Here is a 229,948-nt window from a genome sequence, read left to right as displayed (position 1 = left end):
TGGCAGATTCAGCGCCGACTGAGCGCGCGGATGGCCGGCTGGGAATTGCTCGAAGAGCGCCTGGCCACCGCGCAACTGGCCCAGGAAGGGCTGGCCGCACAGCTGGACGCCAGCCGTGACGAAATCAGCGACCTCAGTCAGGCCAACGCCGCCAAACAGGCTGACCTGGCTGCGGTGCGCCGCGAAGTCGAACTGCTGCAGATCGACCGCGACAACGCCCGCGATGCCGCCCACGCCTGGAACCTCGACCGTTCCGCCAAAGAAACCGAACTGCGCCGCCTGGACGCCTTGTCCGCCTCCCTGCGCGCCGAACTTCGCGAGCAACAGGAAAGCCATCAGCAACGCCTCAGCGACCTGCAAGGCTCCCGCGATGAACTGCGCGCGCAGTTCGCTGAACTCGCCGGGAAGATCTTCGACGAGCGCGAACAGCGCTTCGCCGAAACCAGCCAGCAGCGCCTCGGCCAATTGCTTGACCCGCTCAAGGAACGCATCCAGTCGTTCGAAAAACGCGTCGAAGAAAGCTACCAGAGCGAAGCCCGCGAGCGGTTCTCCCTGGCCAAGGAACTCGAGCGCCTGCAACAGCTGAACCTGCGCCTGTCCGATGAAGCCACCAACCTGACCCGCGCCCTCAAGGGCCAGAAAACCCAGGGCAACTGGGGCGAACTGATCCTGGAGCGGGTGCTGGAGCATGCCGGGCTGGAAAAGGGCCGCGAGTACCAGACCCAGGTCAACCTCAAGGGCCCGGACGGCGAGCGCTTCCAGCCTGACGTGTTGATCATGCTGCCGGGTGACAAGCAGGTAGTGGTGGATTCCAAGGTCAGCCTGACGGCCTATCAACAGTACGTTGCCGAGGATGACCAGGCGATCGGCCAGGTTGCCCTCAAGCAACACGTCCTGTCGTTGCGCAACCACGTCAAAGGCTTGGCCGGCAAGGACTACAAACGTCTCGAAGGCCTGCACAGCCTGGATTTCGTGCTGTTGTTCGTGCCCATCGAAGCCGCATTTTCGGCTGCACTCCAAGCCGAGCCGAACCTGTTCCAGGAGGCGTTCGACCGCAATATCGTGATCGTCAGCCCGACCACGCTGCTGGCGACTTTGCGGGTGATCGACAGCCTGTGGAAACAGGAACGGCAAAGCCAGAACGCCCGGGAAATCGCCGAGCGCGCCGGTTGGCTGTATGACAAGTTCGTGCTGTTTATCCAGGACCTGGACGAGGTGGGCAACCGCCTCCAGCAGTTGGACAAAGCCTACAGTGCAGCACGCAACAAGCTGACAGACGGACGTGGAAACCTGGTGAGTCGCACCGAGCAACTGAAACTGCTCGGTGCCCGCGCCAGCAAAAGCCTGCCGGCCGACCTGCTGGAAAGGGCGATGACCGATGAAGACGGCGTGGCGCAGTTGCCCGAATAGTCACCGGTCTCTGTGGAGCTGGCTAAAGCGGCAGGTGACGGCTCAACAAGGCCCGCAACGCCGCCGGCTTCACCGGTTTGGCCAGGTAATCCAACCCGGCCGCATGCACCTGGGCCACCATCTCCGGCCGTCCATCGGCACTGATCACCACGCCCGGAATCGGCTCCGCCAGTTGCGCCCGCAGCCAGCCCATCAACTCGGTGCCGGTTTCGCCGTGGTCGAGGTGGTAATCCACCAGGGCCAGTTGCGGTCGCACACCCTCAGCCAGCAGCGCGGCACATTGCGCCTGGTCGCGCGCGGTCCAGACTTCACAGCCCCAGCGCGTGAGCAAGCTGCGCATGCCGATCAGGATGCTTTCTTCGTTATCCACACACAGCACCTGCGCGCCACTCAACGGCTGGCCGCTTTCCTGCGCCGGCTTGGCAGGCGCACTGACCTGGGTGCGCGCCAACGGCACGCGCACGCTGAACACGCTGCCCTTGCCCGGCCACGAACGCACGCTCAAGCGATGCCCGAGCACGCGGCACAAGCCGTCGGCAATCGCCAGGCCCAGGCCCAAGCCTTTTTCGGCACGGGTCTGGTGACTGTCCAGGCGTTTGAATTCTTCGAAGATGACTTTCTGTTTGTCCTGAGGAATGCCGGGGCCGCGGTCCCACACTTCAAGGCACAACTCACCGCGCCGCCGGCGGACGCCCAGCAGCACCGGCCCATCGGCATACCGGAACGCGTTGGTCAGGAAGTTCTGCAACACCCGCCGCAACAATTTGATGTCGCTGTCGACCCGCAAACGACTGCCCCGTAGCCGGAAGCGCAAACCCTGTTCCTGGGCCAGCGCCTTGAACTCGGCGCCCAACGTATCGAACAGTTCATTGAGCACGAAGGGTTGGCGCTGCGGATTGATCTTGCCGTTTTCCAGGCGTGAAATATCCAGCAGGTCGCTGATCAGGTCTTCCGCCGAACGCAGTGAACTGTCCAGGTGCTGCACCAGTTGTCGGGCATCCGGCGACATGCCGTCGTTCTGGTGGGAGAGGGCGGCCGAGAACAGCCGGGCGGCGTTCAACGGTTGCATCAAGTCGTGACTGACCGCTGCAAGGAACCGGGTTTTCGACTGGCTGGCCGTCTCGGCGACACCCTTGGCATCCGTCAGGGCGACGTTGAGTTGCGACAGTTCGTGAGTACGCTCGGTCACTCGCTGTTCCAGGCCTTCGTTGGCCTCGGTCAACGCCTGCTCGGCTTCGCGGAACGCGGTGATGTCGGTGAAACTCATGACAAACCCGCCGCCCGGCATCGGGTTGCCGATCAGCTCGATCACCCTGCCATTGGGGAACAGCCGCTCGGAGGTATGCGCACGGCCCTGGCGCATCCAGTGCAGGCGGCGCGCCACGTGCACTTCGGCTTCGCCCGGGCCGCACAGCCCGCGTTCGGCGTTGTAGCGAATGATGTCGGCAATCGGCCGGCCCACACTGATCAAGCCTTCGGGGTAATTGAACAGCTCCAGGTAGCGCCGGTTCCAGGCCACCAGCCGCAGGGATTGGTCCACCACGCTGATGCCCTGGGTGATGTTTTCGATGGCGCCTTGCAGTAACGCCCGGTTGAACTGCAGCACTTCCGACGCTTCGTCGGCGATGCGGACTACGTCCTCCAACTGCATTTCCCGGCCTTCAATGGCGGCTTTCACCACCGCCCGGGTCGACGAAGCGCCGAGCACACCGGCCAGCAGGCGTTCGGTGTGGGCGATCCAGTCGTTGTCAGCGTTCTGGTTGGGGTTAAAGCCTTTGCCCTGGCGATAGGCGAAGCGCACAAAACTCTGGTGAGCCCGCTCTTCACCGACAAACCGCGCCGCCAGGCTGAGCAAATCGTTGATCTGTACCGAAAGCATCGAGCGGGCGCTGGCCCGTTGATTGATTTCCTGGCCGATAAAACGCCCGGCTTGCCAATGCTCCGACACCCGCGTGCGCGACAGCATCGAGACCCACACGAACAGTGTGAAGTTACCCGCGAGGGAAAATACGGTGCCCAGCGTCAGGGAAGTCACGGACAAACCCAGCGGGTGCGAATGCAGCCACGTCATACCCGGGAAAAGGCTGAACGACCAGCCGAGACTTTTCGCAGTGACCGGTAGGACCAAGGTGTAGAACCACAGGAATGTACCCGCCGCCAACCCGGCAAAGACCCCGCGTCGGTTGGCTTGTTTCCAATACAGTGCGCCGAGCATCGCCGGTGCCAGCTGGGTCACGGCGGCGAACGCTATCTGGCCAATGGTTGCAAGGCTGGCGGAGGAGCCCAGCAGCCGGTAACTGACGTAAGCCAGCAGCAGAATGATGACAATGCTCACCCGGCGTACCGACAGCATCCAGTGACGGAACACTTCGAACGGCCGCTCGGCACTGGAACGGCGCAGCAGCCAGGGCAGCAGCATGTCGTTGGAGACCATGGTCGACAGCGCGATACTCGCCACGATCACCATGCCCGTGGCCGCTGAAGCGCCACCGATAAACGCCAGCACGGCCAGGGCCGGGTGGGCTTCGGCCAGCGGCAGGCTGATCACGTAGGAATCCGGTAATACCGAACCCGGCAGCAGCATCTTCCCGCCGAGGGCAATCGGGATGACAAACAGGGCGGCCAGGATCAGATAGGCCGGGAACACCCACTTGGCCAGCCGCAGGTCCTGCGGGTCGATATTCTCCACCACGGTGACGTGAAACTGCCGGGGCAGGCAGATGATCGCCATCATCGCGACGCCGGTCTGCACCACCATCGAAGGCCAGTTGACCGTCTCTTTCCAGTATTCCTCCAGCCGTGGCGCAAGCATCGCCTGGCTGAACAAATCTTCAAAACCGTCGTACAGGCCGTAGGTCACAAACGCACCGACGGCGAGAAACGCGAACAGCTTGACCAGGGATTCAAAGGCGATCGCCAACACCATGCCCCGGTGGTGTTCCGTGGCGTCCAGGTTGCGGGTACCAAACACGATGGTGAACAGTGCCAGCACCAGCGACACAATCAGCGCCGTGTCCTGGGAGCGGGTGCCCGTGGTGTCGGCGCTGGCCCCGATCAGCAGGTTCACCCCCAGCACGATGCCTTTGAGCTGCAAGGCTATATAAGGCAGGACGCCCACCAGGCAGATCAGCGCCACCACCACCGCAAGGGATTGGGATTTGCCGTAACGGGCGGCGATAAAGTCGGCGATGGAGGTGATGTTTTCCTGCTTGCTGATCAGCACCATCTTTTGCAGGACCCACGGCGCCAGCACCAGGAGCAGCACCGGTCCCAGGTAGATCGGTAAAAACGCCCACAACTGTTCGGCCGCCTGGCCTACGGCACCAAAGAATGTCCAGCTGGTGCAATACACCGCCAGCGACAGGCTATACACCCAGGCACGCATCCGCGGCGGCAATGGCGCATGGCGACGGTCACCGTAAAAGGCGATGGCAAACATAATGGCCATATAGGCCAGGGCGACGGCGGCGATCAGCCCGCTGGACAGCGTCATGAGAACTCCAGACATAAGAACGCCCGGGCATTCCCGGCCCGGGCGAACAGTCTCGCATGATGCTTGGCGTTAGTCAGTGTCGACCAAGGTCGGAGCGTGGTGCGATGTCGCAGCTTGTGTTCAGGCGCCGAAACCGCCGTCGATGGTCAGACTGGCGCCGGTGATATAGCCGGCCTCAGGGCCTACCAGGTAGGCGACGAAACTGGCGATCTCTTCCACATGGCCATACCGGCCCACGGCCATGAAGCCGATCAGGCTCTCGGCGAAATCACCACTTGCGGGGTTCATGTCGGTGTCCACCGGGCCTGGCTGCACGTTATTGATGGTGATGCCACGTGGCCCCAGGTCGCGGGCCAGGCCTTTGGTCAGGCCGACCAGCGCCGATTTGCTCATGGCGTACGGGCCGCCACCGGCAAACGGCATGCGATCGGCATTGGTGCTGCCGATGTTGATGATGCGGCCACCTTCACCCATGTGCCGCGCGGCTTCCTGGGTGGCGACAAACACGCTGCGCACGTTGATGGCGAGGGTACGGTCGAAGTCTTCCAGGCTGAAATCTTCCAGCGGGCCGACGGCCAGCACGCCGGCGTTGTTCACCAGGATATCCAGGCGCCCGAAGGCTTCGACGGTGGCGTTGACGGCGCTGCGGATGGCGGCGGCATCGGCGCTGTCGGCATGGATCGCCAGGGCTTTGCCGCCTTCGCTGATCACGCTGTTCTGCAATGCTTCGGCCTTGGCGGCCGAGCTGACATAGGTGAAGGCGACGGCTGCGCCTTGGGCGGCCAGGCGCTTGACGATGGCGGCGCCGATACCGCGGGACCCGCCCTGGATCAAGGCGACTTTGCCGCTGAGGTTCTGTGTGGTCATGTCGATCTCCAAAGGTGTATTGAGGTTGGAGTCGAGTATCGACCTCGTAAGGCGCCCTCGGTAGACCGTGATTGCTATAGTCTGTGTAAACCAAAAGTATAGAGTGGGCGATATGGAAAGCTTTGGCAGTATCGAATGCTTTGTGCGCAGCGCCGAGGGTGGCAGCTTTGCCGAAGCCGCCCGGCACCTGAGCCTGACCCCGGCGGCCGTGGGTAAAAGCGTGGCCAAGTTGGAAGTACGTCTGGGTGTAAGGCTTTTTCAGCGCAGCACCCGGCGCCTGACCCTGACCGAAGCGGGCAAGCTATTCCTGGAAGAAGTCAGTGGCAGCCTCACCACTATTCAAAACGCCGTGGCCAACCTGGCCAGCGCCGAAGGGCGGCCGGTGGGAACGTTGAAGGTCAGCATGGGCACGGTGTTTGGCAACCGTTATGTGGTGCCGTTACTGGGGGAATTTCTAAAGCGCTTTCCTGATATCAACCCCGACTGGCATTTCGATAACCGCCAGGTGGACCTGATCGGCCAAGGCTTCGATGCCGCGATCGGCGGTGGTTTTGAGCTGCCCCAGGGCGTTGTCGCGCGCAAGTTGGCACCCGCGCATCGAATCCTGCTGGCCTCACCGGAATACCTCGCCAAACGCAAGCCCGTACTCGCGCCCGAGGATTTGTCGCTCTGCAACGGCATTCTGATCCGTTCACCGCAAACCGGGCGCGTGCGCTCCTGGCAGCTCACCCACCGCAGTCGCGAACAGCGGCCGCTGGTGCTCAAGCCGCGCATGACCATGAGCGACTCTGGCGCTGCCTGCTGTGCCAGCGCCCAAGGTTTGGGGATTGCGCTGGTCAGCATGCCGATGGCGGTGCCGTATCTGGACAGCGGCCAACTGGTGCGCGTGTTGCCCGACTGGTACGTCGACGACGGAAACATCTCGCTGTACTACGCCGAACACAAGCTGCTGCCCGGCAAGACCCGGGCGTTTGTGGATTTCATTCTGGAGCAGTTTGTCGAACGCGAGCTGGGGCGGCGGTTCAGTGCCATTTGATCCTCGTGGGGATCAAGTGTGGGAGCTTCAGTGTCCGAACTTTCCGGGCCAGCCGATCACTTTCTTCGGCCTTGGCGTCGCATACGTGCGGATCTTCGAGGTCGACAGCCCCAACCGCACCAAGCCTTCGGCAATGGTGACCGCCGAGGTCACACCGTCCACCACCGGCACACCCGTGCGGTAGCGAATCTGCTCATCCAGCCCGGCCATGCCGCCGCAGCCCAGGCAGATCACTTCGGCCTTGTCTTCGCTGATCGCCAATTCAGCCTGGCGCACGATGGCCTCCATGGCCCGCAGCGGGTCTTCTTCCAGCTCCAGCACTGCCATGCCACTGGCCCGCACCGACGCGCAGCGCTGGTATAAGCCGGCCAGTTTCAGCCGGTCCTCGATCAGCGGCACTGTGCGGTCCAGGGTGGTCACCACCGAATAGGCATGCCCAAGAAACATCGCGGTGCTGGCCGCCGCTTCGGTGATGTCCACCACCGGCACATTGAGCAACTCCTGCAAACCTTCACGACCGTGCTCGCCGTAACCCGCCTGAATCACCGCATCGAACGGCTGGTCGTAGGCCATCACCCGGTCCATCACCGCGATGGCCGCCAGGTAGCTTTCGAAATTGCCTTCCACCGATTCGGCACCGAAAAACGGGGTCAGCCCGACGATCTCGGTGCCGGGGGACGCCACCGCCCGCGCCTGCTTGGCAATGGCCTCGGTGATGGACTCGGTGGTGTTGACGTTGACCACAAGGATGCGCATGGAATGTCCTTACTTAATGACTGACGTTATCGACTGCAATGCTTTCGCCGCTCACATCGGCGTAATCCGGCTGGCGCTTGGCGAACAGCAGGTACAGCAGCCCTGCAATACCGGCGCCAATCAACCAGGAGAAGGGCGAGACGTGAGCGAAACCCGGCAGCAGGGCGAGGAGAATGGCGATCACCGCCGCAGGAATAAACGCCGCCACCGCCCGCAAATTGATGCCGCGGCTGTAGTAATAAGCGCCATTCGGGTCTTCGCTATACAACTGCGGCACGTCCACCTGGCTTTTACGGATCAACCAGTAGTCGACCATGATCACCCCGTACAACGGCCCCAACAGAGCGCCGAGCCCCGAGAGGAAATACACGATCACCAGCGGGCTGTTGTAGAGGTTCCACGGCAGGATCAACACCGCCACGGTGGCGCTGATCAGCCCGGCGCGGCGGAAGTTCAGGTACTTGGGCGCCAGGTTGCTCAGCACAAAGGCCGGCGCGACGAAGTTGGCCATGATATTCACCGCCACGGTCACAATCAGGAACGCCAGGCAGCCCAGCACCAGGAAGAAGGTGTTCGGAATCGCCGCGATGATTTCGGTGGGGCTTTCGATCACCCGGCCATTGAGGTGGAACTGCCCGCCGCACAGCAGCACGGTGATGGCGGCGAACACCAGGATATTCACTGGCAGGCCCCAGAAGTTGCCGACCTTGATGGTCTTGCGGCAGGGCGAGGAGCGGGCGAAGTCGCAGAAATTCAGGATCAGCGTGCCGTAGATCGCCAGCCACAGCGCACCGCCGGCGAAGATATTGCGCCACATCTCGCCACCGGTCAGCGGCTCGCGGATCGACCAGGCAATCTGGCCGCCGGCCTGGAAATACATCCAGCCGGCGAGTGATGCCACCGTCAGCAGAATTACCGGCCCGGCGAAGGCTTCATAGCGGCGCACCATCTCCATGCCATAGGCGAGGATCGCGAGCTGCACAAACCAGATCGCCACAAAACACGCCCAGCCGAGAGTCGACAGGCCGAGGATCGAGTTGTGGTCGTAGTCGGCAAAGCCTGGATGAACCGCCGTCAGCAGTACGCGGAAAACCACCGAGGCCAGGTAGGTCTGAATCCCGAACCAGGCAATCGCGATCACCGCACGAATCAGCGCCGGAATCTGCGCGCCATGGATACCGAAACTGATGCGGCTGATCACCGGAAACGGCACGCCGGTCTTCTGGCCCATGTAGCCGGACAGGTTCATGAAGAAGTACACCAGCGCCGCGCCGATCCCGAGGGACAGCAGAATTTGCCAGCCGCCCAGGCCCAGTGCGTACAGGCCGATGGCGAAGGAATAGTTGGCGATGTTGTGCACATCGTTGGTCCACAAGGCAAAGATGCTGTAGCGGCCCCAGCGCCGGCCTTCGGCCTTGGTGGGGGCAAGGTCCTTGTTGTGCAGGCGCGGGCTGAGGACCAGCGGGCCGGGGCTCGTGGCCTCGGGGTTCAGGGTGGAGGAGGGCAGATCCAGTGCGATGTTATTGGAGAGACTTGTACGCATTCCGGCAGGCTCCTGGACACCAGCAGGAGAACGGCTGATGTCAAAGTGTATGTATCTTTTTTATTAATTGTATACAAAGTTTGTTTTGCCTTAAGCCACATACGTGCCAGATTTTTGCCGTGAAAATTATCAATTGATTTGGTTTTAAGCGTGATTGGAAATAAATAGCTGAATTTAAAGCGATATAAATTGACCGCTTGAACAGCTATTTATTTTGTAGCGCAGAGAGGGGCGGGGATTTAAGAAGAGGTGTGACGAGGAAGGATGTAACTTTTCGGTGCAGGATTTTATAAGTGCACACAAAAATGGCACCGATGGTGACATTTCTGTGTACAGGTTTTTCGGCCCAGGTGTTACGCCTTGCTGATGATGTTCCCGGCGTGCAACCCGCATTCTTTCTGGGTTGCTTCTTCCCACCACCAACGGCCTTCGCGTTCGTGCTGGTTCGGCAGTACCGGGCGGGTGCAGGGCTCACAACCGATGCTGATAAAACCGCGCTCGTGCAGGCTGTTGTACGGCAACTCCAGCATGCGGATGTAACCCCAGACTTCCTCGCTGGTCATCTGCGCCAGCGGGTTGAACTTGTACAGGGTGCGTTCCGGGGTGGAGAAGGCCGTATCGATTTCCAGCGCGGCCACCTGGCTGCGGGTGCCCGGGCTCTGGTCGCGGCGCTGGCCGGTGGCCCAGGCGCTTACGCCGGAAAGCTTGCGGCGCAGCGGTTCGATCTTGCGCACGCCACAGCACTCGCCATGGCCGTCCTTATAGAAACTGAACAGGCCCTTTTCCTTGACGAAGGGTTCCAGCTTGCTCTGGTCTGGCGAGATCAGCTCGATGTCGATCTTGTAGAACTCACGCACCTGCTCGATAAACCGGTAGGTCTCCGGGTGCAGGCGGCCGGTGTCGAGGCTGAACACCTTGACGTTCTTGTTCAGCTTCCAGGCCATGTCGACCAGCACCACGTCCTCGGCACCGCTGAAAGAGATCCACAGGTCGTCGCCAAACTGGCTGAAAGCCAGCTTGAGAATGTCCTGGGCGGATTTGTTGGCATAAGTCGCGGCGAGTTCAGCGACGTCGAAGGCTTGGTTCATCAGGACGGTTCCTACAGGTCAATGGCGCTTAGCGCTCTATAGGGGGGCGATGGTAACAAAATCCCGCCTGCGTTGCGGCGGCCAGCATGAATCGCTAGAGTTCGGCAGTCCTTTTGCTCGCTCAACTCAATAACTTCAAATGGGAGTGTCTTGTGGAAATTGCCTGTCTCGACCTGGAAGGCGTACTGGTCCCGGAAATCTGGATCGCCTTCGCCGAAAAAACCGGTATTGAATCCTTGCGGGCCACCACCCGGGACATTCCCGACTACGACGTGCTGATGAAACAGCGCCTGCGCATTCTTGATGAGCATGGGCTGAAGCTCTCGGACATCCAGGAAGTGATCGCCACCCTCAAGCCACTGGACGGCGCCATCGAGTTCGTCAACTGGCTGCGCGAGCGCTTCCAGGTGGTGATCCTGTCGGACACGTTCTATGAGTTCTCCCAGCCGCTGATGCGTCAACTGGGCTTCCCGACCTTGCTGTGCCACCGGTTGATCACCGACGAGAACGACCGGGTGGTGAGCTACCAACTGCGTCAGAAAGATCCCAAGCGTCAGTCGGTGCTGGCCTTCAAGACCTTGTACTACCGAGTGATTGCCGCTGGCGACTCCTACAACGACACCACCATGCTCGGTGAAGCGGACCGTGGGATCCTGTTCCATGCGCCGGAGAACGTGATTCGCGAGTTCCCGCAGTTCCCGGCGGTGCATACGTTTGAGGATTTGAAGAAGGAGTTCATCAAGGCGTCGAATCGTTCGTTGAGCCTGTAAGTTATTTGGCGTGGCTGACGCCTTCATCGCAGGCAAGCCAGCTCCCACATGTTGACCGCGCTCCCGTGTGGGAGCCGGGCTTGCCCGCGATGGGGCCGGTGTGGCCACTGCACCGCCTAGACCCCTGCCAGCAAACTCTCATAAGGAATGCGCAAGCCTTCATGCAGGCGTTTGATCATGGACAAGCTCAGTTTGCGCTTGTGGTTCAGCACTTCAGAAACCCGCCCGCTCGGACCTATGAAAGGCTCCAGGTCACGGGCGGTCAGGCCTAGTTGCTCCATTCGAAATTTAATTGCTTCTACGGGATCTGAAGGCGGCATTGGGTAATGCTCTGCTTCGTACTTTTCGATAAGTATTGCGAGAATTTCCAGCTCGTCACCCTCAGGCGAGCCGATTTCCGCTTCCCAAAGCTGCTCGACGCGCGCGAGCGCAGCGTTCAGGTCTTCCTGGGAATGAATAGGTTTGATGTTCATCACACGGTCTCCGCATTGATCTGATCGTACTGCGCGTGGGTCCCCACGAAGCGTATGAACGCAAGCTGTCGCTGATAATTGATCGCCATGATCACTCGATACTTGTTGCCGCCTATGTTGAATACAGCCCTGCCCCCTTTGAGGATGCTCGCTGTCCTTAGCTCTGCTTTGAGGGCTTGTGGTGTCGGGTAGACGGCTTTTTCCATATGGCGATACAGCTCGACCAGCGGCGTTTTGGCATCCCTGTAACCGGGTTGGCTTTCCCAGAATATTCGCCAGGCAGACAGAGCGATTATCCGCATTCCTGCAACCTCCCAATTTGGGAGATAATAGGTGTGGTTAAGGGCAGATGCAATCTCGGAAATCTTTCCTGACAAGTAGGCAGTCGTTTCATGTGATCCTTCACAGACGGCTGGTGGACGGTTGAAGCCGGACGCTATCGTCCGACTTCAGCTCCGTCCACTTCGGTACTGATTCAGGTCTTTTCTGCTGCTTGGCTCCTCGTCGCAGAGCCAGGGAGGGGCTGCGTGCTACAGGCTTTCCAAGGTTTGTAACAACACCCGCACCTTGGTCATCGACTCCTGGTACTCCGCCTGCCACTCCGAGTCAGCGACAATCCCGCCGCCGCCCCAGCAGCACACCTGCCCATCCTTGACCAGCAGGCTGCGGATCGCGATGGAGCTGTCCATCTCGCCGCGCACGTCCAGGTATAACAACGAACCGCAATACAAGCCGCGTCGGGTCGGCTCCAGTTCGTCGATGATCTGCATCGCGCGGATCTTCGGTGCGCCGGTGATCGAGCCGCCGGGGAAGCTGCCGGCGATCAGGTCGAGGGCGTCTTTGTCGTCTGCCAGTTCACCGGTGACGCTGCTGACCAGGTGATGCACATTCGGATAGCTTTCGAGGCTGAACAGCTCTGGCACTTTCACCGAGCCGGTACGGCAGGTGCGGCCCAAGTCGTTGCGCAGCAGGTCGACGATCATCAGGTTCTCGGCACGATCCTTGGGGCTGGCCAGCAATTCAGCGGCGTTGGCCGCATCTTCCGCAGGCGTTGCACCTCGTGGCCGGGTGCCTTTGATCGGGCGAGTTTCCACCTGGCGCTGGCTGATTTTGACGAAGCGCTCCGGCGATAAACTCAATACCGCGCCATCATCCGGCAGGCTCTGGAACCCGGAAAACGGCGTCGGGCAGGCTTCGCGCAAGGCGCAGTAGGCCACCCACGGATCGCCGACGCACGGGGCGCGGAAGCGTTGGGCAAAGTTGACCTGGTAGCAGTCACCGGCCTGGATGTAGTCCTGGATGCGGGCGAGGGCGTGTTTGTAGGTGTCGGCTGTCACGTCCGGGGCCATTGGGCCTTGCAGCTTGAAGGCCGCCGATACACTGATGACCGGCTGGCCAAACAAGGTGATCAGGCGTTGCCGTTCGCTTTCCGCCAGTTTGGGATGGAACACCAGTTGGCTGGTCTGCGCCTGGTGATCGCTGATCAAGGCCCAGGCGTAAAGGCCGAACCGCGCATCCGGCAGGTGCAGGTCGTCCACGGCCAGGTGCGGCAGTTGTTCAAGATGGCGACCGAAGTCATAGCTCAGGTAACCGATCAGGCCACCGGCAAACGGCAGATCGTAGGGCGCAGGAATCGTGGCTTCACCCAGCAACGTCAGGTTTTCCCGCAAGCGTTGCAGAAAATCGCTGCCGCTTTCGTCCGGCAGTACCGCCAGTGTCGTCTCTGGCCAGGCGCTCAGCAGGTCATACCGACCACGCTCGGCAGCCGGTCGGCCGCTGTCCAGCAGCACCGCGCCGGGGGCATGGCGGATCGCTGCAAAGTATTCGGCAGGGTTGGCCCGGTAGGGCAGCGGGTGTACGGAGCAGGTCACTGGGTTTATCCCTCGACCGCCGGAATATGCCCAAACATCTCCTGCACAAACTTCACCCGCTCTTCCGGCGTTTCCGTCACGCCTGCGGCCTTCAGCTCTTCCAGTCGAGCCTCCACCGCATGGGTGCGCAAGGTCAGGCCGCAGTCGTTGGCGATCTGGATGTTCAGCCCCGGGCGAGCGTTAAGCTCCAGGATCAGCGGACCTTTCTCCTGGTCCAGCACCATGTCCACGCCGATGTAACCCAAACCGCACAGCTCGTAGCAGCCGGCGGCGAGCTTCATGAAACCGTCCCAGTTGGGCAGTTGCACGCCGTCCACCGCGTTGGTGGTGTCCGGGTGCTTGGTAATGATGTTGTTCAGCCAGGTGCCGCGCAGGGTCAGGCCGGTGGCCAGGTCGACACCGACGCCAATCGCGCCCTGGTGCAGGTTGGCCTTGCCGCCGGACTGGCGGGTGGGCAAGCGCAGCATGGCCATTACCGGATAGCCCATCAGCACAATGATGCGGATGTCCGGCACGCCTTCGTAGCTGATGCTTTTGAAAATCTGGTCGGGCACCACCCGGTATTCGATCAGCGCCCGGTCACGGTGGCCACCGAGGGAATACAGGCCGGTGAGGATGCTGGAAATCTGATGCTCGATCTCTTCATGGCTGATGATCTTGCCGGAGACGGTGCGATAGCGCCCTTCAAAACGGTCGGCGATCACCAGGATGCCGTCACCGCCGGCACCCTGGGCGGGTTTGATCACGAAGTCGCTGCGCCCGCCGATGATCTCGTCGAGCTTGTCGATTTCCTTCTCGGTGGAAATGACCCCGTACATTTCCGGTACATGGATGCCGGCGGCCATGGCCCGTTCCTTGGTGATGATCTTGTCATCCACGATCGGATACAGGCTGCGCTTGTTGTACTTGAGCACGTAGTCGGCATTACGCCGATTGATGCCCATGATCCCCCGCGCTTCCAGGGCCTTCCAGGTCTTCCAGAAGCCGAACATTACGAGTCAGCCTTGAGGAAGGCCTTGAAACGTACCAGTTCGGTGAGGCGGTAACCGCGATAACGACCCATGGCCAGCATGAAACCCACCAGGATCAACAGGATCGCCGGGAAGGTGAATACGAAGTAGATCAGCTCCGGCACGCTCATGATGATGTGGGCCAGGGATGCGGCGAACAGCGTACCGATCGCGACTTTCATCGCATGGCCGCCACCGCGTTCTTCCCAGGTGATCGACAGGCGTTCGATGGTCATGGTCAGGATCACCATCGGGAACAGCGCCACCGACAGCCCGCGCTCCAGGCCCAGCTTGTGGCTGAACAGGCTGATGGCCGCGATCAGCACCACCACGAAGGTCAGCACCACCGAGAGCCTCGGCAGCATCTGCAGCTTCAAGTGTTCCAGGTAAGACCGAAGCGATAGCCCCAGTGCCGTAATAATGGTGAACAGCACAATCCCGAAGCCCAGCTGCGTCTCGCGGAACGCCAGGGCAATCAGCACGGGCGTGAACGTGCCGAGGGTCTGCAGGCCGATCAGGTTGCGCAGGATCAGGATCACCAGCACGCCAATCGGGATCATCACCATGATCATGAAGGTCTGCTGGGTTTGCAGCGGCAGGCCGTACAGCGAGTATTCGAGGAAGTTGGCGTCGGTGTTTTCGTCCGTCAGCTTAGCCAGGCGAATCGCGTTCATTTCGCTGTTATTGAGGCTGAAGGTCACCATGGCCTTTTTGCCGCCATCGACGGTGATCAGGTTTTCATCGCCGGTCCACCACAGCAGGCGGTCAGCCGGCAGGCCTTGTTCGCCGGTATCGGGGTTGAAGTACAGCCAGTCATTGCCATTGAAGCTGCGCAGCCAGAGTTCCGGGGTTTGCGGCTGGTCGGCCACCAGGCGGATGGTGTGCACCTTTTCCACCGGCACGTGGGCGATGGACAGCAGCAGCTCGACGATCTTGGCCTTGTGCGGCGTCGACGGGTCGCCTGCCAGCAGCAGCTTCACGTTGTCGTCACTGAGGTTGTTGGTGCGCTTGATGGCTTCGCTGATGAAGGTCTCGACGTCGGCCGAGTGCTGGCGAATCGGCGCCAGCAGGGCTTCGGCGGCAATCTTTTCCGGGCCTTCGACGGCGATGCTGTCGCGGAAGGTCGGGCCCTTGATCTTGACCTTTTCACCACTGTAGCGCTTGGTCAGTACCAGGCGGTAGTAGAGGGTCTGGTTGCCCTTGGCCCGGCGGGCCGACCAGGTGACCTTGCGGTTGCCGTCGAGGCGATTGACGCTGACGCCATAGTTATTCGAGATGAAGCTTTCGTTCAGGCTGACGAAGTCGCGGCTCAGGGGCGGCACGAACATCTGGATTTTCACCGGGTCCTTGGCACTGGCGACGAACTCGACCTTGGCGTCGATGTTCCACAGGTCGTCGGTGGCGTCCTCGGTGACGGGAATCCCCAGCACGAAAATCTGATAGGCGGTGACCGAAATGCCCAATACCACCAAAACGGCGATCAGGATTTTCAGGTGCAGATTAAGAGAGCGCATTCAAATTACTCAGCGGTATGAGCGTCGGTGGCGCAGGCAGGTTTGCCCGCCGCGTATTTAAGACTGGGGTCGACCAGCGCATCAAAGCGTTTCAGCGCTTCGGAGCCGATCAGCAGCGGGTATTGGAAGGCGCTGCGGTCAGTCAAGTTCACTTCGATACTGCGTAAAGCGGTGCCCATGCAGATGTCCAGGGCAATCACTGGACGGGCGGTGTAGTTCTTGTCTTCATCGGGGTCGTAGTCACCGGCGCGGCGCTTGATCTTGCTCACGCGGGCCAGGGGACGCTCGATGGGGTGGGAATGTGCGGTGTCGATGGCCAGGTAGAAACGCACCCAGGATTCACCGTTGCGCTTGAAACGCTTGATGTCGCGGGCGCTCAAGGACGCAGTCTTGGCGCCGGTGTCGAGTTTGGCGGCCACTTCCAGGTCAATGCCGGCCAACTTGGCGTATTCATTGAGCCCATACACGGTCTTCTCGGCAGCAACGCCAAGGCCCGGCATAAGCAGTAGAAGCAAAAGGGGGAAGGGCTTGAGTCTCATAAATCCTGACGCGGTGCAGTGCGATGTTCAATTCAAGGCGACTGGCATTGCTGCGCAAGCTCCCTCGTGCGCCTTTTCATCCAGGGATGTGAGGCAAAAGTGGCCGGCATTCTAACATGAAGGTTTTCTTGCGCCAGCGCTGGCAGCCGGCCATGCCCTGATAGGGTGCAAGGTGGGTTATTAGACGATTGTCGACAATATGTATTTATTCTTTGACTATTAGGGGCTGATTGGCTAGTTTTTGCGGCATTGCTTTTAAAGGTGTCGACAATATGCTGGATCAACTGGAAACCCCAGTGATAGCGTCAGACGATTCCCAGACCATGTCGGAGAACGTCTTCCGGCGTATCCAGGCCGCCATCGTCAAGGGCGAGATCGCCCCCGGCAGCAAGATCTCCGAGCCGGAACTGGCGCGCACCTACGGCATCAGCCGCGGCCCGCTGCGTGAGGCGATCCACCGCCTGGAAGGCCAGCGCCTGCTGGTGCGCATCCCCCATGTGGGCGCGCGAGTAGTGTCCTTGAGCCATGAAGAGCTGATCGAACTCTACGAAATCCGCGAATCCCTGGAAGGCATGGCCTGTCGCCTGGCCGCCGAGCGCATGACCGACGCCGAGATCGAAGAGTTGCGCCAGGTGCTGCACACCCACGAACGCGACGCGGCCTTCCAGGCCGGTGTCGGCTACTACCAGCAGGAAGGCGACTTCGATTTTCATTACCGGATAATTCAAGGCGCCGGTAACCGCACCCTGACCCAAATGTTGTGCGGCGAGCTGTATCAGTTGGTGCGCATGTACCGCATCCAGTTCTCCGCCACCCCCAATCGTCCACGCCAGGCCTTTGCCGAGCATCACCGCATTCTTGACGCGATTGCCGATCGCGACGGTGAACTGGCCGAGTTGTTGATGCGCCGCCATATCGGCGCTTCCAAACGCAACATTGCCCGTCACTTCCCGGACGGCGCTCCCCAATCACGAGGTGAGTCATGAGTTCCAATAACAACACTACTCCAGGCCAACGTTTCCGTGACGCCGTGGCCAGCGAGCACCCATTGCAGGTTGTCGGCGCGATCAACGCCAACCACGCGCTGCTGGCCAAGCGTGCCGGTTTCAAGGCGATCTACCTGTCGGGTGGCGGGGTGGCTGCCGGCTCCCTCGGCGTGCCGGACCTGGGCATCACCGGCCTGGATGACGTGCTGACCGACGTGCGCCGCATCACCGACGTGTGCGACCTGCCGCTGTTGGTGGACGTGGACACCGGTTTTGGCTCCTCGGCGTTCAACGTCGCGCGCACCGTCAAGTCGATGATCAAGTTCGGCGCGGCGGCGATCCATATTGAAGACCAGGTGGGCGCCAAGCGCTGCGGTCATCGTCCGAATAAAGAAATCGTGTCCCAGCAGGAAATGGTCGACCGCATCAAGGCCGCCGTGGATGCGCGCACCGATGACAGTTTCGTGATCATGGCCCGTACCGACGCACTGGCCGTGGAAGGTTTGGAGTCCGCCCTGGAACGTGCGGCCGCCTGCATCGAGGCCGGCGCCGACATGGTCTTCCCGGAGGCCATCACTGAGCTTGAGATGTACAAACTGTTCGCCTCCCGCGTGAAAGCGCCGATCCTGGCCAACATCACCGAATTCGGTGCAACGCCTCTCTACACAGTCGATCAACTGAAATCTGCGGATGTTTCCATCGTCCTGTACCCGCTCTCGGCCTTCCGCGCCATGAACAAGGCCGCCGAGAACGTCTACACCGCGATCCGTCGCGACGGCACCCAGCAGAACGTGATCGACACCATGCAAACCCGCATGGAGCTTTACGACCGCATCGACTACCACACCTTCGAGCAGAAGCTCGACGCGCTGTTCGCCGCCAAGAAGTAACGCGAGCGCTCACTAATAACTACAAGATTGGAGATAACCATGGCCGAAGCAAAAGTACTCAGTGGCGCTGGCCTGCGTGGCCAGGTTGCCGGGCAAACCGCACTGTCCACCGTGGGCCAGGCCGGTGCCGGCTTGACCTACCGTGGCTACGACGTGCGCGAACTCGCCGCCGACGCGCAGTTTGAAGAAGTCGCCTACCTGCTGCTCTACGGCGAACTGCCGACCAAAGCCGAACTGGCCGCCTACACCGCCAAGCTTGGCAAGTTGCGCGACCTGCCCCAGGCGCTGAAAGAAGTGCTGGAGCGCATCCCCGCCGATGCCCATCCGATGGACGTGATGCGCACCGGTTGCTCGTTCCTGGGCAACATAGAGCCGGAGAAAGACTTCAGCGTGCAGCGCGATGTGACCGACCGCCTGCTCGCCGCGTTCCCGGCGATCATGTGCTACTGGTACCGCTTCAGCCACGACGGCCAGCGCATCAATTGCGTGACCGACGAGCCGTCCATCGGCGGCCACTTCCTGCACCTGCTGCACGACAAGAAGCCCAGCGACTTGCACGTCAAGGTGATGAACGTCTCGTTGATCCTCTACGCCGAGCACGAATTCAACGCCTCGACGTTCACCGCCCGCGTGTGTGCGTCGACCCTGTCGGACCTGTATTCCTGCGTCACCGCCGCCATCGGTTCCCTGCGCGGCCCGCTGCACGGCGGCGCCAACGAAGCGGCGATGGAGATGATCGAGCGTTTCTCGTCCGCCCAGGAAGCGGTGGAAGGCACCCTCGGCATGCTGGCGCGCAAGGACAAGATCATGGGCTTTGGCCACGCGATCTATAAAGACAGCGACCCGCGTAACGAGGTGATCAAGGGTTGGTCGAAAAAACTCGCGGAGGAGGTGGGCGACACCGTGTTGTTCCCGGTTTCCGAAGCCATCGACAAAACCATGTGGGAGCAGAAGAAACTGTTCCCCAACGCCGACTTCTACCATGCCTCGGCGTACCACTTCATGGGCATCCCGACCAAACTGTTCACCCCGATTTTCGTCTGCTCGCGGCTTACAGGATGGGCCGCGCATGTATTTGAACAGCGTGCCAACAACCGCATCATCCGTCCGAGCGCCGAGTACATCGGCGTTGAGCAGCGCAAGTTCGTGCCAATCGAACGTCGCTGAGTGGAGAAACCGCTGATCTCGGGGTGAAACCGGATCAAAAATGTGGGAGCGGGCTTGCTCGCGAAGGCGGTGTGACAGTCGCCATGTGTGTTGAATGACACACCGCCTTCGCGAGCAAGCCCGCTCCCACATTTAGACCGTGTTTCACAATGGATCAGCACCGGTTCTTCCTTTTGCAACTACCGTGACCGAGTCCTGACGATGAACACTGAACACCGCAAACCGCTCCCCGGCAGCCGCCTCGATTTCTACGACGCCCGCGCGGCGGTCGATGCAATCACCCCCGGCGCCTACGCCACACTGCCGTACACCTCTCGCGTACTCGCCGAGAACCTGGTGCGTCGCTGTGACCCGGCGACCCTCAACGCATCCCTGAGCCAACTGATCGAGCGCAAACGCGACCTCGACTTCCCGTGGTTCCCGGCCCGTGTGGTGTGCCACGACATCCTCGGCCAGACCGCCCTGGTGGACCTTGCCGGCCTGCGCGATGCCATTGCCCTGCAAGGCGGTGACCCGGCTCAGGTCAACCCGGTGGTGCCGACCCAACTGATCGTCGACCATTCCCTGGCCGTCGAAGCCGGTGGTTCTGACCCGGAGGCGTTCGAGAAAAACCGCGCCATCGAAGACCGCCGCAACGAAGACCGTTTCCACTTTATCGAGTGGACCAAAAAGGCCTTCAAGAACGTCGACGTGATCCCGCCGGGCAACGGCATCATGCACCAGATCAACCTGGAGAAAATGTCCCCGGTGATTCAGGTGCGTGACGGCGTGGCCTTCCCCGATACCTGCGTCGGCACCGACAGTCACACCCCTCACGTAGACGCGCTGGGCGTGATCGCCATCGGTGTTGGCGGCCTCGAAGCGGAGAGCGTGATGCTCGGACGTGCCTCGTGGATGCGCCTGCCGGAAAGTGTCGGCGTGGAGCTGACGGGCAAACTGCAACCGGGCATCACCGCCACCGACATGGTGCTGGCGTTGACCGAGTTCCTGCGCAAGCAAAAGGTCGTGGGTGCGTGGCTCGAGTTCTTCGGCGAAGGCGCCTCCGCGCTGACCCTGGGCGACCGCGCCACCATCTCCAACATGGCCCCGGAATACGGCGCCACGGCGGCGATGTTCTATATCGACCAGCAGACCATCGCCTACCTCAAGCTCACCGGCCGTGAAGACGAACAAGTCACCCTGGTGGAGCAATACGCTCGCCACACCGGCCTGTGGGCGGACGACCTCAAGGGCGCGCAATACGAGCGTGGCCTGAGCTTCGATTTGTCCAGCGTAGTGCGCAACATGGCCGGCCCGAGCAACCCCCACGCCCGCGTCGCCACCAGCGACCTGGCGGCCAAGGGTATCTCTGGCCAGTGGGATGACGTGCCGGGGCAAATGCCCGACGGCGCAGTGATCATCGCGGCCATCACCAGTTGCACCAACACCAGCAACCCGCGCAACGTGATTGCCGCCGGCCTGCTGGCGCGCAATGCCAACAAGCTCGGGCTGGCCCGCAAGCCGTGGGTCAAGTCGTCCCTGGCGCCGGGTTCGAAAACCGTGGCGATGTACCTCGACGAAGCCGGGCTGACCACCGAACTGGAACAACTGGGTTTTGGTGTCGTGGCGTTTGCCTGCACCACCTGCAACGGCATGTCCGGCGCACTCGACCCGGTGATCCAGCAAGAGATCATCGACCGCGACCTGTACGCCACCGCCGTGCTGTCGGGTAACCGCAACTTCGATGGCCGTATCCACCCGTACGCCAAGCAAGCGTTCCTCGCGTCGCCGCCGCTGGTGGTGGCCTATGCGATTGCCGGCACCATCCGTTTCGACATCGAAAAAGACGTGCTGGGCCTGGACGCCGACGGCAAGGAAATCCGCCTGAAGGACATCTGGCCGAGCGACGAGGAAATCGACGCAGTGGTCAAGGCGTCGGTCAAGCCGGAGCAGTTCCGCCAGGTCTACATCCCGATGTTCGCGATCCACGAAGACACCGGCCCGAAGGTCACGCCGCTGTACGACTGGCGTCCGCAGAGCACCTATATCCGTCGTCCGCCGTACTGGGAAGGCGCCCTGGCCGGCGCACGTCCGCTCAAAGGCATGCGTCCGCTGGCGGTGCTGCCGGACAACATCACCACCGATCACCTGTCGCCGTCCAACGCGATCATGCTTGACAGCGCCGCCGGTGAATACCTGGCGAAAATGGGCCTGCCGGAAGTCGACTTCAACTCCTACGCGACCCACCGCGGCGACCACTTGACCGCGCAGCGCGCCACCTTCGCCAACCCGAAACTGTTCAATGAAATGGTCATCGAAGACGGCAAGGTCAAACAGGGTTCGCTGGCGCGCCTGGAGCCGGAAGGCAAGGTCACGCGCATGTGGGAAGCCATCGAAACCTACATGGAGCGCAAGCAACCGCTGATCATCATCGCCGGCGCCGACTACGGCCAGGGTTCATCCCGGGACTGGGCGGCCAAGGGCGTGCGTCTGGCGGGTGTGGAAGCGATTGCCGCCGAAGGTTTCGAGCGTATCCACCGCACCAACCTGGTGGGCATGGGCGTGTTGCCGCTGGAGTTCCTGCCGGGCACCGACCGCAAGACCCTGAAGATCGACGGCACCGAAACCTACGACGTGATCGGCGAACGCACCCCGCGTGCGCAGCTGACGTTGTTGATCAACCGCAAGAATGGCGAGCGTGTCGAGGTGCCGGTGACCTGCCGCCTGGACACGGCTGAAGAGGTGTCGATCTACGAGGCGGGCGGCGTGTTGCAACGCTTTGCCCAGGACTTCCTGGAATCGGCTGTTACTGCCTGACAACTGTGGCCGGGGTTTGTGCCCCGGCCCATGAGGACCACCATGGCACACGTACCGCAGATCAAGATTCCCGCCACCTACATGCGTGGCGGTACCAGCAAGGGTGTGTTTTTCAATCTCAAGGATTTGCCCGAGTCCGCCCAGGTGCCAGGCACGGCGCGAGATGCGTTGTTGTTGCGGGTGATCGGCAGCCCCGACCCGTACGACAAGCAGATCGACGGCATGGGCGGCGCGACGTCCAGCACCAGCAAAACCGTGATCCTCGCCAAAAGTACCCGCGCCGATCACGACGTGGACTACCTGTTCGGGCAGGTGTCCATCGACAAACCGTTCGTGGACTGGAGCGGCAACTGCGGCAACCTGTCGGCGGCGGTGGGTTCGTTCGCTATCAGCGCTGGCTTGGTAGAAGCCGCGCGCATTCCGCACAACGGCGTGGCCGTGGTGCGGGTGTGGCAGGCGAATATCGGCAAGACCATTATCGCCCACGTGCCGATCACTGACGGTGCGGTGCAGGAAACCGGCGACTTCGAACTCGACGGCGTGACCTTCCCGGCCGCTGAGGTGCAGCTGGAATTCATGGACCCGGCGGCGGAAGAAGAGGGCGGCGGTGGCTCGATGTTTCCTACCGGCAACCTGGTGGATGACCTGGAAGTGCCGGGTGTCGGCACGTTCAAGGCGACGCTGATCAATGCCGGGATTCCCACCATCTTCATCAACGCCCAGGACCTGGGCTACACCGGCACCGAGCTGCAGGGCGCGATCAATGGAGACCCCAAAGCGCTGGCGATGTTTGAAACCGTCCGCGCCCACGGTGCGTTGCGCATGGGGTTGATCAAGCATCTGGACGAAGCGGCCCAGCGCCAGCACACGCCGAAAGTCGCGTTTGTGGCACGGCCTGCGGATTACGTGGCATCCAGTGGCAAGGCGATCAAGGCGGGCGATGTGGACCTGCTGGTACGAGCGCTGTCCATGGGCAAGTTGCACCACGCAATGATGGGGACGGCGGCGGTGGCGATTGGCACGGCGGCGGCGATTTCCGGCACGCTGGTGAATTTGGCAGCGGGCGGCGTGGAGCGCAATGCCGTGCGGTTCGGGCATCCGTCCGGGACGTTGCGGGTAGGCGCCGAGGCCAGCCAGGTCAACGGTGAGTGGGTCGTGAAAAAAGCCATCATGAGCCGCAGTGCGCGGGTGTTGATGGAAGGGTTCGTGCGCGTACCCGGCGACGCTTTCTAACCTTGCGCCGTGCGGGACGCGGAGCGTCCAAGGCGGCATTCCCACGCAGAGCGTGGGAACGATCACAGGCAGGCACCAAGACCTGCCTTTTATAAAACTTCAACCCTGACCCTGAGGATGGACCACACCTAACCCATTTTGGAGTACTGCCATGAGCGCCAACGTCGACCAGAACAACCGCCCCGACTACGACCAGGTCCTGCAGGACATCGCCGACTATGTCCTGAATTTCAGGATCGAATCCCGCGATGCCCTCGACACCGCCCGCAACTGCCTGATGGACACCCTCGGTTGCGGCCTGCTGGCCCTGCGTTTCCCGGAGTGCACCAAGCACCTGGGGCCGATCGTGGAAGGCACGGTGGTGCCGTTCGGCGCACGGGTGCCGGGCACCTCGTTCCGCCTGGACCCGGTCAAGGCCGCGTGGGACATCGGCTGCATCGTGCGCTGGCTCGACTACAACGACACCTGGCTCGCCGCCGAATGGGGTCATCCCTCGGATAACCTCGGCGGTATCCTCGCGGTCGCCGATCACCTCTCGCAAAAACGCGTGGCCAATGGCGATGCGCCGCTGACCGTGCGGGCCGTGCTGGAGGCGATGATCATGGCCCACGAAATCCAGGGCGTGATCGCCCTGGAAAACTCCTTCAACCGCGTCGGCCTTGACCATGTGTTGCTGGTGAAAGTCGCCTCCACTGCCGTCACCGCAAAACTGATGGGCGCCAACCGTGAGCAACTGCTGTCGGCACTGTCCCAGGCGTTTGTCGATGGCCAGGCGTTGCGCACTTATCGCCATGCGCCGAACGCCGGTTCGCGCAAGTCGTGGGCAGCGGGGGATGCGTCGAGTCGCGGGGTACGGCTGGCCGACATCGCCATGCGTGGCGAGATGGGTATTCCCGGTGTCCTGAGCGCGCCGCAGTGGGGCTTTTATGACGTGCTGTTCAGCCACACCAACAAGGACCTGGCGCTCAAGCCCGAAGACAAGCGCGCCTTCAGCCTGTCCCAGCCCTACGGCACCTATGTGATGGAGAACGTGCTGTTCAAGATCAGCTTTCCTGCCGAGTTCCACGCGCAAACCGCCTGTGAAGCGGCGGTCACCTTGTACCCGCAAATGAAGACTCGCCTGCATGAGATCGACAGGATTGTCATCACCACCCACGAGTCGGCGATTCGCATCATCTCCAAGGTCGGGCAGTTGGCCAATGCGGCCGACCGTGATCACTGCCTGCAATACATGACCGCCGTGCCGCTGGCGTTTGGCAATCTGGTGGCCGAGCAATACGAAGATGAGTTCCACGCGGCCCATCCGATCATTGATGAGCTGCGGAAGAAGATGGTCATCGTCGAAGACCCGCGCTATAGCCGCGAATACCTGGAGGCCGACAAGCGCTCCATCGCCAATGCGGTGCAGGTGTTCTTCAAGGATGGGTCCAGCACCGAACAGGTGGCCGTGGAATACCCGATTGGCCACCGTCGTCGTCGGGTGGATGGCATTCCGTTGCTGGAAGACAAGTTCAAGGCCAACCTGGCGACCCGGTTTACCGCGCAGCGCAGTGCCGAGATTTTTGCCTTGTGCAAGGATCAGGCGAAGCTTGAGGCCACTCCGGTAAACCGGTTTGTAGACCTATTCGTCATCTAAAGAACACCACTGATCAAATGTGGGAGCGGGCTTGCTCGCGAATGCGGAGTGTCAGTCAATACATGTATGGCTGATCCACCGCATTCGCGAGCAAGCCCGCTCCCACATTGAACCTACATGCTGCCTTCCACATCATCCAGGCTGAACGTCTCGGTATGGTCGTCATAGGAGAAAATCTCCGCATACCGTCCCCACGCCACCACGCTTTCGAGGGTTTTCTCCACAAAAGCTTCCGTCATCGAGTCTTCCAGTTCCTGCTCGAAGCGCACCCGTGGCGCCCGATGGCCGCTGCGTTCAAGCAACACTTGGTGAATGCGCGCGGCCAATGGCACGTGGCGGATCAAGTGTTCGGCGAACAGGGTTTTACGCTCCTGGGTGCCGTAGTCGGCAAACAGTTTGCCGGCGTCGGTGAGGGTGATGTCGGCACCCTTGAGCTCGGCGAAGCCCAGATGCTCAAGCATCTCCGCCACAGGGAACAGATCATCGACTTCCAGCAAGCGCCGTTCGGCCACGGTCGGCAGGCCGGCATGGCCATTGTAGGGCTCGGCGGCCAGGGTTTCGATCAAGCCGGCCATGAGGTTGGTGGAGACTTCCGGCAACAGGCTGCCCATTTTCAGCTCAGGCAAACCTCTGCTCGCGTCGGCGCTACGGCGGTCGGTCATCAGGGCATAGATGTCGTCGACCATTTGCCGGAAGGTCGGGTCCAGGCGGTTGCGCGGGTGCGCAAACGGCACCTTGATCTCGGCCACTACCCGTCCAGGGTTGGACGACAGCACCAGGATGCGGTCGCACATCAGCACCGCTTCTTCGATGTTGTGGGTCACGATCAGGATTGATTTGATCGGCAACTGCTTGCCGCTCCACAGATCCAGCAGGTCGGTGCGCAGGGTTTCAGCGGTGAGCACGTCCAGCGCCGAGAACGGTTCGTCCATCAGCAGCAGGGTCGGGTTGACCACCAGTCCGCGGGCGAACCCCACGCGTTGGCGCATGCCGCCGGACAGTTCACGGGGGTAGGCGTTTTCAAAACCGTCCAGGCCGATCAGGTCGATGGCCGCCAGGGCGCGCCTGCGGGTTTCCTTGCGCTCCACCTGCAAGGCTTGCAGGCCTGCTTCAACGTTTTCCAGCACGGTCAGCCACGGGAACAGCGCAAAGGTCTGGAACACCATGGCCACACCTTCGGCCGGGCCGTTGAGCGGCGCGCCGTTGTAGCGTACTTCGCCCGACGACGGCTGGATCAGCCCCGCGATGATGCGCAGCAAGGTCGACTTGCCCGAGCCGGAGCGACCAAGCATGCCGACAATCTCGCCCTCGTGCAGGCTCAAGTCCACGCCGCTGAGGACTTGCAGCTCGTCTTTACCTTTGCCGAACACCCGGTTCACGTTTTTCAACGAGTAGATTTCCGGGGTGTCGGCGGCGTGCTCGGTATAGGTAGTCATCACAGCGAATCCCATCAATTCAGACGAAGTTTGTTTTCAGCCATGGCGTACATCGGCCGCCACACAGCACGGTTGAACGCCACCACGAAGATCGACATCACCACCACGCCCAGGGCGATCTTCGGGAAGTCGCCGGCCGCGGTGGTTTGGGCGATGTAGGCGCCCAGCCCGTGGGCGACCACATTGTCTTGGCCCCAGGACACGTACTCGGACACGATACTGGCGTTCCAGGCACCGCCCGAGGCGGTAATCGCGCCGGTGACGTAGTACGGGAAAATCCCCGGCAGCATCACTTTGCGCCACCACAACCAGCCGCGAATGCGGAAGTTGGCGGCGGCTTCCTTGAAATCATTCGGGAAGGCGCTGGCGCCGGCGATCACGTTGAACAGGATGTACCACTGGGTGCCCAGCACAATCAGCGGGCTCAGCCAGATATCCGGGTTGAGGTTGTAGTGCAGGATCACGATGACGAACACCGGGAACAGCAGGTTCGCCGGGAAGGCCGCGAGGAACTGCGCCAGCGGCTGGATTTTTTCCGCCAGGGCCGGGCGCAAGCCGATCATCACGCCCAGCGGCACCCAGATCAGCGAGGCGATCAGGATCAGGCCAGCCACCCGCAACAGGGTGATCAGGCCCAGCACAAATACATGGCCGACTTCGGCGAGGGTCACTTCGGTGCCGACGTACTGCACGATGTGATACAGCGCATAGGCGGCCAGCAGCGCGATGAGTGCGCCCCACACCCAGTCGATCACTTTTGACGCCCTTGGTGTTTCTGCCGGCAATGCCTTGAGTGCACCGCCCGCCAGGCTGAAGCGTTTGTTGCCAATGCGGCTGATGGCGCGGGTGACAGGCCGCAGGATGCGCTGGACGATGCGCGTGCGCTGGATCAGGTTCAGCAGCCAGGATTGCGGCGCGGCGCCCTGGGAGGCGGTGGTTTCCATGCGGAATTTATCGGCCCAGGCCACCAGCGGGCGGAACAGGAACTGGTCGTACATCAGGATGACGACAATCATCGCCAGGATCACGTAACCCACGGCGTGCAGGTCTTTCTGGGCAATCGCCAGGGCCAGGTACGAACCTACGCCCGGCAAGGTGATGGTCTTGTCGCCGACGGTAATGGCCTCGGAGGCGACCACGAAAAACCAGCCACCGGACATGCTCATCATCATGTTCCACACCAGCCCCGGCATGGCGAAGGGCACGTCGAGCTTCCAGAACCGCTGCCAACCGGAAAGTCGCAGGTTGGTCGACACCTCCACCAGGTCGTGGGGCAGCATGCGCAGCGACTGGTAAAAGCTGAACGTCATGTTCCAGGCCTGGCTGGTGAAAATCGCAAAGATTGCGGCGAACTCCGCGCCGAGCACGCGCCCGGGGAACAGCAGCAGGAAGAACGTTACCGTAAACGAGATGTAGCCCAGTACCGGTACCGATTGCAGGATGTCGAGCACGGGCACCAGCAGTTTTTCGGCGCGCCGGCTTTTGGCGGCCAGGGTGCCGTACAACAGCGTGAACACCAGTGCTGCAACCATCGCCGCCAGCATGCGCATCGTGGTGCGCATCGCGTACTCCGGCAGGTTGGCCGGGTCGAGGGAGATGACTTCACTTTGCAAGGTGGCGATGGGCGCCCAGGTTTCCCGGGCAGTGATGGAGAAAAACAGTAAAAAGCCGATCACCAGGGGCAGGGCGACCAAGTCCCAGCGGTTGGGCAGCAAGCGCAACGTGGACGCAGGGATATAGTGGCGGAACACTCTGTTCATAGGCAGTCAGTCCTGCAGCGTTCAGGTTCAGGGGCGTGATGGGAGTGAGCTTAGCTGCTGCACGAATGACCCACCGAGAAGGAAGGGCGCTGTTTTCGCGAGTCAGGGGCAACGAGGCGTTGCTGGCGGGATTGTACGTTTCTGAATGTTACAAGCACATAAATTTGCTGTCAGTTTCCTGTACGAACGGCGTCTAGGGCGTTGGCACCCTAGCCGCCGCACGGCCGCTATTCGAACCGCAGAATCACCCGGCGGTTGTGCTTGCTCTTCTTCTCGATTTTTTCACAGAACACCCGGCCGATTTCCTCGGTATTGGTCACATGGGTGCCGCCACAGGGCTGGATGTCGATACCGGCAATTTCGATCACCCTTACTGAGCCCTGGATCACCGGTGGTGCCACCGCCTGGGTGCGGGTGATCTGCAGCAGGGTCGAATACTCCGAGGCGGGCATCGACAGGGTTTTTACCGCGTGAGCCTGTTCGATCAAGGCATTGAGGTCGCGGGTGATGCTCTCTTTGTCGAGGGTCATTTCCGGCAGGTCGAAATCCAGGCGGCCCTTGTCGGCACCGATGCTGCAACCGGTCACCGGGGCATCGATGATCGAGCACAGCAAGTGCAGGCAGGTATGCATTTTCATGTGCTGGTAGCGGCGCTCCCAGTCCAGGCTGGCGTCCACCTGCATTCCGGCGACCAGTTGTTCAGGGCACTGTTCTACCTGGTGCCAGATGATTGAGCGCAGCACCGGGTCGCGCACGGTGCCGGTGATGTCGACGCGGCTGCCGTCGGGCAGGATGAAGTGCCCGGTGTCGCCCGGCTGACCGCCACCTGTGGGGTAGAACAGCGTGTGCTCCAGGGCGATCCCCTGTTCGCTGACGGCAATCACCCGCGCACTGAAAGCATTCTGGTAAGGCGCGCTGTCGAACAGCGCGAGGGTTTCCATGGTGTGCACAGACATGTTCAACCTCCGACGATCAGTGGGCTGGCTTGCAGCAGGCGACGAACCATCGCGCTCAAACCAGGGGGAGATAGCAGGGTGATTTCAAATTCGGGCCCGGTCACTTTCAGGTTCAGCGGCAGGCGCGGCGGGTAGGCCGTTGTCTCGATATGGCGCAGGCGGAACTGCAGGTGATGGCGTTCCTTGACCGTCGGCTCCAGCAGCAGGCCGGGCAGGGGATGGAAGTCGGCGTCCAGCACCGTCACTTTGTGACTCGCATTGACCTCGCCTACCACATGCAGGCGTTCGTCGAGGGCAAACGCGCCGAGGTAATTGCTGTGGTCCGACTCATCGTTTTTCTGGAGCTGGATCTGGTTGACCACCTTGACCTTGGTGCCGGCCGGCACGTCCTGGGTGATCACGCAGGATGGGCTGATAAACACGTTGTCGCCGATCAAAACATAACCGAGTACCCGAGCGCCGGCACCGACTTCCACGTTGTTGCCCAACCGTGGGTGACGCTTGCCGTCCGGGTTGTTGGCGATGCCCCGGGCGCCAAGGGTTACGCCGCAGAGGATGTAGCAGTCGTTGCCGATTTCGCAGGTTTCACCGATGACCGTGCCGTAACCGTGGTCCAGCACAAAGCGTCGGCCGATCCGTGCGGCGGGGTGAATTTCGGCGCCGGACAGAATCTTGCCCTGGTTGCTCAGCTTCAGGGCGATGGTGGAAAACACGCCGTTGTTCGTGTCCGGGAAATTCCACACCAGGTGCGCCAGGCGGTAGTACAGCACGGCCTTGAACGAGGCGTAGGACTCCAGGATCAGCTCACCGCGGCCACGGGAGGCCGGGTCGCGCCAGGCATAGGCGATCAGGTCTTCGGCCACCGCCTGGGCCGCTGCCTGGATCAGCGGCGCGAGATGCGCCTCCAGCTGCTTCAACTGCGCAGGCGTAAGCGTGGTGATGAGGTGGGTGAGCAACTCATCGTGCAGCTGTTGCATGTCGATAAAGCCCCCCATGGAGGCACCCCCGCAATAGTTGTTATTCAAAACAGGGCAAATAGCTGTCGGCACTGTCGTAGACCATGGTCAGCACAACGGTATCGGTGGGCAGCTCCGGCGCCAGCTTGGCGATGGCTACCATGTTGGCGGCCGACGACAGCCCGAGGCTGATGGCATCGGTGCGCATGATGCGTTTGATCATATCGAGGCATTCCTGACGCGAGACCTTGAGCATTCCGTCAATGATCGCGACGTTGAGAATGCTCGGGATCAACCCGATGGACAGGCCCTGGATATGGTGCGGCGCGTGGCGGTCGCTGAGCAGGTCACATTCTTCCGGCTCCACCCCCATCACGCGGATTGCCGGCCAGGTGCTCTTGAGGGTTTCGCCGATGCCGGTGATATGGCCGCCGGTGCCGATGCCGCTGACGAAGTAGTCGACCCGCAGCTCGCCGAAGGCGCGGATGATTTCCCGGGCGGTGGTGTCACGGTGGGTCTGCGGGTTGGCGCCGTTGCGCTGCTGGTTGAGCATCACGTAGCTGGGGTTTTCCAGCTGCAGCTCCATGCACTTTTCGCCGTGGGAATTGTTGCCCTGGCGGCTGTCGGACAGCACCACCTTGGCGCCATACAGCCGCAGCAGTTTCTGCTTCTCCGGGCTGTAGTTGTCGGGGATCACCAGCACCACTTTGTAGCCCAGCACGTTGCCGGCCATCACCAGGCCGATGCCGGTGTTGCCGCCGCTGGGTTCGATGATGGTTTGCCCGGAGCCGCGAATCAGAATGCCCCGGCGCTCGGCGTCGAGGATCATCCCCAGGGCGATGCGCGCCTTGTGGCTGCCACCGGGGTTGAGGGATTCCAGCTTGGCGTAGACCTCAATGCCAAGGTCTTCGGAAAACTGTTCCAGGCGCACGATGGGCGTTTGGCCAATGGCGTCGAGTATCGAGTTATGCAACATCAAGTAAGAACCCATGGCCGCTGATCAGTACAAAGGCATGTCGGGTTCGACGTCGCGAACCCAGTGTTTCATGCCACCTTGCAGTACTTTGGTGTTGACGAATCCGGCGGCCAGCAACGTGCTGGCGGCTTGCTCCGCGCGGGTTCCGGCGTAGCAGATGAGGTAGTGGGTGTTGTCACGGCTGAGGTTGGCGAGTTGCCCGTCGAGTTCGGCCAGCGGGATATGCACCACCCCCGGCAATTTGCACACTTCCAGCTCGCTGGCGTCGCGCACATCCAGCAGTACGTCGGCCTTACTGTGTTGTTCCAGCAGTTGCTTGAGCACCCGAGGCTTGATGTAGCGCTCTTCGGCCAGGGACGGTTGGCTTGGCATCGCATCGGCGCAGACGGCGGGTGCGATGCTTTGGGTGTGGCGCAGTTCGGAACAGCACGGGCAGTCGGCGCGGCGCTTGAAGCGGATCTCGCTGAACTTCATCGCCAGCGCATCAAAGCGCATCAGCCGGCCCGAGAGTGGTTCGCCAATGCCGATCAACAGCTTGATCGCCTCGGTGGCCTGGATCATCCCGACCACCCCGGGCAATACGCCGATGACACCGCCGGCGCTGCAGTTGGGCGCCAGTTCCGCCGGCGGTGCCTGGGGAAATAGGCAGCGATAGCACGGCCCGCCTTTATAGTTGAGCACGCTGATCTGCCCGTCGAAGCGATAGATGGCGCCGTACACCAACGGCTTGCCCAACTGCACGCAAGCGTCGTTGACCAGGTAGCGGGTTTCGAAATTGTCGGTGCCGTCGATCACCAGGTCATAGGCGCCCACCAGTTCCAGGGCGTTGTCGGTGTTGAAGGCGGTGTCGTAGGTGTTGATCTGGATGTGGCTGTTGAGGTCCTGCAAGCGTTGCTTGGCGGACTCCACCTTGGGCAGGCCCAGGGTGCTGTTGCCGTGGACGATCTGGCGTTGCAGGTTGCTGCTTTCCACCACGTCGAAATCCACCAGCCCTAGGGTGCCGATGCCGGCCGCCGCCAGGTACAGGCTGATGGGCGAACCGAGGCCGCCGGTGCCGATGATCAGCACCTTGGCTTTCTTCAGGTTCAGTTGGCCTTCGCGGCCGACGCCGGGCAGGGTGATGTGGCGCACGTAGCGCTGCACTTCCTCGTTGCTCAGTTGGTCGACGTCCATGCCGCCGGAGGTGGCCAGCAGCACTTCGATTTTGGCCTTTTCGGGCAACCGGTCGTTGGCGTCGATCAGTTCCTCTTCGGCGGTGAAAAGGAAGTGTTCCTTGAGCTGGTTATTCTCGTAGAGCAGGTGCGCCCGCAATTGCGGGTGCTCGATGCAGAGGTTTTCAATGACTTCGCGCAATGTCGATCCGGCACCCTCGAGGGTCGATGCTGGCAGCTTGGCCACGCGGACCAGGATGTCGGGGAAAGAGACAGCGTTCATGCACAACTCCGTTTGCAGGTCGTTGAAGGGGGTTTGGGCGAAGCGCTTGCCATCCCAGGCAAACAGTTTTGAACCTTGGGTCTTGCCCTGGCGAACATCGACCACCAGGTAACTTACGGGGTAGATCGGCTCGCCCATGAAGAGGGCCTTGTCCTGGTCTTCGTCGCTGAAATACGCGCCGACGTCAGGGTGGGAGTGGTAGATCACCACCACCGGGTTATCACTGCGAAACGCCTTATTCATCATCAGCGTGTCGGCCACCGAAAAGGTGTAACCGTTGGCTGCACTGCGTGAATACATCTCGGGGTTCTTGCGGTGCAGCTCGTTCTGGATGTTGCTGCCCAGGTGCACGGTGCCATCGGCGAAAACGAAACCGCAGCATTCCTCGGGGTAGCTGCGGTCGGCTTGGGCGTAAACCTGCTCCAGGGCGGTTGGGCTCAGGACCTTCATCTCAGTTTTTCTTCGCCAGGAGCTTTTCGATGGGCAGCTTGGTGATGGCAAAACCGGCTAGCAGGATCGCCGAATACATCATCAGGTCCTTGGAGATCTGCACGCCTTCGTACCAGGCACCGATGATCACCGCGAACACCGGGAAGATGATGAACACGAAGGACAAAATGATCGGGCTCAGGCGCTTGAGCAGCATGAAATACACGATAAACCCGCCCACCGACGCCACCAGGCCAAGGTAGAACAGCGCACTCCAGGAGCGCAGAGTGATGTCTTCGAACGTCGGGGTTTCAAACCACAGCCCGGCGACAAACAGCATCAGCCCGGCGATGCCGATGGGCAGGGTGTTGTAGGTGATCACGCTGATGGCGCTGCCTTGTTTCTTGGTAATCACGTAGCACAAGGCATGCATGATCGCGGCGGCCAGGATTGCCAGCACCCCGAAGAACTCGGCATGGTCCAGGTGCAGGCCCTGGCTCTTGATGATCATGTACAGGCTGCCGAAACCGATGGCGATACCGACCACTTGGGAAAAGTAGATGCGCTCGCGCAGGAACAGCGCGGAGAAAATCAGGATAAACACCGGCATGCAGCTGAACAGCAGCGCGGTGAGTCCGGACGAGACATGCATCTCGCCGTAGTTGAGCAAGTAATACGGAACGCTGAAGTAGGACAGCGTCACAAACACGAAGAACCAGCGGCTTTCCCGGGGAAACAGAATCGGCTCGCGGCGCACCCAGGCGAAACACAGGAACAGCGGAAACGCGATCAAGAACCGCAGCCCGGCAGAGGTCAGCGGCGGTACGCTCTCCACGGCGATCTTGATGCCCAGCCAGGTGGTGCCCCAGCTCAGGCACACGATCAGGAACATCACACTGGTTATCAGCCCAGCCAACCACTGCTTGTGAGTTTTTGTTTTTTCAGCATTTTCGAGAACGGCGGACATTGGCATCGTGACATTGCTTCCATGAGACCGAATTGACCTCTATATTGAGTGCCTTAATTCGGTGATTGAACCCGTAAAAGCACACTATTAGGGCGAAAGATGGCTGTCAAAACAAATATTGACATGGTGTCAATTATGCGAGAAGGACTCTCCAACGGGCAGGGCGTGAAGTACAAGCGCCTGTCCGATGTCATGGAGCGGGGCATTCTTGAAGGCTTGATTGAACCGGGAAGAAAGCTGCCGCCTCATCGAGTGCTTTCCGACAATCTTGGGGTCACTATCGGCACCATCAGCCGAGCCTACGGTGAGCTGGAGCGGCTGGGGCTGGTGGTGGCGCGCGTGGGTGACGGCACCTTCGTGCGCAAGCGTGGGATGGAACGCCAGCGGGATGAAGGCTTTCGCAACTTCAGCGACGAGCCGCGGCAGTACTTTGATATGAGCCGCAACATGCATATCCCGGGGCAGGAAACCACGTTCCTGGCCCAGAGCTTTCAGACGCTGGCCACTAACGCCAAGTTTTTGCAGGACATCAGTGCCTACACTCCGGATGCCGGCCTGCCGCGCTACCGGGCAGCGGGTGCCCAGTGGCTGGTGCAGCGGGACTTCCATCCGATTCCCGAGCAAGTGATCTGCGTGAACGGTGGCCAGCATGGGCTGCTGTGCGCACTGATGGCACTGTTACGGGCGGGGGACACGGTGGTCACCGAACAGTTGACCTACCCGGGGCTGATCACCGCCGCGCGCATGCTGGGAATACGCCTGATCGGCCTGGAAATGGATGAAGAAGGGTTGTTGCCAGGGGCGCTGGATGAAGTCTGTCGCAATCACCGGGTTTCGGCGTTGTACTGCACGCCGACCATCCAGAATCCTACGACAGCGGTGCTGTCGGTCGCGCGCCGTGAGGCGCTGGTCAAGGTCTGCCGCGAGCACAACCTGCTGATTCTTGAGGACGAGGCCCACGGTGTGCTGGTGGAAGACCGCCCGCCGCCCCTGAGCCATTTCGCCCCGGAGCGTACGATTCTGATCAGCAGCCTGAGCAAGGCGGTGTCGGCGGGGTTGCGAGTTGGGTACGTACACGCACCGCCGGCGCTGGTCAGCCGGATTTCTGCGGCCTTGCGTTCCACCTGTTGGATGGCCACGCCGGTCACCCTGGAATTGGCCACGCAGTGGATCGAGAACGGCACGGCAGAACACCTGCTGCACCAGCAGATTCAGGAAATCAGCCGCCGCAAGGCGTTGGTTGAAGGGTTGTTGATCGGGCTGGAGTACCGCACTCACCTGAACAGCCCGCACTTCTGGATCGAAGTCCCGGAGCCGTGGCGCGCGTCGGAAATCGAGGCGGAGTTGAAGCAGAACAATTACCTGATCGCGACAGCCGAGGCGTTTGCGGTGGGGCAGACGGCGGTGCCGCAGTTTATCCGGGCGAGTATCTGCAATACGTCGGGAGATGATCAGTTGCTGCTGGATGGGTTTGATGCACTGGCGACGGCGTTGGGGCAGGGTGGAGGGCGGTTTCACCTGTGAACCCGACAGCTTGTTGTGAACAGGCCTCTGTGGCGAGGGAGCAAGCTCCCTCGCCACACAAGCACCTTGGCCAGAGAGCGTATTTACTTAAACCGCCGCTCCACCCCTTTCTCCACCAGAATCTTCGCCGAAATCTCTTCCACCGAAAAATGCGTGGAATTGATGTGCGCAATATTTTCCCGGCGGAACAGGTTTTCCACTTCCCTCACTTCAAATTCGCACTGCGCATAGCTGGAGTAACGGCTATTGGGCTTGCGCTCATTGCGGATCGCCGTCAGCCGGTCCGGGTCAATGGTCAGCCCGAACAGCTTGTGCTGGTGCGCGCGCAGGGCGCTCGGCAGTGTCAGGTGCTCCATGTCGTCTTCGGTCAGCGGGTAGTTGGCCGCGCGAATCCCGAATTGCATGGCCATATAAAGGCAGGTCGGCGTCTTGCCGCAGCGGGACACGCCCACCAGGATCAAATCAGCCTTGTCGTAGTAGTGGGTGCGGGCGCCGTCGTCGTTGTCGAGGGCAAAGTTCACCGCCTCGATCCGCTCCATATAGTTGGAGTTGTGGCCGATGGAGTGAGATTTTCCGACGGAGTATGACGAATGTTCACTTAACTCTTGTTCCAGCGGCGCCAGGAAGGTAGAGAAGATGTCGATCATGAAACCATTGGAGGTGGCGAGGATCTCACGAATGTCCTGATTGACGATGGTGTCGAAAATGATCGGACGAAATCCGTCTTTTTCGGCGGCCAGATTGATTTGTTGTACCATGGCCCGCGCTTTATCCACGCTATCGATATAGGGTCGCGTGAATTTGCTGAAGGTAATGTTTTCGAACTGCGCCAGCAGGCTTTGACCCAGGGTTTCGGCTGTAATGCCGGTGCCGTCGGAGATAAAGAAAGCAGATCGTTTCATTTGAGCCTTGGGCCTTAAGCTGATGACGAATCTTGGATATGATAGGCGCGATTTTGCCGTCCCGCAGTGGGCCGCATTCTCACTTATTTTCCAGGTCCAGGCCACAAACGCCGGTAACTGCTCCTACTGAGCCGCCGGCGTCCTGAGCTTTTCCAACACAGAAAGTGGAGAGATCACCTTGGTAGAGTACGTAGTTTCCCTCGATAAGCTCGGCGTCCATGATGTAGAGCACGTAGGGGGCAAGAACGCATCCCTGGGCGAGATGATCAGTAATCTTGCGGGCGCCGGTGTATCGGTGCCAGGTGGTTTTGCCACCACCGCCCAGGCTTACCGTGATTTCCTCGAGTTGAGCGGCCTCAACGATCAGATCCACGCCGCCCTCGATGCGTTGGACGTCGATGACGTCAACGCCCTGGCCAAGACCGGTGCCCAGATCCGTCAATGGATCATGGAAGCCGAGTTCCCCGAGAAGCTCAACGCCGAGATCCGCACCGCGTTTGCCACGCTGTCGGCCGGTAACCCGGACATGGCCGTCGCCGTGCGCTCCTCGGCCACCGCCGAAGACTTGCCAGACGCCTCCTTTGCCGGCCAGCAGGAAACCTTCCTGAACATCCGCGGCGTGGAAAACGTGATCCGCGCGGCCAAGGAAGTATTTGCCTCCCTCTTTAACGATCGCGCCATTTCCTACCGCGTACACCAGGGTTTCGACCACAAGCTGGTGGCCCTGTCTGCCGGTGTGCAGCGCATGGTGCGTTCGGAAACCGGCACCGCCGGCGTGATGTTCACCCTGGACACTGAATCGGGCTTCCGCGACGTGGTGTTCATCACCGGCGCCTACGGCCTCGGCGAAACCGTCGTACAAGGCGCGGTGAACCCGGACGAATTCTACGTCCACAAACACACCCTTGAAGCCGGCCGCCCGGCCATCCTGCGCCGCAACCTGGGCAGCAAGGCGATCAAGATGATCTACGGCGACGAGGCCAAGGCCGGTCGCTCGGTGAAAACCGTTGATGTCGACAAGGCCGAACGCGCGCGTTTCTGCCTGACCGACGCCGAAGTCAGCGAGTTGGCCAAGCAAGCGATGATCATCGAGAAGCACTACAAGTGTCCGATGGACATCGAATGGGCCAAAGACGGCGACGACGGCAAGCTGTACATCGTTCAGGCCCGTCCTGAAACCGTGAAGAGCCGCACTTCGGCCAACGTCATGGAACGCTACCTGTTGAAAGAAACCGGCACCGTGCTGGTGGAAGGCCGTGCCATTGGCCAGCGCATCGGCGCCGGCAAGGTGCGGATCATCAAGGACGTGTCCGAGATGGACAAGGTCCAGCCTGGCGACGTACTGGTCTCCGACATGACCGACCCGGACTGGGAACCGGTGATGAAACGCGCCAGCGCCATCGTCACCAACCGTGGCGGGCGCACCTGCCACGCGGCGATCATCGCCCGTGAACTGGGTATTCCGGCAGTGGTGGGCTGCGGCAACGCGACCCAACTGTTGAAAGACGGCCAGGGCGTGACCGTATCCTGCGCGGAAGGCGACACCGGCTTTATCTTCGAAGGTGAGCTGGGCTTCGACATCAAGCAAAACTCCATCGACGCCATGCCGGACCTGCCGTTCAAGATCATGATGAACGTCGGCAACCCGGACCGCGCCTTCGACTTCGCGCAGTTGCCGAACGCCGGTGTGGGCCTGGCCCGCCTGGAGTTCATCATCAACCGCATGATCGGCGTGCACCCCAAGGCGTTGTTGAACTACGACGGCCTGCCGCCGGACATCAAGGAAAGCGTCGACAAGCGCATCGCCGGCTACAACGACCCGGTGGGCTTCTACGTCGAGAAACTGGTGGAAGGCATCAGCACCCTGGCGGCGGCGTTCTACCCGAAAAAGGTCATCGTGCGGCTGTCGGACTTCAAGTCCAACGAATACGCGAACCTGATCGGCGGCAAGCTCTACGAGCCGGAAGAAGAAAACCCGATGCTGGGCTTCCGTGGCGCCTCGCGTTACATCAGCGAAGCCTTCCGCGACTGCTTCGAGCTGGAATGCCGTGCTCTCAAGCGCGTGCGCAACGAAATGGGCCTGACCAACGTCGAAATCATGGTGCCGTTCGTACGCACCCTGGGTGAGGCAAGCCAAGTGGTGGACCTGCTGGCTGAAAACGGCCTGTCCCGTGGCGAGAACGGCCTGCGCGTCATCATGATGTGCGAGTTGCCGTCCAACGCCATCCTGGCCGAAGAGTTCCTGGAGTTCTTCGACGGCTTCTCCATCGGCTCCAACGACCTGACTCAGCTGACCCTGGGCCTGGACCGCGACTCGGGGATCATTGCCCACCTGTTTGACGAGCGTAACCCTGCGGTCAAGAAGCTGTTGGCCAACGCCATCCAGGCGTGCAACAAGGCTGGCAAGTACATCGGGATCTGCGGCCAAGGCCCTTCCGATCACCCGGACCTGGCCAAATGGCTGATGGAACAGGGCATCGAAAGCGTCTCGTTGAACCCCGATTCCGTACTGGAAACCTGGTTCTTCCTGGCTGAAGGCCAAACGCCGGCGTAAAACGCAGCACCCAAAAGTGCCGGTCAACCTTGCGGTTGGCCGGCATTTCTCATTCTGTACAGGGCGGAACTCCTTCCGGACGCCGCCCTTTTTTGTGCAAGAGCATTATGCAAAGCAGCAGCAACCTGTTTCCCGTCGCCTTGATCAGCGCTGAGCGTCGTGGCGACCTGAGTGAAGACGTGTATCGGCTGAAACCCGGCAACAGCCCCGACGGCACTGTCGAGCTGGCCGTGACCCGCCTGGGCCTGGCTGATGTCCCGGAAAACCGGGGCGTGCCGGTGGTTTTGTTGCACGGCAGTTTCTCCAACCGACGCTTCTGGTATTCGCCCAAGGGCATCGGCCTGGGTGCCTACCTGGCGCGCGAGGGGTTCGACGTCTGGATCCCGGAAATGCGCGGCCATGGGCTGTCCCGGCGTAATCAGGCCTATGCCAAAAATCGCGTCGCCGACTATGCGCGCTACGATTTGCCGGCTATTGCGGCCTTTGTGCGTGAGCAAAGCGGGCAGATTCCCCACTGGATCGGGCATTCCCTGGGTGGCACGACCTTGGCTGCCGCCTTGGGTGGACAGCATCTGGGCGCGCCGGCGGTGGCCTCGGTGGCGCTGTTTGGCTGCCAGGTCAGCCGCACCCATTGGCCGTTGAAACTGCCACCGGTGGAATGGACCGGCCGGCTGCTCTTGAAGCGTTTTGGCGAGTTGTCTGGCTCCCGGCTGAAACGTGGCCCAGAGGACGAGCCGGCGGGCGTTTTGATTGAAGCCATGCGCTGGAATGGTCTGTTCGGCCGTTTTGGCGAAGGGAAGCAGGACTGGTGGAAAGGCCTGGCAGATGTTGACGTGCCGCTATTGGCGGTGAGCGCTGCCGGCGATCACCAAGACCCGGACTGGGCCTGTCGCAAGCTCTTCGAACAGATCGGCTCCGAGCATCGCCAGTACCTGTGCCTGGGGCGTCAGCAAGGGTTCAGCGGGGATTTCGGGCATGTTGAGATGCTTGTCAGCAAGGCCGCACAGGCTGAGGTGTGGCCGTTAGTGAGGCGTTGGTTGAACGATCCGCTCACACCTTTGATGGAGGCGCAGTCTCAGGAACTCGCAGCAGTTTGAGCGCAAGGCTCTATCAGGGGCGTTTCGCTTGTTTGCCGTAGCGGCTAAGATATGACGCGTTGGGTGGTTCTGGTCATATTCAGTCGCGCAGTGGGTCTTGCGTTGCTGTCCGATGGGCCCGACTATTCGACCCGGATTAAAGAACCTTCACGGCAAAGCGTTTCCAGATGTAAGTAAACAGTGGGATGTTTGACACCTTCTTTCACCTACAGGAGTTTCTCGATGAACCATTACCTTACCCCCGACCTGTGCGATGCCTACCCGGAGCTGGTGCAGGTGGTTGAGCCGATGTTCAGCAATTTCGGCGGCCGAGACTCCTTTGGTGGCGAGATCGTGACCATCAAGTGCTTTGAAGACAATTCCCTGGTCAAGGAACAAGCCGAACTCAACGGCACCGGCAAGGTGCTGGTGGTCGATGGCGGTGGTTCCCTGCGCCGCGCGTTGCTGGGCGACATGATCGCCGAGAAAGCCGCGAAAAACGGCTGGGAAGGGCTGGTGATCTACGGCTGCATCCGTGATGTCGACGTGATCGCCCAAACCGACCTGGGCGTGCAGGCCCTGGCCAGCCATCCAATGAAGACTGACAAGCGCGGTATCGGCGATTTGAACGTGGCGGTGACATTCGCCGGCGTTACTTTCCGCCCGGGTGAGTACGTGTACGCTGACAATAACGGCGTGATCGTGTCCCCCAGCCCACTGAAAATGCCTGAATAAACAGCAGTAGCCGACAGGGGTGAGGATGTTCGAGGAAGAAAACGCGCAGTGGGGGCTGGTGCATGCCCTGGTGCTGGACGGTAAAGGTGGTGCGCGTTCGCTTGCCCGGACAGAGCTTGATGAGCTGCAACTGCAGCCTCAGGAAAGCCTGTGGCTGCATTGGGACCGTAGTCACCCGCAGACCCAGACCTGGTTGCGCAAATCCAGTGGCTTGAGCGAGTTCGCCTGTGACCTGCTGCTGGAGGAGAACACCCGTCCGCGCCTGTTGCCACTGCCGGACGCTGAGCTGCTGCTGTTTTTACGCGGGGTGAACCTCAATCCCGGCGCCGAACCGGAAGACATGGTCTCGGTGCGGATCTTTGCCTCGGCAGCGCGGGTGATTTCCCTGCGCTTGCGCCCGTTGCGCGCCACCGACGAGTTGCTGGTGCAACTGGCGGATGGCAAGGGGCCGAAGACGTCCTCGGAACTGGTCCTTTATATGGCGCAGTACCTGACCAACAAGGTTCAGGATCTGGTCAGTGACCTGTCCGAAATCGTCGATATCGAAGAAGAAAAACTGGATGCCGACGAACGGTATACCCCGGAGCATGGCAGCGTTTTGCAGATCCGTCGGCGTGCCGCCGGGCTGAAACGTTTCCTGTCGCCGCAGCGGGATATTTTCGCGCAGTTGACCCGGATCAAGTTGCCCTGGTTCTGTGACGACGATGCTGACTACTGGAACGAATTGAACAACAGCCTGACCCGTTACCTGGAAGAGCTGGAATTGGCTCGGGAGCGCGTGGGGCTTGTGCTTGAGACCGAAGACCGGCGTTTGAGCCTGCGCATGAACCGCACCATGTACCGCTTCGGGATCATCACCGGGATCTTCCTGCCGATGAGTTTTCTCACCGGTTTGCTGGGGATCAATGTGGGGGGGATTCCGTTCTCTTCCAGCCCTTATGGATTCCTGATTGCCTGCCTGATGATGGTCTCGGTGGCGCTTGGGCAGTGGTGGTTGTTTCGACGGTTACGTTGGGTTTGAGCTGAATGTGACCTGAACATGGAAAGAGGTCATGTGACCCGAAGAATTTTACCCTCGTCTTTTAAATCACTTGCGAGAGGTCTTTTATGCACGATCCGTTCGAACAGTCTTTGCGTGACATGCTGAATGCCTCGCCGTCCAACCGGGACGACGATGCTTGCTTGGGTCGCGTTTTGAAAACCGCCAACCGCCAGGTCGGGGCGGGGGACCTGTTCGGTCTGCTTGGTCGCTGGTTGCCGGCGTTGATGATGGCCTTGAACAATGGTTCGGCCCATGTTTCACCGGTTTCCCGTCGTAAACCTCTTGCTCGCACTGCTGATAAGGCTGAATGAATATGGAACTCGATCTCTGGACTCAGAGTCTGGTAACTGCAATGACTGCGTTGTGGACCAAGGTGGCGAATTTCATTCCCAACCTGTTTGGTGCACTGGTGGTGGTGCTGCTGGGTTTCGTCGTGGCCAAGCTGCTCGACACCCTGCTCTCCAAATTGCTGGCTAAACTGGGTCTTGATCGATTGATGGGTGGTACCGGCCTGACCAAGATTCTGGGGCGTGCCGGGTTGCAGGTACCGATCTCGACATTGATCGGCAAGATCGTTTATTGGTTTGTTTTGCTGATTTTTCTGGTTTCTGCGGCTGAATCCCTTGGACTTGAGCGAGTTTCAGCTACTCTCGACATGCTGGCGCTGTATTTGCCGAAGGTATTCGGTGGCGCGCTGGTGTTGCTGGTAGGGGTTTTGCTGGCACAACTGGCCAATGGCCTGGTGCGCGGTGCGGCTGAAGGCGTAGGGCTGGATTACGCCAGTGGCTTGGGTCGAATTGCCCAGGGCCTGGTGATTATTATCAGTATTTCGGTCGCGATCAGCCAGTTGGAGGTCAAAACTGACCTGCTGAACCACGTGATTGTGATTGTTTTGATTACCGTTGGTCTGGCCGTTGCGCTGGCCATGGGGTTGGGAAGCCGGGAAATTGCCGGGCAGATTCTTGCGGGAATCTATGTGCGTGAGCTATATCAGGTTGGGCAACAAGTGCGTGTGGGCGAGGTCGAAGGGCAGATCGAGGAGATCGGCACGGTCAAGACGACAGTGCTGACGGATGATGGCGAACTGGTGTCGCTTTCAAACCGGATCTTGCTGGAACAGCATGTGACTAGCCGCTAACCCGGCGAATCCTGCTAATGTACGCCGCCGCGAACCTGGGTATCCAGGCTGTGGCGGACATTGACCTGACTGTCGGCACGATTTGTTTTGAATAAAGCCCAAACGCTGTCCACGCGCTATGACCCCCGTGAGCTCTCTGATGAGGAGTTGGTCGCGCGCTCGCACACGGAGCTGTTTCACGTAACACGCGCGTATGAAGAATTGATGCGCAGGTATCAACGCACTCTGTTCAACGTTTGTTCAAGGTATTTAGGGAACGATAGAGATGCGGATGATGTCTGTCAGGAAGTGATGCTCAAGGTGCTATACGGCCTGAAGAACTTCGAGGGCAAATCGAAGTTCAAGACATGGCTCTACAGCATCACGTACAACGAGTGCATCACGCAGTATCGGAAGGAACGGCGAAAGCGTCGCTTGATGGACGCTTTGAGTCTGGACCCCCTTGAGGAAGCGTCTGAAGAGAAGACGCCAACCTCGGAAGAAAAGGGCGGACTCGATCGCTGGTTGGTGCATGTGAATCCGATTGACCGGGAAATTCTGGTGCTACGATTTGTCGCAGAGCTGGAGTTTCAGGAAATCGCTGACATCATGCATATGGGTTTGAGTGCTACAAAAATGCGTTACAAACGCGCTCTTGATAAATTACGTGAGAAATTTGCGGGCAGTACTGAAACTTAGTGCGTGGCAAATATCTCTTACGTGTAGGCAAGTTCTGTTAGACTTGTCGCCGAGTTGTCCCCCGGTATGTGGGACTGCTTTACAATCACCAGATGGGGATTTAACGGATGAAACTGAAAAACACCTTGGGCTTGGCCATTGGTACTCTTATTGCTGCTACTTCCTTCGGCGCTCTGGCACAAGGTCAAGGCGCAGTTGAAGGCCAGCTGTTCTACAAAAAGCAGTTCAACGATAGCGTCAAGCATATCGAAGACGGCTACAATCCTGGCGCAAGCATCGGTTACTTCCTGACCGACGACGTGTCGATCAACCTGAACTACGACACTACCAACCACACCCGTTCGAACGACGGTACTGGCAACCAGAAGATCAAAGGTGATACCGGCAGCGTTACTGCCCAGTACCACTTCGGTCAAGCTGGCGTCGACTCCCTGCGTCCATACGTAGAGGGCGGTTTCGGCCACCAGAGCCGTACCAACGTACAGGCTGATGGTCACAGCGGTCGCGATCAGTCGACTCTGGCTATCGCTGGCGCTGGTGTGAAGTACTACTTCACCGACAACCTGTTCGCACGTGCTGGCGTTGAAGCTGACTACGCTATCGACAACGGCAAGTGGGATTACTCCGCACTGGTTGGCCTGGGCGTAAACTTCGGCGGCAACGCTGGTAAAACTGCTCCAGCTCCTACCCCAGCACCAGCTCCAGAGCCAACTCCAGAGCCAGAAGCTCCGGTTGCTCAGGTTGTTCGTGTTGAGCTGGACGTGAAGTTCGACTTCGACAAGTCGGTTGTTAAGCCTAACAGCTACGGCGACGTGAAAAACCTCGCTGACTTCATGAAACAGTACCCACAAACCACCACCGTTGTTGAAGGTCACACTGACTCCGTCGGTCCTGACGCTTACAACCAGAAGCTGTCCCAGCGTCGTGCTGACGCTGTTAAGCAAGTCCTGGTCAAAGACGGTATTGCTCCTAACCGTGTAAGCTCGGTTGGTTATGGCAAATCCCGCCCAGTTGCTGACAACGCAACTGAAGCTGGCCGTGCTATCAACCGTCGCGTAGAAGCCTCGGTAGAAGCACAAGCAGCTCAGTAATTACTGAGTTGTAGAAAAAAGCCCGGCTTAGGCCGGGCTTTTTTTCGCCTGTAATTTACCTCAGGCGGTGGCGCTGGCCAGGGCCTCAACCGCCTGTGTCGCCTGGGCAACCCTGCCAATCACCAGGATCGCCGGGCTCTTGAGCGCAAATTCGTGCGCATCTTCCTGCATCCGGGAAAGACTGCTGCGGCACTCACGCTGATGTGGCAACGAGGCGTTTTCAATCATCGCCACGGGCATGTCATCGCTCATGCCACCTTCCAGCAACTGCTGGCGAATCTCCCCCAGCTTCGCCACGCCCATATAGATCACCAGCGTCGTGCCGCCCTCGGCAAGTGCCCGCCAATTGAGGCTGCTGTCGTCCTGAGTGTGGGCCGTAACCAGCGTGACGCCTCGGCTGACACCCCGCAACGTCAGTGGGATATCACAGTTCGTTGCCCCGGCCAGTCCCGCCGTAATGCCGTTGACCAACTCCACGGTCACCCCTTGCTGCCTGAGCCACGCCGCCTCTTCGCCGCCGCGACCGAAAATGCACGGATCGCCACCCTTGAGCCGCACCACGCATTTGCCTTGTCGGGCATAGCGCAACATCAGGCGATGGATAAACGCCTGCGGCGTGGAACGACAGCCGCCGCGCTTACCCACGGTGATCAGCCGTGCAGTGGGGCAATGCTCCAGTAGCGCCGGGTTGACCAGGTCATCGATCAGCACCACATCGGCCTCCCGCAGGGCTCTCACTGCCTTGAGTGTCAGCAGCTCCGGATCGCCGGGACCTGCGCCCACCAGCCAGACTTTTGCGCTCATATGCTTCCCTCACACTGTGATCGCGATTGGCTGCGTGCCGCTCGCCAATAGCCGTTTGATTTCCGGCACGCAGGAGCCGCATTGCGTGCCGCAACCCAGTTCCTGCTTCAGCCCATTCAGGTCCAGGCCCCGGGCAATGCCGGCGCCGACCGCGCTTTCGCTGACGTTCTTGCAGTTGCACAACGTCTTGTGGCTGGTGGAACCGCCCCCCGGTGGCGCACTCAGTGGCGCCAGCAGCCAGCGTCGCAACTGGTCATCGGTGCGGCCTTCCAGCCACAGGTTTTGCAACCAGTGGCGAGCCAGGGTTTCGCCGGCCAGGCGGATCGCGGTGATCCGGCCCTTTTCAATTTTTACCCGCTTGCCAATGGAGCGCCGCGGGTCGTCGTAGGCCATCACCGGGCCGTCATTCAGGCCCAGCAACTGGTCAATCTGCTTGAGCAGCTCAAGTGCAGGCGCCTCGTGATGCGCCCCACGAATCAGCAGGGCAGGCCGCTCGCGCCCGGTCAGGCTCAGGCTGACGTAGGCAAAGCCCTCACACAGCGGTCGCAACGCTTCAAAGTGTTGCTGCACATCGCCTTCGATCAGCGCAAACAAGTGCCAGGGCAGTTGCACCGCCTCCAGGCGCACACCGCTATGTTTGAGTTCCGGCTGCTTGGACAGCGGATCGAACGCCGGCTGGGTAAGTGCATTCACGCCGCCTTTGAGAAAGCGGTCGCCCCAGTGCATCGGCAGGAACGCCTGGCCGGGACGCACGCTGTCATCACTGCCGACGGCGACAATCACGCTGCCGCGCCGACTTTTCAGGCTGATCAGGTCGCCTTCCTTCAAGCGATGCCGGCGCAGCTCGTCCGGGTGCAGGCTGAGCAACGCTTCACTGACATGCCCGAACAACTGCGCCGCGGTGCCGGTACGGCTCATCCCATGCCATTGGTCCCGCAGGCGTCCGGTGATCAGGGTCAGAGGGAAGCGCGCGTCACGCTGCTCTTTGGCGGCGCGATAAGGGTCAGCAACAAAGTGCGCCCGGCCAGTCTCCGTAGGGAAAATTCCGTCGGTGTACAGCCGTGGTGTTCCGCTCATCGCATCGGCCGGGAATGGCCATTGCTGCGGGCCCATCCGGTCCAGCAGGGCGTGACTGATACCCGACAGGTCCAAGTCACGCCCACGGGTCAGCAGTTTGTATTCATCAAAGATCTGCGCCGGTTGCTCAAAGGCAAAAAGACCCGGTTTTCCGGGACAAAGACGTCGCTCCAGGCGCTGGGCAAAATCCACAGTGATTGCCCAGTCCGGCCGCGCCTCTCCTGGTGGGACGATGGCCTGCCGGACGTGGGAAATGCGCCGTTCAGAGTTGGTGACCGTGCCTTCTTTCTCGCCCCAGCTCGCTGCGGGCAACAACAGGTCGGCGAAACGCGCTGTCTCGGTTGTACGAAAGGCTTCCTGTAGCACCACGAACGGACACGCCTCCAGGGCCTGACGCACAGTGTTCTGGTCGGGCAGGGATTGGGCGGGATTGGTGCAGGCGATCCAAAGGGCCTTGATCTTGCCGGCCTGTATTTGCTCAAACAATTCGATAGCGGTCAGTCCGGTGTTGGCCGGCAGTTGGTCAACACCCCAATACGCGGCCACTTCTGCCCGATGTTCAGGGTTGGCTGCCTCACGATGGCCTGGCAGCAAATTCGACAAACTGCCGGTTTCCCGACCGCCCATGGCATTCGGCTGACCCGTCAGGGAGAAAGGTCCACAGCCGGGACGGCCGATGGTGCCGGTCGCCAAATGCAGGTTAATCAGTGCACTGTTCTTTGCGCTGCCTGCGGTGGACTGGTTCAACCCCATGCACCACAACGACAGGAAGCTCCCCGAGGTGCCGACCCATTCCGCGCACTGGCGCAGTTGCTCGACACTGATCCCGCACAGCTGCGTCACCATTTGCGGTGTGTAGTCGTGTACCAGGCGTTTGAGCTCCACCAGGCCGTCGGTATGGGCCTGGATAAAGTCGCGATCGATCCAGTCCTCCCACAACAACAGGTGCAAGATCCCATGGAACAGCGCGACATCCGTACCCGGCAGAATCGCCAAATGCAGGTCAGCCAAGTCGCAGGTATCGGTGCGCCGGGGGTCAATCACCACCACCTTCATCTGTGGCCGACGGGCCTTGGCTTCCTCCAGGCGCCGGAACAACACCGGATGCGCGTAGGCCATGTTACTGCCGACGATCATCACGCAGTCGCTCGACTCCAGGTCCTCATAACTGCAGGGTGGCGCATCGGCCCCCAGGCTGCGCTTGTAGCCAACCACTGCTGACGACATGCATAGCCGCGAGTTGCTGTCGATGTTGTTGGTGCCCACCAGCGCCCGCGCCAGCTTGTTGAAGCTGTAGTAATCCTCGGTCAGCAATTGCCCGGAGATATAGAACGCCACGCTGTCCGGCCCGTGTTCGGCGATGGTTTCGGCGAACACATTGGCCGCGTGCTCCAGGGCGGTGTCCCAGTCCGTGCGGATACGGGCCAGGCCCTTGCCGAGTCGCAGTTCCGGGTACAACGCACGGGCCGTAAGGTCCCCGGTGAGGTGCAGGCTGGAACCCTTGCTGCACAATTTTCCGAAGTTGGCCGGATGGCTCGAATCGCCACTGACACCGAGAATTTGCGAGCCATCATGTTCGATCAGCACGCCGCAACCGACCCCGCAGTAGCAGCAGGTGGACGCGGTGGTCTGGCGGTTCATCAACCGGCGTCCCGCAGCGCCAGCATCACCCGGCCGTTTTCCACGCGGGCCGGGTGGTGATGGGCGCAGCCGACGTCCGGTGCCTGGGCTTCACCGGATTCCAGGTCGATCTGCCAATTATGCAGCGGGCAGGCGACGCGCTTGCCGTAGATCAAACCCTGGGACAGTGGGCCGCCCTTGTGGGGGCAGCGGTCGTCGAGGGCGAAAACTTCGTCGTCACTGGTACGAAAAATCGCGATGTCGCCTTTGGGCCCGGTGATGATGCGCGAACCCAGGGCGTTGATCTCTTCGAGGGCGCAGATATCCAGCCAGTTCATGCCGGCACCTCCAGCAGTTTGACGGGGATGGTGTCGAATTCCTTTTTCAGCAGTGGCTGTTCCAGGCGTTCTTTCCACGGGTCTTGTTCGAACGACAGGGAGAATTGCAGGCGTTCGTTAAGCGCCTGACGCCGCGCCGGGTCTTCCAGTACGGCCTTCTTGATGTGCTCCATACCCACCCGTTGCAGGTAGTGCACGGTGCGCTCCAGGTAGAAGGCTTCTTCCCGGTAGAGCTGTAGGAAAGCGCCGTTGTATTCGCGCACTTCTTCGGCGGTTTTCAGCTTCACGAAGAACTCGGCCACTTCGGTCTTGATCCCGCCGTTACCGCCGATGTACATCTCCCAGCCGGAGTCGACGCCGATAATTCCCACGTCCTTGATCCCCGCTTCCGAGCAGTTGCGCGGACAGCCGGACACTGCCAGTTTCACCTTGTGGGGCGACCACATATTGAACAGGTCATGTTCCAGCTCGATCCCCAACTGTGTGGAGTTCTGTGTACCAAAGCGGCAGAACTCGCTGCCGACGCAGGTCTTCACGGTGCGAATGGATTTGCCGTAGGCATGGCCGGACGGCATGTCGAGATCCTTCCATACGCCGGGCAAGTCCTGCTTCTTGATGCCCAGCAAATCGATGCGCTGCCCGCCGGTGACCTTGACCATCGGCACGTTGTACTTGTCGGCCACATCGGCGATGCGCCGCAGTTCTGACGGATTGGTCACACCGCCCCACATCCTCGGGACTACCGAGTAGGTGCCATCTTTCTGAATATTGGCGTGGGCCCGCTCGTTGATCAGGCGCGATTGCGGGTCGTCTTTCGCCTCGCCGGGCCAAGTGGAAATCAGGTAATAGTTGAGTGCCGGGCGGCAGGTGGCGCAGCCGTTCGGGGTGCGCCAGTTCAGGTAGCTCATGGTGCTGGCGATGGTCAGCAGGTGCTGGTCGCGGATGGCCTGGCGGATTTGCCCGTGGTTGAGGTCGCTGCAGCCGCAGATGGCTTTTTCGCTTTTCGGTTTGACGTCGGCAGCGCCGCCCACGGTGTTGATCAGGATCTGTTCCACCAAACCGGCGCAAGAGCCGCAGGAGCTGGCGGCCTTGGTGTGCTTCTTCACGTCGTCGACGCTGAACAGCCCATGTTCCTGAATAGCCTTGACGATAGTGCCCTTGCACACGCCGTTGCAGCCGCAGACTTCAGCGCTGTCGGCCATGCTCATCGCCTTGTCCTGGCCCTGGTGGCCTACATCGCCAATGGCGTTTTCGCCGAACATAAGGTGATCACGAATCTCGCCAATGGCGTGGTTCTCACGAATCTGCCGGAAATACCAACCGCCGTCAGCGGTGTCGCCGTACAGGCAGGCGCCGACGAGAATGTCGTCCTTGATCACCAGCTTCTTGTAGACGCCTCCAATCGGGTCGGAAAGGGTGATGGTTTCCGTGCCTTCGCCGCCCATGAAATCCCCGGCGGAGAACAGGTCGATGCCGGTGACTTTCAATTTGGTGGAGGTCACCGAACCCTGGTATCGCGCGAAACCCAACTGAGCGAGGTGGTTGGCGCAGACCTTGGCCTGCTCGAACAGCGGTGCCACCAGGCCATAGGCGATCCCGCGATGGCTGGCGCATTCGCCGATGGCATAGATGCGCGGGTCGTAGGTTTGCAGGGTGTCGTTGACCAGAATCCCGCGGTTGCACGGGATGCCGGATTTTTCCGCGAGTTCGGTGTTGGGGCGGATGCCCGCAGCCATCACCACCAGGTCGGCGGGGATCACATCGCCATTCTTGAATTGCACCGAGCCGACGCGACCGTTGCCGGCATCATGCAAGGCCTGGGTCTGTTCCTGCAGGCGGAACACCAGGCCGCGGCTTTCCAGTTCGGTTTGCAGCAACTGGCCGCTGGTCTTGTCCAGTTGCCGCTCCAACAGCCACTCGCCGATGTGCACCACGGTCACGTGCATACCGCGCAGCATCAGGCCGTTGGCCGCCTCCAGCCCCAGCAGCCCGCCGCCGATCACCACTGCGTGCTTGTGGGTCTTGGCGGTGTTGATCATGGCTTGGGTGTCGGCGATGTCGCGGTAGCCGATCACACCCTGCAACGTATTGCCGGGGATCGGCAGGATAAACGGCGTGGAGCCGGTGGCGATCAGCAGGCGATCGTACTCGGCCTCGCTGCCGTCTTCGGCGATGACTTTGCGTTTGACCCGGTCGATCTGCACCACTTTGCGGTTGAGCAGCAACTTGATGTTGTTATCGAGGTACCAGCTCAAATCGTTGAGCACGATCTCTTCGAAGGTCTGCTCACCGGCCAGCACTGGCGAGAGCAGGATGCGGTTGTAATTGGTGTGGGGCTCGGCGCCGAAGACAGTGATGTCGTACAGGTCGCTGCTCAGCTTGAGCAATTCTTCAAGGGTGCGAACCCCGGCCATGCCGTTGCCGATCATCACCAGTTTGAGTTTCTTCATGTCGTTCTCCGCAGTGGCTCGACAAATCGTGCGCAACAAAAAAAGGCGTCCCCGCTAGGTAAGTAGCGAGGACGCCTTTGTCCTGGTCCCGTTCTCTCGGGAAGCTCGACCTTCGACGTTGAAGGTGCGGCTATATGTGTGTTGATGGAAAAGTTAATGCAGTGGTTGTGCCAAGTGGCGGTTTGGCCGGGTTTGTTCGGTCTGGCGCCGATGTCTCGAGATATTTCGCCTCTTAGTGGTGCAGCAGCCAGTACAACAGCACCAGATTGATCAGCAGCGACAGCACGGCCAACGTCTGCCAGACCTTCAGCGGTTCGCGTTCCAGCAGCGGTTTTGGCCGAATGCTCAACTCACGGCGGTCCGCCTGCTCTAATACCAGCAACCATTCCTCGGCGGTTTCATAACGTTGCTCGGGTTGCGCGGCGACTGCGCGCTCCAGACTTTGTTGCAGCCAGTCGGGCAGGTCGGGGCGGTAACGGCTGGCGCTGACCGGCGTAGTGAATCTGGGGCGCTGGAAAGCTTCGATTTCGCCGTAGGGATAATGCCCGGTGAGCAGGTAATACAAGGTCACCCCGACGCTATACAAATCCTGTTGCGGGGTAGGGCGTTCGCCGTTGAAGGCTTCCGGGGCGATAAAGCTCGGCGTGCCAGGCAGCAGGTGCGCGCGATCCTCGGAAAGCCCGGGGCAGTAGGCCAGGCCGAAGTCCAGCACGCGCAATTCGCCGTCTTCCCCCAGCAGCAGGTTTTCCGGCTTGATGTCACGGTGCAGGATTTGTCGGCGGTGCAGCATCCCGATGGCACGCAACAGGCGCTCGGCCAGGGACTGCCACTGCGCCAAGGGCAATGGGCCCTGGTGCTTGAACAATTCGGCCAGGGTTTGCCCGGCGTATTCACGCATCACGTAGTACAAATGCTGGCGACCACTGGCCGGATGGACTTCAGGAAACGCACGGCCGGCGACCCGACGCAGGAACCATTCCTCCGACAGCAATGCCTGGGCGGCGAACACGTCATCGTCATGACTGACCGGCAAGGTCTTCAGCAGCCACGCCTGTTGCTGGGCATCGCGCACCCGGTAGAGCAGGGATTGGCGACTTTGTCCCAGCAGCGCTTCCACCTGCCAGCCTTCGAAGCGCTGCCCGACTTTCAGGGGCGGCGGCAGCGGCCATTGCTGCAACTGCACCAGTGCATCACCCAGGGTGGCAGCGCCGAGCTGGTCGACGCGCACCAGCAAGGCGCTGGCATTGTCCTGGCTGCCCGCCAGATGCGCGGTGCTGACCAAGGTGTTGACCGCGAGGTTCAGGTCCGACTGTTCCCGCAGGATTGCGCTGATGCGGTTGTCATCCAGGGTTGCCCATACGCCGTCGCTGAGCAGTAGAAAACATTCTCCTGCCCGCAACTCGCCGTCGAGGAAATCCAGTACCAGATGCTGATCCAGGCCCATGGCGCGCTTGAGCACATGCTGCATGCCCGGTTGCTCCCACACGTGTTCTTCGCTGAGGCGCTGCAACTCGCCATCGAGCCAGCGATACACCCGGCAATCACCCACATGGGCCAGGGTGAAACGCTGGCCGCGAAACACCAGAGCGCTCAGGGTGGTCAGCAACGGTTGGCCACCACCGTTGGCTTGCAGCCAGCGATTCTGTGCCACCAGCAAGCGTTCCAGGGCCTGGGCCACACCCCAGGTTTGCGGCGTGGCGTAGTAGTCCAGGGCCAGGGCCTGCAAGGTCGAACGAGCAGCCAGTCCGCCATCGGCGCATTGGCTGACGCCGTCGGCGATGGCGCACAGGTAGCCTTTGCTGGCGGCCAGCTCCGGGGCCGGCGTGACCAGGCGCAAGGCGTCCTGGTTTTCCTGCCGAGGGCCGGTGGCGCTGGCCTGGGCGAAGCTTAGTTGCAGGCTCATCAGACCCGGGCAGCCGTCACCGCTGCCGAGCCCCACGTGGTTCTCCAGCGACGCTTGACGCCATACAGGCCGAACCAGGCCAACACACCCAGGCTGGCGAACAACCACAGCGCCAACTGATAGCTGCCGGTGCTTTGCTTGATTGCACCCATGCCCGCCGCCAGGGCGAAACCGCCGATGCCGCCGGCCATGCCGATCAGGCCGGTCATCACACCAATCTCCCGATGAAAACGCTGGGGCACCAGCTGGAACACGGCGCCGTTACCCGCACCCAAACCGAGCATGGTGCAGACGAAAAGCGCCAGGGCGGCGTAGGAACTTGGCAGGTTGAAACCCACCGCCGCGATACAGATCGCGGCCACGCCGTACATGCCGAGCAGGGTGCGAATCCCGCCGAAACGGTCGGCCAGGGCGCCGCCCAAAGGCCGCATCAGGCTACCGCCGAACACACAGGCGGCGGTGTAGTAACCGGCTGTGACCGGGCTCAAGCCGTATTGGTCGTTGAAGTAGCCGGGCAGGGCGCTGGCCAGGCCGATAAAACCGCCGAAGGTCACACTGTAGAAGAACATGAACCACCAGCTGTCGCGGTCGCCCAGGGCCTTGAAGTAGTCGGCCATGGACTTGGCTTTGGGCCGTTGTGGGGCATTGCGGGCGAGCCAGGCGAAGACGATCAGGGTCAGGATCAGTGGGATCAGCGCAAAGCCGAACACATTGCTCCAGCCGAACGCGGCGGCCAGTACGGGGGCCAACAAGGCTGCGAACACCGTACCGGAGTTGCCGGCGCCGGCGATGCCCATGGCCTTGCCCTGATGCTCGGCGGGGTACCACTGGGACGCCAGGGGCAGCGCGACGGCGAACGAGGCGCCGGCCATGCCGAGGAACATGCCCAGCAGCAGGGCTTGTTCGTAGCTGTGAATCCCCAGTTTCCAGGCGCCGAAGAGGGCGCAGATGACGATCACCTGGCCAATCAGGCCGGCGGTCTTGGGGGAGAGCTTGTCGGCGAGCATGCCCATCAGGAAGCGCAGCACTGCGCCGGCGAGGATCGGCGTGGCGACCACCAGGCCGCGTTGTTGGGTGGTGAGGTGCAGGTCGGCGGCGATTTGCACCGCCAGTGGGCCTAACAGGTACCAGACCATGAAACTCAGGTCGAAATACAGGAACGCGGCGAACAGGGTTGGGGTGTGGCCGGATTTCCAGAAGCTTGATTTCATCACGCACCTCAGCGGTAAAGGGGTCTTATGAGAAGGCCTGGTGATGGAACGGCTGTGGCCGCCCCACCGGCCCCGGGCTATGGGGCCAAAACGAAAAAACGCCGCCACCGGGTTCGCGAGGGCAAACCGGGTGTGCGACGTCTTTGTCGTGGAGGGGGCAACCGCCGTTGGCTACCTGTGGGGATTCTTTAGCAAGAGGTGGGCCAACAGGGGTTGGGTTTTGGGTACATATCCGTTGCTGCGGTAACGGCTACTTATGGTTCCGCTCTTACAGCGGGTCACTTTTGGCAAACGCCCGGAATGCCGGCCCAGCCAAAAGTAACCAAAAGGTCTTTGCCCCACCACTCGGTGCCTCGCTTAGGCTCGGCATGCCCGCACTCCGGCACGGCTCCGCGGGCCGCCGCGACGGGCCATCCATGGCCCGGCGCGGCTAAACCGGCGTCCTGCCGGTTTACCCGCTCCACCGTGCCTGCTTGCGGCCATCGTGGTTGACGGGGCCCGCAGATCAAAATCAAAAGCAGATCAAAAGCAGAGCACAGCGGCCTACCGGCCGGCTTGAGTGTTAAAAGCCAGATCAAAAGCCAGAGCGAATGCAGATCTGCTTTTCTGTGGGAGCTGGCTTGCCTGCGATGCAGACACCTCGGTTTTTCAGATACACCGAGGCGATGCCATCGCAGGCAAGCCAGCTCCCACATTTGACCGTGCCCGCTTTAGCTTTTGATTTTGCTCTTCAACACTCAAGCCGGCCGGTAGGCCGCTGTGCTCTTGCTTTTGATCTTGATTTTGATCTTAGGCGCCCCGTTAAACCACGCTGGCCGAACGCAGGCTTTGGAGCGTGGGTAACCCGGCAGGACGCCGGGTTAGCCGCGCTGGGCCAAGGATGGCCCATCGCGGCGGCCCACGGTCCAAAGCCGGAGTGAGCAACCGTGTCGAATCTCAAGCCATTTCAGCGAAATGTTTTTGATCTCGGACCATCGCATTCAGGATCGTCAGCAGCTTTCTCATGCATGCAACCAGCGCCACTTTCTTCGTCTTCCCTGCAGCAAGCAGACGGTTGTAGAACCTCTCGATCACCGGGTTATGGCTCTTCGAGGACAAGACAGCCATGTAAAGCACACTTCGCACCTCAGCTCGACCACCCCATATCCGTCTACGTCCTTTGTACAGGCCGCTATCGCAGTTAAAAGGGGCCACACCAACCAATGCAGCCACTTGTTTGCGATTCACTTTGCCTAGCTCAGGAACCATCGCCAGCAGCGAAAGTGCGAGCACATTGCCAACACCTGAGACCTCGCGCAGCAAATCATAATTGGCCTTCCAGGCCGGCGAAGCTTTGATCGCTTCGTGCAAGTCATCGTCTGTACTTTTAAGACGCTTTTGAAGCCAGACGATATGTGCCTTGATATCCCGTCGAAGCGCCTTGAATACCGCCTGTTTCAGTCGAGACTCCTCCGCCACGATCATATCGATAAGCTGACGGCGTCTAGTCAGTAGATCTGCCAGTTCACGAGCGTGTTCATCTGGCATCTCCCGAATTTCGGGTTTGACCGCCTGAGCAAACTCCGCAATCACCTGGGCATCCAGAGCGTCGGTTTTAGCCAGCCGTCCGGTAGCCTTAGCGAAATCACGGACCTGACGGGGATTGACAACAACGACTGGTAATCCAGCAGCGCAAAGCTCGGCAGCGGCAAGCCGCTCATATCCGCCAGTTGCTTCCAGCACCACTAAAGCGGGCATCTGAGCCTTGAGATGCTTAGCTAAACGCTGGATATCTTCTGGAGTATTGAAAAACTGCTCGACTTGGCCAGTAGTGCTGACGAATGAGTCGAGCTTGTTTTTGGAAACATCAATTCCGACGAACGCAGAGTCATGGTCCATGGCGTTTTCCTCACGTCCAACCTTGCAGAATCGGGCTTTACGCCCAGGCAACCGTTCGGACTAGTTTAGAAAAGAACCTGCTTCGACCCATGCTCACTCACGATCTTGAAATCTGAGGGCACCACGGTCTGAAGCAGGTGAAAATAATCTTACAAGGGCACACCGAGCCTAGGCGAGGTGCCGAGTGGTGGGGCAAGAGCGTTTTGCTTACTTTTGCGCTTTTCAAAAGTGAGCCGCTGTAAGAGCGGAACCAATAGTCGCCGTTACCTAAATAACGGATATACACCCCGACCCACCCCTCACCCCAACAACTCACTCATCGCAATAATCTGCTCCGCCACCTGAATCAGCTTCTGCTGCCGACTCATCGCCTGACGCCGCATCAGCGTGTAGGCCTCTTCCTCATTACACCCCTTCATTTTCATCAACAGCCCCTTGGCCGTTTCAATCCGCTTACGCTCCGCCAACTGCTGATCCCGCGCCTGCAACTGCGCGCGCAGGGCCTGGTCACTCTCAAACCGTGCCATCGCCACATCCAGAATCGGCTGCAGCCGCTGCGCCTGAATCCCTTCGACGATATAGGCACTGACCCCAGACTTGATCGCCTGACGCATCACCCCCGGATCATGCTCATCGGTAAACATCACAATCGGCCTCGGCTGGTCCCGGCTCACCAGCACCACCTGCTCCATCACATCCCGCCCCGGCGACTCGGTATCGATCAAAATCACATCCGGACGCACCGCTTCAACGCGCGCCGGCAGGTCAATCGTCATCCCAGACTCATCGATCACTTCAAACCCGGCCTCGGTCAACGCGGCCTTGAGCCGCCCAACCTTGCGTGGCGTGTCGTTGATCAACAGGATTCGCAACATAAGATCCTCCTGTCAGCGCAAGGCCTGGCGGCTGGAAACGTCTGCCATGGCGTGCAGGCGAAAGCTGCGGGCATACCCGGCCGGGTCCGAACCGTCCCAGACTTTGCCGTCGATCAACTGACCGCTGCGCATGGCCTCGCCTCCGGCGGGCACCCCCACGGCGCTGGCCGCCTGGCGATAGATGTCCAGTTGCTGTACGCGGCGGGCAGTACCGAGGTAATCCGGGTCTTCCCGCAGCAACCCCCAGCGGCGGAACTGCGTCATGAACCACATGCCATCGGACAGGTACGGCAGATTGACTTCGCCATTGCCAAAAAAACGCAGGGCATGAGGATCCTGCCAGTGATTGCCGAGGCCATCGTCGTAGTTGCCCAGCAGCCGCGGTTCGATGCAGTCCAGCGGCGCGTCGAGGTATTGCGGGGCGCTCAGCAGTTGCGCGGTGGAGCGGCGGTTTTCAACGCTCTCCTCGATAAATCGGCTGGCTTGCAGAATGGCCATCACCAGCACCCGGGCGGTATTAGGGTATTGCTCGACAAACGCCTGGGTGCAACCGAGGACCTTCTCAGGATGATCCGGCCAGATCGCCTGGGTTGTCGCCAGGGTGAAGCCTTGATTTTGCTTCACTGCACTCGCGCACCAGGGCTCGCCAACGCAGAACCCATCGATACGCCCGGCTTGCAGGTGCGCAACCATTTGTGGCGGTGGCACCACCACACTGTCCACGTCCTGCAGCGGATGAATGCCTTGGCTCGCCAGCCAGTAATACAACCACATGGCGTGAGTGCCTGTGGGAAAGGTCTGGGCGAAGGTGAGTTTTGTTCGGCTTTGGTGCACGCGACGATCCAGTGCCTCAGGACTGGTCACCCCTAACTGTTGCAGACCACGGGACAGGTTGATGCTCTGGCCATTCTGGTTCAGGCCCATCAGCACGGCCATGTCGGTGGGCGCCACGCCGCCGATGCCCAGGTGCACCGCGTAGATCAGGCCGTACAGACTGTGGGCGGCGTCCAGTTCGCCGCTGACCAGGTTGTCGCGCAGGCTGGCCCATGATGACTGGCGCCTGAGGTTCAAGGTCAGGCCATAGGGCTGCGCGAAGCCCTGGGTGGCGGCGACCACCACCGAGGCGCAATCGCTCAGGGCCATGAAGCCCAGGTTGAGGCTGCTCTTTTCCGGGGCATCGCTGCCGTTGACCCAAGCCAGGGGATCACTCATCAATAGCTACCTTTCATAAAAAAACGCCGTTCCGTCGGGCCACTCACAATGAAGGCCCGGGGTAACGACGTCTGTGTCCTTGAGCCCGTTCCGCCGTTGGCGCGGGCTGTGATAGACAAGGCAAAGCAAGGCACATGCCACGAAGCGCACAGGATGGGCGGAGCGTCAGCTTTCCATCAGGATTGAAAATGGCCTGACTCGCAGTATGGCCGCTCTTTCAGCCCGGGCCATGCAGGCATGTTCATCAACCTTTCCCGTTTTTCGACGCTGCTTTTCTGCCTGGTGCTGTTGGGCAGCCCCTGCGCGTTCGGGGAGTCGTACCAGGCTCATGATGAAAGCCTGCACACTTTTTTTACCGCGCTGTCATTGCCGCTGGGGCAACCGATCGTTGTCAGTCAGGCGGCGGCGCGCAAGCGCATCAGCGGGGCGTTCGATTTCGATTCGGCGCAACCGCTGCTGGAGTCGGTCGCTCGGCAGCACGGCTTGATCTGGCACAGCGACGGCCTGGTGCTTTACCTCTATGACGCCGACGAGGCGAAAAGCTCGGTGGTGACCTTGCGGCACATTTCGGTGGATATCCTGCGCGGGTTCATGCGCCGCTCGGGGCTCGATGAGGCGCGCTACCCACTGCGGGCGAGTGGGGCGCGGATGTTCTATGTGTCTGGGCCGCCGAACTATGTCGACCATGTGTTGCGCCTGGCGCAACTGATGGACCGCCAGCGTGCGGAACTGCGCATGGGGCCGCAGCGGATCGGGGTGGTGCAGGTACTCAACACCCACGTTGCAGACCGCGAGTACGAGATGGGCGACAGAACCATCACGGTGCCGGGCATGGCATCCATGATCGAAAAACTGCTGGCTGTCGAACAGGAGAGTGTCCCCCAGGGGCAATCCGGATTACTTGGCGACACCGATATTTCGGTGCTGGCCTACCCGGACACCAACAGCCTGTTGATCAAAGGCAAGCCTGAGCAGGTGAGCTTTATCGAAAGCCTGGTGGCGGAGTTGGATGTGCCGAAGCGTGCAGTGGAGGTTTCATTGTGGCTGGTGGATGTGGACCGTGATGAGCTCAAGAAGCTGGGCGTGGCCATGCATGAAGGCTCCGGCGAGCCTTCCGCAACCCGGGTCATGGCGCCCGTCGTGGACGACGCCTTCATGAAGCGGATCATGGCGCTGGAGCCGCGTCGGCGAGCGAAGGTCACGGCGTTGCCGGTGATTCTTACCCAGGAGAATGTGCCGGCGGTGTTCAACGATCACCAGACGTTCTATCTGCCCCGGCCGGGTGAGGACGGTGATGAGTGGCAACCGGTGGTCTACGGCACGCAGGTCAGTGTTTTGCCGCGCTTCGCCGAGGCGGGTGAAATCGAGATGCTGCTCACCATTGAGGATGGCCGCCAGCGGAGCAAGGCTGGCAGTCGCGACAAGCGCTCGGCGGCGGTGGAGCGCGTGGGAATCAGCAGCGTGGTACGTGTGGCGCCGGGCAGACGGCTGCTGGTGGGGGATTTTCAGCGTGATGCCGGGCCGGCCTCGTCCGGACGCTATTACGGGCCTATGGCCAACAGTGTCCGGCTGTTTGTCATTCAGGCGGCGGCGCTTGGGGATGCTGTGCGTACCCGTGCAGAGCCGGGGCAGGCACCGCCGCTGACACCCTCCCAGTATGAGCAGGTGAAACGTGCATTTAGCCGTCGGGGCGAGGGATAAAACCGCCGTTGTTCCTGTATGGGGTGGTGCTGAAAAGTCCTACGCAGCCTGTCTGGAAAAAGTAGTGCACGGGGGCTTTTGCCTCTCCTATACCGCGGGTGAGCTTTTTATAGTCGCGATTTTTCGGGATAACCAGTGTTGGAAATGAGGGTGAGTTGGGTGCAGAGGTACGAATGGCCGTGCTGAATAACGGGGTACTGGCTGCCCCCATGGTCTTTGATCGCTGGACATTGCATGGCGACGGCAGGCTGACCGGCGAAGATTCGGATATTCAACTACCGCCCAAGGAGGGGCAGGTGCTGCGCGTGCTGCTGGCGTCGGCCGGTGTGTTGGTGACCAAGGATCACTTGCTGGAACAGGCATGGCCCCATAACGAGGCCACCGAAGAGTCCCTGACCCGTTGCATCTGTTCGCTGCGTAAAATTTTGAAGGACGGTAGGGGGCTGATCAAGACGGTGTACGGCAAAGGGTACCGAGTGACCTGTGCCGTCACGGTTGCGAGCCATGTCTGTTCTACCTGCGGTCGAAGCCAGGCATGAGACGCGCCTGGCGCAAGGGAGTGCTGCTGCTCGCCCTTGGTTTCAGCAATGAGGCCCGCGCGTATTGCTGGGCCGAGGCCGCCAGCCGCTATGACATCGAACCGGAGCTGCTGCAAGCCATCGCCGCGGTGGAGTCGGGTTATCGCGCCGAGGCCATGAATTACGCCAACAGCAATGGCACCCGGGATATCGGGCTAATGCAGATCAACAGCATTCACCTGCCGCGCCTGCTCAAGTTGGGCATTACCGAACAACGCTTGCTGGATGAGCCATGCCTGTCGGTGGAGGTCGGGGCGTCGATCCTTGCCGACTTTGTCAAACAGTTCGGCTACAACTGGACGGCGATCGGCTCCTACAATGTGGGCGGTGGCCCCGGGACTGAGCGCGAGGCCCTGCGTCTTCGCTATGCGCAAAAGATCTGGGTTCGCTACGAGGAACTGATGGCGTACCGCAACTGACGATTGGACAGCACGCCTCGCATGCAGCCCTTCACCCCGGCTATAATCGCCGCCACCTTTCGCCGCCATCCGAGTCAATCCCGCCCATGTATACCCTGGCCCGCCAGCTGTTGTTCAAACTCTCTCCGGAAACCTCCCACGATCTGTCCCTGGATTTGATCGGTGCCGGTGGCCGCCTGGGGCTCAATGGTCTGGTGTGCAAGGCCCCGGCGAAAATGCCGGTGTCGGTGATGGGGCTCGATTTCCCCAACCCGGTGGGCCTGGCTGCCGGCCTGGACAAGAATGGCGCAGCCATCGACGGTTTTGCGCAGTTGGGTTTTGGCTTTGTCGAAATCGGCACCGTGACCCCACGGCCGCAGCCGGGCAACCCGAAGCCGCGGATCTTCCGCCTGCCGGAAGCCGAGGCGATCATCAATCGCATGGGCTTCAACAACCTGGGTGTGGATAACTTGCTGTCGCGGGTTCAGGCAGCGAAGTACACAGGCATCCTGGGGATCAACATTGGCAAGAACTTCGACACGCCGGTGGAGCGTGCGGTGGATGACTACCTGATTTGCCTGGACAAGGTCTATGCCCACGCCAGCTACGTCACCGTCAACGTCAGCTCGCCGAACACCCCGGGCCTGCGCAGCCTGCAGTTTGGCGACTCCCTCAAGCAACTGCTCGAAGCCTTGCGCCAGCGCCAGGAAGACCTGGCTGTGCGCCACGGCAAGCGCGTGCCGTTGGCGATCAAGATTGCCCCGGACATGAGCGACGAAGAGACCATACTGGTGGCCCAGGCCTTGGTGGACTCCGGAATGGACGCGGTGATTGCCACCAACACCACCCTGAGCCGCGTTGGCGTCGAAGGCTTGGCCTTTGGTGACGAGGCGGGTGGCCTGTCCGGTGCGCCGGTACGCGACCAGAGCACCCACATCGTCAAGGTGCTGGCGGCCGAACTGGCCGGTCGCTTGCCGATCATTGCGGTGGGCGGCATCACGGAAGGCAAGCACGCGGCCGAGAAAATCGCCGCTGGCGCGAGCCTGGTGCAGTTGTATTCCGGTTTTATCTACAAGGGCCCGGCGTTGATTCGCCAGTCGGTGGATGCGATCGCGGCGTTGCCAAAAGGTTAATCGAGGCCCATTAAAAAGGGCTCCTCGAAGGAGCCCCTGGGCCGAAGCCCGCCGCCCGGATGGGGCGTGCGTGGTTAAGTGGTTGCGTATTCGTGCTGGTGTCGGAATTAAATGCCCTTGATTAGCCGACGGCGTGAAGTTCGTTGAGTCTGTGGATTCCCGCAGTGCCAGTCATACCGTCCCAGTTGTCGCCGCGTCCTTCTCGCCAGCCGTTGATCCAGGCTTGGCGTACCGACGGTAGAGTAAATGGGCAAAGCTCACGGGATTTGCCATGAACGCCATATTGATATCCGCGTAAAAATGCTCTTTCCAACGGATCACGCTTAAGTCTTCTCATAGGGTGTTTCCCTCACTTGTTGACTGTCTTGATATCCTTCGGCCTCGTCCGAGGCCGGGCAGAGTTTTTCTGCCGTTGGTGGGCTCGCTGCCGGCGTGGCGAGCCAATGTGTCGGCGTCGTTACGGCGCCAACCTGTGTTGAGTTCTAACCAATAGGTCACATGGATTCAATGATCGTTTTGTCATAAGCACGTAACGATAATGATGCTATGGCCATAAGCTGGGATGGCTTTTCGCCCCTTTTCTTGGGCAAACCCAGCTATGATGTGCCCTTCAAAGAGGATGGGTTTAATCCTTTAGTGAGAATGCCCACCTGTTGCAGTCGGTTATTATTCGACGAAGGGTCAGAATATTTCTTTTTGTTGCTTCAAATACTTGAACTGCCCCGTCGATAAAGGCCCAAAAGGCCTGTAGCCGAGGTGGAACGGCACATTCGTGCCACACGAGCGCTCTTCAAGAAAAGCGCTTGATTGAAAACCGAACGCGCGATGCGTCGCCCGTTCACTTATTGCTGAAAAGCCTGGAATGCCCCATGTCGGACCGTTTTGAACTCTTCCTCACTTGCCCCAAGGGCCTCGAAGGCCTGCTGATCGAGGAAGCCGTCGGGCTTGGCCTTGAGGAAGCCCGCGAGCACACCTCAGCCGTGCGCGGCATGGCCGACATGGAGACCGCCTACCGCCTGTGCCTCTGGTCGCGCCTGGCCAACCGCGTGTTGCTGGTGCTCAAGCGCTTCCCGATGAAGGACGCCGAAGACCTGTACCACGGCGTGCTGGACATCGAGTGGGAAGACCACATGCTCGCCGACGGCACCCTGGCCGTTGAATTCAGCGGCCACGGCTCGGGCATCGACAATACCCACTTCGGCGCGCTGAAGGTCAAGGATGCGATTGTCGACAAACTGCGCACCCCGACCGGCGAACGTCCGTCCATCGACAAGATCAACCCGGACCTGCGCATTCACCTGCGCCTGGACCGTGGCGAAGCGATCCTCTCCCTTGACCTGTCCGGCCACAGCCTGCACCAGCGCGGCTACCGCCTGCAGCAGGGCGCCGCACCGTTGAAAGAGAACCTGGCGGCGGCGATCCTGATTCGCTCCGGCTGGCCGCGCATCGCTGCCGAAGGCGGCGCGCTGACGGACCCAATGTGCGGCGTCGGTACCTTCCTGGTGGAAGGCGCGATGATTGCCGCCGACATGGCCCCCAACCTGAACCGTGAGCTGTGGGGCTTCACCGCCTGGCTCGGTCACGTTCCGGCGCTGTGGAAGAAACTTCATACAGAGGCCAGCGAGCGCGCGGCCATCGGCATGGCCAAGCCGCCGCTGTGGGTTCGGGGTTACGAAGCTGACCCACGCCTGATCCAACCCGCGCGTAACAACATCGAACGCGCCGGCCTGAGCCACTGGATCAAGATCTACCAGGGCGAAGTCGGCACCTTCGAGCCGCGGCCGGACCAGAACCAGAAAGGCCTGGTGATCTGCAACCCGCCTTACGGTGAGCGTCTGGGTGATGAAGCCAGCCTGTTGTACCTCTACCAGAACCTCGGCGAGCGTCTGCGCCAGGCGTGCCTGGGCTGGGAAGCGGCGGTGTTCACCGGTGCTCCGGACCTGGGCAAGCGCATGGGTATCCGCAGTCACAAACAGTATTCGTTCTGGAACGGCGCCTTGCCGTGCAAGCTGCTGCTGATCAAGGTCACCCCGGACCAGTTCGTCACCGGCGAGCGTCGCACCCCGGAACAGCGCCAGGCCGAGCGCGAGCAAGCGGCCTACGACCAGGCGCCGACCGAGCCGCAAGAGCGCCAGTACAACAAGAACGGGAACCCGATCAAACCCGCCCCGGCCCCGGTGGTCGAGCAGGCGCGCTTGAGCGAAGGCGGGCAGATGTTTGCCAACCGCCTGCAAAAGAACCTGAAGCTGCTGGGCAAGTGGGCCAAGCGCGAAGGCGTCGATTGCTACCGTGTATACGATGCCGACATGCCGGAATACTCCATGGCCATCGACCTGTACCACGACTGGGTTCACGTCCAGGAGTACGTGGCGCCCAAGTCGATCGACCCGGAAAAAGCCTCGGCCCGCATGTTCGATGCCCTGGCGGCCATTCCCCAGGCGCTGGGCATCGACAAGAACCGCGTGGTGGTCAAGCGTCGCGAACGCCAGAGCGGCACCAAGCAGTACGAGCGCCAAAGTGCGCAGGGCAAGTTCACCGAGGTCAGCGAGGGCGGCGTCAAGTTGTTGGTCAACCTGACCGATTACCTGGACACCGGCCTGTTCCTTGACCACCGCCCGATGCGCATGCGCATCCAGAAAGAGGCGGCCGGCAAACGCTTCCTCAACCTGTATTGCTACACCGCCACCGCCAGTGTGCACGCGGCCAAGGGTGGCGCGCGCAGCACCACCAGCGTTGACCTGTCGAAGACCTACCTGGACTGGGCGCGCCGCAACTTCTCCCTCAACGGTTTCTCCGACAAGAACCGCCTGGAGCAGGGCGACGTGATGGCCTGGCTGGAAGCCAGTCGTGATGAGTTCGACATGATCTTCATCGACCCGCCGACCTTCTCCAACTCCAAGCGCATGGAAGGCATCTTCGACGTGCAACGTGACCACGTGCAGTTGCTGGACCTGGCCATGGCACGCCTGGCGCCGGGCGGCGTTTTGTACTTCTCCAACAACTTCCGCAAGTTCCAGCTGGAAGACAACCTCGTCGAGCGTTACGCCGTCGAGGAGATCAGTGACAAGACCATCGACCCGGATTTTGCGCGCAACGCCAAGATCCATCGGGCGTGGAAAATCACCGCTCGCTGATCACTGCGTTCTGAAGCCGCAAGCCCGGATCATTCCGGCCTTGCGGTTTTTTTTTGCGCTGGTCAAACGCAAGTCCTGTGGCTATAACTTAAGGCCTTGCCAAAGTGACGCACCTGCACGCTGGCGTTCCGAGTCTTGTCTATGCCGCTGCATGCCGTCCGCCCGAAAATCCTAGGCTTTATCAGTGAGCAAGTATCGGCGTGGCTGGTGGCGGTGGTGGTGTTTCTGGCCGGTAGTGCGCTGACGATCGTCGTCGCCTGGGCGGCCTCCGATCTCTATCAACAGCAGGTGCGCCAACGCTTCCAGTTGCTGGTCAACGAGCGCTACAGCCGCCTCCAGGAACGCTTTGAGGACCAGGAACAACGCCTGGGCAGCCTGCGGCGGTTTTTCGTCAATTCCACTACGGTCTCCCGCGAAGAGTTCGACGGTTTTGCGCAGCCCTTGCTGTTGCGCACCCGCGCTTATGCCTGGGCGCCCCGGGTGTTACGGGACCAGCGCAGCGCGTTTGAACAAGAAATTACGGCTGAGCGCGGGGTGAGTTTTTCCATTCGCGAATTGAACGCAGCGGGCGAACTGGCCCCGGCCGCTCAGCACGATGAGTATGTGCCGGTGCTGTACAGCCAGACCCAGAGCCTGCTTGGCTCGCCGCTGGGGTTTGACCTGTTGGCCCAGCCACTGCGACGCTCGACGGTGGAGCGTGCGCGACAGTCCGGCAAAATGGCGGTGTCCCAGCCCATGCAACTGGTGGGGGTGGAGCCGGCCTACGCCATGGGCGTGCTGTTGGTGGCACCCGTCAGTCGGGCACCGACGCCACAAGCGCCCATCAGCGAACCTTACGGCTACGTAATGGCGGTAATCAGCATGCGCCAGCTGGTGGCCGACGGCTTGCCCAAGGCGGACCGGGACAATCTGGTGACGCAGATCGTCGATACTTCCGACGCAGAAAAGCGCGTGCTGTATGAATCCAGCAACGCCGTGGCGGACAGCGACCTGATGGCCGTACGCCGGCTGACGCTTGGCGACCACGTCTACGCCTTGAGCCTGCGCCCCAGCCAGGTGTTCCTGCAGGGTAATCATTCTTCGCAGGTCACTATCTTGGTCATGGGCAGCCTGCTGAGCCTGTTGCTCAGTGCGCTGCTCTACGTGTTGGTCAGCCAGCGCCAGCGCGCGTTGAAACTGGTGGAGCAACGCACGGCCCAATTGCGTCAGCGTGAACAGGAGTTGCGGGGTACCCACGGCCAACTGCGCAGCGTGCTGAATGCGGCGACCCAGGTGGCGATCATTGCCACTGACCTGCGCGGTGTGATCACCACCTTCAACGCCGGCGCCGAGCGAATGCTGGGCTTTGAGGTGGACGAGGTCCTGGGTCACCTGACCCTCGAAAGCCTGCACCTGGCGCCCGAGCTGGAAGCCCGCGCGGTGCAGTTGAGCGCGGCGCTGGGCAAGCGCATCGCGCCAGGCCAGGCGATGCTGGTGGACGGCGCCGATGCGGTGCACGAGACCCGTGAGTGGACGCTGGTGCGCAAGGACGGCAGCCATCTGACGGTGAACATGCTCGCCACCGTGTTGCTGGATGAGCATGGCCTGTGGGTCGGGCACCTGGCGATCTGCCTGGATGTCACCGAACAAAAGCGTGCCTATGAGGCCCTGGCCGCGCGGGACCGCCTGCTGAAGAAACTCAGTGCCCATGTGCCCGGCGGTATTTTCCAGTTCATCCTGGAACCGAACGGCGACTCGCGTTTCATCTATGCCAGCGACGGCATTCGCGATATCTACGAGATCGAGCCGGGGGTGTTGCAGCAGGATGCACGAAAGGTCTTCGAGCGCATTCATCCGCTGGACGTCGAGCGGGTACGGGACTCCATTCGTTTGTCCACCCTGCAACTGAGCCATTGGCGTGAAGAGTACCGGGTGCAATTGCCCCAGCGTGGGCTGCGCTGGATTCGCGGTGAAGCGACGCCGGAAGAACTCCCCGGCGGCGGTACGTTATGGCATGGCTATGTGTCGGATATTTCTGATCTAAAGCGGGTCGAGGAAGAGCTGCGGGCGCTGTCGATTACCGATTCCCTGACCGGCATTCATAACCGACGCTACTTCCAGGACCGGCTGAAGGCCGAGATGATTCGAGTCAAGCGCGCTTCTGGAGCGTTGTCGGTGATCATGTTCGACATCGACCACTTCAAGCGCATCAACGACCAGCACGGCCATGCGGTCGGCGACGAGGTGCTCAAGGAGTTGTGCCGGCGCATCAGTCAACGATTGCGGCGTACGGATGTGTTTTGCCGGCTGGGGGGCGAGGAGTTCGTGGTGCTGTGCCCCAATACCGACGGCAGCCAGGCGCTCAGCGTTGCCCTGGAGTTGTGGCAGGCGTTGCGCAGTGAACCGATGGAGGATGTGGGGATCGTGACTGCCAGCTTCGGGATCGCCAGTTGGCGGGTCGAAGAGGGGGTTGATGGCCTGTTGCTGCGGGCGGATTCAGGGGTGTATGCGGCGAAGCAGGCGGGCAGGGATAGAGTTGAGGCAGAGCGGGCGCTTGCCTGAAGCCAGATTGGAGTGTGGGAGCTGTCGAGCTTTAGCGAGGCTGCGATGCAGGCGCCGCGGTGCACCAGGTACACCGTGGTGATCCTATCGCAGCCTCGCTAAAGCTCGACAGCTCCCACATTTGATCTTTGTTGCTGTTAGAGAACCGGGGCCGCCGCCAGTTTCGGCTGGCGGTACAGGTCCAGCAGCACCTGGTCCAGCACCGAAGAGGCAGCCAGGCATTCAGTGTTGCCCTGGAGTTGTGGCAGGCGTTGCGCAGTGAGCCGATGGAGGATGTGGGTATCGTGACTGCCAGTTTCGGGATCGCCAACTGGCGAGTCGAAGAGGGCGTTGATGGCTTGTTGCTGCGGGCGGATTCAGGGGTGTACGCGGCGAAGCAGGCGGGCAGGGATAGAGTTGAGGCAGAGCGGGTGCTCGCCTGAAGCCAGATCGGAGTGTGGGAGCTGACGAGCTTGCCTGAAGCCAGGTATCGGAGCGTGGGAGCTGTCGAGCTTTAGCGAGGCTGCGATGCAGGCGCCGCGGTGCACCAGGTACACCGCGGTGATCCTATCGCAGTCTCGCTAAAGCTCGACAGCTCCCACATTTGATATTTGCTGCTGTTAGAGGACCGGGGCCGCCGCCGCCAGTTTCGGCTGTCGATACAGGTCCAGCAGCACTTGATCCAGCACCGAAGAAGCACCCCACGGTTTCGGATCGTTGAGAATCGCCACCACGGCCCAGGTATTGCCATTGTTGTCGCGGCTGAACCCGGCGATCGCACGCACGGTGTTCAGGGTGCCGGTCTTGACGTGGGCTTCGCCGCGCATGGCCGTGGTCTTCAGGCGTTTACGCATGGTGCCGTCGGTGCCGGCAATCGGCAGCGAGCTGATGTATTCCGCCGCGTACGGGCTTCTCCACGCCGCTTGCAGCATGGTTGCCATCTCGCGGGCGCTGACCCGTTCGGCGCGGGACAGGCCGGAACCGTTCTCCATCACCAGGTGCGGTGCGGTGATGCCCTTTTTCGCCAGCCACTGGCGCACCACGCGCTGGGCCGCCTTGGCGTCGTCGCCGTCGGCATCGGTGCGGTACTGCGCGCCCAGGCTCAGGAACAGCTGCTGGGCCATGGTGTTGTTACTGTATTTGTTGATGTCGCGGATGATTTCCGCCAAGTCTGGCGAGAACGCACGAGCCAGCACTTTGGCGTTCTTCGGTACCGGCGCCTGGATGTCGCGGCCCTGGATGCTGCCGCCCAGTTCCTTCCAGATCGCCCGAACGGCGCCGGCGGTGTAGGTGGCGTGGTCCAGCAGTGACAGATACGTCTGCGAGCTGCAGCCATCCGCCAACTGGCCGCTGACGGTCACGGTGACGCTGCCATCGGCGGCAGTCATCGGGCTGTAGCGCACGTCACCGGTGCACTGTTTAGCGTTGGAGACCTTGACCTGGTTGTCGATGCGAATGCTCGCAATCGGCGGCTCGACCGACACCAGTACCTTGCCCGAGTCATTGCGGGTGACGAAGCGCAGCGCCTTGAGGTTGACCATCAGGGCATCGGGCTTGACCAGGAACGGCTTGTTCTCGTCGTTGCCGTCGTCATTGAACTCCGGCAGTTGCGGCGGGATGAAGAAGCCACGGTCGAGTACCAGATCGCCGGTCACTTGCTGCACGCCATTGGCCCGCAGGTCGCGCATCAGCAGCCAGAGTTTTTCCATGTTCAGCTTGGGGTCGCCGCCGCCCTTGAGGTACAGGTTACCGTTCAGGATGCCGCCGCTGAGGGTGCCGTCGGTGTAGAACTCGGTTTTCCACTGATGGTTGGGGCCGAGCATTTCCAGGGCCGCATAGGTGGTGACCAGCTTCATCGTGGAGGCCGGGTTGACCGACACGTCGGCGTTGAACACGGTGGGTGTGCCCGGGCCATTGAGGGGAATCATCACCAGGGACAGCGCGTTGTTTTGCAGCTTGGCTTTCTGAAGGGCTTCCTGGACCTTGGGTGGCAAGGAAGTGTTGATCGGGGCAGCGGTAACGGAAAAGGCCAGGGGGAGAAGAAAGCCGGCCAGTAACAGTGGACGCAAAGATTTGATCATAAGAATTAAAACCCTACTGCTGAGGGGTAAAAAGGTGAGGGGTATGTACGAAAAATCCCTCAATGGTCATGAAAGTGTCGGCATTATGCCCCAAGGCTGTCGCACTTGTGGCTGAACGATAGCTGCAATTGGCGGTTTTTTTTACTGGCACTGTGCCGCCTGTCCCAGAGAATCGGGCAAAGGCCTGCTTAAACTGCTAAAGTGCCGCCCGTTATTACTTAAGAGGATTGTTCCAATGGCGACTAACCGTTCCCGGCGTCTGCGCAAAAAACTGTGCGTTGATGAATTTCAAGAGCTGGGTTTCGAACTGAACCTGGACTTCAAAGAAGGTTTGGACGATGAAGCGGTTGACGCTTTCCTCGAAGCATTCCTGACTGAAGCAATGGACGGCAACGGCCTGGACTACGTCGGCGGTGATGACTTCGGTCTGGTTTGCAAAGCCACCCGTGGTTCGGTCAACGAAGAACAGCGTGCCGCTGTTGAAGCGTGGCTGAAGGCTCGTCCAGAGCTGACCCGCGTTGAAGTCAGCGCCCTGTTGGACGCTTGGCATCCAGAAAAGCCGATCAACCCGGCAGTCTGATGTCATGAAAAAGCGACCCGCCCGGGTCGCTTTTTCGTTACTGGGTCTAAAGAATCAGGCCTTGCGCCAGTTCAGAATCACCAGCGTCAACACCCCCGCGACAATCCCCCAGAACGCCGAGCCGATGGAAAACAACGTCAACCCCGACGCTGTGACCATGAAGGTGATCAACGCTGCCTCCCGTTCCTTGGGCTCATTCATGGCGATGCTCAGGCCATTGATGATCGAGCCAAACAACGCCAATGCCGCAATCGACAGCACCAGTTCCTTGGGTAACGCAGCGAACAACGCGGCCAACGTCGCGCCAAACACCCCGGCAATCCCATAGAAAATCCCGCACCAGACCGCGGCGGTATAGCGCTTGTTGCGATCCTCATGGGCATGGGGTCCGGTGCAGATCGCCGCGCTGATGGCTGCCAGGTTGATGCCATGTGAGCCAAACGGCGCCAGCACCAGCGAGGCCAGGCCGGTGGTGGTGATCAAGGGTGAAGCCGGCACGTTATAGCCGTCGGCCCGCAACACGGCGACCCCCGGCATGTTTTGCGAGGTCATGGCCACCACGAACAGCGGGATACCGATGCTGATGGTCGCCGCCAGGGAGAAGTGCGGCGTGGTCCACACCGGGGTTGCCACTTCGAGGTGGAAGCCACTGAAATCCAGCAGCCCCATCAGCCCGGACAGCGCCGTGCCGATCAGCAGTGCCGCGAGTACGGCATAACGCGGCGACAGGCGCTTGATGACCAGGTAAGTGAAGAACATCCCCAGCACCAGCCCGGTACGGTGCTGCGCGGCGACGAAAATCTCGCTGCCGATCTTGAACAGAATGCCCGCCAGCAAGGCGGCCGCCAGGGACGCAGGGATGCGCTTGACGAGTTTTTCGAAGCTGCCGGTCAGCCCACAGATGGTCACCAGCACCGCGCAGGTGATGTAGGCGCCGATGGCTTCGCCGTAACTCACACCGCCCAGGCTGGTGATCAACAGCGCCGCGCCCGGTGTGGACCAGGCAATGGTGATCGGCGTGCGATAGCGCAAGGACAGACCAATGCTGCACACCGCCATGCCGATGGAAATCGCCCAGATCCACGAGGAAATTTGCGCCGTGGTCAGGCCGGCAGCTTGGCCGGCTTGAAACATCAGCACCAGGGAACTGGTGTAGCCGGTCATCATGGCAATGAAACCGGCGACGATGGCCGAAGGCGAAGTGTCGGCCAGTGGGCTTAATCGCGCTTGGGGGGCGTCGGACATGGGGCGGTGTTCCTTTTACCGGGCTGTCTGTAGGAGCGAGCTTGCTCGCGAAGGTCGTTAACGATGATGCTGGCATCCTGACTGAATGCGGTGCTTATACGTTTTTCGCGAGCAAGCTCGCTCCTGCAAAGGAGAAAGTGCGGAATCAAGCCTAAACTCAAACGTAACGATTCATTGCAATACAGCCGGCGCCGCAAACAGCCGTACAGTGTGTTGGCGCAGTGGGTTGTGTACAATGTGCGCTGATTTTACGCGATACTTGCCAGCGACCCTCTGTGCCGTATTACAGTCAACGTCAATTCGCCGCCGTTCTCCCGACCCGAGTGCCCATGAACGAACAGTTGCAGCCCCTCAAGAAACAACCGCGAGCCGGTAAGGCCGGTCGCAGTGGAACCCAGGACGATATCGTCTACGCGCATATCTTCGAGGCGATCCTCGAGCAACGCCTGGCGCCCGGTACCAAATTGAGTGAAGAAGCGCTGGGCGAAATCTTTGGCGTCAGCCGCACCATCATCCGCCGCGCACTGTCGCGCCTGGCCCATGAAGGCGTGGTACTGCTGCGGCCCAATCGGGGTGCGGTAGTGGCCAGCCCAAGTGTCGAGGAAGCCCGCCAGGTGTTCCTCGCCCGGCGTCTGGTGGAGCGTGCGATCACTGAGTTGGCGGTACAGCATGCCACGGCCGAGCAACTGGCCGAGCTGCGGCAGATGGTCAACGACGAGCGCGACAGCTTCTCCCGGGGCGATCGCGGTGCGGGTATCCGGCTTTCCGGCGAGTTCCACCTGAAACTGGCCGAGGCGGCGAAGAATGCCCCGTTGATCAGCTTCCAGCGCAGCCTGGTGTCCCAGACCTCGTTGATCATCGCCCAGTATGAAAGCGGCAACCGCTCCCACTGTTCCTACGATGAACACACCCAGCTGATCGACGCGATCGAAGCGCGGGATGCGGGTCTGGCGGTGAACCTGATGATGCATCACATGGATCACATCGACAGCAAGCTCAACCTCGATGAGGAGAGCGCTTCCGATGATCTGCATGCGGTGTTCTCGCATTTGTTGCAGACCAAGAAGCCGGGGCGCTCGTCTGTAAAGTTGTAAACCCGATCAAACATGTGGGAGCTGGCTTGCCTGCGATAGCATCACCTCGGTATCACTGATACACCGAGGTGTCTGCATCGCAGGCAAGCCAGCTCCCACATTTGGTTTGTGGTGCTGGTTAAATCAGCGTTGGTGCACCAATTGCCCCGCCGCATACGTCTGCAACACCGCCCGGTCATCCCCCAGTGTCATCAATACAAACAACGTCTCGGCAATGTTGTTGGCCTGCTTCAGGCGATAGCTGAGCAGCGGGGTGGCGTTGTAATCCAGCACCAGGAAGTCGGCATCAGTACCCGGTTGCAGGGTGCCGATCTTGTCTTCCAACCGCAGTGCTCGCGCACCGCCCAGGGTCGCCAGGTACAACGACTTGAACGGGCTCAACCGCGCCCCTTGCAGCTGCATCACCTTGTACGCTTCGTTCAGTGTCTGCAGCAGCGAGAAGCTGGTGCCACCGCCGACATCCGTACCCAGGCCGACATTCAGCTTGTGCTTCTCGGCCATCGGCAGGTTGAACAACCCGCTGCCCAGGAAGAAGTTCGACGTCGGGCAGAATGCGACTGCCGAGCCTGCTTCTGCCAGTCGCGCGCACTCGTCATCGCACAGGTGCACACCGTGGGCGAACACCGAGCGCTCACCCAGCAGTTTGTAATGGTCGTACACGTCCAGGTAGCCCTTACGCTCCGGGAACAGTTCTTTCACCCACTCCACTTCCTGCAGGTTTTCACTGATGTGGGTCTGCATGTACAGGTCCGGGTACTCCCCCAGCAACTGCCCGGCGAGGGTCAGCTGTTCGGGCGTACTGGTCGGTGCGAAACGTGGCGTTACCGCGTAGTGCAAACGGCCCTTGCCATGCCAGCGCTCGATCAGCGCCTTGCTTTCCGCGTAGCCGGATTCGGCGGTGTCGGTCAGATAGTCCGGCGCGTTGCGGTCCATCATCACCTTGCCGGCGATCATCCGCAGGTCGAGCTTCTCGGCCGCTTCAAAAAACGAGTTCACTGACTGCGGGTGCACGCTGCCGAATACCAGGGCGGTGGTGGTGCCGTTGCGCAGCAATTCCTTGATGAAAATGTCCGCGACTTCTTCGGCGTGGGCCTTGTCGGCGAACTGGCTTTCACACGGGAAGGTGTAGGTATTGAGCCAGTCCAGCAACTGCTCGCCATAGGCACCGACCATGCCGGTTTGCGGCAGGTGAATGTGGGTGTCGATCAGGCCGGGGGTGATCAGCGCGTCCTGGTAATGGGTGACTTCGATGTCGGCGGGCAGGGTAGCGAGCAATTCGCTGGCGTGACCCAGGGTGCTGATCTGGCCGTTGTCGATCACCAGCAGGCCGTCTTCGAAATACTCATAGGAGGCTTCGATCCCCACTTCGGCAGGGTCGGCGATGCTGTGCAAAATGGCGGCACGGTAGGCTTTGCGTGTCAAAGGCATGGTCGTCTCAGTTAGTCGCTTGGCTGCGGCGGGATACCGGCAGCAGTTTGGCAATGGGTTCGGCGCTCGCAGTGTGCTGGCCGAAATTGGCGTTATAGGTGGCGATGATTTCGCCGGCGATGGAGATGGCAATTTCCACAGGCAGTTTGCCTTTGACCTCAGTCAACCCCATCGGGCAATGCATGCGTTGCAGGTGCGCTGTGTCGAAACCGCGATCCCGCAGGCGGTGTTCAAACTTGACGCGCTTGGTCTTCGAACCGATCAGGCCGAAGTAGGTAAAGTCATTGCGCTTGAGCAGGGCGGCGGTCAGTTCCAGGTCCAGTGCGTGGTTGTGGGTCATGACGATGCAGTAACTGCCTGCGGGCAAGTGGTCGATTTCATCCACCGGCTCTTCGCTGACGATTTTACGCACGCCTTGGGGGATGTGTTCCGGGAATTCCTGTTCCCGGGAATCGATCCAGCGCACCCGGCATGGCAGGCTGGCCAGCAACGGCACCAGCGCACGGCCGACATGGCCGGCGCCGAACACCGCGATGTGCGCCTGCACCTGGCCCATGGGTTCGAACAACAGCACCGTCACGCCGCCGCAGCACTGGCCCAGGCTGGCGCCGAGGCTGAAGCGCTCCAGGTGGGTGTTCTGCTGGCCCCGCACGAGCATGTCCCGGGCGATCTGCATCGCCTTGTATTCCAGGTGCCCGCCACCGATGGTGTCGAAGGTGTGGGCGGCGCTGATCACCATCTTCGAGCCGGCATTGCGCGGTGTGGAGCCGAGCTCTTCGATGATGGTCACCAGCACGCAGGGTTCACCCTGGTTCTGCAGGTCGGCGAGGGCGCTGATCCAGTTGTTCATGTTTACCTCAGCATCTCTGTTGTCAGTTCGACCGCTATCGCAGGCAAGCCAGCTCCCACATTTGATTGGGTTCACACATCAGAATGTGGGAGCCGGGCTTGCTCGCGAAGGCAGCGCCTCGGTCTAAAGCGAAGCCAACTCGGTTTCCGTTTCCACAGCTTTTGCGGCGGTCAACTGGCGCATCTGCTCACACCCCCACAACACCCGCTCCGGGGTTGCCGGTGCATCAATCTTCGGCTGATGGCGATAGTCACCCAGGCTCGCCACCGCATCCTTGATCGCACACCACGAGGCAATACCGAGCATGAACGGTGGCTCGCCCACGGCCTTGGAATGGAACACCGTGTCTTCCGGGTTCTTGCGGTTTTCCACCAGCTTCACCCGCAGGTCCAGCGGCATGTCGGCGACCGCCGGGATCTTGTAGCTGGCCGGGCCATTGGTCATCAGCTTGCCTTTGTTATTCCAGACCAGCTCTTCCATGGTCAGCCAGCCCATGCCCTGGATGAAGCCGCCTTCGACCTGGCCGATGTCGATGGCCGGGTTCAGCGAGGCGCCCACGTCGTGCAGGATGTCGGTGCGCAGCATTTTGTATTCGCCGGTCAGCGTGTCGACGATCACTTCGCAACAGGCCGCGCCGAACGCGAAGTAGTAGAACGGTCGGCCACGCGCCTGGCTGCGGTCGTAGAAAATTTTCGGGGTCTTGTAGAAACCGGTGCTCGACAGTGAAACCTGGGCGAAATACGCCTGCTGGATCAACGCTTCAAAGGTCAGAATGTGATCGCGAACCCGCACATGCCCGTTGTGGAATTCAACGTCGGCCTCGCTGACTTCATACTTGCGCGCGGCAAATTCCACCAGGCGCTGCTTGATGGTTTCGGCGGCGTTCTGTGCAGCCTTGCCGTTCAAGTCGGCACCGCTGGACGCCGCCGTCGGCGAGGTGTTCGGCACCTTGTCGGTGTTGGTGGCGGTGATTTGTACGCGGTCGATTTCCACCTGGAAGATCTCGGCCACCACCTGCGCGACCTTGATGTTCAACCCCTGGCCCATCTCGGTGCCGCCGTGGTTCAGGTGGATGCTGCCGTCGGTGTAGATGTGGATCAGCGCACCGGCCTGGTTGAGGAAACTGGCGGTGAAGGAAATCCCGAATTTCACCGGTGTGAGGGCCAGGCCTTTTTTCAGGATCGGGCTGTTGGCGTTGTAGCGACGGATCGCTTCGCGGCGCTCAAAATACTGGCTGCTTTGTTCCAGTTCGGCGGTCATTTCTTCGAGCATGTTGTGCTCGACGGTCTGGTAGTAGTGGGTGACGTTGCGCTCGGTCTTGCCGTAGTAGTTGGCCTTGCGCACCGCCAGCGGGTCGAGGGCCAGGTGCCGGGCAATCGCGTCCATCACTTCCTCGATGGCGACCATGCCTTGGGGGCCGCCGAAGCCACGATAAGCCGTGTTGGACGCGGTGTTGGTCTTGCAGCGGTGGCCGTTGACGGTGGCGTCGCCCAGGTAATACGAGTTGTCGGAGTGGAACATTGCGCGGTCGACAATCGAGTTCGACAGGTCCGGCGAGCAGCCGCAGTTGCCCGCCAGATCCAGGTTGATACCGTGCAGCCGGCCGCTGTCGTCGAAGCCCACGTCGTATTCGATATAGAACGGGTGGCGCTTGCCGGTCATCAGCATGTCTTCGACCCGTGGCAGGCGCATCTTGGTTGGCTGGCCGGTGAGGCGTGCGACCACGGCGCACAGGCATGCCGGGCTGGCGGCCTGGGTTTCCTTGCCGCCAAAACCACCGCCCATGCGGCGCATGTCGACCACGATCTTGTTCATCGACACGTCGAGTACTTCGGCCACCAGTTTCTGCACTTCGGTGGGGTTTTGCGTGGAGCAATACACAATCATGCCGCCATCTTCAGTGGGCATCACCGAAGAAATCTGGGTTTCCAGGTAGAAGTGTTCCTGGCCGCCGATGTGCAGGGTGCCCTGGATACGGTTTTTGGCGGTCGCCAGCGCCCCCGCCGAATCACCGCGTTGGTGGGTGTGGCTGTCCAGCACGAAATGTTTTTTGCGAAACGCCTCGACCACGTCCAGCACCGGCTCCAGGTCTTCGTATTCGATCACGGCGGCCATGGCGGCTTTGCGCGCGGTTTCCAGGTCACGGGCGGCGACGGCCAGCACCACCTGGCCGACGAACTGCACGGTGTCGATGGCCAGCAACGGGTCGCCGGGCATCAGCGGGCCGATGTCTTTCAGGCCCGGCACGTCTTCGTGGGTAATGACGATGCGCACACCTTCGAAGGCATAGCAGGGCGCGGTGTCGATGCTGATGATCTTCGCGTGGGCGCGGTCCGACATGCGTGCGTACAGGTGCAACTGTTTCGGAAATTCCAGGCGGTCATCGATGTACTGCGCCTCGCCCGAGACGTGCTTGGCGGCGCTGTCGTGCTTGACGCTGCGACCGACGCCGCTGGTCAGGTCCTTGGCAAACAGTACGGCGAGTTCGGCTTGGGATTTTTCCACGGCATGATGGTTAGACATAAGCGGTCACCCGAGTCTCGATGTGCGGCGTTTGCAGTTCGATGAAGTATTTGCGCAGCAGGTTTTGTGCGCTGAGCAGGCGGTATTCCTTGCTGGCGCGGAAGTCCGACAGCGGGGTGAAATCTTCGGCGAGGGCGGCGCAGGCTTTTTCCACGGTGGCGGAATTCCAGGTGGCGCCGTTCAGCGCGGCTTCGCAGCTTTTCGCACGTTTTGGGGTGGCGGCCATGCCACCGAACGCCACGCGGGCATCCGTGATCACGCCGTTATCAATCTTGAGGTTGAAGGCGGCGCAGACGGCGGAAATGTCATCGTCCAGACGCTTGGAAACCTTGTAGGCACGGAACAGCGGCACGCCTTTGGGCACGATGATTTTTTCGATGAATTCGCTGTCCTGGCGGGCAGTGACACGGTAGTCGATGAAGTAGTCTTCCAGGGCCAGAGTGCGACGGGTGTTGCCTTTGCACAGTACGATCTGCGCGCCTAGGGCGATCAGCAGTGGCGGTGAGTCACCGATGGGCGAGGCGTTGCCGATATTGCCGCCCAGGGTGCCCTGGTTGCGGATCTGCAACGAAGCGAAGCGGTGGAGCAATTCGCCGAAGTCCGGGTATTCGTTGTTGAGTGCGCTGTAGCAGTCGGACAGGGAAGTGGCTGCGCCGATTTCCAGGCGATCGTCGAAGCTTTCGATGCGCTTCATTTCTTCGATATTGCCGACGTAGATCATCACCGGCAGCGTGCGGTGGAACTGGGTGACTTCCAGCGCCAGGTCGGTGCCGCCGGCCAACAGCCGGGCTTGCGGATAAGCGTCGTAGAGGTCCGCCAAGTCGGCGACGGTCAACGGTACCAGGCAGCGTTTATCACCGCTGTTCAATTCACCGGTTTGCGTCGGGGCGATGGATTTCAGGCGGGCGATGGTGTCGGCTTGGCGGCTGTCGAACTGGTCCTGGGGCTTGTTGCAGCAGGCCTGTTCGGCGGCGGCGAGAATCGGGCGATAACCGGTGCAGCGGCAGAGATTGCCGGCCAGGGCTTCATGGGCTTTCTGGCTGTCGGGTGCATCACTGTTTTTTTGCAGGGCGAACAGCGACATCACAAAGCCCGGGGTGCAGAAGCCGCATTGCGAACCGTGGCACTCCACCATGGCCTGTTGCACGCTGTGGAGTTGGCCCTGGTGCTTGAGGTCTTCAACGCTGATCAGTTGCTTGCCGTGCAGGGATGAGACAAAGGTCAGGCACGAGTTGAGGCTGCGATAGCGAATCTGCTCCGCGCCTTGATCGTCGGTGTGCAGCTCGCCGACCACCACGGTACAGGCGCCACAGTCGCCGCTGGCGCAGCCTTCCTTGGTGCCGGATTTGCCCAGGTGCTCACGCAAATAGTTGAGCACGGTCAGGTTCGGGTCCAGGGCGTGCTCGCTACGGAGCTCCTGGTTTAGTAAAAACTGGATCACGGAAGGCCTCGCAGACTCATTATTGTTGTTAACCGCTTTGCGCCGAATCTAGTCATGTCTGACTTTTCGGTCAACGATTTTCTGACCGAAAGGTCAAGAAAATGCGATCTCAACATCCTTAATTATGGTCCAGTTCTCTGGAACCGCCGTTTTTAGGGGCTTCTGGACTTTAACGGTTGCTTATTTCATGCCAAATTCGTGCTTGTGGGCCGTACGCCATCAATGGGCAAGTGCGCTACACTGCCGCGCTCGTACCGATAGAAGATTTTGAAGGGAAAACATGACGTTCAAGGCGCCGGATAGTCTTGCCGAGCAAATCGCTCACCACCTCGCCGAACGTATCATTCGCGGCGACCTCAAGCCTGGGGAGCGGATCCAGGAGCAGAAGGTCACACTGGCGCTTAATGTCAGCCGTGGTTCCGTGCGCGAAGCCTTGCTGATCCTTGAGCGTCGGCACCTGATCGCGATCCTGCCGCGCCGTGGCGCCCATGTCACCGAGCTGACTGCCCACAAGGTGCAGAGCCTGTGCACGCTGATGGGTGAGCTGTACATCCTGCTGGGCAACGCGGTCGCCGCCGGCTGGCAGACCCAGGCCGACATGGCGCCGTTTGTGCAGATCCAGCAGCGCTTGGTCGCCAGCTTCGAACGCCAGGACATCCGCGCCTTCGTCGAGGAAAGCTTCAATGTGATGCGCGCCGCGTATCCGTTCGCTAACAACCCGTATCTGCAGGAAACCGTCGAGAACCTGCAGCCGGCGATGAACCGTGCCTATTACCTGGCGCTGGATCAACGCAAGGCGTCCATGAGCGAGTACCTGGTGCTGTTCGAGCAGTTGCTAGCCGCCGTGCTGGCCCGTGACCTGCCACAGATTCGCCAGGTGCTCTCGGCCTACGGCGAGCGCAGTTGCTCGCTGGTTATTGCTGCGTTGGCGGAAGCCTAAGCGTGCGGCTCAAGTGCATCAAACTGGCGGGGTTCAAATCCTTCGTCGACCCGACCACGGTGAACTTCCCCAGTAATATGGCGGCAGTGGTCGGGCCCAATGGCTGCGGCAAGTCGAACATCATCGACGCCGTACGCTGGGTGATGGGCGAGAGCTCCGCGAAAAACCTGCGTGGCGAGTCGATGACCGACGTCATCTTCAACGGCTCCACCAGCCGCAAGCCAGTGAGCCAGGCCAGCATTGAACTGGTGTTTGATAACTCCGATGGCACCCTGGTGGGCGAGTACGCGGCCTACGCGGAAATTTCCATCCGCCGCAAAGTCACCCGCGACAGCCAGAACAGCTATTTCCTCAACGGCACCAAGTGCCGCCGTCGGGACATTACCGACATCTTCCTCGGTACCGGCCTGGGCCCGCGCAGCTACTCGATCATCGAGCAGGGCATGATCTCCAAGCTGATCGAAGCCAAGCCCGAAGACCTGCGTAACTTTATCGAGGAAGCGGCCGGCATCTCCAAGTACAAGGAGCGCCGGCGCGAGACCGAAAACCGTATCCGTCGCACCCATGAAAACCTTGCCCGTCTGACCGACCTGCGTGAAGAGCTGGAGCGCCAGTTGGAGCGCCTGCACCGTCAGGCCCAGGCGGCCGAGAAGTATCAGGAATACAAGGGCGAGGAGCGTCAGCTCAAGGCGCAACTGTCAGCCCTGCGCTGGCAGGCATTGAATGATCAAGTGGGCCAGCGCGAAGCGATCATCGGCACCCAGGAAATCAGCTTCGAAGCGTTAGTGGCTGAGCAGCGCAATGCCGACGCCAGCATCGAGCGCCTGCGGGACGGTCACCATGACCTGTCCGAGCGCTTCAATCTGGTGCAGGGGCGCTTCTATTCGGTGGGCGGTGACATCGCCCGGGTCGAGCAGAGCATCCAGCACGGCCAGCAACGCTTGCGCCAGTTGCAGGACGACCTGAAGGAAGCCGAACGCGCGCGCCTGGAAACCGAATCGCACCTGGGCCACGACCGCACCTTGTTGCTGACCCTCGGGGAGGAGCTGGACATGCTCACCCCGGAGCAGGAAGTCACCAGCGCCGCCGCCGAGGAAGCCGCTGCGGCCTTGGAAGAATCCGAAACCACCATGCACGCCTGGCAGGAGCAGTGGGACACGTTCAACCTGCAATCCGCCGAACCGCGCCGCCAGGCTGAGGTGCAGCAATCGCGCATCCAGCAACTGGAAACCAGCATGGAGCGCCTGGCCGAGCGTCAGCGGCGTTTGGTGGAAGAGCGCGTGTTGCTCGCGGCCGACCCGGAAGACGCGGCGATCCTCGAGCTGAGCGAGAAACTCGCCGAAAGCGAAATGACCCTGGAAGAGCTGGAAGCCAGCGAAGAACAGCAAGTGGAGCGCCTCGAGCAATTGCGTCAGCAACTGCAGCAGGCGACCCAGGCGCAGCAAACCGCCCAGGGGGATTTGCAGCGGCTTAACGGTCGATTGGCCTCCCTTGAAGCCTTGCAGCAAGCGGCGCTCGACCCGGGCACCGGCACTGCCGAATGGTTGCGTGATCAACACTTGGCCGAGCGCCCGCGCCTGGCCGAAGGCTTGAAGGTTGAAGCCGGTTGGGAGTTGGCGGTGGAAACCGTCCTCGGTGCCGACCTGCAAGCCGTGTTGGTGGATGATTTTGGCGGTTTCGATCTGGCGGGTTTTACCCAGGGTGATTTGCGATTGCTTAGCCCCGCGGCAGACGGCACACGCGTACCGGGCAGCCTGCTGGACAAGGTCGAGGCGGCGATTGATCTGTCGTCTTGGCTGGGTCAGGTCAAACCGGTGGACAGTCTTGAGCAGGCCTTGGCCCAGCGTGGCCAATTGGCGGCCGGGCAAAGCCTGATCAGCCGTGACGGCTTTTGGGTCGGCCGGCACTTCCTGCGGGTGCGTCGTGCCAGCGAAGCGGAAAGCGGCGTATTGGCCCGTGGCCAGGAAATCGTCAACCTGACTGCCGAACGGGAAGAGCGCGAAGCCACCCTTGAATCCCTGGAAAACCAGCTGCAAACCTTGCGCGCCACCCAGCGCCAGCAAGAGACCGGCCGCGAACACCTGCGCCGGCTGTTGCAGGACGAAGCGCGCCAGCAAGGCGAATTGAAAGCCCAGCTCTCGGCGAGCAAGGCCAAGGTCGAGCAACTGACCTTGCGCCGCACCCGGCTCGACGAAGAAGTGGCGGAGATGGGCGAGCAACGCGCCCTCGAACACGAACAAGTCGGTGAAGCGCGCCTGCAACTGCAGGAAGCCCTCGACAGCATGGCCCTGGACACCGAGCAGCGCGAGTTGCTGCTGGCCCAGCGCGACAGCTTGCGCGAGCGCCTCGACCGGGTGCGTCAAGAAGCCCGCCAGCACAAGGACCATGCCCATCAACTGGCCGTGCGCCTCGGCTCCCTGCGGGCGCAACACGACTCCACGCGCCAGGCCCTTGAACGTCTGGAAATGCAGTCCGAACGCCTGACCGAAAAGCGCGAGCAACTGAGCCTCAACCTGGAGGAGGGCGAAGCCCCGCTGGAAGAGCTGCGCCTGAAACTTGAAGAGTTGCTCGACAAGCGCATGACCGTCGACGAAGAGCTCAAGACCGCACAAATCGCCCTGGAAGATGCCGATCGCGAACTGCGCGACGCCGAAAAGCGCCGGACCCAGGCCGAGCAGCAATCGCAGCTGATCCGTGGCCAACTCGAACAGCAGCGCATGGAATGGCAGGCCCTGACGGTTCGACGCAAAACCCTGCAAGACCAGTTGCTGGAAGACGGCTACGACCTGCACGGCGTGCTCAATACCCTGACCGCCGAGGCCAACGAGAAAGAAGCCGAAGAAGAACTTGAACGGATTGCCGCACGCATTCAACGACTCGGCGCGATCAACCTCGCGGCTATCGACGAGTACCAGCAGCAGTCCGAGCGCAAACGTTATCTGGACGCGCAGAACGCCGATCTTGTCGAAGCCCTGGACACCCTGGAAAACGTGATCCGCAAGATCGACAAGGAAACCCGTAATCGCTTCAAAGATACCTTTGATCAGATTAATGGCGGTTTACAGGCGTTATTCCCGAAAGTTTTCGGTGGTGGCAGCGCTTACTTGGAACTGACGGGCGAAGATCTACTCGATACAGGGGTAACGATCATGGCGCGGCCTCCAGGCAAGAAGAACAGCACCATCCATTTGCTGTCCGGTGGCGAGAAGGCACTGACGGCATTGGCCCTGATATTTGCGATCTTCAAGTTGAACCCGGCACCGTTTTGCATGCTCGACGAAGTTGACGCTCCGCTGGATGACGCTAACGTTGGACGGTACGCCCGACTGGTTAAAGAGATGTCCCAGACGGTGCAGTTCATCTATATCACCCACAACAAGATCGCCATGGAAATGGCTGATCAATTGATGGGTGTGACGATGCACGAGCCGGGCTGTTCGCGTTTGGTGGCGGTGGATGTCGAAGAGGCGATGGCGCTGGTGGAATCCTGAGGCGCACTTCGCAGGAGGATTTTCAGCAGGATGTAAGGTGATTTACCGGTCTGGGAAAAGTGGCAAATGGACATATTTGTTCAAGGCATTTTGACAGACGGTGTAAAGTTATCTTTGGTCGTGCTAGTTTAATGTCAAATTTTCGTATGCGTGGGCAAAACGTCATTCAGAACATAGAGTTGGCGCCACGTTTTAAAGCGGTTTGCACGGTGCTAAACCCCTTATTTTTCAGCATTTTTTATTAGAGGCACGGGATTACATGGAAATCGGTCTGCGCGAGTGGCTGATCGTCATCGGCATTATTGTCATTGCCGGTATTCTTTTTGATGGCTGGCGCCGGATGCGTGGCGGCAAGGGCAAGTTGAAATTTCGCCTGGACCGCAACCTGTCCAATTTGCCGGACGACGACGGCAGCGCCGAGCTGCTGGGGCCACCACGTGTCCTGGATAACCATAAAGAGCCGCACCTGGACGAGCACGACCTGCCGTCGATGAGCGCACCCGTGCGTGAAGCCCGTGAACCCAAGCGCGGCAAGCGCAGTGCGGCCAGCGAGCCATCCCAGGGTGACCTGAACCTGGACCTGGAAGAAGGTCCGAGCTTCAGCAGCCGTGACGGTGACTTCCCGGATGAAACCCCGGTCAAGAACGCCCATAAAGAATCCGTCAAGGATCAACCGGCTGCCGAAGAGGTGCTGGTGATCAGCGTGATCTGCCGCGACGCCGCCGGCTTCAAGGGCCCGGCCTTGCTGCAAAACATTCTGGAAAGCGGCCTGCGTTTTGGCGAGATGGATATTTTCCACCGCCACGAAAGCATGGCCGGTAACGGCGAAGTCCTGTTCTCTATGGCCAACGCGGTCAAGCCGGGCATCTTTGATCTGGACGACATCGACCATTTCAGCACTCCGGCCGTGAGCTTCTTCCTCGGTTTGCCAGGCCCGCGTCACCCGAAACAAGCCTTCGACGTGATGGTGGCCGCTGCCCGCAAGCTGTCCCAGGAACTCAACGGCGAGCTCAAGGACGACCAACGCAGCGTCCTGACCGCCCAGACCATCGAGCATTACCGTCAGCGCATCGTCGAGTTCGAGCGTCGTGCCCTGACACAGAAGCGCTAAGGTCCAAGCTTAAGCGTTGCCTGTAGAATCCATGCACTAACATATTGAGCAGCTTCGGCTGCTCTTTTGCTTTATGAGAGAACACCCATGACCGCCGCCCACACCCGCATCCTCGAACTGCGCGCTGAACTGGATCAGCACAACTACCGTTACCACGTCCTCGACGAGCCGAGCATCCCGGACGCCGAGTACGACCGGCTGTTCCATGAGCTCAAGGCCCTGGAAGCCGAGCACCCGGACCTGGTAACCCGTGATTCACCGACGCAGCGGGTCGGCAGTGCGGCATTGTCGGCGTTCACTCAGGTGCGTCACGAAATCCCGATGCTCAGCCTCGGCAACGCCTTCGATGAAAGCACCATGCTTGAATTCGATCGCCGGGTCACTGAGGGCCTGGACTTGCCGGTGGGTGACCTGTTTGGCGGCGGCGCGGCGGTGGAATACAGCTGCGAGCCGAAGCTCGATGGCCTGGCGGTCAGCCTGCTGTATCAGGACGGTGAACTGGTGCGTGGCGCCACGCGAGGCGATGGCACCACCGGCGAAGACATCAGCGTCAACGTGCGCACCGTGCGCAATATTCCTTTGAAACTGCACGGCACCGGCTGGCCGGCGACCCTTGAAGTGCGCGGCGAAGTGTTCATGTCCAAGGCCGGCTTCGAGCGGCTGAACGCCACGCAGTTGGAGGTCGGTGGCAAGACCTTCGCCAACCCGCGCAACGCGGCTGCGGGCAGCCTGCGCCAGCTGGATTCGAAGATTACCGCCAGCCGTCCGCTGGAATTCTGCTGCTACGGCGTGACCACGGATATCAGCGACACCCACATTGGCAATCTGCAACAGCTGAAGAAATGGGGCATGCCCATCAGCCATGAGTTGAAACTGGCCAAAGGGATTCAGGATTGCCTCGATTACTACCGCGATATCGGTGAGCGACGGAATGCCTTGCCCTATGAAATCGACGGTGTGGTGTTCAAGGTCAACAGCATTGCCTACCAACGTGAACTGGGCTTCCGTGCCCGCGAACCGCGTTGGGCAATCGCCCACAAGTTCCCGGCGATGGAGGAACTGACCGAACTGCTGGACGTTGAGTTCCAGGTGGGTCGTACCGGCGCTGTGACGCCCGTGGCACGCTTGAAGCCGGTCAAGGTTGCGGGTGTGACCGTGTCCAACGCCACCTTGCACAACATGGACGAAGTGGCGCGCCTGGGCCTGATGATCGGCGACACTGTGATCATCCGCCGTGCCGGTGACGTGATTCCCCAGGTGGTGTCGGTGGTCACCGAGCGTCGCCCGGAAAACGCCCGCGCGGTGCAGATCCCCGAGAGCTGCCCGGTGTGCGGCTCTCACGTTGAGCGCACGCAACTGGTCAAGCGCAGCAAGGGCAAGGAAACCGTCAGCGAAGGCGCGGTATACCGTTGCGTTGGGCGCCTGGCCTGCGGTGCGCAACTCAAGCAGGCGATCATTCATTTCGTCTCGCGCCGGGCCATGGACATCGATGGCCTGGGCGACAAGACCATCGAGCAACTGGTGGACGAGAAACTGATCGGCTCGCCGGCTGACCTCTACAAGCTCAAGTACGAACAGATCATCGACCTGGAAGGCTTTGCCGATGTCTCCAGCAAGAAGCTGATCACCGCCATCGAAAACAGCAAGACGCCAACTCTTGCACGGTTTATCTACGCCCTCGGCATTCCCGATGTGGGCGAGGAGACCGCCAAAGTGCTGGCGCGCTCCCTGGCGTCCCTGGAGCGCGTGCAGCAGGCGTTGCCGGAAGTGCTGACGTACTTGCCGGATGTCGGTCTGGAAGTGGCCCACGAGATTCACAGTTTCTTTGAAGACAGCCATAACCAGGACGTGATCGGTGCCTTGATCTCCAAGGACGAGTGCGGACTGGAGTTGCAGGAGCAGGGTGAACTGAGCGCCGAGTTTGCGGCCAGCACCACGTTGGGCGGCTTGCTCGACAAACTGCACGTGCCGTCCGTAGGCCCAGGTGCTGCGCAGAAACTGGCGGACAAGTTTGGCTCCCTCGAAGGTGTGATCAAGGCCGACTGGCTCGACATGCGCCAGGCGTTGCCGGAGAAGCAGGCCAAGGCCGTCCGGGATTTCTTCGACATCGAAGAAAACGCCAATCGTGCGCTGGCCATCGAGCAACAGCTCAAGGACTTCGGCATGCATTGGCAGAGCGAGAAGAAGGTCGTCGAAGGCTTGCCCGAGGCGGGTCACACCTGGGTGCTCACCGGCTCCCTGGAACTGATGAGCCGCGATGTCGCCAAGGAAAAACTCGAAAGCCTTGGCGCCAAGGTGGCGGGCTCGGTGTCGGCGAAAACCCATTGCGTGGTGGCCGGGCCAGGTGCCGGTTCGAAGTTGGCCAAGGCCAGTGAGCTGGGCTTGAAAGTGCTGGATGAAGAAGCGTTCGTGGCATTTTTGGCCAAGCACAACATCACGGTCTGATGATCGTTCCCACGCAGAGCGTGGGAACGATCTCTCCCGGGCAATGCTCTAGTATTGGCAAGCTTCCGGGAGAGATCGCCATGTACCGCTTCTTCGAGCAACTCAGTTCGCGTATTGCCGCACCGTTCATGGCCGAGACCTCGCGCAACAGCAAGGTCTGGCAGTGTCGCTGTGGGCAGTCCCTGTTCTTTCGCAACAGCCAGTGCCTGGCCTGTTCGGCGCTGCTGGGCTACCAGCCCGAGCAGAGTCGCCTGTCATCCCTGCAGCCCGGCCCGTACGCCGATACCTGGCTGCTGGACGCCGACCCTCAAGCCGGTGCCTTTCGCCGCTGCGCCAACCTCGACACGCCGGCCGCCTGCAACTGGTTGCTGCCCGCCGACAATGGCCAGACCTTGTGCGTGGCCTGCAGCCTGAATCGCACCATTCCTGATCTGTCGATCCCTGAAAACCCCGAACGCTGGCGCAAGGTCGAGACCGCCAAGCGCCGCCTGGTGGCGCAACTCATCAGCCTGGGCTTGCAGGTCATTCCCAAGACCGTCGATGAAGACACTGGCCTGGCCTTCGATTTCGTCGGCATCGACCTGGAAGGCAACGCGCCCACCACCGGCCACGCCAATGGCCTGGTCACCCTTGATATCAAAGAAGCCGACGACGCCCACCGGGAAAAAATCCGTGTGCAGATGCGCGAGCCTTACCGCACCTTGCTCGGCCATTTTCGTCATGAGGTCGGCCACTACTACTGGGACCGCCTGATCGCCAACAGCCACTGGCTGGAACCGTTCCGCACGCTGTTCGGCGACGACCGCGCCAGCTACGCTGATGCCCTCGACCAGCACTACCAGAACGGCCCGCGCCCGGACTGGCAGCAAACCTGCGTCAGTGCCTACGCCACCATGCACCCGTGGGAAGACTGGGCGGAAACCTGGGCGCATTACCTGCACATGATGGACGCCGTCGACACCGCGCTGGGATTCGGCATGAGTGCTCGGGAGATGGACCTGGATTACCAGCCGTTCCCCCTGAGCACCCTCTATGACCCTGAACATCCCGGTGGCACGGCGTTCTTGTCATTCGTCAACGCATGGATCGAACTGGCCGGCATGCTCAACGAACTGTCCCGCAGCATGGGCCAGCCGGATTTCTATCCGTTCGTCCTGCCGCCGGCGGTGATTGCCAAGCTGCACTTCATTCACCTGGTGATCCAGCAAGAGGGCGGCAGGGCGGACGAGGTGTTGCAGGCCCAGTAGGCAAGTGCTTGAAGCCCTTCATATTTTAATCCCGCAGGAACGGTTGTAACTTCCGATGAGATCGGTACAATGGCCCCGCTTGCCGAGAGGCGAGCGTCGTTATGGTGATCCCATCGGTCCCCCCGCAACGATTACCCGTGAACCTGGTCAGAGCCGGAAGGCAGCAGCCACAGCGGGAACATTGTGTGCCGGGGTGTGGCTGGTGGGGTTGCCTCCATAACGCCACCTCCTTGATTCAAAAAAATACTTTTATGAAGCCCTTCGCTGACAATCGTCATCTGCGAAGCGATTTCTGCTGTTCGTCCTTCAGCACAGTGCTCACAAGCCCGAAAGCAATCGTTACCGGCAAAAGACTGTGAGGGCTCTTTCACAACTTCAAGCTTCCACTCTGGACAACCCAAAACCACCTTGCTAGTTTGCGCCAGTCACATATTTCAAAATATGTCGATGGCACATGGATGATATTAAAGTGATGGCGCTTTATGGCTCATTCACCTCAACTAACAAGGATGTCGGTCATGAAAAGCCTGCAAGGGTTGCCCACGCTTATCAGCGCTTCCGTCGGTGCCCCCGGCAAAGCCCGCAACTTGCCCGCCGACGTTCAGTGCATCCAGTATTTGTTCAACTTGATCACTCCCAAGTTGGGTTTCCCCTTGGCCGAAAACGGCAAGTGCGACGGCCAGTTGGTGCAGTGCATCAGCCAGTATCAGTTCCGCTATCTCAAGTACGCCCATCCCGATGGGGTGATCGACCCCACCGGGCGTACCTTCAATAGCCTGATCGAAGAGGCGGTGAAGGTGCCGGTCAAGTCGAATCCGGCCCTGCGCATTCCGACCTTCCTGAATGTGTTCGGCAACACCAGTTCCGATATGGTCCAGGCGACGGTCAACCATTACCTTGACCGCATGCGGGCGATGATCGAGGCCGAGCGGCGCAACCGGCAGATGATGCTCCAGGCCACGTGCGACGGCGGTACGACGCTGACGGACACCGACTTCCAGAACGCCGCCACACAGTTAGGCAGCGGAATTTCGGTCAATATCATCAAGGCGTTTGCCACGGTGGAGTCGGGCGGGCGCTCCGGGTTCGGGCCGGCCAAGTTGCCGGTGATCGCTTTTGAAGGGCATCACTTTCGCAAGTACACCCACCAGAAATACGATCAGACCCACCCGCTGTTGTCGTACCCCTACGTGCAAAAAGCCGGCCCCCAGTGGAAGGCCAACAACAAGGACCAGACCAAAGCCTGGGAAACCATGGCCACGGCCTTTGCGCTGGATCAGGAAGCGGCCTTGAAGTCGGCCTCCTGGGGTATGTTTCAGATAATGGGCTCCAACTTCACGGCATGTGGTTATAAAACGGTGTTTGAGTTTGTCGTGGCCATGAAGATAAACGCCGGGCATCAACTCAAGGCCTTCCTCGGTTTTTGCAGCCAGAGTCCTGCTTTGGTCAAGGCCATGAAGAACAAGGATTACGCCGCCATGGCGCTGAACTATAACGGCAAGGATTATGGCGATTATGACCATCGAATCAAAAAAGCCTACGAAGCACTTGAAGGGAAAAAATAGAATGCCGTTCAAACGTTGCCTGTCCCGATTGTTGGTTGCCTCTTTCGTGTGTGTTGCGGCGGGATCGCCGGCCTTTGCCGCTACGTTGCATTCTGGCAAGTACGAAGGGCTGATGCTGGCCGTGACGCCTGAGCATCAGGTAGAAGGTTTTTATGCTGAGGAGATGGGCGAGGGCGTGACTCGCACGTGTACGTTCTTCCTGCAGGGCAAGGTCGACGGCGCGAAGGCGTCGGTGTCCACGTGGCTGGATGCGGCCTATCCGGGAACCGTTGCGGCTTCCTCGGACGGCGTGACGTTGACGGTGGAGAAGGGTCGCGAACATCCCGGCTGCATCAGCGTGCTGATGCCGGAAATAGCCACCGGCCTGGACCTGACCCAGACGGCTGCCAAGAAGTGGATTGGCCTGGTGACCGTTTCGGCCGACAAGGCTTTCCTGCAGAAGACCCCGGACGCCAAGGCCAGTCACCGTGCCTACGTGGTCAAGGACGATGTGGTCGCGGTGCTGGCCTTCAAGGATGGCTGGGCCCAGGTCGAGTACATCAATGGCGAAGGCCGCTCTTCCAAGGGCTGGATCAGCCAGGACCAGTACGCCAGGCTGGCCCCTAAAGGCTGAAGCTGTTCCTCGCGCCGCGGTGTGCCAGGCACGCCGCGGCTTTTTTACGCCCGCAACTCAGGCCTTGTTACGGTTGAACAGCTTGCGGATAACGGCAAACAGCGCGACGACGCCCACCACCAGGAATTTCTTCGCCGCCAGCAGGAAGATGCCGATCTTGGCGAACAGCCCGGCCTTGGCCGCGATCCCGCCGGCAACCAGTGCGGCAAGGCCGTAGGTCGCGAGTTTGTCGGTCTTCGGGTTGAAGTCGGTGTACAGGTTGCCATCGGTGAAGTTGGTAAAGGCCAGAACCTTGGGCAACTCCTGCTTGATGGTGGCCAGGTCGGCCATGGCGGCGACGGCGTTGAGTTCCAGCACGCCTTCACGGCCCAGCACGCGGATGCTGTAGTTGAGGGTGGTCTGCTTGGCGTCGTCGGCTTTCAGCTCTCGGGCCCAGTACATCTTGTGGGTGGTGTCGTCGTAGTGCGGTGGCTCGGCCCAGCCCAGCAGGTGCAGGCCGGCGTACCCTTGTTTCTGGCGCTCCTTGTTGTCTTCGACGTCTTCTTCCTGCATTTGCTTGAGCAGTTCGGTGTAGTCGATTTTCGCGGCGTCTTCGTCAGAAATGTGCCCGTCGGCCTTGTAGCTGACGATCACCCCCCAACCGCGCTCCGTCAGCGGGCTGACGGATTTCGGCACGATCATGCCCAAGGTCTTGAAGCCCGGTGGGTTGCCCCAGCCATCGGTCAGCAGGCGCTCGGTGTCTGTGGGGTCGAGGTAGTAGAACTCGTCGTTCAGCTTGAGAGTTGCAATGCCGCCGGGCAGGGTGACGGTGCCGGTCTTCTGTTTGAGAGAGCCCAGAAAGTGCTCGGCGGTTTCGGGCGCTTCGGCGGGTGCAGCGGCTTCAACGGGGGCCGCCTTGGCGGCAGCAATGGCGGGGGCGACAGGCAGGCTCAGGGCGGCCGCCGCCAGCAACAGGCGGAAGTAATTCATGGTAGTCCCTTACAATTTGAATTAATTTCGCGGGAGGATAACTGAAACATGTTGCAACGGGTTAGCCGAATGTCTCCCGCAGCAGCCCCGCAAAGGCATCCCGCGCCAGGTGGCGTTGGGTGTCTTTGTGCCAGAACAGCAGGTTATCCACCGCAGCCAATTCGTCGAAGCGGTAGGACGTTAATTGGTTGGCCTGCTCGTAGCGCGCCAGGATGCCTTCTGGCGCCAGTGCCACGCCAATCCCCGCGCTGACGCAGCCAATGATCGTGCCCCAGCTGGCGTAGCTGGCGATGGCGGGCTTGATGTCGTGGGGCTTGAGCCAGTTTTCCAAGGCGGCGCGGTACGGGCAGCCGGGCGGCCAGACCAGCAAGGTGCGGCCGGCCAAGTCGCGCGCGTCCTCAATGGGCGCGCTGGAGGCGCTGGTGATCAGCACCAGGCGCTCGCTGTAGACCACGCTTTGTTCGAGCTTCGGGCGTTTGCCGCCGGCGGCCACCAGCGCCGCATCGATGCGGTGATGTTGCAAGTCATCGAGTAACTGCGCCCAGGCGCCGGTCACCAGTTCCAATTCCACCTGTGGATAGCGCCGATGGTATTCAGCCAACAACGGCGGCAGGCGGCCACTGGCACTGGATTCCACTGCGCCGATGCGCAGCTTGCCGCGGGGAATCGCGTTGCTGTCGACGGCGCGCTTGGACTCTTCCACCAGCGCCAGGATGCGCTCGCAGTAGTCGAGAAACACTTCGCCGGCGGCACTGATCGCCAACCCGCGCCCGGCACGAATGAACAGCGGGGTACCCAACTCGCTTTCCAGTTGCTTGATGCGCGTGGTGATGTTGGACGGCACGCAGTGCAGTTGCAGGGCGGCCTGGGCCACGCTGCCGGTTTGCGCCACGGCTTTCACCATTTTCAGTTGGGCCAGTTCCATCGCTCAGTTCCAGTGATTACAGAAGTCAGAAACGGTTAATTGTCCTGCGCCTTGCCGGGGCCAAGACTGACGGCATTCCCACTGCTGGACGCCGTTCATGAATGCCCCGTCACCCGTAAAGCTTACGCTAGTCACTGCCAGCGTCATCCTCTGTTGGGCGTATTCGCCGATTGGTGTGCACATGGCCTTGCACAGTTACAGTCCGGGCCAATTGGCCTTGGGGCGGTTTCTGATTGCTTCGGTGTTGATGGCTGGAGTCGCGCTGACGGCGAAGATCGAGCGCCCACGGCTGCGGGACCTGCCGTGGCTGCTGGTGCTGGGGTTCTTCGGGATTTTCCTGCACCACCTCACCATCAATTTCGGCCAGCAATTTGTCACGGCTTCCGCGTCCAGTGTGCTGGCGCAGTCCGTCCCGCTGTTTACGGTGCTGGTGGCGTTTTTCGGCTTGAAGGAGCGGGTGACCGGCTGGCGCTGGGGTTGCGTGTTGCTGGGTTTGAGCGGGGTGCTGGTAGTGATCTGGGGCGAGCATGGCCTCGGCAAGATTGATCCCCGTGGCTTGATGATCCTGGTGGCGGCGCTGTCATGGAGCCTTTACTTCACCCTCCAGAAACACTATTCCCGGCGCTACAGCCCGCTGACCACGGTGTGCTACACGGTGTGGTCGGGCACCTTGCTGCTGTGTGTCTATTTGCCGGGTTTGCCGGCGGTGGTGGCGCAATCATCAACCCAGGCCAATTGGGCGGTGTTGTTGCTCGGCGTGTTCCCCAGCGCCATGGCCTACCTGGCCTGGGCCTATGTGTTGCGGCATGTCGAGGTCAGCCGCGCTTCAGTGGCGTTGTACCTGGTGCCGCCGGTGGCAATGGTGATGGCTGCCACGCTGCTGGGCGAGCAGGTTTCGATGCGGGTCGTGCTGGGTGGCCTGATCGTGCTGGCCAGTGTCGGCGCCATCAGCCTGGAAGGACGCTGGCGCCGCAAGCCGTCACGGGTTCACGGTGAACACCCGCAAGCGGTGACCGTCGGGGTCCTGGGCGACAAAGGTGTAGCCGAAGTCCGCCTCGACCGGTGACTGGATGATGCTCATCCCGAGTTGCACCCAGCGCGTGTGCAGCTCGTCGACCGCTGCGATATCCGCGACGCAGAAACCCACCTCGCTACCGCCGACCGTGGCTTGGGCCGCAGGCTCCACGGTGTGGCGCGACCACAGGCCGAGTTTCACCCCGTTGTCGAGAATGAACAGCGCGAACGTCGGCCCCAGTTCCACCGGGGGCTTGTCCAGCAAACGGCTGTAGAGGTTGGCACTGGTGGCCGGGCTGTCGACGTACAACAAAAAGTAATGGGCAATGCTATTCATGATGATATCCCTGATATTGCGCGGCAATGGCGCGGCTCAGTCCCTAGTCTAAGGGGCTGTCCTGTCAGTTCATGTCAGGAGTCATCAAGCAAAGAGCAGACAGTCTCGCTGTCTGCTCTTTTTGTTGCGTGCACGTGTGTTGCGAGCTCTAAGGCTTGGACAAGGCCTGGTCTACCGCTGCGATCAGCTTTCCCAGATCCTTCGGGGTGGCTTTATGAATGACACCGAACAGATAAGCGCGCTGTTCCTCCTCGTCGACCAGGTCTGCGAAAAAGACTTTCAGCTTCACTCCCAGCGCCTCTGCAAACAAGAACAGAGCCTCGACGCTGGGTGTATAGGTGCCGGTTTCGAAGCGGCTGATGGTTTTAGGGTCAAAACCGGTTTTTTCACCTAGTTCAGCCTGAGTAAGCCCTGCGACCTTGCGGTAACGTCTGATGGCTGGACCCAAACTTGAAATGTGCATCGCTCAATTCCCATTTAGAATCAAGAACTTAACGATAAATCTTAAAATTAGACAACCGCATGTACCATCACCTTTTCTTGCAAAATGTGATGTAATTCGTAGAATCGGCATCTAGGACAAGTATTTGGTGGTCTCGTTTCAGAAGGCAGGTTTATGAAACAGGAAATCATTGCTCTCTCCTTACTCTCATAAATGTGCCCATAAAACGGACGCTTGGCAGAGACTGAAATGTCGCTCGTCAGTGCCACGCTTCATTGCGCCTCACGTGCCGGATACCCGAATTCAAGCCTAGTTGATCATCACTGAATGGATGATGAATTGCTGTGCAAAATCGTGGGTTTGCGCCCGTTTGCGGCCAACCAGCCGATCGACGGCGCAGCCCGACTGGAAATACGAATCCGCCTGTCCTGCCTACCCGGTGGTCGAGAGGGCGATCGAATGCTGTCCATGGAGCTTTAACGTGCGTCTCAATTTGCCGGTCACTGCTGTTGAACAGACTTTTGGGGAGCAGCAACGGCTAATTTCCGCGACTGACGTCAACAGCCACATTACCTACTGCAACGCCGAGTTTGCCGCCATGAGCGGCTTTACCCAGGCCGAGCTGATCGGCAGCACCCACAACCTGGTGCGCCACCCGGACATGCCGCCTGCCGTTTTCCAACTGATGTGGAGCTACCTCAAGGCCGGGCAGAGCTGGATGGGCGTGGTGAAGAACCGCTGCAAGAACGGCAACTACTATTGGGTCAGTGCCTATGTGACGCCGATTCTCGAAGACGGGCGGCTGACGGGCTACGAGTCGGTGCGGGTCAAGCCCACCCGCGAACAGGTACGGCGCGCCGAAGCGCTGTACGCACGTTTGCAGGCTGGTGGTGCGGCGGTCGCGCCAGTGCGGCGCCTGGCGTCCATGGCTCAGGCCTTGGCTTTGCCATTGGTGGCCGCAGCAGCCAGTGTCGCCGCCTTTCAATGGCTTCCGGGTGTGTGGGGGCAGGCGGTGACCGTTGGCCTGTTTCTCGGTGTAGGTATCTGGGCCCATCAACGCTTGGGACTACAGCTCAAGCGGATTGTGCAGAACACGCCCAATACCTTTTCCGACCCCATCAGCGCCATGACCTACAGCGATGCGCTGGGGCCGACCGCGCAGCTGGAAATGATCCTGATCAGCGAAGAAGCGCGGCTTAAAACCGCCCTGACGCGCCTCAGCGACCTGGCCAACCAGATGGCCGAAGCCGCTGCCCACTCCAGCGTGCTGTCGAGCACCACCGAATCGGCGCTGCTGGAGCAACGCGCCGAGACCGACATGACTGCCGCCGCCATGACCGAAATGGCCGCGTCCATCGCCGAAGTGGCGGTGCACGTTCAACAAACCGCCAGTGAAGCCCACACCGCCAACACCCTCGCCGAGCAAGGCAGCCAGGTGGCGGGCACGTCCCGTGAGGCGATCCAGTTGCTGGCCGGCACCGTCACCCAGATCAACCAGGCGGTGGGTAACCTGGCCGGGCAGACCCAGCAAATCCAGGTGGCCGCGAGTATGATCCAGGCGATCGCCGACCAGACCAACCTGCTGGCCCTAAACGCGGCCATTGAAGCGGCACGCGCCGGTGAGCAGGGCCGCGGCTTTGCCGTGGTGGCCGACGAGGTGCGTGCACTGGCGGGCAAGACCCGCGAGTCGACCCAGCAGATCCAGGGCATTATCCAGAACCTGCGGGCCGGCGCCGATGAGGCGGTCGAGATCGCGAGCCTGGGCATTCACGAAGCCGAGCAGGGCGTGCAGCAGGTGCTTGAGGCCCAGCAGGCGTTGCAGGGCATTCGCCATGCGGTGGAACGTATTACCAACATGAGTCAGCAAATGGCTGCTGCCTCCCAGGAACAATCCCACGTCGCCGAGGAAGTTTCACAACAGATCAATAACGTCGCCGCCACGGTGCAAAAGACAGCGGGCAATGCCAACGCTGCAGTCACCCGTGGCAGGGAACTCGAAAGCATCTCTTCCGGGTTGCGCGCCCTGGTCGAGCGGTTCAACCGCTAGCCACAGTGAGCCTGACTCATGGACGAGAAATACCGCAGGGCCGTGGATGCAGCCGCCATTTTCTCCGAGACAGACCTGGCGGGCCGCATCACTTACGTCAATGACCAGTTCTGCGGCATGTCCGGCTACGGGCGTGACGAGTTGCTGGGGCAAAACCATCGCATTCTTAGCTCGGGACTGCACCCTGTGGGGTTCTTCCAGGGCATGTGGCAAGCCATCAGCGAAGGCCGGGTGTGGCGTGGGGAAATCTGCAACCGGGCCAAGGACGGAACCCTGTATTGGGTAGACAGCACCATGGTGCCGCTGATCGATGAGAAGACCGGGCGGGTGCAGAAGTACGTGTCGATCCGCTTTGATGTCAGCGAAAAGCGCCAGTTGTTGCACACCCTGCAATGGCGGGTCGGCCACGACGTGCTGACCGGCTTGCCGAACCGTGCCTATCTGTCCGAATTACTTAACCAGTCCCTGGAATTCTCCCGCAGCGAAGACATCCCGCTGGCGCTGTGCATGCTCGACCTGGACGGTTTCAAGGCGGTCAACGATGGTTACGGGCATGCCTGCGGTGATTTGTTGTTGGTGGAAGTGGCCACGCGCTTGCGGGAGATCATTCGCGGCGAGGACGTGGTCGCCCGGCTGGCCGGTGACGAATTTGTCCTGATCCTGCGTTACGTGCGTGACATCGACGAGCTGAACGCCGCCTTGCTGCGCATTCTCAAGGCGATCTCCGAGCCGTACTCGATCCAGGGGGCCGAACTGAACGTTTTCGCCAGCATCGGCGTCACGCTGTTTCCCCTGGATGACGAGGACGCCGACACCCTGCTGCGCCATGCCGACCAGGCGATGTATGTGGCCAAGCAGAGCGGGCGCAACCGTTACCAGTTGTTTGATGTGTCCCTGGAGCAGGAGGTGAAGGCCAGCCACCAGACCGTGCAGCAGATTCGCCAGGCGTTGGCGGCGGGCCAGTTGTGCCTGCATTACCAGCCCAAGGTCAATCTGCGCTGCGGCACGGTGGTGGGGTTCGAAGCGTTATTGCGCTGGCAGCACCCCGAGCGCGGGTTGGTGGCGCCGGGGGATTTCCTGCCGCTGATCGAGCAGACCGACCTGATTGTCGACATCGGGGAATGGGTGATCGCCCAGGTGTTGGCGCAAATGCATCACTGGCAGGCCCATGGGCACGGGTGGTCGGTGAGCGTGAATATCGCGGCACGGCATTTCCAGCGGGAGGATTTTGTTGAGCGGCTGCAAGAGTTGCTGGAGCAATGGCCCGAGGTGGAGCCGCACCGGCTGGACCTGGAAATTGCCGAGTCGGTGGCCATCGACAATATCCAGCGCGTCACCCAGCACCTGGAAGCGTGCCAGGCTCTGGGCGTGCAGTTCTCCCTTGATGACTTTGGCACTGGCTATTCCTCCCTGAGTTACCTCAAGCGCCTGCCGACCCAGACCATCAAGATCGACAAGTCGTTTGTGCGGGACATCCTGCACGACAAGGATGACCTGGCGTTGACCAAGGCGGTGATCGGCCTGGCCCGTGCGTTTGGCCGCGAAGTGATTGCCGAAGGCCTGGAAACCCTGGAGCACGGGCAGCTATTGATGCGCATGGGCTGCGAAGTGGCCCAGGGCTATTTCATCGCCCGGCCGATGCCGGCGGGGGAGGTCCCTGGTTGGGTGGAGGGGTTCAGGCCGCCGGCGCAGTGGCAAAAGCTTGAGTGATGTTTACTGTGGCGAGGGAGCAAGCTCCCTCGCCGCAAGGTAAATCAGGCGATCTTAAGGGGAGGGTGCGCTGTTCCCGATATACAACTGGATGATTTCATCAATCTCCCCGGACATCTTCATCCGCAGCAATGTGCGCAGGATCTGCTGCCCCGGCACCTGCGGGTCGTTACGCACATAGCACCCCAGGCTTTGTTGCTCGATCACGGCCACCGTGTGCAGGCGCTCTGTGGGCGGTAATTGCTGGTTGAAGCGGTCGAGGATCCATTCGTTGATCACCGCATACTTGAAGCGTCCGGCCACCAGCTTTTGCAGCACCTGCTCTTCACTGCGGCTGTCTTCGCGGCTGAACTGGCCGCTGGCGAAGCGTGCCTCCAGGGTCGGGTAGCTATAGCCGAGTACCGTGCCGATATGTTGCGGGGCCAGGCTGTCCAGCGCCACTGATAGCGGCGGCACGTGCGCGGTGACCAACACATTGCGTTGCACCAGCAGTGGAATGCTCCAGGTGTAATCACCGGACAGGTTGTTCAGCCACGCCGGCGTCACGTAGCAGCGCACATCCACATCCCCGCGTTCCATGGCGGTATCGATGCGCGCACGGGGCAGCACATGGAATTTCGCAGGGCGGCCGACCTGGGTGGCCAGGCTCAACATCAGGTCATACAAAATCCCTTGGGTCGGCTGGCCCTGGTCGAGTTGCACCATGGGCATGGTCCAGCTGTCGGAAATGGAGAAACGCAGAGGTGCGGGTGCCGCCAGGCTGACCGTGGCAATCATCCACAAGGCGCCCAGGACTGCGCGCATAAACTCTCCGGGTTCAGCCTTCTACAGGCTTGGTTAGACCAGCTTAGTCAGATTAGACGAGCGTGCCGGATGCAATTTCCCCCTTGCTCCGCTAGCATTACCCGCTTCCGCTTCCCAGTTGCGACGGTTTTCGATGAGTTATCAGGTTCTTGCACGTAAATGGCGTCCGCGCTCGTTCCGCGAAATGGTCGGCCAGACCCATGTGCTCAAGGCTCTGATCAATGCCTTGGACAGCCAACGGCTGCACCACGCCTACCTGTTCACCGGTACCCGCGGTGTGGGCAAGACCACCATTGCCCGCATCATCGCCAAGTGCCTGAACTGTGAAACCGGCATCACCTCGACGCCGTGCGGTACCTGCTCGGTGTGCCGGGAAATCGACGAAGGGCGCTTTGTCGACCTGATCGAGATCGACGCCGCGAGCCGCACCAAGGTCGAAGACACCCGCGAGTTGCTCGATAACGTGCAGTACGCACCGAGCCGTGGCCGCTTCAAGGTCTACCTGATCGACGAAGTGCACATGCTGTCCAGCCACTCCTTCAACGCCCTGTTGAAAACCCTGGAAGAGCCGCCGCCCTACGTCAAATTCATCCTGGCCACCACCGACCCGCAGAAACTTCCTGCAACGATTCTGTCGCGGTGCCTGCAGTTCTCCCTGAAAAACATGACCCCGGAGCGTGTGGTCGAGCATTTGACCCACGTGCTGGGCGTCGAGAACGTACCGTTCGAAGACGACGCCCTGTGGTTGCTGGGCCGCGCCGCCGACGGCTCGATGCGCGACGCCATGAGCCTCACCGACCAGGCCATCGCCTTTGGTGAAGGCAAGGTCATGGCCGCCGACGTGCGGGCGATGCTCGGCACTCTCGACCACGGCCAAGTGTTCGATGTGCTGCACGCGCTGATCGAAGGCGACGCCAAGGCGTTGCTCGAGGCCGTGCGCCATCTGTCCGAGCAAGGCCCGGACTGGAATGGCGTGCTCTCGGAAATCCTTAATGTGTTGCACCGCGTCGCCATCGCCCAGGCCCTGCCTGAAGGTGTCGACAACGGCCACGGCGACCGCGACCGCGTGTTGGCCCTGGCCCAGGCGTTGCCGGCCGAAGACGTGCAGTTCTACTACCAGATGGGCCTGATTGGCCGGCGTGACTTGCCGCTGGCACCTGACCCGCGCGGCGGCTTCGAAATGGTCCTGCTGCGAATGCTGGCCTTCAGGCCCGCCGACACGGCGGATGCACCGAGACAGCCGCTAAAGCCAGTGGGGATCAGCCAGGCCACAGTTGATTCCGCCAAACCAGTGGCTGGCCCGGCTGTCGCCGCGCCAGTGGTTGCGCCGCCTGCGGCTGTTGCTCCCGCGCCAGCCCCGGTTGTCGCTGAGCCGGTGGCGCCTGTGGTCGTGCCTGAGCCGGTGGTCGAGCCTGCGCCCGTGCCTGAAGTCGACCTGCCGTGGAATGACCCGGTAGAAGCCGAGGTCGAGCTGCAGCCTGCCGTCGAGCCGGTGCTGGAAACCACCAGCGAGCAGCCTGAACTGACACCCATGCCCGCGCCGACCCCGGACAGCGTAGTGCCGGACGCCCCCGAGTGGGTTTCGGCCCCGGTGCCGGAGCCGACCGTCGCGCAAGTGGACGCCGCCACCCCGGGCACCGACCTCGACGACGAGCCGCCGCTGGACGAAGACTATATCGAGCCAGACATGGATTCGGCCTACAGCTACCTGGACGACCTGGCCAGCGAACACACCGCCGAGCCTGCCCCGGAGCCGGAACCTGAACCCGCCGCGATGCCGGCCACCGGCCTGGCGTTGCAATGGCTGGAGCTGTTCCCGAAACTGCCGATCTCCGGCATGACCGGCAGCATCGCCGCCAACTGCACACTGATTGCCGTGGATGGCGACCATTGGTTGTTGCACCTGGACCCGGCCCACAGCGCCCTGTTCAACGCGACCCAGCAACGCCGGCTCAACGATGCCCTGAACCAGTTCCACGGGCGCACACTGACTATCAGCATCGAGCTGATCAAGCCCGAGCAGGAAACCCCGGCCCAGGCGGCGTCCCGCCGCCGGGTCAACCGCCAGCGCGAGGCTGAAGAGTCGATCCACGGTGATCCGCTCATCCAGCAGATGATGGAGCAGTTTGGTGCGGTGGTGCGGCACGATACTATTGAACCTGTAGAAGCCCCGGTTCAGGCGTCATAAGCCGGGGCCAATAATTGATCCACGTACTTTTGAGGTGATTCCCATGATGAAAGGTGGCATGGCCGGCCTGATGAAGCAGGCACAGCAGATGCAGGAAAAAATGGCCAAGATGCAGGAAGAACTGGCCAACGCCGAAGTCACCGGTAAAGCCGGTGGCGATATGGTCAGTGTGGTGATGACCGGTCGTCACGACATCAAGCGCGTGAGCATCGACCCAAGCGTATTGCCAGGTGTGGGCGAAGACGACCTGGAAATGCTCGAAGCGCTGTTTGCCGCGGCCGTCAACGACGCCGTGCGCAAGATCGAGGCCAACAGCCAGGACAAAATGTCCGGCGTGACCGCTGGCATGCAACTGCCACCGGGTATGAAGCTGCCGTTCTGATCGGCAAGCGCAGCACCGAAAATGCCAGGCCCCGTGCCTGGCATTTTTTTGGCCGTCTATTTTCCATACTCGTAGCAGCTGTCGAGCGCCAGCGAGGCTGCGTCGGCAGCGACTCGGTCCCACGCCTGGCATGAACGCAGCGGTGCGGCTAACGTAGCCTCGCTGGCGCTCGACAACTGCTACTGCGAGAGTTTTGTCGAACCCTGGGCCCTGTGTTGGGGTCTGCACCCTATACCGTTGAATTCAATCACCGATAGAAGGAGCCTCGCTGATGACCGAAGCATTGACCCTCAACCAGCGCATCGTGCTGGTCTCACGCCCCCACGGCGCACCGGTGCCGGAAAACTTTCGCCTGGAGCGCGTCGCGCTGCCGGAACTGGCCGACGGCCAGGTCCTGCTGAAAACCCTTTACCTGTCGCTGGATCCCTACATGCGCGGGCGCATGAGTGATGCGCCGTCCTACGCCGCGCCGGTGGAAATCGACGAGGTGATGACCGGTGGCGCTGTCAGCCGTATCGAACAGTCCCGCAACCCCAAGTTCGAAGTGGGTGACCTGGTGGTCGGTTCCACCGGCTGGCAGAGCCACAGCATCTCCGATGGCCGCAACCTGGTGCCGGTGCCCAAGGGCCTCGCCAGTCCGTCCATGGCCTTGGGTGTGCTGGGTATGCCCGGCATGACCGCTTACATGGGCCTTATGGATATCGGCCAACCCAAGTCCGGGGAAACCCTGGTAGTGGCGGCGGCTTCCGGCGCGGTGGGCTCGGTGGTCGGCCAGGTGGCAAAGATCAAGGGCCTGCGGGTGGTCGGTGTGGCGGGTGGTGCCGAGAAGTGCCGCTATGTGGTGGACGAGCTGGGCTTTGATGCCTGTGTCGATCACAAGAGCGACAACTTTGCCGAGGAACTTGCCCAGGCGTGTCCCGAGGGCATCGACATCTACTTTGAAAACGTTGGTGGCAAGGTGTTCGACGCGGTGGTGCCGTTGCTGAATGCCAAGGCCCGAATCCCGTTGTGTGGCCTGATCGCCGGCTACAACGCCCACGAAGCGCCCAGCGGCCCCGACCGGCTGCCGGCGCTGCAGCGCACCCTGCTGACCAAGCGTGTGCGCATTCAGGGCTTTATCGTGTTCGACGACTACGGCGACCGTCAGCCGGAATTCCTCAGCGCCATGGCGCCGTGGGTGCGGGATGGCAAGATCAAGTTCCGCGAAGACGTGGTGGAAGGCCTGGAGCAGGCACCAGAAGCCTTTATCGGTTTGCTGGAGGGGCGCAACTTCGGCAAGTTGGTGGTGCACGTCGCACAAGATTGAGCATTTGACGCTAATCCGGGGCGCGGGTATAAACCGCGTCTCGTTGTTTTGTCGGACCTTTCCCCATGAGCTTCAGCCCCCTGATTCGTCAACTGATCGACGCCCTGCGCACTTTGCCAGGCGTGGGTCAGAAAACCGCCCAGCGCATGGCGCTGCAACTGCTGGAGCGTGATCGCAGCGGTGGCTCCCGACTGGCCCAGGCCTTGAGCCAGGCCATGGAAGGGGTAGGCCACTGCCGCCAGTGCCGCACCCTGACCGAGGAAGAACTCTGCCCGCAATGCGCCGACCCGCGTCGCGACGACACGCTGCTGTGCGTAGTGGAAGGGCCGATGGACGTGTACGCGGTGGAGCAGACCGGTTACCGCGGGCGCTACTTTGTGCTCAAGGGCCATCTGTCGCCGCTGGACGGCCTGGGGCCGGAAGCTATCGGTATTCCGCAACTGGTGACGCGGATCGAGGAGCAGGGCACCTTCGTCGAGGTGATCTTGGCCACCAACCCTACGGTGGAAGGCGAAGCGACGGCCCATTACATCGCGCAGTTGCTGACCAACAAAGGCCTGATCACCTCGCGCATCGCCCACGGTGTGCCGTTGGGTGGCGAGCTGGAACTGGTGGATGGCGGGACCTTGGCGCATTCGTTTGCCGGACGTAAGCCGATCGCTCTGTAACAAACACCGCAGGACAACATGTGGGAGCTGGGCTTTATGTGGGAGCTGGCTTGCCTGCGATGCAAACAACTCGGTCTTTCAGTTAAACCGAGGTGATGCTATCGCAGGCAAGCCAGCTCCCACATTTGATCTTTACTGTTCATCTAAGTCTTCGTCAGGCTCTGCCTTGTGCCTTGATAACCAAGCAAGCGCTTGGTAAGTTCGCTCCACCTTCCCGTGGAGCTTGCCGATGTCTACCTATCAGGAATACTTCGACCCCAGCCACCAATTGGTCCGCGACAGCGTACGCCGTTTCGTCGAGCGCGAGATGTTGCCGGACATCGAGCAGTGGGAGGAGGCCGAGAGCTTCCCCCGGGAGCTGTATCTCAAGGCCGGCGCGGCGGGGATCCTGGGGATCGGTTACCCCGAAGCCCTCGGCGGCAGCCACGAAGGTGATCTGTTCGCCAAGGTCGCGGCCAGCGAAGAGCTGATGCGCTGCGGCTCCGGCGGTGTGGTGGCGGGGTTGGGCTCACTGGATATCGGCTTGCCACCCATCGTCAAATGGGCCCGGCCTTAAGTGCGCGATCGTGTCGCGCCGCAGGTTTTGTCCGGCGAGAAGATCGCCGCCCTGGCGGTCACCGAGCCCGGAGGCGGCTCCGATGTCGCCAGCCTGCAAACCCGTGCCGTGCGCGACGGTGATCATTATCGGGTCAGCGGCAGCAAAACCTTTATCACCAGCGGCCAGCGCGCCGACTTCTACACCGTCGCGGTACGTACCGGGGGGCCGGGCTTTGCCGGCATCAGCCTGTTGTTGATCGAAAAGGGCACGCCTGGTTTTACCACCGGTACACCGCTGAAGAAAATGGGCTGGTGGGCGTCGGACACTGCCGAATTGTTTTTCGATGATTGCCGCGTACCCGTAGGCAATCTGATCGGCGTCGAGAACATGGGCTTCGCCTGCATCATGGGCAACTTCCAGAGCGAGCGGCTGGCCCTCGCCTTGATGGCCAACATGACGGCGCAAATGGCCCTGGAAGAAAGCCTGAAATGGGCCACCCAGCGAGAAGCGTTCGGCAAACCCATCGGCAAGTTCCAGGTGCTCAAGCATCGCTTGGCGGAAATGGCCACGGCGGTGGAAGTCTCTCGGGAGTTCACCTACCGCCAGGCCGCCAAGATGGCCGCGGGCAAGAGTGTAATCAAGGAGATTTCCATGGCCAAGAACCTCGCCACTGATACCGCCGACCGCGCGACCTACGATGCCGTGCAGATTCTCGGCGGCCAGGGGTACATGCGCGGCAACCTGGTGGAGCGGCTGTATCGCGACAACCGCATCCTGTCCATCGGTGGCGGGACTCGGGAAGTGATGAACGAAATCATCAGCAAGCAGATGGGCCTGTAGAAAGCGCTTTTGTGGCGAGGGAGCTCCCTGCCACACAAGCTCCCTCGCCACACGAATCCCGGGTTATTGGTATGTCAGCGCAAACTGCGTCAGGCAGAAGGTAGGAATGCCCATGTCTTCCAGGCGCTGGGAACCACCCAGCTCCGGCAGATCGATGATCGCCGCCGCTTCGAAAATCCGTGCGCCCATGCGCCGGGCCAGGTTGGCTGCCGCGATCAGCGTGCCGCCGGTGGCAATCAAGTCATCGAACATCAGCACCGAATCACCTTCACACAGGCTGTCGGCGTGCACTTCCAGGAAGGCTTCGCCGTACTCGGTCTGGTAACCCTCGGCCAGCACGTCAGCCGGCAATTTGCCTTGCTTGCGGAACAGGATCAGCGGTTTGTTCAACTGATAGGCAATGATCGAACCGATCAAAAAGCCCCGGGCATCCATCGCGCCAATGTGGGTGAACTCGGCTTCGACGTAGCGGTGCACAAAGGTATCGGCCACCAGGCGCAAAGCCTTGGGCGACTGAAACAGCGGCGTGATATCACGAAAGATCACCCCAGGCTTGGGGAAGTCGATGACTGGGCGAATCAGGGATTTGATGTCGAACGAATCGAAGACCATCGTCGAGGAGTCCTGGGGAGGAAAACGGACTCGAAGTATACCTGCGGCCCAGCCGATTGGCTCGGCCGCAAGCGTCTGGATCAACCGTCGAGCGAACCGCCGGCGAGGGCGCAGAGCTGGATCGGGTCGAGGATATGCACTTCCTTGCCTTCAGCGGCAATCAGCTCGTTCTGCTGGAAGCGGGTGAATACCCGGGACACGGTTTCCACCGCGAGGCCCAGGTAGTTGCCGATTTCGTTGCGCGACATGCTCAGGCGGAACTGATTGGCCGAGAAACCCCGCGCACGGAAACGCGCGGAGAGGTTGACCAGGAAGGTAGCGATCCGCTCGTCGGCGGTTTTCTTCGACAAGAGCAGCATCATCTGCTGGTCGTCGCGGATTTCCCGGCTCATCACGCGCATCAACTGGCGACGCAATTGCGGCAGCTGCAGGGCCAGTTCATCCAGGCGCTCGAACGGAATTTCACAGACTGACGTGGTTTCCAGGGCCTGGGCCGATACCGGATGAATCTCAGTGTCCATGCCCGACAGTCCCACCAGTTCGCTGGGCAGGTGGAAGCCGGTGATCTGCTCTTCACCGCCATCGCTCAGGCTGAAGGTTTTCAACGCGCCAGAACGTACTGCATAAACGGAGTCAAACTTATCGCCCTGGCGAAACAGAAACTCGCCTTTTTTCAGTGGGCGACCGCGTTTAACGATCTCGTCCAGCGCTTCCATGTCTTCCAGATTCAACGAAAGTGGCAGGCAGAGGGGGGCCAGGCTGCAATCCTTGCAATGAGCCTGGCTATGAGCGCGCAGTTTAACTGGCTCGGACATTTCTTAAATCCTTGTGGGAAAACACACATAAGACGTAAGGGTACCGCACTGGGGGACGATCAGGCCAGCGTGTACAAAAAAGCAGCAGCGATATAAAGGTTTATGTATCGGCGTCGATACATAGATGTCTCTCTAGGAGCTGGAGCTCAGATCATGTCAGTCAGCACTGTCCAAAACCCGCTTATCAACGTGTCCGCAGTGGCCGTTTGGAAGGCTGCTGATGCAGCCAAGGAAAAAGAAGCCGCTGCCAAGGCGCCGGCTCTGGAAACCAAGGCTGCCGAGCCTACGGTCACTGAGGGCGTGAAGGTGGTCATTTCCGGTGCGGGGATGGGCATGGCCTCGGCAGCGAAATCCTCCAATAGCGATATTGATGAAAGCAGCCTGAGCGACAGCGCCAAGCAGCTGTTGAAAATGATCCGCGAATTGAGAAAGCAGCTGGCCGAGAAGATGGCCGAACTCTCTGCGGCCATGGCTGACACCTCCCTGAGCCCCGAGGCGCGCCAGGCCAAGGTGGCCGGTTTGCAGGGCGACGTGGCGACCATCCAGTCCGGCTTGATGACAGCCCAGACGCAATTGGCCAAAGTCCTGAAAGACGAGCCGCCTCAGGCTCAGATGGAAGCCATGAGCCTGATGGCGAAGTAACACTCAGATAACCCTGGAGAAGCGCTGCCGGTTCTGGTGTTCGAGGTAGGCATCGAACACCATGCACACCGAGCGCACCAGCAGGCGTCCAGCCGGCAATACGCGGATGCCTAGTGGGTCGAGTTCGATCAGCCCGTCCTCGGCCATTGCCTCCAGTTGTGGCCACAGCTCATCGAAGTAACCACGAAAATCGATGTTGAAGGCCTGTTCGATTTTCTCGAATGCCAAGCTGAAATTGCAGATCAACTGCTGAATCACTTCCCGCCGTAACCGGTCATCCGTGGTGCACAACAGCCCACGACTGGTGGCCAGCTGCGCGCCGGCCAGGGCGTTCTGGTAGTGGTTCAGGTCGCTGCTGTTCTGGCAGTACAGGTCGCCAATCTGGCTGATCGCCGACACCCCAAGCCCGATCAAGTCGCAATGCCCATGGGTGGTGTAGCCCTGGAAGTTGCGTTGCAGCCTGCCTTCCTCCTGGGCGATGGCCAGTTCGTCATCCGGCAGGGCGAAGTGGTCCATGCCGATGTAACGGTAGCCGGCCTGGGTCAACTGCTCGATGGTGGTTTGCAGCATCAGCAGCTTTTCCGCCGGGGTCGGCAGGTCTGCGGTGTTGATCCGCCGTTGGGGCATGAAACGTTCCGGCAGGTGTGCGTAGTTGAACACCGAGAGCCGGTCCGGTTGCAGGCTGATCACTTCCTCCACCGTGCGCGCAAAATTCAGCGGTGTCTGCTTGGGCAGGCCGTAGATCAGGTCGATATTGATCGAACGAAACTGCAGGGTGCGCGCTGCGTCGATCACTGCCCGGGTTTCTTCCAGGCTTTGCAGGCGGTTCACCGCACGCTGCACTTCGGGGTCCAGGTCCTGCACGCCAATACTGACGCGGTTGAACCCCAGCTCACGCAGCAGGCCCATGGTCGCCCAGTCGGCTTCCCGTGGGTCGATTTCAATCCCGTAGTCGCCGGAGTCATCGTCCAGCAGGTTGAAGTGCTGGCGCAGCCGGCCCATGACCTGACGCAGCTCGTCATGGCTGAGAAAGGTCGGGGTGCCGCCGCCGAAATGCAGCTGCTCCACCGGTTGCCTGGGGTCGAGGTGGCAGGCCACCAGCTGGATTTCCTGCTCCAGGCGTTGCAGATAGGCGTGGGCCCGCCCACGGTCCTTGGTGATGACCTTGTTGCAGGCGCAGTAGTAGCAAATATTCGCGCAGAACGGCACATGCACATACAGCGACAATGGCCGTGTGGCCTTGCGACTGTCACGCAGGGCGTGGAGCAGGTCGAAGGTGCCGACCTGGCTGTCGAATTGTACGGCGGTGGGGTACGAGGTGTAGCGCGGCCCCGCCAAGTCGTAGCGGTGAATCAGATCAGTGTCCCAACGAATGGCGTCGAGCATGCGGGCGTTCCCCCGGATAGGCTAGTGGGCCGAGTCTAGGGGCTGGGTGCAGAGGCCATCTTGATTTGCATCAACGGGGAGCGGCGCTATGCCACATGGCCTTTTAATGGCCCATTAGCCAGTGCTGGTGCGGCCCGGGCAAGGTCCAGATGCCGAACAGGATGACTAACAGGCCTCCCGTCATCCGCACGCTACGTTTACGCAATAACGCTGTTACTCGATCAGCGGCTAACCCCGTGGCCAGCAGCACCGGCCAGGTGCCGAGGCCGAAGGCGAGCATCAGCAGTGCACTGTCCAGCGCATTGCCCTGGCTGGCTGCCCACAGCAGGGTGCTGTAGACCAACCCGCACGGCAGCCAGCCCCAGAGCGCGCCCAGCAGTAACGCCCGGGGCAGGCTGGACACCGGCAGCAAACGGTTGGCGATCGGCTGGATATGCCGCCACAGGCCGCGCCCGAGGCTTTCGATACGGGTCAGGCCGCTCCACCAGCCGGCCAGGTACAAACCCATGCAAATCAGCAACAGTCCGGCGAGGATGCGCATGAACATCGCCGCCGGGCTGTTGGCCACGGCCCAGCCGGCCAAGCCGATCAACAGGCCGGCGGTGGCGTAGCTGAGGATGCGTCCCAGGTTATAGGCCAACAGCAGGCGAAAGCGCCGACTGCGTTGCTCCTTGGGAATCGCCAGGGTCAGCGCGCCCATCAGGCCGCCGCACATGCCCAGGCAATGGCCGCCGCCCAGCAGGCCGAGGATCACCGCCGAGACCAGCAGGGGCGCGAGTTCAAGCATGGGGCGGGTCTTTGGGCTTGGGCGGTTGCTCAGGGCCGTTGGCTTCGTCGACGGCGGCCAGGTGATTCGGGTCCTGGTCGTCGAACAGCACACTGTGGGCCGGGCCATCGAGGTCGTCATACTGGCCGCTGTCCACCGCCCAGAAGAAGATGTAAATGGCGATGGCCACGATCAACAGCGCCGCCGGGATCATCACGTAAAGAGCTGGCATCTGCACTCCATGCCCGCGCGGCTCAAGCCGGCAGCGGACGGGTTACGGGGGCGGCGCTCGCGGCTGGCGTGCTCGGCAGGCGAGTCAGGCGCAGGGCGTTGAGCACCACGGTCAACGAACTGAGGGACATGCCGATCGCTGCCCAGATGGGGGTGATCCAGCCGAGGGCGGCAAACGGCAACATCAGGCCATTGTACAGCCCGGCCCACAGCAGGTTTTCAATGATTACCCGGCGAGTGCGCCGGGCCAGGGTAAAGGCTTGTACCAGGGCGTCGAGGCGGTTCGACAGCAGTACCGCGTCGGCACTGGTCTTGGCCAGGTCGGTGGCCGAACCCATGGCCACGCTGATATCGGCGGCGGCCAGCACCGGCACGTCGTTGACGCCGTCACCCAGCATCAGCACCCTGCGGCCTTCCTTGTGCAACTGTTGCAGCATTTGCAGCTTGTCGTCAGGGCGCAGGCCGCCGTGGGCCTCATCGATGCCCAGCTCAAGGGCGACGCTGGCGACCATTGGCGAGCTGTCGCCCGATAGCAGTAAGGTGCGCCAGCCGCAGGCCTTGCAGGCGGCGAGCAAGGCGGGGGCGTCGCTGCGCAGGCGATCATCCAGGACAAACCAGGCCAGGGCGCCGTCGGTGTCCCCCAGCAGTAACCATTGCCCGGCTTCCGCTGGCGAGGCGGGAAGGGCGCAGCCGCTCAATTCGCAGACAAAACCCGGCTGGCCAATGCGCAACCGGCGTTTACCAACAGTGCCTTCCAGCCCCAGTCCCGGTGTGCTGAGCACCTCATCTGCCGCCAGGGGGGCGCGGCCGAATGCGCGGGCAATCGGGTGTTCCGAGCGTTGCTCCAGCGCGGCGGCAAGGCTCAGGCATTCATCGCTGCCCAGCACGCTCAACGGACGGATGGCACGCAAGGCCAGACGGCCTTCGGTGAGGGTGCCGGTCTTGTCGAAAATCACTGTGTCGATCTGGTTCAGGCCTTCCAGCACGTGGCCCCGGGTCAACAGCAGGCCGAGTTTGTGCAGGGTGCCGGTGGCTGCCGTCAGGGCGGTTGGCGTCGCCAGGGACAGGGCACAAGGGCAGGTTGCAACCAGCATCGCCAGGACAATCCAGAACGCCCGTGACGCATCCAGCTCCCACCACACCAAACCGATCACAGCAGCGGCGATCAACGAACATAACAGAAACCATTGGGCGGCGCGGTCGGCGATTTCCGCCAGCCGGGGTTTTTCCGCCTGGGCCCGTTCCAGCAGGCGCACGATGGCCGACAGGCGCGTGTCGTGGCCCAGGGCGCGGACTTCGACGGTCAGCGCGCCTTCGACGTTGAGGGTGCCGGCGGTCACCGCATCGCCGACCTGGCGCGGCTGCGGCAGGTACTCGCCGGTCAGCAGGGATTCGTCGATGCTCGACTGGCCGTCGAGGATGATGCCATCTGCCGGCAGCACCGCGCCCGGATGCACCAGCACCCGGTCGCCCAAGGCCAGTTCGCTGAGCAGGATCCGTTCACTTTGCCCATCGGCACTCATGCGCAGGCACGAAGCCGGCAACAGGTTCACCAACTGCGCGGTCGCCGCCGCCGTACGTTCCCGGGCGCGGCGCTCCAGGTAGCGTCCGGCCAACAGGAACAGGGCAAACATGCCGACGGCATCGAAATACAGTTCGCCGGTGCCGGTGATCGCGGTCCAGATCCCGGCCAGGTACGCACCGCCGATTGCCAGCGACACCGAGACATCCATGGTCAGGTGGCGGGTACGCAGGTCGCGCATCGCACCTTTGAAGAACGGCGCGCAGCTGTAGAAGACGATGGGCGTTGTAAGAAACATCGCGACCCAGCGCAGGATTACGTGCAGCTCCGGGCTCAGGTCGATATTGAATTCCGGCCAGGTGGCCATCGTCGCCATCATCGCCTGGAACCACAGCAGCCCGGCCACGCCCAATTGACGCAGCGCCAGGCGGTTTTCGCTGGCCAGTTGTTCGGCGGCACGATCAGCTTGGTACGGGTGGGCGGCGTAGCCGATATGGCGCAACTCGCCGAGCAGTTGGCTCAGTGGCAGTTGCCCATCCGCCCAACGCACGTGCAGGCGGTGGTTGGACAGGTTCAGCCGCGCTTCGGCCACGGCGGGCAGGTTGCGCAGGTGTTTTTCGATCAGCCAGCCACAGGCGGCGCAACTGATGCCTTCCATCAACAGGGTGGCTTCCGACAGATCACCGTCGTGGCGCACGAAGGGCTTTTGCACATCCGCACGGTCATACAGCTCCAGCTCGTCCACCAGTTGCACCGGCAGCGCCGCGGGGTTGGCCGAGGCTTCGCTGCGGTGCTGGTAATAGCTTTCCAGTCCACCGGCGACAATCGCCTCAGCCACCGCCTGGCAGCCCGGGCAACACAGCTCGCGGGACTCGCCGAGGATCACCGCAGTGAACCGGCTGCCGGGCGGCACGGGCAGGGCGCAGTGGTAGCAGGGGGTTGGGGTGGTCATGGCTCAGTTCCGATGATCGTCCCCATGCTCTGCGTGGGAACGCTTCGTTGGACGCTCCGCGTCCGCTCTTGTGACGCGGAGCGTCACGGAATGCATGCCCACGCAGAACGTGGGAACGATCAAACAGGTGCCGCTCTATTTTTTCAGGTCTTCAGCACCCTGTAGCGGCTCGTCACCCAGCAGCAAGTCCTTGTCATGGCTGACCTGTTCTTCTTCAAACATGCGCCAGGTCCTGTCGCCTTCCACACCCAGCAATTCGACGAAGCGGCGGCCTTCGACCTTGTCGGTCACTTGGCCGATGTAGCGGCCAGGTTCGCTGTCGCTGCGGGTCAGGATGATCTTGCGGTCCTTCTCCGGCTGGGTCGGCGAAATCAGGTTCAGTTCCAGGGTGCCGGGCCCGCTGTTGCCGGTCAGGTGCACTTCGACTTCGCCGGTCAGTTCGTCCAGATGCACCTTGGCCCGCAGTTGCAGGGTCTGGGCCAGTAACTCGCGGTCCAGGGAGCGGTTGATGCCTTTACCCGCCTCGTAGTAGTTGTCGTTGACCAGATTGTCGGGGTTCTTCACCGCGATGGTCACCATGGACAAGGTCAATGTCACCGAACAGGTCAGGATCCCGATGATGATCCAGGGCCAGAGGTGCTTGTACCAGGGGCTTGCGGCAGTAGCTGCGGGCATTGTTCGGCTCTCTATTAACGGACTTGTGGGCCGATGAATCGGCTCTTGGCTTCAATGTGAACGCTGTCGTCATCGGCATCCTTGAGGATGAATTTCACCTCGTTGGTGCTCGACGGCAGTTGCTCCGGTGCGCTCGACAGCTCCACCGGCATGCTGAAGATTTCCCCGGCGGCCACCTTGATCTCGCGCCGGCCTTGCAGCTTGAGGTCCGGCAGGCCTGCGGCTTCCAGCACGTAAGTGTGGTCGCGCTGGTCCTTGTTCATGATCTTCAGGCTGTAGACGTTTTCGATCCGGCCTTCGGCGTTTTCGCGGTACAGCACTCGGTCCTTGCTGACGTCGAAACCCACCAGCGAACGCATGAAGAATGCGCCTGCCAACAGGCCTATCATCGCCAGCAGCACCAGGGCATAACCGATCAGGCGCGGTCGCAGCTTATGGGTTTTCTGCCCCGACAGGTTGTGTTCGGTGGTGTAGCTGATCAGGCCGCGGGGGTATTCCATCTTGTCCATAATGTTGTCGCAGGCGTCGATACAGGCCGCGCAGCCGATGCATTCGATCTGCAGGCCGTCACGGATGTCGATGCCCGTGGGGCACACCTGCACGCACATCGTGCAATCGATGCAATCCCCCAGGCCCTCGGCCTTGTAGTCGATACCTTTTTTGCGCGGGCCCCGGGTTTCGCCACGGCGTGGGTCGTAGGAAACAATCAGGGTGTCCTTGTCGAACATCACGCTCTGGAAGCGCGCATATGGGCACATGTAGATGCACACTTGCTCCCGTAGCCAACCGGCGTTGCCGTAGGTGGCGAGGGTGAAGAAGCCGACCCAGAAATACGACCAGCCATCGGCCTGGCCGGTGAAGAAGTCGAACACCAGCTCACGGATCGGCGAGAAGTAGCCGACGAAGGTCATGCCGGTGACGAAGCCGATGATCAGCCACAGGCTGTGCTTGCTGAATTTGCGCAGGAACTTGTTGGCGCTCATCGGCGCCTTGTCCAGCTTGATGCGCTGGTTGCGGTCGCCTTCGGTGACCTTTTCGCACCACATGAAGATCCAGGTCCACACGCTTTGCGGGCAGGTGTAGCCGCACCAGACGCGGCCGGCATACACGGTGATGAAGAACAGGCCAAACGCCGCGACGATCAGGATGCCCGACAGCAGGATGAAATCCTGGGGCCAGAAGGTCGCGCCAAAAATGAAGAATTTACGCTCCGGCAGGTTCCACCACACGGCCTGGTGGCCACCCCAGTTCAGCCACACGGTGCCGAAGTAGAGCAGGAACAAACCGGCGCCACCGAGCATCCGCAAATTGCGGAACAAACCGGTGAAGGCGCGGGTGTAGATTTTCTCCCGTGATGCGTAGAGATCGACAGTGTTGCTTGATTTTTTGGCAGGCGGGGTAACGTCATGTTCCGGAATCTGGTTGCTCATCATTGCATCCCACGGCAGTGGAGATTTGCCTCGGCCAGTACGTGCCAGCCGGGGTCAAAATAGGGGTGTTGCAGTGGCCTAATGATACGCCCCAGATACCCTTTGACGGGTGCGACCTTTGGTCGCGTTGGGGGAAGTCAATTGATGGTGTACGTGATCTGGATCAATTGACTTGTGAAGTATGGACGGTTTTTGCTGTTGCGGTGGGTGGGCAGGTCCTCAATGCAGTCAGCCAAGAGCCCCGGATCTTCAAAACAAGGCAGGTCTGATGTGGGAGCGGGCTCGCTCGCGAATGCGCAGTGTCAGTCAACTTATTGGTTACTGATACACCGCATTCGCGAGCAAGCCCGCTCCCACATTGGATCTTTGGTGGTTTCAAAAACGGCTCTGTCAGCTTCCGCTGACAGAGCCGTTTTTATGGCCGTTTTGCCTTACTCGGCGTCCGCCGGCTTGTCCCCATGGGACAGGCTGTAAACATACGCCGCCAGCAAATGCACCTTGTCATTGCCCTGCAATTGCTCCTGCGCAGGCATTTGGCCCTGACGGCCATAACGGATGGTCTGCTGCAGTTGCGCGAAGCTCGAACCGTAAATGAAGGCGCCCGGGTGGGTCAGGTCAGGTGCGCCCATGGCGGGTGTACCTTTACCGGCGGGACCGTGGCACGCCACGCAGTTGGCGGCGAAGAGTTTCTCGCCGTTGGCCACGTCAGCCTTGGCGCCTTCCGGCAGTTTACGGCCATCGAGATTGGTCACCACAAAGCCGGCCACATCGGCCACGCCTTGCTCGCCAATGACTTCGGCCCAGGCCGGCATCACCGCGTGGCGACCTTTCATGATGGTTTCCTTGATGGTGGCCGGGTCGCCGCCCCAGCGCCAGTCGGCGTCGGTCAGGTTGGGAAAGCCGTAGGCCCCCTTGGCGTCGGAACCGTGGCACACCGAGCAGTTGGAGGCGAACAGGCGGCCACCCATCTTCAAGGCTTGCGGGTCCTTGGCCACTTCTTCAATCGGCATCGCGGCGAACTTGGCGAAGATCGGCCCGAACTTGGCGTCCGACTTGGCCATTTCCTTTTCCCATTCGTGCACGCCGGTCCAGCCGGTCTGGCCGTTGGCGAAAGGGGTTTGCTTGTCGTTGTCGAGGTAGTTATAGCCCGGCAGCAGGCCTTTCCAGTTGCCCAAGCCAGGGTACAGCGCCAGGTAACCGAGGGCGAAGATGATGGTGCCGACAAACAGCATGAACCACCATTTCGGCAGCGGGTTGTCGTACTCCTCGATGCCGTCGAACGAGTGGCCGACGGTTTCATCGGTTTGCTCGGCGCGCTGGCCCTTGCGGGTCGACAGCAGCAGCCAGGTCAGGGCGAAAATGGTACCCAGACTGAGGACTGTGACGTACAGACTCCAGAACGTAGTCATTCTTTGTTACTCCTAGACGCTTCTACGACGTGCTTGATGGCTTCGGGATCATCCGCGAAGGGCAGCAACGTCGCGTCTTCAAACTCCGACTTGCGCTTGGGGCTGAACACCCACAACGCCAGGCCGATAAAAGCCACCATCACGACAACGGTGCCCAGGCCTCGAATCATCCCGATATCCATCGTGATCACCGTTTGCTTTTGATGATGGTGCCAAGGCCTTGCAAGTAGGCCACCAGTGCGTCCATTTCGGTCTTGCCCTTCACGGCAGCTGCCGCCCCGGCGATGTCTTCGTCGGTGTAGGGCACGCCGAGGGTGCGCAAGACTTCCATCTTCTTGGCGGTGTCCTTGCCGTCGAGTTTGTTTTCGACCAGGAACGGGTACGCCGGCATTTTCGACTCGGGCACGACGTTGCGCGGGTTGTACAAGTGCGCACGCTGCCAGTCATCGGAGTAACGACCGCCGACACGGGCCAGGTCCGGGCCGGTACGCTTGGAACCCCACAGGAACGGGTGGTCCCACACGCTTTCACCGGCCACCGAGTAGTGGCCGTAGCGTTCGGTTTCGGCGCGGAACGGACGGATCATCTGCGAGTGGCAGCCGACACAGCCGTTGGCGATGTAGACGTCGCGGCCTTCCAGTTCAAGGGCGGTGCGCGGCTTCATGCCTTCCACCGGTTTGTTGGTCACGTCCTGGAAAAACAGCGGAACGATCTGGGTCAGGCCGCCGATACTCACGGCGATGACCATGAAGAAGGCCAGCAGGCCGATATTCTTCTCGACTACTTCATGCTTCATCAGTGAGCTCCCACAACGGCGATCTGGCTGGCGGCTTCGGCTTCTTTAGGGTCGGAGGCACGCACGGTGCGCCAGACGTTGTAGGCCATGAAGAGCATGCCGCTGGCAAAGATCGCACCGCCGAGGGCGCGCACGATGTAACCCGGATGGCTGGCTTGCAGCCCTTCGACGAAGGAGTAAGTAAGGGTGCCGTCGTCGTTGATCGCACGCCACATCAGGCCTTGGGTGATGCCGTTGACCCACATCGAGGCGATGTAGAGCACGGTACCGATGGTGGCCAGCCAGAAGTGCGTGTTGATCAGGCTGACGCTGTGCATCTGCGCACGGCCGAACAGTTTCGGGATCATGTGGTACAGCGCACCGATGGAGATCATCGCTACCCAACCGAGGGCGCCGGCGTGTACGTGGCCGATGGTCCAGTCGGTGTAGTGGGACAGCGAGTTGACGGTCTTGATGGCCATCATCGGGCCTTCGAAGGTCGACATGCCGTAGAACGCCAGGGATACCACGAGGAACCGCAGGATCGGGTCGGTGCGCAATTTATGCCAGGCGCCCGACAGGGTCATCATGCCGTTGATCATCCCGCCCCAGCTTGGCGCCAGCAGGATGATCGACATGGCCATGCCCAGGGACTGGGCCCAGTCCGGCAACGCGGTGTAGTGCAGGTGGTGCGGACCGGCCCAGATGTACAGGGTGATCAGCGCCCAGAAGTGCACGATGGACAGGCGATAGGAGTAGATCGGACGCTCGGCCTGTTTCGGCACGAAGTAGTACATCATCCCCAGGAAGCCGGTGGTGAGGAAGAAGCCTACGGCGTTGTGGCCGTACCACCACTGGATCATCGCGTCCGTCGCACCGGCGTAGGCCGAGTAGGACTTGAAGAAGCTCACCGGCAAGGAGGTGTGGTTGACGATGTGCAGCATCGCCGTCACCAGGATAAACGCCCCGTAGAACCAGTTGCCGACGTAGATGTGCTTGGTCTTGCGCTTGACGATGGTGCCGAAGAACACCACCGCGTAGGTCACCCAGACAATCGCCAGCAAAATGGCGATCGGCCATTCCAGCTCGGCGTATTCCTTGGTGGTGGTGTAGCCCAGCGGCAGGGTGATGATCGCGCCAACGATGACCGCTTGCCAGCCCCAGAAGGTAAAGGCAGCCAATGCATCGGAAATCAGTCGCGTTTGGCAGGTTCGCTGCACGACGTAGTAAGAAGTGGCAAACAGTGCACATCCACCGAAGGCAAAAATCACCAGGTTGGTGTGCAACGGGCGCAGGCGTCCAAACGTCGTCCATGGCAGGCCAAAATTCAACTCTGGCCAAACCAGTTGCGAGGCGATGAAGACACCGAGCCCCATGCCAAGGATCCCCCAGACCACCGTCATGATGGCGAACTGGCGGACTACCTTATAGTTATAAGCAGTCGGACTGATTGCTGTGCTCATTCTAAGGTTCCACGGTTTAGGTTTTTTTATAGGGTAAAAATCGGTCGCAAGTATGGAGAAAGCAAGATTCCATTGCAACGCAAGGTGACCTGCGTCAATGCGTTCCAAACCAGATTCTGCGCCCTTTCCATGTTTGGCGTAAGGACAAAATTCAGGGTTAAAAGCTGACGACTTGGACAGGATTTTAAGCGGGTCGAAGGTACTTGTAACTGAGTGTGTGTAAACAAGCCGCTCGGGTGACGAGTGGTCAGTGGCACGACAGCCGGTAAGTACCAGCCTTTGCGCCTGTCATCGAGCAGAAATGTTTCAACCCATCGAGTGCAAGTCGGCCATCGACCGGCCAATGCCGGTCCACTGTGCAAACAAGCGTAGACCCGAATGGCAGGAGGGGAAAGTCGCTGATCGGAAGGGTGCGACAATGGGTCGCAAAAAAGCCGCACCTGAAGCAGGCGCGGCTTTTGGGGAGTGCAGGATTACTCGGGTTGGCTGTCAGGCGTTGCGCCATCGGCGTTATGGGACAGGCTGTAGACGTAGGCCGCAAGCAAATGCACCTTGTCATTGCCTTGCAGCACTTCCTGCGCGGGCATCTGGCCTTGGCGGCCGTGGCGAATGGTCTGCTGCAACTGTGCCAGGCTGGTGCCGTAGATAAAGCCGCTGGGTTGCGTCAGGTTCGGCGCACCCATGGCTTCCACACCATGGCCTTGTGGACCGTGGCAGGCGACACAGGTGGTGCTGAACGCCACTTGGCCCGCCGCAACGTCAGCGGTGCTGTCCGCCGGCAACGGCAGGCCCGCCAGTTCATGGCGCACATAGGCCGCGACGTTTTTCACCCCGTCTTCACCCAGCACTTCACCCCAGGCCGGCATCGCTGCATGACGGCCATTCATGATGGTCATCTTGATTGCGTCGGCTGAACCGCCCCAGCGCCAGATGTTGTCCGCCAGGTTCGGGAAACCGTAGGCGCCCTTGGCGTCCGAGCCGTGGCACACCGCGCAGTTGGAGGCAAACAGGCGACCGCCCATTTTCAGCGCCTGCGGGTCCTTGGCCACTTCTTCCACGGGCATGGCTGCGAATTTGGCGAAGATCGGCCCGAACTTGGCGTCGGCCTTGGCCATCTCCTTGTCCCATTCCTTGGTCTGGGTCCAGCCGTCTTCATAGCCCGGCAGCACGCCCTTCCAGTTGCCCAGGCCCGGGTAGAGGATCAGGTAGCCGACGGCAAACACCAGGGTGCCGGCGAACAGCATGAACCACCATTGCGGCAGCGGGTTATCGTATTCCTCGATCCCGTCGAAGGCGTGGCCCATGGTCTGGTCCACGCTGCCCTTGGTCTCGCCCTTGCGGGTGCCGATCAACAGCCAGGTCAGCCCGATCAGGCTGCCGAGGGTCAGTACACAGATCCATGTACTCCAGAAGGTAGTCATGGCCGGTTGCTCCTTGTTGCAGGCTCTTCTTGAGCGTCGGGGGTTGGCGGTAGCGGTTCATCGGCAAACGGCAGCAGGCAGGCTTCGGCGAACTCCGAATTGCGCCGGGAGTTGAACACCCACAGCGACAAGCCGATGAAGGCGATGGCCACGACCAGCGTGCCAAGCCCGCGGATGGTTCCAGCATCGAAATCAAATCCCATGGCTCACCTCTTGCTCTTGATGGCAGTGCCGAGCACTTGCAGGTACGAAACCAGCGCGTCCATCTCGGTCTTGCCCTTGAGGGAGGCCACGGCGCCGGCGATGTCATCGTCGGTGTACGGCACGCCGAGGGTGCGCATCACTTTGAGCTTGGTCTCGGTGTGGCTGCTGTCGACCGGAGCGGTGACCAGCCATGGGTACGCCGGCATCTTCGATTCCGGCACCACGTTGCGCGGGTTGTACAAGTGCGCGCGGTGCCAGTCGTCCGAGTAGCGCGCGCCGACGCGGGCCAGGTCCGGCCCGGTGCGTTTGGAGCCCCATAGGAAGGGGTGATCCCACACGCTTTCACCGGCCACCGAGTAGTGGCCGTAGCGCTCGGTTTCGGCGCGGAACGGGCGGATCATCTGCGAGTGGCACTGTACGCAACCTTCGCGGATGTAGATGTCGCGGCCTTCCAGTTGCAGCGCGGTGTAGGGCTTCATGCCTTCCACCGGCTTGTTGGTCACGTCCTGGAAGAACAGCGGCACAATCTGGGTCAGGCCGCCGATACTCACGGCGAGCACCATCAGCAGCATCAGCAGGCCGACGTTCTTTTCAATGGTTTCGTGTTTCATCATCGACTCCTCAGGCCATCTGCGCCGCAGCGGCGACTTCGGCGGGTTGTGCCGAACGCACGGTGCGCCACGTGTTGTAAGCCATCAGGAACATGCCGCTGAGGAAGATCGCCCCACCCACCAGCCGCACGATGAAGCCTGGGTGGCTGGCCACCAGGGTTTCGACGAAGGAGTAGGTCAAGGTGCCGTCTTCATTGACCGCACGCCACATCAGGCCCTGGGCAATACCGTTGACCCACATCGAAGCGATGTAGAGCACGGTGCCGATGGTGGCCAGCCAGAAGTGCGCGTTGATCAGGCCGAGGCTGTACATCTGCTCGCGACCGAAGATTTTCGGGATCATGTGGTACAGCGCGCCGATGGAAATCATCGCTACCCAACCGAGGGCGCCGGCATGTACGTGGCCGATGGTCCAGTCGGTGTAGTGGGAGAGGGCGTTGACCGTCTTGATGGCCATCATCGGCCCTTCGAAGGTCGACATGCCGTAGAACGCGAGAGACACGACAAGGAAGCGCAGGATCGGGTCGCTGCGCAACTTATGCCAGGCGCCCGACAAGGTCATCATGCCGTTGATCATCCCGCCCCAGCTCGGTGCCAGCAGCACCAGCGACATCACCATGCCCAGAGACTGTGCCCAGTCCGGCAACGCGGTGTAGTGCAAGTGGTGGGGGCCGGCCCAGATGTACAGGGTGATCAGTGCCCAGAAGTGCACGATGGACAGGCGATAGGAATACACCGGACGTTCGGCCTGTTTCGGCACGAAGTAGTACATCATCCCAAGGAAGCCTGCGGTGAGGAAAAAGCCTACCGCGTTATGCCCGTACCACCACTGCACCATGGCATCCGTCGCACCGCCGTAGGCCGAGTAGGACTTGGTCCAGCTCACCGGCAGGGACGCGTGGTTGACGATGTGCAGGATAGCCACGGTGATGATGAACGCACCGAAGAACCAGTTACCGACGTAGATATGCTTGGTGTTGCGCTTCATCACCGTGCCGAAGAACACGACGCCGTAGGCCACCCAGACCACGGCGATGAGAATGGCGATCGGCCATTCCAGCTCGGCGTATTCCTTGGAGGTGGTGTAGCCCAGCGGCAAGCTGATCGCGGCCAGCACAATCACCAACTGCCAGCCCCAGAAGCAGAACTGCGCGAGTTTGGGCGCGAACAGCTGGGTCTGGCAGGTGCGTTGCACCGAGTAGAAAGAGCTGGCAAACAGCGCGCAACCGCCGAAGGCAAAGATCACCGCGTTGGTGTGCAGCGGGCGCAAACGGCCGAAACTGGTCCAGGGCAAATTGAAGTTGAGTTCGGGCCATACCAACTGGGCAGCGAGAAAAACCCCGAGCCCCATGCCGACGATGCCCCACACCACCGTCATAATGGCGAATTGGCGGACCACCTTGTAGTTATAGGCGGTACTTAAAGTAGTGTTCATGGTTCCCCATCCACGGTTCAACCCAAGCAAATGCGGCACTTGGGCTGGAGTTATAGGCAGACTAAAAAGCGAGGCAAGCATGGGCAAAGAGCACAAGGCCAGTATTGACGGGGATCAATGGGCGCAGTGTGTGCGGGAACGCGGCTGGTTGTGGGATGTCGCCACAGGGTCTATCGCGCGTACGCCCGCGACGTTGATCCTGGCCCACGGCGCGGGTGCGCCGATGGACTCGGGCTTCATGAACGACATGGCTGCACGCCTTGCCGGGCATGGCGTGAACGTGTTGCGCTTCGAGTTTCCGTACATGGCCCAGCGCCGTGTGGACGGCGGTAAACGCCCACCCAATCCTGCCCCGAAACTGCTGGAATGCTGGCGTGAGGTGTATGCCGAGGTGCGACGTCATGTCGCTGGGAAACTGGCGGTTGGCGGCAAGTCCATGGGCGGGCGGATGGCCAGTTTACTGGCGGATGAATTGGGCGCGGATGCGCTGGTGTGCCTGGGTTATCCGTTTTATGCGGTGGGCAAGCCGGAGAAACCCCGAACCGAGCATCTGGCCGGGCTGAAGACGCCGACGTTGATTGTGCAGGGCGAGCGGGATGCGCTGGGCAATCGGGCGGCGGTGGAAGGGTATGTGTTGTCGCCGAGTATCGAGGTGATGTGGCGGGTAGCGGGGGATCATGATTTGAAGCCGTTGAAGGCTTCGGGGTTTAGTCATGAGCAGCATCTGGAGGCTGCGGCGGTGAAGGTCTCAAGCTTTCTTGCTGGCCTTTAGGGCCTCATCGCAGGCAAGCCAGCTCCCACATTTTGATGTGTGAACACAGTCAAATGTGGGAGCTGGCTTGCCTGCGATAGCGATTTACCGGTTAAAGCGTTCTACCAGCGAGTACTGGGTATTGGCGGTATGCGTCAGCTCTTCACTCAACTGCGCCGAGTTCAACGCCTGTTCCGAAGTCTGATCCGCCAGCAACGCAATGGTGCTGATATTACGGCTGATCTCTTCAGCCACCGAGCTTTGCTCTTCGGTCGCCGCCGCAATCTGCGCCGTCATGTCAGTGATATGCGCTACCGCTTCACTGATCCCGATCAGCGCCTGGTCCGCCTCCATCACCCGCGCCACACCTTCCTCCGCCTGGCGATGCCCGGCGTCCATGGTCTGTACGGCGGCGTTGGCGGTCTGTTGCAGCTTGGCGATCAGCGCGTGAATCTGCCCGGTGGACTCGCTGGTACGCTGGGCCAGTTGCCGCACTTCGTCGGCCACCACTGCGAAGCCCCGGCCCATCTCGCCGGCACGGGCCGCTTCGATGGCCGCGTTCAGCGCCAGCAGGTTGGTCTGGTCGGCGATGCCTTTGATCACATCCACCACGCCGCCGATCTCATCGCTGTCCTTGGCCAGTTGGGTCACGGTCACACCGGTTTCCCCGACCGCTACCGACAGGCGCTGAATCGCCTCGCGGGTTTCGCCGGCGATATCACGGCCACGGCCGGTCAGGCGATTGGCTTCCTGGGTGGCATCGGCGGTGCGTTGCACGTGGCTGGCGACTTCCTGGGTCGTCGCGGCCATCTGGTTGACCGCAGTGGCCACCTGTTCGGTTTCCACACGTTGGCGTTCAAGACCGCTGGAGCTGTTATGCGCCAGGGTATTGGACTGTGCCGCCTGGGAGTTGAGGTGTTCAGCCGTGTCCTGCAAACGGGTAAGACACGTCTTCAGGCGCGCTTCCTGGCTGAGGATCGACATCTCCAGGCGTGCCTGGGCGCCGCGGCTGTCGGTGTACATCTGCGCAATCAGCGGGTCGGACGTGGTCTGCTCGGCCAGGCGCAGCAAACGCTTGAGCCCGCGCTGTTGCCAGCTCAGGCCCAGCAGGCCCAGCGGTACCGACAGCGCGGCGGCCAAGGCAAAGCCCCAGTGGGAATTGAGCCAGACGCCAATCAGAAAGCTCAACTGGCTGACCAGGATAAACGGCAGCCAGTCCTGCAACACCGGCAGCCACTTGTCGCGGCGCGGGATGGCCGGCTTGCCCTGGTTGATGCGCTGGTAAAGCGCCTCGGCACGGCGAATCTGCTCGGCGGTGGGCTTGACCCGAACCGACTCGTAGCCGATCACCTGATTGCCGTCGAAGACCGGTGTCACATAGGCGTTGACCCAATAGTGATCACCGCTCTTGCAGCGGTTCTTGACGATGCCCATCCATGGCAAGCCTTGTTTGAGCGTCGACCACATGTGTGCGAACACTGCCGCCGGAACATCCGGATGACGAACCAGGTTGTGCGGGGCACGCAACAGTTCGTCATGGGAAAACCCACTGATCTCGACAAAGGCGTCGTTGCAGTAGGTGATCACGCCTTTGGCATCGGTGGTGGAGATCAACCGTTGCTGAGCGGGGAAGGTACGTTCGCGCTGGGTAACGGGTTGGTTATTACGCATGATTGTTCAATCCGCAAGGCTTTGATGGGTTGTCGGCCGCTGCGGGGTTTTATTTAACTTATTTTTGCAACAATCGGCTCAGCCTCAGCCCGCCAGCATCGGATAGGTAAACAACCCGAAATGCAGCAGGTTCAAGCCGAAGTGCGTGACGATCGCCGCGCCCAACCCGCCAAAGCGATACGCCAGGCCGTATCCCAGGCCGGCGATGGTTGCCAGCAGGGTCCACTGCCAGCCTGCGCCCAGGTGGACCAGGCCGAACAAAAGCGCTGCCAGTAACAGCGCGAGGTTTTCACCATAGGGCAACTGCTTGAAGCGCCGGCTCAGCCCGCCCTGGATGTAACCGCGAAACAGCGCTTCCTCCACGAGAGTCACCAGCAGCAGGTTATTCAGCACCCACAGCCATGCCTGTTCCGGCCACTTCGGCGCCCAACTGATAACCCCCAGCAACGCAGCACCGCCCAGTGCGGCAATCGCCGTCAGGGTCAATGCCAGCGCCGTGGCATAGATCGACAGGCGCAATGACCGGCGCGCAACAATCCACGGGCAGGCCAGCAGCAGCCAGAAGCCGATCAGCGGCTTGTCCTGGTTCAAGTACATCGAAAACGGCACGGCATCGTCAGTAAAGCGCTGCGGGGCGATCCCGCGACCGTTGTAGAAGCCCGGCAGCCAATGCATCGCCAGCCCCAGCGCCAGCACGATAAACAGGCCGTGGCCGAGATAGCGCACCCATGGATTTCGCTGCTGGCGCACGGCAAACCCGGCCAGCAGCAACATGGCGACGGACAACGCCGCCATCAAGCCCAATTGCCCGTAGCTCAAGGCGAGTACATAGCCGATGGAAAGAAGCGCCAGGTACAGCCATGGCAGAGCAAGCATGGGGAATCCTTGTGACTATCGAAATCTGAGGGCGGCAGTATAACGAGCGTCACCGACGGTAAAAATGAAAACACCGCCTGGGAAGGCGGTGTTTTGTGTAGCGCGTGTCAGTTACGAGGCAATCAGCTGCCGCAACACGTAGTGCAGGATCCCGCCCGCCTTGAAGTACTCGACCTCATTCAGCGTATCGATGCGGCACAGCACCTCGACCTTCTCGCTGCTGCCATCCTCACGGGTGATCACCAGCGTCAGGTTCATGCGCGGCTCGATCTCGGCGTTGGTCAGCCCGAGGATGTCGATCTTCTCTTTGCCGGTCAGCTTGAGTGCCTTGCGGTTCTGGTCCAGCTTGAACTGCAGGGGCAGCACGCCCATGCCTACCAGGTTGGAGCGGTGAATCCGCTCGAAGCTCTCGGCGATCACCGCCTTGACCCCCAACAGGTTGGTGCCCTTGGCGGCCCGGTCGCGGCTTGAGCCGGTGCCGTACTCCTGACCGGCGATCACCACCAGCGGAGTATCCGAGGCCTGGTACTTCATGGCCGCGTCGTAGATCGGCATTTTCTCGCCGGTAGGGATGTAGATCGTGTTGCCGCCTTCCTCACCGCCGAGCATTTCGTTGCGGATACGGATGTTGGCGAAGGTGCCGCGCATCATCACTTCGTGGTTGCCGCGACGCGAGCCGTAAGAGTTGAAGTCCCGCGGTTCGACACCTTGCTCGCGCAGGTATTTGCCGGCCGGGCTGTCGGTCTTGATGTTACCGGCGGGGGAGATGTGGTCGGTGGTCACCGAATCCCCCAACAGTGCCAGCACGTTGGCGCCCTTGACGTCTTCGATCACCGGCAGCGGGCCGCCGATGTCGTCAAAGAACGGTGGGTGCTGGATGTAGGTGGAGTCCTTTTGCCAGACGTAGGTCGCGGCCTGCGGCACTTCAATGGCTTGCCACTGTTCGTCGCCGGCAAACACTTCGGCGTATTCCTTGTGGAACATCCCGGTGCTGACTTGGGCGACGGCGTCGGCGATTTCCTTGCTGCTGGGCCAGATGTCCCGCAGGTACACCGGTTTACCGTCAGAGCCGGTGCCCAGTGGTTCGCTGCTGATGTCCATGCGCACGGTGCCGGCCAGGGCGTAGGCCACGACGAGGGGTGGGGAGGCCAGCCAGTTGGTTTTCACCAGCGGGTGCACCCGGCCTTCAAAGTTACGGTTGCCCGAAAGCACCGACGCTACCGCCAGGTCGGCTTTCTGGATGGCTTTTTCGATCGGCTCGGGCAGCGGCCCGGAGTTGCCGATGCAGGTGGTGCAGCCATAACCCACCAGGTCGAAGCCCAGCTTGTCGAGGTATTGGGTCAGCCCCGCCGCTTTGTAGTAGTCGGTGACCACCTTGGAACCAGGCGCCAGGGACGTTTTCACCCATGGCTTGCTCTTCAGTCCTTTCTCCACGGCCTTTTTCGCCACCAAGCCCGCTGCCATCATCACGCTGGGGTTGGAGGTGTTGGTGCAGGAGGTAATCGCGGCGATCACCACCGCGCCGTTTTTCAGGCGATAGGTCTGGCCTTCGAAGTCGTAGTCGGCTTCACCGATCAGGTCGGCGTTGCCCACCGCAACACCACCGCCGCCTTCGCTTTCCAGGCGGCCTTCTTCCTTGTTGGTGGGTTTGAATTGCAGGTCGAGGAAGTCGCTGAAGGCCTGGCCGACGTTCGGCAGGGAAACACGGTCTTGTGGGCGTTTTGGCCCCGCGAGGCTGGCTTCGACACTGCCCATGTCCAGTGCCAGGCTGTCAGTGAAGATGGGCTCCTGACCGGCGTTGCGCCATAGGCCCTGGGCCTTGGTGTACGCCTCTACCAGTTTGACGGTTTCCGCAGGACGGCCCGACAGGCGCAGGTAGTCCAGAGTCACGTCGTCCACCGGGAAGAAGCCGCAAGTGGCGCCGTATTCCGGGGCCATGTTGGCGATGGTGGCACGGTCGGCCAGTGGCAGGTCGGCCAGGCCATCACCATAGAATTCGACGAATTTCCCGACCACGCCTTTTTTGCGCAACATCTGGGTGACGGTCAGCACCAGGTCGGTGGCGGTGATGCCTTCTTTCAGCTTGCCGGTGAGCTTGAAGCCGATCACTTCCGGGATCAGCATCGACACCGGCTGCCCGAGCATCGCGGCTTCCGCTTCGATCCCGCCCACGCCCCAGCCCAGTACGCCGAGGCCGTTGATCATGGTGGTGTGGGAGTCTGTGCCTACCAATGTGTCGGGGAAGGCGTAGGTGCGGCCGTCTTCATCCTTGGTCCACACGGTGCGGCCGAGGTATTCCAGGTTGACCTGGTGGCAGATGCCGGTGCCCGGCGGTACTACGCTGAAGTTGTCGAAGGCGCTCTGGCCCCAGCGCAGGAAGGCGTAGCGTTCGCCGTTGCGCTGCATTTCGATGTCGACGTTTTCCTGGAAGGCGCCGGTGGTGGCGAACTTGTCGACCATCACCGAGTGGTCGATCACCAGATCCACCGGTGACAGCGGGTTGATGCGCTGCGGGTCACCGCCGGCCTTGGCCACGGCGGCGCGCATGGCGGCCAGGTCGACCACGGCGGGCACGCCGGTAAAGTCCTGCATCAGCACCCGGGCGGGGCGGTATTGGATCTCGCGGTCGGAGCGGCGCTCCTTGAGCCAGGCGGCAATGGCCTTGAGGTCGGCGCCGGTGACGGTCTTTTCGTCTTCCCAGCGCAGCAGGTTTTCCAGCAGTACCTTGAGGGACATCGGCAGCTTGTCCAGATCACCCAGGCTCTTGGCGGCTTCGGGCAGGCTGAAGTAGTGATAGGTCTTGTCGTCGATCTGTAAGGTTTTAAGGGTTCTCAGACTATCAAGGGATGACATTACATGACTCCTTATGGTCCGCACGGCTACGGACCTGACGGGACGAACAGAGCTTACAAATTAGCCCTGTTTTAAGTAGCTGGCTAATTACTGGACTCTATCAATAAGTCCAAGGTTCCGAACTCGGCTATCATGCGCGCGTTTTCATGACAGGCATTGCGCTATAGCAAGCCCGTGATCCAGGAGAGTTGATGAACACCCTTTTTATGCACTGCCGCCCGGGTTTTGAAGGCGAAGTCTGTTCCGAGATCGCGGAACACGCCGCTCGCCTGAACGTTTCAGGCTACGCCAAGGCCAAGACCGGCAGCGCCTGCGCCGAATTTGTCTGCACCGAAGAAGACGGCGCCCAGCGCCTGATGCGCGGCCAACGCTTTGCCGAGCTGATCTTCCCAAGGCAGTGGGCGCGCGGGGTGTTCATCGATTTGCCGGAAACCGACCGCATCAGCGTGATCCTGGCGCACCTGCGGGATTTCCCGGTGTGCGGCAGCCTGTGGCTGGAGATGGTCGACACCAACGATGGCAAGGAGCTGTCGAACTTCTGCAAGAAATTCGAAGTGCACCTGCGCAAAGCGTTGATGGCCGCCGGCAAGCTGGTGGAAGACGCCAGCAAGCCGCGCCTGTTGCTGACCTTCAAGAGTGGCCGCGAAGTGTTCATGGGCCTGGCCGAGTCGAACAACTCGGCCATGTGGCCGATGGGCATCCCCCGCCTGAAATTCCCGCGGGACGCGCCAAGCCGCTCGACCCTGAAGCTGGAGGAGGCCTGGCACCACTTCATCCCCCGTGATCAGTGGGACGAGCGTCTGCACAGCGACATGACCGGCGTCGACCTCGGCGCAGCGCCTGGCGGCTGGACCTGGCAACTGGTCAACCGTGGCATGCTGGTGACCGCTATCGACAACGGCCCGATGGCCGAAAGCCTGATGGACACCGGCCTGGTGCAGCACTTGATGGCCGACGGCTTCATCTACACCCCCAAGCAGCCGGTGGACTGGATGGTCTGCGACATCGTCGAGAAACCGGCGCGTAACGCGGCCCTGCTGGAAACCTGGATTGGCGAGGGACATTGCCGCGAGGCGGTGGTCAACCTGAAGTTGCCGATGAAGCAGCGTTATGCCGAAGTGAAGCGCTTGCTTGAACGCATCGCGGAAGGCTTCAAGGAACGGGGTATTCGAGTGGAGATTGGCTGTAAGCAGCTGTACCACGACCGTGAAGAAGTGACCTGCCATTTGCGCCGGTTGGATGTGAAGAAGCCAAAGGCCCGGTAAACTGGCGGCCTGTTTCAGGAGTGAATGATGAGCGACATTTTTGACACCCCGGTCGATGGCACCCTGGACGCCACCGGCCTCAACTGCCCCGAGCCGGTGATGATGCTGCACCAGCACATCCGTGACCTGGCGCCCGGCGGCTTGCTCAAGGTGATCGCGACCGATCCGTCGACCCGTCGCGATATTCCCAAGTTCTGCGTGTTTCTCGACCATGAACTGGTGGGCCAGCAGGAACAGGCGGGCACCTACCTGTACTGGATCCGCAAGAAGTCCGCTTAGGCCCGGCGAATCCGCTTGCGTGCACTGCGCACCAGGCGGATCACCAGCATCGCCGCCGCACAGCTCAGGCCCACGATCAGCCCCTGCCACAAGCCGCTCGGGCCGCGCGCCTGGCCCAGCCACTCGGTCAGCCCCAGCGCGTAGCCCACCGGCAAGCCCACGCCCCAATACGCAAACAGCGTCAGCACCATGGTCACCCGTGTGTCCTGGTAACCGCGCAACGCGCCGGCGGCCGTGACCTGGATCGCGTCCGAGAACTGAAACAGCGCCGCAAACACAATCAGCATCGCCGCCACCTGGATCACCAGCGGATCCTGGGTGTAGATGGTGGCGATCTGTTCCCGAAACAACAGCATCAGGCTGCAGGACAGGCAGGCATACACCAGCGCCGTGCCCATGCCGACACCTGCCGCGAAGCGCGCTTCACGGGGTTCGCCGCGGCCGAGGGCCTGGCCGACGCGCACGGTGACCGCCATGCTCAGGGAATACGGAATCATGAACACCAGCGAGCTGAAGTTCAGCGCAATCTGGTGCCCGGCCACCACCGTGGCGCCGAGGCTGCCGATCAGCAGCGCGATCACCGCGAAGATGCTCGACTCGGCAAACACCGCAATCCCGATGGGCAAACCAATGCTCAGCACGCGCTTGATCACCGACCATTGCGGCCAGTCAAAGCGCTTGAACAGCTCGCTGCTCTGATACACCGGCGCCCAGCGGGTCCAGGCGGCCAGGCCGAGCATCATCACCCACATCACGATCGCCGTGGCCCAGCCACAACCGATGCCGCCCATGGCCGGCACGCCGAAGTGGCCGTAGATGAACACATAGTTCAGCGGAATATTCAGCGCCAGCCCGCACAGGCCCATGACCATGCTCGGCCGCGTTCGGCCCAGGCCGTCGCTGAAGCAGCGCAACACGTAATACAGCGCAATGGCCGGCATGCCCGAGGCGATGCCGTGCAGGTAGCCCATGCACGGCTTGATCAGTTCGGGATCGACCTTCATCAGGTGCAGGATCGGTTCGGCGCTGATCAGCAACAGCAGCGCGGTAATTCCCACCACCAACGCCAGCCACATCGACTGGCGCACCAGCGGGCCGATTTCACCGTGGGTGCCGGCGCCAAAGCGTTGGGCAACTTTCGGTGTGGTGGCCAGCAGCGTGCCGGTCATCAGCAGGTACACCGGGATCCAGATGGAGTTGCCCAGGGCGACCGCCGCCAGGTCCCGGGAGCTGACACGCCCGGCCATCACGGCATCGACAAAGCCCATGGCGGTGGTCGCCAGTTGCCCGATCATGATCGGCAGGGCCAGGGCCAGCAGATTGCGCACTTCAAGGCTGACGCGGGCGGGGCGGGAGAGGGCGGTGGTGGTTGTGGCAGTGTTCACGTACGGATGTCCGATAGGGGGAGCGCAGGACGGCGCATTCTACGCCTTGACGTGTTGGTCAGGAAAAAACCTGTGTTGTGGATTTGTAAACACAGCCCAGCGCAAGTGTTGCTTTTTGTGGCGAGGGAGCTTGCTCCCTCACCACAAGGAAAACCGCTGTACACTGCTGATCCGCGAAAGGAGCCTGCCATGCTGATTGTTGCCGACGAAAATATCCCGCTGCTCGATGCATTCTTCGAAGGACTTGGCGAGATTCGCCGGGTTCCAGGCCGGTCCATCGACCGCGCGACGATCGAACAGGCCGATGTGCTGCTGGTGCGTTCGGTGACCAACGTCAACCGGGCTTTGCTCGAAGGCACACCCGTGCGGTTTGTCGGCACCTGCACTATCGGCACCGACCACCTCGACCTTGATTACTTCCAGCGCGCCGGCATCCAGTGGTCCAGTGCCCCCGGCTGCAACGCCCGTGGCGTGGTCGACTATGTGCTGGGCAGCCTGCTGACTCTGGCCGAAATCGAAGGCGCCGACCTGGCCCAACGCACCTATGGCGTGGTGGGTGCCGGTGAAGTCGGCGGGCGTCTGGTCAAGGTGCTCAAGGCGTTGGGCTGGAAGGTGCTGGTGTGCGACCCGCCCCGGCAAATCGCCGAGGACGGTGATTACGTCAGCCTGGAGCAGATTGTCGAGCAATGCGATGTGATCAGCCTGCACACGCCGCTGAACAAATCCGGCAACGGTTCCACCTGGCACTTGTTCGACCGCGAGCGCCTCAACCAGCTCAAGCCCGGCGCCTGGCTGATCAACGCCAGCCGTGGCCCGGTGGTGGACAACGCCGCCCTCAAGGAGGTGCTGCTGGAACGCGAAGACCTGCAGGCCGTGCTGGATGTGTGGGAAGGCGAGCCCCAGGTGGACGTCGACCTGGCCGACTTGTGTGTGTTGGCCACCCCGCATATCGCCGGCTACAGCCTGGACGGCAGGCAGCGCGGTACGGCGCAGATCTACCAGGCGCTGTGCCGGTATCTTGGCCAGGAGGCGATCATTCAACTCAGCGACTTGCTGCCGGAACCGTGGTTGGCCGAAGTTACCCTCAACGCCAATACCGACCCGGCCTGGGCGCTGGCGGCCCTATGCCGTGGCGTTTACGACCCGCGCCGTGATGACGCGGATTTTCGCCGCAGCCTGGTAGGCACCGTGGACGAGCAGCGCAAGGCGTTTGACCAACTGCGCAAGCTCTACCCGCCGCGGCGCGAGATTGAGGGTTTGAAGGTGCGAATCAGCGGCGACTCTGCGGCCTTGTCTAACATCGTGGCGGCATTGGGCGCGCAGGCAATCTGAAGGCATAAAAAACCCGGCCATCAAGGCCGGGTTTAAAAGAGCGTGGGCGATTCAGCCTCGCTTGGCAGGCTTGACCAATTTCTGTTCCAGTTCGGCGCAGGCGCTCTGGATCATCTCTTCGGTGATTTGCACTTCGCGGCCTTGAGCGTCGATGTACGAGCAAGGCAACTGCTGCGGTTGGCGGATCACTTCAATTTTGGCGTTGCTGCTGTTTTGCAAGGACATGGCCCGTCTCCTCATCAGGTTGTGTACCTACCTTAAAATCACTGCGTGACCGCGTTGTTACAACTCCTTGCGCGGTCAGCAGATCGAATGCCCAGTCCAGCAGAAACCGATACAAATTTCCAGCCAGGCCTTAGACCGATAGCCTCTAGGGGCTAGGTTCGGTAAGCATAATTAACCTGACTCATTGTGATTCGCTCAAGTTCCCCCCATGTAGTTACGTAGGTTCCCGTCTCCCACCCTCAGGTGAAACTCGCCATGCTCTCAGCCCGTCAACGCCGCGCGATTCGCCTGGCCAGCCGCTTCGTCGCTCCCTACCGCTGGCAGGCCCTGGGGGCCTTGTTGGCGTTGATCGTCACCGCTGGCATCACCTTGTCCATGGGGCAGGGCATTCGCCTGCTGGTGGACCAAGGCTTCATGACCCAGTCGCCGCACCTGCTCAACCAGTCCATCGGCCTGTTCATGATTCTGGTGCTGGGCCTGGCGGTGGGCACCTTTACGCGGTTTTACCTGGTGTCGTGGATCGGCGAGCGGGTGGTGGCCGACATCCGGCGGCAGGTGTTCAACCACTTGATCTACTTGCATCCGGGTTTCTACGAAAACAACCGCAGTTCGGAAATCCAGTCCCGGTTGACCACCGACACCACCTTGCTGCAATCGGTGATCGGCTCCTCGCTGTCGCTGTTCCTGCGCAACGCCCTGATGGTGATCGGCGGGATTGTGCTGTTGTTTGTCACCAACCCCAAGCTCACCAGCATCGTTGTGATCGCGCTGCCGCTGGTGCTGGCGCCGATTTTGATCTTTGGCCGCCGGGTGCGCAGCCTGTCGCGCCTGAGCCAGGACCGCATCGCCGACGTGGGCAGCTACGTGTCCGAGACCCTTGGCCAAATCAAGACGGTGCAGGCCTACAACCACCAGGTGCAGGACGAGCGGCGCTTTGCGGTGACAGTGGAGGAGGCGTTCACCACCGCGCGCAAACGCATCCTGCAGCGTTCGTGGCTGATTACCCTGGTAATCATGCTGGTACTGGGCGCCGTGGGCGTGATGCTCTGGGTCGGCGGCATGGACGTAATTAGCGGGCGGATTTCCGGTGGTGAACTGGCCGCGTTCGTGTTCTACAGCCTGATCGTCGGCAGTGCCGTCGGCACCTTGAGTGAAGTGCTGGGCGAGTTGCAACGAGCGGCCGGTGCAGCAGAGCGGATTGGCGAGTTGCTGCAGTCGAGCAACGAGATCAAAGCGCCCGAGGCAAACGTCGTCAAGCTGCCGGAGCGGGTCAGCGGCCGCCTGGAAGTCCAGGATTTGCGTTTCTCCTATCCGTCGCGCCCGGATCGTTTTGCTATCGACGGCTTGAGCCTGAGCATCAATGCCGGTGAAACCCTGGCCCTGGTCGGCCCGTCGGGCGCGGGAAAATCGACGATCTTCGATCTGTTGCTGCGTTTCTACGATCCTCAGCAAGGCCGCATCCTGCTTGAAGGCCACCCGCTGACCGAACTGGACCCGCTGGACCTGCGCCGCTGTTTCGCCCTGGTGTCCCAGAGTCCGGCGCTGTTCTTTGGCACTGTCGAAGAGAACATCCGCTACGGCAATCCATCGGCCACCTTTGCCCAGGTCGAAGAAGCGGCGCGCATCGCCCACGCCCACGATTTCATCCTGCAAATGCCCGACGGCTACCAGACCCACCTGGGCGACGGCGGCATGGGCCTTTCCGGCGGCCAGCGCCAACGCCTGGCCATCGCCCGGGCCTTGTTGGTGGATGCACCGATCCTGCTGCTGGACGAAGCCACCAGCGCGCTGGACGCCCAGAGTGAACACTTGATCCAGCAAGCGCTGCCGCAGTTGATGGAAGGGCGCACCACCCTGGTGATCGCCCACCGGTTGGCCACCGTGAAGAACGCCGACCGGATTGCCGTGATGGACCAAGGCAAGCTGGTGGCGGTGGGGACGCATCAGCAACTGATTGCGAGTAATCCACTGTACGCACGGCTGGCGGCGTTGCAGTTCAGTGATGGTGAATCGAGCAGCCACTAAATTACCGCCCATAAAAAATGCCCGCATCTCTCAATGCGGGCATTTTTTATGGGACAGCGTTACTTACTGATCATCAAAATACCGCTCATGCCAATCCACCAGCGGCTGTGGCGCATTGAGCTTCTGCCCGTAGATCACCGAATAAGACAGCACGTTCTGCACATACTGACGGGTTTCGTCGAACGGGATGCTTTCCACCCACACATCGAAACTCAGGTGATCGGCGCCGCGCAGCCATTGGCGTACACGGCCCGGGCCAGCGTTGTAGGCAGCGGTGGCGAGCACGCGGTTGCCGTTGAACTGGGCATGGACCTGGCTCAGGTACGCCGCGCCGAGCTGGATGTTCTTGTCCGGGTCGAGCACTTGCTGTTGCGAGGCCAGCGGGATGCTGAACTTGCGTGCGGTCTCTTTGGCGGTGCCCGGCATCAGCTGCATCAGGCCGGTGGCGCCGACGCCGGAGCGCGCATCGTCCATGAAGGCGCTTTCCTGGCGGGTGATCGCAAACACCCAGCTTGAATGCACGCCGCGGACCTTGGCTTCACGCACCAGGGTGTCGCGGTGGGCCATCGGGAAGCGGATATCCAGGTCATCCCAGTATTGCGCCTGGCTGATGGTGCGGATCGCCGGGAAGTACCACTTCATGTCATAGGCCAGCTTGGCCTGGGCGACCATTTCGTCGCGGTTGAAGTGCCGGCTCACGTGGTACCACTCGCGACGGCCATCAACGATCTGGCCGCGGGCGTAGAACTCCAGGGCGCGGCGTACGCCCGGGGTGTTGCGCACCTTGTTCATCAGCGCCTGGCTCATCACCAGCGGCTTGTTGGTCAGTTGGTACGGCGACTGGGAGCGATCCGCCGCCAGGAAGCCGTAGAAGTCACGTTCCTTGGCCAGGCCCTTGTACATCACCAGGGCTTGCGGGTTTTTCGGCTCTGCCAGTTCCAGGCTGCGGGCCTGCCAGTAGCGCCAGCGGTTGGTGGTGGCCAGGTCCTGGGGCAGCTTGCGCGTCAACTGGTAGGCGTCTTCCCATCGCGCCAGGCGCAGCAGCAGGCGCAGGCGCCATTCGGAAACGGTGTTGTCCCGCAGTTCCGGATCGTATTTGGTCATCACGTCGAGGGCGCGCGGGTCGTAGCGGCGCGCCAGGGTCAGGCCGATTTCCCGGGCGATCGACACTTTTTCGTCACGAGAGAAGTGCATGCTGCTGGCATAACCGTCGAGCAGGGCCATGGCCTTGTCCGGGTCCTGGCGGGCCAGGCGGCGAAGGCCCAGGCCGACGGCGTCGGACATCGCCTCGTTGGCCGGCAGGAAGCGCGACGGGTCGCTGAGCATGTCGGGCTTCTGCGCCACGTCTACCATCAGGCGGCCTTGGGCGCCGAGGGTCGGCAGGGTTTTCACCAGGCTGTTGGCCAGCGGGTAGTTGCGCGCTTCGGCGGCCAGCTTGGCGCGGTCCCAGATTTTTTGTTCGGTCAGTTGGCCGTCGGCGGCCCACTGGCCAAAGGTGGCATCACAGGCAGCAGGCTGGGATTTACCGGTCAGCCACAGTTTCTCGGTGGTTTTATAACCTTCGGCTTTTTGGTTATGGGTCAGCTGGAACTGTCCGTGCAGGCAGTCCAGTTCGACGAAATTGAGTTTTGGGTCGTAGTACTTTTCAAAGGTTTGCCAGTCGCCACGGTCGGCCAGCCAGCGCAACCAGCGCAGTTTCATCCAGTTGGCCTGGGGCAGGTCGCCGTTCTTGGCGAGGAATTGTTCGATTTCCTCGTTGCTCGCGGTTTTAAGGCGCGCGGTCAGTTCGTCGTAGGCCAGGTATGGCGTCAACGGGTAGTCGGCCAGGGCCTGGCTGTACTGGAAATACGGGCCGCTGTCGCCTTTGGCGAGGGCTCGTTTGGCTTCATCGTAATATTGACGTTGGGTGGTGAGGTCCACGGCCTGGGCGGATTGAACGGCGGTGGCAGAAAGAAGCAGACAAGATAAAAAGCTGAAAAGGCGACTGCGCATGAGACGTCCGTGCAGAGGAATCTGGACTAGTGCCGACGTCGCCGACACTGATTGCCCCTAGCTTAGCCTTTTGGCTGCAACCGGTGAAAGCTTTGCCGGTCGCTTCGTTCAAGTTCATCTGAAATGTCCAACAGAACATGTCAACGGCGAAAATGCCGGCCGCCTCGCGCCCTAAGTCAGGTAGAATGCGCGCCCAGTTTTTGGAGAAGCGTATGACCCTGCTCAAATTCAGCGATGTGTCCCTTGCTTTCGGCGCTATGCCGTTGTTGGACAAGGTGTCCTGGCAGATCGCCCGTGGTGAGCGGGTGTGCATCATCGGCCGTAACGGCACCGGCAAGTCCAGCATGATGAAGCTGGTAAAAGGCGACCAGAAGCCCGATGACGGCTCTGTCTGGCGCGCACCGGGCCTCAAGATTGGCGAATTGCCGCAAGAACTGCCGGTGGCCGACGGACGGACAGTGTTCGACGTGGTTGCCGAAGGCCTTGATGGCGTGGGCGCATTGCTCGCCGAATACCATCACCTGGCACAGAACTGCGTCACCGAAGAAGACCTGGACAAGCTGATGCACGTCCAGCAAGACCTCGAAGCCCGTGACGGCTGGCGCCTGCAGCAATTGGTCGACAGCACCCTGAGCCGCCTGCAACTGCCGGCCGACAAGACCCTCGCCGAATTGTCCGGCGGCTGGCGTCGCCGCGTCCTGCTGGCCCAGGCCCTGGTTTCCGAACCGGATCTGCTGCTGCTCGACGAACCGACCAACCACCTGGACATCGGCGCAATCGCCTGGCTTGAAGAAGCCCTCAAGGATTTCCAGGGCGCCGTGCTGTTCATCACGCACGACCGTTCTTTCCTGCAAAACCTCGCCACACGCATTCTCGAACTGGATCGTGGCGGCCTGATCGACTGGAATGGCGACTACGCCAGCTTCCTGGTGCATAAAGAAGCTGCACTGTCCGCCGAAGAAACCGCCAATGCGCTGTTTGACAAAAAGCTGGCTCAGGAAGAAGTCTGGATCCGCCAGGGTATCAAGGCCCGTCGCACCCGTAACGAAGGCCGCGTACGCGCCCTGAAAGCCTTGCGCGTTGAGCGCAGCGAGCGTCGTGAGCGCACCGGCAAGGCCAACATTCAGCTGGATACCGCCGACAAGTCCGGCAAGCAAGTGATGGTCCTGGAAAACGTCAGCTTCCATCACCCGGACGGCCCGTTCCTGATCAAGGACTTCTCCATGGTCCTGCAGCGCGGCGACCGTATCGGCCTGCTCGGCGCCAACGGTACCGGCAAGACCACCTTGCTCAAGCTGATGCTCAATGGCCTGCAACCGACCAGCGGCACAGTGGAAGAGGGCACGCGCATCGACGTGGCCTACTTCGACCAGTTGCGTCACCAGTTGGACCTGGAAAAAACCGTGATCGACAACGTCGCCGAAGGTCGCGACTTTATCGACATCGACGGCCAGAGCCGCCACGTATTGAGCTACCTGGGCGACTTCCTGTTCAGCCCGCAGCGTGCACGTACACCGGTTAAAGCCTTGTCTGGTGGTGAGCGTGCGCGCCTGCTGCTGGCCAAGCTGTTCAGCAAACCAGCCAACCTGCTGGTGCTCGACGAACCGACCAACGACCTCGACGTTGAAACCCTGGAACTGCTGGAAGAGGTCTTGCTGACCTTCAACGGCACCGTGCTGATGGTCAGTCACGACCGGGCTTTCCTCGACAACGTGGTCACCAGCACCCTGGTCTTTGAAGGTGAGGGCAAGGTGCGTGAATACGTCGGTGGTTATCAGGACTGGCTGCGTCAGGGCGGTTCGCCGCGCCTGCTGGGCGTGACCGAAAGCAAATCCGGCAAGGCTGACCTGACCTCGGCCGTGGTTGCCCCGGTGGCTGCTGCTCCTGCCCCTGCGCAAGAAGCGCCTGCGGCCAAGAAGAAGCTCAGCTACAAGCTGCAACGCGAGCTGGAAGCACTGCCGGGCGATATCGATGCCAAGGAACAGCAGATCGCTGCCGTTGAAGCTGAAATGGCGGACGCGGGTTTCTATCTGCGCCCTGCTGCCGAAACCGCCAAGGTGATTGCATCCCTCGAGCAGTTGAACAGCGAGCTGGAAGCCCTGGTTGAGCGCTGGGCCGAGCTGGATGCCTGAGTGATTCAAGCGCAATAAAAAACCCGGCGCTCATTTGTATGAGCGCCGGGTTTTTTGTATGAAACGCGGTTCAAATGTGGGAGCGGGCTTGCTCGCGAAGGCGGTGTATCAGTCGCTATCTTCATTAACTGACCCACCGTATTCGCGAGCAAGCCCGCTCCCACACAAGCCCGCTCCCACATTAGATTGCTGTTGGTCTTACGAGCTCTTTACCAGTTTCACCGCCAGCACATCGCAAGGTGCGCCGTGCAGCACGTCATTGGCGGTGGAGCCCAGCAGCAGGGCCAGCCCGTGGCGGCCATGGCTCCCGACCACGATCAGGTCGCAACCTTGTTCCTTGGCCAGGTGGTGGATTTCCTGGCGCGGCTGGCCGTAGGTCAGGTGGCTCTGGTCTTTTTTCAGGGCGGGGTACTTGTTGATCAGTCGATCAAGGCGTTCCTTGGCCTGGTCGAACTGCTGCTGTTGCAGCTGGGAAAGGTCCATTGGCACGTCGCCACCAAAGGCCATGGCCATCGGTTCGACGATATGCACCAGGGACAGCTTCACCGAATCGCCTGCAAGGCCTACGGCCCGCTTGATCACGGGGTCGCATTCTTCGGTCAGGTCCACGGCGACCAGAATATGTTCGTAGGGCATGAGGAGTTTCTCCAAAGGAAAGCGATAAGTTCAGTATGGCTTGTTTCAAGCGGATGGGGTTGCGTCGGGTCAAATCCGCTCATCAAGAAATTCGGGAGTACACATATGACGGTCTGGATAGTGGTGTCAATCCTTGCGCTGGTTTTGAGTCCGCTGGCGTGGCTGCGTCCTTCGCGCCATTCGAGCGGGCGCATGGCTTTGCGCATGGAGGCGCGGCGCATCGGTTTGGCCATGCAACTGACACCTCAGGAGTGGCCGCACTGGCTCAAGCACGAGCCGCCGAGCCCGTGCGCGCAGTATCACCGGCCACGACGCGGCACCAAGCTTGTGACCTGGAGTTATTGGCAGTTGGAACCGGGGATGTGGGTCAATCAGTGGCAGGAAATCTGCGTTGATGAAAAGTTGTTGCCGCATTTTGCGACGCTGCCTGAGAACGTCTACAAAGTCGAAGCCGACAAGCAAATGATCACCCTGTACTGGGGCGAAAAGGGCGAGTTGAGCGTGTTGCAGGACATTGACGCGGTGCTCAAGGCGCTGGCCTGAGATTCCTGCGGGCATTAAAAAGCCCGAAAGCATCATCGGGCTGGAGTTGGCCAGGCAGGCCGGTAATTCGTTTTACGTGCCGCTAGCCTAGCCGCATATTCGGTTCTGTACAGCCCTTTAAATCATATTTCTCATTATTGATTTCGCGAATGATTAAACATTGGCGGGGCGATGCCGGCTGCTTCGGGTTCTGAAATGACTGAAAAGTCGCGTTTTAGCGGCCCTTTCGAGCGATTGACAATTCATCGGATTTGGCTGAAGGTGACGTACCCAAATCAAACGGGCGTATGAATTGAGCGTTTGTCTTTCAGACCGTTCGTACAGAATCCCGACTATCGCGTTGGCGGGTGTGCCTGGCAAATTGGCGTTAGCATCGACGGTAACGTCAGTGTCTACGCTGAATCCTGCGTCCGACGTGTACTGTTCAGCTTCCATATCGTGGAGATCAGTTGATGATTTACGAAGGTAAAGCCATCACGGTTAAGGCTCTTGAAAGTGGCATCGTCGAATTGAAATTCGACCTCAAGGGTGAGTCCGTCAACAAGTTCAACCGTCTAACCCTGAATGAATTGCGTCAGGCCGTAGACACCATCAAAGCAGATGCATCGGTCAAGGGCGTGATCGTCTCCAGCGGCAAGGACGTGTTCATCGTCGGCGCTGACATCACCGAATTCGTCGACAACTTCAAGCTGCCCGATGCCGAGCTTGTGGCTGGCAACCTCGAAGCCAACAAGATTTTCAGCGATTTCGAAGACCTCAACGTGCCGACCGTTGCCGCGATCAATGGCATCGCCTTGGGCGGCGGTCTGGAAATGTGCCTGGCCGCCGACTTCCGCGTGATGTCTGCCACCGCGAAAATCGGCCTGCCGGAAGTCAAGCTGGGTATCTACCCAGGCTTCGGCGGTACCGTGCGCCTGCCGCGCATCATCGGTGCCGACAACGCCATCGAGTGGATTGCCGCCGGCAAGGAAAACCGTGCTGAAGACGCGCTGAAAGTCGGCGCCGTGGATGCCGTGGTGGCTCCCGACAAGCTGGCAGAAGCCGCACTGAACCTGATCAAAGGCGCCATCAGCGGCGAATTTGACTACAAGGCCAAGCGTCAGCCAAAGCTGGAAAAACTCAAGCTCAACGCCATCGAACAAATGATGTCGTTCGAAACCGCCAAAGGTTTCGTGGCTGGCCAGGCCGGTCCGAACTACCCGGCGCCGGTCGAAGCGATCAAGACCATCCAGAAGGCCGCGAACTTCGGTCGCGACAAGGCCCTGGAAATCGAAGCTGCCGGCTTCGTCAAACTGGCCAAGACTTCTGCGGCGCAGAGCTTGATCGGTCTGTTCCTGAACGACCAGGAACTGAAGAAAAAGGCCAAGGCCTACGACGAAATCGCCCGCGATGTGAAACAGGCTGCCGTACTCGGCGCCGGTATCATGGGTGGCGGTATCGCCTATCAGTCGGCGTCCAAAGGCACGCCGATCCTGATGAAAGACATCAACGAACACGGTATCGAACAGGGTCTGGCAGAAGCCGCGAAACTGCTGGTAGGCCGCGTGGATAAAGGCCGCATGACGGCAGCGAAAATGGCTGAAGTGCTTAACGGCATTCGTCCTACGCTGTCCTACGGCGATTTCGGCCACGTCGACCTGGTGGTCGAAGCGGTTGTCGAGAACCCGAAGGTCAAGCAGGCGGTACTGGCTGAAGTTGAAGCCCAGGTTAAAGAAGACACTATCCTGGCTTCCAACACCTCGACCATTTCCATCACCTTGCTGGCCAAGGCCCTCAAGCGTCCGGAAAACTTCGTCGGCATGCACTTCTTCAACCCGGTGCACATGATGCCGCTGGTGGAAGTGATCCGTGGCGAGAAGTCCAGCGAGTTGGCCGTTGCCACCACCGTTGCCTACGCCAAGAAAATGGGCAAGAACCCGATCGTCGTCAATGACTGCCCGGGCTTCCTGGTCAACCGCGTACTGTTCCCGTACTTCGGCGGTTTCGCCAAGCTGGTCAGCGCCGGTGTGGACTTCGTGCGCATCGACAAGGTCATGGAAAAATTCGGCTGGCCAATGGGCCCGGCGTACCTGATGGACGTGGTCGGCATCGACACCGGCCACCACGGTCGCGACGTAATGGCTGAAGGCTTCCCGGACCGCATGAAAGACGACCGCCGCTCGGCGATCGACGCGCTCTACGAAGCCAAGCGCCTGGGCCAGAAGAACGGCAAGGGTTTCTACTCCTACGAGACCGACAAGAAGGGCAAGCAGAAGAAAGTGGCCGACCCGTCGGTTCACGAAGTACTCGCGCCGGTCATCTACGAACAGCGTGAAGTGTCCGACGAGGACATCGTCAACTGGATGATGATCGCCCTGTGCCTGGAAACCGTGCGCTGCCTGGAAGACGGCATCGTTGAAACCGCAGCCGAGGCCGACATGGGCCTGGTCTACGGTATTGGTTTCCCTCCATTCCGTGGTGGTGCGCTGCGTTACATCGATTCCATCGGTGTGGCCGAGTTCGTTGCCCTGGCTGATCAATACGCTGATCTGGGCCCGCTGTACCACCCGACTGCGAAGCTGCGTGAGATGGCCAAGAACGGCCAGAGCTTCTTCGGTTAAGTGCCCAGACGACTAGAGCGAGAATATTTATGAGCTTGAATCCAAGAGACGTCGTGATTGTCGACTTCGGTCGTACGCCGATGGGCCGCTCCAAGGGCGGCATGCACCGCAACACCCGCGCTGAAGACATGTCGGCGCACCTGATCAGCAAATTGCTGGAACGCAACGTCAAGGTCGACCCGAACGAAGTCGAAGACGTGATCTGGGGCTGCGTCAACCAGACCCTGGAGCAGGGTTGGAACATCGCCCGCATGGCTTCCTTGATGACGCAGATCCCGCACACCGCTGCCGGCCAGACCGTCAGCCGCCTGTGTGGCTCGTCCATGAGCGCGTTGCACACCGCTGCCCAAGCGATCATGACCGGTAACGGTGATGTGTTCGTGGTCGGCGGCGTGGAGCACATGGGCCACGTCAGCATGATGCACGGTGTCGATCCGAACCCGCACATGTCCCTGTACGCGGCGAAAGCCTCGGGCATGATGGGCCTGACTGCGGAAATGCTCGGCAAAATGCACGGCATTACCCGCGAAGCCCAGGATGCATTCGGCCTGCGTTCCCACCAGTTGGCCCACAAGGCGACCGTGGAAGGCAAGTTCAAGGATGAAATCATCCCGATGAACGGCTACGACGAGAACGGTTTCCTGAAACTGTTCGACTACGATGAAACCATTCGTCCGGACACCACCCTGGAAAGCCTGGCGGCCTTGAAGCCTGCCTTCAATCCAAAGGGCGGCACCGTGACAGCCGGTACTTCGTCGCAGATCACCGACGGTGCTTCGTGCATGATCGTGATGTCGGCCCAGCGTGCCCAGGACCTGGGCATCCAGCCGATGGCCGTGATCCGTTCGATGGCAGTCGCAGGTGTGGACCCGGCAATCATGGGCTATGGTCCAGTACCGGCCACACAAAAAGCATTGAAGCGCGCGGGCCTGACCATCTCCGATATCGACTTCTTCGAGCTCAACGAAGCTTTCGCCGCACAGGCCCTGCCAGTGCTGAAAGATTTGAAAGTGCTCGACAAGATGAACGAGAAGGTTAACCTGCACGGCGGCGCGATTGCCCTGGGTCACCCGTTTGGGTGTTCCGGTGCTCGTATCTCCGGCACGTTGCTGAACGTGATGAAGCAAAATGGCGGCAACCTTGGGGTTGCGACCATGTGCATTGGCCTCGGCCAAGGCATCTCCACCGTCTTCGAACGTATCTAAACGTTTCGCTGACGGAAGCCGGGGCCCAGTGCCCCGGTTTTTGTTTTTTGGAATTTTTTATATTTTTTTTAACAAATTTTGTAAGAGGGCCAGAGCATGAAAGTCGAACCAGGGCTCTACCAGCATTATAAAGGTCCGCAGTACCGCGTTTTTAATGTGGCGCGGCATTCCGAGACCGAAGAGGAAGTGGTGTTTTACCAAGCACTGTATGGCGATTACGGCTTTTGGGTGCGTCCCTTGAGCATGTTCCTGGAGACCGTCGAAGTTGACGGCGAACAGGTCCCGCGCTTTGCTTTGATCCAGGTCGAACCCAGCCTTTTTTCCGCGCAATAAAGGCAGGCCGCGCAGAATGCTGCGCTTGACCTCACCTTGTTGCCACTATATATAGCGTTGCCGCGTCAGGCGCCAACCGCCTTTCACTTCTCGAATTCAGGAATTTTCCGATCCATGGGCAAATCGCTGGTCATTGTGGAATCCCCGGCTAAGGCCAAGACCATCAACAAGTACTTGGGTAACGAGTACGTGGTGAAGTCGAGTATCGGCCATATCCGAGACCTGCCCACCAGCGGTTCGGCTAGCGCCAGCAAGGAGCCTGCCGCCAAGCGCGGCAAGGCGGCTGCGGGCGAAGGTCCGGTGCTCACGCCTAAAGAGAAAGCGCGCAAGCAGCTGGTCTCGCGCATGGGTGTCGATCCCGATCATGGCTGGAAAGCCAAGTACGAGATCCTCCCGGGCAAGGAAAAGGTCATCGAAGAGCTGCGCCGGCTCGCCAAAGATGCTGACACCATCTATCTCGCAACCGACTTGGACCGCGAAGGGGAGGCTATTGCCTGGCACCTGCGGGAAGCCATCGGTGGTGACGACAGCCGCTACAAGCGCGTGGTGTTCAACGAAATTACCAAGAAGGCGATCCAGGAAGCCTTCTCCAAGCCGGGCGAACTGGACATTGACCGCGTCAATGCCCAGCAGGCCCGTCGCTTCCTCGACCGCGTCGTGGGTTACATGGTCTCGCCGCTGCTGTGGGCGAAGATCGCTCGTGGCCTGTCCGCCGGCCGTGTGCAATCGGTTGCGGTAAAGCTGGTGGTGGAGCGTGAGCGCGAGATTCGTGCGTTCAACCCTGAAGAATATTGGGAAGTGCACGCTGACCTGGGCACTGCCAAGGGCAACAACGTGCGCTTTGAAGTGGCCCGCGAGAAAGGCGAGGCCTTCAAGCCGCTCAACGAAGCCCAGGCCATGGCCGCGCTGGAGAAGCTCAAGGCTTCCAGCTACAGCATCGTCAAGCGTGAAGACAAGCCCACCAGCAGCAAACCGTCGGCGCCATTCATCACGTCCACCCTGCAACAGGCTGCGAGCAACCGCCTGGGCTTCGGGGTGAAGAAGACCATGATGATGGCCCAGCGTCTGTATGAAGCGGGCTACATCACGTATATGCGTACCGACTCCACCAACCTGTCGCAAGACGCGGTGGCGATGGCGCGCACTTATATTGAAAGCGAGTTCGGCAAGAAGTACCTGCCGGAGAAGCCGAACGTCTATAGCAGCAAGGAAGGCGCACAAGAGGCTCACGAAGCGATTCGTCCCTCCGACGCCAACACCGAGCCAAGCAAGTTGAGCGGCATGGAGCGCGACGCTGAGCGCCTCTACGAGCTGATCTGGCGCCAGTTCCTGGCGTGCCAGATGCTGCCGGCGCAATATCTGTCGACGACTGTCAGCGTGGGGGCTGGTGACTTCGAGCTGCGTGCCAAGGGCCGTATCCTCAAGTTCGACGGTTACACCCGCGTGATGCCGCAAATTGCCAAGCCGGGCGACGATGACGTGCTGCCGGACATGGCCCAGGGCGATGTGTTGAAGCTGATCAAGCTCGACCCGTCCCAGCACTTCACCAAGCCGCCGGCGCGTTATTCGGAAGCCAGCCTGGTCAAGGAGATGGAAAAACGCGGTATCGGTCGTCCTTCGACCTATGCGGCGATCATTTCCACCATCCAGGACCGCGGCTACGTTGCCTTGCACAACCGTCGTTTCTACTCGGAAAAGATGGGCGACATCGTCACCGAGCGCCTGTCCGAGAGCTTCTCCAACCTGATGGACTACGGCTTCACCGCCGGCATGGAAGAGAATCTCGATGACGTGGCCCAGGGCGAACGCGACTGGAAAAACGTGCTCGACGAGTTCTACGGCGACTTCAAGAAGAAACTCGAAGTGGCTGAAAGCGCCGAGAACGGCATGCGTGCCAACCAGCCGGTGATGACGGACATTCCGTGCCTCACCTGCGGTCGTCCGATGCAGATTCGTACCGCGTCCACTGGTGTGTTCCTCGGTTGCTCGGGTTATAGCCTGCCGCCGAAAGAGCGTTGCAAGGCCACCGTCAACCTGGTGCCAGGCGATGAAATCGCTGCCGATGACGAGGGTGAATCCGAGTCGCTGGTACTGCGTGGCAAGCACCGTTGCCCGATCTGCAGCACGGCGATGGACGCCTATCTGCTGGACGAGAAGCACAAGCTGCACATCTGCGGTAACAACCCGGATTGCAACGGCTATGAGATCGAAGAAGGCACTTACCGCATCAAGGGCTACGAAGGTCCGAGCCTGGAATGCGACAAGTGCGGCAGCGAGATGCAGCTCAAGACCGGCCGTTTCGGCAAGTTCTTCGGTTGCACCAACCCGACGTGCAAGAACACCCGCAAACTGCTGAAAAGCGGTGACGCGGCGCCGCCGAAGATGGACCCGGTGAAGATGCCTGAACTCAAGTGCGAGAAGGTCAACGACACCTACATCCTGCGTGATGGCGCTTCGGGGCTGTTCCTGGCTGCCAGCCAGTTCCCGAAAAACCGCGAAACCCGTGCTCCGCTGGTGATCGAGATCGTGCCCCACAAGGACGAGATCGATCCGAAGTACCACTTCCTCTGTGAAGCGCCGAAGAAGGACCCGGACGGTCGCCCGTCCGTGATCCGCTACAGCCGCAAGACCAAGGAGCAGTACGTGCAGACCGAAGTGGAAGGCAAGCCTACCGGCTGGAAAGCGTTCTACGACGGTGGCAAGTGGAAGGTCGAGGACAAGCGCCAGGGCGCTTGATACGATCAGCCATATGAACAAAGGCCGCCTTTATAGGCGGCCTTTTTTTGCGCTTGCAGTGGACTTGGCTGATCCGTGACACTGTTCAGCCAGCATCACGCCTTATTCGTTGTGGAGACTGCCTTCATGGCCAACGAACTCTATACCCGTACCAACCAGAAAATTTACTTCGCGGGTTTGTCCCTGGAAGCCCTTGGCCGCGCCGAGGAAGGAAAGGAGATGAACGCTATCGCGCTGGTGCAGGCCGGGCGTGAAGCGGCGCTGTTTCACCTGTATGGCGCCTTGCTTGGCTTGTGCCATGAAATTGCCGGGTTCTACCGCTTGCCTCAGGCCGGTTCACCGCGTGCAGAGATGATCATCAACCGTGATGTGCTGGAGTCCATGGCCATTCCGGAGTTGGCCGAGCTGGTGGAAATGGCGCAGAGCCCGGACAGCTGGTTGGCACGCTTGCTGGTAGCTCACGCCGAGATGTTCCAGCCGCCTCGTGTACCTCACAAGCCCAAGGGGGATGTGACCCAGCCGCTGATCCTGGCCGTGAGCCTGGAAGAAGAGGGGCCTGCGCCATTAAGCCGTGAAGAGCTGGAAAGCTGGCGACAGGAGTTGAAGAAGTTGGCCATTCGTTTTCGGGATGGGCTGAACGAGTGCTGAGTTAAGTCAGGCACCATTCATCAAGCCGTAAAGAAAGCTGTTCAGATCCTGAGCGAGGCCGCGCTGATGACTGATATAATGCCGGCCTTTCGTGGAGAACAGACTTTTATGCCAACGTCCTTTCTGGAAATTGTTGAACTGCCCGACGGCCGAATTGAGCTGCGCCGGGCTGAGGACGAGGGTTCTCTGGTAATTTTGGATTTTTCCGAAGATGCAAAAGCATTCCTGCAGGGCCAGCACGTGGAAGTGGCAAAAGCCATGTTGAGCGTAGGTGTGCAGATGGCAGGGCGCCTGGCTGAGGGCGAGCCGGAGAAGGAAGACGGCCCACGGATTCTTCACTGAGTCCGTTTGTCGGCTTTTTTGTAAGCTTTAGTCGTGCAGATCGGCTTCTCAAGCCTGAAGAAGCCTCGCGTCATGGCGGATCCTGACAGAGTCAGTTATCCGCGCATCGTTTTATCCCAACCGAATGTTCAAGCTCTGCGCATCGCCCGTACGTGCGGCGCTGATCAGTTGCTGCTTGGCCGCTGTTGTCAGCGGGTTCAGCCAACTGACTACCGTGTGGCTACGGCCCAGGCGCAAGGCTTCGCAGGTCAGCTGCTGGGCACTTTGGGTGCCGCGGGGTTGCAGCAACAGGATGCGCTCGCGGTTAAGGCCGGCGTCCCGTAGCCAGGCCTGGGTCAGGCTGGACGGTGGGGCGATCAGCGTCAGCCAGCGTGCATCCTGTTCCTCGCTCAATTCGCGAAGGATCGGCGCCAGCAGGCTCAGGCAGCTCCCGGCAGCACCGCGCAACGACAGTTCACTGAACGCCTCGGGTTCGGCACTCCAGGGCGCTTCGACCGTTTCCTTGAGGATGGGCGCAAGGGGCTGGGCCATAAAGGCCTCAAACAGCGATAGCTGAGTGTGTTGTGGGGTCTGTAGGAACTGCATGATGCCTCCGTTAGCGGCGAATAACGCCGACGCTTAAGCCTTCAATCACCAGGTCCTGATCCTTCAGGTTCACTTCAATCGGCGCAAACTCAGGGTTCTCGGCCAGTAGCCAGACCTTGCTGCCTTCGCGCTTGAAGCGTTTGACCGTCACTTCATCGCCAATACGGGCGACGACGATCTGGCCATTGCGGGCTTCACGTGTGGTATGGACGGCCAGCAGGTCGCCGTCGAAAATACCCACGTCCTTCATGCTCATGCCATGGACTCGCAGCAGGTAGTCGGCACGGGGATGGAAGAACGTTGGGTTGATGTTGCAGGATTCCTCGACGTGCTGTTGCGCCAGGATCGGCGCACCGGCTGCGACCCGCCCGATAATCGGCAGTGTCGACTCGTCGGCCTTGGCTTCGAAGCCAGGGATGCGAATGCCCCGTGAGGCACCTGGGGTCATCTCGATCGCACCTTTGCGGGCGAGGGCCTTGAGGTGTTCTTCAGCGGCGTTGGGCGACTTGAATCCCAGTTCCAGCGCAATTTCCGCTCGGGTCGGCGGGTAGCCGTTGTCATCGAGGCAGCGCTTGATAAAAGCCAGAATCTCAGCTTGGCGTGGCGTCAGTTTTAGCATGTTGATCGCTCTGTCTTTTTATACAGTGACTGGGATTATATACAGTGGACTGCGCTTGGCAATCATCGTTTTCAGTCACTCCGCTGGACGGTCGTTTGTCATACGTCCTACAGGCTGAAAACAGCGCTGCCTACAGACCTTGGCGAATGTGATTAAATGGCCATGAAATAGCTGACCGACCAGCCGCAAACCGACCTGCAGGCTTGACAAGACATAGCTTGAAACGTATGTTTCAAACAAGTGTTTGTCAGGCGGAGTAGCCATGGCCCAGTCGGAAACCGTTGAACGCATTCTCGATGCTGCCGAGCAGTTGTTCGCGGAAAAAGGATTTGCTGAAACCTCATTGCGGCTGATTACCAGCAAGGCCGGGGTCAACCTGGCAGCAGTGAACTACCATTTCGGCTCCAAGAAGGCGCTGATCCAGGCCGTGTTCTCACGTTTCCTGGGGCCTTTCTGTATCAGTCTCGACCGTGAGCTGGAACGTCGCCAGGCCAAGCCTGAAAACAAGCCAAGCCTGGAAGACCTGCTGGAAATCCTCGTCGAGCAAGCCCTGGTGGTCCAGCCTCGCAGCGGCAACGACCTGTCGATCTTCATGCGCCTGCTGGGCCTGGCGTTCAGCCAGAGCCAGGGTCACCTGCGTCGCTATCTTGAAGACATGTACGGCAAGGTGTTCCGCCGCTATATGTTGCTGGTCAACGAAGCGGCACCGCGTATTCCGCCGATCGAACTGTTCTGGCGCGTGCACTTCATGCTCGGTGCTGCTGCGTTCAGCATGTCCGGGATCAAGGCCCTGCGTGCGATTGCCGAGACCGACTTTGGCGTGAACACCTCCATCGAGCAGGTGATGCGCCTGATGGTGCCGTTTCTCGCCGCTGGCATGCGTGCCGAAACCGGCGTCACCGACCAGGCCATGGCCGCCGCCCAGTTGCGTCCCCGCAGCAAGTCGGTACCCATCCCGGCCAAGGTTTAACCCGGTCCGGGTGTGCGCGGCCGCTTGCATCCGCTAAGCTAGCCGCCCATGCCGATTTCAGCTATTTACCCACAGCCCGTTGCTCCCGCTGAGCGTCCGTTTCCAGGTTCAATCCTGGCGATGCGATCTCGCGAGGGCTCCGGGCTGCGTGCGTTATTTAAGGAAGCTTTATGACCCAAGCCCTGCAAGGCTCTTTGATGGTGGACGTCGCCGGTACCTGGCTCACGGCTGAAGACCGCCACTTGTTGCGCCAGCCCGAGGTGGGCGGCCTGATCATTTTTGCGCGCAATATTGAGCATCCGCGTCAGGTGCGTGAGTTGAGCGCCGCGATTCGCGCCGTGCGCCCGGACCTGCTGCTGGCGGTCGATCAGGAAGGCGGCCGGGTACAGCGTTTGCGCCAAGGGTTCGTCCGCCTGCCGGCGATGCGCGCCTTGGCCGACAACCCGAATGCCGAGCAACTGGCCGAGCGGTGCGGTTGGATCATGGCGACAGAAGTACTGGCGGTCGGCCTGGACCTGAGCTTCGCGCCGGTACTGGACCTCGATTACCAACGCAGCGCAGTCGTGGGCACGCGCGCATTCGAAGGCGACCCCGAGCGCGCCGCGGTGCTTGCCGGTGCCTTTATTCGCGGGATGAACAGCGCTGGCATGGCCGCTACCGGCAAACACTTCCCCGGCCACGGCTGGGCCGAAGCCGATTCCCACGTCGCGATTCCCAATGATGAGCGCAGCCTGGAACAGATTCGCGCCAATGACCTGGTGCCGTTCGCACGCCTGAGCAAGCAGTTGGCGGCCGTCATGCCGGCCCACGTGATTTATCCACAGGTCGACGCGCAACCGGCCGGCTTTTCCCGGCGCTGGCTGCAGGACATCCTGCGCGGTGAGTTGCAGTTCGATGGGGTGATCTTCAGTGATGACCTGTCGATGGCTGGCGCTCACGTGGTCGGTGATGCTGCGAGCCGTATCGAGGCGGCGCTGACTGCAGGCTGCGACATGGGCCTGGTGTGCAACGATCGCGCTGCCGCTGAATTGGCCCTGAGTGCTGCCCAGCGCATGAAGGTCACGCCATCGGCGCGTATTGCGCGGATGCGTGGACAAGCTGTGGTTTCGACCGAGTACAAGCAGGATCCGCGTTGGTTGGCAGCGTTGGGTACGCTGCGAGATGCTCAGTTAATCGACTGACAACTGCGGTGCGCCCTTCGCGAGCAAGCCCGCTCCCACATCCGACCGCATTCCTCCAGGGTATATGCGGTCAAGTGTGGGAGCGGGCTTGCTCGCGAAGGCGATCTAACAGTCAGCGCTTTTCCTGCTTATGAGGCAACGGCGCAAACAGCGCCTCGATATCCTCATTCCCCAGCTTCCAATCCCCCGTCGTCCGCCCATCCAGAACGCCTGCCGCCAGATCAGACTTTTCCTTCTGCAAATGCTGGATTTTCTCTTCCACGGTACCCCGGGCAATCATCTTGTAGACGAACACCGGCTTTTCCTGGCCAATGCGATACGCACGGTCGGTCGCCTGGTTTTCCGTGGCAGGGTTCCACCACGGGTCGTAGTGAATCACCGTGTCCGCTTCCGTCAAGTTAAGCCCGACGCCACCGGCCTTCAGGCTGATCAGAAAGATCTGCAGCTTGCCGCTCTGGAAATCCTTCACCGGCGTGCGTCGGTCCCGGGTTTGCCCGGTCAGCAGCGCATAGGCAACGCCACGCTTCTTCAGCTCAGACTCAATCAGACTCAGCATCGAGGTGAACTGGGAAAACAGCAGAATCCTGCGGCCTTCGGCAAACAGCTCGTCGAGCATCTCCATCAAGCTGTCGAGCTTGCCCGAGCTGCTGCCCTTCGCCGGCAACGTCGCATCATTGACCAGACGCAAATCACAGCACACCTGGCGCAACTTGAGCAGCGCTTCCAGGATGATGATCTGGCTACGGGCCACGCCTTTGCGGGTAATCTCGTCGCGGACTTTCTTGTCCATCGCCAGGCGCATGGTCTCGTACACGTCGCGCTGGGCTTCGTTGAGGTCGACCCAATGAATGATCTCGGTCTTGGGCGGTAATTCCGTCGCCACCTGCTCCTTGGTACGGCGCAGCAGGAACGGCTTGATCCGACCATTAAGGTGCTGCAATCGCACATCGCTGCCGCGTTTTTCGATTGGCACACGGTAATCGCGGTTGAAGCTTTTCACATCCCCCAGCCAACCCGGCAGCAGGAAGTGGAACAGCGACCACAGCTCGCCCAAGTGGTTTTCCAGCGGTGTACCGCTAAGGCACAGGCGCTGGCGGGCGTTCAGCTCGCGGGCAGCCTGGGCGGCCTTGCTGTTGGGGTTCTTGATGTACTGCGCTTCGTCGAGGATCAGCACGTGCAAGGGCAGGGCAGCCAGTTGCTCGATGTCCTTGGGCAGCAGGGCGTAGGTGGTCAGCAGCAGGTCGTAGTCCTGCAACTGAGGGAAATGTTTCTTACGCCCGGCGCCGTACAACGCCAATACTTTGAGCTGCGGTGTGAAGTGCGCCGCTTCGTCGAGCCAGTTCGGGATCAGGCTGGTGGGCATCACCACCATGCACGGCCGGTCCAGGCGCCCGGCGATTTTCTCGCTGAGAATATGCGCCAGGGTCTGCAGGGTTTTACCCAGGCCCATGTCGTCCGCAAGAATCCCGCCGACGTCGAGCTGGCGCAGCGACTGCATCCAGCTCAGGCCTTCCAACTGATAAGGACGCAATGTGGCGTTCAAGCCCTCGGGCGCTTCGCAGCTGAAATCTTTGATGTCCCGCAGACGCTGGGCGAAGTTGCGGATCTTTTCGCCGCCTTCCCACTGCAGCGGCAAGTCTTCCAGCGGGTTCAGGCGAATGGCGTCGGCCTTGGCCAGGCGCAGCGCAGTGGTGCCCGGCTCTTGCAGGTAGAACTCGCCCAGGGTCGCCAGCACCGGTTTCAGCCGCCCGTAAGGCAGTGCCACTTGCAGCGGGCCGTGGCCGTTAGGCAGGCCGGGAATGTTCACCAGGATCAGTTCGTCATCGCGGCGCCGCGCGAGTTTTTCCGGGTTGAGAATCTCGGTGTGGGAGCGCATCAGGTTCAACAGAATCGGCAGCAGGCTCAGGCGTTCGCCGTTGACGATGATCCCAAGTTCCAGATCAAACCAGTCGCGCTCCGGCATTTCGTCGACGCTGGCGTACCAATCGTCGACGGTGCTCAGGTCGAAGCCGAAATCTTCATCGATCTGTAGTTCCCAGCCCTGGGCGCGCAGAGTCGGCGATGCATTCAGGGTGAAGTTCAGCCAGGCGCTGTCATTGACCATCTCGAACAGCTCGCCGGCGCTTTCCGGCAGGGCCTTGCTCTGGCGCGTGGCGATCTTGAAGCCCAGCAGGCGCAGTTGTTCGCGAAACTGCTGCTCCACCTCGGGGTGGCGCTTGATCCGCAGGCTCTGTTGTTCCTGGCGCACGATGATGTCGGCGTTCTTCTGACCGCTGACGTAGTTGCCCAAATAGTTGAAGGACAATGCTGCGCGATGCTGGATATAACGCTGCATTTTGCCGTTGCGCGGCTCGAAGGCGCTGAACTCGATACTCGCCAGCCATAGGCGCGGCACCGGTTGGACGTCTTCCATTACCACTTGCGGCAATACCACGCGGTTATCCAGCACCGCCTGGAGCTTCTCCAGCAACTCGGCATCCTGGGCCGCCGCCGGGTAGGCCAGGGTTTCCTGGACCTTGAGCAGCACCGCCGCGATGTGTTTGCAGTTGGTGTGCACGGGGCAGGTGCAGCGGCTGTCCACCAGGATCAACGTGCCCTTGGCGGATTCGCGCAGCGAAATGGTCTGGCGGTAGACGTTGCCGCCCGAGCCTTCGCAGCTGGCAATGATGGTGCTGTCGCCGGACTCGACGATCCGCACGCGGTTTTCCAGGGCGTAGCGCCGGCCGCGCTCAAGGCTTTGCTCTTTAAAGCGATTGGCCCACGAAGGGGCCAGGGGTTTGGTCAACGACGACGTCAGGGGCATGGTGCTGGATCAGTCCTGGACATCGGGCGGTGGTGCGCTGGGCGGCTTGGCAGTCAGCGAAGTGATCTTGATCAGCAGGGCGAGGTGGCCGCCGTCCAAGTAGTTGAGCTGGTTGTTCTTGGTGCGCACGTCTTGCTGGCTGAGGTGTTCGCTGGCAATGACGCTGCCGTTGGCGTCGAACTGGTTGACCCAGAAGTCCGCGTCGATATCGGTGAAGCGCCCAAGCTGCAGGTTGAGGGTGCCTTCGATAGGGAACTGGCCGAACTGTTCCTGGCCGTCGCTGATGGCCAGCTTCACCGGTTGTTCACCAAGATTCTGTTCCCAGGACTTGTGCAGCAACACGGTGTAGTCGCTGCTGGCTTGGAGCTTCTCGACAATATTGCCCAGGCGCGGCGGGCTCATTTTGTCGGTCCCCAGGCGTGGCGCGCCCGCGTCCCAGTTTTCCGGCGCCGCACGGCTATTGATCGCCGGCTCGGCGTTCTGCCGCACCAGGATCATCTCCACCAGGTACGGGCTGTCGGCAAACGCCGAAGGCGCAACGACCACCAACAACAAGCTCAAAATGCGGAACAGGCGCATTGGGGCGTCCTTCAAGCAGATTTCGGGATGAGGCGCTCAAACAGCGCCTCCAGTGTATTAAAGCGTTCTTCGGCGCGTTCCATCGGCACCATGAATTTGAACAGCGTAGCCCCTTCGAACTTGTAGCGATTGGGCTGGCCCTGAATCAGCTTGATCAGCACCAGTGGGTCCACCGGCGTCTGGGCTTCGAACTCGATACGCCCGCCCTGCGGCCCGGCGTCGACCTTCTTGATACCCAGTTGCTCGGCCTGCAATTTGAGCAGGGTCAGGCGTACCAGGTTCTTGGTCGGTTCCGGCAACAGGCCGAAGCGGTCGATCATCTCCACTTGCAGGTCCTTGAGGCCGTCTTCGTCGGTGGCCGAGGCGATGCGCTTGTACAGGATCAGGCGTGCGTGCACATCCGGCAGGTAGTCTTCGGGAATCAACGCCGGCAAGCGCAGGTTAATTTCCGGGCCGCCACCCAGTGGTTGGTCGAGGTTCGGTTGTTCGCCCTTGCGGATGGCTTTTACTGCCCGTTCGAGCATTTCCATATAAAGGGTGAAACCCACGGCCTGGATTTGCCCGCTCTGGCCGTCCCCCAGCAGTTCGCCGGCACCACGGATTTCCAGGTCGTTGGTGGCCAGCACAAAGCCGGCGCCGAGGTCCTGGGTGTTGGCGATCGCTTCCAGGCGCTTCTCGGCGTCGGAGGTGATCTGTTGGCGGGGCGGCGTCAGCAGATAGGCATACGCCTGGTGGTGACTGCGCCCGACCCGGCCGCGCAGCTGGTGCAGCTGGGCCAGGCCGAACTTGTCGGCGCGCTCGATGATGATGGTGTTGGCGCTCGGCACGTCGATGCCGGTCTCGATGATCGTCGAGGCGATCAGCACGTTGAAGCGCTTGTGGTAGAAGTCGCTCATCACCTGTTCGAGTTCGCGTTCGCGCATCTGCCCGTGGCCGATGGCGATCCGTGCTTCCGGTACCAGCTCGGCGAGGTCGGCGGCGCATTTCTCGATGGTTTTCACATCGTTGTGCAGGTAGTACACCTGGCCGCCACGCAGCAGCTCACGCAGCAGGGCTTCCTTGACCGTGCTTTTGTTCTGCTCCATGACGAAGGTGCGCACCGACAACCGGCGCGCCGGCGGCGTGGCGATGATCGACAGGTCGCGCATGCCTGACACTGCCATGTTCAGCGTGCGCGGGATCGGCGTGGCGGTAAGGGTCAGGATGTCGACTTCACTGCGCAGGGCCTTGAGCTGTTCCTTCTGACGGACACCGAAGCGGTGCTCTTCGTCGATGATCACCAGGCCCAGGTTTTTGATCTTCACGTCATCCGACAGCAGCTTGTGAGTGCCGATGACAATGTCGATCTTGCCTTCCGCCAGGTCGGCGATGGCTGCGTTCACTTCCTTGGCCGACTTGAAGCGGCTCATCACTTCCACGGTCACCGGCCAGTCGGCAAAGCGGTCGCGGAAGCTGTTGTAGTGCTGCTGGGCGAGCAGGGTGGTCGGCACGAGGATCGCCACTTGCCGGCCGCCGTGCACCGCAATAAACGCCGCGCGCATCGCCACTTCGGTCTTGCCGAAGCCCACGTCACCGCACACCAGGCGGTCCATTGGCTTGGGCGCCAGCATGTCGGCGCGCACGGCGTCGATGGTGGTTTGCTGGTCCGGGGTTTCTTCGAAGGCGAAGCCCGCGCTGAAGGTGGCGTAGTCGGCTTTCGGGTCGGCGAAGGCATAACCTTCGCGGGCGGCACGGCGGGCATAGATGTCGAGCAACTCGGCGGCCACATCGCGTACCTGTTCGGCGGCCTTGCGCTTGGCTTTCTGCCAGGTCTCGGAGCCGAGGCGGTGCAACGGCGCGAGGGCGTCGTCGCTGCCGGTGTAGCGGGCGATCAGGTGCAGGTTGGCCACGGGCACGTAGAGCTTGGCGCCCTCGGCGTATTCCATGGTGAGGAATTCGGCGACCTGGTTATCGATCTCCAGGGTTTGCAGGCCCAGGTAACGGCCCACACCGTGGTCGATATGCACCACCGGCGCGCCTTCGCGCAGTTCGGTGAGGTTCTTGATCACCGCGTCGTTGTTGGCGTCGGCGCGCTTTTCGCGGCGGCGACGCTGCATCACCCGTTGGCCGAACAGCGGGCTCTCGGCAATCAGTGCCAGGGCCGGGTCGTCCAGCAGCAGGCCTTCGTCCAGCGGTGCGATGGTGATCGCCAGGCGATCCTTGCTCGCGACAAAGTCCGGCCAGCTGTCGACGGTTTTCGGCCGTAGCTTCAGGCGTTCCAGCAACTCCAGCAGCACCTCGCGGCGCCCGGCGGACTCGGCGGTAAACAGCACGCGGCCGGGAAAGTCACCGAGGAAATTCGACAGCGCTTCCAGCGGCTGGTTGGCCTTGGCTTCAATCGCCAGGTTCGGCAGTGCTTGCGCCGGGAAGCGCTCGCGGCCGGCACCAGCGTCCACATCCTGTTGGCTGGCGACTACCCGCGGCCAGTTTCTCAGGCGGGCGAAGCAGTCTTCCACCGGCAGGAACAGTTCGGCCGGTGGCAATAAAGGACGGGACGGGTCGACGCGGCGTTCTTCATAACGGTTGCGTACGTCATTCCAGAAGTTCTCCGCCGCCTGTTCGATGCCCGGCAGCGAGAACACTTGGGTGTCCTGGGGCAGGTAATCGAAGAGGGTGGAGGTTTCGTCGAAGAACAGCGGCAGGTAGTACTCGATACCGGCGGGCGTAATCCCGCTGCTCAAGTCCTGGAAGATCGGGCAGCGGCGGAAGTCCACGTCAAAGCGCTCGCGGAAACGCGCCTTGAAGCGCGTGACCGCGTCTTTTTGCAGCGGGAATTCCCGGGCCGGCAGCAGCTTGACCGAGTCGACCTTGTCGATGGAACGCTGGTTTTCCGGATCGAAGGTACGCAGGGTTTCGATTTCGTCGTCGAGCAGGTCGATCCGGTAGGGCAGTTTGCTGCCCATCGGGAACAGGTCGATCAGCGCGCCACGCACAGCGAACTCACCGTGCTCATACACCGTGTCGACGCAGCGATAACCACTGGCCTCAAGCCGGGTGCGCATCTGTTCCACGTCGAGCTTCTGGCCGATATCCAGCACCAGGCTGCTGCCCAGCAGGAACTTGGTCGGCGCCAGGCGATGCAGGGCCGTGGTGATCGGCACCACCAGCACGCCGTGGGCCAGTTCCGGCAGGCGGTACAGGCTGGCGATGCGCTGGGAAATGATGTCCTGGTGCGGCGAGAACAGGTCGTAGGGCAGGGTTTCCCAGTCCGGGAAATGCAGTACCGGCAAATCGGGGGCGAAGAAAGTCAGCTCCTGTTCCAGCCGCTCGGCACTTTGGCTGTCGGCGGTGAGCAGCAGGGTAAAGCGCTTGGCAGCGCTGGCAGCCTCGGCAATGGCCAGGCTCAGGGCGGCACCGGGCAGATTGCCCCAGTGCTGTTTACCTGCCGCGGCAGGGAGAAGCGGTAGACGCAGAACGGGCACGGAAGGTTGAGCTCCAAGCGTTGCGACAAAGTCGGTAATTGTAACGGCCCGGAGTGCCGCCTGTCAGTTGCTGACTGAGCCTATTACGGTTTGTAGGAAATGTAGTGGCTAAGACAAACAAAGGCGCCTTTTGACTCATTATGTAGTGCCGAAATCGGTGTATGTTTCGGAGGGTTACGGACACTTTGTCACAATGGCTCAGAAGGGGGTGCGCTGGAAGCCACGTATTTACTGGGCTCCAGCGGGGCGATATTTTTTTGCAAGGAGTTTTGTTGTGGGTCGCGCATTGCTCCGAGGGCAGTCGGGCGGCATAATGTAGCCCCTTTTTTCTGCCCCTACATGTGGAAGGTTCCCGTGACTCAGAAGCCCGACCAGTGTCTTGGTGAATGGATCGACCGTGAAGCACTCGCTGAAGCGATGATTCCGCTTATCGGTCAGCTCTACCGCAATAACAACGTGGTGAGCTCGATCTATGGCCGCAGCCTGATCAACCAATCAGTCATCGCGATTCTCAAGGCTCATCGCTTTGCTCGCCATCGTTCCGCCGACGACAGCGAACTCTCCGTCCACGAAACATTCCCCCTGCTTAAAGCCATGAGCGAGCTCAAGCTCGGCGCGGCCTCGGTAGACCTGGGCAAGCTGGCCTATAAATTCCGCAAGGAAGGCGCTGGCCGTACCGCCGAGCAGTTCGTGCGTGAAGAAATGGCCGACGTGGTTGGCCAGCAAAACGCTGCTGCCCGCAAAGGCACCGATGTTGTGCTGTACGGCTTCGGTCGTATCGGCCGTCTGCTGGCGCGCATCCTGATCGAAAAAACCGGTGGCGGCGACGGCCTGCGCCTGCGTGCCATCGTGGTGCGTAAAGGTGCAGAAAACGACCTGACCAAGCGTGCGAGCCTGCTGCGTCGTGACTCGGTACACGGTCCATTCAACGGCACCATCGTCATCGACGAAGAAAACAACACCATCACCGCCAACGGTAACCTGATCCAGGTGATCTACGCGAAGAACCCGTCTGAGGTGGATTACACCCAGTACGGCATCAAGGACGCACTGCTGGTGGACAACACCGGTGTGTGGCGTGATGCCGAGGGCCTGGGCCAGCACCTGGCGTGCCCGGGTATCGACCGCGTTGTCCTGACGGCGCCTGGCAAGGGCAAGCTGAAGAACATCGTGCACGGCATCAACCACGGTGAAATCACCGCTGACGACAAGATCGTGTCCGCCGCTTCCTGCACCACCAACGCCATCGTGCCGGTGCTGAAAGCCGTGAACGACAAGTTCGGCATCGTTAACGGTCACGTTGAAACGGTTCACTCGTACACCAACGACCAGAACCTGATCGACAACTTCCACAAAGGCGATCGCCGTGGCCGTAGTGCCGCGCTGAACATGGTAATCACCGAGACCGGTGCTGCCACTGCTGCTGCCAAGGCCCTGCCTGAGCTGGCCGGCAAGCTGACCGGTAACGCGATCCGTGTGCCGACGCCGAACGTGTCGATGGCCATTCTCAACCTGAACCTTGAGAAAGCCGCCACCCGTGAAGAGATGAACGAGTACCTGCGCTACATGGCGCTGCACTCCGATCTGCATAAGCAAATCGACTTCGTCAACTCGCAGGAAGTGGTGTCCACCGACTTCGTTGGCTCGCGCCACGCCGGTGTAGTGGACGCTGAAGCGACCATTACCCAAGACAACCGCGTTGTTCTGTACGTTTGGTACGACAACGAATTCGGTTACAGCTGCCAGGTGGTTCGTGTGATGGAAGACATGGCCGGGGTTAACCCGCCAGCATTCCCGCGCTAAGCATCAGCGGTAAATGAAAAAGCCCCGACGAGTCGGGGCTTTTTTATGTCTGTAGGTTTTGTATTGTTTGTACCGGCCTCATCGCAGGCAAGCCAGCTCCCACATGTTGATGTGTGAATACATTCAAATGTGGGAGCTGGCTTGCCTACGATAGCGATCCATCAAGCGCCGCCGACTATCGAAGCCTGCGCGGTACGCAGTTCATGCCGGTTGCCCTTGAACAGGATCAGTGTGGCGATCAGGCCCAGCACCGCTGCGCCGCTCAGCCAGATGCCCGGTGCCGCCTTGTTGTCCAGCACGTGGATCAGGTAGGTGCAGGCCGCTGGTGTGAAACCACCAAAGGTCGCCGTTGCCAGGCTATAGGCCAGGGAGAAGCCGGTGGTGCGCACTTCTACCGGCATGATCTCGGTCAGCGCTACAACCATCGCACCGTTGTACGAGCCATACAGGAACGACAGCCAGAGCAGCACGATCAACAGATGGCTGAAGCTCGGGTTGGCCACCAGCCAGGACAGCGCCGGATACGCGGTGAGGATCGCCAGAATCGTCGCCCCCAGCAGCAGGGGTTTACGCCCGATCTTGTCGGACACAGCCCCCATCACCGGCAGCCAGATGAAGTTGGAGATGCCGACGCACACGGTTACCAGCAACGCGTCGAAGTCCGACAGGTGCAATTCGGCCTTGCCGAAGGTCGGGGTGTAGGCGGTGATCAGGTAGAACGACACGGTGGTCATCACCACCAGCGCCATGCCGGCGATCACGATGCCGAAGTTCTGGCCGATCGAACGGACGATTTCCTGCAGGGTAGGGCGGTGTTTACGCGCCTGGAATTCCGGAGTTTCTTCCAGGGAGCGACGAATAACGAAGATCACCGGCACGATCAGGCAGCCGATCAGGAACGGCACGCGCCAGCCCCAGTCACCCATTTCTTCCGGGCTGAGCCAGTGGTTCAGGCCCACACCCAGCAGGCCGGCGAATACCACGGCGGCTTGCTGGCTGGCGGACTGCCAGCTGACGAAGAAGCCTTTGCGGCCTGGAGTGGCGATTTCCGCCAGGTACACCGACACGCCCCCCAGCTCGACACCGGCGGAGAAGCCTTGCAGCAGGCGACCGAACAGCACGATCAGTGGCGCCGCGACACCCAGGGTGGCGTACCCGGGAACGCAGGCAATCAGGACGGTACCGGCAGCCATCAGTGCCAGGGTGATCACCAGGCCCTTTTTACGGCCGTGACGGTCGATGTAGGCACCGAGGAAAATCGCGCCCAGCGGACGCATCAGGAACCCGGCGCCAAAGGTCGCCAGGGACAGCATCAGGGACGCGAAAGCGCTGTCGGTGGGGAAAAATGTCTTGGCAATGGCCGTGGCGTAGAAGCCATAGACCATGAAGTCGAACATCTCGAGGAAGTTACCGCTGACAACGCGAAAGATCGCCTTGCCCTTGCCCGTTGTAGTGGACATGTCATGCACTCATTTTGGCTATCTTATTAGTAATCCCTGGTCGCAACCGTCCTTGCTGTTAAAGCTTTGGCACGAGGCTGGCGCTGAACAGTTTTGTAACGATATGTGTATAAGCCACCACAGGCAACAAAAAACCGATGGCAAGCTGGCAAATTGCCGCAGGCCCCCGGGCGATGAAAATCCAATGTGGGAGTGGGCTTGCTCGCGAAAACGGTGTGTCAGTCAGCTAATGAGTCACTGATACACCGCATTCGCGAGCAAGCCTGCTCCCATAGGGTTTTTGCGATCAGTTGAGGAGGGTATTACGCAGGCTGTCGGACAAGCCTTTTGGTGCCAGCCAGATTCCCAAGTAAGCCTTGGCCAATTCGTCATTGCGACTGCTGAACACCACCGTGCCGTTGATTTCCAGGTTCAGGCCGCGCTGAGGCTGGAAGTCCAGCGCATAACGGTCGCCGCTGCGGATGTCGCGAAAGCTTTTGTGCAATTGCTCCAGTTCAGGTTTCAGGCGGGCGAGGGCGGCGGGTGTTTGCTGGCGTTCAAGGGTGGCGGTGGCGGCCTTGATGACATCGTTGCGATCGATATCGCGAAAGTAATACAGCTCCAGGCGCAGGTCTTTTTGCCGGTCCAGCGCCTGTTTGGCGCTCAAGTCAGCTTGGGCGAAGAGTGCGGCTGCATACACATCTGCCCACAGATAGGTCAGGACGGCCTGGTTTTTCAGCACCAGTTGATGAGATTGCGCCGGAAAATCGGCTTGTTTGAGGCGATCAGCCTCATTCGCCAGCACCGGGACCGACAACATCAGCAATAAACAAACAATCACATGTCGCATAATGGCCCGTCCTGAAAGGTGCTTGCCTAGAGGTTAATTCAATTACGAACACCCTGTAGTAAAGGCAAAACTGGCCTACGACGCGACCAAGGGTTAATGTGCGCGACGTTGAGCGTTCTATAGACTGTGCCCCGGCTCACACACTTGAGCCACATTGATCCTTCATGACCGCTGGCCGCGGCATGATTTAGCCAGGCGTCCAACCGTGCGCCCTGGCCTGTTCTGAGGAGTACGCATGGCTGTCTACAACTACGACGTAGTGGTACTGGGTTCCGGCCCAGCTGGAGAAGGTGCGGCGATGAACGCCGCCAAAGCAGGGCGCAAGGTGGCGATGGTCGATAGCCGTCGCCAGGTCGGCGGTAACTGCACCCACCTGGGAACCATCCCGTCCAAGGCCTTGCGTCACTCGGTGCGCCAGATCATGCAGTTCAACACCAACCCGATGTTCCGGGCCATTGGTGAGCCGCGCTGGTTCTCGTTCCCGGACGTGCTCAAGAGCGCTGAAAAAGTCATTTCCAAGCAGGTTGCATCGCGTACCGGCTTCTATGCCCGTAACCGCGTCGACCTGTTCTTCGGCACCGGCAGCTTCGCCGACGAGCAAACCGTCGAAGTGGTCTGCGCCAACGGCGTGGTCGAGAAGCTGGTAGCCAAGCACATCATCATTGCCACCGGGTCGCGTCCGTATCGCCCGGCGGATATCGATTTCCACCACCCGCGTATCTACGATAGCGACACCATCCTCAGCCTGGGTCATACCCCGCGCAAACTGATCATCTATGGCGCCGGCGTGATCGGCTGTGAATACGCCTCGATCTTCAGCGGCCTGGGTGTATTGGTCGAGCTGGTGGATAACCGCGACCAGTTGCTGAGCTTCCTCGACTCGGAAATTTCCCAGGCGTTGAGTTACCACTTCAGCAACAACAACATCACCGTGCGCCACAACGAAGAGTACGAGCGGGTCGAAGGCCTGGACAACGGCGTGATCCTGCACCTGAAATCCGGCAAGAAGATCAAGGCCGACGCCTTGCTGTGGTGCAACGGCCGTACCGGCAACACCGACAAGCTGGGCATGGAAAACATCGGTGTGAAGGTCAACAGCCGTGGCCAGATCGAAGTCGACGAGAACTACCGCACCTGCGTGACCAACATCTACGGTGCCGGTGACGTGATCGGCTGGCCAAGCCTGGCCAGTGCCGCCCACGACCAGGGCCGTTCGGCCGCTGGCAGCATTGTCGACAACGGCAGCTGGCGCTACGTCAACGACGTGCCGACCGGGATCTACACGATTCCCGAGATCAGCTCCATCGGCAAGAACGAGCATGAACTGACCAAGGCCAAGGTGCCTTATGAAGTCGGCAAGGCGTTCTTCAAGAGCATGGCGCGTGCGCAGATCGCCGGTGAGCCCCAGGGCATGCTGAAGATCCTGTTCCACCGCGAGACGCTGGAAGTGCTCGGCGTGCATTGCTTCGGCTATCAGGCGTCGGAGATCGTGCACATCGGCCAGGCGATCATGAACCAGCCGGGTGAGCAAAATACCCTCAAGTATTTCGTCAACACCACGTTCAACTACCCGACCATGGCTGAAGCCTATCGGGTAGCGGCCTACGACGGCCTCAACCGGCTTTTTTGAGCGGCTCCGGCCGGTGGCCTGAGCCGGCCGGGGAGACCGATTTCAGTAATTCCCGAGGGTGGCAGTGGCCAAACCGGGAAAGTCTGTAATCAGGCTATCTACGCCGAAGTCGGCGAGCCTGCGCATCAGCGCGGGTTCGTTGACCGTCCACACGGACACGTGCAAACCCTGGCGCTGGGCTTTTTCCAGACGTTCAGGGGTGCACAGCGTCCAGTTCAACGCCAGAATCTCACAGCCATAGTTGGCCGCGACCTTCAATGGGTCGAGCCAGGCGTATTCGGCTACCAGTCCGCGGGACAGGTCCGGGGTGAGGTCCAGCGCTGCCTTCAACACTTCCCGCGAGCTTGAGGTCACGGTGACCTTGTCCATCAGCCCGAAACGCTGAGCCATTTCACGGATCGCCAGCACGGTGGTTGCCGCGCGGGTGCGCGATGCGCTTTTGACTTCCAGTTGCCAGTGGTCGAAATCGCATTTTTCGAACAACTCTTCCAGGCGTGGGATCGGGCAAGGATTGACCCAGCCCGGGCCGCCTTTGCGCGCGTCCATCTTCACCAGGTCGGCAGCCGAATACTCGACCACCTTGCCGCGCCGGTCGGTGGTGCGCTTGAGCGTCGGATCGTGAATGACCATCAGCTCGCCGTCCATGGACAGGTGCAAGTCCAGTTCGCAGCGGCGCACGCCGTGCTTGAGGCATTCCTGGAAGCTGGTCAGGGTGTTTTCCGGTGCTTCGCCTTTGGCACCGCGGTGGCCATAAATCAGGGTCACAGTTGCTCCTTTACGCCAGGATTGCTGGCTGGATGGATGACGCGACGCGCCATTCAGTGTTCGTATTCAGGTGTCGGATTCGTCGCTTTTTTCCCGCGCCAGACGCCGTTCCTGGGCCTGTTTCTGCAGGATATAGCGCGCCAGCAACTGCCGTTGGGCATCGGTCATGGCTTCGAATTCCGTGCCGATTTCAAAGCCGCCGGTCTTGGCGTCGCAATGGGTGACCTTGGCCCTCAGCAACAGGCCGAGGGCTTGTGGCATCAGCACCAGCTTGACCGCCAGATGGCTGTCGGGCTGGATCGCCGTGGGGTTCAGGAACTCGATGCCGCCTTCGGAAATGACCACGGGTTGCGGCGTACCGATCTCGCCCAGCAGGCTTTGCGCCATGATCTGGCTGAGCAAATCCATGCGTTTGTTCTGCACTTTGAGGAAGGCGGCCAGGGTTCGGTCCCGTTCGCCGATCTGGCGCAGCAGGTGCTGGGATTCGAATTCACTCAGGTGCAACTCGCTGAGTAGATTGAACAGCGGCGAATCATCCAGCAACACTTCCTTGCTCAGCGCTTCCGGGCCCGACAGCGGGGTAATTTCCAGTGCGATCATGTCCTCGATACGGTAGTATTCGCGGCGATCTTCTTCATCTAATGTCGACATGGCGAACCCAAGGCAGCGGTGATGGTCTGAGTGTAAAGCTGCTTACCTGACCCCGCCACAAGGACGTCTTCTTTTCCTCCGAACAAGCCCCGACATGTTCAGACCTCTCTTCGTATTTATTGGCACGCGTTATACCCGTGCAAAACGTCGCAATCATTTTGTGTCGTTCATTTCCTTGACCTCGATGATCGGGCTCGCCCTTGGCGTTGTCGTGATGATCGTGGTGCTGTCGGTGATGAACGGCTTCGATCATGAGATGCGCACCCGCGTGCTGGGCATGGTGCCCCACGCGACCATTGAGTCGGGTGAGCCCATCAGCGACTGGCAAAGCTTGGCCGCCAAGGTCAAGCAGAACCCCAAAGTGCTGGCGGTTGCGCCCTTCACCCAGATGCAGGGCCTGTTGACCAACGACGGCAAGGTACAGAAAGTCCTGCTCAATGCCATCGACCCGGCGCAGGAACGCAACGTCTCGATCATCGATAACTTCATGCAACAGGGCAAACTGGACGACTTGTCGCCCGGCAGCTTTGGCATCGCTATCGGCGACAAGGCCGCGGCCAAGCTCGGCGTGGGCATCGGCGACAAGCTGACCTTCGTTGCGCCGGAAGTCACCGTGACCCCGGCCGGCATGTTCCCGCGTATGAAGCGCTTTACCGTGGTCGGCATCTTCCATGTCGGCGCCGGTGAGATCGACGGCTACCTGGGCCTCACCAACCTGACCGACCTGGCCCGCCTGCATCGCTGGAAGCCGGATCAAGTGCAGGGCCTGCGCCTCAAGTTCAACGACCTGTTCGACGCGCCGCGCACCTCGTGGGAAATCGCCCAGCACCTGGGTGAAAACCAGTACTACGCTCGCGACTGGACTCGCACCCACGGCAACCTGTACCAGGCCATCCGCATGGAAAAAGCCATGATCGGCCTGCTGTTGCTGCTGATCGTCGCCGTCGCCGCCTTCAACATCATTTCCACCCTGGTAATGGTGGTGAATGACAAGAAGGGCGATATCGCCATCCTGCGCACCCTTGGCGCCACGCCGGGGCAGATCATGGCGATCTTCATGGTCCAGGGCACGGTGATCGGCGTGGTCGGTACCTTGATCGGCACCGCGGTGGGGATTCTCGCCGCGCTGAACGTGAGTGCCGCCATCGCCGGGCTGGAAGTGTTGATCGGCCACAAATTCTTGAACTCCGACGTCTACTTCATCGACTACTTGCCGTCCCAGGTGCAGAGCCAGGACGTGTTGATGGTCGGCGCCGCTGCGTTGGTCCTGAGTTTCCTTGCCACCCTGTATCCAGCCTGGCGCGCGGCACGTACCCAGCCGGCGCAGGCTTTACGTTATGAGTGAATCGGGCATGAGTGAAAAAGCAATCCTGAGCTGCCGCAACCTGGGCAAATCCTACGAGGAAGGCCCGGAATCCGTGGTAGTGCTGTCCAACCTGCAACTGGAACTGCACCCGGGCGAGCGCGTGGCGATCGTCGGCAGTTCCGGTTCCGGTAAAAGTACCTTGCTGAACCTGTTGGGCGGCCTTGATACGCCGTCCCAGGGCAGCGTCTGGCTGGCCGGCGAAGAACTGTCGGCCCTGGGCGAGAAGGCCCGTGGCCAGTTGCGCAACCGTTCGCTGGGTTTTGTGTACCAGTTCCACCACTTGCTGCCTGAGTTCACCGCCCTGGAAAACGTCTGCATGCCGCTTTTGATCGGCAAGACCGCGATTCCCGAGGCACGTCAGCGTGCCAAGGCGCTGCTGGAGCGGGTCGGCCTGGGCCATCGCCTGGAGCACAAACCGGCTGAATTGTCCGGCGGCGAGCGCCAGCGTGTGGCGATTGCCCGTGCCCTGGTCAACAACCCGGGCCTGGTGATGCTCGACGAGCCCACCGGCAACCTCGACTCCCACACCGCCCAGGGCATCAAGGACTTGATGCTGGAACTGAGCACCCAGATGCGCACCGCGTTCCTGGTGGTGACCCATGACATGAGCATGGCCCGCCAGATGGACCGTGTGTTGCACCTGCAGGAAGGTCATCTGGTCGCCATCTGACCTGTTTCAAGCCCGGCACCTGACGCCGGGTTTTCTATTTTTTCAACGGTGCCCGCGAATGTTCAGACCGTTATCGATTTTCATCGGCACGCGCTATACCCGCGCCAAGCGCCGCAACCGTTTTGTTTCGTTTATCTCGATGACCTCGATGATCGGCCTCGCCCTGGGCGTGCTGGCGATGATCGTGGTGTTGTCGGTAATGAACGGTTTCCAGCGGGAAATGAGCTCACGCATCCTCGGCATGGTGCCCCACGCGACCATCGTTGGTGTGAAGCCCATCAGCGACTGGCAGCCAGTGGCGGATGCGGCGATGAAGAATCCGGAAGTCACCGCTGCCGTACCGTTCACACAGATGGACGGCATGCTCTCCTACAAGGGCGCGATGCAGCCGATCGAGATCAGTGGTGTTGATCCGGCCCAGGAAGGCAAGGTGTCGATCGTGGCCCAGCACATTGTCCAGGGCCACCTTGAAGACCTGAAACCGGGCGAGTTCGGTGTGGTGATCGGTGAGATTACGGCCCGGCGTTTCCGCCTGAACGTTGGCGACAAGCTGACCCTGATCGTGCCGGAAATCAGCAGCGCACCGGGTGGCATCACCCCGCGCATGCAGCGCTTGAACGTGGTCGGTGTGTTCAAGGTAGGCGCTGAGCTGGATGGCTCCATGGCCTTGATCCACATGGCCGACGCCGCCGAGATTCAGCATTGGGAACCGAACCAGGTACAAAGCGTGCGCCTGGCGGTGAAAGACTTGTATGCCGCACCCAAGGTCTCGGCGGATATCGCCGCCAGCCTCGGCGCCGACTACAAGGCTGACGACTGGACTCACACCCAGGGCAGCCTGTTCAGCGCAATGAAGATGGAAAAGACCATGATCGGCCTGCTGTTGCTGATGATCGTCGCGGTGGCCGCGTTCAACATCATCGCGACCTTGATCATGGTGGTGAACGACAAGGGCGCCGACATTGCGATCCTGCGCACTATCGGCGCCACGCCACGGCAGATCATGGCGATCTTTATGGTGCAGGGCACGGTAATCGGGATCGTCGGTACCTTGATCGGCGGCATCCTGGGCGTGATTGCGGCGCTGAACGTCAGTGAACTGGTGGGTTGGCTGGAGCGGGTGACCGGGCAGCATATCTTCAGTTCGGACGTGTATTTCGTCAGCAACCTGCCTTCGGAACTGCAGGGCGGGGATGTGTTGCTGATTTGCTCGGCGGGGTTTGTGTTGAGCTTTTTGGCGACGATCTATCCGGCGTATCGGGCGGCGAAGATTGAGCCGGCGCATGCCCTCAGGTATTCGTAATTCTTAAGACCGCTATCGCAGGCAAGCCAGCTCCCACATTTGACCGCGTTCGCCAGAACAACTCAGTCTAATGTGGGAGCCGGGCTTGCCCGCGATGAGGCCGGTGCAGCTTGCATCAATACCCTCGCGGCAACTCCATCACAAACCGCGTCCACCCCGGCCCCGACTCACAGAAAATCCGCCCTCCGTGGGCCCGCACAATCGACTGGGTAATCGCCAACCCCAGCCCCGCATGCTCGCTGCTCCCTTCATGACGCGCCGGATCTGCCCGGTAAAACCGGTCAAACAACCTTGGCAACAACGCCTCCGGAATACCTTCCCCGGTGTTTTCCACACTCAACGTCACGCCTTGTATACCTTCGATAATCCTCACGCTGACGTCACCACCGGGTGGCGTGAACCGCAGCGCGTTATCCAGCAGGTTGGAAATCGCCCGGCGCAACATGCTGCGGTCACCTGAAGTGTTGGCGCCACCTTCCCGAACCAACCGCACCTGGACGTCCTCCGCCAGCGGCGCGAAAAATTCCAGCAATGCATCCACTTCGTTCGCCAGCAACAGGGTTTCGCGCTTGGGCGCCAGCAGTCCGTGGTCGGCCTTGGCCAGGTACAACATGTCGTTGACCAACTGTGCCATCCATTGCAGTTCTTCCAGGTTGCTGTGCAGGGCTTCGCGGTAGTCCTCCAGCGCCCGTGGTTGCGTGAGGATGACTTGGGTCTGTGTCAGCAAATTCGACAGTGGCGTGCGCAGTTCATGGGCGATGTCGGCAGAAAATGCCGAGAGCCGCTGGAAGGCATCGTCCAGGCGACCAAGCATCGCGTTGAAGGACTGGGCCAGTTCCGCCAGTTCGACGGGCATTTGTTCCTGGGGCAGGCGCTGGGTCAGGGAGTGGGCAGACACGCCACTGGCGACTTCGCTCATGCGCCGCAGTGGCCGCAACCCGCTACGGGCGGCCCAGGCGCCGAGCAGGGCAGTGGCCAGGGCGGAAAGGCCGACGGTCAACCAGATCAGATGCTGCATGCGTTGCAGGAAATGTTGGTGGTGGGTGATGTCGAGCATCAGCGTCAGTCGTGGCGAGTCAGCGTTACCAGGAATCAGTGGCGCGTTGTACACGCGGTAATCGGTGCCGGCGTTCTGCACGCTGTGCAGGCCAGGTCCCTGGGGCAAGGCGACGCCGGGGGCGCCGTCGAACCAACGCTGATCGCCGGCGGTGATGCGCAGGGCCAGGTCGGGCTGGCGATTGAGTTCCTCTCGCAGCGTTGTTTCTCGTAAGGCAAATCGTTCGGGCGTGTCGGCACCTTGCAATGTGCTGCGCAGCGCTATCAGCTTGCCGTCGAGCAGTTGCTGGTCCAACTCGATAAAGTGCGCCTCGCTGGCATGATTGAACAGCACGCCAGCCAGCAATGAAACCACGGCGGTACAGCCAGCAAACAGCAGCGCCAGGCGGCTGGTCAGGGAAATCCGTTTCATCAAGCGAACCGCTCCTCAAGCACGTAGCCCATGCCGCGTACGGTATGGATCAACTTGTTGGGGAAGTTATCGTCGACCTTCAGGCGCAGGCGGCGGATCGCGACTTCGATGATGTTGGTGTCGCTGTCGAAGTTCATGTCCCACACCTGAGAGGCAATCAGCGACTTGGGCAGTACTTCGCCCTGACGGCGCAGCAGCAGTTCCAGCAGGGAAAACTCTTTGGCCGTGAGGTCGATGCGCTGGCCGTCGCGCTCTACCCGGCGGCGGATCAGGTCCATGCGCAGGTCGGCCAGTTGCAGGCTGGTTTCCTGGGGCGGGCTGCTGCCACGGCGCAACAGGCTGCGCACCCGGGCCAGCAGTTCGGAGAAGGCGAAGGGCTTGACCAGGTAATCGTCGGCGCCCAGTTCCAGGCCATGCACCCGGTCTTCCACGGCGTCCCGCGCGGTAAGAAACAGTACCGGGATGTCGAGCCCGGCGTTGCGTACGGCCTGGAGGATCTGCCAACCATCGCGACCCGGCAGCATCACATCGAGGATCAACAGGTCGTAGTCACCGGTCAGCGCCAGATGCTGGCCGCTGGTGCCGTCAGCCACCAGTTCGGTGTTGAACCCAGCCTCGGCCAGGCCCTGGCGCAGGTAGTGGCCAGTTTTCGGTTGGTCTTCGACGATCAGCAGTTTCATGGGCGGCTCATGGTTTTACGTAAACACAGACTTTATACAGCGCAGGTCCTACGGCAGGCTCAAGCTGACAAAGTTGTAATCTGGCCGTCAGCTGGCTGGCAGCGGCGCGTTCGTAAAGTGTCCCACAGACTGATTCCGAACCTTTGGAGTGTGACCATGTTTTTGCGTAAATCCTGGCTGTTGACGGGCTGCCTTATGGCGCTGAGTTTTCCGGTACTGGCATCTCCGGCTGAAACCTTCGCTTTCGGTGAGGCTGCACCCGCTGCCAAGGCCACGCGCACCGTGGAAGTGGTACTGCAGGACATTTCCTTTTCGCCCAAGGCCATCGATGTAAAAGCCGGTGAGACTGTGCGCTTCGTATTGATCAATAAAGGCCAGTTGCTCCACGAGTTCAACCTCGGTGACGCTGCGATGCACGCCGCGCATCAGCAAGAAATGCTCAAGATGCAGGCCAGCGGCATGCTGACGGCTACCGGCATGGGCAAAATGGACCACAGTGCGATGGGCCACGGCGACATGGCCGGCATGAAACACGACGACCCCAACAGTGTGTTGGTAGAGCCGGGCAAGACCGCCGAACTGACCTGGACCTTCACCAAGGCCACCGGCCTGGAGTTTGCCTGCAACATCCCCGGCCACTATCAGGCGGGCATGGTGGGCAAGCTGACGGTCAGCCAGTAAGCAACTGGGATGCAAAGGCGGGTAGAATAGGCGCGTTTATTTAGCCAGGTTTCCGCCATGCATCCCGCAGCCGAACATTCGCCGCTGGGCAAGTCCAGTGAATACATCTCCACCTACACCCCGTCGTTGCTGTTCCCGATTCCCCGCGCCGCCAAGTGGGCCGAGCTTGGCCTGAGCGCCGAGACCTTGCCGTATAAAGGCGTGGATTTCTGGAACTGCTTCGAACTGTCCTGGCTCCTGCCCTCCGGCAAGCCCGTGGTGGCCATCGGTGAGTTCAGCATCCCGGCCGACTCGCCGAACATCATTGAGTCGAAGTCGTTCAAGCTGTACCTCAACTCGCTGAACCAGACTGCGTTTGTCGATGTGCAGAGCCTTGAGGCCACCTTGCGCACCGACCTGAGTGCCGCTGCCGGCAAGCCGGTTGGCGTGCGTATCCGCAGCCTGGGCGAGGTTGAAGCCGAAGGCGTGGTCGCGTTGCCGGGTGTGTGCATTGATGACCTGGACATTACCGTCAGCAACTATGAGCACCCGCGTCCGGAGCTGCTGCGTTGCGACGATTCGCGCGTGGTGGAGGAGAGCGTCCACAGCCATCTGCTCAAGTCCAACTGCCCGGTGACCAGCCAGCCTGACTGGGGCAGTGTGGCGGTGGAGTACCGCGGCGCGGCGCTGGATCACGCCAGCCTGCTGGAATACCTGGTGAGCTTCCGCCAGCACTCGGACTTCCATGAACAGTGCGTGGAGCGGATCTTTCTCGATCTGCAACGCTTGCTCAAGCCGGAAAAGCTGACGGTGTATGCGCGGTATGTGCGGCGTGGCGGGCTGGATATCAACCCGTATCGCAGTACTGAAGAGCAGCAGTTCCAGAACCTGCGTCTGGCTCGACAGTAGCCTTCACACAAAATAAATGTGGGAGCGGGCTTGCTCGCGAAAGCGGTGTATCAGCCAGCCTATTTATCAGCTGACGGACCGCATTCGCGAGCAAGCCCGCTCCCACATTTGAGAGGTGTCGGGCTGTTAAATCCCGATGTTACCCAGGGTCACCACAATATTGCGCAAGGTCCCGGCAATGCCCGGGTGGTCCAGTTCGAAGCGTTCTACCGCCAGGTTCACACCGTCGGCGATACTTGGGTCCTGAATAGCACCTTCCAGCGGCTCCTGAACTTCCAGTTCAGCGATCAATGTTTGCAGCTCTTCGCGCTTTTCGAGGGGCATTTCTGGATTCTGATCCAATTGCTCGCGCAAAATTTTGACCTGTTCTTGCAGTTGTTCGCGGGCAGGCATGGCGTTCTTCCTTTTATCGATAGGCACTGGCATAGACCGCGGCACGCCGGGAAAGGTCTATGGGCTGACCTGTAGATTAATCCACTGGCGCCGACTGTGCATGATCTCGATCAGGGCTTCTCGCCCTTGAGCTGGCGCAGACTGATGTCGGCCAGGCAGGTGTGCAGTTCGCCAAGGTGGTCAATCACCGAATGCACGCCCAGGCCATAGAGCGCGACGGTGGCTTTGGCGCGTTTATGCTCGCGCTCCTTCTCGGTAAGTGCTTGCCATTGCTCCGGGGACAGCCCGCACAGTGAGCCGCAAGACGCCAAGCCGATGGTCCACAGCCCGGCGTTGAGCCCCGATTGCAGCAGGCGGGGTTCGCCGCTGACCAGGACGCAGCCTTCCAGGCGTTCGATATTCAGTTCCATCAAGGCCTGCCAGCAGGCGTGGGGTGCCGGCCAGCGGGTGGAGGAGGGCTTGGTGGCCTTGATCCAGCGGGGTAGCCCGGCGGCCAGGGGCTTGGAAACGGACGCCGGCAGCTCATCCAGCCATGCACAAGGCACGCCCTGTTCTTCGAGGCTGCGCAGAATCTTCAGGGCGCCGACAGTGGCATGGGTGTCGCTTGAAGGCGCGGAATCGGCGCGGGCCTGGGAACCAAAGTCCACCAGGCAGCCACTAAGCCCGAACAGTACGGCCGTCAGGGACGGGGCGCTGGCAGTAACAATTTCGGCGTGTGGCATTTCGACGTCCCTGAAATAGCAGTGACGCTATCGAACGCGGATGACAAGCAAGTTACATCTGCGGCATTTGTAGGAATTTTGTGCATTTGCTGAATGACATTTCTGCAAGGCTGCCTAATCTGGCACTTCCGGCATATACTGACGGCCTCATTCAGGGCATAGCGCCCATGACAGACCATTCAAGGAGTTCAAGCTATGCGCTGGAGCCAATGTCTAGCTCAGCTATCGGTATGTGCGAGTATTTTGCTGGTGCCTTTCGTGGCCCAGGCGGCCTCGGAAGACGATCCATGGGAAAGCGTCAACCGTCCTATCTTCACCTTCAACGATACCGTTGACACCTACGCCCTCAAGCCATTGGCCCAAGGCTATCAGTTCGTGACCCCGCAGTTCGTGCAGGACGGGATCCACAACTTCTTCCGCAACATCGGTGACGTCGGCAACTTCGCCAACGACGTGTTGCAGCTCAAGCCTCATGCCGCCGGCGTCGACACTGCCCGCTTGCTGATGAACACCACGTTTGGCGTGCTGGGCTTCGTTGATGTGGGCACCAAAATGGGGCTGCAACGCAACGACGAAGACTTCGGCCAGACTCTCGGCCACTGGGGCGTCGGCAGCGGCCCTTACGTGATGCTGCCACTGCTGGGCCCAAGCACCCTGCGTGACGCACCGTCCAAGTATGTGGACAGCTACACCCAGCCGTACCGCTACATGAACGATATCGGCTGGCGCAACAGCACCTTCGGCCTGAATATCGTCGATACACGTGCCAGCTTGCTGTCCTCCGAGAAGCTGATCAGCGGCGACAAATACACCTTCATCCGTAACGCTTACCTGCAGAACCGTGAGTTCAAGGTCAAGGATGGCAAGGTTGTAGACGATTTTTAAGCTTCTGGCTTAAATGAAGAAGGCGGCCCTCGGGTCGCCTTTTTCGTGGGCAGGATTTGAGGTTTATCCGTGGGTTACGTCCTTACTTTAAGTCGCGGTTTTATACGTTCTTATAACTACCGGTGATTTGCGATGTAAAGACGCCCGGCGACCATCGCCATGAGCTTGAAACCCCTGGCGGATGGGAGTACCGTCTGCGCCTTAGAAGGGCACCTCTGCTTTACCTTTGTGCATGGGCAATATCCCGGCACTTTGTAGGACAGAGAGGCTAGAAAGCGAATCCAGTAGTACGCCCGGCCATTGTCGAGCTGCCTACGCCAACCTAATTCTGGCGCCGTTTGCCCACATGCAGAAAACCAGTGCCACGCTGCTGATAATCGATGACGACGAAGTAGTGCGCGCGAGTCTCGCGGCCTATTTGGAAGACAGTGGCTTCAGCGTCCTGCAGGCCAGCAACGGCCTCCAGGGTCTCCAGGTATTCGAGCGCGACAAGCCCGACCTTGTGATCTGCGACCTGCGCATGCCGCAAGTGGGCGGCCTCGAGCTGATCCGCCAGGTGACAGACCTGTCCCCGCAGACGCCGGTGATTGTCGTGTCCGGTGCCGGTGTGATGAATGATGCGGTCGAGGCCTTGCGCCTGGGCGCCGCCGACTACCTGATCAAGCCCCTGGAAGATTTGGCCGTACTGGAGCACTCGGTGCGCCGTGCCCTGGATCGTGCACGGTTGCTGCTGGAAAACCAGCGTTACCGTGAAAAGCTCGAAACCGCCAACCGCGAACTCGAAGCCAGCCTGAACCTGCTCCAGGAAGACCAGAACGCCGGTCGCCAGGTGCAGATGAACATGCTGCCGGTGAGCCCGTGGAGCATCGACGAGTTCAAGTTTGCCCACCAGATCATCCCGTCGCTGTACCTGTCGGGTGATTTCGTCGACTACTTCCGCGTTGATGAGCGGCGTGTCGCGTTCTACCTGGCCGACGTTTCCGGCCACGGCGCCTCCTCGGCATTCGTGACCGTGTTGTTGAAGTTCATGACCACACGGCTGTTGTTCGAATCCAAGCGCAATGGCACCTTGCCGGAGTTCACCCCTTCGCAAGTGCTGGGCCACATCAACCGGGGCCTGATCAGCTGCAAGCTGGGCAAGCACGTGACGATGGTCGGCGGCGTGATTGATGAAGAAACAGGTCTGTTGACCTACAGCATTGGCGGTCACCTGCCATTGCCGGTTTTATACACTCCAGACAGTGTGCGCTACCTGGAAGGGCGTGGTTTGCCAGTGGGCTTGTTCAATGAAGCCACCTACGAAGACCACATCCTGGAGCTGCCGCCGACCTTCAGCCTGACGCTGATGTCCGACGGTATCCTGGACCTTTTGCCAGAGCCTACACTCAAAGAGAAAGAAGCCGCCTTACCCCAACGGGTCAGGTCGGCGGGCGGCAGCCTGGATGGCCTGCGGCAGGTTTTTGGATTGGCCACGCTAGGGGAGATGCCGGATGATATCGCCCTATTGGTGTTGAGCAGGAATCTTTGATGAGTACCGGAAGAATCCAATTCGCCGAGCAAGACGGGACGTTTGTCCTGAAGTTTGTCGGTGAAGTGCGCCTGACCTTGTGTTCGGCGCTGGATGCGACGATTGAGCGGATCTTCACAGCCTTGAATTTCTCGGCGATCGTGATTGATCTGACCGAAACCCGCAGCATCGATAGCACCACCCTTGGGCTGTTGGCCAAGTTGTCCATTCTGTCTCGGCAGAAGGTCGGACTGCTGCCGACCGTCGTCACCACCCACGAAGACATCACCCGTCTGTTGCAGTCCATGGGCTTCGATCAAGTGTTCAACATCGTTGACCGCCCGATCCCGTGCCCGGAATGCCTGACCGACCTGCCATCCCAGGACCAGTCCGAGGAAGTGGTACGGGTCAAGGTGCTGGAAGCCCACAAGATCCTGATGGGCTTGAACGACTCCAACCGCGAGGCGTTCCACGACCTGGTGAATGCGCTGGAGCGGCACTAATTTCCAGATGAAACACTGTCAAAGTGTGGGAGGGGGCTTGCTCCCGAAAGCGGCGGGTCAGTAGTGAATGTAGCGACTGACGGCCTGTATTCGGGAGCAAGCCCCCTCCCACATTTTTAACTGAGTTCGGCTCGAAATCGGCTAATACAAAAAAAGGGCGGCACCCTCACAGGTGCCGCCCTTTTTGTCGCCGCCGTTTTTAGAGCTTGGCGGCCAACAGCGCTTCGAGTTTTTCCTGGTCGCGGGCGAACTGACGAATGCCCTCGGCCAGTTTCTCGGTAGCCATCGCATCTTCGTTGGATTCCCAACGGAACTGCGCTTCGGTCAGGTGCACACGCGCCTCACCGGCATGGCCTGGCGCCAACTTGCGCTCGAGCTTGCCATTGTCGGCAGCCAGTTTTTCCAGCAAGTCCGGGCTGATGGTCAGGCGGTCGCAACCGGCCAGCTCTTCGATCTGGCTCAGGTTACGGAAGCTCGCACCCATTACCACAGTCTTGTAGCCATTGGCCTTGTAGTAGTTGTAGATGCGCGTCACCGACTGCACGCCCGGATCGTCGGAACCGGTGTAGTCGTTGCCGTTGGCCTTCTTGTACCAGTCGTAGATCCGGCCCACGAATGGCGAAATCAGGAACACACCGGCTTCAGCGCAAGCCACGGCCTGGGCGAAGGAGAACAGCAGCGTCAGGTTGGTCTGGATGCCTTCCTTTTCCAGCTGCTCGGCAGCGCGGATGCCTTCCCAGGTGGAAGCGATCTTGATCAGCACGCGGTCGCGGCCAACGCCGGCCTTGTCGTACAGGTCGATCAGACGATGCGCGCGCTTGAGTACGGCGTCAGTGTCGAACGACAGGCGGGCATCCACCTCGGTGGAAATGCGGCCGGGTACCACTTTCAGGATTTCCTGGCCGACGGCTACCGCAAAACGGTCGCTCGCCAGGCCTACGTCGCCGTTGCAGTCGGCAACAGCCTCGTCCAGCAGCTTGGCATAGCCTGGGATCGACGCGGCCTTGAGCAGCAGGGAAGGGTTAGTAGTGGCATCTTGCGGCTTGAGCTTGGCGAGGGTAGAAAAATCGCCGGTATCGGCTACTACAGTGGTGAATTGCTTGAGTTGTTCCAGCTTGGAAGTCATGGGCGTGCTCTGTCCTGTGGGTCTGATGACATTACCCGAGCGCTGACAGCCGCTCAAGGGCGCAAATGCATTCGATCGTTTGCGAGGGCAACAACCTGAAAACAGCCGTTTGAATCACCGGCCAATGCTCAATAGGAGGCCAAAACAGCCGGCAGGTTCAACCCAACTGCCCGATGACCACCCGATCAAACGGTGAGAGCAGCCTTCCCTCTGCAGCCACCCCCCATCTTCCTGACATCCCCCCATCCAAATGTGGGAGCGGGCTTGCTCGCGAAGGCGTAGTGTCAGCCACCCAATAAACCCACTGACACCCAAATCACCGCCCCTCCAGCAACTCCCCGGCCTTATCCAGCAACGCCAACGGATCACTGGCCTTATGAATATCCACCGACAACAACTGCCGAAACTTCCGCGCCCCCGGAAAACCCGTCCCCAGCCCCAGCACGTGGCGCGTGATGTGATGCATCGATCCACCGGTCGCCAAGTGTTCGGCTATATAAGGACGCAACTGCGCCAGCGCCTCGGCGCGGGAGATCGCAGGTGCCGTGCTGCCAAACAGCTGCTGATCCACCTCGGCCAGCAAATACGGATTGTGATAAGCCTCGCGGCCCAGCATCACGCCGTCGAAGGTCTGTAGATGTTCCTGGCACTGTTCGAGCGTCTTGATTCCGCCGTTGAGGATGATCTCCAGTTCAGGGAAATCTTGCTTCAACTGGGCGGCGACGTCGTAGCGCAGTGGCGGGATGTCCCGATTTTCCTTCGGTGACAGCCCTTCCAGAATGGCGATTCGTGCATGCACGGTGAAACTGGTGCAGCCCGCGTCTTTCACCTGGCCGACGAAATCGCACAGCTCGGCATAGCTGTCCCGGCCGTTGATGCCGATGCGGTGCTTAACCGTTACCGGGATCGAGACGGCGTCCTGCATCGCCTTTACACAATCCGCCACCAACGCAGGGTGGGCCATCAGGATCGCGCCGATCATGTTGTTTTGCACCCGGTCGCTTGGGCAGCCGACATTGAGGTTCACTTCGTCGTAACCGGCGTCCTGGGCCATGCGCGCGCAGGCGGCCAGGTCGGCGGGGACGCTACCGCCCAACTGCAGGGCGAGTGGGTGCTCGGCCTCGTTATGTCGCAGGAAGCGTTCGTGGTCGCCGTGGAGGATTGCGCCGGTGGTGACCATCTCGGTGTAGAGGAGGGCGTTTTTGGAGAGAAGGCGCAGGAAGTACCTGCAGTGCCTGTCAGTCCAATCCATCATCGGAGCAACAGAGAAGCGACGGGAAAGCGATGGCGTTGGTGCTATAGGTGAGGACATTAGGATCTGAAATGGATAAGGCGAAGGGCCGACAGTTTAACAGCAATGGTCCTGGTCCCGTGGTGGTCAGTGCCAGAGCTTCAGCCACCCTGGCACGGTTTTCAGCTTATTTCTTCTTTTTGTCGGGCGCTTGCGTCAGCGCTGAAGCCGCCACCGACTTCACATCCGGCGGAGTGGTTGGATCCGCCAGCAGCTTGGCTGCTTTTGAAGCGACGCTTTCACTGGTTTTTTCGTCTTTAGCCATTACTTGAGCTTCCCTCTACGTAGACCGCCGGTTCATCTGAATTGATAACTGGTCGGCTTTAATATGTAGGGGCTAGCTGGTGATATCGCCAATCAGAATATGTGCCGGGATAATTCGTCGCCAAAACGACATCAACCTGAACCGATCCTGTCCCTCGGCAAAGTTTCATAATTCCCACCGGCATTGAGGCCTACGCTCAGTCCATAAGCCCAAAGGGAACTGAAAAATGATCTCCAATCTCGTCAAAGTCGTGATGGTCGCCGGCACGTTGCTGTTGGCCGCTTGTTCGACGGGTTCGTCGGACGTGAGTAGCGACCCGTGTTTTTCAGGGGGATGCCAGGCCTTTGGGGACCATAGCCCCAGCAAGGCCGCCAAGATGAATTTTGGGGGCAACGCGCTGGGGAGCAGTTACGGGGAGTATGGTTCGGGGTTGATGCATGATGACTGAGTGAGTGGGTGGGGCAGTCATTTACTTGGTGACTGACCCACCGCTTTCGCGAGCAAGCCCGCTCCCACATTGGATCGTGGGTGGGCTTTAGTGACCGCCTTTCATACGTCGGGCGATCAGGTAGATGCCCAAGCCCACCAGCGCCGTGGCAGCGCCAATGTAGCCCGTGCTAGTCCAACCATACCCGGCTGTAATCGCCATCCCGCCAAACCACGGCCCCAGCGCATTCGCCAGGTTGAACGCCGCGTGGTTGGACGCCGCCGCCAGGCTCGGTGCCTCATGCGCAATGTCCATCAAGCGGATTTGCAGTGGCGCGGCCATGGCGATCATGGTGCCGACCAGGCCGATGCCCAGCAGTACGCCCCACAGCGAACTCGCGGCGAAGGTGAAGAAGATCAGCACGGCCATCGACCACACCATAATCCAGCCCACGGCGCGAAATTGCAGGCGATCAAACAGTTTGCCGCCGGCGATGTTGCCGATGATGCCGCCTACGCCAAACGCGGCCAGACCGAAGGGGATCCACTGCGGCGAGACTTTGGTCACTTCGAGCATGGTCGGCGCCAGGTAGCTGAACACGCAAAACATCCCGGCAAAACCAATAGCACCAATGGACAGCGCCATCCACACCTGCGGTTTGGTGAAGGCACGCAGTTCTTTGCGCGGGTCGCTGCGGGGTTCGTCGCGGCGGTCCGGTACGAATTGCCAGACCAGCGCGATGGTGCACAGGGCGATGGCGCTGACCAGTGCGAACGCCGAGCGCCAGCCCAGGTGTTGACCGAGGAAGGTGGCGATGGGGTTGCCGAGCAGCATGGCCAGGGTCAGGCCCATCATCACCCGCGCGACGGCGCCGGCACGTTTGTCGTTGGGCACCATGCTGGAGGCGACCACGGCGGCGATGCCGAAGTAGGCGCCGTGGGGCAGGCCGCTGATAAAGCGGAAGGCCACCAGCGAGCCGAAGGTTGGGGTAAACGCGGTGGCCAGGTTGCCGAGGGCATACAGCCCCATCAGCAGCAGGAGCATGTGTTTGCGCAGCAACTTGGCGCCGAGGATGGCCAGCAGCGGCGCGCCGACCATCACGCCCAACGCATAGGCGCTGATGGCATGGCCCACTTGCGGCTCGCTGAGGTTGAGGTTGTGGGCGATGTCGGGCATCAGGCCCATGATGGCAAATTCGCCGGTGCCGATAGCGAACGCGCCCACGGCCATGGCAGCTTCCATTTTGGCGGCGCTGCGCGCGGGCAACACGTGCCCGGGTGTTTGGTGGATAGACATGGATCGCTCTGTTTGGATGGATGACACGGTGGAGAGCCGCCGATGCTACGCAAGCAGCGACGAAGGTGTCTAGAACAGCCTTTTTCGGCAGAGTTCCATCCCTGTGACCCCACGTCGCGCCTGCCGAGCTTGACACTGGGACGTTAAAACCCGCGATTTAGAGCTGTCAATTGGCCAAACAGCGCATACCGGCGGTTTGCCGTGATATTCTGCGCGCCGTCTTGGTCTAGTCTTTCTCCGGTGCGTACACCCGTATACGTCCCGGCGGTTGGCTGTCGCCCAGGTAGCTGAAGCCAATAATGATAAGAAGTCAGCGCAGAAGGGACATAAAAGTGAGGTCGATACGTCGGCCTTGTGTGCCCACCCTGCGGTCCCCGAATGAATGTGCAAACCCCGCGGTGCGTTGCCTGGCGCAGCGTGATTGAGGGTTGCCCATGATCAGGGGCGGTGGGGCGGATGGCGTTTTATCATAGGTGCTACTGATGTTTAAAAAAGTAAACACTGCCCTGCTGGGGCTGGCTTTGTCGATGGGGATCACTTCCGTTCACGCGGAAGAGGCAAAGAAAGTCGATGTGCTGCTGATCGGCGGCGGCATCATGAGTGCAACCCTGGGTGTGTGGCTCAATGAGCTGCAACCGGATTGGTCGATGGAGATGGTCGAGCGCCTTGATGGCGTGGCCGAAGAAAGCTCCAACGGCTGGAACAACGCCGGTACCGGTCACTCGGCTTTGGCTGAGCTGAACTACACCCCGGAAGACAAGAACGGCAACGTTGAAATCCCGAAAGCGGTCGAGATCAACGAAGCGTTCCAGATCTCCCGTCAGTTCTGGTCCTGGCAGGTTCAGCAGGGCGTCCTGAAGAACCCGCGTTCGTTCATCAACTCCACTCCGCACATGAGCTTCGTGTGGGGCGATGACAACATCAAGTTCCTGAAGAAGCGTTACGAAGCGCTGCAAGCGAGCCCGCTGTTCGCCGGCATGCAGTACTCCGAAGACCCTGCGCAAATTGCCAAATGGGTTCCGCTGATGATGGAAGGGCGTGACCCGAATCAGAAAATCGCGGCCACCTGGACCCCGATCGGTACGGACGTGAACTTCGGCGAGATCACCCGCCAGTTCGTCGCTCACCTGCAAACTACGCCGAAGTTCGACCTGAAACTGTCGAGCGAAGTGCAGGACATCACCAAGAACGCCGACGGTTCGTGGCGCGTCAGCTACAAGAACCTGAAAGACGGCACCAAGACTGAAACCGACGCCAAGTTCGTGTTTATCGGCGCGGGCGGCGGTGCACTGCACCTGCTGCAGAAGTCGGGCATTCCTGAAGCCAAGGAATACGCGGGCTTCCCTGTTGGCGGTTCGTTCCTGGTAACCGATAACCCAACGATTGCCGAGCAGCACCTGGCCAAGGCCTACGGTAAAGCTTCGGTTGGCGCACCGCCGATGTCGGTTCCGCACCTGGACACCCGCGTGCTGGATGGCAAGCGCGTGATTCTGTTTGGCCCATTCGCGACTTTCTCGACCAAGTTCCTGAAAGAAGGCTCGTACCTGGACCTGCTGACCAGCACCACCACCCACAACATCTGGCCAATGACCAAAGTCGGTATCCGCGAATACCCACTGGTCGAGTACCTCGCCGGCCAACTGATGCTGTCGGATGACGACCGCTTCAAGGCGCTGCAAGAGTACTTCCCGAACGCCAAGAAAGAAGACTGGCGCCTGTGGCAAGCCGGTCAGCGTGTGCAGATCATCAAGCGTGACGAAGAGCAGGGCGGCGTCCTGAAACTCGGTACCGAAGTGGTCAGCTCGGCTGACAACACCATTGCAGGCCTGTTGGGTGCATCGCCAGGCGCGTCTACCGCGGCTCCGATCATGCTGACCGTGCTGCAGAAAGTGTTCAAGGAACAGGTTGCTTCCCCGGCCTGGCAGGAAAAGCTGCACCAGATCGTGCCTAGCTACGGCACCAAGCTGAACGACAGCCCGGAAGCTGTGGCTAAAGAATGGGCCTACACCGCCAACATTCTGCAGCTGACGCCTCCGCCAGCGATTCCGCAACTGACTGCTCCAAAAGCCACCGAGGCTGCCAAGCCTGCGGCTGAGCCGAGCAAGCCAGCTTCTGACATCGCGCTGTAAGACGTTGGCGAGGTCCTGATTCAGGATCAACCCGATGTAAAAAAAGCCCGCTGAACCGGTAACGGTCAGCGGGCTTTTTTGCAGGGGTTACCAGCGCGCGGGCAACTCGACCTGGCGCTCTGCAGCCGCCAACGCTGCCTTCAGTCCTTCTTTATCCAGAGGTATGCAGTACGCCGGCTTGGCGCGTTCAAACCGCCAGCTCTCATCCAGTCCGCCGGCATCTACGGCGTCGAAGCCGATCTCGTCCAGCAGGGCGATGACTTGCGCCTTGGCCGCCGGGTCATCCGCTGCGACCGGGAGCGCACGCCGGTCCGGCGCACCGCGGGTGCGGGCGTCCTGAGTCAGGTCCGGCGCCAGGATGGCATTGAACACTTTCACTACACTCGACTGCGACAGGTGCTCAGCCACCAATCGGCTGGTGGTGGTTTCAAAACGGTCGAGCACGGGAATATGGCCGTCGCGATTCGGGTAGTAGTTGTTGGCATCCATCACGGTTTTGCCTTCCAGCCACTGCGCCGGCACGCTGCGGTAGTGCTCGAACGGAATGGCCAGCAGCACTGATTCGCCAAATTGCGCCGCCTCTTGCGCGGTGCCCACTTGAACCCCGCGAATGCCGCTCAGCACGCTGCTCATGGACTGCGGGCCACGGGAGTTGCTCAACATCACTTCATGGCCGGCGGCCAACGCCAATTGCGCAACAGCGCGTCCGATAAAGCCTGCTCCGATGATGCCAATTTTCATGTCGGTGCTCCTTCGTTGAAAGAGCCGTTATGATGATTGGCTACTGGATGGGGATAAATGCCCGTTCGGGTCTGGGTGTTGTTACTGGGAGTGGTGAATGATGGATCGCCTTTCAAGCATGAGTGCCTTTGTGATGGCTGCCGAGCTGGGGTCCTACGCCCGGGCCGCCGAGCGCCTGGAAATGTCGCCGCAGATGGTGGCCAAGCATGTGGCGGCCCTGGAGCAGCGGCTGGGCGCGCGTTTGCTCAACCGCACCACACGCCGGCAAAGCCTGACGGAACTGGGAAGCGCGTACTACGAACGTTGCAAACATATCCTGACGGAAGCAGAGGCGGCGGACTCCCTCGCGCAGATCATGAACGACACGCCACGGGGCAAGCTCAAGGTCAGCGCTCCCGTGACCTTTGGCTCCTACAGCCTGATGCCACTGGTAACCGAATTTTTACGGGACAACCCCGAGGTGGAAATCGACCTGCACCTGACCGACCGGTTTGTCGACCTGGTAGAGGAGGGCTACGAGGTGGCGTTTCGCATCGGCCCGCTGGCGAACAGCAGTCTTACCGCCAGGCCGCTGCAGCCCTACCGCCTGGTGGTCTGCGCGTCCCCGGAATACCTGGCCGAGCGAGGCACGCCAGTGACGCCCGCAGACCTTGAACACCACGAGTGCCTGGGATACGCCTACTGGTCACGCCCGGCTGATCGCGAATGGTCGTTCTACCAAGGCGCTGTCTTGCACAAGGCCCAGGTCGCCAGCCGCCTGCATGTGAATGAAAGTCGGGCGTTGATGACTGCGGCGCTGGATGGTTTTGGGATTGTCCTGGGGCCAGAAGATTTTTTACGCTCGGCCCTGAAGCGTGGCGAACTGGTGCGCTTGCTGCCAGAGTTTGAAGCGCCAAGCCGGCAGATGCATCTGCTCTACACGGCAAACCGCCAGCGCACCGCCAAGCTGCGGCGATTTGTCGATGCGGTGCTGCTGCGTTTCGGCCCGCCCTAGACGCTGAAGCCGGCTTTGACCTGCTCATACAGGTGCAGTGCCAACAGGTTGCTGCTGTCGCACAGCAAATACAGATGATGCATCGGCAACGGCGGCAATTCGGCCCCGGCAATCACCCGCGTCAATCCCTTGCCCATCCGGCTCTCTTCCACCAAGCCCACCGCCATCCCGCTGCGGATGCAGGCTTCAACGGCCGGCGAACTCGCGCTTTCCAGCAGCACCCGATAGTAAGTGCCGTGCTCTTTCAGGGCCCGAATCGCTGCGGCGCGATAGGGGCAACCTGAGAGTTGCACGGCAATCGGCAGGGGCGCCTGCGGTGGATAGCTGAAGTGTTCGGCGGCGACCCACAGCGGCTGGATTTCCCCCAGGCGCTCGCCTTGCTCCAAGGGCTGCGCGCTGACAATCAGGGCCAGGTCTAACTGCTTGCTGCTGAACAATGTCAGCAGTTCGCCACTCGAGCGCGCTTCTACTTCCAGCTCCAACAGTGGGTTGTCGGCGACCAGGCGGGGCAGAAATTCCTGCATGAAGTCCGGGGCATATGAATCAGGTAGACCCAGGCGGATTTTGCCCTGCATGCGTTGCGGCGTGAGCGAGGCCAGCAAGCGGTCGTGGCTCTTGAGAAACTCGGTGGTTTCGCCCAGAAGTTTCCTGCCGTACATGGTCAGCTCAACCCCTTGGTTGCTGCGGTTGAACAGGCGTTGGCCGACCTGATCTTCGAGCTTTTTGATTTGCGTGGTCACCGTCGAAGCACTGCGGTGCACGTGATTGGCCGCTTCGTTGAATCGCTGAAAGCGGGCAACAGCGTGGAAGGTACGCAGTAGATCGATGTTCAGTTGTTTGCTCATGATTCCACTTTTCAGGATTAGTGGTGCAGCTTATTCAAATATACAGAATCATGCGCGGCCCTTAGCCTTTTGGTCAATCAAGCGAACCGGAGGCTCAATGAAACGATCGACCTTAGGGCTGCTGCTGTTACAGATGGTGTTCGTCCTGTCCTGGAGTTCGGGCTTTATCGGCGCGAAATTGGCGAGCCAGAGTGACGGCATTTTCAATGTGCTGTTCTGGCGTTTTTTACTGGTGTCGTTGTGCCTGGCGCTGTTTTTGAACGTGCGGCTGCTGAAAATTTCCTGGGCGCAGATCCGCCATCATGTGGTGATTGGTTTCCTCTCGCAGTTTCTGTATTTGACCTGTGTCTACGTGGCGATCCAGAACGGCTTGCCGCCGGGGATAGCGGCGATCATCGCGGCATTGCAGCCGTTGATGACGGCAGCGCTGTCATCGGGCAGCGTGGTCGAGCGCAGTGGTGGCTGGCAATGGCTGGGGTTGATGATCGGTTTTACCGGCGTGTCGATTGTGATCGCGGGTCAGTACCGCAACAGCGGGGTCGAAGTCGGGTTGGTCATGTATTTACTGCCCCTGGTGTCGGCGCTCGGTCTGACCTTGGCCACGCTGTACGAACGCCGGTCGGCCCAGACTCAGTCCGGTGACCTCGGCCTGGCGCTGTTTATTCAGTCATTGCTGACCTTGATCGGATTTGCGGCGGCAGTGCTTTACACCGATACGCTGAGCATTCCCCGGGCTCCCGATGTGTGGGTCTCCATCATTTGGCTGACGGTGTTTTCAACCTTCATGGCGTACCTGAGTTTGTGGATGTTGCTGCGGGTCATGACAGCCACCCATGTGGCGGCCCTGGTGTACCTGGAGCCACCGGTGACACTGGTGTGGGCTGCTCTCATGTTTGGCGATGTGATTTATGCATCGACGTATATAGGAATCGCCGTGGTGGCGGCGGGGCTGATTTTGGTGCGTTTGAAGCAACCGGCCGCGGCGTGTACATCCTGAAAAGGTCAGTTTTTCTTTACCTGCCGTCCACCCGTGGGTTCAGCAAGCTGACAGTTGGCACCTGTTAAAAAGTCTTATAGCCAAGCAGGAGCGCGGCTGGAACAAGGGGGCATTTTTTCTGGTGTAAACGCTGGGCGGTGACGCCCGAGGATTCTGTATGTTGTTACGTTATGCGGCATTGGCGGCTCTGGTCGTCGCGGCTTCCGGGTGCGTAGAGGAGCGGGTCGTGCATGATCGACGACCGGTGCAGCGTGAATATGTAGAAGTCGTCGCGCCGCAACCGCCGCCGGTGCAGGTCATTGAGGTCGAGCCGGAAGGGCGGCCAGGTTACCTGTGGTCGCGTGGCTACTGGCGTTGGGAAGGTGGGCGTTATGTGGCAGTGCATGGTCACTGGGAGCCGGAGCGCCCGGGTTATCGCTATGTGCATCCGCACTGGGTACAGCGCAATGACGGCTATCACTGGCAAGGCGGCGGTTGGGTTCGCTGACCGATTTCCAATGGCTTAAATCGGCTTCTTTGTACCCAGAAGCCGAACTTCCCTGAGCAGCGCCGCGCCCAACTGGCCGGTGCCAAGCTCCTTGTAACCTACAGCTTTAACATCGCCATTCTCTTCCGCCTGGATGAGGATCACTGGTGTTTCCTTGCCGGTGCCTTCGTCGACATGCATGGCGTACTGCGGGATATCCAGCTTGATCGGCGTGCCTGCCGCCTTGCCCTTCACATTGATCAGAAACGCCGCACAACCGGTGTCCACATCCTGACTGGTAGCGGAACGCCCGCTGACGAAGCAGGTGTCGGGCAGGTCGGGCCAGGTGATGGCTTCGGCGAGGGCGAGGGAGGGCATCAGCGTCAGGAAAAGTAGCGGAAGTTTGCGCACTTTGGTTCTTCCAGATTTGGGTCAGTCGTCATGCATATGACGTGGATAGGCCAAAGGTTACGCGAACCGTGAAAGAGAGTTCCAGCCAGCCAGGAGGATTTTGATGCCTGCTTGGCGCAGGCGTGTGTCATTTGATCAATGCTGATCGGTTTGTCGAGGCAACGAATCAGACCTTATCAGCGCTTGAACGCTGACTGTTGTGGGTTGAGGCTCAGGTTTGTTGTTCATTGACCAGGTTCCTTGGGCAAACTTTTGGATGCGCTGAGTAGCGCCAGGCGGTAAAAAGATAGCCCAACCGCTTTCTTCCCGGCATCGAATACTGCTGCTCAAAGAGATACAACATATGACCGACCGCCACCTCATCATCCCTACCTCCATGCACCCCATCGTCGAACGCGCCGGCTACGTCCCGGCGGTAAAAGTCGGCAAGACCTTGTACTGCGCTGGCCAGGTCGGCCGCACGGAAAACCTGGAAGTCATCACCGACCCCGAGGCGCAGTTCATCGCAGCCTGGGAGAGCCTGCGGCTGGTATTGGAGGAGTGTGGGTGCACCTTCGAAGACGTGGTCGACATGACTACCTACCACGTGAACCTGAGTGAACACATGGCGGTTTTCCGTGAGGTGAAAAACCGCGTGTTCCCCCGAGGGTTGTGCGCCTGGACGGTCATTGGCGTATCAGAACTGGCCAATCCAGGCTTGCTGCTGGAGATCAAGTGCGTAGCGGTTCAGCGCTGACTCACTGCACCACGCGGTAGCACGGCACGTAGGCGGCGCCGCCTGGCAGTTTCATCCGGTGCTGCTCCACAAACGCCTTCAGCAACTCGTCCAGCGGCTTCATGATCGCCGGGTCGCCATGGATCTCATACGGCCCGTTCTGCTCGATCAGGCGGATGCCCTTGTCCTTGACGTTGCCCGCCACAATCCCCGAGAACGCTCGGCGCAGATTGGCCGCCAGTTCATGGGGCGGCAGGGCGTGGCTCAGTTGCAGGCTGGCCATGTTGGCATGGGTCGGATCGAACGGGCGCTGGAAGCCTTCGTCGATCTTCAGCAGCCAGTTGAAGTGGAACGCGTCGTTGCGCTCACGGCGGAACTGTTTGACCGCTTTCAAGCCGACGGTCATCTGCCGTGCTACTTCAGCCGGGTCGTCGATGATGATCTGGTAGTGGGCTTGGGCCGCTTCGCCGAGGGTTGCGCCGACAAACGCGTGCAGCTGTTGCAGGTACGGCGCGGCGTGTTTCGGCCCGGTGAGGATCACCGGAAACGGCACGTCGTGGTTGTCCGGGTGCATCAGGATGCCCAGCAGGTACAGGAACTCCTCGGCAGTGCCGGCGCCGCCCGGGAAGATGATGATGCCGTGGCCGACGCGCACGAAGGCTTCCAGGCGCTTTTCGATGTCCGGCAAAATCACCAGCTCATTGACGATCGGGTTCGGCGCCTCGGCGGCGATGATCCCGGGCTCGGTCAGGCCCAGGTAGCGCCCGCCGGTAATGCGTTGCTTGGCGTGGGAAATGGTCGCGCCCTTCATCGGGCCTTTCATCACGCCGGGGCCGCATCCGGTGCACACGTCGAGGCTGCGCAGGCCGAGTTCGTGGCCGACTTTCTTGGTGTATTTGTATTCTTCGGTATTGATCGAGTGCCCGCCCCAGCACACCACGATCTTCGGCTCGACGCCCGGGCGCAGGGTGCGGGCGTTGCGCAGCAGGTGGAACACGTAGTCGGTGATGCCCTGGGAACTGCTCAGGTCGATGCGCTGGCTGTCCAGTTCGTTTTCGGTGTAGACGATGTCACGCAGGGCGCTGAACAGCATTTCCCGGGTGCTGGCGATCATTTCGCCATCGACGAAGGCGTCGGCCGGGGCGTTCAGCAGTTCCAGGCGCACGCCACGGTCCTGCTGGTGGATGCGCACTTCGAAATCTTTATAGGCGTCGAGGATGGTCTTGGCGTTGTCGATGTGCGCGCCGGTGTTGAGAATGGCCAGGGCGCATTGACGGAAGAGGGTGTAGATGCTGCCGGTACCGGCTTCGCTCAGTTGCTGGACTTCACGTTGCGACAGCGTTTCAAGGCTGCCTTTAGGGCTTACGGAGGCATTGATGACTTGTCTTTGGGGCATTCTGATTCCCTGAAAGCACGGCCACCGGACCATGCATGGCCAGTGGCTTGAGGATAGTGCGCGCCGTTTTCGGTCGCATTGGACTGGCATTTTCCCCGGCACTGGAGCCGAGCGCAAACACCGTCGCGCACCATCATGCCGCAGAAGTTACTGAATCAGCTTCCAGTTTTTGTAGAAAAACCGCCGCAAGGTAAAGACCGCTCCGGCAAAGCCCGCGATCAGGCCGTTGAGCAACGACGGCACCAGGGTTGGCCGCACGATATCGATGAACAGGCAGTAGCGCTTGGCGTCGTTCTTGTTGAAGGAGGCGTGCATCAGCGTGTCGTCAAAGATAAACAGCGGGTCATCGTGCCAGTAGTGCTTGTGCTTGCCGACCTGGATATAGACGCCGTCGTGATGGGGCGCCGGTGCCATGTTGTAGAGCACGCGGAACATCATGCGCAGCGGGCCGAAGTGAAACGAGGTGGAACGGTTTTCGTTGAACACCGACACGCCGATGGTTTTCACGTAGGGCAGTTTTTCCCGCAGTTGCGGGATATCCAGGGTGGTCTCGATCGGGCGGCCGTACCATTGGAAAAACAGCATGCCGCGTTTTTTCTCGGCCATGCGCTCATCCAGGTACTGGATGATCTCGTCTTTGTTGGCCATGGCGTCGTCGATCACCTTTTGCAGGTCTTCGCGCCAGGCCGGCGGCAGGTCGTTCATTTTATAAACGTGCCGATTACGCTGGCTCAACAAATCGAACAGCGTGTTGAACGGTGCCAGCAGCCAGGTATTGCGCCCGTTGCCGATGAAATACTTCTTGATGGTCGCGCTGTCATACAGGCCATTGCGCAGGAAGTCATACAGTCCACAGAACACCACCAGCAGCAGAAACACCAGTGTGGTCTTCGGGAAGCAATAAATGAACAGCAATACGCCAAGGACCCAAGCGGCGGATGCCAGGCGTTTGCGGATGACACTCTTACTCATGAAACTGGGCTCCATCGGACGGTTTTCGATTGCTTCAAAACCGTCCGCGATTGACTGGCAGGCCAGGCAAAGGCGTCAGTCAACCCGTGGGCATCATGCCCGAGCCGAAACATATCGAAATAATATGGTCATGATAGGGTGTTATCGCCCTCACGTGGCGTTTTAAATGCTGGAAATTTGTGAAGTCGCAGCACAGATTTTTACCGTTGTCCCCCTAAAATGCCTCGGCGGATGGTCAGGTCGGCGGTGTTGCGGATAGCATTTTGTGAACAGAAGATTTGCGACTATCGTGACGCTTCGGTTTTCCGGGCGTCATAGACCGGTACGATTGACGCTGTAATGGCCACCATTGGCCTTCGGCACCTTGGAAGAGGCAGAAATTTTATGATCATCAAACCGCGGGTTCGTGGCTTTATCTGTGTGACCGCTCACCCGGTTGGCTGTGAAGCGAATGTCAAAGAGCAGATCGACTACGTGACCGAACACGGTGCCATTGAAGGCGGCCCGAAAAAGGTGCTGGTCCTCGGGGCTTCCACCGGCTACGGCTTGGCTGCGCGCATCAGCGCTGCCTTTGGCTGCGGCGCCGACACCCTGGGCGTGTTTTTTGAGAAAGAAGGCGAAGAAGGCAAGCTCAGCTCTGCCGGCTGGTACAACAGCGCCGCCTTCGAGAAGTTTGCGCTGGAAAAAGGCCTGTACGCCAAGAGCATCAACGGCGATGCGTTCTCCGACGAGATCAAGCGCCTGACCATCGAAACCATCAAGAAAGACCTGGGCAAGATCGACCTGGTGGTCTACAGCCTGGCCGCGCCACGCCGTACCGACCCGCAAGGCGTGGTGCACACCTCCACCCTGAAGCCGATCGGCAAGGCCGTGACCCTGCGCGGTATCAATACCGACAAGGGCATCGTGGTCGACACCACCCTTGAGCCGGCTACCCAGGAAGAAATCGACGGCACCGTGAAAGTCATGGGCGGCGAAGACTGGCAGCTGTGGATCGACGCCCTGCGTGACGCCGACGTGTTGGCCGAAGGCGCCAAGACCACTGCGTTCACCTACCTTGGCGAGAAGCTGACCCAGGATATCTACTGGAACGGCTCCATCGGCGAAGCCAAGAAGGACCTCGACAAGAAAGTCCTGACCCTGCGCGAAAACCTGGCGGCACTGAAGGGCGATGCCCGTGTGTCGGTACTCAAGGCCGTAGTGACCCAGGCCAGCTCGGCGATCCCGATCATGCCGCTGTACCTGTCGCTGCTGTTTAAAGTGATGAAAGAGCAGGGTACCCACGAAGGTTGCATCGAGCAGGTCTACGGCCTGTTCAAGGACAGCCTGTATGGCAAAGAGCCCAAGCTCGACGCCGACGGCCGCCTGCGTGCGGACCTCGCGGAACTTGAGCCGAAGGTTCAGGACGCGGTAGCGGCCCTGTGGAATCAGGTCTCTGACGACAACGTCAACGAGATCAGCGATTTTGCCGGCTACAAGGCGGAGTTCCTGCGCCTGTTCGGTTTCGAGATCGACGGCGTGGACTACGACGCTGACGTCAATCCGACCGTGAAGATCAAGGGCCTGGTTCAGGCTTAAGCGCTTGCGGTAACGAAGAAGCGGCCTCCAGGGGCCGCTTTTTTGTGCGCGTCATGCCAGACTGCGGCCGTTATCACACCCACGCTAACGGAGGATCTACATGACGATTCGTGCAGTCGTTTTTGATTTCGGCGGTGTCCTGTTCGACTGGAACCCGCACCATCTCTACCGCCAGCTGATTGCCGACGACCATGAGCGCCAGCAGTTCCTGGACACGGTCTGCACCCAGGCCTGGAACACCGAGCAGGACGCCGGGCGCAGCCTGGCCGAGGCGACCCGCACGCTGATTGCCGAGCATCCACAGCACGAACCCTTGATCCAGGCGTACTACGACCGCTGGCACGAGATGCTGCGGGGCGCATTGCCGGAGGGTGTGGCGATCCTCGAAGCCTTGCATGAGGCGAAGATGCCGCTGTTCGGCCTGACCAACTGGTCCGCCGAAACCTTTCCCTATGCCCGGGCCAACTACCCGTTCCTGCAATATTTTCGCGACATCGTGGTGTCCGGCGAAATCAAACTGATCAAGCCCGATCCCGCGATCTACCACGCCAGCCTGGCTCAGGTGCGCGCCCATCTGCCGGATATCCAGCCGGGTGAAGTGGTGTTTATTGACGACGTAGCCGGCAATATCGAGGCGGCCATTGCGCTTGGTTGGCAAGGGGTTCACCACGTATCTGCCGCGCAGACCCGTGAGCGCTTGATCGAACTGGGGGTGAGCCTCTAGCGCGCCCATTTCTCCATGACGAAATCCACAAAGGCCCGCAGCTTGGGCAGGCGATAGCGGTCCTGGGCGTAGAGCAAGTGCATTGGTCGGCTGGGCAGTTGGTAGTCCGTCAGTAATGCCACCAGTTTCCCGGCCCGCAAGTCTGGCTCGACCAGGGCGTCAGGCAACATCACGATGCCCATGCCTTCCAGGGCAGCCTGGCGCAAGGCCTGCGAACTGTTGATGGTCAATGAGCCGGAAACCGGAATTTCCACTTCGCCCTCTGCGCCGCGCATTCGCCACAACTTGTCGGCGTTGCGCCAATCGTCGGTCGACGGGTAAGCGAATGCCAGGCAGTCATGTTGTTGCAGATCATCGGGGCGTTGAGGTGTGCCACGGCGCGCCAGGTACTCCGCAGAGGCGCAGAGGGTGATGGTGTAATCCTGCATGGGGCGGGCAATCAGGCTTGGAGCGTCCAGCTCGCCCAAGCGGATGGCCACGTCGAAGCCGCTGTCGACCATGTCCATCCGCTGGTTGCTCAGCACCACGTACAGCTTGATCTGTGGGTAGCGCCGGGAAAATTCGCTGAGCGCCGGTGCCAGGCGTTCGGTGCCAAAGGCCGGGGGGGCGGTGATCCGCAGCAGGCCCTTGGGCACGTCACTGTTGGCTTGTTCGGCCATCTGCTCGGAGTCGGCCACCAGGCCCAGCACCTCCAGGCACCGCTGGTAATAAATCCCGCCAAACTCGGTCAGGCTTTGCTTGCGGGTGGTGCGCTTGAGCAGGCTGACCCCCAGGCGTTGCTCCAGGGCGCGCAGGTGATTGCCGACCATGGTGGTGGACATGCCGCACACCTGCGCCGCCGCCGTCATGCTGCCGGCTTCCACCACTTTCACGTACACCGTCATCGCCTGGAACAGATCCATTATCAAGCCCTGATTTAAAGTGATCGCAGTGTTGCGCAGTTTATCCAGCTCAGGTGGCTAACGATACTGGTGCCATCACTACGATGCACTGGAGCCTGATGCCATGACCGCCGCCTGCCTGATGACCACTTATCAACCGTCGCCCCTGAGCTTTACCCGTGGCCTTGGCACGCGCCTGTGGGACCAGCAGGGCCGTGAATACCTGGACGCGGTGGCCGGTGTGGCGGTGACCAACGTCGGTCATTCCCACCCACGGCTGGTGGCGGCCATCAGTGAGCAGGCGGGTTTGCTGCTGCACACCTCCAACCTCTACAGCATCGACTGGCAGCAGCGGCTGGCCCGACGGCTGACCCACCTTTCCGGTCTGGACCAGGCGTTCTTCAACAACTCCGGTGCCGAAGCCAACGAGACGGCACTGAAACTGGCCCGGCTGCATGGCTGGAAAAAGGGCATCGAACAGCCGCTGGTGGTGGTGATGGAGAATGCCTTTCACGGGCGCACCCTGGGCACCATGTCCGCCAGCGACGGGCCTTCCGTGCGGCTAGGGTTTCAACAGTTGCCGGGGGATTTTATCAAGGTTGGCTTTGGGGACTTGAAGGCCTTGGAAGCCGTGACCCAGAAGTTTGGTGCGCGGATTGTGGCGGTGCTGCTGGAGCCGATCCAGGGCGAAAGCGGTGTGCAGGTCGCGCCGCCGGGTTATCTGAAAGCCTTGCGCGAGCACTGCACCCGGCAAGGCTGGTTGTTGATGCTTGATGAGATCCAGACCGGGATCGGCCGCACGGGTCGCTGGTTTGCTTTCCAGCATGAAGGCATCTTGCCGGACGTGATGACTTTGGCCAAAGGCCTGGGCAACGGCGTGCCGATTGGCGCGTGCCTGGCGCGGGCCTCCGTTGCGCAGCTGTTCACCCCCGGCAGCCACGGCAGCACCTTTGGCGGCAACCCGCTGGCCTGTCGCGTCGGGTGTACGGTGCTGGAAATCATTGAAGAGCAAGGCTTGCTGGACAATGCGGCGCAACAGGGCGAGCGGCTGCTGGCGCGCCTGCGGGTGGAATTGAGTGAGCATCCCCAGGTGCTGGCGATTCGCGGGCAAGGGCTGATGATCGGCATCGAGCTGGCAAGCCCGCATCGCGACCTGGCCCTGCGTGCGGCGCAAGAGCATGGCCTGCTGATCAACGTCACGCGGGGCAAGATCATTCGCCTGCTGCCGCCGCTGACCCTCGATGCCAAGGAAGTGGAAATGATCGTGCGCGCACTTTCCCGGTTGCTGGACTAGACATGGATGAGGCTGACGCGGAGCGTCACTGGCTGCATTCCCACGCAGAGCGTGGGAACGATCAGTCAAACGGGGTAGCCGGAGCCCACCTGCACCCCGTTCAGCCATTCCTGATTCAGGGTCTCGGTATCCCCCAGGTAATCCAGCAACCAGGCCATGGCCGGCGACAGTTTGTTCTGCGCCCACGCCACGCACGACGGGCTGGCGGGGAAGGGCCGGGACAGTTGCAGGGCACTCAGCTCGCCGCGGTCGATCCATGGCTGCACCAGGTGCGCCGGTGCCATGCCGACGCACAGGCCGTCCCGCAGGCAATCAATCGCCGAAGCCCAGTGCGGCACCACCAAGCGACGCTGGTTATCCAGGGTCCAGGTGTCGCGCTTGGGCAGGTTGCGCGAGGTGTCGGTCATGCACAGGGAGGCGAAGGGCCGCAATTGGTCATCGCTGAGCAGGCCTTCTTCCGCCGCCAGCGGATGGCGGCTGCTGACCACGCACAGCCAGTTCAGCAGGCCCATGTCGCGAAACGTGAATTGACTGGCCACCGGCACCGCGCTGGTGGCGCCGATCACGATATCGGTGCGGTCATCGGCCAGGGCATCCCACACACCGTTGTACACCTCGTATTCCATCAGCAATTCCACCTCCGGGAACTGCCGATAGAAATCCAGCACCAGTTGCCGACAGCGCTGCTGTTTAACGATGGAATCCACCGCGACCTTCAACTGGCCACTCCAGCCATTGGCCACTTGCTGGCACAGCCGGCGGGTGCCGAGCATTTTTTTCATGACGCCACGAGTTTCGTCGACGAACAATTTACCGGCGGGCGTCAGCTCCACGTCCCGATGACGTCGGACAAACAGCGGCACTGCCAGCCACTCTTCGACTTGCCGCACGGTGTAGCTGATGGCCGATGGCACGCGGTGCAGTTCCTGGGCGGCGGCGCTGAAGCTGCCGTGGCGGGCCACCGCATCCACGACATCCAGGGAGTATTCAGACCACATGGGGGTTGCCTTCAAAAATATTGATAAGAGTGTTCAATTATTATCGCTTCACAGGGAAATGCTCAGCTTCATAATAGGCGCCAGTCAGCAAATAGTTTGATGGCAGTTTATACAAGGCTTCAATGAAAAATTCTTTTGGATTCACCTGGTACCTGGCGGGGCTGAGCATGCTCGGCTATCTGGCCATGGATATGTACTTGCCGGCGTTTGGCGCCATGGGCGAGCAACTGCAGATTTCCCCCGGCGCAGTGGGCGCAAGCCTGAGTATTTTCCTCGCCGGCTTCGCTGTCGGGCAGTTGCTGTGGGGGCCGCTGTCCGACCGGCTCGGGCGCAAGCCGGTCCTGCTCACTGGCCTCTCCCTGTTTGTGCTCGGTTGCCTGGGCATGTTCTGGGTGGAGACCGCACCGCAACTGTTGGCCTTGCGTTTTGTCCAGGCGATTGGCGTGTGTTCCGCCGCTGTCAGTTGGCAGGCGCTGGTGATCGACCGCTACCCGGCGGACAAGGCCCATCGTGTGTTCGCCGGCATCATGCCGCTGATGTCTCTATCACCGGCCCTGGCGCCGCTGCTGGGGGCGCTGATGTTGAATCACTGGGGCTGGCAGGCGATCTTCGGTGTGTTGTTGGTGGTGTCGTTGCTCCTGCTGCTGCCTACGTTGTTTCTCAGACCGCTGCCGAAACGCCTGACAACCGATGCCGAACGTTCCCGGCTCGGCTATGGGCAATTGCTCAAGTCGCGGGTGTTCACCGGCAACGTGATGATCTTTGCCGCGTGCTCGGCCAGTTTCTTTGCCTGGCTCACCGCCTCGCCGTTCATCCTCGGCGGCATGGGCTACAGCCCCAATGACATCGGCTTGAGCTACGTGCTGCCAACGCTGTCGTTCCTGATCGGTGGCTACAGTTGCCGCAGCGCGTTGCAGCGGTTCCAGGGCAAGACCTTGTTGCCGTGGTTGCTGCTGGCGTACTGCATCAGCATGGTCGCGTTGTACCTGGTCGCGACCTTGACCGTGCCGACGCTCGCCACCTTGCTGATTCCGTTCTGCCTGATGGCGCTGGTCAATGGCGCCAGCTATCCGATCGTGGTGGCGAATGCGCTGATGCCGTTTGCAGAAAATTCCGGCAAAGCGGCAGCCTTGCAGAACACCTTGCAGTTGGGCCTGTGCTTTCTAGGGAGCCTGATTGTGTCGTCGATGATCGACCAGCCGCTGTTGATCACCGCGATCGTGATGCTGGCGACCGCGCCATTGGCCGTGTTGGGCTATTGGCTGGCGCGGCCGAAGGTTGACGATGCGGATGCCGACCTGGTGCGCGCCCGCTAGAACGTCACTTCCATGTTCACCGTCGGCGTTGATGTGCGGCTGCCCCGGCCGCCGTCTACGCCGAACTTGTTATGCCAATACTCGTAACCCACCCCCAGATACAGGTTCGGCTTGACGCTCTTTCCCGGGCGTACCGCCACCATCAGCGCGGCGCGCATCAGGGTTTCCGGCGCCGTATCGCGACCATGGAAGTCCTCGCCCTTTTCCCCGACGTGATTGATAAACCCCTGAAACTTCGCCCCGTGGTTGCCGATCTCGAAAGGCCGCATCCAGGCCAGGTTGAGCATGTAGGTATCGTCGAAGGTATGGTCGGGTTCTTTCGCGCCGGGAATGCCGGAATGGTTTCTTTCCTTGTAGTACATCAGGCTCAGGTCCAGCACGCCGACGGTGTTGAACTTCAAGGTCGGGCCAATCACCAGTGCACGTTTTTTCGCCGAGGCCAGGTTGTTGTTGCGGTTGGCGTCAAAGCCGAAGGTGAGGGCGTAATCCTTGATCACCCCGGTGCCCAGCGGCACATCGAATACCCGTGAGGCATACAGCTGATGTCGGTACACGGCATACACTTCGCTGCCGCCGTGGTCGGTGCCCTTGCGTGGGTCGCGGCTGTCGGACAGGAACACATCGAGGTTCAGGTAGTTGCTGCCGTACTGGTAGCCGCTGGCGTGGGTGAAGCTGTAGATACGCTTGCTGAATTCATCCGGGTTGTTCGGATTGGTGAACTGTTGCCCGTAGCGAAATCCTACGCTGTTGTTCATCCATTCCAGCGCGACAGCCTCCCCGCCGCCGAACAGTGTGAGTAATACGGTTGCGCCGTGCAGTGCCTTTTTCATTGTTTTAATTCCTTTGGCGTTTTGGCTCATGGCGACCGCGCAAGGGTCGCCGGGCGCAGTATCGGCACATCCGATGTGGGTTCCAAAGAACAGAATCTCGCCTGGGCCGATGCCGAAACGGCAGCACTGAAGCTGGCCTGAGAGTCAGGAAATACGCGGCGCCGAGGGCGTTTCGCGCAAGTTGATTTCTTCACTGAGCAGATGGGCCATCGCTTGTACCGCCATCGGCAAGTCCCGGTCTTTGCGGGCGTACAAGCCGAGGTCGCTGAAGATCCCGCCCTGGTCGCTGAGTGGGATGTGCAAGAGTTCGCCACGGGCCAAATCGGCCTCCACGCCAATGCGCGTCTGGAACGCGATGCCCAGTTGCTGGCGCGCCAGTTGCCGGGCCAGTTCCATTGAGTTGCTTTGCAGCAGCGGCTTGTTCGCCGCCGCCGCACGCTTTTGCAGCGGCGCGATCAGGTGATGAACCGAGAGTTCGCTCTTGGCCTGGATCACCCCGTGCTCGCAACAACGTGCATAACTCACGCTGGCCTCGCCAGCCAATGGATGCCCCGGCGCCATCAGCGCACCCAAGCGGAAATGGCCGACACACACCTGGATGGTTTCGCTGCTGCGCGGTAACGCAAAAGCCAGCCCCAAGTCAGCTTGGCCGTTGACCACTGCGCCGGGAATCGACTGCGAACCTTGCACCGTGACGCCAATGGTCACTTTCGGATAGCGCTCACGCATGCGCTTGAGAGCGGCGGGCAGCAGTTCCACGGTGGCGCCTTCCACCGTGGCGATTTCCACATGGCCGGTCTGCACGCCGTTCAAGCCATCCAGTTCGCCGCGCACGCGCTCCACATCCTGCAACAGAACACTCACGTGACGGGTCAGGATCTCGCCGGCCGCCGTCAGGCGCAGCCCGCCGGGCAGGCGCTCGAACAGCGCCGCGCCCACTTCGTCTTCCAGCTTGAGGATCTGCCGGTTCACCGCCGAAGACGCCACATTCAGGCGGCGTGCGGCTTCGCGGATAGAGTGGCAACGGCGAACCATGTCGAAGTAGTAAATCGCCGGGGCGTGAATGCGCAGCTTGCGGTTGAGCATTTTTTTCAAGTCCTTGTGCGCAGTGCTTCGAGCCACGGGGCAGGGCGGCTGAATGGATTTTTGTAACGCCGTTGATGATCTCTTTGTGAAAATGATTGTATACAACTCTATGGACATCCAATCTTTCTATTGCATACAGTGAGTGCACAACAAAAACAGAGAACCCCTCACCATGACTATCCCGAAGGCGTCACCACAGCGGCCAGAAGACGAGAATCTCGGCGTCGCGGCCAACATGGCTTACGGCCTGCAGCATGTGCTCACCATGTACGGCGGCATCGTGGCCGTACCGTTGATCGTCGGCCAGGCGGCCGGGTTGTCCCCGGCCGATATCGGCCTGCTGATCGCCGCCTCGCTGTTCGCCGGAGGCCTGGCAACGCTGTTGCAAACCCTGGGGTTGCCGTTCTTCGGCTGCCAGTTGCCGCTGGTGCAAGGTGTGTCCTTTGCCGGGGTGGCGACCATGGTGGCGATCGTCGGCAGCGACGGTGCGGGCGGTATCCCGGCGATACTCGGGGCGGTGATGGCCGCGTCCTTGATCGGCTTGCTGATCACCCCGGTGTTCTCGCGAATAACCAAATTCTTCCCGCCGCTGGTCACCGGGATTGTGATCACGACCATCGGCCTGACCCTGATGCCCGTCGCCGCCCGCTGGGCCATGGGCGGCAACAGCCGCGCGGCGGATTTCGGCAGCATGCCGAACATCGGCCTGGCGGCGCTGACCCTGGTGCTGGTGTTGCTGCTGAGCAAGATCGGCAGCGCGACCATCTCGCGGCTGTCGATCCTGCTGGCGATGGTGATCGGTACGGTGATCGCGGTGTTCCTCGGCATGGCTGACTTTTCCAGCGTGACCCAGGGCCCGATGTTCGGCTTTCCCACGCCATTCCATTTCGGCATGCCAACCTTCCATCTGGCGGCGATCATTTCCATGTGCATCGTGGTCATGGTGACCCTTGTGGAAACCTCGGCGGACATTCTCGCAGTGGGTGAAATCATCGACACCAAGGTCGACTCCAAGCGCCTCGGCAATGGCCTGCGCGCGGATATGCTGTCGAGCATGTTTGCGCCGATCTTCGGTTCGTTCACCCAGAGCGCGTTCGCCCAGAACGTCGGGCTGGTGGCGGTGACTGGGGTCAAGAGCCGCTACGTAGTTGCCACCGGCGGGATATTCCTGGTGATCCTCGGCCTGCTGCCGTTTATGGGTCGGGTGATTGCGGCAGTGCCGACTTCAGTGCTGGGCGGTGCCGGGATCGTGCTGTTCGGCACCGTGGCTGCCAGTGGTATCCGGACCTTGTCCAAGGTTGATTACCGCAACAACATGAACCTGATCATCGTCGCCACTTCCATCGGTTTTGGCATGATCCCGATTGCGGCACCGAGTTTCTATGACCACTTCCCGAGCTGGTTCGCGACCATTTTCCATTCAGGGATCAGTTCGTCGGCGATCATGGCGATCCTGTTGAACCTGGCGTTCAACCACTTCACCACCGGCAACTCGGACCAGCAGTCGGTGTTTGTTGCGGGGACTGAGCGCAGCCTGTGCTTCCAGGATGTGGCGGCGTTGCGGGACGGGGATTACTTCAGCGGCGGCAAGTTGTTTGATGCCGAGGGCAAGGAGATTCCGTTGCTGGAGGAAGTACCGAAGAAAGCGGCAGTGCACGGCAGGGCACAGACCAGCGAGGTGTAACAGACACAAAGAGTCCAATGTGGGAGCGGGCTTGCTCGCGAAGGCGGTGTGTCAGTCGCTAAATATGCTGACTGATCCACCGCCTTCGCGAGCAAGCCCGCTCCCACATTTTGATCTCAGCCAGTCTTGAGCGTTCTGTGGGGCACCGAGCACGCCTCATCCAAAAACTGCACCACCGTCCCCATGCACGCCTGCCGCTCTTCAACATGGGGCATGTGGCTGGAGTCTTCGAACAGCGCCCAGCGCACGTCGGCAATCTCATCCAGGAACGGCTTGACCACCAGCGGCGTGGCCTCGTCATGCCGGCCGGAAATCACCAGGGTCGGCACATTGACCTTCGACAGACGGCCAATCACGTTCCAGTCTTTCAAACTGCCAATCACATGGAATTCCGTCGGGCCGCTCATGGCGTGGTACACCGTCGGGTCGGAATCCACCTGGGCGAAGGTGCGGGCGACTTCTTCCGGCCATGGATTGACCCGGCATACGTGCTGGTCATAGAAAATCCGCGAGGCGGCCAGGTATTCAGGGTCTTGGTAGGTGCCGGCCTGTTCGTGCTTGAGCAGGGTCTCGTGCACGCCTTCTGGCAGCAGCTTGCGCAGGCGGTTGGCCTCGGCGACCCAGGTCCGCATGCAGGTCGGCGAGTTGGCCGGGATAAACGCACGCAGGCCCTTGGGTTGCAGGATGGCGTGTTCGCTGCCGAGCATGCCGCCCCAGGATTGCCCCAGGATTGCGTAGTTGTTGCTGATCTGCAGGTGGTCCAGCAGGTTGTCCAGTTCTTCCAGGAACAGGCCGACGGTCCAGAATGAAGGGTCTTTATCGGGCAAGTGCGTGGAACGGCCGTTGCCCAGTTGGTCGTAGTGAATGACCGCGTGGCCGCTGGCAGCCACGTCCTTGTAGGCGTCGACGTAATCATGGGTGCAGCCCGGGCCGCCATGGAGGATGACCAGCGGCGTCAGGCCGCTGTCCAGGTCGCCGGTGACTCGGTACCAGGTCTGGTAGTCGCGAAAAGCCGCATAGCCTTCGCGGATGGTGTCGATGAATTCCATTTCGTGCCCTGCCCTGAGAAAAAGTGATCAGGTACACGATAGTCGGCACAGAAAGTTTAAGTAACTAGCAAAACAGCTAGGTTTTTCCTTCGAATCAGTCTTCCAGCAACCGGTAATGGGTGGCGCGCACGACCGCTTGTACCCGGTTCTTGGCCCCCAGCTTATGCATGGCCGACGCCAGGTGCAGGGTGACAACGGCCAGGGAGCGGCTCAATTGCGTGGCGATTTCGGCGGCGGTCAGGCCGTCGGCGGCCCATTTCAGGCATTCGCGCTCACGCTTGGTCAGGCGGATATGCGGGTAGGAGCGCAGTTCCTTGCTGAACAGCGGGTAGGCCGCTTCCTGCAAGGCGTGGGTAATCAGGTTGAAATCCGACAGGGTCTGGCGGGCGTCCTCCAGCACCGTGCTGGCCTTGCCGGTGCGCAGTCCGGTCAGCGAGGCGAAGCCGCCCCGGGGCAAATGGATCGGCACGCTGACGCCGCAGGTCATCTGCCGGTCGTGCAGGTAGCTGGAAACGGGGGCGTGGCAGGGGTCGATGATCTTTTGCAGTGCGGTGTCGGCCTTGGCCTCGTAGGACCAGACAAAGGGTGAAACCGTCGACAGCGCGAGGTGTTGCACCGGGTCGATCTGATAAAAACCGGAGCTGCACCACAAGCTGTACCAGTCTGGCGGCGTATTGCGCAGTTGCAGCACAGACGGGGTGATCAGTGCACCATTATGGTCAATGGGCACGGGGGTGTAGTCGTAGACCAGCGCATCAAAACCCAGGTCCTGGGCCAATACGAGGGTGTTGTCCATCTGTTCATCCAGGCTCCTGCCGGGGATGAGACGGTCATTAAAGGCAGTTAACCTGGCCAGCATCCGTTCTGCTCCCGAATTCGTTTGAATCTCGTCTTGCTGCAAGTAGAATGCCACGCCCCGGCGAAGGACTGCCAGACCAAACCTATAAGAATTACCAGGTTATGGACGCGCGGCATCCTCGGTAGTGTTGGCCTTTAAACGGCCACTATCCCCAGGGCCGACACACAACAAGGAATGTATGCATGTGGCGTGAAATTGCCCCCGACCAGCGGTACAACGTGCAAGTCGATGGCCATAACCTCGTGGCCTACAGCTTTGGCGAAGGCGATGAAGTGTTGCTGTGTCTCAATGGCGGCCCGGGGCTGCCTTGCGACTACTTGCGCGACGCCCATGGCTGGCTCAAGGACAACGGCCTGCGAGTGGTTGCATTCGACCAGCTTGGCACCGGCGCATCAGCCAGACCGACCGATGTTTCGCTGTGGGAAATCAGCCGTTATGTCGAAGAAGTCGAGACGGTGCGCCAGGCCCTCGGCCTGGGGCGCGTGCACCTGCTGGGACATTCCTGGGGCGGATGGCTGGGCATCGAGTACGCCATTCACTATCCCGACGCGCTGAAAAGCCTGATCCTGGAAAACACCGTCGGCGACATTCCGCACCTGTCCCTTGAGCTGGAACGCCTGCGCGGCGCCCTCGGTAGCGAGACCGTGGCGATGATGCAACGCCACGAAGCCATGGGCACCCTCGACCATCCGCAGTACCAGGCCGCCATCACCTTGCTCAATTACCGCCACGTCTGCCGCCTGGACGAGTGGCCGGCGCCGGTCCAGCGCTCCCTCGGCGACTGGAACATGGGGCCCTACGAAACGATGCAGGGCCCCAACGAATTCCTCTACATCGGCAACCTCAAGGACTGGAACCGCATCCCCGAGATGGCCGAGTTCAAGATGCCGATACTGATCACCACCGGCCAGCACGACGAACTGACCCCGGCCTGCGCCATGCGGATGAAAAGCGCGGCCAGGCACGCTGAATTGCACGTGTTCCCCAACAGCAGCCATATGCCGTTTTACGAAGAGCCCCAGGCTTACTTCCCGGTGCTGCTGGACTTCCTTGCTCGTCACCGAGGCTGACGGATGAACCTGGCGCGTTACCGTTTTGTGCTATCCCGGCCACTGCAATTGCTGCCGGTGCTGTTTGGCATCAGCCTGATCACCTTTGTACTGGTGCGTTCGATTCCCGGTGACCCGGCGCGGGCCCTGCTGGGTTCGCGCAGCACCCCGGACGCCTTGCTGAAGATCCGCGCCCAGTACGGTCTCGACCAGCCACTGTGGCTGCAATATTTCTACTTCCTGAAAAACCTGCTCAAGGGCGACCTCGGCCAGTCCCTGCTGTACAAGGTCGACGCGCTGAAACTGATCGTCACCCGCATCGAGCCGACCCTGTTCCTGGTGCTCGGCAGCGTGCTGCTGGCGCTGTTGATCGCCGTGCCGATGGCCACCGTGGCTGCACGTAATAAAGGCGGATGGGCGGACAACCTGATCCGGTTGTTCACCACGGTCGGCCTGGGCATGCCGGCGTTCTGGCTGGGCCTGATGCTGATTCTGTTGCTCAGCGTGCAATGGGGCCTGTTCCCGGTCTCCGGGTATGGGCGCACTTGGCTGGACAAGGCGCACCACATGGTTCTGCCGTGCCTGACCATCGCCCTGGCCCTGTCGGCGGTGCTGGTGCGCAACCTGCGGGCGAGCATGTTGATGGAATTGCAGGCCGATCACGTCACCGCCGCCCGGGCCCGCGGCTTGTCGGAGGCGGCGGTGTTTCGTCGCCATGTGCTGCCCAACTCCCTGGTGCCGGCGGTCAACCTGCTGGCGGTGAACATTGGCTGGCTGATCAGCGGCACGGTGGTGATCGAAAGCCTGTTCGCGATTCCCGGCATCGGCCAGTTGCTGGTGCGCGGGATTTTCACCCGCGACTACATGGTGGTGCAGGGCGTGGCGATGGTGCTGGCCTTTGCCACCGTGCTGGTCAACTTTGTTGCCGATGTGGTGACGGTCGCGCTGGACCCGCGAGTGAAGATGCAATGAGCAGTCGCCCCTTGATTGCCCCGTGGCGCTTGCGCCTGCGCTTTGGTTTCCGCAATGGCCGGCTGACGGCGGCCTGGGGTCTGTTGATCCTCGTGACATGGTTGGCGCTGGCCGTGTTCGCCCCGTGGATCGCACCGTTCGATCCGATTGCGCAAAACACCGACATCAGTTTGCTGGGCCCCAGCCTCGCCCATCCATTTGGCACGGACAACTACGGTCGAGACATTCTTTCGAGGGTGATCTGGGGCGCGCGCATCGACCTGCAACTGGCGGTGGTCGGGGTGATCTTTCCTTTCCTGATCGGCACCTTTGTGGGTGCGGTGTCCGGTTATATCGGCGGGCGTTTCGACAGCTTCTGCATGCGGGTGATCGACGTCATCCTCGCCTTTCCGTTCCTGGTGCTGATGCTGGCGATCATGGCCATTCTCGGCCCGGGCTTGAAAAGCTTCTATATCGCCATGGCGCTGGTGGGCTGGGTGTCCTACGCGCGGCTGATCCGCTCACAGATCCTGGTGCTCAAGGAAAGCGACTTCGCCCTGGCCGCCAAAAGCCTGGGCTTTGGCCATGGGCGCATTCTGTTTCGACATTTGTTGCCTAACGCGATGTTCGGCTCGATTGTGTTCTCGATGTCTGACGCGGTGCTGGTACTGCTCAACGGTGCAGCCGTCAGCTACCTCGGCCTGGGCGTACAGCCGCCGACCGCCGAGTGGGGCACCATGGTTGCCGAAGGCCAGGCGTTTATCACCACCGCCTGGTGGATTTGCACCTTCCCGGGACTGGCCATCGTGACATTGGCCATGGGTTTCAGCCTGTTGGCCGATGGCGTGGCGCAAGTGCTGGGGGATCGCTCATGAGTCTTCTGCAAGTGCAGGACCTGAGTGTGATCGCCAACAACACCGGGCGCGATGTGACCCTGGTGGACCGGGTGTCCTTCAACCTGGCCGAAGGTGAAATCCTCGGTCTGGTGGGCGAAAGCGGTTCGGGCAAGACCATGGCCTGTCGCGGGCTGATGCGTTTGCTGCCGTCCCCGAGCCTGCGGGTGCAGGGCGGTTCGGTACGCCTGGCGGGCAAGGACCTTCTGGCACTGGATGACGCGGGCATGCGTGCGGTTCGTGGCGGGCAATTGGGGATGATTTTCCAGAACCCCAGCAGCCACCTTGACCCGCTGATGCGCATTGGCGAGCAGATCGCCGAAGGCATCCGCCTGCATCAGGGCGCGTCGAAAAAAGACGCGCGCTTGCAGGCTATCGAGGTGCTGCGCCAGGTTGGTATTCCCGATCCCCAGGCGCGAATTGACAACTATCCTCACGAGTTTTCCGGCGGCATGCGCCAGCGGGCGATGATCGCCGTGGCCTTGGGCTGCAACCCAAAGGTGCTGATCGCCGATGAGCCGACCACCGCCCTCGACGTGACTGTGCAGGCCCAGATCCTGCGCTTGTTGTTGGACCTGCGGGACCAGCGCGGCCTGTCGATCATCATGATCACTCACGACCTGGGCGTGGTGGCGCAAACCTGTGACTCCATCGCCGTGATGTACGCCGGGCGCCTGTGCGAGCACGGCAGCAAATACGAGCTGCTGGCGCACCCGCAACACCCGTACACCGCCGGACTTATCGAGTGCCAGCCCGCCACCAGCAGTGGACACGCGTTGTTGCGCACTATTGCCGGGCAACCGCCGTTGCTCGATGCCTTGCCCAAGGGCTGTCGGTTCAACCCGCGTTGCCCGCAAGTCGGCAGCTTGTGCACCGAGCTGTTGCCGGAAGGCGCGCGGGTTGCCTGCCACTATCCCCTGGGAGTTCGCCCATGACGTTGTTACAGGTGAATGACCTTGAAGTGCGTTTTGCCGCCGCTGGCAGTGGCCTGTTTGGCCTGAATAAACAGTGGGTGAGGGCGGTCAACGGCGTGTCGTTGACCCTGGCGGCCGGCGAAACCCTTGGGTTGGTGGGTGAGTCCGGCAGCGGGAAAAGCACACTGGGGCGGGCGATCCTGCACCTCAACCCGATCAGCGCCGGGCAGGTGGTGTTCGACGGCATCGACATGGCCCACGCCGGGCCTGTCGACATCGCGCGTTTGCGGCACGAGACGGCGATGATCTTCCAGGATCCCTATGCGGCCCTGAACCCGCGTCTGACGGTCGGCGAAACCATCGCCGAAGTCCTGCGGGTGCAGCGCAAGGTGGCGTCAGAAAACATTCCACGCCGGGTCGACGAATTACTCGACCTCGTAGGCCTGCGCCCCGAACTCGCCACCCGCAAGCCTGGCTCTCTCAGCGGCGGCCAGTGCCAGCGCGTCGGCATCGCCCGGGCGCTGGCGGTGGAGCCTCGGCTGATCATCGCCGACGAATGCGTGGCTGCCCTGGATGTGTCGATCCAGGGCCAGATCATCAACCTGCTGCTGGAACTGCAACAGCGCATGAACCTGGCGATCCTGTTTATCGCCCACGACCTGGCCATCGTCCGCCGCCTGTGCGACCGGGTGGCGGTGATGTACCTGGGGAAAATCGTCGAGGAAGGTCCGGTGGAGGCGGTATTCACTACGCCGCGCCATCCCTACACCGCAGCGTTGATCCAGGCTATCCCGGAGATTGATCCGTACCGCCCGTTGCCCAGCGAACCGTTGCCGGGCGAGCCGCCGAGCCCGCTGAAGCTGCCCAATGGTTGCGCCTTTCACCCGCGTTGCCGACATGCACGAGCCGTGTGTGCCGAGGTATTGCCGCCGACTCACGTTGTGCAAACGCATCGGTACAGTTGCGTGCTTGAAGAACCTTTGCTTTGAACCCTTCCTGCCGATCATGAACAACCGCCGTTATAGACAAGGAGTTATGACATGCAATCCCGTCACTTGAAGTTGCTCGCCGCCGCCACACTCACCGCGTGGTCGCTGACCGCCGGTATCGCCCACGCGGCCGGTGTACTCACCATCGGTTGCCGCGAAGACAGCACCACGTTTGACCCGATCAAAAGCGCGCAGAACCGCGACACCTGGGTGTTCGCCAACGTCTACGACACCCTGGTGCGCGTGGACAACCTGGGCACCAAGATGGAACCGGGGCTGGCCGAAAGCTGGGACATTTCCAAGGACGGCCTGACGTACACCTTCAAACTGCGGGCTGCGAAGTTCTCGGATGGCTCGCCGATCACTGCTGACGACGCCGCCTTCAGCCTGTTGCGCATTCGCGACAACAAGGCCTCGCTGTGGAGCGACCCGTTCAGCCTGATCAACACCGCCAAGGCTGCTGATCCGCAGACGCTGGTCGTGACCTTGAAAACCCCGGCGGTCGCCTTCCTCTCGCAACTGGCTTCGCCGACGGTGTCGATCCTGTCGGAAAAAGCCATGACCAAGATGGGCGAAGACGCCTACTCGGAAAACCCGGTGACCTCCGGCGCGTTTACGGTGGACGAGTGGCGCAAGGGCGATCGGGTGATCCTGAAGAAGAACCCGAACTTCTGGCAGGCCAGTCACGTGAGCCTGGATGGCGTGGAGTGGGTGTCGGTCACCGACGACAACACGCGCATGCGCATGGTGCAGAACAACGAACTGGACACGGCGATCTTCGTCCCGTTTTCCCGGGTTGAAGAGCTGAAAAAAGACAAGAACGTGGTGGTCCACTCGGACCCGTCGACCCGTGAAGATCACCTGTTGATCAACCATGCCCACGGCCTGCTGGCCAAGCCGGAAGTGCGTCAGGCGCTGGACATGGCCATCGATAAACAATCGCTGGTTAAAACCGCCACCTTCGGCCAAGGCACCGTGGCCTATTCCTACATCCCAAAAGGCTCGCTGTACCACTACGCCAACAACCTGCAACGCCCGTATGACCCGACCGAAGCCAAGAAGCTGCTGGCTGCGGCCGGTGCCCAGGACTTGAAGCTCAACTATGTGGTCAATGCCGGCAACGAAGCCGACGAGCAGATTGCGGTGATGATCAAGGATCAGTTGGCCAAGGTCGGCGTGACAGCCAACCTGCAAAAGGTCGACCCGACCCAAAGCTGGCAGATGCTGGTGGACGGCGAATACGATATTTCGGTGATGTACTGGACCAACGACATCCTCGACCCGGACCAGAAGACCACCTTCGTGCTGGGCCACGACACTAACCAGAACTACATGACTCGCTACAAGAACGACAAGGTCAAGGACCTGGTGGCGGCCGCACGGATCGAGGCGGATCCGGTCAAGCGCGAGCAGATGTACGTCGACCTGCAGAAAATGGCGAAACAGGATGTGAACTGGATCGACCTGTACTACAGCCCGTACATCAACATCTCACGCAAGAACGTGAGCAACTTCCTGCAAAACCCGTTGGGGCGCTTCACCCTTGAGGAAGTGGTGAAGAACTAAGTTTTTAGCCGCACCACAAACCAATGTGGGAGCTGGCTTGCCTGCGATGCCGGCACCTCGGTGTTTCAGTTACACCGCGGTGATGCTATCGCAGGCAAGCCAGCTCCCACACAGACCGTGTCAGCTGTTATTGCGCGTCAAACGCCTGCCCATTGATGCCCGTACTGTCCGGCCCCATCAGGTACAGGTACACCGGCATGATTTCTTCCGGTGTCGGGTTATCGGTCGGGTTCTCCCCTGGATACGCCTGGGCTCGCATGCTGGTGCGGGTGGCGCCCGGGTTGATGCTGTTGGCACGCACCGGTGCGACGTTGTCCAGCTCGTCCGCCAGGGTTTGCATCAGGCCTTCGGTGGCAAACTTCGACACCCCGTACGCCCCCCAATAAGCCCGGCCCTTGCGGCCCACGCTGCTGGAAGTGAACACCACCGATGCATCCTGGGACAGCTTGAGCAGCGGCAACAGCGTGCTGGTCAGCATGAACATCGCGTTGACGTTCACGTGCATCACCCGCATGAAATTCTCACCGGACAACTGCTCGATGGGCGTGCGCGGGCCGATGATCGAGGCGTTGTGCAGCAGGCCGTCGAGGTGGCCGAATTCCTTTTCGATCATCGCTGCCAGCTCATCGTATTGATGGGGCAGGGCGGTCTCCAGGTTGAACGGGATCACCACCGGCTGTGGCTGGCCAGCGGCTTCGATTTCGTCATACACCTGGGCCAGGTTGGCTTCGGTCTTGCCCAGCAACAGTACGGTGGCGCCGTGGGCCGCATAGGTTTTTGCCGCTGCGGCACCGATTCCGCGACCGGCGCCGGTGACCAGGATGACCCGGCCCTTGAGCAGTTCTGGACGTGCGGAGTAATCAAACATAAACAACCTCGACAAAGTTCACAGAAAATCCATGTGATTAATTGCGGCTAAGGCTGGCTAAGGCTTCTGTGGCGAGGGAGCTTGCTCCCGTTCGACTGCGCAGCAGTCGCGAAAAGCGGAGCTGCTTCGCAACCCAACGGGAGCAAGCTCCCTCGCCACAAAGTTGCATCTACCTCAGGCAGTCCCAATCAGCAGCTGCACAGCGCGCTGTCCAGCACTTTGCGCAATTCCAGCGGGTGATCCACCACCACGTCGGCACCCCAGTTGCGCGGGTTGTCGTCCGGGTGGATATAGCCATAGGTGACCGCCGCGGTGCGGGTGCCGGCGTCGCGGCCCGATTCGATGTCCCGCAGGTCATCACCCACGAACAGCACGCTCGCCGGGTCCAGGTCGAGCATCTTGCACGCCAGGATCAACGGCTCCGGGTCCGGCTTGCTGTTCTTCACGTGGTCCGGGCAGATCAACAGTGCCGAGCGTTCCGCCAGGCCCAGTTGCTGCATGATCGGTTCGGCAAAGCGCAGTGGCTTGTTGGTGACCACGCCCCAGATCAGCTTGGATTTCTCGATATCCACCAGCAGCTCTTCCATGCCTTCGAACAGCTTGCTGTGAATCGCGCAGCCCTTGAGGTAACGCTCCAGGAATTCCTGGCGCAGCTCTTCAAAGCCTGGGGATTCGGGGTCCATGGAAAAGGTCACGGCAACCATCGCCCGGGCGCCGCCGGAGATTTCATCGCGGATGTGCTGGTCGTTCATCGGCGCCAGGCCGCGGTCAGCCCGCATGGCCTGGCAGATGGCGATAAAGTCCGGCGCGGTGTCCAGCAGGGTACCGTCCATGTCGAAAAGAACCGCTCGCAACTTCACAGGCTTACTCCTCGCGCAGGGTCTGGATCATGTAGTTGACGTCAACGTCGCTGGCCAGCTTGTAGTGCTTGGTCAGCGGGTTGTAGGTCAGGCCGATGATGTCCTTGACGGTCAGCCCGGCCTGGCGGCTCCAGGCGCCCAGCTCGGAAGGGCGGATGAATTTCTTGAAGTCATGGGTGCCGCGAGGCAGCAGCTTCATGATGTATTCGGCACCGATGATCGCGAACAGGTAGGCCTTCGGATTGCGGTTGATGGTGGAGAAGAACACCTGGCCACCGGGCTTGACCATACTGAAGCAGGCGCGGATCACCGAGGATGGGTCCGGCACGTGCTCGAGCATTTCCAGGCAGGTGACCACGTCGAACTGCCCGGGCATCTCTTCGGCCAGCTCTTCAGCGGTGATCTGCCGGTATTCAACGCTCACGCCGGATTCCAGCTGATGCAACTGGGCCACGGCCAATGGGGCTTCGCCCATGTCGATACCCATCACGGTGGCGCCGCGTTGGGCCATGGATTCGCTGAGAATCCCGCCGCCGCAACCTACATCCAGTACCTTCTTGCCGGCCAGGTTGACGCGCTCGTCAATCCAGTTGACCCGCAGCGGGTTGATGTCGTGCAGGGGTTTGAACTCGCTTTCGCGGTCCCACCAGCGATGGGCGAGGGCTTCGAATTTGGCGATTTCAGCGTGGTCGACGTTGCTCATGGGGAATCCTCTAAATCTGATAAAACGTTTTGCCGGCCCTGGCATGCGCTGCCAGGGTGGGCGTTATTCGCTGTGTCCGCTGATGCGCTGGCCCCAGGCGATGGCCGTGGCGCACACCTGTTGTTCATCCAGGCGGGTCAGTTGCCGGTCGTCGAGCAATTGCTTGCCGCCGACCCAAAGGTGTTTCACACAATCGCGTCCGGTGGCATATATAAGCTGTGAGACCGGATCGTAGATCGGTTGTTGCGCCAGGCCCGACAGGTCGAAGGCCACGATATCCGCGGCCTTGCCGACTTCCAGCGAGCCGATTTCACTTTCCAGGCCCATGGCCCGGGCGCCGTTGAGGGTGGCCATGCGCAAGGCGCGGTGGGCATCCAGGGCGGTGGCCGAGCCGGCGACGGCCTTGGCCAGCAACGCGGCGGTGCGGGTTTCGCCCAGCAGGTCGAGGTCATTGTTACTGGCGGCGCCGTCGGTGCCTACTGCCACATTGACGCCGGCTTGCCACAGGCGTTCCACCGGGCAGAAGCCGCTGGCCAGTTTCAGGTTGGATTCCGGGCAGTGGATCACGCTGGTGTTACTTTCTACCAGCAAAGCCAGGTCGTCATCGCTGATTTGGGTCATGTGAACGGCCTGGAAGCGCGGCCCCAGCAAGCCGAGGCGTCCAAGCCGTGCCAGCGGGCGTTCACCGTGCTGTTCAACGGACTGCTGCACTTCGAAGGCGGTTTCATGCACGTGCATGTGGATCGAGGCGTCCAGCTCCTCGGCGATCATGCGGATTTTTTCCAGGTTTTCATCGCAGACGGTGTACGGCGCGTGGGGGCCGAAGGTGATTTTGATCCGTGGGTGATGCTTGAGGTCGCCGAACAGCTCGACGCCCTGGCGAATCGCCTCGTCGGCGTCAGCGGCACCGGGAATCGGGAAATCCAGGATCGGGATGGCGATTTGCGCACGGATGCCTGCGTTGTGCACGCGTTCACTGGCGACTTTCGGGAAGAAGTACATGTCCGAGAAACACGTGATACCGCCTTTGATCTGCTCGGCGATCGCCAGGTCGGTGCCGTCGCGCACGAAGGCTTCGTCGACCCACTTGGCCTCGGCGGGCCAGATGTGGTTTTCCAGCCAGGTCATCAGCGGCAGGTCGTCGGCCAGGCCGCGAAACAGCGTCATGGCCGCGTGGCCGTGGGCGTTGATCAGGCCGGGGCTGAGCAGCATGCCCGGCAGTTCGCGCACTTCGGTCGCTGCGAGCTTCAGGGCCGCAGCGCGTGGGCCGATAAACGCAATGCGTCCGTCACGAATGCCCAGGCCGTGCTCCTTGAGCACTACGCCGGCAGGCTCGACAGGTACCAGCCAGGTGGGCAGCAGCAATAAGTCGAGCGGGGCGGCAGTCGGTGTCATCGAGGGCAGTTTCCCAAGCATCTATAAAGAACGGCGAAGTATACCCGAGCGTCCTGGCTGGCGGATCGCTATAATCGGCGGCTTTTGTTCATGAGTGCGGGGTGAGGGATGCGCGATCGACTGTTGGCAGCGGAGAAAGTGAAGGCCATCGACTGGCGTGATGGCGCACTGCACCTGCTCGATCAGCGTGTTTTGCCATCTGCGCAAACCTGGGTCGCCTGTACCAGTGCGGCGCAAGTGGCCGAGGCCATTCGCTTGATGGTGGTGCGCGGTGCACCGGCCATTGGGATCAGTGCGGCGTATGGTCTGGTGCTGGCCGCCCGTGCTCACATCGCTGAGGGCGATGACTGGCAGGCCGCCTGGGAAGAGGACTACGCGCTGCTGGCGGATTCCCGTCCGACGGCATCGAATCTTTTCTGGGCGATGAAGCGTATGCGCGATTGCCTCGATCGGCTCAAGAAACACGCCGACCCGCTGGCGGTACTCGAAGCCGAGGCGGTGGCAATTCACCAAAGCGACCGCGAAGCCAACCTGACCATGGCGCAACTGGGTGTGGAACTGATCCGCAAGCACCAGGGCAACGTCCAGGCGATCCTGACCCATGGCAATGCAGGCGCGCTGGCTACGGGCGGCGTGGGTACCGCCCTCGGCGTGATTCGCGGGGCGTTCCTGGAAGGCATGGTGGAGCGGGTCTACGCCAACGAAACCCGGCCCTGGCTGCAAGGCTCGCGGCTGACGGCCTGGGAGTTGGCCAATGAGGGCATCCCCGTCACCGTGAATGCCGATTCGGCCGGCGCGCATATTCTCAAGACCAAGGGCGTGACCTGGGTGATCGTCGGTGCCGACTGCATTGCGGCCAATGGTGACGTGGTCAGCAAGATCGGCACGTATCAGTTGGCGGTGTGCGCCATGCACCACGGCGTGCGCTTCATGGTGGTGGCAGCCAGCTCCACCATCGACCTGATGGCGGCCAGTGGTGATGACGTGCCGCTTGAAGAGCGCGACGCCCGGGAGCTGCTGGAAGTCGGCGGCACCCGTGTAGCCGCCGATGTAGACGCCTTCAATCCGGTATTTGACGTGACGCCAGCGGACCTGATTGATGTGATCGTCACTGAAAAAGGCATCGTCGAACGCCCGGACACGGCGAAGATGGCGCAATTGATGTGTCGTAAACGCCTGCATTAAGGCAATTCGCCTCCAAAAAACGCCCTGGATTCATTTCTAAGCCCCTCTCGTCGCCGTCAAGCCTGTCATCCGTCAACTTACTATGCTCCATGCGCATCAGGGGGATAGGTGCGTGGCGGCGATTGTGATAACATCCGGCGGTTTCCAGGGTCACCCCAAGGGGTAACCTTTAATGCGCAGATCCGTGTCATAACTCGTTGATTTGTCGTAAGTCGTTGCCAGGCATCATGCCGGCAGCGGCGAGCTTCGTTCGTCCCATAGGATGTGACGAGGTTTCACCCGAAAAAGGAATCAGGCTTCTCATGGGCGAACTGGCCAAAGAAATCCTCCCGGTCAATATCGAAGACGAGCTGAAACAGTCCTACCTCGACTACGCGATGAGCGTAATTGTCGGTCGGGCACTGCCTGATGCGCGCGATGGCTTGAAGCCCGTGCACAGGCGTGTGCTGTTCGCGATGAGCGAGCTGGGTAACGATTGGAACAAGCCGTACAAGAAATCTGCCCGTGTTGTCGGTGACGTGATCGGTAAGTATCACCCTCACGGCGACACTGCGGTGTACGACACCATCGTTCGGATGGCCCAGCCGTTTTCCCTGCGCTACTTGCTGGTAGACGGCCAGGGTAACTTCGGTTCGGTCGACGGCGATAACGCTGCGGCTATGCGATACACCGAAGTGCGCATGACCAAGCTGGCGCACGAGCTGCTGGCGGACCTGCACAAGGAAACCGTGGACTGGGTGCCGAACTACGACGGCACCGAAATGATCCCGGCGGTCATGCCGACCCGTATTCCTAACCTGTTGGTCAACGGCTCCAGCGGTATCGCCGTGGGCATGGCCACCAACATCCCGCCACACAACCTCGGTGAAGTGATCGACGGTTGCCTGGCCCTCATCGACAACCCCGAGCTGACCGTCGATGAGCTGATGCAGTACATCCCCGGCCCGGACTTCCCGACGGCCGCGATCATCAACGGTCGTGCCGGCATCATCGAAGCTTACCGTACCGGTCGTGGCCGCATTTACATGCGCGCCCGCTCGATCATCGAAGACATCGACAAGGTCGGTGGCCGTCAGCAGATCGTCATCACCGAACTGCCTTACCAGTTGAACAAGGCGCGTCTGATCGAGAAGATCGCCGAGCTGGTTAAAGAGAAGAAACTGGAAGGCATCACCGAACTGCGCGACGAGTCTGACAAAGACGGTATGCGCGTGGTGATCGAGCTGCGTCGTGGCGAAGTGCCTGAGGTGATCCTCAACAACCTCTACGCCCAGACCCAGCTGCAAAGCGTATTCGGTATCAACGTGGTAGCGCTGATCGACGGCCGCCCGCGCATCCTGAACCTCAAGGATCTGCTGGAAGCCTTCGTGCGTCACCGCCGCGAAGTGGTGACCCGCCGTACCGTGTTCGAACTGCGCAAGGCCCGTGAACGCGGCCACATCCTGGAAGGCCAGGCGGTTGCGTTGTCGAACATCGACCCGGTCATCGCCCTGATCAAGGCCTCGCCGACCCCGTCGGAAGCTAAAGAAGCCCTGATCAAGATGCCGTGGGAATCCAGCGCCGTAGTGGCGATGGTTGAACGTGCCGGTGCCGATTCGTGCCGTCCGGAGACCCTGGACCCACAATACGGCCTGCGCGACGGCAAATATTTCCTGTCGCCGGAACAGGCCCAGGCCATTCTGGAACTGCGTCTGCACCGTCTGACCGGCCTGGAACACGAGAAGCTGCTGGCCGAGTACCAGGAGATTCTCAACCAGATCGGCGAGTTGATCCGCATCCTCAATAGCGCCGTGCGCCTGATGGAAGTGATCCGCGAAGAACTGGAAGTGATTCGCGCCGAATACGGCGACGTGCGCCGCACCGAGATTCTCGATGCCCGTCTCGACCTGACCCTGGGTGACATGATCCCGGAAGAAGATCGCGTCGTGACCATCTCCCACGGTGGCTATGCCAAGACCCAGCCGTTGGCTGCGTACCAGGCCCAGCGCCGTGGCGGTAAAGGCAAATCGGCTACCGGCGTCAAGGATGAGGACTACATCGCTCACCTGCTGGTCGCCAACAGCCACACAACGCTGCTGCTGTTCTCCAGCAAGGGCAAGGTGTACTGGCTGAAAACCTACGAAATCCCGGAAGCGTCCCGCGCCGCCCGTGGTCGTCCGTTGGTCAACCTGCTGCCGCTGGACAGTGATGAATACATCACCACCATGCTGCCGGTGGACGAGTACACCGAAGGTCACTTCATCTTCATGGCCACTGCGAAAGGCACCGTGAAGAAGACCCCGCTGGAATCCTTCAGCCGTCAACGCAGCGTGGGCCTGATCGCCCTCGAACTGGACGAAGGCGACGTGTTGATCAGCGCAGCCATCACCGACGGCGAGCGTGAAGTCATGCTGTTCTCCGACGGCGGCAAGGTCACGCGCTTCAAGGAATCCGACGTTCGCGCCATGGGCCGTACCGCCCGCGGTGTGCGCGGCATGCGTCTGCCGGAAGGGCAGAAGCTGATTTCGATGCTGATCCCGGAAGAAGGCAGCGAGATCCTCACTGCTTCCGAGCGTGGTTATGGCAAGCGCACCGCTATCAGCGAGTTCCCGGAGTACAAACGTGGTGGCCAGGGCGTTATCGCCATGGTCAGCAACGACCGCAATGGCCGTCTGGTCGGCGCGGTCCAGGTGCTCGACGGCGAGGAAATCATGCTGATTTCCGACCAGGGCACCCTGGTGCGTACCCGGGTTGATGAAGTGTCGAGCCTGGGGCGTAACACCCAGGGCGTGACCTTGATCAAGCTGGCCAAGGACGAAAAACTGGTCGGCCTCGAGCGTGTCCAGGAGCCATCGGAAGTGGAAGGCGAAGAGCTGGAAGGTGAAGAGGGGATTGCACTCGAGGGGCAAGTGATCGGCGATGCCGATGACGGCGTCGACGAGCCAACACTCGACGCTGCCGCAGACGAAGAAGAACCGCAGGAATAAGCGGACACACAGGGGGCGGATGAAGATTCGCCCCCTTGTTGTTTGTCCCTTTTGAAAATGTTGAAACCCCGAATTATTGCACCACCCCACCAGATCAGAGTGAGATTGGATGTGAGCAAGAGAGCCTATAACTTCTGTGCCGGTCCCGCGGCGCTTCCTGAAGCAGTCCTGCAGCGCGCGCAGGGTGAACTCCTCGACTGGCATGGAAAAGGCCTCTCCGTGATGGAAATGAGCCATCGCAGCGATGAGTTCGTGTCCATTGCCACCAAGGCCGAGCAGGATATGCGCGACTTGCTGGACATCCCATCTGACTACAAAGTGTTGTTCCTGCAGGGTGGCGCGAGCCAGCAGTTTGCTCAGATCCCGCTGAACCTGCTGCCGGAAAGTGGCACTGCCGACTATATCGATACCGGTATCTGGGGGCAGAAGGCTATTGAAGAGGCGTCCCGTTACGGTCACGTCAATGTGGCGGGCACTGCCAAGCCTTACGACTATTTCGCCATCCCCGGGCAGAACGAGTGGAAGCTCTCGAAAGACGCGGCCTACGTTCACTACGTAGCGAACGAAACCATCGGCGGCCTGGAATTCGACTGGGTGCCGGAAGTGGGCGATGTTCCGCTGGTGTGCGACATGTCCTCGGACATCCTTTCGCGTCCTATTGATGTGTCCAAGTACGGCATGATCTACGCCGGCGCGCAGAAGAACATCGGCCCGAGCGGCATCCTGGTCAACATCATCCGTGAAGACCTGCTGGGGCGTGCGCGCTCGCTGTGCCCGACCATGCTCAACTACAAGGTCGCGGCCGATAACGGCTCGATGTACAACACCCCGCCGGCCTTCGCCTGGTACCTGTCGGGCCTGGTGTTCGAATGGCTGAAAGAGCAGGGCGGTGTGGCTGCCATGGGCAAGCTCAACGAAGAGAAGAAACGTACCTTGTACGATTTCATCGACAGTAGTGGCCTGTACAGCAACCCGATCAACCTGACCGATCGCTCGTGGATGAACGTGCCGTTCCGTCTGGCTGACGACCGCCTGGACAAGCCATTCCTGGCCGGCGCCGACGAGCGCGGCCTGTTGAACCTCAAGGGCCACCGTTCGGTAGGTGGCATGCGCGCCTCCATCTATAACGCTGTCGATATCCACGCCGTCAAGGCGCTGGTGGCTTACATGGCAGAGTTCGAAAAGGAACACGGCTAATGTCTGAGCAAGAACTCAAGGCGCTGCGCGTACGCATTGACAGCCTGGACGAGAAAGTCCTGGAGCTGATCAGTGAGCGCGCGCGGTGCGCCCAGGAAGTTGCACGGGTGAAAATGGCGTCCCTGGCTGAAGGCGAAGTGCCGGTGTTCTACCGGCCGGAGCGTGAAGCCCAGGTGCTCAAGCGCGTGATGGAGCGCAACAAGGGCCCGTTGGGCAACGAAGAAATGGCGCGGTTGTTCCGTGAAATCATGTCTTCGTGCCTGGCGCTGGAACAGCCGCTGAAAGTGGCTTACCTGGGCCCTGAAGGCACCTTCACCCAAGCCGCGGCCATGAAGCATTTCGGCCACGCGGTGATCAGCAAGCCGATGGCAGCGATCGATGAAGTGTTCCGTGAAGTGGCAGCCGGTGCGGTGAATTTTGGCGTGGTGCCGGTGGAAAACTCCACTGAAGGCGCGGTCAACCACACCCTCGACAGCTTCCTTGAGCACGACATGGTGATCTGCGGCGAAGTTGAGCTGCGTATCCACCATCACCTGTTGGTGGGTGAAAACACCAAGACCGACAGCATCAGCCGCATCTATTCCCACGCCCAGTCCCTGGCCCAGTGCCGCAAGTGGCTGGACGCGCACTACCCGAATGTGGAGCGCGTGGCAGTGTCCAGCAACGCCGAAGCGGCGAAGCGGGTCAAGGGTGAGTGGAATTCGGCGGCGATTGCCGGCGACATGGCCGCTGGCCTGTACGGCCTGACGCGCCTGGCCGAAAAAATCGAGGACCGCCCGGATAACTCCACGCGCTTCCTGATGATTGGCAGCCAGGAAGTGCCGCCGACCGGCGACGACAAGACGTCGATCATCGTTTCCATGAGCAACAAGCCTGGCGCGCTGCATGAGCTGCTGGTGCCGTTCCACGACAACGGGATTGACCTGACGCGAATCGAGACGCGTCCTTCGCGCAGCGGTAAATGGACTTATGTGTTCTTTATCGACTTCGTCGGCCATCACCGCGACCCACTGGTCAAGGGTGTGCTCGAGAAAATCAGTCAGGAAGCCGTGGCACTCAAGGTGCTGGGCTCTTACCCGAAAGCGGTTTTGTGAGGCTTTAACATGAGTGGCAACTTCCTCGCCCTGGCACAGCCGGGCGTGCAACAACTGTCGCCTTACGTTCCGGGCAAGCCTGTGGACGAGCTGGCGCGTGAGTTGAACCTGGATCCGTCGAAGATCGTAAAACTGGCCAGTAACGAAAACCCGATGGGCCCAAGCCCCAAGGTATTGGCTGCGATTCGTGACGCGCTGGCTGAGCTGACTCGGTATCCGGACGGGAACGGTTTTGAGCTCAAGTCCTTGTTGGCGGAAAAATGCCGCGTTGAGCTGAATCAGGTGACCTTGGGTAACGGCTCCAACGACATTCTGGAGCTGGTCGGCCGTGCCTATCTGGCGCCGGGCCTGAACGCTGTGTTCAGCGAGCATGCATTTGCGGTCTATCCGATCGTCACTCAGGCCGTTGGTGCCGAGGCGCGCGTGATTCCTGCGAAAGACTGGGGTCATGACCTGCAGGGCATGCTGGCGGCCATCGATGAGCAGACCCGCGTCGTGTTTATCGCCAACCCGAACAACCCGACCGGTACCTGGTTCAGCGCCGAGGTGCTGGACAACTTCTTGCAAGACGTGCCGGAGCACGTGCTGGTGGTGCTGGACGAGGCTTACATCGAGTACGCCGAAGGCAGCGACCTGCCGGATGGCCTGGACTTCCTCGCGGCTTATCCGAACTTGCTGGTCTCGCGTACGTTCTCCAAGGCTTACGGCCTGGCGTCGTTGCGGGTCGGCTATGGCCTGTCCACCCCGGTGGTGGCCGATGTGCTGAACCGCGTTCGCCAGCCATTCAACGTCAACAGCCTCGCGCTGGCGGCCGCTTGCGCTGCGGTGCAGGACGCTGAATACCTTGAGGAAGGCCGTCGCCTCAACGAAAGCGGCATGCTGCAGTTGCAGGAAGGCTTCCGTGAGCTGGGTTTGGGCTGGATTCCTTCCAAGGGCAACTTCATTTGTGTCGACCTGGGTCAAGTGGCCGCTCCTGTGTTCCAGGGCCTGTTGCGTGAAGGTGTGATCGTGCGTCCGGTGGCCAATTACGGCATGCCGAACCACTTGCGCATCACCATTGGACTGCCTGCTGAAAACAGCCGCTTCCTCGAGGCGCTGGCCAAGGTTCTGGCTCGTGGTTGATGTCACTGCATTGCAACCTGCTGTGCCTATGATCGGTCGCCTGGTGGTGGTCGGTCTGGGATTGATCGGCGGCTCCTTCGCCAAGGGCCTGCGGGAAAGCGGCCTGTGTGGCGAAGTGGTCGGTGTGGACCTGGACCCGCAGTCGCGCAAGCTGGCGGTGGAGTTGGGCGTGGTGGACCGCTGTGAGGCGGACCTCGCCGTTGCCTGTCGGGGTGCGGATGTCATTCAGTTGGCGGTACCGATCCTGGCCATGGAGAAGTTGCTGGCGCTGTTGGCCGGCATGGATCTGGGTCAGGCGATCCTGACCGACGTCGGCAGTGCCAAGGGCAATGTGGTGCGTGCGGCGCGGTTGGCCTTTGGTGGCATGCCTGCGCGGTTTGTGCCTGGGCATCCGATTGCCGGGTCCGAGCAGAGCGGCGTTGAGGCGTCCAATGCGCAGCTGTTCCGTCGTCATAAAGTGATTCTGACGCCGCTGGATGAAACCGATCCTGCGGCATTGGCCGTGGTGGATCGGCTTTGGCGCGAGCTGGGGGCGGATGTCGAGCATATGCAGGTCGAGCGCCACGATGAAGTGTTGGCGGCGACCAGCCATCTGCCGCATTTGCTGGCGTTTGGCCTGGTGGACTCGTTGGCCAAGCGCAACGAGAACCTCGAGATTTTCCGTTACGCCGCCGGCGGTTTCCGTGATTTTACCCGGATCGCCGGTAGCGACCCGGTGATGTGGCACGACATCTTCCTCGCTAACCGCGATGCAGTACTGCGTACCCTGGATACCTTCCGCAGCGACCTCGACGCCTTGCGCGACGCAGTGGATGCGGGCGACGGGCATCAGTTGTTGGGCGTGTTCACCCGTGCGCGGGTGGCGCGGGAGCATTTCAGCAAGATTTTGGCGCGTCGGGCTTATATGGATGCGGCTGCAAGCGCGGATGACCTGGTGTTTCTCGCCAGTCCCGGTGGTCGCTTGAGCGGGCAGATTCGGATGCCTGGGGATAAATCGATCTCCCATCGCTCGATCATGCTCGGCTCTCTGGCGGACGGTGTCACCGAGGTAGAGGGTTTCCTGGAGGGGGAAGATGCCTTGGCGACCTTGCAGGCGTTTCGCGACATGGGGGTGGTGATTGAGGGGCCGCACCATGGGCGCGTCACCATTCACGGGGTTGGTCTGCATGGGTTGAAGTCGGCGCCGGGTCCGATCTATCTCGGCAACTCCGGCACCTCCATGCGGCTGTTGTCCGGTTTGCTGGCGGCTCAGAGCTTTGACAGTGTGTTGACGGGTGATGCCTCGCTGTCCAAGCGTCCGATGAATCGCGTGGCCAAGCCATTGCGCGAAATGGGCGCGGTGATCGAGACCGGGCCGGAAGGGCGCCCGCCGCTGACCATTCGCGGTGGCCAGGCACTTAAGGGGCTGACCTACGCATTGCCGATGGCCAGTGCTCAGGTTAAATCCTGCCTGTTGCTGGCTGGGTTGTACGCCGAGGGTAAAACCTCGATTACCGAACCGGCGCCGACCCGTGACCATACCGAGCGGATGTTGCGTGGGTTTGGTTATCCGGTGGAGGTGGCGGGCGCTACGGCTTCGGTCGAGTCCGGTCACGCGCTGACCGCAACCCATATCGAAGTACCCGGGGATATTTCCTCTTCGGCGTTCTTCCTGGTGGCGGCGTCGATTGCCGAAGGCTCCGAGCTTTTGCTTGAGCATGTGGGCATCAATCCGACCCGTACCGGGGTGATCGATATCCTGCGGTTGATGGGCGCGGATATCACCCTGGAAAACCAGCGGGAAGTGGGTGGCGAGCCGGTTGCTGATTTGCGTGTTCGCGCGGCGCCGTTGAAGGGGATCGAGATTCCCGAGGCGTTGGTTCCGCTGGCTATCGATGAATTTCCGGTGCTGTTCGTGGCGGCGGCATGCGCCGAAGGCCGAACGGTATTGCGCGGGGCGCAGGAGTTGCGGGTCAAGGAGTCCGACCGGATCCAGGTCATGGCCGACGGTCTGCTCGCCCTGGGCGTGAAGTGTGAACCGACACCTGATGGGATTATCATCGACGGTGGCGTTATAGGCGGCGGCGAAGTGCATGCCCATGGTGATCACCGGATTGCCATGGCCTTCAGCGTGGCCTCCCTGCGAGCGGCTGCGCCGATTCGTATCCATGACTGTGCCAACGTGGCTACGTCTTTTCCGAATTTTCTTACACTGTGTGCCCAAGTCGGCATTCGTGTTGCCCAAGAGGCTCAATTGTGAATATCAAAGCACCGGTGATTACCATCGACGGGCCAAGTGGCTCGGGCAAAGGCACGATCGCCGGCATCCTGGCCAAGCGCCTGGGCTGGTGCCTGCTGGACTCCGGGGCGCTGTACCGCTTGCTGGCCTTTGCCGCACGTAACCATGGCGTCGACCTGACCAACGAAGAATCGCTGAAGCTGCTGGCTGCGCACCTCGACGTGCAGTTCGTCGGGGCGACGGAAGGTCATCCTCAGCGCATCATCCTGGAAGGGGACGATGTGACCGATGACCTGCGTAACGAACAGGTCGGTTCCTGGGCTTCCCAGGTCGCCGCATTGCCGGCGGTGCGCGACGCTCTGCTGCAGCGCCAGCGGGCTTTTCAGGAGCCGCCGGGTCTGGTGGCCGATGGCCGCGACATGGGCACGGTGGTGTTTCCTGAGGCGCCGCTGAAGATTTTCCTGACTGCCAGTGCCGAGGAGCGGGCCCGCCGCCGTTACTTGCAGTTGAAGGGCAAAGTCGATGGTGTTAGTCTGTCGAGTCTGCTAGATGAGATCCGTGCACGCGATGAGCGTGATACCCAGCGTGCGGTAGCCCCGCTCAAGCCGGCGGCTGACGCCATACAGCTGGATTCCACGGAGTTGTCCATCGAGCAGGTGCTGGAACGCATCTTGAGTGAAATCGCCATTCGCGATATCGCCGGGTGACCAAGAAGGCCGCAGGGGACCAGTCATAGTCCTGTGGTGCTTCTTTTAATTGAAACTGACCCACACCGTCTGGGGTGTGGAGATGGGCGTATTCTTCGCCCTTATCAACAGGAATTAAAATGAGCGAAAGCTTTGCGGAACTCTTTGAAGAAAGCCTAAAAACCCTGAACCTTCAGGCAGGCTCCATCATCACCGGTGTTATCGTTGATATCTATTACCAAGCTCGCTGGGTAACCGTTCACGCTGGTCTGAAGTCTGAAGCTCTGATCCCGCTGGAACAGTTCTACAACGATGCTGGTGACCTGACTATCAATGTCGGTGACGAAGTTCACGTTGCTCTGGACTCGGTTGAAGACGGTTTCGGTGAAACCAAGCTGTCCCGTGAAAAAGCCAAGCGCGCTGAATGCTGGATTGTTCTCGAAGCAGCCTTCGCAGCTGAAGAAGTGGTCAAGGGCGTTATCAACGGTAAGGTTAAAGGCGGCTTCACTGTCGACGTTAACGGCATCCGTGCGTTCCTGCCAGGTTCTTTGGTCGACGTTCGTCCTGTGCGCGACACCACGCACCTGGAAGGCAAAGAACTCGAATTCAAGGTCATCAAGCTCGACCAGAAGCGCAACAACGTTGTCGTTTCCCGTCGCAGCGTCCTGGAAGCAGAGAACTCCGCCGAGCGTGAAGCTCTGCTGGAATCCCTGCAGGAAGGCCAACAAGTCAAAGGTATCGTCAAGAACCTCACCGATTACGGCGCATTCGTCGATCTGGGTGGCGTCGATGGCCTGCTGCACATTACCGACATGGCTTGGAAGCGTATCAAGCATCCATCGGAAATCGTCAATGTTGGCGACGAGATCGATGTCAAGGTTCTGAAGTACGATCGTGAGCGCAACCGTGTCTCCCTGGGCTTGAAGCAGCTGGGCGAAGATCCATGGGTCGCTATCAAGGCTCGTTACCCAGAAAGCACCCGCGTCACCGCACGTGTTACCAACCTGACCGACTACGGCTGCTTCGCAGAGCTGGAAGAAGGCGTGGAAGGCCTGGTACACGTTTCCGAAATGGACTGGACCAACAAAAACATCCACCCTTCGAAAGTCGTACAAGTCGGCGACGAAGTGGAAGTTATGGTTCTGGACATCGACGAAGAGCGTCGTCGTATCTCCCTCGGCATCAAGCAGTGCAAATCTAACCCATGGGAAGATTTCTCTGGCCAGTTCAACAAGGGCGATAAAATCTCCGGCACCATCAAGTCGATCACCGATTTCGGTATCTTCATTGGTCTGGACGGCGGCATCGACGGCCTGGTTCACCTGTCCGACATCTCCTGGAACGAAGTTGGCGAAGAAGCTGTTCGTCGTTTCAAGAAGGGCGACGAGCTGGACACCGTTATCCTGTCGGTTGACCCAGAGCGCGAGCGCATCTCCCTGGGTATCAAGCAACTGGAAAGCGATCCGTTCTCCGAGTACGTTCAAGAGAACGACAAAGGCGCAATCGTTAAAGGCATCGTGAAGGAAGTTGACGCTAAAGGCGCCATCATCACTCTGGCCGACGATATCGAAGCGACTCTGAAAGCCTCCGAAATCAGCCGTGACCGCGTTGAAGACGCGCGCAACGTTCTGAAAGAAGGCGAAGAAGTAGAAGCCAAGATCATCAGCGTTGACCGCAAGAGCCGCGTAATCCAGCTCTCCATCAAGTCGAAAGACGACGCTGAAGAGAAAGAAGCCATCCAGAGCCTGCGCGACAAGCCAGCTACCTCTGAGCCTTCTGCTGGTCCTACCACTCTGGGCGACCTGCTGCGTGCACAAATGGAAAAACAGAACTAAGTTCTGTCAGACCATAGAAAAAGGGCGACTTCGGTCGCCCTTTTTTGTGCCTGGAATTTGGTGTTGTGTGCAACGTCGCCTTGGCGTTATGCGGCTGAGGCGCTGTCGTCTCGCTGGCAGTTTATTCGACCTCGTAGGCTGTATCTGACAGTGAATGCGCTGAAGTGGCTCCAGCGAGGCTGAGCGAGAGCTGGCTGTCGTAGTGCGTAATGCCAACTCTCTTCGAGTTACACCCCAAGTCTTTGAATATAAGTCAATACATGGGCTGTTCAAATTCCTCCGGTCATGCTAAAACCTTCGAAGCGCTTTTCCTAGCTGCTTGAAAAAGAAGGGAAAAATATGACGAAGTCGGAGTTGATCGAACGAATTGTCACCCATCAAGGGCTGCTCTCATCCAAAGATGTGGAGCTAGCCATCAAGACTATGCTTGAACAGATGTCGCAGTGCCTGGCCACCGGCGATCGGATTGAGATTCGTGGGTTTGGTAGCTTTTCGCTGCATTACCGGGCGCCGCGTGTGGGGCGTAACCCGAAGACTGGCCAATCCGTTAGCCTCGATGGCAAGTTCGTGCCTCACTTCAAGCCGGGCAAGGAATTGCGGGATCGGGTGAACGAAGATGAGGAAGAAGGCGTCTGAGTGTTTTTGGGGTAGGAGAAGGTTATGCGTGGGGTTAAGCGCGTTGCAGTTGTGCTGGCGGTGCTGATTGTAGCTTTGGTAGTAGTGGCATTTGTGCTGGAGAATCAGCGGAACGTGTCCCTTTCATTCCTGGGATTTGCTACTGGGCAGGCACCGGCGTCGGTATTTATTGTGGGCGCCTTTATTGTTGGAATGTTGATCGGGCCGCTATTGGGGGCTTTGTTTCGCAATCGCCGCCGTAAGGCCGTTGCCGCGGGAAGGATCTAGTCGCGTTTCCAGATTGCTTTGCAAAGGCTTGTGAGGGTGTTGGGTACCGTTCGTCAGATAATTTTATTTAAATTGAGTCTCGATCGATGCATGGTGCCGTATTGATGAGGTCACTGTAGGAAGTTATGCGGACGTTACATTCAGTGTTGTCTCGTCCATTCAGAATTTTTTCCCTTTTTTGTTCTCCTCGAACGAAGCCAGTGAGGGTTTCCCCTAGTGCCGTAGGAGTATTCCTACGGATATGTCAAGACTTGTAATGTGTCGGATAGCTGGCAAACTGAGATCAGTTCTCGAAACGGGCAATTGTGCGCTAAAAACTTGGCAGAGACGCTGGGACTTAGCGGCTAGATAAACAGAATAAAAGAACCCACACAATTAAGTCTGCATAACGAGCCAGCAGTTTCTCTTTGAAGGCAGGTCTTTGTTGTGAGTAGTAGTTTTCGCGCTCCACCCGTACCACCGTCTGACGAAATCGATATCGTCGCGCTATTTCAAGCGATTTGGCGGCAAAAAAAGCTCATCATGATCATGGCGGCTGGCACTGGCTTGCTGGCTGGCATGTATGCCTTCACGGTCACTCCGGTGTATCAGGTAAGTAGCGTCTTGCGCCCTGTTGCGATCAACGAGCTGGATGCGCTGAACCGGTCAGAGGTTTATACGCTTCCTCCCAGTGCTGCGCTTTTAAAGGTCGGAACTTCGCTGGAGTCTTATGAGACAAGGCTCGGGTTCTTTCGTGAGAATCAACAGTTATTCAAGGCCTTTGTACGTCCAGGGCGGAGCTTGGAGCAAAGTTTCGAAGAGTTTAATCGGAACTCCATCAATCTTTCCACATCGAACACAAAAAATACCGACGCCTTAAGTTCATTTCTAAAACTTGAGATGAATTACCCTGAAGGCGTTGATGGTGTTTCTATTCTTAATGGTTTTGTAGCCTATGCCGTTGCCGTCGAGCGCAAGCAAGTTGCCGCGGATATTGATGTGATTGTGAAAAATCGGCTCAGAGAGCTGCAAGGTAAGTTGGAGGCGGCACGCTCAGGTTATTTAAATGATAAGCAGAGCAAAATTGCTTCTTTGCAAGAGGTTGACGTTTTGCGTCGTTCTCAGTTAATGGATGAGCTAAAAGCCCTTCGTGAGCAGTTGAAGACCCAGCGCACTTACCGTGTAGCCCAGTTAGATGAGGCTATTGGTATCGCGCGTTCGTTGGGGATTGTTAAGCCGACCACGCCTACGTCTTTGGGGGACTCGGCGGGTTCGAGCGTTAGTGTTATGCGAACAGAAATAAACAATCAGCAAATCCCCCTTTACTTTATGGGTGTGGATGCACTAAAGGCTGAACGCGCGGCGTTGATGGCACGCAAGTCAGACGATTTCACCGAGGGGCGTATCTCGCAAATAGCAAAAGAGTTGCAATTGCTCAAGTCAAATCGACAAATTGAAGTGCTAAATCAGCGTAAAAATGAAGATATTTTTCTTGCGGGCATAGAGCCGTTACGCGCCGAAATCGCCCGGTTGAAGAACCTTAATGTCAACTTGGACAATCTCAAGCTTGTCGTTATTGATCGGCAGGCCCTGGAGCCATTGCAGCCGGTGAAACCGAAAAAAACACTGATCATTCTGTTTGGCCTGATTGCGGGCGGTCTTCTCGGTGGGGTCATCGCGCTTACGCGTGGCTGGGCGGCCAGTCGTCCTGCGATGGTGAGTCTTCCCATGAGGGTGGAAAGTCCCCAGGTTAAGTGATTCCTTTTGCGGCTATATGCTCGTATTTACGGCTGATCCAGGTTCTCCTGCGAACGCGTTTTATTCTTCCTGAGGGTGCTGGAGGAGAGCGTTTTCGTTGCCTTCATGTGGGAACTCAGGAGATAGGAGAGCGTCCTATGAGCAATCGATGCGCTTGGGTGTTCGCGTGAGAGGCCTAGCGTCTCGCTCAACCCAATATTGAAGTCTGAGTGGTCTTTCTCGTCCCTGGGGCTTTTGAGTGCGGAGCAACGATAAAAACGGTAAAATCTCGAGTCAGAATTTTGTCATTTTGTCTTGTGCCGCCTTAATAAATGGAGTCACATCGGATGGACCCTACGTTCAAACCAGTTATTTCTTCGGGGGTTCCGGAGAGTGCTCGTCAACTGTTTTGGGAGGTTTTTTTTTCCTCCAGAGGGCGGGGAATCGACCTTCTCACCCATTTTCCTTGGATGTCGTGCGTCGAAAAGGTCTCTTGTGTCGAAATCAAGGACTCATCAGTCTCTGATGAGACAATTGCTGCGTTAGTCATTAGAACCCTGGATGTCAGCAAAGACGTTTCTGTTGGGCTCATAGGTTTAGTCTGTGTGGATGAAAAATCCCGTGGAAAAGGCTTGGCTTCGAGCTTAATGAGCAGCGCAATAAAATTTGGCGAGCACCAAAATCTGGCTGCATTGATCCTGTGGACGCAAAAGCCGGAGGTTTATACCGGTCAAGGGTTTATCACCGATGAGCGAGACCGCTTCGGCCATATTCAGTTGATGCAAGAGCAACGCAGCACGTTAGCGTACACGACGCGCGACTGGCCCGACTCATCATATGCCGGCGAGGCTGAGCGTGGCCTTCCTCCTTTTGCGACCGGCGGGCAGATGATCTCAAGCGAGAACGCGGGAATCATCGTGCTCGTAGCGGGTGGAGGACTGAGCATAGCGGACTGGTTTGGGAGGGAAAAAGATGTTGTCGATTTGATCAGGGCATCCATGTCGGATCGCTGTTCTCTCAACGTTGGTGAAGAGGATTCTTTAATATCCGAGTTGGAAGAACAGGGCCTTGAATTTGATTTAAGTCCAGCGGCCATTAGGATGGTTAGATATTTGGGCGTCGCTGCTCCTGTTGAACTACCCAAAATTAAATTTCTTGATCGGATCTGAAAAATGTCAAGTGAAGCCTCACCTATTCCTCTTGTTAAAGTCGCGATGCCCCCACGTGAAGCTCTCCTTCCTGCTCTGGAGTCTGTTCTGTACAGCGGGATGATCTCTGAAGGGGAGTTCGTTTATCGTTTTGAAGATGTATTTGCCAAGATGTTCAGGCTGAATAACGTGCTGGCCACAAGTAGTGGCACAGCCGCTCTGCACTTGGCGATGCTGCTTGCCGGTGTAGAAGCCGGGGAGGAGGTCATCACCACATCAATGACTGCGGAGCCGACCAACACGACTATTCTGCAAATGGGGGCCATTCCTGTCTTCGCAGATGTGGACCGTCTCACCGGAAATCTTTGTCCGAAAGCAGTGGAAGCTGCAATTACGGAAAAAACCAAGGCTATCTGTGTTGTGCATTACGCCGGTTACCCTGCGTGCTTGAAAGAGCTGAGAGAAATTGCAGATCGGCACGATGTTTCGTTGATTGAAGATTGCGCCCACGCATTGGGAGCCGAATACAATGGACAACCTATTGGTACAATAGGCGATTACGCTATTTATTCCTTTCAGGCAATCAAGCATATGACGACCGTCGACGGCGGCCTGCTGATGATGAAAGATTCGAGCCAAATGGGTGAGGCGCGTAAATTGCGTTGGTTTGGTCTGGCCAAAGGTGTTCCCCGCACTGAAGTAGATATAACGAGGGTAGGTTATAAATACAATATGCATAACGTCGCTGCCGTTATTGGCCTAAAACAATTGGAAGTTGTTTCCCCTTTGTTGCAGCGGCATTACGAAAACGGTCGTTATTTTGATCAGGCTTTGCAAGGTGTAGCGGGCTTGTCTCCAGCTCCCGTACAGGCGGGAGTGAAGCCTGCTTATTGGCTCTATACACTTCTAGCAGACGACTCGGATGAAGTTGAGAAGCTACTGGCAGCCAACGGCATTATGGCCTCGAAGCTACATCGTCCCAATCATTTGCATTCCATTTTCAAGCCGTTCGCCGGCCCCATGCCTGGGCTAGAGAGTTTTTATAAGCGCCTGGTTCATATTCCATGTGGTTGGTGGGTGTCCGATGATGACCGTGACCGTATCGCTGGCATACTAAAGCGAGGTTGAAGAGAGAAATCAATTATGTCCAAGATTTTTCCGTTGTATGGCGTGGTCAGTACTCCTGAGATGGAAGAGATCGCGCTGAATGTATTACGCTCCGGTAGGATTGCGGGCGGAGAGTGGGTCGAAAAGTTTGAGCAGGGCCTAAAAGGGGTAGTTGGTCTGCCTCATGTAGTATCGACGGTAGACATGACGAGTGCGCTCTTTCTTGCTCTGCATCTTGCGGGTGTACAGGAGGGAGATGAGGTTCTGACTACGGCTTTCGCATGCCTTTCCACAAACTCAGCAATTGCTCAATTGAAGGCCATGCCTGTTTGGGTAGACGTAAGCGTTGGCACGGTATCTATGGATGTCGCCGATCTCGAATCAAAGATCAGCAAAAAAACAAAAGCTGTAGTTCTGTATCACGTTGCTGGTTATCCGGGACCCGCGAAAGAGGTTGCTGACCTGTGTAAAAAACATAATCTCGTGCTGATAGAAGATTGTGACAATGCGCTCTTGGCAACACGGGATTCTTTACCTGTCGGCTCACAGGGTGACTTTGCCATCTATTCGTTTTATCCAAATCGGCAAATTAATGCGACTGAAGGTGGTGCCTTGGCCTGCCGCACGGAGGCCATGGCGATAAAAGCGCGTCGTTTGAGGCGCTTCGGTATTGATTTTTCCACCTTCAGAACGAACGCCGGAGAGATAAACCCATTATCTGATATTCCCGAGATTGGTTGGGGTATGACGATGAATAACCTGTGTTCTGCCTTAGGGGCCTCGCAGTTATCCACGTTAAAGGAAAGGTGGGAGGCAACCGTTAGAAACGTTCAGAAATTGCGCGCTCTTATCTCCGGCGTAGCAGGCTTGACGCCTGTGCCGGTTCAGGACACCGAAGTGCCCGCATATTGGGTATTTTTGCTATTCGTTGACGAACAAGAGCGCGTATTAGGTGAGTTGAAAAAGAACGGAGTTATGGCTTCGCGGGTGCATCAGCGTAATGATATATATAGTGGCTTTGGCGGTCAGACCTATAAGCTGCCCAATACTGACTACCTACAAGCCCACATAATAGGGGTGCCTTGCGGTTGGTGGCTCGAAGAGGCTGATTTGATTTATATTGCCGCTACTTTAAAAAACGCCGCAGCAGTGTCCGTCATCGATAGAGCCGATGGACATTCATGAACTGGCGAACTCATGTGATTGGTCGAATGTTGATGCTGTACGCAGGGAGGTCGTCCAGTC

192 protein-coding genes, 1 other RNA gene and 4 pseudogenes (1 of these 197 cut by a window edge) are annotated in these 229,948 nt (G+C 60.5%); 102 read left to right on the top strand and 95 right to left on the bottom strand.

Features of this window, described 5'->3' with window-relative positions; genetic code table 11:
• Positions 1-45 precede the first annotated feature (45 nt).
• Positions 46-1,410 carry a DNA recombination protein RmuC gene (rmuC, locus tag BLU46_RS08155; protein ID WP_167410189.1) on the top strand — a complete coding sequence of 455 codons (1,365 nt, stop codon included), beginning with the start codon at positions 46-48 and terminating at the stop codon, positions 1,408-1,410.
• Between the two features lie 22 nt (positions 1,411-1,432).
• On the opposite strand, the gene BLU46_RS08150 is transcribed toward rmuC, so the two are convergent.
• Both BLU46_RS08150 and BLU46_RS08145 read right to left on the bottom strand, forming a co-directional pair.
• Positions 1,433-4,903 carry a hybrid sensor histidine kinase/response regulator gene (locus BLU46_RS08150; RefSeq protein ID WP_093200505.1) on the bottom strand — a complete coding sequence of 1,157 codons (3,471 nt, stop codon included), beginning with the start codon at positions 4,901-4,903 and terminating at the stop codon, positions 1,433-1,435.
• A gap of 120 nt (positions 4,904-5,023) precedes the next feature.
• Positions 5,024-5,770: a 3-oxoacyl-ACP reductase family protein gene (locus BLU46_RS08145; RefSeq protein ID WP_063032408.1), complete on the bottom strand. Its 747-nt coding sequence runs from the start codon at positions 5,768-5,770 to the stop codon at positions 5,024-5,026.
• 112 nt (positions 5,771-5,882) lie between these two features.
• On the opposite strand from BLU46_RS08145, the gene BLU46_RS08140 reads away from it, so the two are divergent.
• Positions 5,883-6,806, top strand: a complete 924-nt coding sequence (locus BLU46_RS08140; protein ID WP_063032406.1) for a LysR family transcriptional regulator — start codon at positions 5,883-5,885, stop codon at positions 6,804-6,806.
• Between the two features lie 27 nt (positions 6,807-6,833).
• Here BLU46_RS08140 and BLU46_RS08135 read toward each other — a convergent pair whose 3' ends face one another.
• From BLU46_RS08135 to BLU46_RS08125, 3 genes are all read right to left on the bottom strand, one after another.
• On the bottom strand, positions 6,834-7,562 hold the full coding sequence (locus tag BLU46_RS08135; RefSeq protein WP_003214954.1) for an aspartate/glutamate racemase family protein: 729 nt from the start codon (positions 7,560-7,562) through the stop codon (positions 6,834-6,836).
• Positions 7,563-7,575: 13 nt separating this feature from the next.
• Entirely contained in the window at positions 7,576-9,105 is a 1,530-nt protein-coding gene (locus BLU46_RS08130) for an NCS1 family nucleobase:cation symporter-1 (protein ID WP_093200501.1), read from the bottom strand.
• Positions 9,106-9,458: 353 nt separating this feature from the next.
• Positions 9,459-10,193 carry a phosphoadenylyl-sulfate reductase gene (locus tag BLU46_RS08125; protein ID WP_003214958.1) on the bottom strand — a complete coding sequence of 245 codons (735 nt, stop codon included), beginning with the start codon at positions 10,191-10,193 and terminating at the stop codon, positions 9,459-9,461.
• A gap of 152 nt (positions 10,194-10,345) precedes the next feature.
• Here BLU46_RS08125 and thrH point away from each other — a divergent pair, with 152 nt between their 5' ends.
• A complete protein-coding gene (gene thrH / locus BLU46_RS08120) occupies positions 10,346-10,963 on the top strand; it encodes a bifunctional phosphoserine phosphatase/homoserine phosphotransferase ThrH (RefSeq protein ID WP_063032398.1) in 618 nt (205 codons plus the stop codon).
• Between the two features lie 116 nt (positions 10,964-11,079).
• Here the strand turns inward: thrH and BLU46_RS08115 are convergent, their stop codons facing one another.
• The 6 genes from BLU46_RS08115 to rloA form a co-directional block, all read right to left on the bottom strand.
• Positions 11,080-11,436 carry a helix-turn-helix domain-containing protein gene (locus BLU46_RS08115; RefSeq protein ID WP_093200497.1) on the bottom strand — a complete coding sequence of 119 codons (357 nt, stop codon included), beginning with the start codon at positions 11,434-11,436 and terminating at the stop codon, positions 11,080-11,082.
• Complete coding sequence (locus BLU46_RS08110; protein ID WP_093200492.1) at positions 11,436-11,738, bottom strand: type II toxin-antitoxin system HigB family toxin; 303 nt, start codon at positions 11,736-11,738, stop codon at positions 11,436-11,438. The genes BLU46_RS08115 and BLU46_RS08110 overlap by 1 nt, the downstream gene beginning before the upstream one ends.
• A 228-nt stretch (positions 11,739-11,966) precedes the next feature.
• Entirely contained in the window at positions 11,967-13,307 is a 1,341-nt protein-coding gene (pabB, locus tag BLU46_RS08105) for an aminodeoxychorismate synthase component I (RefSeq protein ID WP_093200489.1), read from the bottom strand.
• A 5-nt stretch (positions 13,308-13,312) separates the two neighbouring features.
• Positions 13,313-14,299: an alpha-L-glutamate ligase-like protein gene (locus BLU46_RS08100; RefSeq protein ID WP_003214969.1), complete on the bottom strand. Its 987-nt coding sequence runs from the start codon at positions 14,297-14,299 to the stop codon at positions 13,313-13,315.
• Entirely contained in the window at positions 14,299-15,831 is a 1,533-nt protein-coding gene (gene rloB, locus BLU46_RS08095; RefSeq protein WP_063032393.1) for an osmotic stress tolerance membrane protein RloB, read from the bottom strand. Before rloB ends, BLU46_RS08100 begins: the two co-directional genes overlap by 1 nt.
• 5 nt (positions 15,832-15,836) lie before the next feature.
• Positions 15,837-16,370: a retropepsin-like aspartic peptidase RloA gene (rloA, locus tag BLU46_RS08090; RefSeq protein ID WP_063032391.1), complete on the bottom strand. Its 534-nt coding sequence runs from the start codon at positions 16,368-16,370 to the stop codon at positions 15,837-15,839.
• A gap of 272 nt (positions 16,371-16,642) precedes the next feature.
• Here rloA and BLU46_RS08085 point away from each other — a divergent pair, with 272 nt between their 5' ends.
• From BLU46_RS08085 to prpD, 6 genes are all read left to right on the top strand, one after another.
• A complete protein-coding gene (locus BLU46_RS08085; protein ID WP_026078184.1) occupies positions 16,643-17,356 on the top strand; it encodes a GntR family transcriptional regulator in 714 nt (237 codons plus the stop codon).
• Positions 17,353-18,246: a methylisocitrate lyase gene (gene prpB, locus BLU46_RS08080; protein ID WP_003214976.1), complete on the top strand. Its 894-nt coding sequence runs from the start codon at positions 17,353-17,355 to the stop codon at positions 18,244-18,246. Before BLU46_RS08085 ends, prpB begins: the two co-directional genes overlap by 4 nt.
• A gap of 39 nt (positions 18,247-18,285) precedes the next feature.
• Positions 18,286-19,413, top strand: coding sequence for a bifunctional 2-methylcitrate synthase/citrate synthase (prpC, locus tag BLU46_RS08075; protein ID WP_093200487.1), 1,128 nt, complete (start codon positions 18,286-18,288; stop codon positions 19,411-19,413).
• 201 nt (positions 19,414-19,614) lie between these two features.
• A complete protein-coding gene (gene acnD, locus BLU46_RS08070; protein ID WP_093200482.1) occupies positions 19,615-22,209 on the top strand; it encodes a Fe/S-dependent 2-methylisocitrate dehydratase AcnD in 2,595 nt (864 codons plus the stop codon).
• A gap of 42 nt (positions 22,210-22,251) precedes the next feature.
• Positions 22,252-23,442, top strand: coding sequence for a 2-methylaconitate cis-trans isomerase PrpF (gene prpF, locus BLU46_RS08065; protein WP_093200478.1), 1,191 nt, complete (start codon positions 22,252-22,254; stop codon positions 23,440-23,442).
• Between the two features lie 151 nt (positions 23,443-23,593).
• Entirely contained in the window at positions 23,594-25,078 is a 1,485-nt protein-coding gene (gene prpD, locus BLU46_RS08060; protein ID WP_093200475.1) for a 2-methylcitrate dehydratase, read from the top strand.
• Positions 25,079-25,191: 113 nt separating this feature from the next.
• On the opposite strand, the gene BLU46_RS08055 is transcribed toward prpD, so the two are convergent.
• The 7 genes from BLU46_RS08055 to BLU46_RS08025 form a co-directional block, all read right to left on the bottom strand.
• Positions 25,192-26,514, bottom strand: a complete 1,323-nt coding sequence (locus tag BLU46_RS08055) for an ABC transporter ATP-binding protein (RefSeq protein WP_017479087.1) — start codon at positions 26,512-26,514, stop codon at positions 25,192-25,194.
• A 14-nt stretch (positions 26,515-26,528) separates the two neighbouring features.
• Complete coding sequence (locus tag BLU46_RS08050; RefSeq protein ID WP_063032381.1) at positions 26,529-28,274, bottom strand: ABC transporter permease; 1,746 nt, start codon at positions 28,272-28,274, stop codon at positions 26,529-26,531.
• Positions 28,275-28,501: 227 nt separating this feature from the next.
• Positions 28,502-29,230 (bottom strand): alanyl-tRNA editing protein, encoded by a 729-nt coding sequence (locus BLU46_RS08045; RefSeq protein ID WP_063032379.1) that lies wholly within the window; start codon positions 29,228-29,230, stop codon positions 28,502-28,504.
• A 2-nt stretch (positions 29,231-29,232) separates the two neighbouring features.
• Entirely contained in the window at positions 29,233-30,225 is a 993-nt protein-coding gene (locus tag BLU46_RS08040; RefSeq protein ID WP_093200472.1) for a serine O-acetyltransferase, read from the bottom strand.
• 22 nt (positions 30,226-30,247) lie between these two features.
• Positions 30,248-31,162: a PLP-dependent cysteine synthase family protein gene (locus BLU46_RS08035; RefSeq protein WP_063034033.1), complete on the bottom strand. Its 915-nt coding sequence runs from the start codon at positions 31,160-31,162 to the stop codon at positions 30,248-30,250.
• Between the two features lie 24 nt (positions 31,163-31,186).
• Positions 31,187-33,046, bottom strand: a complete 1,860-nt coding sequence (gene moeB / locus BLU46_RS08030) for a molybdopterin-synthase adenylyltransferase MoeB (protein WP_093200469.1) — start codon at positions 33,044-33,046, stop codon at positions 31,187-31,189.
• A gap of 1 nt (position 33,047) precedes the next feature.
• On the bottom strand, positions 33,048-33,941 hold the full coding sequence (locus BLU46_RS08025) for a DMT family transporter (protein WP_167410167.1): 894 nt from the start codon (positions 33,939-33,941) through the stop codon (positions 33,048-33,050).
• A 150-nt stretch (positions 33,942-34,091) separates the two neighbouring features.
• Between BLU46_RS08025 and BLU46_RS08020 the strand changes: the two genes are divergently transcribed.
• Positions 34,092-35,516: an aminotransferase-like domain-containing protein gene (locus BLU46_RS08020; RefSeq protein WP_017479080.1), complete on the top strand. Its 1,425-nt coding sequence runs from the start codon at positions 34,092-34,094 to the stop codon at positions 35,514-35,516.
• Positions 35,517-35,599: 83 nt separating this feature from the next.
• Here BLU46_RS08020 and ppsR read toward each other — a convergent pair whose 3' ends face one another.
• Positions 35,600-36,418 carry a posphoenolpyruvate synthetase regulatory kinase/phosphorylase PpsR gene (gene ppsR, locus BLU46_RS08015; RefSeq protein WP_003215001.1) on the bottom strand — a complete coding sequence of 273 codons (819 nt, stop codon included), beginning with the start codon at positions 36,416-36,418 and terminating at the stop codon, positions 35,600-35,602.
• Between the two features lie 178 nt (positions 36,419-36,596).
• Here ppsR and ppsA point away from each other — a divergent pair, with 178 nt between their 5' ends.
• From ppsA to BLU46_RS07975, 8 genes are all read left to right on the top strand, one after another.
• Positions 36,597-38,972, top strand: a complete 2,376-nt coding sequence (gene ppsA / locus BLU46_RS08010; RefSeq protein ID WP_063032371.1) for a phosphoenolpyruvate synthase — start codon at positions 36,597-36,599, stop codon at positions 38,970-38,972.
• Between the two features lie 107 nt (positions 38,973-39,079).
• Positions 39,080-40,069, top strand: coding sequence for an alpha/beta fold hydrolase (locus tag BLU46_RS08005; RefSeq protein WP_093200466.1), 990 nt, complete (start codon positions 39,080-39,082; stop codon positions 40,067-40,069).
• A 222-nt stretch (positions 40,070-40,291) separates the two neighbouring features.
• Entirely contained in the window at positions 40,292-40,783 is a 492-nt protein-coding gene (gene rraA, locus BLU46_RS08000; protein WP_093200463.1) for a ribonuclease E activity regulator RraA, read from the top strand.
• 25 nt (positions 40,784-40,808) lie between these two features.
• Positions 40,809-41,804 carry a zinc transporter ZntB gene (locus BLU46_RS07995; RefSeq protein WP_093200460.1) on the top strand — a complete coding sequence of 332 codons (996 nt, stop codon included), beginning with the start codon at positions 40,809-40,811 and terminating at the stop codon, positions 41,802-41,804.
• 86 nt (positions 41,805-41,890) lie between these two features.
• Positions 41,891-42,136 (top strand): hypothetical protein, encoded by a 246-nt coding sequence (locus tag BLU46_RS07990; protein WP_003215011.1) that lies wholly within the window; start codon positions 41,891-41,893, stop codon positions 42,134-42,136.
• A 2-nt stretch (positions 42,137-42,138) separates the two neighbouring features.
• A complete protein-coding gene (locus BLU46_RS07985) occupies positions 42,139-42,963 on the top strand; it encodes a mechanosensitive ion channel family protein (protein WP_008432650.1) in 825 nt (274 codons plus the stop codon).
• An 87-nt stretch (positions 42,964-43,050) separates the two neighbouring features.
• The gene (gene sigX / locus BLU46_RS07980) at positions 43,051-43,641 is read left to right on the top strand and encodes an RNA polymerase sigma factor SigX (protein WP_063032363.1); all 591 of its coding nucleotides are present in this window, start codon (positions 43,051-43,053) and stop codon (positions 43,639-43,641) included.
• A 107-nt stretch (positions 43,642-43,748) separates the two neighbouring features.
• Positions 43,749-44,732 carry an OmpA family protein gene (locus BLU46_RS07975; protein WP_063032361.1) on the top strand — a complete coding sequence of 328 codons (984 nt, stop codon included), beginning with the start codon at positions 43,749-43,751 and terminating at the stop codon, positions 44,730-44,732.
• A gap of 60 nt (positions 44,733-44,792) precedes the next feature.
• Here the strand turns inward: BLU46_RS07975 and cobA are convergent, their stop codons facing one another.
• The 9 genes from cobA to BLU46_RS07920 all read right to left on the bottom strand — a co-directional run bounded on the left by cobA (position 44,793) and on the right by BLU46_RS07920 (position 58,100).
• Positions 44,793-45,536 carry a uroporphyrinogen-III C-methyltransferase gene (gene cobA / locus BLU46_RS07970; protein WP_093200456.1) on the bottom strand — a complete coding sequence of 248 codons (744 nt, stop codon included), beginning with the start codon at positions 45,534-45,536 and terminating at the stop codon, positions 44,793-44,795.
• A gap of 9 nt (positions 45,537-45,545) precedes the next feature.
• Entirely contained in the window at positions 45,546-48,254 is a 2,709-nt protein-coding gene (locus BLU46_RS07965) for a nitrate reductase (protein WP_093200453.1), read from the bottom strand.
• The gene (nirD, locus tag BLU46_RS07960; protein ID WP_063032355.1) at positions 48,254-48,571 is read right to left on the bottom strand and encodes a nitrite reductase small subunit NirD; all 318 of its coding nucleotides are present in this window, start codon (positions 48,569-48,571) and stop codon (positions 48,254-48,256) included. The genes BLU46_RS07965 and nirD overlap by 1 nt, the downstream gene beginning before the upstream one ends.
• Positions 48,568-51,021 carry a nitrite reductase large subunit NirB gene (gene nirB / locus BLU46_RS07955; protein WP_063032353.1) on the bottom strand — a complete coding sequence of 818 codons (2,454 nt, stop codon included), beginning with the start codon at positions 51,019-51,021 and terminating at the stop codon, positions 48,568-48,570. Before nirB ends, nirD begins: the two co-directional genes overlap by 4 nt.
• Positions 51,022-51,253: 232 nt before the next feature.
• A complete protein-coding gene (locus BLU46_RS07950; protein ID WP_093200450.1) occupies positions 51,254-52,924 on the bottom strand; it encodes a bifunctional protein-serine/threonine kinase/phosphatase in 1,671 nt (556 codons plus the stop codon).
• Complete coding sequence (locus BLU46_RS07945) at positions 52,924-54,135, bottom strand: nitrate/nitrite transporter (protein ID WP_093200446.1); 1,212 nt, start codon at positions 54,133-54,135, stop codon at positions 52,924-52,926. Before BLU46_RS07945 ends, BLU46_RS07950 begins: the two co-directional genes overlap by 1 nt.
• A 936-nt stretch (positions 54,136-55,071) precedes the next feature.
• Positions 55,072-56,013, bottom strand: coding sequence for an IS110 family RNA-guided transposase (locus BLU46_RS07930; protein WP_093200084.1), 942 nt, complete (start codon positions 56,011-56,013; stop codon positions 55,072-55,074).
• Positions 56,014-56,312: 299 nt separating this feature from the next.
• Complete coding sequence (locus BLU46_RS07925; RefSeq protein WP_017477143.1) at positions 56,313-56,888, bottom strand: ANTAR domain-containing response regulator; 576 nt, start codon at positions 56,886-56,888, stop codon at positions 56,313-56,315.
• 12 nt (positions 56,889-56,900) lie between these two features.
• A complete protein-coding gene (locus BLU46_RS07920; protein WP_063032346.1) occupies positions 56,901-58,100 on the bottom strand; it encodes a CmpA/NrtA family ABC transporter substrate-binding protein in 1,200 nt (399 codons plus the stop codon).
• A 237-nt stretch (positions 58,101-58,337) separates the two neighbouring features.
• On the opposite strand from BLU46_RS07920, the gene sctC reads away from it, so the two are divergent.
• The 4 genes from sctC to BLU46_RS07900 all read left to right on the top strand — a co-directional run bounded on the left by sctC (position 58,338) and on the right by BLU46_RS07900 (position 61,910).
• Positions 58,338-59,801: a type III secretion system outer membrane ring subunit SctC gene (gene sctC, locus BLU46_RS07915; RefSeq protein ID WP_093200440.1), complete on the top strand. Its 1,464-nt coding sequence runs from the start codon at positions 58,338-58,340 to the stop codon at positions 59,799-59,801.
• A 173-nt stretch (positions 59,802-59,974) separates the two neighbouring features.
• Positions 59,975-60,340, top strand: a complete 366-nt coding sequence (locus BLU46_RS07910; protein WP_063032342.1) for a winged helix-turn-helix domain-containing protein — start codon at positions 59,975-59,977, stop codon at positions 60,338-60,340.
• Positions 60,337-60,798 carry a transglycosylase SLT domain-containing protein gene (locus BLU46_RS07905; RefSeq protein ID WP_093200437.1) on the top strand — a complete coding sequence of 154 codons (462 nt, stop codon included), beginning with the start codon at positions 60,337-60,339 and terminating at the stop codon, positions 60,796-60,798. The genes BLU46_RS07910 and BLU46_RS07905 overlap by 4 nt, the downstream gene beginning before the upstream one ends.
• Positions 60,799-60,884: 86 nt before the next feature.
• On the top strand, positions 60,885-61,910 hold the full coding sequence (locus tag BLU46_RS07900) for a quinone-dependent dihydroorotate dehydrogenase (RefSeq protein ID WP_093200434.1): 1,026 nt from the start codon (positions 60,885-60,887) through the stop codon (positions 61,908-61,910).
• Positions 61,911-62,031: 121 nt separating this feature from the next.
• Here the strand turns inward: BLU46_RS07900 and rmf are convergent, their stop codons facing one another.
• Complete coding sequence (gene rmf / locus BLU46_RS07895) at positions 62,032-62,247, bottom strand: ribosome modulation factor (protein WP_002553055.1); 216 nt, start codon at positions 62,245-62,247, stop codon at positions 62,032-62,034.
• A 532-nt stretch (positions 62,248-62,779) separates the two neighbouring features.
• Between rmf and rlmKL the strand changes: the two genes are divergently transcribed.
• From rlmKL to BLU46_RS07880, 3 genes and pseudogenes are all read left to right on the top strand, one after another.
• Positions 62,780-65,044, top strand: a complete 2,265-nt coding sequence (rlmKL, locus tag BLU46_RS07890; protein ID WP_063032336.1) for a bifunctional 23S rRNA (guanine(2069)-N(7))-methyltransferase RlmK/23S rRNA (guanine(2445)-N(2))-methyltransferase RlmL — start codon at positions 62,780-62,782, stop codon at positions 65,042-65,044.
• Positions 65,045-65,185: 141 nt separating this feature from the next.
• The gene (locus BLU46_RS07885; protein ID WP_093200430.1) at positions 65,186-67,585 is read left to right on the top strand and encodes a sensor domain-containing diguanylate cyclase; all 2,400 of its coding nucleotides are present in this window, start codon (positions 65,186-65,188) and stop codon (positions 67,583-67,585) included.
• A 209-nt stretch (positions 67,586-67,794) separates the two neighbouring features.
• Positions 67,795-68,007: pseudogene (locus BLU46_RS07880) on the top strand (hypothetical protein); the annotation flags it as partial.
• A gap of 177 nt (positions 68,008-68,184) precedes the next feature.
• Here BLU46_RS07880 and dacB read toward each other — a convergent pair.
• Positions 68,185-69,645, bottom strand: coding sequence for a D-alanyl-D-alanine carboxypeptidase/D-alanyl-D-alanine endopeptidase (gene dacB, locus BLU46_RS07875; protein ID WP_063032330.1), 1,461 nt, complete (start codon positions 69,643-69,645; stop codon positions 68,185-68,187).
• Positions 69,646-69,880: 235 nt separating this feature from the next.
• Between dacB and BLU46_RS07870 the strand changes: the two genes are divergently transcribed.
• Positions 69,881-70,225, top strand: a complete 345-nt coding sequence (locus BLU46_RS07870) for a YggL family protein (RefSeq protein ID WP_003219101.1) — start codon at positions 69,881-69,883, stop codon at positions 70,223-70,225.
• A gap of 54 nt (positions 70,226-70,279) precedes the next feature.
• Here BLU46_RS07870 and BLU46_RS07865 read toward each other — a convergent pair whose 3' ends face one another.
• Entirely contained in the window at positions 70,280-71,470 is a 1,191-nt protein-coding gene (locus BLU46_RS07865) for a benzoate/H(+) symporter BenE family transporter (RefSeq protein ID WP_093200424.1), read from the bottom strand.
• A gap of 329 nt (positions 71,471-71,799) precedes the next feature.
• On the opposite strand from BLU46_RS07865, the gene BLU46_RS07860 reads away from it, so the two are divergent.
• Positions 71,800-72,564: a GntR family transcriptional regulator gene (locus BLU46_RS07860; RefSeq protein ID WP_017477154.1), complete on the top strand. Its 765-nt coding sequence runs from the start codon at positions 71,800-71,802 to the stop codon at positions 72,562-72,564.
• Positions 72,565-72,687: 123 nt separating this feature from the next.
• Here the strand turns inward: BLU46_RS07860 and guaD are convergent, their stop codons facing one another.
• The 4 genes from guaD to xdhA form a co-directional block, all read right to left on the bottom strand.
• Positions 72,688-73,992, bottom strand: coding sequence for a guanine deaminase (gene guaD / locus BLU46_RS07855; protein ID WP_093200421.1), 1,305 nt, complete (start codon positions 73,990-73,992; stop codon positions 72,688-72,690).
• A 7-nt stretch (positions 73,993-73,999) separates the two neighbouring features.
• On the bottom strand, positions 74,000-74,842 hold the full coding sequence (gene xdhC, locus BLU46_RS07850; protein ID WP_093200418.1) for a xanthine dehydrogenase accessory protein XdhC: 843 nt from the start codon (positions 74,840-74,842) through the stop codon (positions 74,000-74,002).
• A gap of 123 nt (positions 74,843-74,965) precedes the next feature.
• Entirely contained in the window at positions 74,966-77,365 is a 2,400-nt protein-coding gene (gene xdhB, locus BLU46_RS07845; protein WP_093200415.1) for a xanthine dehydrogenase molybdopterin binding subunit, read from the bottom strand.
• Complete coding sequence (gene xdhA, locus BLU46_RS07840; protein ID WP_093200412.1) at positions 77,358-78,806, bottom strand: xanthine dehydrogenase small subunit; 1,449 nt, start codon at positions 78,804-78,806, stop codon at positions 77,358-77,360. The genes xdhB and xdhA overlap by 8 nt, the downstream gene beginning before the upstream one ends.
• A 280-nt stretch (positions 78,807-79,086) precedes the next feature.
• On the opposite strand from xdhA, the gene BLU46_RS07835 reads away from it, so the two are divergent.
• The 8 genes from BLU46_RS07835 to BLU46_RS07800 all read left to right on the top strand — a co-directional run bounded on the left by BLU46_RS07835 (position 79,087) and on the right by BLU46_RS07800 (position 90,218).
• The gene (locus BLU46_RS07835; protein ID WP_017477159.1) at positions 79,087-79,746 is read left to right on the top strand and encodes a GntR family transcriptional regulator; all 660 of its coding nucleotides are present in this window, start codon (positions 79,087-79,089) and stop codon (positions 79,744-79,746) included.
• Positions 79,747-79,748: 2 nt separating this feature from the next.
• Complete coding sequence (gene smc, locus BLU46_RS07830) at positions 79,749-83,237, top strand: chromosome segregation protein SMC (protein ID WP_093200408.1); 3,489 nt, start codon at positions 79,749-79,751, stop codon at positions 83,235-83,237.
• A 259-nt stretch (positions 83,238-83,496) separates the two neighbouring features.
• On the top strand, positions 83,497-84,348 hold the full coding sequence (zipA, locus tag BLU46_RS07825; RefSeq protein WP_093200405.1) for a cell division protein ZipA: 852 nt from the start codon (positions 83,497-83,499) through the stop codon (positions 84,346-84,348).
• 87 nt (positions 84,349-84,435) lie between these two features.
• On the top strand, positions 84,436-86,793 hold the full coding sequence (gene ligA / locus BLU46_RS07820) for an NAD-dependent DNA ligase LigA (protein WP_063032319.1): 2,358 nt from the start codon (positions 84,436-84,438) through the stop codon (positions 86,791-86,793).
• Positions 86,794-86,873: 80 nt separating this feature from the next.
• Positions 86,874-88,040: a zinc-binding metallopeptidase family protein gene (locus tag BLU46_RS07815; protein ID WP_093200402.1), complete on the top strand. Its 1,167-nt coding sequence runs from the start codon at positions 86,874-86,876 to the stop codon at positions 88,038-88,040.
• Between the two features lie 111 nt (positions 88,041-88,151).
• Positions 88,152-88,248: signal recognition particle sRNA small type (ffs, locus tag BLU46_RS07810), an RNA gene on the top strand.
• A gap of 310 nt (positions 88,249-88,558) precedes the next feature.
• Positions 88,559-89,605: an N-acetylmuramidase family protein gene (locus BLU46_RS07805; protein ID WP_063032315.1), complete on the top strand. Its 1,047-nt coding sequence runs from the start codon at positions 88,559-88,561 to the stop codon at positions 89,603-89,605.
• Position 89,606: 1 nt separating this feature from the next.
• Entirely contained in the window at positions 89,607-90,218 is a 612-nt protein-coding gene (locus BLU46_RS07800; RefSeq protein ID WP_093200399.1) for an SH3 domain-containing protein, read from the top strand.
• A gap of 57 nt (positions 90,219-90,275) precedes the next feature.
• Here BLU46_RS07800 and BLU46_RS07795 read toward each other — a convergent pair whose 3' ends face one another.
• Together BLU46_RS07795 and BLU46_RS07790 are read right to left on the bottom strand one after the other, a co-directional pair.
• Positions 90,276-91,187 carry a DUF2167 domain-containing protein gene (locus tag BLU46_RS07795; protein WP_093200395.1) on the bottom strand — a complete coding sequence of 304 codons (912 nt, stop codon included), beginning with the start codon at positions 91,185-91,187 and terminating at the stop codon, positions 90,276-90,278.
• Between the two features lie 61 nt (positions 91,188-91,248).
• Positions 91,249-92,112, bottom strand: coding sequence for a LysR family transcriptional regulator (locus tag BLU46_RS07790; protein WP_003219067.1), 864 nt, complete (start codon positions 92,110-92,112; stop codon positions 91,249-91,251).
• A 97-nt stretch (positions 92,113-92,209) separates the two neighbouring features.
• On the opposite strand from BLU46_RS07790, the gene BLU46_RS07785 reads away from it, so the two are divergent.
• Positions 92,210-93,178 carry a DMT family transporter gene (locus BLU46_RS07785; protein WP_093200392.1) on the top strand — a complete coding sequence of 323 codons (969 nt, stop codon included), beginning with the start codon at positions 92,210-92,212 and terminating at the stop codon, positions 93,176-93,178.
• On the opposite strand, the gene BLU46_RS07780 is transcribed toward BLU46_RS07785, so the two are convergent.
• A complete protein-coding gene (locus BLU46_RS07780) occupies positions 93,092-93,463 on the bottom strand; it encodes a VOC family protein (RefSeq protein WP_081253206.1) in 372 nt (123 codons plus the stop codon). The genes BLU46_RS07785 and BLU46_RS07780 overlap by 87 nt on opposite strands.
• 148 nt (positions 93,464-93,611) lie before the next feature.
• Positions 93,612-93,926 carry a helix-turn-helix domain-containing protein gene (locus tag BLU46_RS07775; protein ID WP_003219061.1) on the bottom strand — a complete coding sequence of 105 codons (315 nt, stop codon included), beginning with the start codon at positions 93,924-93,926 and terminating at the stop codon, positions 93,612-93,614.
• A gap of 310 nt (positions 93,927-94,236) precedes the next feature.
• Here BLU46_RS07775 and BLU46_RS33490 point away from each other — a divergent pair.
• From BLU46_RS33490 to BLU46_RS07765, 3 genes and pseudogenes are all read left to right on the top strand, one after another.
• Positions 94,237-94,713: pseudogene (locus BLU46_RS33490) on the top strand (PAS domain-containing protein); the annotation flags it as partial.
• 747 nt (positions 94,714-95,460) lie between these two features.
• Positions 95,461-95,952: pseudogene (locus BLU46_RS33485) on the top strand (methyl-accepting chemotaxis protein); the annotation flags it as partial.
• 18 nt (positions 95,953-95,970) lie between these two features.
• Entirely contained in the window at positions 95,971-97,662 is a 1,692-nt protein-coding gene (locus tag BLU46_RS07765) for a putative bifunctional diguanylate cyclase/phosphodiesterase (protein WP_063032306.1), read from the top strand.
• Between the two features lie 54 nt (positions 97,663-97,716).
• Here BLU46_RS07765 and BLU46_RS07760 read toward each other — a convergent pair whose 3' ends face one another.
• Complete coding sequence (locus tag BLU46_RS07760; protein WP_093200385.1) at positions 97,717-98,466, bottom strand: substrate-binding periplasmic protein; 750 nt, start codon at positions 98,464-98,466, stop codon at positions 97,717-97,719.
• A gap of 133 nt (positions 98,467-98,599) precedes the next feature.
• Between BLU46_RS07760 and dnaX the strand changes: the two genes are divergently transcribed.
• The 5 genes and pseudogenes from dnaX to BLU46_RS07730 all read left to right on the top strand — a co-directional run bounded on the left by dnaX (position 98,600) and on the right by BLU46_RS07730 (position 104,388).
• Positions 98,600-100,654 carry a DNA polymerase III subunit gamma/tau gene (dnaX, locus tag BLU46_RS07755; RefSeq protein WP_093200382.1) on the top strand — a complete coding sequence of 685 codons (2,055 nt, stop codon included), beginning with the start codon at positions 98,600-98,602 and terminating at the stop codon, positions 100,652-100,654.
• 43 nt (positions 100,655-100,697) lie between these two features.
• On the top strand, positions 100,698-101,036 hold the full coding sequence (locus BLU46_RS07750; protein WP_003193199.1) for a YbaB/EbfC family nucleoid-associated protein: 339 nt from the start codon (positions 100,698-100,700) through the stop codon (positions 101,034-101,036).
• Positions 101,037-101,307: 271 nt separating this feature from the next.
• Positions 101,308-102,342 carry an NADP-dependent oxidoreductase gene (locus tag BLU46_RS07745; RefSeq protein ID WP_063032300.1) on the top strand — a complete coding sequence of 345 codons (1,035 nt, stop codon included), beginning with the start codon at positions 101,308-101,310 and terminating at the stop codon, positions 102,340-102,342.
• Between the two features lie 65 nt (positions 102,343-102,407).
• On the top strand, positions 102,408-103,010 hold the full coding sequence (gene recR / locus BLU46_RS07740; RefSeq protein WP_003219049.1) for a recombination mediator RecR: 603 nt from the start codon (positions 102,408-102,410) through the stop codon (positions 103,008-103,010).
• Between the two features lie 229 nt (positions 103,011-103,239).
• A pseudogene (locus tag BLU46_RS07730) lies at positions 103,240-104,388 on the top strand (acyl-CoA dehydrogenase family protein).
• Between the two features lie 63 nt (positions 104,389-104,451).
• Here the strand turns inward: BLU46_RS07730 and BLU46_RS07725 are convergent.
• On the bottom strand, positions 104,452-105,000 hold the full coding sequence (locus tag BLU46_RS07725; protein ID WP_093200376.1) for an adenine phosphoribosyltransferase: 549 nt from the start codon (positions 104,998-105,000) through the stop codon (positions 104,452-104,454).
• 80 nt (positions 105,001-105,080) lie between these two features.
• Positions 105,081-105,815 (bottom strand): fumarate/nitrate reduction transcriptional regulator Fnr, encoded by a 735-nt coding sequence (fnr, locus tag BLU46_RS07720; protein ID WP_003219044.1) that lies wholly within the window; start codon positions 105,813-105,815, stop codon positions 105,081-105,083.
• A gap of 153 nt (positions 105,816-105,968) precedes the next feature.
• Here fnr and BLU46_RS07715 point away from each other — a divergent pair, with 153 nt between their 5' ends.
• On the top strand, positions 105,969-106,457 hold the full coding sequence (locus tag BLU46_RS07715) for a hypothetical protein (RefSeq protein WP_093200373.1): 489 nt from the start codon (positions 105,969-105,971) through the stop codon (positions 106,455-106,457).
• Positions 106,458-106,460: 3 nt separating this feature from the next.
• Here BLU46_RS07715 and hemN read toward each other — a convergent pair whose 3' ends face one another.
• The 14 genes from hemN to ccoN (BLU46_RS07645) form a co-directional block, all read right to left on the bottom strand.
• Positions 106,461-107,843 (bottom strand): oxygen-independent coproporphyrinogen III oxidase, encoded by a 1,383-nt coding sequence (hemN, locus tag BLU46_RS07710; RefSeq protein ID WP_093200370.1) that lies wholly within the window; start codon positions 107,841-107,843, stop codon positions 106,461-106,463.
• A 103-nt stretch (positions 107,844-107,946) separates the two neighbouring features.
• Positions 107,947-108,630: a sulfite exporter TauE/SafE family protein gene (locus tag BLU46_RS07705; protein WP_093200367.1), complete on the bottom strand. Its 684-nt coding sequence runs from the start codon at positions 108,628-108,630 to the stop codon at positions 107,947-107,949.
• Positions 108,623-108,841: a cbb3-type cytochrome oxidase assembly protein CcoS gene (ccoS, locus tag BLU46_RS07700; RefSeq protein ID WP_003219033.1), complete on the bottom strand. Its 219-nt coding sequence runs from the start codon at positions 108,839-108,841 to the stop codon at positions 108,623-108,625. Before ccoS ends, BLU46_RS07705 begins: the two co-directional genes overlap by 8 nt.
• 22 nt (positions 108,842-108,863) lie before the next feature.
• The gene (locus tag BLU46_RS07695; protein ID WP_093200364.1) at positions 108,864-111,314 is read right to left on the bottom strand and encodes a heavy metal translocating P-type ATPase; all 2,451 of its coding nucleotides are present in this window, start codon (positions 111,312-111,314) and stop codon (positions 108,864-108,866) included.
• Positions 111,315-111,449: 135 nt separating this feature from the next.
• On the bottom strand, positions 111,450-111,989 hold the full coding sequence (locus tag BLU46_RS07690; protein ID WP_017477180.1) for a FixH family protein: 540 nt from the start codon (positions 111,987-111,989) through the stop codon (positions 111,450-111,452).
• Positions 111,990-112,003: 14 nt separating this feature from the next.
• The gene (gene ccoG / locus BLU46_RS07685) at positions 112,004-113,419 is read right to left on the bottom strand and encodes a cytochrome c oxidase accessory protein CcoG (protein ID WP_093200361.1); all 1,416 of its coding nucleotides are present in this window, start codon (positions 113,417-113,419) and stop codon (positions 112,004-112,006) included.
• A 431-nt stretch (positions 113,420-113,850) separates the two neighbouring features.
• On the bottom strand, positions 113,851-114,828 hold the full coding sequence (gene ccoP, locus BLU46_RS07680) for a cytochrome-c oxidase, cbb3-type subunit III (RefSeq protein WP_017477182.1): 978 nt from the start codon (positions 114,826-114,828) through the stop codon (positions 113,851-113,853).
• Complete coding sequence (locus BLU46_RS07675) at positions 114,825-115,010, bottom strand: CcoQ/FixQ family Cbb3-type cytochrome c oxidase assembly chaperone (RefSeq protein ID WP_008437575.1); 186 nt, start codon at positions 115,008-115,010, stop codon at positions 114,825-114,827. The genes ccoP (BLU46_RS07680) and BLU46_RS07675 overlap by 4 nt, the downstream gene beginning before the upstream one ends.
• Before the next feature lie 5 nt (positions 115,011-115,015).
• Entirely contained in the window at positions 115,016-115,624 is a 609-nt protein-coding gene (ccoO, locus tag BLU46_RS07670; protein WP_003193167.1) for a cytochrome-c oxidase, cbb3-type subunit II, read from the bottom strand.
• The gene (gene ccoN, locus BLU46_RS07665; protein ID WP_093200358.1) at positions 115,624-117,066 is read right to left on the bottom strand and encodes a cytochrome-c oxidase, cbb3-type subunit I; all 1,443 of its coding nucleotides are present in this window, start codon (positions 117,064-117,066) and stop codon (positions 115,624-115,626) included. The genes ccoO (BLU46_RS07670) and ccoN (BLU46_RS07665) overlap by 1 nt, the downstream gene beginning before the upstream one ends.
• A gap of 473 nt (positions 117,067-117,539) precedes the next feature.
• Positions 117,540-118,487: a cytochrome-c oxidase, cbb3-type subunit III gene (gene ccoP, locus BLU46_RS07660; RefSeq protein WP_076017219.1), complete on the bottom strand. Its 948-nt coding sequence runs from the start codon at positions 118,485-118,487 to the stop codon at positions 117,540-117,542.
• Positions 118,484-118,690: a cbb3-type cytochrome oxidase subunit 3 gene (locus BLU46_RS07655; RefSeq protein ID WP_008437576.1), complete on the bottom strand. Its 207-nt coding sequence runs from the start codon at positions 118,688-118,690 to the stop codon at positions 118,484-118,486. The genes ccoP (BLU46_RS07660) and BLU46_RS07655 overlap by 4 nt, the downstream gene beginning before the upstream one ends.
• 3 nt (positions 118,691-118,693) lie before the next feature.
• Complete coding sequence (ccoO, locus tag BLU46_RS07650; protein ID WP_003219010.1) at positions 118,694-119,302, bottom strand: cytochrome-c oxidase, cbb3-type subunit II; 609 nt, start codon at positions 119,300-119,302, stop codon at positions 118,694-118,696.
• 10 nt (positions 119,303-119,312) lie between these two features.
• The gene (gene ccoN / locus BLU46_RS07645) at positions 119,313-120,737 is read right to left on the bottom strand and encodes a cytochrome-c oxidase, cbb3-type subunit I (protein WP_093200355.1); all 1,425 of its coding nucleotides are present in this window, start codon (positions 120,735-120,737) and stop codon (positions 119,313-119,315) included.
• 79 nt (positions 120,738-120,816) lie between these two features.
• Between ccoN (BLU46_RS07645) and BLU46_RS07640 the strand changes: the two genes are divergently transcribed.
• Complete coding sequence (locus tag BLU46_RS07640; RefSeq protein ID WP_093200352.1) at positions 120,817-121,509, top strand: alpha/beta family hydrolase; 693 nt, start codon at positions 120,817-120,819, stop codon at positions 121,507-121,509.
• A gap of 84 nt (positions 121,510-121,593) precedes the next feature.
• Here the strand turns inward: BLU46_RS07640 and BLU46_RS07635 are convergent, their stop codons facing one another.
• The 3 genes from BLU46_RS07635 to acnA all read right to left on the bottom strand — a co-directional run bounded on the left by BLU46_RS07635 (position 121,594) and on the right by acnA (position 126,888).
• Positions 121,594-123,159, bottom strand: a complete 1,566-nt coding sequence (locus BLU46_RS07635) for a methyl-accepting chemotaxis protein (RefSeq protein ID WP_093200349.1) — start codon at positions 123,157-123,159, stop codon at positions 121,594-121,596.
• Positions 123,160-123,243: 84 nt separating this feature from the next.
• Entirely contained in the window at positions 123,244-124,035 is a 792-nt protein-coding gene (locus BLU46_RS07630; protein ID WP_003219003.1) for a CPBP family intramembrane glutamic endopeptidase, read from the bottom strand.
• A gap of 111 nt (positions 124,036-124,146) precedes the next feature.
• Positions 124,147-126,888 (bottom strand): aconitate hydratase AcnA, encoded by a 2,742-nt coding sequence (acnA, locus tag BLU46_RS07625; protein ID WP_093200346.1) that lies wholly within the window; start codon positions 126,886-126,888, stop codon positions 124,147-124,149.
• A 191-nt stretch (positions 126,889-127,079) separates the two neighbouring features.
• On the opposite strand from acnA, the gene rlmM reads away from it, so the two are divergent.
• Both rlmM and tusA read left to right on the top strand, forming a co-directional pair.
• The gene (gene rlmM / locus BLU46_RS07620; protein ID WP_003219000.1) at positions 127,080-128,153 is read left to right on the top strand and encodes a 23S rRNA (cytidine(2498)-2'-O)-methyltransferase RlmM; all 1,074 of its coding nucleotides are present in this window, start codon (positions 127,080-127,082) and stop codon (positions 128,151-128,153) included.
• 27 nt (positions 128,154-128,180) lie between these two features.
• Complete coding sequence (tusA, locus tag BLU46_RS07615) at positions 128,181-128,432, top strand: sulfurtransferase TusA (RefSeq protein WP_063032275.1); 252 nt, start codon at positions 128,181-128,183, stop codon at positions 128,430-128,432.
• Here tusA and BLU46_RS07610 read toward each other — a convergent pair.
• Positions 128,429-129,817 (bottom strand): MATE family efflux transporter, encoded by a 1,389-nt coding sequence (locus tag BLU46_RS07610; protein ID WP_003218996.1) that lies wholly within the window; start codon positions 129,815-129,817, stop codon positions 128,429-128,431. The two genes, tusA and BLU46_RS07610, sit on opposite strands and share 4 nt — an antisense overlap.
• Positions 129,818-130,006: 189 nt before the next feature.
• Here BLU46_RS07610 and pdxB point away from each other — a divergent pair, with 189 nt between their 5' ends.
• Positions 130,007-131,149 carry a 4-phosphoerythronate dehydrogenase PdxB gene (pdxB, locus tag BLU46_RS07605; RefSeq protein ID WP_063032273.1) on the top strand — a complete coding sequence of 381 codons (1,143 nt, stop codon included), beginning with the start codon at positions 130,007-130,009 and terminating at the stop codon, positions 131,147-131,149.
• Positions 131,150-131,200: 51 nt separating this feature from the next.
• Here the strand turns inward: pdxB and BLU46_RS33045 are convergent, their stop codons facing one another.
• Positions 131,201-131,374: a PA1571 family protein gene (locus BLU46_RS33045; RefSeq protein ID WP_010176367.1), complete on the bottom strand. Its 174-nt coding sequence runs from the start codon at positions 131,372-131,374 to the stop codon at positions 131,201-131,203.
• Between the two features lie 255 nt (positions 131,375-131,629).
• Here BLU46_RS33045 and BLU46_RS07600 point away from each other — a divergent pair, with 255 nt between their 5' ends.
• Positions 131,630-133,399: an ABC transporter transmembrane domain-containing protein gene (locus BLU46_RS07600; protein WP_093200343.1), complete on the top strand. Its 1,770-nt coding sequence runs from the start codon at positions 131,630-131,632 to the stop codon at positions 133,397-133,399.
• Positions 133,400-133,462: 63 nt separating this feature from the next.
• On the opposite strand, the gene BLU46_RS07595 is transcribed toward BLU46_RS07600, so the two are convergent.
• Positions 133,463-135,391 carry a transglycosylase SLT domain-containing protein gene (locus BLU46_RS07595; protein ID WP_017477195.1) on the bottom strand — a complete coding sequence of 643 codons (1,929 nt, stop codon included), beginning with the start codon at positions 135,389-135,391 and terminating at the stop codon, positions 133,463-133,465.
• A gap of 212 nt (positions 135,392-135,603) precedes the next feature.
• Between BLU46_RS07595 and BLU46_RS07590 the strand changes: the two genes are divergently transcribed.
• The gene (locus BLU46_RS07590) at positions 135,604-137,523 is read left to right on the top strand and encodes an ATP-binding cassette domain-containing protein (RefSeq protein WP_063032268.1); all 1,920 of its coding nucleotides are present in this window, start codon (positions 135,604-135,606) and stop codon (positions 137,521-137,523) included.
• A gap of 198 nt (positions 137,524-137,721) precedes the next feature.
• Here the strand turns inward: BLU46_RS07590 and BLU46_RS07585 are convergent, their stop codons facing one another.
• Positions 137,722-138,159, bottom strand: a complete 438-nt coding sequence (locus BLU46_RS07585; protein WP_003218985.1) for a universal stress protein — start codon at positions 138,157-138,159, stop codon at positions 137,722-137,724.
• Between the two features lie 105 nt (positions 138,160-138,264).
• Between BLU46_RS07585 and BLU46_RS07580 the strand changes: the two genes are divergently transcribed.
• The 7 genes from BLU46_RS07580 to BLU46_RS07550 all read left to right on the top strand — a co-directional run bounded on the left by BLU46_RS07580 (position 138,265) and on the right by BLU46_RS07550 (position 146,566).
• Positions 138,265-138,702 (top strand): hypothetical protein, encoded by a 438-nt coding sequence (locus BLU46_RS07580; protein WP_093200340.1) that lies wholly within the window; start codon positions 138,265-138,267, stop codon positions 138,700-138,702.
• 452 nt (positions 138,703-139,154) lie between these two features.
• The gene (gene fadB, locus BLU46_RS07575) at positions 139,155-141,302 is read left to right on the top strand and encodes a fatty acid oxidation complex subunit alpha FadB (RefSeq protein WP_093200337.1); all 2,148 of its coding nucleotides are present in this window, start codon (positions 139,155-139,157) and stop codon (positions 141,300-141,302) included.
• A gap of 29 nt (positions 141,303-141,331) precedes the next feature.
• Complete coding sequence (gene fadA / locus BLU46_RS07570; protein ID WP_003218978.1) at positions 141,332-142,507, top strand: acetyl-CoA C-acyltransferase FadA; 1,176 nt, start codon at positions 141,332-141,334, stop codon at positions 142,505-142,507.
• Between the two features lie 96 nt (positions 142,508-142,603).
• Positions 142,604-142,840 carry a DUF1653 domain-containing protein gene (locus tag BLU46_RS07565; RefSeq protein WP_010176359.1) on the top strand — a complete coding sequence of 79 codons (237 nt, stop codon included), beginning with the start codon at positions 142,604-142,606 and terminating at the stop codon, positions 142,838-142,840.
• A gap of 114 nt (positions 142,841-142,954) precedes the next feature.
• Positions 142,955-145,576 carry a type I DNA topoisomerase gene (gene topA, locus BLU46_RS07560; RefSeq protein ID WP_017477200.1) on the top strand — a complete coding sequence of 874 codons (2,622 nt, stop codon included), beginning with the start codon at positions 142,955-142,957 and terminating at the stop codon, positions 145,574-145,576.
• Positions 145,577-145,702: 126 nt separating this feature from the next.
• Complete coding sequence (locus tag BLU46_RS07555) at positions 145,703-146,224, top strand: DUF6586 family protein (protein ID WP_063032262.1); 522 nt, start codon at positions 145,703-145,705, stop codon at positions 146,222-146,224.
• A gap of 108 nt (positions 146,225-146,332) precedes the next feature.
• Positions 146,333-146,566 carry a hypothetical protein gene (locus BLU46_RS07550; RefSeq protein ID WP_003218969.1) on the top strand — a complete coding sequence of 78 codons (234 nt, stop codon included), beginning with the start codon at positions 146,333-146,335 and terminating at the stop codon, positions 146,564-146,566.
• 111 nt (positions 146,567-146,677) lie between these two features.
• Here the strand turns inward: BLU46_RS07550 and sulA are convergent, their stop codons facing one another.
• Together sulA and lexA are read right to left on the bottom strand one after the other, a co-directional pair.
• Positions 146,678-147,151, bottom strand: coding sequence for an SOS-induced cell division inhibitor SulA (gene sulA, locus BLU46_RS07545; protein ID WP_093200334.1), 474 nt, complete (start codon positions 147,149-147,151; stop codon positions 146,678-146,680).
• Between the two features lie 10 nt (positions 147,152-147,161).
• The gene (gene lexA / locus BLU46_RS07540; protein ID WP_003172575.1) at positions 147,162-147,770 is read right to left on the bottom strand and encodes a transcriptional repressor LexA; all 609 of its coding nucleotides are present in this window, start codon (positions 147,768-147,770) and stop codon (positions 147,162-147,164) included.
• A gap of 262 nt (positions 147,771-148,032) precedes the next feature.
• Here lexA and psrA point away from each other — a divergent pair, with 262 nt between their 5' ends.
• Together psrA and nagZ are read left to right on the top strand one after the other, a co-directional pair.
• On the top strand, positions 148,033-148,740 hold the full coding sequence (gene psrA, locus BLU46_RS07535) for a transcriptional regulator PsrA (RefSeq protein WP_017477203.1): 708 nt from the start codon (positions 148,033-148,035) through the stop codon (positions 148,738-148,740).
• A gap of 170 nt (positions 148,741-148,910) precedes the next feature.
• Positions 148,911-149,921 (top strand): beta-N-acetylhexosaminidase, encoded by a 1,011-nt coding sequence (nagZ, locus tag BLU46_RS07530; protein WP_093200331.1) that lies wholly within the window; start codon positions 148,911-148,913, stop codon positions 149,919-149,921.
• A gap of 112 nt (positions 149,922-150,033) precedes the next feature.
• Here the strand turns inward: nagZ and BLU46_RS07525 are convergent, their stop codons facing one another.
• Genes BLU46_RS07525 through mfd form a run of 3 tightly spaced genes read right to left on the bottom strand, consistent with a single transcriptional unit; the run spans position 150,034 to position 156,764 of the window.
• Positions 150,034-152,724, bottom strand: coding sequence for a DEAD/DEAH box helicase (locus BLU46_RS07525; RefSeq protein WP_093200328.1), 2,691 nt, complete (start codon positions 152,722-152,724; stop codon positions 150,034-150,036).
• Between the two features lie 9 nt (positions 152,725-152,733).
• Positions 152,734-153,303 carry a CsiV family protein gene (locus tag BLU46_RS07520; protein ID WP_063032256.1) on the bottom strand — a complete coding sequence of 190 codons (570 nt, stop codon included), beginning with the start codon at positions 153,301-153,303 and terminating at the stop codon, positions 152,734-152,736.
• A gap of 11 nt (positions 153,304-153,314) precedes the next feature.
• Positions 153,315-156,764 carry a transcription-repair coupling factor gene (gene mfd, locus BLU46_RS07515; protein WP_093200325.1) on the bottom strand — a complete coding sequence of 1,150 codons (3,450 nt, stop codon included), beginning with the start codon at positions 156,762-156,764 and terminating at the stop codon, positions 153,315-153,317.
• A 339-nt stretch (positions 156,765-157,103) separates the two neighbouring features.
• On the opposite strand from mfd, the gene BLU46_RS07510 reads away from it, so the two are divergent.
• Positions 157,104-158,567, top strand: coding sequence for a glyceraldehyde-3-phosphate dehydrogenase (locus BLU46_RS07510; RefSeq protein WP_023659083.1), 1,464 nt, complete (start codon positions 157,104-157,106; stop codon positions 158,565-158,567).
• 161 nt (positions 158,568-158,728) lie between these two features.
• On the opposite strand, the gene tcuC is transcribed toward BLU46_RS07510, so the two are convergent.
• Together tcuC and BLU46_RS07500 are read right to left on the bottom strand one after the other, a co-directional pair.
• A complete protein-coding gene (gene tcuC, locus BLU46_RS07505; protein ID WP_063032252.1) occupies positions 158,729-160,027 on the bottom strand; it encodes an MFS transporter in 1,299 nt (432 codons plus the stop codon).
• Between the two features lie 286 nt (positions 160,028-160,313).
• A complete protein-coding gene (locus tag BLU46_RS07500; RefSeq protein ID WP_093200322.1) occupies positions 160,314-160,856 on the bottom strand; it encodes a chalcone isomerase family protein in 543 nt (180 codons plus the stop codon).
• Positions 160,857-161,091: 235 nt separating this feature from the next.
• Here BLU46_RS07500 and sthA point away from each other — a divergent pair, with 235 nt between their 5' ends.
• Positions 161,092-162,486 (top strand): Si-specific NAD(P)(+) transhydrogenase, encoded by a 1,395-nt coding sequence (sthA, locus tag BLU46_RS07495; RefSeq protein WP_076017245.1) that lies wholly within the window; start codon positions 161,092-161,094, stop codon positions 162,484-162,486.
• A gap of 42 nt (positions 162,487-162,528) precedes the next feature.
• Here sthA and BLU46_RS07490 read toward each other — a convergent pair whose 3' ends face one another.
• Positions 162,529-163,251, bottom strand: coding sequence for a glycerophosphodiester phosphodiesterase (locus tag BLU46_RS07490; protein ID WP_017477211.1), 723 nt, complete (start codon positions 163,249-163,251; stop codon positions 162,529-162,531).
• 66 nt (positions 163,252-163,317) lie between these two features.
• On the bottom strand, positions 163,318-163,902 hold the full coding sequence (locus BLU46_RS07485; RefSeq protein ID WP_003218944.1) for a PilZ domain-containing protein: 585 nt from the start codon (positions 163,900-163,902) through the stop codon (positions 163,318-163,320).
• Between the two features lie 94 nt (positions 163,903-163,996).
• Between BLU46_RS07485 and BLU46_RS07480 the strand changes: the two genes are divergently transcribed.
• From BLU46_RS07480 to BLU46_RS07470, 3 genes are read left to right on the top strand one after another with little or no spacing between them, the layout of a single operon-like run.
• Complete coding sequence (locus BLU46_RS07480) at positions 163,997-165,247, top strand: lipoprotein-releasing ABC transporter permease subunit (RefSeq protein WP_063032243.1); 1,251 nt, start codon at positions 163,997-163,999, stop codon at positions 165,245-165,247.
• 7 nt (positions 165,248-165,254) lie between these two features.
• Positions 165,255-165,938, top strand: coding sequence for a lipoprotein-releasing ABC transporter ATP-binding protein LolD (gene lolD / locus BLU46_RS07475; protein WP_017477213.1), 684 nt, complete (start codon positions 165,255-165,257; stop codon positions 165,936-165,938).
• 58 nt (positions 165,939-165,996) lie between these two features.
• Positions 165,997-167,241, top strand: coding sequence for a lipoprotein-releasing ABC transporter permease subunit (locus tag BLU46_RS07470; protein WP_010176339.1), 1,245 nt, complete (start codon positions 165,997-165,999; stop codon positions 167,239-167,241).
• Between the two features lie 115 nt (positions 167,242-167,356).
• On the opposite strand, the gene BLU46_RS07465 is transcribed toward BLU46_RS07470, so the two are convergent.
• Positions 167,357-168,709, bottom strand: a complete 1,353-nt coding sequence (locus tag BLU46_RS07465) for a heavy metal sensor histidine kinase (protein ID WP_063032240.1) — start codon at positions 168,707-168,709, stop codon at positions 167,357-167,359.
• Entirely contained in the window at positions 168,709-169,389 is a 681-nt protein-coding gene (locus BLU46_RS07460; protein ID WP_063032239.1) for a heavy metal response regulator transcription factor, read from the bottom strand. Before BLU46_RS07460 ends, BLU46_RS07465 begins: the two co-directional genes overlap by 1 nt.
• 156 nt (positions 169,390-169,545) lie before the next feature.
• On the opposite strand from BLU46_RS07460, the gene copI reads away from it, so the two are divergent.
• Both copI and queF read left to right on the top strand, forming a co-directional pair.
• Positions 169,546-170,070, top strand: coding sequence for a copper-resistant cuproprotein CopI (gene copI, locus BLU46_RS07455; RefSeq protein WP_093200319.1), 525 nt, complete (start codon positions 169,546-169,548; stop codon positions 170,068-170,070).
• Between the two features lie 57 nt (positions 170,071-170,127).
• Positions 170,128-170,958, top strand: coding sequence for an NADPH-dependent 7-cyano-7-deazaguanine reductase QueF (gene queF / locus BLU46_RS07450; protein ID WP_093200316.1), 831 nt, complete (start codon positions 170,128-170,130; stop codon positions 170,956-170,958).
• Positions 170,959-171,084: 126 nt separating this feature from the next.
• Here the strand turns inward: queF and BLU46_RS07445 are convergent, their stop codons facing one another.
• Both BLU46_RS07445 and BLU46_RS07440 read right to left on the bottom strand, forming a co-directional pair.
• Positions 171,085-171,351: a DUF4404 family protein gene (locus BLU46_RS07445; RefSeq protein WP_003218929.1), complete on the bottom strand. Its 267-nt coding sequence runs from the start codon at positions 171,349-171,351 to the stop codon at positions 171,085-171,087.
• Positions 171,352-171,461: 110 nt separating this feature from the next.
• Positions 171,462-172,073: a hypothetical protein gene (locus tag BLU46_RS07440; RefSeq protein ID WP_017477219.1), complete on the bottom strand. Its 612-nt coding sequence runs from the start codon at positions 172,071-172,073 to the stop codon at positions 171,462-171,464.
• A gap of 195 nt (positions 172,074-172,268) precedes the next feature.
• On the opposite strand from BLU46_RS07440, the gene BLU46_RS07435 reads away from it, so the two are divergent.
• The 3 genes from BLU46_RS07435 (at position 172,269) to rssC (ending at position 174,968) form a co-directional block, all read left to right on the top strand.
• On the top strand, positions 172,269-172,958 hold the full coding sequence (locus BLU46_RS07435) for an MlaA family lipoprotein (protein ID WP_026077922.1): 690 nt from the start codon (positions 172,269-172,271) through the stop codon (positions 172,956-172,958).
• Between the two features lie 346 nt (positions 172,959-173,304).
• Positions 173,305-174,486, top strand: a complete 1,182-nt coding sequence (gene rssB, locus BLU46_RS07430; RefSeq protein WP_017477221.1) for a two-component system response regulator RssB — start codon at positions 173,305-173,307, stop codon at positions 174,484-174,486.
• The gene (gene rssC / locus BLU46_RS07425) at positions 174,486-174,968 is read left to right on the top strand and encodes an anti-sigma factor antagonist RssC (protein WP_003218919.1); all 483 of its coding nucleotides are present in this window, start codon (positions 174,486-174,488) and stop codon (positions 174,966-174,968) included. The genes rssB and rssC overlap by 1 nt, the downstream gene beginning before the upstream one ends.
• A gap of 199 nt (positions 174,969-175,167) precedes the next feature.
• Here rssC and tal read toward each other — a convergent pair whose 3' ends face one another.
• The 3 genes from tal to BLU46_RS33040 all read right to left on the bottom strand — a co-directional run bounded on the left by tal (position 175,168) and on the right by BLU46_RS33040 (position 177,650).
• Positions 175,168-176,094 (bottom strand): transaldolase, encoded by a 927-nt coding sequence (gene tal, locus BLU46_RS07420; protein ID WP_063032233.1) that lies wholly within the window; start codon positions 176,092-176,094, stop codon positions 175,168-175,170.
• A 316-nt stretch (positions 176,095-176,410) separates the two neighbouring features.
• Positions 176,411-177,406, bottom strand: a complete 996-nt coding sequence (dusA, locus tag BLU46_RS07415; RefSeq protein ID WP_093200313.1) for a tRNA dihydrouridine(20/20a) synthase DusA — start codon at positions 177,404-177,406, stop codon at positions 176,411-176,413.
• Positions 177,407-177,512: 106 nt separating this feature from the next.
• Positions 177,513-177,650: a hypothetical protein gene (locus BLU46_RS33040; protein ID WP_167410166.1), complete on the bottom strand. Its 138-nt coding sequence runs from the start codon at positions 177,648-177,650 to the stop codon at positions 177,513-177,515.
• A 226-nt stretch (positions 177,651-177,876) separates the two neighbouring features.
• Between BLU46_RS33040 and BLU46_RS07410 the strand changes: the two genes are divergently transcribed.
• Positions 177,877-178,098 carry a hypothetical protein gene (locus tag BLU46_RS07410; protein ID WP_017477276.1) on the top strand — a complete coding sequence of 74 codons (222 nt, stop codon included), beginning with the start codon at positions 177,877-177,879 and terminating at the stop codon, positions 178,096-178,098.
• An 87-nt stretch (positions 178,099-178,185) separates the two neighbouring features.
• On the opposite strand, the gene BLU46_RS07405 is transcribed toward BLU46_RS07410, so the two are convergent.
• On the bottom strand, positions 178,186-179,373 hold the full coding sequence (locus tag BLU46_RS07405; protein WP_093200310.1) for an MFS transporter: 1,188 nt from the start codon (positions 179,371-179,373) through the stop codon (positions 178,186-178,188).
• Positions 179,374-179,855: 482 nt separating this feature from the next.
• On the opposite strand from BLU46_RS07405, the gene mqo reads away from it, so the two are divergent.
• Positions 179,856-181,502 (top strand): malate dehydrogenase (quinone), encoded by a 1,647-nt coding sequence (gene mqo / locus BLU46_RS07400; protein ID WP_063032212.1) that lies wholly within the window; start codon positions 179,856-179,858, stop codon positions 181,500-181,502.
• Between the two features lie 87 nt (positions 181,503-181,589).
• On the opposite strand, the gene BLU46_RS07395 is transcribed toward mqo, so the two are convergent.
• Positions 181,590-182,243: an NADPH-dependent F420 reductase gene (locus BLU46_RS07395; protein WP_093200307.1), complete on the bottom strand. Its 654-nt coding sequence runs from the start codon at positions 182,241-182,243 to the stop codon at positions 181,590-181,592.
• 97 nt (positions 182,244-182,340) lie between these two features.
• Between BLU46_RS07395 and BLU46_RS07390 the strand changes: the two genes are divergently transcribed.
• Positions 182,341-183,237, top strand: a complete 897-nt coding sequence (locus tag BLU46_RS07390; protein ID WP_172834527.1) for a LysR family transcriptional regulator — start codon at positions 182,341-182,343, stop codon at positions 183,235-183,237.
• Here the strand turns inward: BLU46_RS07390 and BLU46_RS07385 are convergent.
• The gene (locus BLU46_RS07385) at positions 183,234-184,082 is read right to left on the bottom strand and encodes a LysR substrate-binding domain-containing protein (RefSeq protein ID WP_093200302.1); all 849 of its coding nucleotides are present in this window, start codon (positions 184,080-184,082) and stop codon (positions 183,234-183,236) included. The genes BLU46_RS07390 and BLU46_RS07385 overlap by 4 nt on opposite strands.
• A gap of 97 nt (positions 184,083-184,179) precedes the next feature.
• On the opposite strand from BLU46_RS07385, the gene BLU46_RS07380 reads away from it, so the two are divergent.
• A complete protein-coding gene (locus BLU46_RS07380; protein ID WP_093200299.1) occupies positions 184,180-185,079 on the top strand; it encodes a DMT family transporter in 900 nt (299 codons plus the stop codon).
• 157 nt (positions 185,080-185,236) lie between these two features.
• Entirely contained in the window at positions 185,237-185,566 is a 330-nt protein-coding gene (locus BLU46_RS07375) for a YXWGXW repeat-containing protein (RefSeq protein ID WP_063032202.1), read from the top strand.
• Positions 185,567-185,581: 15 nt separating this feature from the next.
• Here the strand turns inward: BLU46_RS07375 and BLU46_RS07370 are convergent, their stop codons facing one another.
• Positions 185,582-185,923, bottom strand: coding sequence for a hypothetical protein (locus tag BLU46_RS07370; protein WP_063034030.1), 342 nt, complete (start codon positions 185,921-185,923; stop codon positions 185,582-185,584).
• 376 nt (positions 185,924-186,299) lie between these two features.
• Between BLU46_RS07370 and BLU46_RS07365 the strand changes: the two genes are divergently transcribed.
• Positions 186,300-186,692 carry a RidA family protein gene (locus tag BLU46_RS07365; protein WP_093200296.1) on the top strand — a complete coding sequence of 131 codons (393 nt, stop codon included), beginning with the start codon at positions 186,300-186,302 and terminating at the stop codon, positions 186,690-186,692.
• 1 nt (position 186,693) lies between these two features.
• Here the strand turns inward: BLU46_RS07365 and ppnN are convergent, their stop codons facing one another.
• Together ppnN and BLU46_RS07355 are read right to left on the bottom strand one after the other, a co-directional pair.
• A complete protein-coding gene (ppnN, locus tag BLU46_RS07360) occupies positions 186,694-188,067 on the bottom strand; it encodes a nucleotide 5'-monophosphate nucleosidase PpnN (RefSeq protein ID WP_093200293.1) in 1,374 nt (457 codons plus the stop codon).
• A 147-nt stretch (positions 188,068-188,214) separates the two neighbouring features.
• Positions 188,215-189,039, bottom strand: coding sequence for an aspartyl/asparaginyl beta-hydroxylase domain-containing protein (locus BLU46_RS07355; protein ID WP_017477294.1), 825 nt, complete (start codon positions 189,037-189,039; stop codon positions 188,215-188,217).
• Positions 189,040-189,423: 384 nt separating this feature from the next.
• On the opposite strand from BLU46_RS07355, the gene fabV reads away from it, so the two are divergent.
• Together fabV and BLU46_RS07345 are read left to right on the top strand one after the other, a co-directional pair.
• The gene (gene fabV / locus BLU46_RS07350) at positions 189,424-190,617 is read left to right on the top strand and encodes an enoyl-ACP reductase FabV (RefSeq protein WP_093200290.1); all 1,194 of its coding nucleotides are present in this window, start codon (positions 189,424-189,426) and stop codon (positions 190,615-190,617) included.
• 100 nt (positions 190,618-190,717) lie between these two features.
• Complete coding sequence (locus BLU46_RS07345; protein WP_063032198.1) at positions 190,718-191,341, top strand: HAD family hydrolase; 624 nt, start codon at positions 190,718-190,720, stop codon at positions 191,339-191,341.
• Here the strand turns inward: BLU46_RS07345 and BLU46_RS07340 are convergent.
• Positions 191,338-192,243, bottom strand: a complete 906-nt coding sequence (locus BLU46_RS07340) for a LysR family transcriptional regulator (protein WP_093200287.1) — start codon at positions 192,241-192,243, stop codon at positions 191,338-191,340. The two genes, BLU46_RS07345 and BLU46_RS07340, sit on opposite strands and share 4 nt — an antisense overlap.
• Before the next feature lie 103 nt (positions 192,244-192,346).
• Here BLU46_RS07340 and BLU46_RS07335 point away from each other — a divergent pair, with 103 nt between their 5' ends.
• Positions 192,347-193,516 carry an aspartate aminotransferase family protein gene (locus BLU46_RS07335; RefSeq protein WP_093200284.1) on the top strand — a complete coding sequence of 390 codons (1,170 nt, stop codon included), beginning with the start codon at positions 192,347-192,349 and terminating at the stop codon, positions 193,514-193,516.
• 65 nt (positions 193,517-193,581) lie between these two features.
• Here BLU46_RS07335 and punR read toward each other — a convergent pair whose 3' ends face one another.
• Entirely contained in the window at positions 193,582-194,514 is a 933-nt protein-coding gene (gene punR, locus BLU46_RS07330; protein WP_093200281.1) for a DNA-binding transcriptional activator PunR, read from the bottom strand.
• Positions 194,515-194,636: 122 nt separating this feature from the next.
• Between punR and punC the strand changes: the two genes are divergently transcribed.
• Positions 194,637-195,830, top strand: coding sequence for a purine nucleoside transporter PunC (gene punC, locus BLU46_RS07325; protein WP_093200278.1), 1,194 nt, complete (start codon positions 194,637-194,639; stop codon positions 195,828-195,830).
• On the opposite strand, the gene BLU46_RS07320 is transcribed toward punC, so the two are convergent.
• Entirely contained in the window at positions 195,827-196,660 is an 834-nt protein-coding gene (locus BLU46_RS07320) for a nucleoside-binding protein (protein WP_093200275.1), read from the bottom strand. The genes punC and BLU46_RS07320 overlap by 4 nt on opposite strands.
• A 144-nt stretch (positions 196,661-196,804) precedes the next feature.
• Positions 196,805-197,746, bottom strand: coding sequence for a LysR family transcriptional regulator (locus BLU46_RS07315; RefSeq protein ID WP_093200272.1), 942 nt, complete (start codon positions 197,744-197,746; stop codon positions 196,805-196,807).
• Between the two features lie 172 nt (positions 197,747-197,918).
• Here BLU46_RS07315 and BLU46_RS07310 point away from each other — a divergent pair, with 172 nt between their 5' ends.
• Positions 197,919-199,430: a nucleobase:cation symporter-2 family protein gene (locus tag BLU46_RS07310; RefSeq protein ID WP_003218845.1), complete on the top strand. Its 1,512-nt coding sequence runs from the start codon at positions 197,919-197,921 to the stop codon at positions 199,428-199,430.
• Positions 199,431-199,546: 116 nt separating this feature from the next.
• Here the strand turns inward: BLU46_RS07310 and BLU46_RS07305 are convergent, their stop codons facing one another.
• Both BLU46_RS07305 and BLU46_RS07300 read right to left on the bottom strand, forming a co-directional pair.
• On the bottom strand, positions 199,547-200,479 hold the full coding sequence (locus tag BLU46_RS07305) for a proline iminopeptidase-family hydrolase (RefSeq protein WP_063032186.1): 933 nt from the start codon (positions 200,477-200,479) through the stop codon (positions 199,547-199,549).
• Between the two features lie 94 nt (positions 200,480-200,573).
• A complete protein-coding gene (locus BLU46_RS07300; RefSeq protein ID WP_063032184.1) occupies positions 200,574-201,338 on the bottom strand; it encodes a LuxR family transcriptional regulator in 765 nt (254 codons plus the stop codon).
• Between the two features lie 182 nt (positions 201,339-201,520).
• On the opposite strand from BLU46_RS07300, the gene BLU46_RS07295 reads away from it, so the two are divergent.
• Genes BLU46_RS07295 through BLU46_RS07270 form a run of 6 tightly spaced genes read left to right on the top strand, consistent with a single transcriptional unit; the run spans position 201,521 to position 207,700 of the window.
• On the top strand, positions 201,521-202,408 hold the full coding sequence (locus tag BLU46_RS07295) for a proline iminopeptidase-family hydrolase (protein ID WP_008437674.1): 888 nt from the start codon (positions 201,521-201,523) through the stop codon (positions 202,406-202,408).
• Between the two features lie 3 nt (positions 202,409-202,411).
• A complete protein-coding gene (locus tag BLU46_RS07290; protein ID WP_093200269.1) occupies positions 202,412-203,359 on the top strand; it encodes an ABC transporter permease in 948 nt (315 codons plus the stop codon).
• Positions 203,356-204,213 carry an ABC transporter permease gene (locus BLU46_RS07285; RefSeq protein WP_017477307.1) on the top strand — a complete coding sequence of 286 codons (858 nt, stop codon included), beginning with the start codon at positions 203,356-203,358 and terminating at the stop codon, positions 204,211-204,213. Before BLU46_RS07290 ends, BLU46_RS07285 begins: the two co-directional genes overlap by 4 nt.
• Positions 204,210-205,166, top strand: a complete 957-nt coding sequence (locus BLU46_RS07280; protein WP_093200266.1) for an ABC transporter ATP-binding protein — start codon at positions 204,210-204,212, stop codon at positions 205,164-205,166. Before BLU46_RS07285 ends, BLU46_RS07280 begins: the two co-directional genes overlap by 4 nt.
• Positions 205,163-206,134: an ABC transporter ATP-binding protein gene (locus tag BLU46_RS07275; protein WP_093200263.1), complete on the top strand. Its 972-nt coding sequence runs from the start codon at positions 205,163-205,165 to the stop codon at positions 206,132-206,134. Before BLU46_RS07280 ends, BLU46_RS07275 begins: the two co-directional genes overlap by 4 nt.
• Before the next feature lie 51 nt (positions 206,135-206,185).
• Complete coding sequence (locus BLU46_RS07270; protein WP_093200261.1) at positions 206,186-207,700, top strand: ABC transporter substrate-binding protein; 1,515 nt, start codon at positions 206,186-206,188, stop codon at positions 207,698-207,700.
• Positions 207,701-207,827: 127 nt separating this feature from the next.
• Here BLU46_RS07270 and BLU46_RS07265 read toward each other — a convergent pair whose 3' ends face one another.
• The 4 genes from BLU46_RS07265 to BLU46_RS07250 form a co-directional block, all read right to left on the bottom strand.
• Positions 207,828-208,568, bottom strand: coding sequence for a YciK family oxidoreductase (locus BLU46_RS07265; protein WP_003218829.1), 741 nt, complete (start codon positions 208,566-208,568; stop codon positions 207,828-207,830).
• Positions 208,569-208,756: 188 nt separating this feature from the next.
• Complete coding sequence (mupP, locus tag BLU46_RS07260) at positions 208,757-209,428, bottom strand: N-acetylmuramic acid 6-phosphate phosphatase MupP (RefSeq protein ID WP_063032175.1); 672 nt, start codon at positions 209,426-209,428, stop codon at positions 208,757-208,759.
• A 4-nt stretch (positions 209,429-209,432) separates the two neighbouring features.
• Complete coding sequence (gene ubiG / locus BLU46_RS07255) at positions 209,433-210,131, bottom strand: bifunctional 2-polyprenyl-6-hydroxyphenol methylase/3-demethylubiquinol 3-O-methyltransferase UbiG (protein ID WP_093200259.1); 699 nt, start codon at positions 210,129-210,131, stop codon at positions 209,433-209,435.
• Between the two features lie 63 nt (positions 210,132-210,194).
• Entirely contained in the window at positions 210,195-211,526 is a 1,332-nt protein-coding gene (locus BLU46_RS07250; protein ID WP_063032171.1) for a TRZ/ATZ family hydrolase, read from the bottom strand.
• 108 nt (positions 211,527-211,634) lie between these two features.
• Here BLU46_RS07250 and mtnA point away from each other — a divergent pair, with 108 nt between their 5' ends.
• The 15 genes from mtnA to BLU46_RS07175 all read left to right on the top strand — a co-directional run.
• Positions 211,635-212,711 (top strand): S-methyl-5-thioribose-1-phosphate isomerase, encoded by a 1,077-nt coding sequence (mtnA, locus tag BLU46_RS07245; RefSeq protein WP_093200257.1) that lies wholly within the window; start codon positions 211,635-211,637, stop codon positions 212,709-212,711.
• Positions 212,712-213,013: 302 nt separating this feature from the next.
• Positions 213,014-215,677, top strand: coding sequence for a DNA gyrase subunit A (gyrA, locus tag BLU46_RS07240; protein ID WP_017477315.1), 2,664 nt, complete (start codon positions 213,014-213,016; stop codon positions 215,675-215,677).
• Positions 215,678-215,788: 111 nt separating this feature from the next.
• A complete protein-coding gene (serC, locus tag BLU46_RS07235; RefSeq protein ID WP_093200255.1) occupies positions 215,789-216,874 on the top strand; it encodes a 3-phosphoserine/phosphohydroxythreonine transaminase in 1,086 nt (361 codons plus the stop codon).
• Positions 216,874-217,968 carry a prephenate dehydratase gene (gene pheA, locus BLU46_RS07230; protein WP_003218812.1) on the top strand — a complete coding sequence of 365 codons (1,095 nt, stop codon included), beginning with the start codon at positions 216,874-216,876 and terminating at the stop codon, positions 217,966-217,968. The genes serC and pheA overlap by 1 nt, the downstream gene beginning before the upstream one ends.
• A gap of 9 nt (positions 217,969-217,977) precedes the next feature.
• Positions 217,978-219,090 carry a histidinol-phosphate transaminase gene (hisC, locus tag BLU46_RS07225; protein ID WP_063032165.1) on the top strand — a complete coding sequence of 371 codons (1,113 nt, stop codon included), beginning with the start codon at positions 217,978-217,980 and terminating at the stop codon, positions 219,088-219,090.
• A 28-nt stretch (positions 219,091-219,118) separates the two neighbouring features.
• Entirely contained in the window at positions 219,119-221,329 is a 2,211-nt protein-coding gene (locus tag BLU46_RS07220; RefSeq protein ID WP_231988894.1) for a bifunctional prephenate dehydrogenase/3-phosphoshikimate 1-carboxyvinyltransferase, read from the top strand.
• A complete protein-coding gene (gene cmk, locus BLU46_RS07215; RefSeq protein WP_003172653.1) occupies positions 221,326-222,015 on the top strand; it encodes a (d)CMP kinase in 690 nt (229 codons plus the stop codon). The genes BLU46_RS07220 and cmk overlap by 4 nt, the downstream gene beginning before the upstream one ends.
• Before the next feature lie 119 nt (positions 222,016-222,134).
• Positions 222,135-223,829 (top strand): 30S ribosomal protein S1, encoded by a 1,695-nt coding sequence (gene rpsA / locus BLU46_RS07210; protein ID WP_093200246.1) that lies wholly within the window; start codon positions 222,135-222,137, stop codon positions 223,827-223,829.
• Between the two features lie 339 nt (positions 223,830-224,168).
• A complete protein-coding gene (gene ihfB, locus BLU46_RS07205; RefSeq protein ID WP_003218804.1) occupies positions 224,169-224,465 on the top strand; it encodes an integration host factor subunit beta in 297 nt (98 codons plus the stop codon).
• A gap of 24 nt (positions 224,466-224,489) precedes the next feature.
• Complete coding sequence (locus tag BLU46_RS07200; protein ID WP_063032161.1) at positions 224,490-224,732, top strand: LapA family protein; 243 nt, start codon at positions 224,490-224,492, stop codon at positions 224,730-224,732.
• Between the two features lie 426 nt (positions 224,733-225,158).
• Positions 225,159-226,469, top strand: a complete 1,311-nt coding sequence (locus BLU46_RS07195) for a Wzz/FepE/Etk N-terminal domain-containing protein (RefSeq protein ID WP_081253202.1) — start codon at positions 225,159-225,161, stop codon at positions 226,467-226,469.
• Between the two features lie 326 nt (positions 226,470-226,795).
• A complete protein-coding gene (locus BLU46_RS07190) occupies positions 226,796-227,617 on the top strand; it encodes a GNAT family N-acetyltransferase (protein WP_157721292.1) in 822 nt (273 codons plus the stop codon).
• Positions 227,618-227,620: 3 nt separating this feature from the next.
• Positions 227,621-228,724 (top strand): DegT/DnrJ/EryC1/StrS family aminotransferase, encoded by a 1,104-nt coding sequence (locus tag BLU46_RS07185; protein ID WP_093200241.1) that lies wholly within the window; start codon positions 227,621-227,623, stop codon positions 228,722-228,724.
• A 15-nt stretch (positions 228,725-228,739) separates the two neighbouring features.
• A complete protein-coding gene (locus BLU46_RS07180; RefSeq protein WP_093200240.1) occupies positions 228,740-229,888 on the top strand; it encodes a DegT/DnrJ/EryC1/StrS family aminotransferase in 1,149 nt (382 codons plus the stop codon).
• Positions 229,885-229,948, top strand: partial view of a lipopolysaccharide biosynthesis protein gene (locus BLU46_RS07175; RefSeq protein WP_093200238.1) — the start only. 1,301 nt of this gene lie beyond the right edge of the window; only the first 64 of its 1,365 coding nucleotides appear in the window; its start codon is at positions 229,885-229,887; the stop codon falls past the right edge of the window. Before BLU46_RS07180 ends, BLU46_RS07175 begins: the two co-directional genes overlap by 4 nt.

Source organism: Pseudomonas yamanorum, from assembly GCF_900105735.1.
Lineage (GTDB): Bacteria > Pseudomonadota > Gammaproteobacteria > Pseudomonadales > Pseudomonadaceae > Aquipseudomonas > Aquipseudomonas yamanorum.
This window is presented reverse-complemented; position numbering and strand designations above follow the sequence as displayed.

Excerpts from the sequence above, each read along its gene's own strand:
- BLU46_RS08150 (WP_093200505.1), bottom strand. The coding sequence starts at position 4,903 with ATGACGCTGTCCAGCGGGCTGATCGCCGCCGTCGCCCTGGCCTATATG.
- BLU46_RS08145 (WP_063032408.1), bottom strand. The coding sequence starts at position 5,770 with ATGACCACACAGAACCTCAGCGGCAAAGTCGCCTTGATCCAGGGCGGG.
- BLU46_RS08140 (WP_063032406.1), top strand. The coding sequence starts at position 5,883 with ATGGAAAGCTTTGGCAGTATCGAATGCTTTGTGCGCAGCGCCGAGGGT.
- BLU46_RS08135 (WP_003214954.1), bottom strand. The coding sequence starts at position 7,562 with ATGCGCATCCTTGTGGTCAACGTCAACACCACCGAGTCCATCACCGAG.
- BLU46_RS08130 (WP_093200501.1), bottom strand. The coding sequence starts at position 9,105 with ATGCGTACAAGTCTCTCCAATAACATCGCACTGGATCTGCCCTCCTCC.
- BLU46_RS08125 (WP_003214958.1), bottom strand. The coding sequence starts at position 10,193 with ATGAACCAAGCCTTCGACGTCGCTGAACTCGCCGCGACTTATGCCAAC.
- BLU46_RS08115 (WP_093200497.1), bottom strand. The coding sequence starts at position 11,436 with ATGAACATCAAACCTATTCATTCCCAGGAAGACCTGAACGCTGCGCTC.
- BLU46_RS08110 (WP_093200492.1), bottom strand. The coding sequence starts at position 11,738 with ATGCGGATAATCGCTCTGTCTGCCTGGCGAATATTCTGGGAAAGCCAA.
- BLU46_RS08100 (WP_003214969.1), bottom strand. The coding sequence starts at position 14,299 with ATGTTCGGCTTCTGGAAGACCTGGAAGGCCCTGGAAGCGCGGGGGATC.
- rloB (WP_063032393.1), bottom strand. The coding sequence starts at position 15,831 with ATGCGCTCTCTTAATCTGCACCTGAAAATCCTGATCGCCGTTTTGGTG.
- rloA (WP_063032391.1), bottom strand. The coding sequence starts at position 16,370 with ATGAGACTCAAGCCCTTCCCCCTTTTGCTTCTACTGCTTATGCCGGGC.
- BLU46_RS08085 (WP_026078184.1), top strand. The coding sequence starts at position 16,643 with ATGCTGGATCAACTGGAAACCCCAGTGATAGCGTCAGACGATTCCCAG.
- prpB (WP_003214976.1), top strand. The coding sequence starts at position 17,353 with ATGAGTTCCAATAACAACACTACTCCAGGCCAACGTTTCCGTGACGCC.
- prpC (WP_093200487.1), top strand. The coding sequence starts at position 18,286 with ATGGCCGAAGCAAAAGTACTCAGTGGCGCTGGCCTGCGTGGCCAGGTT.
- acnD (WP_093200482.1), top strand. The coding sequence starts at position 19,615 with ATGAACACTGAACACCGCAAACCGCTCCCCGGCAGCCGCCTCGATTTC.
- prpF (WP_093200478.1), top strand. The coding sequence starts at position 22,252 with ATGGCACACGTACCGCAGATCAAGATTCCCGCCACCTACATGCGTGGC.
- prpD (WP_093200475.1), top strand. The coding sequence starts at position 23,594 with ATGAGCGCCAACGTCGACCAGAACAACCGCCCCGACTACGACCAGGTC.
- BLU46_RS08055 (WP_017479087.1), bottom strand. The coding sequence starts at position 26,514 with ATGACTACCTATACCGAGCACGCCGCCGACACCCCGGAAATCTACTCG.
- BLU46_RS08050 (WP_063032381.1), bottom strand. The coding sequence starts at position 28,274 with ATGAACAGAGTGTTCCGCCACTATATCCCTGCGTCCACGTTGCGCTTG.
- BLU46_RS08045 (WP_063032379.1), bottom strand. The coding sequence starts at position 29,230 with ATGTCTGTGCACACCATGGAAACCCTCGCGCTGTTCGACAGCGCGCCT.
- BLU46_RS08040 (WP_093200472.1), bottom strand. The coding sequence starts at position 30,225 with ATGGGGGGCTTTATCGACATGCAACAGCTGCACGATGAGTTGCTCACC.
- BLU46_RS08035 (WP_063034033.1), bottom strand. The coding sequence starts at position 31,162 with ATGTTGCATAACTCGATACTCGACGCCATTGGCCAAACGCCCATCGTG.
- moeB (WP_093200469.1), bottom strand. The coding sequence starts at position 33,046 with ATGAAGGTCCTGAGCCCAACCGCCCTGGAGCAGGTTTACGCCCAAGCC.
- BLU46_RS08020 (WP_017479080.1), top strand. The coding sequence starts at position 34,092 with ATGGCTGTCAAAACAAATATTGACATGGTGTCAATTATGCGAGAAGGA.
- ppsR (WP_003215001.1), bottom strand. The coding sequence starts at position 36,418 with ATGAAACGATCTGCTTTCTTTATCTCCGACGGCACCGGCATTACAGCC.
- BLU46_RS08005 (WP_093200466.1), top strand. The coding sequence starts at position 39,080 with ATGCAAAGCAGCAGCAACCTGTTTCCCGTCGCCTTGATCAGCGCTGAG.
- rraA (WP_093200463.1), top strand. The coding sequence starts at position 40,292 with ATGAACCATTACCTTACCCCCGACCTGTGCGATGCCTACCCGGAGCTG.
- BLU46_RS07995 (WP_093200460.1), top strand. The coding sequence starts at position 40,809 with ATGTTCGAGGAAGAAAACGCGCAGTGGGGGCTGGTGCATGCCCTGGTG.
- BLU46_RS07990 (WP_003215011.1), top strand. The coding sequence starts at position 41,891 with ATGCACGATCCGTTCGAACAGTCTTTGCGTGACATGCTGAATGCCTCG.
- BLU46_RS07985 (WP_008432650.1), top strand. The coding sequence starts at position 42,139 with ATGGAACTCGATCTCTGGACTCAGAGTCTGGTAACTGCAATGACTGCG.
- BLU46_RS07975 (WP_063032361.1), top strand. The coding sequence starts at position 43,749 with ATGAAACTGAAAAACACCTTGGGCTTGGCCATTGGTACTCTTATTGCT.
- cobA (WP_093200456.1), bottom strand. The coding sequence starts at position 45,536 with ATGAGCGCAAAAGTCTGGCTGGTGGGCGCAGGTCCCGGCGATCCGGAG.
- BLU46_RS07965 (WP_093200453.1), bottom strand. The coding sequence starts at position 48,254 with ATGAACCGCCAGACCACCGCGTCCACCTGCTGCTACTGCGGGGTCGGT.
- nirD (WP_063032355.1), bottom strand. The coding sequence starts at position 48,571 with ATGAACTGGCTGGATATCTGCGCCCTCGAAGAGATCAACGCCCTGGGT.
- nirB (WP_063032353.1), bottom strand. The coding sequence starts at position 51,021 with ATGAAGAAACTCAAACTGGTGATGATCGGCAACGGCATGGCCGGGGTT.
- BLU46_RS07950 (WP_093200450.1), bottom strand. The coding sequence starts at position 52,924 with ATGAGCCTGCAACTAAGCTTCGCCCAGGCCAGCGCCACCGGCCCTCGG.
- BLU46_RS07945 (WP_093200446.1), bottom strand. The coding sequence starts at position 54,135 with ATGAAATCAAGCTTCTGGAAATCCGGCCACACCCCAACCCTGTTCGCC.
- BLU46_RS07930 (WP_093200084.1), bottom strand. The coding sequence starts at position 56,013 with ATGGACCATGACTCTGCGTTCGTCGGAATTGATGTTTCCAAAAACAAG.
- BLU46_RS07925 (WP_017477143.1), bottom strand. The coding sequence starts at position 56,888 with ATGTTGCGAATCCTGTTGATCAACGACACGCCACGCAAGGTTGGGCGG.
- BLU46_RS07920 (WP_063032346.1), bottom strand. The coding sequence starts at position 58,100 with ATGAGTGATCCCCTGGCTTGGGTCAACGGCAGCGATGCCCCGGAAAAG.
- sctC (WP_093200440.1), top strand. The coding sequence starts at position 58,338 with ATGTTCATCAACCTTTCCCGTTTTTCGACGCTGCTTTTCTGCCTGGTG.
- BLU46_RS07910 (WP_063032342.1), top strand. The coding sequence starts at position 59,975 with ATGGCCGTGCTGAATAACGGGGTACTGGCTGCCCCCATGGTCTTTGAT.
- BLU46_RS07905 (WP_093200437.1), top strand. The coding sequence starts at position 60,337 with ATGAGACGCGCCTGGCGCAAGGGAGTGCTGCTGCTCGCCCTTGGTTTC.
- BLU46_RS07900 (WP_093200434.1), top strand. The coding sequence starts at position 60,885 with ATGTATACCCTGGCCCGCCAGCTGTTGTTCAAACTCTCTCCGGAAACC.
- rmf (WP_002553055.1), bottom strand. The coding sequence starts at position 62,247 with ATGAGAAGACTTAAGCGTGATCCGTTGGAAAGAGCATTTTTACGCGGA.
- rlmKL (WP_063032336.1), top strand. The coding sequence starts at position 62,780 with ATGTCGGACCGTTTTGAACTCTTCCTCACTTGCCCCAAGGGCCTCGAA.
- BLU46_RS07885 (WP_093200430.1), top strand. The coding sequence starts at position 65,186 with ATGCCGCTGCATGCCGTCCGCCCGAAAATCCTAGGCTTTATCAGTGAG.
- dacB (WP_063032330.1), bottom strand. The coding sequence starts at position 69,645 with ATGATCAAATCTTTGCGTCCACTGTTACTGGCCGGCTTTCTTCTCCCC.
- BLU46_RS07870 (WP_003219101.1), top strand. The coding sequence starts at position 69,881 with ATGGCGACTAACCGTTCCCGGCGTCTGCGCAAAAAACTGTGCGTTGAT.
- BLU46_RS07865 (WP_093200424.1), bottom strand. The coding sequence starts at position 71,470 with ATGTCCGACGCCCCCCAAGCGCGATTAAGCCCACTGGCCGACACTTCG.
- BLU46_RS07860 (WP_017477154.1), top strand. The coding sequence starts at position 71,800 with ATGAACGAACAGTTGCAGCCCCTCAAGAAACAACCGCGAGCCGGTAAG.
- guaD (WP_093200421.1), bottom strand. The coding sequence starts at position 73,992 with ATGCCTTTGACACGCAAAGCCTACCGTGCCGCCATTTTGCACAGCATC.
- xdhC (WP_093200418.1), bottom strand. The coding sequence starts at position 74,842 with ATGAACAACTGGATCAGCGCCCTCGCCGACCTGCAGAACCAGGGTGAA.
- xdhB (WP_093200415.1), bottom strand. The coding sequence starts at position 77,365 with ATGTCTAACCATCATGCCGTGGAAAAATCCCAAGCCGAACTCGCCGTA.
- BLU46_RS07835 (WP_017477159.1), top strand. The coding sequence starts at position 79,087 with ATGACGTTCAAGGCGCCGGATAGTCTTGCCGAGCAAATCGCTCACCAC.
- zipA (WP_093200405.1), top strand. The coding sequence starts at position 83,497 with ATGGAAATCGGTCTGCGCGAGTGGCTGATCGTCATCGGCATTATTGTC.
- ligA (WP_063032319.1), top strand. The coding sequence starts at position 84,436 with ATGACCGCCGCCCACACCCGCATCCTCGAACTGCGCGCTGAACTGGAT.
- BLU46_RS07815 (WP_093200402.1), top strand. The coding sequence starts at position 86,874 with ATGTACCGCTTCTTCGAGCAACTCAGTTCGCGTATTGCCGCACCGTTC.
- BLU46_RS07805 (WP_063032315.1), top strand. The coding sequence starts at position 88,559 with ATGAAAAGCCTGCAAGGGTTGCCCACGCTTATCAGCGCTTCCGTCGGT.
- BLU46_RS07800 (WP_093200399.1), top strand. The coding sequence starts at position 89,607 with ATGCCGTTCAAACGTTGCCTGTCCCGATTGTTGGTTGCCTCTTTCGTG.
- BLU46_RS07795 (WP_093200395.1), bottom strand. The coding sequence starts at position 91,187 with ATGAATTACTTCCGCCTGTTGCTGGCGGCGGCCGCCCTGAGCCTGCCT.
- BLU46_RS07790 (WP_003219067.1), bottom strand. The coding sequence starts at position 92,112 with ATGGAACTGGCCCAACTGAAAATGGTGAAAGCCGTGGCGCAAACCGGC.
- BLU46_RS07785 (WP_093200392.1), top strand. The coding sequence starts at position 92,210 with ATGAATGCCCCGTCACCCGTAAAGCTTACGCTAGTCACTGCCAGCGTC.
- BLU46_RS07780 (WP_081253206.1), bottom strand. The coding sequence starts at position 93,463 with ATGAATAGCATTGCCCATTACTTTTTGTTGTACGTCGACAGCCCGGCC.
- BLU46_RS07775 (WP_003219061.1), bottom strand. The coding sequence starts at position 93,926 with ATGCACATTTCAAGTTTGGGTCCAGCCATCAGACGTTACCGCAAGGTC.
- BLU46_RS07765 (WP_063032306.1), top strand. The coding sequence starts at position 95,971 with ATGGACGAGAAATACCGCAGGGCCGTGGATGCAGCCGCCATTTTCTCC.
- BLU46_RS07760 (WP_093200385.1), bottom strand. The coding sequence starts at position 98,466 with ATGCGCGCAGTCCTGGGCGCCTTGTGGATGATTGCCACGGTCAGCCTG.
- dnaX (WP_093200382.1), top strand. The coding sequence starts at position 98,600 with ATGAGTTATCAGGTTCTTGCACGTAAATGGCGTCCGCGCTCGTTCCGC.
- BLU46_RS07750 (WP_003193199.1), top strand. The coding sequence starts at position 100,698 with ATGATGAAAGGTGGCATGGCCGGCCTGATGAAGCAGGCACAGCAGATG.
- BLU46_RS07745 (WP_063032300.1), top strand. The coding sequence starts at position 101,308 with ATGACCGAAGCATTGACCCTCAACCAGCGCATCGTGCTGGTCTCACGC.
- recR (WP_003219049.1), top strand. The coding sequence starts at position 102,408 with ATGAGCTTCAGCCCCCTGATTCGTCAACTGATCGACGCCCTGCGCACT.
- BLU46_RS07725 (WP_093200376.1), bottom strand. The coding sequence starts at position 105,000 with ATGGTCTTCGATTCGTTCGACATCAAATCCCTGATTCGCCCAGTCATC.
- fnr (WP_003219044.1), bottom strand. The coding sequence starts at position 105,815 with ATGTCCGAGCCAGTTAAACTGCGCGCTCATAGCCAGGCTCATTGCAAG.
- BLU46_RS07715 (WP_093200373.1), top strand. The coding sequence starts at position 105,969 with ATGTCAGTCAGCACTGTCCAAAACCCGCTTATCAACGTGTCCGCAGTG.
- hemN (WP_093200370.1), bottom strand. The coding sequence starts at position 107,843 with ATGCTCGACGCCATTCGTTGGGACACTGATCTGATTCACCGCTACGAC.
- BLU46_RS07705 (WP_093200367.1), bottom strand. The coding sequence starts at position 108,630 with ATGCTTGAACTCGCGCCCCTGCTGGTCTCGGCGGTGATCCTCGGCCTG.
- ccoS (WP_003219033.1), bottom strand. The coding sequence starts at position 108,841 with ATGCCAGCTCTTTACGTGATGATCCCGGCGGCGCTGTTGATCGTGGCC.
- BLU46_RS07695 (WP_093200364.1), bottom strand. The coding sequence starts at position 111,314 with ATGACCACCCCAACCCCCTGCTACCACTGCGCCCTGCCCGTGCCGCCC.
- BLU46_RS07690 (WP_017477180.1), bottom strand. The coding sequence starts at position 111,989 with ATGCCCGCAGCTACTGCCGCAAGCCCCTGGTACAAGCACCTCTGGCCC.
- ccoG (WP_093200361.1), bottom strand. The coding sequence starts at position 113,419 with ATGAGCAACCAGATTCCGGAACATGACGTTACCCCGCCTGCCAAAAAA.
- ccoP (WP_017477182.1), bottom strand. The coding sequence starts at position 114,828 with ATGACTACGTTCTGGAGTCTGTACGTCACAGTCCTCAGTCTGGGTACC.
- BLU46_RS07675 (WP_008437575.1), bottom strand. The coding sequence starts at position 115,010 with ATGGATATCGGGATGATTCGAGGCCTGGGCACCGTTGTCGTGATGGTG.
- ccoO (WP_003193167.1), bottom strand. The coding sequence starts at position 115,624 with ATGAAGCATGAAGTAGTCGAGAAGAATATCGGCCTGCTGGCCTTCTTC.
- ccoN (WP_093200358.1), bottom strand. The coding sequence starts at position 117,066 with ATGAGCACAGCAATCAGTCCGACTGCTTATAACTATAAGGTAGTCCGC.
- ccoP (WP_076017219.1), bottom strand. The coding sequence starts at position 118,487 with ATGACTACCTTCTGGAGTACATGGATCTGTGTACTGACCCTCGGCAGC.
- BLU46_RS07655 (WP_008437576.1), bottom strand. The coding sequence starts at position 118,690 with ATGGGATTTGATTTCGATGCTGGAACCATCCGCGGGCTTGGCACGCTG.
- ccoO (WP_003219010.1), bottom strand. The coding sequence starts at position 119,302 with ATGAAACACGAAACCATTGAAAAGAACGTCGGCCTGCTGATGCTGCTG.
- ccoN (WP_093200355.1), bottom strand. The coding sequence starts at position 120,737 with ATGAACACTACTTTAAGTACCGCCTATAACTACAAGGTGGTCCGCCAA.
- BLU46_RS07640 (WP_093200352.1), top strand. The coding sequence starts at position 120,817 with ATGGGCAAAGAGCACAAGGCCAGTATTGACGGGGATCAATGGGCGCAG.
- BLU46_RS07635 (WP_093200349.1), bottom strand. The coding sequence starts at position 123,159 with ATGCGTAATAACCAACCCGTTACCCAGCGCGAACGTACCTTCCCCGCT.
- BLU46_RS07630 (WP_003219003.1), bottom strand. The coding sequence starts at position 124,035 with ATGCTTGCTCTGCCATGGCTGTACCTGGCGCTTCTTTCCATCGGCTAT.
- acnA (WP_093200346.1), bottom strand. The coding sequence starts at position 126,888 with ATGTCATCCCTTGATAGTCTGAGAACCCTTAAAACCTTACAGATCGAC.
- rlmM (WP_003219000.1), top strand. The coding sequence starts at position 127,080 with ATGAACACCCTTTTTATGCACTGCCGCCCGGGTTTTGAAGGCGAAGTC.
- tusA (WP_063032275.1), top strand. The coding sequence starts at position 128,181 with ATGAGCGACATTTTTGACACCCCGGTCGATGGCACCCTGGACGCCACC.
- pdxB (WP_063032273.1), top strand. The coding sequence starts at position 130,007 with ATGCTGATTGTTGCCGACGAAAATATCCCGCTGCTCGATGCATTCTTC.
- BLU46_RS33045 (WP_010176367.1), bottom strand. The coding sequence starts at position 131,374 with ATGTCCTTGCAAAACAGCAGCAACGCCAAAATTGAAGTGATCCGCCAA.
- BLU46_RS07600 (WP_093200343.1), top strand. The coding sequence starts at position 131,630 with ATGCTCTCAGCCCGTCAACGCCGCGCGATTCGCCTGGCCAGCCGCTTC.
- BLU46_RS07595 (WP_017477195.1), bottom strand. The coding sequence starts at position 135,391 with ATGCGCAGTCGCCTTTTCAGCTTTTTATCTTGTCTGCTTCTTTCTGCC.
- BLU46_RS07590 (WP_063032268.1), top strand. The coding sequence starts at position 135,604 with ATGACCCTGCTCAAATTCAGCGATGTGTCCCTTGCTTTCGGCGCTATG.
- BLU46_RS07585 (WP_003218985.1), bottom strand. The coding sequence starts at position 138,159 with ATGCCCTACGAACATATTCTGGTCGCCGTGGACCTGACCGAAGAATGC.
- BLU46_RS07580 (WP_093200340.1), top strand. The coding sequence starts at position 138,265 with ATGACGGTCTGGATAGTGGTGTCAATCCTTGCGCTGGTTTTGAGTCCG.
- fadB (WP_093200337.1), top strand. The coding sequence starts at position 139,155 with ATGATTTACGAAGGTAAAGCCATCACGGTTAAGGCTCTTGAAAGTGGC.
- fadA (WP_003218978.1), top strand. The coding sequence starts at position 141,332 with ATGAGCTTGAATCCAAGAGACGTCGTGATTGTCGACTTCGGTCGTACG.
- BLU46_RS07565 (WP_010176359.1), top strand. The coding sequence starts at position 142,604 with ATGAAAGTCGAACCAGGGCTCTACCAGCATTATAAAGGTCCGCAGTAC.
- topA (WP_017477200.1), top strand. The coding sequence starts at position 142,955 with ATGGGCAAATCGCTGGTCATTGTGGAATCCCCGGCTAAGGCCAAGACC.
- BLU46_RS07555 (WP_063032262.1), top strand. The coding sequence starts at position 145,703 with ATGGCCAACGAACTCTATACCCGTACCAACCAGAAAATTTACTTCGCG.
- BLU46_RS07550 (WP_003218969.1), top strand. The coding sequence starts at position 146,333 with ATGCCAACGTCCTTTCTGGAAATTGTTGAACTGCCCGACGGCCGAATT.
- sulA (WP_093200334.1), bottom strand. The coding sequence starts at position 147,151 with ATGCAGTTCCTACAGACCCCACAACACACTCAGCTATCGCTGTTTGAG.
- lexA (WP_003172575.1), bottom strand. The coding sequence starts at position 147,770 with ATGCTAAAACTGACGCCACGCCAAGCTGAGATTCTGGCTTTTATCAAG.
- psrA (WP_017477203.1), top strand. The coding sequence starts at position 148,033 with ATGGCCCAGTCGGAAACCGTTGAACGCATTCTCGATGCTGCCGAGCAG.
- nagZ (WP_093200331.1), top strand. The coding sequence starts at position 148,911 with ATGACCCAAGCCCTGCAAGGCTCTTTGATGGTGGACGTCGCCGGTACC.
- BLU46_RS07525 (WP_093200328.1), bottom strand. The coding sequence starts at position 152,724 with ATGCCCCTGACGTCGTCGTTGACCAAACCCCTGGCCCCTTCGTGGGCC.
- BLU46_RS07520 (WP_063032256.1), bottom strand. The coding sequence starts at position 153,303 with ATGCGCCTGTTCCGCATTTTGAGCTTGTTGTTGGTGGTCGTTGCGCCT.
- BLU46_RS07510 (WP_023659083.1), top strand. The coding sequence starts at position 157,104 with ATGTGGAAGGTTCCCGTGACTCAGAAGCCCGACCAGTGTCTTGGTGAA.
- tcuC (WP_063032252.1), bottom strand. The coding sequence starts at position 160,027 with ATGTCCACTACAACGGGCAAGGGCAAGGCGATCTTTCGCGTTGTCAGC.
- BLU46_RS07500 (WP_093200322.1), bottom strand. The coding sequence starts at position 160,856 with ATGCGACATGTGATTGTTTGTTTATTGCTGATGTTGTCGGTCCCGGTG.
- sthA (WP_076017245.1), top strand. The coding sequence starts at position 161,092 with ATGGCTGTCTACAACTACGACGTAGTGGTACTGGGTTCCGGCCCAGCT.
- BLU46_RS07485 (WP_003218944.1), bottom strand. The coding sequence starts at position 163,902 with ATGTCGACATTAGATGAAGAAGATCGCCGCGAATACTACCGTATCGAG.
- BLU46_RS07480 (WP_063032243.1), top strand. The coding sequence starts at position 163,997 with ATGTTCAGACCTCTCTTCGTATTTATTGGCACGCGTTATACCCGTGCA.
- lolD (WP_017477213.1), top strand. The coding sequence starts at position 165,255 with ATGAGTGAAAAAGCAATCCTGAGCTGCCGCAACCTGGGCAAATCCTAC.
- BLU46_RS07470 (WP_010176339.1), top strand. The coding sequence starts at position 165,997 with ATGTTCAGACCGTTATCGATTTTCATCGGCACGCGCTATACCCGCGCC.
- BLU46_RS07465 (WP_063032240.1), bottom strand. The coding sequence starts at position 168,709 with ATGAAACGGATTTCCCTGACCAGCCGCCTGGCGCTGCTGTTTGCTGGC.
- BLU46_RS07460 (WP_063032239.1), bottom strand. The coding sequence starts at position 169,389 with ATGAAACTGCTGATCGTCGAAGACCAACCGAAAACTGGCCACTACCTG.
- copI (WP_093200319.1), top strand. The coding sequence starts at position 169,546 with ATGTTTTTGCGTAAATCCTGGCTGTTGACGGGCTGCCTTATGGCGCTG.
- queF (WP_093200316.1), top strand. The coding sequence starts at position 170,128 with ATGCATCCCGCAGCCGAACATTCGCCGCTGGGCAAGTCCAGTGAATAC.
- BLU46_RS07445 (WP_003218929.1), bottom strand. The coding sequence starts at position 171,351 with ATGCCTGCCCGCGAACAACTGCAAGAACAGGTCAAAATTTTGCGCGAG.
- BLU46_RS07440 (WP_017477219.1), bottom strand. The coding sequence starts at position 172,073 with ATGCCACACGCCGAAATTGTTACTGCCAGCGCCCCGTCCCTGACGGCC.
- BLU46_RS07435 (WP_026077922.1), top strand. The coding sequence starts at position 172,269 with ATGCGCTGGAGCCAATGTCTAGCTCAGCTATCGGTATGTGCGAGTATT.
- rssB (WP_017477221.1), top strand. The coding sequence starts at position 173,305 with ATGCAGAAAACCAGTGCCACGCTGCTGATAATCGATGACGACGAAGTA.
- rssC (WP_003218919.1), top strand. The coding sequence starts at position 174,486 with ATGAGTACCGGAAGAATCCAATTCGCCGAGCAAGACGGGACGTTTGTC.
- tal (WP_063032233.1), bottom strand. The coding sequence starts at position 176,094 with ATGACTTCCAAGCTGGAACAACTCAAGCAATTCACCACTGTAGTAGCC.
- dusA (WP_093200313.1), bottom strand. The coding sequence starts at position 177,406 with ATGTCCTCACCTATAGCACCAACGCCATCGCTTTCCCGTCGCTTCTCT.
- BLU46_RS33040 (WP_167410166.1), bottom strand. The coding sequence starts at position 177,650 with ATGGCTAAAGACGAAAAAACCAGTGAAAGCGTCGCTTCAAAAGCAGCC.
- BLU46_RS07410 (WP_017477276.1), top strand. The coding sequence starts at position 177,877 with ATGATCTCCAATCTCGTCAAAGTCGTGATGGTCGCCGGCACGTTGCTG.
- BLU46_RS07405 (WP_093200310.1), bottom strand. The coding sequence starts at position 179,373 with ATGTCTATCCACCAAACACCCGGGCACGTGTTGCCCGCGCGCAGCGCC.
- mqo (WP_063032212.1), top strand. The coding sequence starts at position 179,856 with ATGTTTAAAAAAGTAAACACTGCCCTGCTGGGGCTGGCTTTGTCGATG.
- BLU46_RS07395 (WP_093200307.1), bottom strand. The coding sequence starts at position 182,243 with ATGAAAATTGGCATCATCGGAGCAGGCTTTATCGGACGCGCTGTTGCG.
- BLU46_RS07390 (WP_172834527.1), top strand. The coding sequence starts at position 182,341 with ATGATGGATCGCCTTTCAAGCATGAGTGCCTTTGTGATGGCTGCCGAG.
- BLU46_RS07385 (WP_093200302.1), bottom strand. The coding sequence starts at position 184,082 with ATGAGCAAACAACTGAACATCGATCTACTGCGTACCTTCCACGCTGTT.
- BLU46_RS07380 (WP_093200299.1), top strand. The coding sequence starts at position 184,180 with ATGAAACGATCGACCTTAGGGCTGCTGCTGTTACAGATGGTGTTCGTC.
- BLU46_RS07375 (WP_063032202.1), top strand. The coding sequence starts at position 185,237 with ATGTTGTTACGTTATGCGGCATTGGCGGCTCTGGTCGTCGCGGCTTCC.
- BLU46_RS07370 (WP_063034030.1), bottom strand. The coding sequence starts at position 185,923 with ATGCCCTCCCTCGCCCTCGCCGAAGCCATCACCTGGCCCGACCTGCCC.
- BLU46_RS07365 (WP_093200296.1), top strand. The coding sequence starts at position 186,300 with ATGACCGACCGCCACCTCATCATCCCTACCTCCATGCACCCCATCGTC.
- ppnN (WP_093200293.1), bottom strand. The coding sequence starts at position 188,067 with ATGCCCCAAAGACAAGTCATCAATGCCTCCGTAAGCCCTAAAGGCAGC.
- BLU46_RS07355 (WP_017477294.1), bottom strand. The coding sequence starts at position 189,039 with ATGAGTAAGAGTGTCATCCGCAAACGCCTGGCATCCGCCGCTTGGGTC.
- fabV (WP_093200290.1), top strand. The coding sequence starts at position 189,424 with ATGATCATCAAACCGCGGGTTCGTGGCTTTATCTGTGTGACCGCTCAC.
- BLU46_RS07345 (WP_063032198.1), top strand. The coding sequence starts at position 190,718 with ATGACGATTCGTGCAGTCGTTTTTGATTTCGGCGGTGTCCTGTTCGAC.
- BLU46_RS07340 (WP_093200287.1), bottom strand. The coding sequence starts at position 192,243 with ATGGATCTGTTCCAGGCGATGACGGTGTACGTGAAAGTGGTGGAAGCC.
- BLU46_RS07335 (WP_093200284.1), top strand. The coding sequence starts at position 192,347 with ATGACCGCCGCCTGCCTGATGACCACTTATCAACCGTCGCCCCTGAGC.
- punR (WP_093200281.1), bottom strand. The coding sequence starts at position 194,514 with ATGTGGTCTGAATACTCCCTGGATGTCGTGGATGCGGTGGCCCGCCAC.
- punC (WP_093200278.1), top strand. The coding sequence starts at position 194,637 with ATGAAAAATTCTTTTGGATTCACCTGGTACCTGGCGGGGCTGAGCATG.
- BLU46_RS07320 (WP_093200275.1), bottom strand. The coding sequence starts at position 196,660 with ATGAAAAAGGCACTGCACGGCGCAACCGTATTACTCACACTGTTCGGC.
- BLU46_RS07315 (WP_093200272.1), bottom strand. The coding sequence starts at position 197,746 with ATGCTCAACCGCAAGCTGCGCATTCACGCCCCGGCGATTTACTACTTC.
- BLU46_RS07310 (WP_003218845.1), top strand. The coding sequence starts at position 197,919 with ATGACTATCCCGAAGGCGTCACCACAGCGGCCAGAAGACGAGAATCTC.
- BLU46_RS07305 (WP_063032186.1), bottom strand. The coding sequence starts at position 200,479 with ATGGAATTCATCGACACCATCCGCGAAGGCTATGCGGCTTTTCGCGAC.
- BLU46_RS07300 (WP_063032184.1), bottom strand. The coding sequence starts at position 201,338 with ATGCTGGCCAGGTTAACTGCCTTTAATGACCGTCTCATCCCCGGCAGG.
- BLU46_RS07295 (WP_008437674.1), top strand. The coding sequence starts at position 201,521 with ATGTGGCGTGAAATTGCCCCCGACCAGCGGTACAACGTGCAAGTCGAT.
- BLU46_RS07290 (WP_093200269.1), top strand. The coding sequence starts at position 202,412 with ATGAACCTGGCGCGTTACCGTTTTGTGCTATCCCGGCCACTGCAATTG.
- BLU46_RS07285 (WP_017477307.1), top strand. The coding sequence starts at position 203,356 with ATGAGCAGTCGCCCCTTGATTGCCCCGTGGCGCTTGCGCCTGCGCTTT.
- BLU46_RS07280 (WP_093200266.1), top strand. The coding sequence starts at position 204,210 with ATGAGTCTTCTGCAAGTGCAGGACCTGAGTGTGATCGCCAACAACACC.
- BLU46_RS07275 (WP_093200263.1), top strand. The coding sequence starts at position 205,163 with ATGACGTTGTTACAGGTGAATGACCTTGAAGTGCGTTTTGCCGCCGCT.
- BLU46_RS07270 (WP_093200261.1), top strand. The coding sequence starts at position 206,186 with ATGCAATCCCGTCACTTGAAGTTGCTCGCCGCCGCCACACTCACCGCG.
- BLU46_RS07265 (WP_003218829.1), bottom strand. The coding sequence starts at position 208,568 with ATGTTTGATTACTCCGCACGTCCAGAACTGCTCAAGGGCCGGGTCATC.
- ubiG (WP_093200259.1), bottom strand. The coding sequence starts at position 210,131 with ATGAGCAACGTCGACCACGCTGAAATCGCCAAATTCGAAGCCCTCGCC.
- BLU46_RS07250 (WP_063032171.1), bottom strand. The coding sequence starts at position 211,526 with ATGACACCGACTGCCGCCCCGCTCGACTTATTGCTGCTGCCCACCTGG.
- mtnA (WP_093200257.1), top strand. The coding sequence starts at position 211,635 with ATGCGCGATCGACTGTTGGCAGCGGAGAAAGTGAAGGCCATCGACTGG.
- gyrA (WP_017477315.1), top strand. The coding sequence starts at position 213,014 with ATGGGCGAACTGGCCAAAGAAATCCTCCCGGTCAATATCGAAGACGAG.
- pheA (WP_003218812.1), top strand. The coding sequence starts at position 216,874 with ATGTCTGAGCAAGAACTCAAGGCGCTGCGCGTACGCATTGACAGCCTG.
- hisC (WP_063032165.1), top strand. The coding sequence starts at position 217,978 with ATGAGTGGCAACTTCCTCGCCCTGGCACAGCCGGGCGTGCAACAACTG.
- BLU46_RS07220 (WP_231988894.1), top strand. The coding sequence starts at position 219,119 with ATGATCGGTCGCCTGGTGGTGGTCGGTCTGGGATTGATCGGCGGCTCC.
- rpsA (WP_093200246.1), top strand. The coding sequence starts at position 222,135 with ATGAGCGAAAGCTTTGCGGAACTCTTTGAAGAAAGCCTAAAAACCCTG.
- ihfB (WP_003218804.1), top strand. The coding sequence starts at position 224,169 with ATGACGAAGTCGGAGTTGATCGAACGAATTGTCACCCATCAAGGGCTG.
- BLU46_RS07200 (WP_063032161.1), top strand. The coding sequence starts at position 224,490 with ATGCGTGGGGTTAAGCGCGTTGCAGTTGTGCTGGCGGTGCTGATTGTA.
- BLU46_RS07190 (WP_157721292.1), top strand. The coding sequence starts at position 226,796 with ATGGACCCTACGTTCAAACCAGTTATTTCTTCGGGGGTTCCGGAGAGT.
- BLU46_RS07185 (WP_093200241.1), top strand. The coding sequence starts at position 227,621 with ATGTCAAGTGAAGCCTCACCTATTCCTCTTGTTAAAGTCGCGATGCCC.
- BLU46_RS07180 (WP_093200240.1), top strand. The coding sequence starts at position 228,740 with ATGTCCAAGATTTTTCCGTTGTATGGCGTGGTCAGTACTCCTGAGATG.